General features: G+C 63.0%; 154 protein-coding genes, 1 tRNA gene, 2 other RNA genes and 2 pseudogenes (1 of these 159 running past the window's edge). 63 read left to right on the forward strand and 96 right to left on the reverse strand.

The features are described from left to right. Positions 1-616: the 5' end (the start) of a mechanosensitive ion channel domain-containing protein gene (locus N1058_RS13270; RefSeq protein WP_265518045.1), read on the reverse strand. The gene continues 1,745 nt to the left of window position 1, outside the view; the window shows 616 of its 2,361 coding nt (coding positions 1-616); it begins with the start codon at positions 614-616; its stop codon lies beyond the left edge, outside the window. A gap of 252 nt (positions 617-868) precedes the next feature. On the opposite strand from N1058_RS13270, the gene N1058_RS13275 reads away from it, so the two are divergent. From N1058_RS13275 to N1058_RS13290, 4 genes are read left to right on the forward strand one after another with little or no spacing between them, the layout of a single operon-like run. Further along, positions 869-2,128 (forward strand): sarcosine oxidase subunit beta family protein, encoded by a 1,260-nt coding sequence (locus tag N1058_RS13275; RefSeq protein WP_265518046.1) that lies wholly within the window; start codon positions 869-871, stop codon positions 2,126-2,128. Positions 2,129-2,138: 10 nt separating this feature from the next. Continuing rightward, positions 2,139-2,411: a sarcosine oxidase subunit delta gene (locus N1058_RS13280; RefSeq protein WP_265518047.1), complete on the forward strand. Its 273-nt coding sequence runs from the start codon at positions 2,139-2,141 to the stop codon at positions 2,409-2,411. Beyond that, positions 2,408-5,398 carry a sarcosine oxidase subunit alpha family protein gene (locus N1058_RS13285; RefSeq protein WP_265518048.1) on the forward strand — a complete coding sequence of 997 codons (2,991 nt, stop codon included), beginning with the start codon at positions 2,408-2,410 and terminating at the stop codon, positions 5,396-5,398. The genes N1058_RS13280 and N1058_RS13285 overlap by 4 nt, the downstream gene beginning before the upstream one ends. Then, positions 5,391-5,978, forward strand: coding sequence for a sarcosine oxidase subunit gamma (locus N1058_RS13290; protein ID WP_265518049.1), 588 nt, complete (start codon positions 5,391-5,393; stop codon positions 5,976-5,978). The genes N1058_RS13285 and N1058_RS13290 overlap by 8 nt, the downstream gene beginning before the upstream one ends. Positions 5,979-6,011: 33 nt before the next feature. On the opposite strand, the gene N1058_RS13295 is transcribed toward N1058_RS13290, so the two are convergent. Further along, a complete protein-coding gene (locus tag N1058_RS13295) occupies positions 6,012-6,620 on the reverse strand; it encodes an EF-hand domain-containing protein (protein ID WP_265518050.1) in 609 nt (202 codons plus the stop codon). Between the two features lie 113 nt (positions 6,621-6,733). Continuing rightward, positions 6,734-7,450: a nitroreductase gene (locus N1058_RS13300; protein ID WP_265518051.1), complete on the reverse strand. Its 717-nt coding sequence runs from the start codon at positions 7,448-7,450 to the stop codon at positions 6,734-6,736. Positions 7,451-7,538: 88 nt separating this feature from the next. Between N1058_RS13300 and N1058_RS13305 the strand changes: the two genes are divergently transcribed. Then, positions 7,539-8,735, forward strand: coding sequence for a pyridoxal phosphate-dependent aminotransferase (locus N1058_RS13305; protein ID WP_265518052.1), 1,197 nt, complete (start codon positions 7,539-7,541; stop codon positions 8,733-8,735). Here N1058_RS13305 and N1058_RS13310 read toward each other — a convergent pair. After that, the gene (locus tag N1058_RS13310; RefSeq protein WP_265518053.1) at positions 8,719-9,054 is read right to left on the reverse strand and encodes a hypothetical protein; all 336 of its coding nucleotides are present in this window, start codon (positions 9,052-9,054) and stop codon (positions 8,719-8,721) included. The genes N1058_RS13305 and N1058_RS13310 overlap by 17 nt on opposite strands. Positions 9,055-9,188: 134 nt before the next feature. Here N1058_RS13310 and otsB point away from each other — a divergent pair, with 134 nt between their 5' ends. The 3 genes from otsB to otsA are packed head-to-tail and all read left to right on the forward strand — an operon-like array spanning position 9,189 to position 13,131. Further along, a complete protein-coding gene (gene otsB / locus N1058_RS13315) occupies positions 9,189-9,971 on the forward strand; it encodes a trehalose-phosphatase (protein WP_265518054.1) in 783 nt (260 codons plus the stop codon). An 11-nt stretch (positions 9,972-9,982) separates the two neighbouring features. Continuing rightward, entirely contained in the window at positions 9,983-11,764 is a 1,782-nt protein-coding gene (locus N1058_RS13320) for a glycoside hydrolase family 15 protein (RefSeq protein WP_265518055.1), read from the forward strand. Further along, positions 11,761-13,131, forward strand: coding sequence for an alpha,alpha-trehalose-phosphate synthase (UDP-forming) (gene otsA, locus N1058_RS13325; RefSeq protein WP_265518056.1), 1,371 nt, complete (start codon positions 11,761-11,763; stop codon positions 13,129-13,131). The genes N1058_RS13320 and otsA overlap by 4 nt, the downstream gene beginning before the upstream one ends. A 31-nt stretch (positions 13,132-13,162) precedes the next feature. Here otsA and N1058_RS13330 read toward each other — a convergent pair whose 3' ends face one another. From N1058_RS13330 to N1058_RS13340, 3 genes are all read right to left on the reverse strand, one after another. Continuing rightward, the gene (locus tag N1058_RS13330; RefSeq protein WP_265518057.1) at positions 13,163-13,348 is read right to left on the reverse strand and encodes a DUF3008 family protein; all 186 of its coding nucleotides are present in this window, start codon (positions 13,346-13,348) and stop codon (positions 13,163-13,165) included. A 129-nt stretch (positions 13,349-13,477) separates the two neighbouring features. Then, positions 13,478-15,589 (reverse strand): 3-hydroxyacyl-CoA dehydrogenase NAD-binding domain-containing protein, encoded by a 2,112-nt coding sequence (locus N1058_RS13335; RefSeq protein WP_265518058.1) that lies wholly within the window; start codon positions 15,587-15,589, stop codon positions 13,478-13,480. Then, the gene (locus tag N1058_RS13340) at positions 15,589-16,983 is read right to left on the reverse strand and encodes an acetyl-CoA C-acetyltransferase (protein ID WP_265518059.1); all 1,395 of its coding nucleotides are present in this window, start codon (positions 16,981-16,983) and stop codon (positions 15,589-15,591) included. The genes N1058_RS13335 and N1058_RS13340 overlap by 1 nt, the downstream gene beginning before the upstream one ends. A 431-nt stretch (positions 16,984-17,414) precedes the next feature. On the opposite strand from N1058_RS13340, the gene N1058_RS13345 reads away from it, so the two are divergent. The 4 genes from N1058_RS13345 to N1058_RS13360 all read left to right on the forward strand — a co-directional run bounded on the left by N1058_RS13345 (position 17,415) and on the right by N1058_RS13360 (position 25,309). Further along, positions 17,415-19,271, forward strand: coding sequence for an autotransporter assembly complex protein TamA (locus N1058_RS13345; RefSeq protein ID WP_265518204.1), 1,857 nt, complete (start codon positions 17,415-17,417; stop codon positions 19,269-19,271). Then, the gene (locus tag N1058_RS13350; protein WP_265518060.1) at positions 19,268-23,869 is read left to right on the forward strand and encodes a translocation/assembly module TamB domain-containing protein; all 4,602 of its coding nucleotides are present in this window, start codon (positions 19,268-19,270) and stop codon (positions 23,867-23,869) included. The genes N1058_RS13345 and N1058_RS13350 overlap by 4 nt, the downstream gene beginning before the upstream one ends. Positions 23,870-24,111: 242 nt before the next feature. Then, entirely contained in the window at positions 24,112-24,426 is a 315-nt protein-coding gene (locus N1058_RS13355) for a hypothetical protein (RefSeq protein WP_265518061.1), read from the forward strand. A gap of 211 nt (positions 24,427-24,637) precedes the next feature. After that, positions 24,638-25,309, forward strand: coding sequence for a DUF2726 domain-containing protein (locus N1058_RS13360; protein ID WP_265518062.1), 672 nt, complete (start codon positions 24,638-24,640; stop codon positions 25,307-25,309). A gap of 182 nt (positions 25,310-25,491) precedes the next feature. Here N1058_RS13360 and N1058_RS13365 read toward each other — a convergent pair. From N1058_RS13365 to N1058_RS13375, 3 genes are all read right to left on the reverse strand, one after another. Then, positions 25,492-25,567 (reverse strand) — tRNA-Lys (locus N1058_RS13365). Positions 25,568-25,749: 182 nt separating this feature from the next. Beyond that, positions 25,750-26,670, reverse strand: a complete 921-nt coding sequence (locus N1058_RS13370; RefSeq protein ID WP_265518063.1) for a PhzF family phenazine biosynthesis protein — start codon at positions 26,668-26,670, stop codon at positions 25,750-25,752. Between the two features lie 248 nt (positions 26,671-26,918). Next, entirely contained in the window at positions 26,919-28,031 is a 1,113-nt protein-coding gene (locus N1058_RS13375) for an endonuclease/exonuclease/phosphatase family protein (protein WP_265518064.1), read from the reverse strand. Between the two features lie 219 nt (positions 28,032-28,250). On the opposite strand from N1058_RS13375, the gene N1058_RS13380 reads away from it, so the two are divergent. After that, positions 28,251-28,718, forward strand: coding sequence for a BA14K family protein (locus N1058_RS13380; RefSeq protein ID WP_265518065.1), 468 nt, complete (start codon positions 28,251-28,253; stop codon positions 28,716-28,718). 609 nt (positions 28,719-29,327) lie between these two features. Beyond that, a pseudogene (locus N1058_RS13385) lies at positions 29,328-29,435 on the forward strand (BA14K family protein); the annotation flags it as partial. A 73-nt stretch (positions 29,436-29,508) separates the two neighbouring features. Here the strand turns inward: N1058_RS13385 and ilvC are convergent. The 3 genes from ilvC to N1058_RS13400 all read right to left on the reverse strand — a co-directional run bounded on the left by ilvC (position 29,509) and on the right by N1058_RS13400 (position 31,771). Continuing rightward, positions 29,509-30,528, reverse strand: coding sequence for a ketol-acid reductoisomerase (gene ilvC, locus N1058_RS13390; protein ID WP_265518066.1), 1,020 nt, complete (start codon positions 30,526-30,528; stop codon positions 29,509-29,511). 46 nt (positions 30,529-30,574) lie between these two features. Continuing rightward, complete coding sequence (locus N1058_RS13395) at positions 30,575-31,225, reverse strand: TetR/AcrR family transcriptional regulator C-terminal domain-containing protein (RefSeq protein WP_265518067.1); 651 nt, start codon at positions 31,223-31,225, stop codon at positions 30,575-30,577. Positions 31,226-31,363: 138 nt separating this feature from the next. Beyond that, on the reverse strand, positions 31,364-31,771 hold the full coding sequence (locus N1058_RS13400) for a winged helix-turn-helix transcriptional regulator (RefSeq protein ID WP_265518068.1): 408 nt from the start codon (positions 31,769-31,771) through the stop codon (positions 31,364-31,366). Positions 31,772-31,914: 143 nt separating this feature from the next. Between N1058_RS13400 and N1058_RS13405 the strand changes: the two genes are divergently transcribed. Beyond that, the gene (locus N1058_RS13405) at positions 31,915-32,811 is read left to right on the forward strand and encodes an SDR family oxidoreductase (protein ID WP_265518069.1); all 897 of its coding nucleotides are present in this window, start codon (positions 31,915-31,917) and stop codon (positions 32,809-32,811) included. On the opposite strand, the gene N1058_RS13410 is transcribed toward N1058_RS13405, so the two are convergent. After that, the gene (locus tag N1058_RS13410) at positions 32,812-33,606 is read right to left on the reverse strand and encodes a pyridoxine 5'-phosphate synthase (RefSeq protein WP_265518070.1); all 795 of its coding nucleotides are present in this window, start codon (positions 33,604-33,606) and stop codon (positions 32,812-32,814) included. A 205-nt stretch (positions 33,607-33,811) separates the two neighbouring features. Here N1058_RS13410 and N1058_RS13415 point away from each other — a divergent pair, with 205 nt between their 5' ends. After that, positions 33,812-34,219: a SpoIIAA family protein gene (locus N1058_RS13415; protein ID WP_265518071.1), complete on the forward strand. Its 408-nt coding sequence runs from the start codon at positions 33,812-33,814 to the stop codon at positions 34,217-34,219. Here N1058_RS13415 and N1058_RS13420 read toward each other — a convergent pair whose 3' ends face one another. Then, positions 34,220-35,347 carry an ATP-dependent DNA helicase gene (locus N1058_RS13420; RefSeq protein ID WP_265518072.1) on the reverse strand — a complete coding sequence of 376 codons (1,128 nt, stop codon included), beginning with the start codon at positions 35,345-35,347 and terminating at the stop codon, positions 34,220-34,222. Positions 35,348-35,490: 143 nt separating this feature from the next. Here N1058_RS13420 and N1058_RS13425 point away from each other — a divergent pair, with 143 nt between their 5' ends. After that, the gene (locus N1058_RS13425; RefSeq protein WP_265518073.1) at positions 35,491-37,341 is read left to right on the forward strand and encodes a glycoside hydrolase family 9 protein; all 1,851 of its coding nucleotides are present in this window, start codon (positions 35,491-35,493) and stop codon (positions 37,339-37,341) included. A gap of 17 nt (positions 37,342-37,358) precedes the next feature. Here the strand turns inward: N1058_RS13425 and N1058_RS13430 are convergent, their stop codons facing one another. The 3 genes from N1058_RS13430 to N1058_RS13440 all read right to left on the reverse strand — a co-directional run bounded on the left by N1058_RS13430 (position 37,359) and on the right by N1058_RS13440 (position 40,492). Beyond that, positions 37,359-37,955, reverse strand: a complete 597-nt coding sequence (locus N1058_RS13430) for a LysE family translocator (protein ID WP_265518075.1) — start codon at positions 37,953-37,955, stop codon at positions 37,359-37,361. Between the two features lie 104 nt (positions 37,956-38,059). Beyond that, positions 38,060-38,632: an acetolactate synthase small subunit gene (ilvN, locus tag N1058_RS13435; protein WP_265518076.1), complete on the reverse strand. Its 573-nt coding sequence runs from the start codon at positions 38,630-38,632 to the stop codon at positions 38,060-38,062. Positions 38,633-38,689: 57 nt separating this feature from the next. Beyond that, positions 38,690-40,492 carry an acetolactate synthase 3 large subunit gene (locus N1058_RS13440; RefSeq protein ID WP_265518077.1) on the reverse strand — a complete coding sequence of 601 codons (1,803 nt, stop codon included), beginning with the start codon at positions 40,490-40,492 and terminating at the stop codon, positions 38,690-38,692. A gap of 318 nt (positions 40,493-40,810) precedes the next feature. On the opposite strand from N1058_RS13440, the gene N1058_RS13445 reads away from it, so the two are divergent. Then, the gene (locus N1058_RS13445) at positions 40,811-42,637 is read left to right on the forward strand and encodes an ATP-binding protein (RefSeq protein WP_265518078.1); all 1,827 of its coding nucleotides are present in this window, start codon (positions 40,811-40,813) and stop codon (positions 42,635-42,637) included. 87 nt (positions 42,638-42,724) lie between these two features. Here the strand turns inward: N1058_RS13445 and N1058_RS13450 are convergent, their stop codons facing one another. Together N1058_RS13450 and miaA are read right to left on the reverse strand one after the other, a co-directional pair. Next, complete coding sequence (locus N1058_RS13450; RefSeq protein WP_265518080.1) at positions 42,725-43,516, reverse strand: GGDEF domain-containing protein; 792 nt, start codon at positions 43,514-43,516, stop codon at positions 42,725-42,727. A 153-nt stretch (positions 43,517-43,669) separates the two neighbouring features. After that, positions 43,670-44,581, reverse strand: a complete 912-nt coding sequence (gene miaA, locus N1058_RS13455; protein WP_420847988.1) for a tRNA (adenosine(37)-N6)-dimethylallyltransferase MiaA — start codon at positions 44,579-44,581, stop codon at positions 43,670-43,672. Here miaA and serB point away from each other — a divergent pair. Beyond that, on the forward strand, positions 44,580-45,467 hold the full coding sequence (gene serB / locus N1058_RS13460; RefSeq protein WP_265518082.1) for a phosphoserine phosphatase SerB: 888 nt from the start codon (positions 44,580-44,582) through the stop codon (positions 45,465-45,467). The genes miaA and serB overlap by 2 nt on opposite strands. After that, a complete protein-coding gene (locus N1058_RS13465; protein WP_265518083.1) occupies positions 45,464-46,048 on the forward strand; it encodes a GNAT family N-acetyltransferase in 585 nt (194 codons plus the stop codon). The genes serB and N1058_RS13465 overlap by 4 nt, the downstream gene beginning before the upstream one ends. On the opposite strand, the gene N1058_RS13470 is transcribed toward N1058_RS13465, so the two are convergent. From N1058_RS13470 to N1058_RS13500, 7 genes are all read right to left on the reverse strand, one after another. Beyond that, positions 46,035-47,513 (reverse strand): Do family serine endopeptidase, encoded by a 1,479-nt coding sequence (locus tag N1058_RS13470; RefSeq protein WP_265518084.1) that lies wholly within the window; start codon positions 47,511-47,513, stop codon positions 46,035-46,037. The genes N1058_RS13465 and N1058_RS13470 overlap by 14 nt on opposite strands. 104 nt (positions 47,514-47,617) lie before the next feature. Then, positions 47,618-47,803 carry a DUF2065 domain-containing protein gene (locus N1058_RS13475; protein WP_265518085.1) on the reverse strand — a complete coding sequence of 62 codons (186 nt, stop codon included), beginning with the start codon at positions 47,801-47,803 and terminating at the stop codon, positions 47,618-47,620. A gap of 60 nt (positions 47,804-47,863) precedes the next feature. Further along, positions 47,864-48,823 (reverse strand): protease modulator HflC, encoded by a 960-nt coding sequence (gene hflC, locus N1058_RS13480; protein ID WP_265518086.1) that lies wholly within the window; start codon positions 48,821-48,823, stop codon positions 47,864-47,866. Then, positions 48,823-49,929 (reverse strand): FtsH protease activity modulator HflK, encoded by a 1,107-nt coding sequence (gene hflK / locus N1058_RS13485; RefSeq protein ID WP_265518087.1) that lies wholly within the window; start codon positions 49,927-49,929, stop codon positions 48,823-48,825. The genes hflC and hflK overlap by 1 nt, the downstream gene beginning before the upstream one ends. A 157-nt stretch (positions 49,930-50,086) precedes the next feature. Continuing rightward, complete coding sequence (locus N1058_RS13490; protein WP_265518088.1) at positions 50,087-50,587, reverse strand: dihydrofolate reductase; 501 nt, start codon at positions 50,585-50,587, stop codon at positions 50,087-50,089. Between the two features lie 43 nt (positions 50,588-50,630). After that, positions 50,631-51,425 (reverse strand): thymidylate synthase, encoded by a 795-nt coding sequence (locus tag N1058_RS13495; protein ID WP_265518090.1) that lies wholly within the window; start codon positions 51,423-51,425, stop codon positions 50,631-50,633. A gap of 131 nt (positions 51,426-51,556) precedes the next feature. Next, complete coding sequence (locus tag N1058_RS13500; RefSeq protein WP_265518091.1) at positions 51,557-51,871, reverse strand: DUF2853 family protein; 315 nt, start codon at positions 51,869-51,871, stop codon at positions 51,557-51,559. Between the two features lie 177 nt (positions 51,872-52,048). Between N1058_RS13500 and ssrA the strand changes: the two genes are divergently transcribed. Continuing rightward, positions 52,049-52,414: a transfer-messenger RNA gene (gene ssrA, locus N1058_RS13505) on the forward strand. 118 nt (positions 52,415-52,532) lie between these two features. Here the strand turns inward: ssrA and N1058_RS13510 are convergent. Beyond that, positions 52,533-53,738, reverse strand: coding sequence for a multidrug effflux MFS transporter (locus N1058_RS13510; RefSeq protein WP_265518092.1), 1,206 nt, complete (start codon positions 53,736-53,738; stop codon positions 52,533-52,535). 204 nt (positions 53,739-53,942) lie between these two features. Between N1058_RS13510 and N1058_RS13515 the strand changes: the two genes are divergently transcribed. From N1058_RS13515 to N1058_RS13530, 4 genes are all read left to right on the forward strand, one after another. Then, positions 53,943-54,605 carry a TetR/AcrR family transcriptional regulator gene (locus tag N1058_RS13515; protein ID WP_265518093.1) on the forward strand — a complete coding sequence of 221 codons (663 nt, stop codon included), beginning with the start codon at positions 53,943-53,945 and terminating at the stop codon, positions 54,603-54,605. Positions 54,606-54,715: 110 nt separating this feature from the next. After that, a complete protein-coding gene (locus N1058_RS13520; RefSeq protein ID WP_265518094.1) occupies positions 54,716-55,249 on the forward strand; it encodes an SspB family protein in 534 nt (177 codons plus the stop codon). Positions 55,250-55,369: 120 nt separating this feature from the next. Next, the gene (locus tag N1058_RS13525; RefSeq protein WP_265518095.1) at positions 55,370-55,552 is read left to right on the forward strand and encodes a DUF4169 family protein; all 183 of its coding nucleotides are present in this window, start codon (positions 55,370-55,372) and stop codon (positions 55,550-55,552) included. Then, positions 55,549-55,788 (forward strand): ribbon-helix-helix domain-containing protein, encoded by a 240-nt coding sequence (locus N1058_RS13530; RefSeq protein ID WP_265518096.1) that lies wholly within the window; start codon positions 55,549-55,551, stop codon positions 55,786-55,788. Before N1058_RS13525 ends, N1058_RS13530 begins: the two co-directional genes overlap by 4 nt. 48 nt (positions 55,789-55,836) lie before the next feature. Here N1058_RS13530 and N1058_RS13535 read toward each other — a convergent pair whose 3' ends face one another. Continuing rightward, positions 55,837-59,625: an AsmA family protein gene (locus N1058_RS13535; RefSeq protein ID WP_265518206.1), complete on the reverse strand. Its 3,789-nt coding sequence runs from the start codon at positions 59,623-59,625 to the stop codon at positions 55,837-55,839. A gap of 69 nt (positions 59,626-59,694) precedes the next feature. Beyond that, positions 59,695-61,116 carry an FAD-binding oxidoreductase gene (locus N1058_RS13540; protein ID WP_265518097.1) on the reverse strand — a complete coding sequence of 474 codons (1,422 nt, stop codon included), beginning with the start codon at positions 61,114-61,116 and terminating at the stop codon, positions 59,695-59,697. Between the two features lie 125 nt (positions 61,117-61,241). Here N1058_RS13540 and N1058_RS13545 point away from each other — a divergent pair, with 125 nt between their 5' ends. The 3 genes from N1058_RS13545 to N1058_RS13555 all read left to right on the forward strand — a co-directional run bounded on the left by N1058_RS13545 (position 61,242) and on the right by N1058_RS13555 (position 63,704). Beyond that, on the forward strand, positions 61,242-61,715 hold the full coding sequence (locus N1058_RS13545) for a thioesterase family protein (protein WP_265518098.1): 474 nt from the start codon (positions 61,242-61,244) through the stop codon (positions 61,713-61,715). Next, a complete protein-coding gene (locus tag N1058_RS13550; RefSeq protein WP_265518099.1) occupies positions 61,712-63,346 on the forward strand; it encodes a chloride channel protein in 1,635 nt (544 codons plus the stop codon). The genes N1058_RS13545 and N1058_RS13550 overlap by 4 nt, the downstream gene beginning before the upstream one ends. A 160-nt stretch (positions 63,347-63,506) precedes the next feature. Next, positions 63,507-63,704 carry a hypothetical protein gene (locus tag N1058_RS13555; RefSeq protein ID WP_265518101.1) on the forward strand — a complete coding sequence of 66 codons (198 nt, stop codon included), beginning with the start codon at positions 63,507-63,509 and terminating at the stop codon, positions 63,702-63,704. A 30-nt stretch (positions 63,705-63,734) separates the two neighbouring features. On the opposite strand, the gene N1058_RS13560 is transcribed toward N1058_RS13555, so the two are convergent. Next, entirely contained in the window at positions 63,735-64,283 is a 549-nt protein-coding gene (locus N1058_RS13560; RefSeq protein ID WP_265518102.1) for a glyoxalase superfamily protein, read from the reverse strand. 299 nt (positions 64,284-64,582) lie between these two features. Here N1058_RS13560 and N1058_RS13565 point away from each other — a divergent pair, with 299 nt between their 5' ends. Then, positions 64,583-67,066 carry an ATP-dependent helicase gene (locus tag N1058_RS13565; protein ID WP_265518103.1) on the forward strand — a complete coding sequence of 828 codons (2,484 nt, stop codon included), beginning with the start codon at positions 64,583-64,585 and terminating at the stop codon, positions 67,064-67,066. Positions 67,067-67,203: 137 nt separating this feature from the next. On the opposite strand, the gene N1058_RS13570 is transcribed toward N1058_RS13565, so the two are convergent. The 3 genes from N1058_RS13570 to N1058_RS13580 all read right to left on the reverse strand — a co-directional run bounded on the left by N1058_RS13570 (position 67,204) and on the right by N1058_RS13580 (position 69,508). After that, positions 67,204-67,665 carry a hypothetical protein gene (locus N1058_RS13570; protein WP_265518104.1) on the reverse strand — a complete coding sequence of 154 codons (462 nt, stop codon included), beginning with the start codon at positions 67,663-67,665 and terminating at the stop codon, positions 67,204-67,206. A gap of 402 nt (positions 67,666-68,067) precedes the next feature. Continuing rightward, complete coding sequence (locus N1058_RS13575) at positions 68,068-68,574, reverse strand: hypothetical protein (protein WP_265518105.1); 507 nt, start codon at positions 68,572-68,574, stop codon at positions 68,068-68,070. A gap of 304 nt (positions 68,575-68,878) precedes the next feature. Next, positions 68,879-69,508, reverse strand: a complete 630-nt coding sequence (locus tag N1058_RS13580; RefSeq protein WP_265518106.1) for a DapH/DapD/GlmU-related protein — start codon at positions 69,506-69,508, stop codon at positions 68,879-68,881. 97 nt (positions 69,509-69,605) lie between these two features. Between N1058_RS13580 and N1058_RS13585 the strand changes: the two genes are divergently transcribed. Genes N1058_RS13585 through N1058_RS13595 form a run of 3 tightly spaced genes read left to right on the forward strand, consistent with a single transcriptional unit; the run spans position 69,606 to position 71,242 of the window. After that, on the forward strand, positions 69,606-69,767 hold the full coding sequence (locus N1058_RS13585) for a hypothetical protein (RefSeq protein WP_265518107.1): 162 nt from the start codon (positions 69,606-69,608) through the stop codon (positions 69,765-69,767). A 24-nt stretch (positions 69,768-69,791) separates the two neighbouring features. Then, complete coding sequence (locus N1058_RS13590; protein ID WP_274709261.1) at positions 69,792-70,370, forward strand: SCO family protein; 579 nt, start codon at positions 69,792-69,794, stop codon at positions 70,368-70,370. Next, entirely contained in the window at positions 70,370-71,242 is an 873-nt protein-coding gene (locus tag N1058_RS13595) for a 50S ribosomal protein L11 methyltransferase (protein WP_265518108.1), read from the forward strand. Before N1058_RS13590 ends, N1058_RS13595 begins: the two co-directional genes overlap by 1 nt. 71 nt (positions 71,243-71,313) lie before the next feature. On the opposite strand, the gene N1058_RS13600 is transcribed toward N1058_RS13595, so the two are convergent. Further along, positions 71,314-71,487, reverse strand: a complete 174-nt coding sequence (locus N1058_RS13600; protein WP_265518109.1) for a hypothetical protein — start codon at positions 71,485-71,487, stop codon at positions 71,314-71,316. Between the two features lie 274 nt (positions 71,488-71,761). On the opposite strand from N1058_RS13600, the gene N1058_RS13605 reads away from it, so the two are divergent. Then, positions 71,762-73,588: an aminopeptidase P family protein gene (locus tag N1058_RS13605; RefSeq protein WP_265518110.1), complete on the forward strand. Its 1,827-nt coding sequence runs from the start codon at positions 71,762-71,764 to the stop codon at positions 73,586-73,588. 15 nt (positions 73,589-73,603) lie between these two features. Here the strand turns inward: N1058_RS13605 and N1058_RS13610 are convergent, their stop codons facing one another. The 31 genes from N1058_RS13610 to N1058_RS13760 form a co-directional block, all read right to left on the reverse strand. Further along, on the reverse strand, positions 73,604-73,903 hold the full coding sequence (locus N1058_RS13610) for an AzlD family protein (protein WP_265518111.1): 300 nt from the start codon (positions 73,901-73,903) through the stop codon (positions 73,604-73,606). Next, on the reverse strand, positions 73,900-74,622 hold the full coding sequence (locus tag N1058_RS13615; protein ID WP_265518112.1) for an AzlC family ABC transporter permease: 723 nt from the start codon (positions 74,620-74,622) through the stop codon (positions 73,900-73,902). Before N1058_RS13615 ends, N1058_RS13610 begins: the two co-directional genes overlap by 4 nt. Positions 74,623-74,715: 93 nt before the next feature. Then, positions 74,716-76,830, reverse strand: a complete 2,115-nt coding sequence (ligA, locus tag N1058_RS13620) for an NAD-dependent DNA ligase LigA (protein WP_265518113.1) — start codon at positions 76,828-76,830, stop codon at positions 74,716-74,718. 66 nt (positions 76,831-76,896) lie between these two features. Further along, positions 76,897-78,573 carry a DNA repair protein RecN gene (gene recN, locus N1058_RS13625; RefSeq protein WP_265518114.1) on the reverse strand — a complete coding sequence of 559 codons (1,677 nt, stop codon included), beginning with the start codon at positions 78,571-78,573 and terminating at the stop codon, positions 76,897-76,899. A 7-nt stretch (positions 78,574-78,580) separates the two neighbouring features. Then, positions 78,581-79,426: an outer membrane protein assembly factor BamD gene (locus tag N1058_RS13630; protein ID WP_265518208.1), complete on the reverse strand. Its 846-nt coding sequence runs from the start codon at positions 79,424-79,426 to the stop codon at positions 78,581-78,583. Between the two features lie 179 nt (positions 79,427-79,605). Next, positions 79,606-80,556, reverse strand: coding sequence for a UDP-3-O-acyl-N-acetylglucosamine deacetylase (gene lpxC / locus N1058_RS13635; RefSeq protein ID WP_265518209.1), 951 nt, complete (start codon positions 80,554-80,556; stop codon positions 79,606-79,608). Between the two features lie 276 nt (positions 80,557-80,832). Next, entirely contained in the window at positions 80,833-82,509 is a 1,677-nt protein-coding gene (ftsZ, locus tag N1058_RS13640) for a cell division protein FtsZ (RefSeq protein WP_265518115.1), read from the reverse strand. Between the two features lie 63 nt (positions 82,510-82,572). Next, positions 82,573-83,883 carry a cell division protein FtsA gene (ftsA, locus tag N1058_RS13645; RefSeq protein ID WP_265518116.1) on the reverse strand — a complete coding sequence of 437 codons (1,311 nt, stop codon included), beginning with the start codon at positions 83,881-83,883 and terminating at the stop codon, positions 82,573-82,575. Then, positions 83,880-84,779: a cell division protein FtsQ/DivIB gene (locus tag N1058_RS13650; RefSeq protein ID WP_265518117.1), complete on the reverse strand. Its 900-nt coding sequence runs from the start codon at positions 84,777-84,779 to the stop codon at positions 83,880-83,882. Before N1058_RS13650 ends, ftsA begins: the two co-directional genes overlap by 4 nt. Further along, positions 84,767-85,690, reverse strand: a complete 924-nt coding sequence (locus N1058_RS13655) for a D-alanine--D-alanine ligase (RefSeq protein WP_265518118.1) — start codon at positions 85,688-85,690, stop codon at positions 84,767-84,769. Before N1058_RS13655 ends, N1058_RS13650 begins: the two co-directional genes overlap by 13 nt. A 238-nt stretch (positions 85,691-85,928) precedes the next feature. Further along, entirely contained in the window at positions 85,929-86,891 is a 963-nt protein-coding gene (murB, locus tag N1058_RS13660; protein ID WP_265518119.1) for a UDP-N-acetylmuramate dehydrogenase, read from the reverse strand. Continuing rightward, a complete protein-coding gene (gene murC / locus N1058_RS13665; RefSeq protein ID WP_265518120.1) occupies positions 86,888-88,285 on the reverse strand; it encodes a UDP-N-acetylmuramate--L-alanine ligase in 1,398 nt (465 codons plus the stop codon). Before murC ends, murB begins: the two co-directional genes overlap by 4 nt. Further along, on the reverse strand, positions 88,282-89,406 hold the full coding sequence (murG, locus tag N1058_RS13670; RefSeq protein ID WP_265518121.1) for an undecaprenyldiphospho-muramoylpentapeptide beta-N-acetylglucosaminyltransferase: 1,125 nt from the start codon (positions 89,404-89,406) through the stop codon (positions 88,282-88,284). The genes murC and murG overlap by 4 nt, the downstream gene beginning before the upstream one ends. Before the next feature lies 1 nt (position 89,407). Beyond that, positions 89,408-90,562, reverse strand: coding sequence for a putative lipid II flippase FtsW (ftsW, locus tag N1058_RS13675; RefSeq protein ID WP_265518122.1), 1,155 nt, complete (start codon positions 90,560-90,562; stop codon positions 89,408-89,410). Continuing rightward, positions 90,559-91,962, reverse strand: coding sequence for a UDP-N-acetylmuramoyl-L-alanine--D-glutamate ligase (murD, locus tag N1058_RS13680; RefSeq protein WP_265518123.1), 1,404 nt, complete (start codon positions 91,960-91,962; stop codon positions 90,559-90,561). The genes ftsW and murD overlap by 4 nt, the downstream gene beginning before the upstream one ends. 6 nt (positions 91,963-91,968) lie before the next feature. Next, the gene (mraY, locus tag N1058_RS13685; RefSeq protein WP_265518124.1) at positions 91,969-93,051 is read right to left on the reverse strand and encodes a phospho-N-acetylmuramoyl-pentapeptide-transferase; all 1,083 of its coding nucleotides are present in this window, start codon (positions 93,049-93,051) and stop codon (positions 91,969-91,971) included. A 21-nt stretch (positions 93,052-93,072) separates the two neighbouring features. Continuing rightward, on the reverse strand, positions 93,073-94,506 hold the full coding sequence (locus N1058_RS13690; RefSeq protein WP_265518125.1) for a UDP-N-acetylmuramoyl-tripeptide--D-alanyl-D-alanine ligase: 1,434 nt from the start codon (positions 94,504-94,506) through the stop codon (positions 93,073-93,075). Beyond that, a complete protein-coding gene (locus N1058_RS13695) occupies positions 94,503-95,957 on the reverse strand; it encodes a UDP-N-acetylmuramoyl-L-alanyl-D-glutamate--2,6-diaminopimelate ligase (RefSeq protein WP_265518126.1) in 1,455 nt (484 codons plus the stop codon). The genes N1058_RS13690 and N1058_RS13695 overlap by 4 nt, the downstream gene beginning before the upstream one ends. A gap of 53 nt (positions 95,958-96,010) precedes the next feature. After that, positions 96,011-97,732 (reverse strand): peptidoglycan D,D-transpeptidase FtsI family protein, encoded by a 1,722-nt coding sequence (locus N1058_RS13700; protein ID WP_265518127.1) that lies wholly within the window; start codon positions 97,730-97,732, stop codon positions 96,011-96,013. After that, positions 97,729-98,097, reverse strand: coding sequence for a cell division protein FtsL (gene ftsL / locus N1058_RS13705; protein ID WP_265518128.1), 369 nt, complete (start codon positions 98,095-98,097; stop codon positions 97,729-97,731). The genes N1058_RS13700 and ftsL overlap by 4 nt, the downstream gene beginning before the upstream one ends. A gap of 15 nt (positions 98,098-98,112) precedes the next feature. Next, complete coding sequence (gene rsmH / locus N1058_RS13710; RefSeq protein ID WP_265518129.1) at positions 98,113-99,156, reverse strand: 16S rRNA (cytosine(1402)-N(4))-methyltransferase RsmH; 1,044 nt, start codon at positions 99,154-99,156, stop codon at positions 98,113-98,115. Continuing rightward, complete coding sequence (gene mraZ, locus N1058_RS13715) at positions 99,153-99,617, reverse strand: division/cell wall cluster transcriptional repressor MraZ (RefSeq protein WP_265518130.1); 465 nt, start codon at positions 99,615-99,617, stop codon at positions 99,153-99,155. Before mraZ ends, rsmH begins: the two co-directional genes overlap by 4 nt. 386 nt (positions 99,618-100,003) lie before the next feature. After that, positions 100,004-100,466: RNase P RNA component class A (rnpB, locus tag N1058_RS13720), an RNA gene on the reverse strand. Positions 100,467-100,514: 48 nt separating this feature from the next. Next, the gene (locus N1058_RS13725) at positions 100,515-101,216 is read right to left on the reverse strand and encodes a lytic transglycosylase domain-containing protein (protein WP_265518131.1); all 702 of its coding nucleotides are present in this window, start codon (positions 101,214-101,216) and stop codon (positions 100,515-100,517) included. A 170-nt stretch (positions 101,217-101,386) separates the two neighbouring features. Next, a complete protein-coding gene (locus N1058_RS13730; protein WP_265518132.1) occupies positions 101,387-102,157 on the reverse strand; it encodes an N-acetylmuramoyl-L-alanine amidase in 771 nt (256 codons plus the stop codon). Beyond that, positions 102,154-102,864: a J domain-containing protein gene (locus N1058_RS13735; protein WP_265518133.1), complete on the reverse strand. Its 711-nt coding sequence runs from the start codon at positions 102,862-102,864 to the stop codon at positions 102,154-102,156. Before N1058_RS13735 ends, N1058_RS13730 begins: the two co-directional genes overlap by 4 nt. A gap of 161 nt (positions 102,865-103,025) precedes the next feature. Beyond that, positions 103,026-103,223, reverse strand: a complete 198-nt coding sequence (locus tag N1058_RS13740; RefSeq protein ID WP_265518134.1) for a hypothetical protein — start codon at positions 103,221-103,223, stop codon at positions 103,026-103,028. A 118-nt stretch (positions 103,224-103,341) separates the two neighbouring features. After that, positions 103,342-103,875 (reverse strand): winged helix DNA-binding protein, encoded by a 534-nt coding sequence (locus N1058_RS13745; protein ID WP_265518135.1) that lies wholly within the window; start codon positions 103,873-103,875, stop codon positions 103,342-103,344. Positions 103,876-103,877: 2 nt separating this feature from the next. After that, positions 103,878-105,182 (reverse strand): TRAP transporter large permease, encoded by a 1,305-nt coding sequence (locus N1058_RS13750; protein WP_265518136.1) that lies wholly within the window; start codon positions 105,180-105,182, stop codon positions 103,878-103,880. Continuing rightward, positions 105,182-105,736: a TRAP transporter small permease gene (locus N1058_RS13755; protein WP_265518137.1), complete on the reverse strand. Its 555-nt coding sequence runs from the start codon at positions 105,734-105,736 to the stop codon at positions 105,182-105,184. Before N1058_RS13755 ends, N1058_RS13750 begins: the two co-directional genes overlap by 1 nt. A gap of 103 nt (positions 105,737-105,839) precedes the next feature. Next, positions 105,840-106,811 carry a TRAP transporter substrate-binding protein gene (locus N1058_RS13760; protein ID WP_265518138.1) on the reverse strand — a complete coding sequence of 324 codons (972 nt, stop codon included), beginning with the start codon at positions 106,809-106,811 and terminating at the stop codon, positions 105,840-105,842. A gap of 154 nt (positions 106,812-106,965) precedes the next feature. On the opposite strand from N1058_RS13760, the gene N1058_RS13765 reads away from it, so the two are divergent. The 4 genes from N1058_RS13765 (at position 106,966) to N1058_RS13780 (ending at position 113,648) form a co-directional block, all read left to right on the forward strand. Then, positions 106,966-110,613 (forward strand): hydantoinase B/oxoprolinase family protein, encoded by a 3,648-nt coding sequence (locus N1058_RS13765; RefSeq protein ID WP_265518139.1) that lies wholly within the window; start codon positions 106,966-106,968, stop codon positions 110,611-110,613. A gap of 169 nt (positions 110,614-110,782) precedes the next feature. Beyond that, positions 110,783-112,030 (forward strand): BtaA family protein, encoded by a 1,248-nt coding sequence (locus N1058_RS13770; protein ID WP_265518140.1) that lies wholly within the window; start codon positions 110,783-110,785, stop codon positions 112,028-112,030. Continuing rightward, entirely contained in the window at positions 112,027-112,689 is a 663-nt protein-coding gene (locus N1058_RS13775; protein WP_265518141.1) for a class I SAM-dependent methyltransferase, read from the forward strand. Before N1058_RS13770 ends, N1058_RS13775 begins: the two co-directional genes overlap by 4 nt. 83 nt (positions 112,690-112,772) lie before the next feature. After that, positions 112,773-113,648 (forward strand): bile acid:sodium symporter family protein, encoded by an 876-nt coding sequence (locus N1058_RS13780; RefSeq protein WP_265518142.1) that lies wholly within the window; start codon positions 112,773-112,775, stop codon positions 113,646-113,648. Positions 113,649-113,692: 44 nt separating this feature from the next. On the opposite strand, the gene N1058_RS13785 is transcribed toward N1058_RS13780, so the two are convergent. After that, complete coding sequence (locus N1058_RS13785; protein WP_265518210.1) at positions 113,693-115,090, reverse strand: serine hydrolase domain-containing protein; 1,398 nt, start codon at positions 115,088-115,090, stop codon at positions 113,693-113,695. A 120-nt stretch (positions 115,091-115,210) separates the two neighbouring features. On the opposite strand from N1058_RS13785, the gene N1058_RS13790 reads away from it, so the two are divergent. Together N1058_RS13790 and N1058_RS13795 are read left to right on the forward strand one after the other, a co-directional pair. Continuing rightward, complete coding sequence (locus tag N1058_RS13790; RefSeq protein WP_265518143.1) at positions 115,211-116,002, forward strand: glycoside hydrolase family 25 protein; 792 nt, start codon at positions 115,211-115,213, stop codon at positions 116,000-116,002. A 20-nt stretch (positions 116,003-116,022) separates the two neighbouring features. Next, positions 116,023-117,201: a lytic murein transglycosylase gene (locus N1058_RS13795; protein ID WP_265518144.1), complete on the forward strand. Its 1,179-nt coding sequence runs from the start codon at positions 116,023-116,025 to the stop codon at positions 117,199-117,201. Positions 117,202-117,228: 27 nt separating this feature from the next. On the opposite strand, the gene N1058_RS13800 is transcribed toward N1058_RS13795, so the two are convergent. Both N1058_RS13800 and N1058_RS13805 read right to left on the reverse strand, forming a co-directional pair. Beyond that, positions 117,229-118,584 carry a cation:proton antiporter gene (locus N1058_RS13800; RefSeq protein WP_265518145.1) on the reverse strand — a complete coding sequence of 452 codons (1,356 nt, stop codon included), beginning with the start codon at positions 118,582-118,584 and terminating at the stop codon, positions 117,229-117,231. 22 nt (positions 118,585-118,606) lie between these two features. Continuing rightward, entirely contained in the window at positions 118,607-119,827 is a 1,221-nt protein-coding gene (locus N1058_RS13805) for an alanine racemase (protein WP_265518146.1), read from the reverse strand. A gap of 166 nt (positions 119,828-119,993) precedes the next feature. Between N1058_RS13805 and N1058_RS13810 the strand changes: the two genes are divergently transcribed. Continuing rightward, a complete protein-coding gene (locus N1058_RS13810) occupies positions 119,994-120,944 on the forward strand; it encodes a DMT family transporter (protein WP_265518147.1) in 951 nt (316 codons plus the stop codon). A 313-nt stretch (positions 120,945-121,257) separates the two neighbouring features. Here N1058_RS13810 and metF read toward each other — a convergent pair whose 3' ends face one another. Continuing rightward, a complete protein-coding gene (gene metF / locus N1058_RS13815; RefSeq protein ID WP_265518148.1) occupies positions 121,258-122,178 on the reverse strand; it encodes a methylenetetrahydrofolate reductase [NAD(P)H] in 921 nt (306 codons plus the stop codon). Then, positions 122,178-123,212: an ArsR/SmtB family transcription factor gene (locus N1058_RS13820; protein WP_265518149.1), complete on the reverse strand. Its 1,035-nt coding sequence runs from the start codon at positions 123,210-123,212 to the stop codon at positions 122,178-122,180. Before N1058_RS13820 ends, metF begins: the two co-directional genes overlap by 1 nt. A 205-nt stretch (positions 123,213-123,417) precedes the next feature. Between N1058_RS13820 and N1058_RS13825 the strand changes: the two genes are divergently transcribed. After that, positions 123,418-123,735: a DUF2293 domain-containing protein gene (locus tag N1058_RS13825; RefSeq protein ID WP_265518150.1), complete on the forward strand. Its 318-nt coding sequence runs from the start codon at positions 123,418-123,420 to the stop codon at positions 123,733-123,735. Between the two features lie 49 nt (positions 123,736-123,784). On the opposite strand, the gene N1058_RS13830 is transcribed toward N1058_RS13825, so the two are convergent. After that, the gene (locus N1058_RS13830) at positions 123,785-124,972 is read right to left on the reverse strand and encodes a beta-ketoacyl-ACP synthase III (RefSeq protein WP_265518151.1); all 1,188 of its coding nucleotides are present in this window, start codon (positions 124,970-124,972) and stop codon (positions 123,785-123,787) included. Between the two features lie 236 nt (positions 124,973-125,208). Then, positions 125,209-126,858 carry an energy-dependent translational throttle protein EttA gene (gene ettA / locus N1058_RS13835; RefSeq protein ID WP_265518152.1) on the reverse strand — a complete coding sequence of 550 codons (1,650 nt, stop codon included), beginning with the start codon at positions 126,856-126,858 and terminating at the stop codon, positions 125,209-125,211. A gap of 223 nt (positions 126,859-127,081) precedes the next feature. Between ettA and N1058_RS13840 the strand changes: the two genes are divergently transcribed. From N1058_RS13840 to N1058_RS13850, 3 genes are all read left to right on the forward strand, one after another. After that, complete coding sequence (locus N1058_RS13840; protein ID WP_265518153.1) at positions 127,082-128,011, forward strand: alpha/beta hydrolase; 930 nt, start codon at positions 127,082-127,084, stop codon at positions 128,009-128,011. 88 nt (positions 128,012-128,099) lie between these two features. Then, entirely contained in the window at positions 128,100-129,275 is a 1,176-nt protein-coding gene (locus N1058_RS13845) for a CaiB/BaiF CoA transferase family protein (protein ID WP_265518154.1), read from the forward strand. Then, positions 129,272-130,921, forward strand: a complete 1,650-nt coding sequence (locus N1058_RS13850; RefSeq protein WP_265518155.1) for a thiamine pyrophosphate-binding protein — start codon at positions 129,272-129,274, stop codon at positions 130,919-130,921. Before N1058_RS13845 ends, N1058_RS13850 begins: the two co-directional genes overlap by 4 nt. 32 nt (positions 130,922-130,953) lie before the next feature. Here the strand turns inward: N1058_RS13850 and N1058_RS13855 are convergent, their stop codons facing one another. Next, on the reverse strand, positions 130,954-131,115 hold the full coding sequence (locus N1058_RS13855; RefSeq protein ID WP_265518213.1) for a glycine zipper domain-containing protein: 162 nt from the start codon (positions 131,113-131,115) through the stop codon (positions 130,954-130,956). Between the two features lie 143 nt (positions 131,116-131,258). On the opposite strand from N1058_RS13855, the pseudogene N1058_RS13860 reads away from it, so the two are divergent. Continuing rightward, positions 131,259-132,612, forward strand: a pseudogene (locus N1058_RS13860) (Nramp family divalent metal transporter). Here the strand turns inward: N1058_RS13860 and paaE are convergent. The 5 genes from paaE to paaA form a co-directional block, all read right to left on the reverse strand. After that, on the reverse strand, positions 132,613-133,692 hold the full coding sequence (paaE, locus tag N1058_RS13865) for a 1,2-phenylacetyl-CoA epoxidase subunit PaaE (protein ID WP_265518156.1): 1,080 nt from the start codon (positions 133,690-133,692) through the stop codon (positions 132,613-132,615). Between the two features lie 7 nt (positions 133,693-133,699). After that, on the reverse strand, positions 133,700-134,179 hold the full coding sequence (gene paaD, locus N1058_RS13870; protein ID WP_265518157.1) for a 1,2-phenylacetyl-CoA epoxidase subunit PaaD: 480 nt from the start codon (positions 134,177-134,179) through the stop codon (positions 133,700-133,702). Positions 134,180-134,274: 95 nt separating this feature from the next. Further along, complete coding sequence (paaC, locus tag N1058_RS13875; RefSeq protein WP_265518158.1) at positions 134,275-135,048, reverse strand: 1,2-phenylacetyl-CoA epoxidase subunit PaaC; 774 nt, start codon at positions 135,046-135,048, stop codon at positions 134,275-134,277. Continuing rightward, positions 135,048-135,335 carry a 1,2-phenylacetyl-CoA epoxidase subunit PaaB gene (gene paaB, locus N1058_RS13880; protein ID WP_265518159.1) on the reverse strand — a complete coding sequence of 96 codons (288 nt, stop codon included), beginning with the start codon at positions 135,333-135,335 and terminating at the stop codon, positions 135,048-135,050. The genes paaC and paaB overlap by 1 nt, the downstream gene beginning before the upstream one ends. A gap of 5 nt (positions 135,336-135,340) precedes the next feature. Then, positions 135,341-136,336: a 1,2-phenylacetyl-CoA epoxidase subunit PaaA gene (gene paaA, locus N1058_RS13885; protein ID WP_265518160.1), complete on the reverse strand. Its 996-nt coding sequence runs from the start codon at positions 136,334-136,336 to the stop codon at positions 135,341-135,343. A 108-nt stretch (positions 136,337-136,444) separates the two neighbouring features. Between paaA and N1058_RS13890 the strand changes: the two genes are divergently transcribed. Then, positions 136,445-136,933, forward strand: coding sequence for a PaaI family thioesterase (locus tag N1058_RS13890; protein WP_265518161.1), 489 nt, complete (start codon positions 136,445-136,447; stop codon positions 136,931-136,933). On the opposite strand, the gene N1058_RS13895 is transcribed toward N1058_RS13890, so the two are convergent. The 8 genes from N1058_RS13895 to N1058_RS13930 form a co-directional block, all read right to left on the reverse strand. Further along, positions 136,833-137,558, reverse strand: coding sequence for a hypothetical protein (locus tag N1058_RS13895; protein ID WP_265518162.1), 726 nt, complete (start codon positions 137,556-137,558; stop codon positions 136,833-136,835). The genes N1058_RS13890 and N1058_RS13895 overlap by 101 nt on opposite strands. 371 nt (positions 137,559-137,929) lie before the next feature. Next, the gene (locus N1058_RS13900; RefSeq protein ID WP_265518163.1) at positions 137,930-138,304 is read right to left on the reverse strand and encodes a DUF2019 domain-containing protein; all 375 of its coding nucleotides are present in this window, start codon (positions 138,302-138,304) and stop codon (positions 137,930-137,932) included. A gap of 11 nt (positions 138,305-138,315) precedes the next feature. Continuing rightward, the gene (locus N1058_RS13905) at positions 138,316-138,678 is read right to left on the reverse strand and encodes a DUF2019 domain-containing protein (RefSeq protein WP_265518164.1); all 363 of its coding nucleotides are present in this window, start codon (positions 138,676-138,678) and stop codon (positions 138,316-138,318) included. A 37-nt stretch (positions 138,679-138,715) separates the two neighbouring features. Next, positions 138,716-139,018: a DUF2019 domain-containing protein gene (locus N1058_RS24230; protein ID WP_420847984.1), complete on the reverse strand. Its 303-nt coding sequence runs from the start codon at positions 139,016-139,018 to the stop codon at positions 138,716-138,718. A gap of 185 nt (positions 139,019-139,203) precedes the next feature. Continuing rightward, positions 139,204-139,605, reverse strand: a complete 402-nt coding sequence (locus N1058_RS13915) for a DUF2019 domain-containing protein (RefSeq protein ID WP_265518166.1) — start codon at positions 139,603-139,605, stop codon at positions 139,204-139,206. Between the two features lie 127 nt (positions 139,606-139,732). Then, on the reverse strand, positions 139,733-140,104 hold the full coding sequence (locus N1058_RS13920; RefSeq protein ID WP_265518167.1) for a DUF2019 domain-containing protein: 372 nt from the start codon (positions 140,102-140,104) through the stop codon (positions 139,733-139,735). Positions 140,105-140,288: 184 nt separating this feature from the next. After that, a complete protein-coding gene (locus N1058_RS13925) occupies positions 140,289-140,831 on the reverse strand; it encodes a hypothetical protein (protein ID WP_265518168.1) in 543 nt (180 codons plus the stop codon). Positions 140,832-141,022: 191 nt separating this feature from the next. Continuing rightward, positions 141,023-141,655, reverse strand: a complete 633-nt coding sequence (locus N1058_RS13930; RefSeq protein ID WP_265518169.1) for a TetR family transcriptional regulator C-terminal domain-containing protein — start codon at positions 141,653-141,655, stop codon at positions 141,023-141,025. A gap of 231 nt (positions 141,656-141,886) precedes the next feature. Between N1058_RS13930 and aptA the strand changes: the two genes are divergently transcribed. From aptA to N1058_RS13970, 8 genes are read left to right on the forward strand one after another with little or no spacing between them, the layout of a single operon-like run. After that, positions 141,887-143,215: an omega-aminotransferase AptA gene (aptA, locus tag N1058_RS13935; protein WP_265518170.1), complete on the forward strand. Its 1,329-nt coding sequence runs from the start codon at positions 141,887-141,889 to the stop codon at positions 143,213-143,215. After that, positions 143,215-143,502 (forward strand): cupin domain-containing protein, encoded by a 288-nt coding sequence (locus N1058_RS13940; RefSeq protein ID WP_265518171.1) that lies wholly within the window; start codon positions 143,215-143,217, stop codon positions 143,500-143,502. The genes aptA and N1058_RS13940 overlap by 1 nt, the downstream gene beginning before the upstream one ends. Before the next feature lie 14 nt (positions 143,503-143,516). Continuing rightward, positions 143,517-144,767, forward strand: a complete 1,251-nt coding sequence (locus N1058_RS13945; protein ID WP_265518172.1) for a Zn-dependent hydrolase — start codon at positions 143,517-143,519, stop codon at positions 144,765-144,767. Positions 144,768-144,818: 51 nt separating this feature from the next. Further along, positions 144,819-146,270, forward strand: a complete 1,452-nt coding sequence (hydA, locus tag N1058_RS13950; RefSeq protein ID WP_265518173.1) for a dihydropyrimidinase — start codon at positions 144,819-144,821, stop codon at positions 146,268-146,270. A gap of 49 nt (positions 146,271-146,319) precedes the next feature. Next, positions 146,320-147,111 carry an ABC transporter ATP-binding protein gene (locus tag N1058_RS13955; protein WP_265518211.1) on the forward strand — a complete coding sequence of 264 codons (792 nt, stop codon included), beginning with the start codon at positions 146,320-146,322 and terminating at the stop codon, positions 147,109-147,111. Between the two features lie 54 nt (positions 147,112-147,165). Beyond that, positions 147,166-148,092 carry an ABC transporter permease gene (locus N1058_RS13960; protein ID WP_265518174.1) on the forward strand — a complete coding sequence of 309 codons (927 nt, stop codon included), beginning with the start codon at positions 147,166-147,168 and terminating at the stop codon, positions 148,090-148,092. Further along, positions 148,089-148,949 carry an ABC transporter permease gene (locus tag N1058_RS13965; protein WP_265518175.1) on the forward strand — a complete coding sequence of 287 codons (861 nt, stop codon included), beginning with the start codon at positions 148,089-148,091 and terminating at the stop codon, positions 148,947-148,949. The genes N1058_RS13960 and N1058_RS13965 overlap by 4 nt, the downstream gene beginning before the upstream one ends. Before the next feature lie 42 nt (positions 148,950-148,991). After that, complete coding sequence (locus N1058_RS13970) at positions 148,992-149,975, forward strand: ABC transporter substrate-binding protein (protein WP_420847985.1); 984 nt, start codon at positions 148,992-148,994, stop codon at positions 149,973-149,975. A gap of 63 nt (positions 149,976-150,038) precedes the next feature. Here N1058_RS13970 and N1058_RS24235 read toward each other — a convergent pair whose 3' ends face one another. Further along, a complete protein-coding gene (locus tag N1058_RS24235; RefSeq protein ID WP_420847989.1) occupies positions 150,039-150,311 on the reverse strand; it encodes a helix-turn-helix domain-containing protein in 273 nt (90 codons plus the stop codon). Positions 150,312-151,051: 740 nt separating this feature from the next. Between N1058_RS24235 and pobA the strand changes: the two genes are divergently transcribed. Genes pobA through N1058_RS14000 form a run of 5 tightly spaced genes read left to right on the forward strand, consistent with a single transcriptional unit; the run spans position 151,052 to position 155,112 of the window. Beyond that, entirely contained in the window at positions 151,052-152,224 is a 1,173-nt protein-coding gene (gene pobA / locus N1058_RS13980) for a 4-hydroxybenzoate 3-monooxygenase (protein WP_265518177.1), read from the forward strand. 19 nt (positions 152,225-152,243) lie between these two features. After that, positions 152,244-152,654 carry a 4-carboxymuconolactone decarboxylase gene (gene pcaC, locus N1058_RS13985; RefSeq protein WP_265518179.1) on the forward strand — a complete coding sequence of 137 codons (411 nt, stop codon included), beginning with the start codon at positions 152,244-152,246 and terminating at the stop codon, positions 152,652-152,654. Beyond that, on the forward strand, positions 152,651-153,406 hold the full coding sequence (gene pcaH / locus N1058_RS13990; protein WP_265518180.1) for a protocatechuate 3,4-dioxygenase subunit beta: 756 nt from the start codon (positions 152,651-152,653) through the stop codon (positions 153,404-153,406). Before pcaC ends, pcaH begins: the two co-directional genes overlap by 4 nt. Next, positions 153,406-154,002 (forward strand): protocatechuate 3,4-dioxygenase subunit alpha, encoded by a 597-nt coding sequence (gene pcaG / locus N1058_RS13995; protein WP_265518181.1) that lies wholly within the window; start codon positions 153,406-153,408, stop codon positions 154,000-154,002. Before pcaH ends, pcaG begins: the two co-directional genes overlap by 1 nt. Before the next feature lie 45 nt (positions 154,003-154,047). Further along, positions 154,048-155,112 carry a 3-carboxy-cis,cis-muconate cycloisomerase gene (locus N1058_RS14000; RefSeq protein ID WP_265518182.1) on the forward strand — a complete coding sequence of 355 codons (1,065 nt, stop codon included), beginning with the start codon at positions 154,048-154,050 and terminating at the stop codon, positions 155,110-155,112. A gap of 3 nt (positions 155,113-155,115) precedes the next feature. On the opposite strand, the gene paaZ is transcribed toward N1058_RS14000, so the two are convergent. Next, positions 155,116-157,143: a phenylacetic acid degradation bifunctional protein PaaZ gene (gene paaZ, locus N1058_RS14005; RefSeq protein ID WP_265518183.1), complete on the reverse strand. Its 2,028-nt coding sequence runs from the start codon at positions 157,141-157,143 to the stop codon at positions 155,116-155,118. A gap of 31 nt (positions 157,144-157,174) precedes the next feature. Then, the gene (locus N1058_RS14010) at positions 157,175-158,413 is read right to left on the reverse strand and encodes a cytochrome P450 (RefSeq protein ID WP_265518184.1); all 1,239 of its coding nucleotides are present in this window, start codon (positions 158,411-158,413) and stop codon (positions 157,175-157,177) included. Positions 158,414-158,581: 168 nt separating this feature from the next. Between N1058_RS14010 and paaI the strand changes: the two genes are divergently transcribed. From paaI to N1058_RS14030, 4 genes are all read left to right on the forward strand, one after another. Next, the gene (gene paaI, locus N1058_RS14015) at positions 158,582-159,025 is read left to right on the forward strand and encodes a hydroxyphenylacetyl-CoA thioesterase PaaI (protein WP_265518185.1); all 444 of its coding nucleotides are present in this window, start codon (positions 158,582-158,584) and stop codon (positions 159,023-159,025) included. Positions 159,026-159,049: 24 nt separating this feature from the next. After that, positions 159,050-160,360 carry a phenylacetate--CoA ligase PaaK gene (paaK, locus tag N1058_RS14020; RefSeq protein ID WP_265518186.1) on the forward strand — a complete coding sequence of 437 codons (1,311 nt, stop codon included), beginning with the start codon at positions 159,050-159,052 and terminating at the stop codon, positions 160,358-160,360. Between the two features lie 49 nt (positions 160,361-160,409). Then, positions 160,410-161,030: a TetR/AcrR family transcriptional regulator gene (locus N1058_RS14025; protein WP_265518187.1), complete on the forward strand. Its 621-nt coding sequence runs from the start codon at positions 160,410-160,412 to the stop codon at positions 161,028-161,030. 62 nt (positions 161,031-161,092) lie between these two features. Then, positions 161,093-161,983 carry a PaaX family transcriptional regulator gene (locus N1058_RS14030; RefSeq protein ID WP_265518188.1) on the forward strand — a complete coding sequence of 297 codons (891 nt, stop codon included), beginning with the start codon at positions 161,093-161,095 and terminating at the stop codon, positions 161,981-161,983. Here the strand turns inward: N1058_RS14030 and N1058_RS14035 are convergent. The 6 genes from N1058_RS14035 to N1058_RS14060 form a co-directional block, all read right to left on the reverse strand. Further along, positions 161,973-162,347, reverse strand: a complete 375-nt coding sequence (locus tag N1058_RS14035; protein ID WP_265518189.1) for a DoxX family membrane protein — start codon at positions 162,345-162,347, stop codon at positions 161,973-161,975. The two genes, N1058_RS14030 and N1058_RS14035, sit on opposite strands and share 11 nt — an antisense overlap. An 87-nt stretch (positions 162,348-162,434) precedes the next feature. Next, positions 162,435-162,890 carry a carboxymuconolactone decarboxylase family protein gene (locus N1058_RS14040; RefSeq protein ID WP_265518190.1) on the reverse strand — a complete coding sequence of 152 codons (456 nt, stop codon included), beginning with the start codon at positions 162,888-162,890 and terminating at the stop codon, positions 162,435-162,437. 30 nt (positions 162,891-162,920) lie between these two features. Next, entirely contained in the window at positions 162,921-163,412 is a 492-nt protein-coding gene (locus N1058_RS14045; RefSeq protein ID WP_265518191.1) for an RrF2 family transcriptional regulator, read from the reverse strand. A 427-nt stretch (positions 163,413-163,839) separates the two neighbouring features. Next, positions 163,840-165,150, reverse strand: coding sequence for an NAD-dependent dihydropyrimidine dehydrogenase subunit PreA (preA, locus tag N1058_RS14050; RefSeq protein WP_265518192.1), 1,311 nt, complete (start codon positions 165,148-165,150; stop codon positions 163,840-163,842). An 11-nt stretch (positions 165,151-165,161) separates the two neighbouring features. Continuing rightward, positions 165,162-166,514: an NAD(P)-dependent oxidoreductase gene (locus N1058_RS14055; RefSeq protein ID WP_265518193.1), complete on the reverse strand. Its 1,353-nt coding sequence runs from the start codon at positions 166,512-166,514 to the stop codon at positions 165,162-165,164. Positions 166,515-166,646: 132 nt separating this feature from the next. Next, positions 166,647-167,396, reverse strand: coding sequence for a peptidase inhibitor family I36 protein (locus N1058_RS14060; protein ID WP_265518194.1), 750 nt, complete (start codon positions 167,394-167,396; stop codon positions 166,647-166,649). Positions 167,397-167,802 lie beyond the last annotated feature (406 nt).

The following is a 167,802-nucleotide window of genomic DNA, read 5'->3' on the forward strand; positions in this document are numbered from 1 at the left end:
AGAGCCTGCGTCCCGCCAGATGCAGCACCAGTGCAGCCGCCAAGGAGAAAAATACCGTCAGCAGGAGGGCCCGCAGCTTGAAACTGGCTGTGAAACGAAGCCACGAAGCGACTGTATCATAGGCCTTTCCCAGATCCGTATGTAACTCGTTCAAGACCTGAGGGCTCAAGGCGGCCGTGATATCGTAGCGCCTGGAAAGCGCGCTGGTGAACAGATCGCGCCGCATTTGCGCGATCTGCTCGATCATTCGGTTGATCCGCAGTGAAAGGGCCTCGGCCTCCCCGATCAGCGCATTGATCTCAGCCTTCTCGTCAAGCAGTCTCTGGCGTTCCTGCTGAACGAGTTCCGGCTCGGCAGGCTCGCCCTCAGCGCGCTCGGGTCCGAGCTGTTCGAGCCTGTCGTTGATTTCGGAAATGCGCGGACGAAACGCGACGCCGCTGGCCAGAAGGTCACGCGCCAGCTTTTCCAGTTCCACCCTTATCTGGACCAGGCCGGTATCGTCGCCCGCCTTCTCCTCAAGTTGGCTGGCGAGCTGCTGGGTCTGCCGGGCGATATCGTCGATCTTCTCTTTCTGGCTGGCAATGAAACCGTTGCCGGTGGTTTGAGGCTGTGCCATGGCCGGCGCGCAGAAAATGACAGCCAGCACGAGGAGAAAGCCAGGAAGTGCTTTGATTAGATCGGACAGGCTGGCCACGAGGATATGATTCCCTTCAACTCGGGCACCATTGATAGTCGCCGCGCGAAAGCCGGGCAACAACGCCTTTCCAGCCGAAAGGTCGGTCCACTGAAAAGGCAGGGCGTATTATTTGCGTCCGTCCATGCTCGTGCCCTATAGCTTCGGGTCGAATGGGGACGACCGATCAAGACAATGGCTGAATATTCGGCACTTTCTCTCCTGAAAAACGCCTTCTCCGGCAATCGCGGCTGGAAACCGGCCTGGCGCAAGGCCAGTCCCAAACCGGCTTATGACGTGATCGTCGTGGGCGGCGGCGGCCATGGCCTTGCCACCGCCTACTATCTTGCCGCCGAGCACGGCATCCGCAAGGTCGCCGTGCTGGAAAAGGGCTGGCTCGGCTCCGGCAATATCGGCCGCAACACCACCATTGTGCGATCCAACTATCTCCTGCCCGAATCCATCCGCTTCTACGATCATTCGGTGAAGCTGTGGGAGAACCTTTCCCATCAGCTGAACTACAACGTCATGTTCTCCCAGCGCGGCGTGCTCAACCTTGCCCATTCGCCCGCCCAGGTCGACGACTATATCCGCCGTGGCAATGCGATGCGCCACGAGGGTGGCGACGGCATATGGTTATCGCCGGCACAGATCGCGCGATATGCGCCCGGTGTCGATGTATCGTCATCCGCCCGCTTTCCCGTCGTCGGCGGCCTGCTTCAGCCGCGCGCCGGTACGGCCCGGCATGACGCCGTGGCGTGGGGTTATGCGCGCGCCGCCGACCGGCTGGGCGTCGACATCATCGAGAACTGCGAGGTGACAGGGTTTCTGCGCGATGGCGACGAGATCACCGGCGTCGCCACCTCGCGCGGCGACATCCGGGGAAAGAAGGTGGCGGTGGCGGTCGCCGGCAGCACCGGCCGCGTGATGAAGCTCGCCGGCATCGAGAACCTGCCCATTGAAAGCCACGTGCTGCAGGCCTTCGTCTCCGAATCCATCAAGCCTTTCGTCGATTGCGTCGTCACCTTCGGCGCCGGCCACCTTTATATGTCCCAGTCGGACAAGGGCGGCCTCGTCTTCGGCGGCAGCCTCGACCTTTACAACTCCTATGCCCAGCGCGGGAACCTGCCTCTGGTCGAAGAAGTCATGAGCGAGATAACGGCCATGTTCCCCGCTGTCGCAAAACTGCGCCTGCTGCGCTCGTGGGGCGGCGTCATGGACATGTCGATGGACGGCTCGCCGATCATCACCAAGGGACCGCTGCCCGGCATGTATCTCAATTGCGGCTGGTGCTATGGCGGCTTCAAGGCCACACCCGCCTCCGGCTATTCCTTCGCCTGGACCATTGCCAAGGACGAGCCGCACCCGATCAACGCCCCCTTCACCCTGAGCCGGTTCGAGCGCGGTGTCATCATCGACGAAAAGGGCCAGGGGCCCACGCCGAAGCTGCATTGAGGATCGAAAGATGCTGATTTCCTGCCCCCATTGCGGCCCGCGCGACCTTGCCGAGTTCACCTATCAGGGTGATGCCACCCGAACCCGGCCGGACCTCGCCTCCACCGACACCGCCGCCTGGCACGCATATGTCTACGAACGGCCCAACCCGGCGGGACTGCATCGTGAGTACTGGCAGCATTCGGGCGGCTGCCGCTCCCATCTCCTGGTCGTCCGCGATACGGTCAGCCACGAGATCGCCTCGGCCAAATTCGCCCGAAAAGCGCGGGAGATGATCGGATGAGCCCGCGCCGCGCCGCCGCCGGCGGCACTATCGACCGTTCCCGGCCCGTCGGGTTCACCTTCGACGGGGTGAAGATGAGCGGCCATGAGGGCGACATGCTCGCCTCGGCGCTGCTCGCCAATGGTGTCCTTCTCGTCGGCCGCTCCTTCAAATACCACCGCCCGCGCGGCATTTTCGCGGCGGGAGCGGACGAGCCAAACGCCCTGGTGACCGTGCTGCGCGACGGCATTCGCGAGCCCAACATTCCGGCCACGCAGATCGAACTCCATGAAGGGCTGCGCGTGGAAAGCCAGAACCGCTTTCCCTCGCTCGACTATGATTTCGGCGCACTCGCCCAGCTTGCCGGGCCGCTGCTATCGGCCGGCTTCTACTACAAAACCTTCATGGGCCCTGTCGCGGGACCGTTGAAGGGCACCCGGCTATGGATGTTCTGCGAGCGCTTCATCCGCAGAGCGGCCGGTCTCGGCAGAGCCGATCACAAGCCCGACCCCGCCCGCTACGAGCGCATGAATGCCTTCTGCGAGGTGCTGGTGGTGGGCGGCGGCGTGGCCGGTCTGATGGCGGCGGAGGCTGCCGCCAAATCCGGCAAGCGCGTCATCCTGGCCGAACAGGAACCCCGCCTCGGCGGCATGGCCCGCTGGTCCGGCGAAGAGATCGGCAGCAAGCCCGCGCGCGAATGGGCGGAGGGGCTCGCCGCCCGCCTCGCCCGCATGGACAACGTGCAGGTGCTGAGCCGCACGACCGTGTGGGGCTATTATGACGGCAACACCCTTGCCGCCCTCGAACGCGTCGGCGACCATCTTCCCCGGCGCCCGGGCGACATGCCCCGCCACCGCCACTGGACCATACGTGCGGCAAAGGTGATCCTGGCCACCGGCAGCATCGAGCGCCCCATCGTGTTCCCCGGCAACGACCGGCCCGGCATCATGCTGGCGGGCGCGGCGATGCGTTATGCCGCCGAATACGGCGTGCTGCCGGGCGAGAAGATCGCGATCTTCACCAACAACGACAGCGCCTACCGCGCCGCAACCGTGCTCAAGGCCGCCGGCGCGTCGATCGCCGCGATTATCGACGTCCGCAAGGAGATTTCCACCGCCGCGCAGGCGCTGGCCGGCGAGGCTGGAGTGGTGCCGCTGCTCGGCCATGCGGTCGTTGGAACCAGCGGAAAGCGCCTGCAACGGGTGATTCTCCGCCGGTTTGACCCCCAAACTGGGCTGGTTTCGGGCGATTCTCGGCCCATTTCAGCCGATTTTCTGGCCGTTTCGGGCGGTTGGTCGCCCGCGATCCATCTTGCCAGCCAGGCCGGCGGCAAGCCCCGATGGGACGATTTCCTGCAAGCCTTCCTGCCCCCGGTACCCCAACAGGACTGGTCGGGCGCGGGCGCACTGACCGGCGGGATGACGACGGCGGCAGCGCTGAAGACCGGCCGCAGCGCCGGGCGCGCCGCCGCGGGGCAAAAGCCTTCACGCGCCAGGCTTCCGCAGACCGAAGAGCCGGGCCTCGACCCCTCGCCCGCTCCGGTGCTGGAGATCAGGGCTGGTGGCAAGGCCTTTGTCGACTTCCAGCATGACGTGACAGCCGACGACGTGCGCCTTGCCCACCGCGAGGGCTTCGTCTCGGTCGAGCATCTCAAGCGCTATACGACGCTGGGCATGGCGACCGACCAGGGCAGGACGTCGAACGTGCCGGGCCTGGCCATCCTGGCCGAGGCGCGCGGCATTTCCATTCCCGAGGCCGGGACCACGCGGTTCCGCCCGCCCTACAGCCCCGTCCCCATCGGCGCGCTGGCCGCCGAGCGCCACCGCCACTTCAAGCCCGACCGCCTGACGCCGATGCATGACTGGCATCTTGAGCATGGCGCCCGGATGATGGAGGCGGGCCTGTGGCACCGCCCGCAGATCTACGGCCAGGCCGGCGAGACGGTGGAACAGGCCTATGTGCGCGAAGCCAAAGCCGTGCGCGAGGCTGTCGGCATCGTCGATGTGTCGACGCTCGGCAAGATCGCGGTCAAGGGGCCGGACGCCGCCGAGTTCCTCGACCGCGTCTACACCAATATATTCTCGACCCTGAAGGTCGGAAGGGCGCGCTACGGCCTCATGCTGCGCGAGGACGGTATTGCGCTGGACGACGGCACCACATGGAGGCTCGGCGAGCACGATTTCCTGATGACGACGACCACCGCCAATGCCGGCAAGGTCATGCAGCATCTGGAATATTATCTCGATTTGGTCTGGCCGGAGCTCAGGGTGCATCTCACGTCGGTGACCGACCAGTGGGCGGGTGCGGCGGTCGCCGGTCCCCGATCACGCGACGTGCTGGAAGCATGCATTTCCGGCACGGGGATAGATGACGAGACGCTGCCATTCATGGGGATCGTCCATGGTGAAATCGACGGCGCTCCCGTCATGGTCTGCCGCCTCTCCTTCTCCGGCGAGCTTGCCTACGAGGTCTATTGCGGGGCCGGCCACGGCATCCATGTGTGGGAAGCACTGATGGAAGCCGGCGGGCCGTTCGGTATCGCGCCTTACGGCATGGAGGCACTCGGCGCGCTACGTATCGAAAAAGGGCATGTGACCGGTGCAGAAATCGACGGCCGCACCACTGCCCGTGACCTCTATCTCGACTGGATGCTGTCGAAGAAGAAGCCGTTCATCGGCTCGGCCCTGATGGACCGCGAAGGACTGATCGACAAAGGCCGCATCCGCCTCGTCGGTATCGTCTCGCTCGACGACCGGCCGCTTGGCGGCGGGGCTCATATCGTCGAAGATTCAACTTCTGAAGGTCTTGGCACAAGCATCGGCCACATAACGGCTTTCTGCTATTCGCCACAACTCGAACGCTACATCGGCCTGGCCCTGGTCAAGGGCGGCAAGGCACGCCACGGCACGCGCGCTCGCGTCTCCGATCCGCTGCGCGACCGTTTCGGCCCGGTTGAGATCGTCAGCCATCACTTCTTCGACCCGGAAGGGAAGCGCATGCATGGTTGAACGCGAATCCCCCCTTGGGCCGGCCTTCGAGCCGGGCGCTTTTCCCAATCATGCCGGCGATACCGGCATCCGCCTGAGCGAAGCGACGCCCGCCGGCATCGTGGAAGCCTGCGCATGGCCCGGCATGGAGCAGGCGCTCCGGAATGCCATCGGCAAGGCGACCGGGCTCCGCGTTGGAGCCGCCGCCAACGCAGCCGCATCCAACAAGGATGCGGCGGCTTTGTGCATCGGGCCCAGCCGCTATCTCGTCCGCTCGGCGCGGCGCGACCTGTTCGAACGGATGCAGGCGGAGGTCGCGCCTGAAACAGGCACGGTCACCGACCTTTCCCACGGGCGGACCTGCATAAGGGTGGAAGGCAACGCGTGCGAATGGATGCTGTCGAAGCTCTTTGCCGTGGATTTCCACCTGACCACCTTCCCGGCCGACACAGGCCTGGCGACGGCTCACCACGACATATTCGCCCAGATTCATCGATCCGGCGAAGACCGCTTCGAGATATTCGTCTTTCGCTCCCTCGCGCGCGCCTTCTGGCGCGAGTTGAGGGAGGCAGCAGCCGAGACGGGCTATGAAGTCGAATGAAAGGCCCGGCACGAAGCCGAGCCTTTCATGACCCTATTCGGCGGGCTTGACGGGCGTCGCCTCGAGCATGGTGCGCTCGAGCTTGGCACCGCGGGGACCATCCCCGTGCTCGTCATGATGACGGCCTTCGCGCCAGTTTCGGTGCTTGCCTTCATAGCCGCCGCGACCCTTGAAGCGCGGACCCGCCATACCGTGCATTTCAGCACGCGCCTGGCGCAGTTCATTCTGGTCGAGCGCGCCGTCATCGTTGCGGTCCAGCAGGGCGAAACGCTTGGCTTGCCGGCCTTCGATCTCGGCAATCGTCACTTCGCCGTCGCCGTCGACGTCCAGCATCTGCACCGCGCGGCGCGCCTTACGCTCATACTCGCGCTGCATCAGGAGATCGACGATCTCGGCTTCGCTGAGCTTGCCGTCCGTGTCGGCATCCGCTTCCTGCAACTTGCCAAGGCGCATCGCGCCGAACTCTTCCGAAGACAGGGTGCCGTCGCCATCGGCGTCCAGATGTTGGAACATGCGTTCCATGCCCCCGTCCCGCTTCACCGACATTTCCGTTTTGCCGTTATCGCTCCGGCTTTGTGCCACTGCTGCAGTGCCGGCGGCAAAGGACAGGGCGACGGCTGCGAGGATCGCTTTGCGGATCATGCGTAATCTCCATGGTTGTCGCCGCGACAGGCGGCGTCGGGTCACGCATCGTTTGTGGCACGCCCAACATTACGGCGCGCTTGCCGTCCGATTACAAATTGGTAAGTCGCCGCCTATTCGACGAAGGTCACGAACTCGTCGAGCGGCGCTCGCTCACTGCGCAAATCGTTCTCCGGCTTGGTCTTGTCCTCGTACCCGAGCGCCATGCCGCAGACCACGATCTCTTGGTCCGGGATATTCAGGAGTGGGCGGATAATGCGGTGATAGGGAGCGAAGGCTGCCTGCGGGCAGGTGTGCAGCCCTCTGGATCGGGCGGAAATCATGATCGACTGCAGGAACATGCCGTGGTCGACCCACGAACCCTTGTTGAGCCGGCGGTCGATGGTGAAGATCATGCCGACGGGCGCATCGAAGAAGGTGAAGTTCCTGTCGTGCTGCGCCCGCATCCGCTCCACCTCGCGCCGCCCGATGCCGAGCAAATTATAGAGCGCGAAGCCGACGGCACGCCGCCGTGAGAGATAAGGTTCGAAAAACTTGTCGGGATAATATTTATATTCGTCCCACTCGATCTTTTCGGGCCGGATACCGGACGAAAGAATCGCGTCGGAGAGCTTCTGCTTGGCCTCCCCGCTCGTCACGTAGACCTTCCAGGGCTGCATGTTGGTGCCCGAGGGCGCGCGCGCGGCCAGCGCGAGGATGTCCCGCACGGTCCTCTCCGGCACCGCATCCGGCAGGAAAGCGCGAACGGAGCGGCGTGTCAGGAGAGCCTCGTCGACAGTGCGCGCAACGTCTTCCGTGGCCAAGTTCTGTCTGCTATTCGAAACAAGCATATCCGCCGCATCTGTTTCTGCTTCCTGAATGCTGGCGTATAGCTGGACCTACAGGGTCGCCGCAACCCGTCAACAGGAAACTGTCATAATGCCTACCCATTCCAAGCGCATCACCGGCATCACCCCTTCTGGCAAGGACGGGTGGGAAGTGCACTTCGCCGCCATGCGCAAGAAGCTGGCGGGCGAGCCCATATTGATGCTGTCGGTGGGCGACCACGACTTCGATACCCCCGAAGGAACCGTCGAAGCCTGCGTGGGAGCGGTGCGCGGCGGCTACCACCACTATATCCAGTTGCCGGGCCTCCCCCGCCTGCGCGAGGGGTTGGCGCGACTTTCCACGGAATGCACGGGCGTGGACACGACGCCGGACGAGATAATCGTCACCCAGGGTGGCCAGGGCGCGCTGTTCGCCGTCTGCCAGGGCGTGCTCGATCCCGGCGACCACGCCATCATGATCTCGCCCTATTATGCCACCTATCCCGGCACGGTGCGCGCGGCGGGCGCCAGCTTCACAGAGGTCGACGCGCAAGCGGAAAACGGTTTCGAGCCGGATATTGCGGCTATCGAAGCAGCCGTTCGCCCGAACAGCCGCCTCCTCATGATAAACTCGCCCAACAATCCGACCGGCGCCGTCTATAGCCGCCGGACGCTGGAGGGCATCGCAGACATCTGCCGCAGGCACGATCTCTGGCTGCTTTCGGACGAGGTCTACTGGACCATCCGCGCCGATGCGGAACACGTCTCGCCGCGGGCGCTCGCGGGTATGAAGGAACGAACCCTGGTCGTCAATTCGCTCTCCAAGAGCCACGGCATGACGGGCTGGCGCGTCGGCTGGCTCACGGGACCGGCAGAGACGGTGCGGTATCTGACAAGTCTCAACCTCGTTTCCAGCTACGGCCTTGCCGATTTCGTGTCCCGCGCGGCAATAGAAGCGGTCGAGCACGGGCATGGCGTGAGGGAGATCGCGGAGCGCTACGGCCGCCGGCGCACGGCATTCCTGGAATCCATCACCGATCTGCATGGCGTAAAGATACGCGGTTCGGAAGGCGGCATGTATGTCATGCTCGACATTTCGGCGATCGATCCAGATTGCGAGGCGTTTGCCTGGCGGTTGCTGGAAGACGAGCAGGTCGCCGTCATGCCCGGCACGAGCTTCGGGCCGTCGGCGGCCGGTCACATTCGCGTTTCGATGTGCCAGACGGAAGAGACCCTGCGCGAGGCCGCGCAGCGCCTTCGCCGCTTCGTCGCCCGCGCAACCGGCGCGCGCTCTACCGCCGTGGCCTGAGCCACCGCCAATTGTCGTCGTCGTTGCGGTCGATAATGCAGCGGTAACCGACAAGGCATTGCGCGGCGTCCTGCGTCGGCACATAGGCCCTTTCGGCGATTTCGAACATCGGACAATAGCGCTCGTCGACCACGAAACGGTTATAGGTGAAGCGGCCCGTGGTCAGCACGATCGCTCCGCTCTGACGCACGAGAGAGTTGGCCTGGTCGCACGTCATCGTCCGCGTGTCGGGCCGGGCTTTGGCCGTCTGCGCGCCGAACACAACCGGCAATAGTGCCAATCCCACGACGAGCACGGCCGATCGGAGCTTTCCTGTCATGGAGTCCCACTCCCTTTGTTCACGCATTTCTCGTGCAATTTGACGCCAATTCCTTCACTTTTGCCAGCCCATGACCTAGCCTTGCGTCGGCCAACTCCCAAGGCTTAATGATCCATGTTCTTTTTCGCGACAATATGGCTGGAAAACCAGAACCTTTGACCTCACTCGACCGCTCGGGCCTCCAACCGGGCAGGATCGCGATCTTTCTGGATTTCGACGGGACTCTGGCGGAAATCGCCGAGCATCCCGATGCCGTGTCCGTACCGACCGCCACCCGCGATGTACTGGCGCGTCTGGCGGATTGCATGAGTGGCGCCATTGCCATCGTAACCGGTAGGCCCATCTGCGAAATCGATCGCTTCCTTCAACCTCTTTGTCTGCCGGTCGCGGGCATCCATGGCCTGGAAAGACGCGACGCCGACGGCGCACACCGTGCCGCTGCAGTCGACGCCAGCCTGATCGACATGCTTGCGGAAAAGTTGAAACGGTTCCAGGAAAGCCATAAAGGCATCGTTGTCGAGCGCAAATCCGCCTCGGTCGCCCTTCACTACCGCCAGAGGCCGGAGCTGGCCGAAGCCGGCATGGCCTGGGCGCACGAAGCGGTTGACGGTCATGAAGGCCTGCAAATCCTGCAGGGCAAAATGGTCATCGAAATCAAGGCGGGCAAGGAGACCAAGGCGGACGCCGTCGCAGCGTTCATGGCCGAAGAGCCCTTTGCCGGGCGCATGGCCGTATTCGCGGGCGACGACGTGACCGACGAAGACGCATTCAACGAGATCGCCCGAAGGGGTGGTATTTCCATAAAGATCGGAGGAGGAGAAACAGTCGCCGCTTTTCGCATCGAGGGCGTCGGCGCGTTTCGTCAATGGCTCAGCCGGTTGGCAGACGATTTTGAAAACAGACAATTGACAGAATAAGGTAGATTCCCGTGACCACACTTAACCTTGGCGTAGTAGGCAATTGCAGCTTCTCCGCATTGATCGATCCCAAAGGCCGCTATCTCTGGTCCTGCCTGCCGCGTTTTGACGGCGACCCCGTCTTCAACGGCCTTCTGACCGGCGAGGACGAACCGGCCGAGGGCGTGTTCTCCATCAACCTGGAAGGCCTTGCAGAGACCGAACAGTTCTACGAACCTAACACGGCAGTTCTCGTCACCCGGCTGCATGGTCAATCCGGCTCCCTGGAAATCCGCGATTTCGCGCCGCGCTTCTTCTGGCGCGACCGCATTTTCCGCCAGCAGACCCTCGTGCGGCGGGTGAGGCCAATTGCCGGCACGCCGCGCATCTCCGTCCGCTGCCGTCCCACGTTCTCCTATGGAAAATCCAACCCGCAGATAACGCACGGCTCCAACCATGTCCGCTATGTGGGGCCTGAAATGACCCTCCGGCTGACCACGGACGCGCCGATCGACTATGTGCTCGATGAAACGCGTTTCAACCTATCCGCCCCGATCGATTTTATCCTGGGCCCGGATGAGACGCTGACGGGCAGCGTGGCCGATACAGCGCGGGATTTCGAGGAGCGCACCTGCGCCTACTGGCGTAACTGGGTAAGCGGCCTGGCCCTGCCCTTCGAATGGCAGGAAGCCGTCATCCGCGCGGCGATCACGCTCAAACTGTGCACCTACGAGCCGACCGGCGCGATCATCGCGGCCATGACGACCAGCATACCCGAAGCGCCCAACAGCGGGCGCAACTGGGACTACCGCTTCTGCTGGCTGCGCGACGCCTTCTTCGTCGTACGAGCGCTCAACAGCCTCGGCACCGTGCAGACAATGGAGAACTATTTCCGCTATCTCATGGACCTCGTGGCGGATGCCGATGGCGGTCACCTGCAGCCGGTTTTCGGCATCGGCCGCGAACGCGATCTCGTCGAGGAGGTTCTGGAGAATTTCGGGGGCTACCGCGGCATGGGCCCCGTCCGCTGCGGCAATCAGGCCCATGAGCACTATCAGCACGATGTTTACGGCAACGTGATCCTGGGCGCGGCTCAGATATTCTTCGACCGCCGCATCCAGATGAAGCCGACCATCACGGACTTCCACCTGCTCGAACAAGCGGGTGAACAGGCATACAAGGTCTATAGCCTGCCGGATGCCGGAATGTGGGAACTGCGCTCGCGCTCGCGCGTTCACACTTCATCGAGCCTGATGTGCTGGGCCGCCTGCGATCGCCTGGCCAACATAGCGGACCGGATCGGCGAAATGGCACGGGTCCGCTACTGGAGAGAGCGCGCGGAGGAAATCAAGGAAAAGATCTTGGCCGAGTCCTGGTCGGAAAAACGGAAGGCTTTCGTAGAAAGCTTCGGAGGTGAGACACTCGATGCGAGCGTCTTGCTGATGGCCGAGGTAGGTTTCCTCGATCCGCGCGATCCACGTTTCGTCAGCACCGTGGACCAGCTCGAAAAGACGCTCGCCAACGGCCCCTACATGCTGCGCTACGAGGCGGCGGATGATTTCGGAAAGCCCGAGGTCTCGTTCAACATCTGCGCGTTCTGGCGGCTCGATGCGTTGACCCGCATCGGCCGGCGTGAGGAAGCGCGGGAGATTTTCGAAGCGCTTTTGAAAACGCGTAATCCGCTCGGCATGCTTTCGGAGGACACCCATCCCGTCACCGGCGAGATGTGGGGCAACTATCCGCAGACCTATTCGATGGTCGGCATCATCAACGGCGCAAGGCGCCTGTCGAAACCATGGGAGTCCGTTGTGTGAAAAGGCTGGTTGTCGTCTCCAACCGTGTCGCGGACCTGAAAAGGTCGGCCCAGTCCGGCGGCCTCGCCGTCGGACTGGCCGACTCACTGAAGCGCCGCGGGGGCGTATGGATGGGCTGGGACGGCCAGACCATGCGCGCCGACGAGCAGCCCGAGCCGCGCATCCGCAAGATCGGCGACGTCACGCAGGTGACGATACCGCTGACCGAGGAGGACTATGCCCAGTACTACCTGGGTTTTTCCAACAGCGTCCTGTGGCCGCTCTTCCATTACCGGCTCGATCTGGTCGACTACAAGACGGTCTATCTGGAGGGTTACCGGCGCGTCACCTCGAAATTCGCGGACGCGCTGTTGCCCGTGCTCGAACCGGACGATTTGATCTGGATCCACGACTATCACCTGATACCGCTGGCGGCCGAGCTGCGGCAGCGAGGCTGCAAGCAGCGCATCGGCTACTTCCTGCACATTCCGTTTCCGCCGCCCGAAGTACTGGCCGCCGTTCCGCGCCACCGCTGGCTGGTCGAGAGCCTGCTGGAATACGACGTGCTGGGCTTTCAGACCAATACCGACCTTGGCAATCTCCAGCACTATGTGGAGGAAAATCTCGGTTGCAAGATGGAGGCCAACGGGCGCATCGCCGTCGGCGACCGCAGCGTCCATGCCGGCTGCTTCCCCATCGGCATCGACGTCGACGCCTTCGTCGCAATGGCGGAGCAGCCGAACGAAGAAGTGCAGATCGAAACGCAGCGCCGCGAGATCCTCGGCCGCAAGCAGATCATCGGCGTCGACCGTCTCGATTACACCAAGGGCCTGCCCGACCGCCTGCGCGCTTTTGCCCGGCTTTTGGAGCTCTATCCCGAGATGCGCAAATCGGTGGCGCTGATGCAGATCGCCACGCCGACGCGCGAGGAGGTCGAGGCCTATGTCGAGATACGTACGGAACTGGAAGCGCTTTCCGGCTCCATCAACGGCCGCTTCGCCGACTTCAACTGGACGCCCGTCCGATATATCCACGGCATCGTGCCGCGCGATGCGCTTGCCGCTCTGTTTCGCGCAAGCCAAGTGGGCTTGGTCACACCGCTCAGAGACGGCATGAACCTTGTCGCCAAGGAATATATCGCCGCGCAATCCATGGAAAATCCCGGAGTCCTGGTCTTGTCGAAATTCGCCGGCGCGGCCGAGGACCTGCGCGAGGCGCTGATCGTCAATCCTTTCGATGTGGACGACATGGCGCGCAATCTGTGCAGGGCGCTCACCATGCCTCTTGAAGAACGACAGCAACGCCAGCGGGCACTGATGAAGCGCATTCGCGAGCACGACAACGCCCACTGGCTGAAGTCGTTTCTATCCGTTCTGGAAAACGGCTGATACCAAGGTAGCTGGGCTTGACCGTCGACGGTCAGTTATCCTTCTTGCGCGGCAGGTCCTTGCGCTTGGTTTCCGCCAGATCCTCGAGTTCCTTCTCGGTCATCGATTCGACCATGTCCTTCGAAGCGCCCTTCAATTCGGACTTCTTCATGTCGCCGCGTTTGGCCGCAAGTGCGGCGCCAGCGGCTTTTTGCTGTGCTTTCGAGCGTGCCGGCATTTTTGCCTCCTTCGTTTCACTGCCCGAATAAGCGCCTGCGTGCCCAATGGTTCCAAGAAGGCGGGCGGCAAGCTGTTGCTGCCATGATTGGTCGCCCGGAGCGAGGCACGGGTGGAGCGAAGCCGAGCCCTACTTCAAACTGTTCCAGCCCGCATCGGGCTCGAAGCGCTCGCCGTGCTTCTCCTTGAGGCGTTCCAGCGCCGCCCTCACATCGTCGACGCCGCGCTGGCGGGCATAGTGGAGCGGGCCGCCCCGGAAGGGAGCGAAGCCGGTCCCGAAGATCATCGCCGCATCGGCCGTTTCCTCGTCCTGGACGACGCCTTCCCGCAAGCAGCGCACCAGCGTATTCAGAATCGGCAGCACCAGCCGGTCCGCCATCTGGTCCAACCGCGCCTCATCGTCCTCGCCTTTAGAGGATTGCTTTCTGGGCTTGCCCTTGTCGTCATAGGCGTAAAGCCCCTTGCCGGCCTTGCGGCCTGTCTCGCCGGCTTCCACGTGACGCGCGAGCCAGGCGGGTACGGGCGGCATTTGGTCCTCCAGCCGCTCGCCCAGCATTCGCGCCACCTCGAGGCAGATGTCGAGCCCGACCGTATCGGCCAGTTCCACCGGCCCCATCGGCATCCCGAACCGCTCTGCCGCGCGGTCTATATCCTCCTTGGCCGTTCCCTCCTCGATCATCAGGAATGCTTCGACGAGATACGGCATCAGGGCACGGTTGACGAGAAAGCCCGGTGCGCTTTTGACGGGTGCCGGCAGGCGCGAAATCTTCCCGCAGAACGCATTGGCCCGCTTGATCGTTTTCGGCGCCGCCTTGTCGTGCGAGACGATCTCGACCAGTTCCATGCGCGTTACCGGATTGAAGAAATGCAGTCCGACAAGGCGATCTGCCGCCGAAAGACCCTCACGCAAGGTCTCCAGCGGTATGCTCGATGTGTTGGTCGCCAGAATGGCGTCCTTCTTCATCCGCGGCAGAATCGACTGATAGACCTTCTTCTTCACATCGGCGCGCTCCGCCACGGCCTCGATCACCAGATCGGCGCGCGCCACGCCGGCACCGTCGAAGTCCGGCATCAGGCGGTCGAGCGCGTCGCGACGTTCAATCGAAGAGTGCAGCTTCTTGTCGAAGAAGGCCGAAGCGCGGCCGATGGCCTTGGCCAGCGTCTTGGGGTCGAGATCGGCAAGGCTGACCTTGAGGCCGCGCGCCGCGCACCACGCGGCAATGTCGCCGCCCATGGTGCCTGCTCCGATGACATGCACACGCTCGATGCCACTGTCACCCTTTGCGTGGGCGCGCAGTCCTTCCCGCAGGAAGAAGACACGGATGAGATTCTGCGCCGTCTCTCCCGCCAGAAGCTTCGAGAAGGATCTGATTTCTCCCTTCTGCATCTGGTCCCGGTCGCCGCCATGCTCCTCCCACAGGTCGATGAGTTGATAGGGGGCGGGATAATGGCGTTTCGGCGCACGCTTTTCGGCCTCCGACCGCATGCGGCTTGCGGCCATCCGGCGCGCGGGGGCAAGGCCGAACGCTCTCGCCTTCCAGCCCGGCGTGCTCTGATCCAGGCTTCCGGAAACAGCGGCACGGACCGCATTTGCCACATGCCTTTCCTCGATCACCGCATCCACCAGACCCAGCGCCTTCGCTTTTCTGGCATGGACGTTCTTGCCGGTGAGCATCATCGTCATGGCCTCGACCGGGTCGATCAGCTCGGTCAGCCGGTACGTGCCGCCGAGGCCGGGATGAAGCCCGAGGAGGATTTCAGGAAAGCCGAAGCTGGCGCCGCTTATCGCGAGTCGATAGCGGCAGGCCAGCGCGAGCTCCAGCCCGCCGCCGAGACAATGGCCGTGAATGACGGCAACAGTCGGTATCTTCAGGCGCGCCAGCCGGTCGATCACCGCATGGGCCTGGCGCATGCGCGGCTCGATCTGCCCGGCATCGTCGGCGCCCCGGAAATCGCGGATATCTGCGCCGGCCGCAAAGCCGCCGGGCTTGGCCGAGCGGATTACCAATCCACTGGCTCCCGATCCCTCGATCTCGCCCAGCACCGTGTCCAACTCGCCGATCACGGCCTCGGACAATGTATTCGCGCTTTCCCCGGCACGGTCGAGAACAAGCCAAACGACCTCGTCCCCGTCCCTGGCATAGCGCCAGTGCTGCAGATTTCCGGCTCGCTGGCCGTCGGGCCCGAGTTCGCGGTTCCGCGGCTCGAGGACCTGCCAGACGGGAGCTTTTGCCACCGGCATCAGACCACCTCCAGAAGCATTGCGCCGCCCTGCCCTCCACCGATGCATTCGGTGGCGAGACCGCGGTTGAGACTCAATCTGCGCATCGCATTCACCAGATGCAGAACGATGCGATTTCCACTTGTGCCGACGGGATGGCCGAGGCTTATCGCCCCGCCGTCGACGTTGAGCCGATCGCGCGGGACCCGGCCGAAGGGCTCGTCCAATCCGAGCACCCTCCTGCAATATTCTTCATCCTCCCACGCGGCCCGACAGGCCAGAACCTGGGCGGCGAAGGCTTCGTTGAGTTCCCACAGATCGACATCTTCGCGCGCAAGCCCCTGCCGCTCGAGAAGCGCAACGGAGCAGATCGTCGGTCCCAGTCCCATGATCGACGGGTCGAGGGCGGACCACTCGCTGTCGACGATGCGCGCCAGCGGCTTCAGTCCGTGCTTTTTAACCGCCTCCTCCGACGCCAGTACCATCCAGCTTGCGCCGTCGGTGATCTGTGAAGAGTTGCCGGGGGTGACCTCCCCGTAGGGCTTTTCGAAAACCGGCTTGAGCTTGGCAAGCTTCTCCATGGTCGTGTCCGGGCGCACGCCGTCGTCATGGTCGTAGAGCGCGCCGTCGCGTGCAACCACTGGAATAAGTTCGCCCTTGAGATGGCCTTCCGCATGTGCCCGCGCCAGCCTTTGATGGCTCTCCAGCGCATAGGCATCTGCCGCCTCACGCGAGACGCCGAAGAGATGCCCGATGATTTCCGCTGTCTGCCCCATATTGAGCTCGGTGATCGGATCGGTCAGCCCGCGCTCCAATCCGATAACCGGCTTGACCATATCGGGTCTGAAGGCTGCCAGCGCCGAAGCGCGCTCCATGGCGCTCTTCGCAGAGGCAAAACGGCCGAACCAGCCAGTAGCGGCCTGCGAAAGCACCAGCGGCGAATGCGACAGCGCCTCCGCGCCGCCGGCCAGGATGAGTTCAGCTTTGCCCGCCTCGATAGTGCGGAAGGCGGTATCGATGGACTGCATGCCAGAGCCGCAATTGATCTGCACCGTGAACGCCGGCATCGCGGCGCCCATGCCCAGGCGCAGTGCGGCGACACGGGCTGGGTTCATCTCGTCGGCAATGACGTTCACGCACCCCAGAATGACGCTGTCGAAGCTTTCCGGTGCGAAAGGCTGCCGCGCCAGCAGCGGCCTGCCGCACTGCACGGCCAGATCCACCGGGGTAAAGGGGCCGGGCTTGCCGCGCGCCCGCAGGAAAGGTGTTCTTGCGCCGTCGATCACATATACGGCCTTCGTTCCTCCGTCCTGCCTGCGCACCTGCGCCTGCCGCGCAGCCACGCCGCGCGCTTGCGTCCGCCTGACGCCCGACCGTCTTACGGCGGGCTTTTCCGCGCTTGGTGTTTTCGCCATTCGCATACCACCCCATGGATGCAATTTCGAACTGTTGGACACGTCAGGGAAGATAGAAGTTTTCGCTCACCTTGCCCACCGCCTCCTTGGTTCCTATACCGACTGCCTTTCGGGTCCGGGGGCTTTCGCCAGACGGCTGCTGGCCCCTTTTCCAATGAATTTCATGACGTTCTCCGGCAACAGGTCTCCAAAATGCCTCAATGGGCCGGTTGTGCTGGCCTTGCATATTGAGCTACCTCTTGCTGGACAGGTCGCGTGAAGCCAATGCTTTCAACACATTTTGGTTGCGCATTGGCGACGAGGGCCCGCTCGGCTATAGGTCCACCCCAGTTGTGCGCGTGTTCCGGGAGGCAAGTTCGTTGAGTAGTGGAAGAGCAGAGCGCGCAATCTCCAACGGCCTGCGTCTGCTGCTCGCAACGACCGCGCTTGCCATGGCCGCGCCTGCACCGGCATCGGCCCTGGAAATCTTCGGCCTCAAGCTTTTCGAGGGAAAGCGGGAAGCCGAAGCCGACGTGATCGGCACCCCGCATTTCTACTCGATGGATTTCATCGTCGAGAATGGGGACAGCGAAATCGAGCGCGCACTGAAAGCCGCTTCCAGCCTGTGGAACGATCGCGACAAACCCGCCTCCGGCAGTGGCGGGCTTATCGCCAAGGCCCGTGGCGACTACGGGCGCATCCTCGATGCGCTCTACGCGGAAGCCCGCTATGGCGGCACCATCAGCATCACGATCGGTGGACGGGAAGTCGCTAACCTGCCGCTTATCGACGACCTGCCCAGCCCATCGCAGATCACCGTCAGGGTCCAGCCGGGGCCGCTGTTCCGCTTCTCCGAAGCACGCATCGTGAACGCCGCGCCGCCGGCGGCTGACCCTGACGACTTCGTAGCGGCCCCGGCGGATGAAGGTTTTCGCGAGGGCGAGATCGCCGGCTCGCAGACCATCATCAAGGCCGGGCGGCTCTCGGTGGAGGCATGGCGGCAGCAAGGCTACGCCAAGGCCGAGATTGCAGAAAGCCGTGTCACCGCCGCCCATGCAAGCGACACGATCGCCGCCACGATAGAGCTCGCGCCAAGCCGCAGGGCCGTCTACGGACCGGTGGGCGTGCAGGGCACCGAACGCATGAACAATGCGTTCGTGGCGTGGATGACAGGGCTTGAGCCAGGCGAGGAGTATGACCCCGACGACCTTCGAAAGGCGCGCGAACGGCTCATCGAGCTGGGCGTTTTCCGCGCCGCCCGCATCGTTGAGGCGGACGAGATCGAAGCCGACGGCAGCCTGCCGCTGAACATCGTCGTGCAGGAACGCCTTGCCCGCCGCTTCGGCGTGGGCGGCTCGTTCTCGACGGTGGACGGGTTAGGCCTCGAGGCCTACTGGCTGCACCGCAACCTGTTCGGCCGCGCCGAAAGCCTGCGCGTCGAAGGCAAGGTGGCGGGCATCGGCAAGAGCATAGATCCGCAGGACTTCACCTATCGCCTGGGCGCCACCTTCACCCGGCCCGGCGTCTACACGCCGCAAACCAACTTTGTCGCCTCGCTCTATGGCGACCGTGAAGTGCTCGAAACCTATACCCGCACGGGTGTGACCGCGGAGACGGGCTTCACCCACCGGTTCACCGACGAATTGTCCGGCCGCATCTTCGTCAATGGCGGCTTTGCCAAGTTCGAGGACGATTTCGGCACCCGCGAATTCGTCACGGCGGGTTTCCTGGGCGGTATCACCTATGACAGCCGCGACAACGCCGCCGACGCGACCGAGGGCATTTACGCCGAACTGAGAGTCGAGCCCTACTACGAATTCAACTACAGCAACGCCGCAACCCGGATCGTCGCGGAGGCTCGCACCTATCAATCGCTCGACGCCGACAACCGGCTGATCCTGGCCGGCCGCGCCAAGATCGGCACGCTGCTCCAGCCGCCGATCGCCGAGAGCCCGCCCGACAAACTCTTCTTCGCGGGCGGCGGCGGTTCGGTACGCGGCTTTGCCTACCGCAATATCGGTGTCGAAGCGCCCGGCGGCGTTTCCGGCGGACGCTCCCTCATTGAGCTTTCAGGTGAAATCCGCGCGCGCGTTACCCAGTCCATCGGTGTCGTCGGCTTCATCGATGCCGGTTATGTCGGCGCGGAAGCCTTCCCCGATTTCTCGGAGGATCTGAAGATCGGCGTCGGGGCGGGACTTCGCTACCAGACCGGCCTCGGCCCCATCAGGCTCGATGCCGCCGTCCCGCTCGATCGGGGTCCGGACGACCCGAGCGTCGCCTTCTATGTTGGAATAGGACAAGCGTTTTGAGACGGTTTCTGCTCGCTCTCTTGCTGATCCTGGCGGCTGCGCCCTCCCTGGCGCAGGACGCGGCCGAGGAGGCGTCGTTCTTCACTCAGCTCCTGGAGAACAGACTTTCCACGCCCAACCGACAGATCCGCATACGCGGCATCCAGGGGGCGTTGTCCTCGCAAGCGACGATAGACGAGATCACCATTGCCGACCGGGAGGGCGTATGGCTGCGGATCAGCAATGCCCGCATCGACTGGAGCCGCTCGACCCTCCTCCTGCGCCAGCGGCTGGAAGTGCAAAGGCTTGCCGCAGAGGAAATCCAAGTGCTGCGCCGGCCGCTGCCCGACGAGAACCTTCCAGCCCCCGAAGCTGCGCCCCTGCAGGTGCCCGAGCTTCCTATCGCGGTCAATCTGGAGAACCTGGAGATCGAGCGGCTTGCTTTCGACCAAGATGTCTTCGGTCTCGAATCCGTACTCACCCTCCAGGGCAGCCTGGCAATCGCAAGCGGTTCGCTCGATACGTCACTGCGCGTCGTCCGGCTGGACGGGCCCGGCGGCCGCCTCGCCCTCGATGCGCAATATGCCAATGAAACGAAGCAACTTGATCTCGACGTCGCGCTGCGCGAGCCGGAAAACGGTGTTCTTGCGAACCTTCTCGACATTGAAGGCCGCCCCCCGCTTGCCCTGACCCTGGCTGGGTCCGGCCCCATCGACCAGCTTGACCTCAACATGACGCTCGCCGCCGATGGTGCGCCGGTGCTGGAGGGTACGGGCCGGTTCCGCCAGCGCGCCGGAGGGCTTGGTTTCGACGTCGATGTCGGCGGCCCGATCGCGCGCATCGTGCCCGAGCGCTTTCGCGCCTTCTTCGGCGAGGACACCCGCCTCCAGGCCTCGGGCATGGCCAAGGAGGCCGGAGGCGTCCTGCTCGAAAACCTGACGCTTTCCAGCGCCGCCCTTACCCTGGAAGCGGCGGCGGAAACGGCCAGCGACGGCTTCCTGACCTCGCTTTCGATCGATGCCGAAATCGGCGATGACGACGCTGAGGCCGTGCTGCTGCCGGTGGCCGGCGGCGAGACGTCGGTGCGTCGCGCCACGCTCTCCGCCACCTATGGCGAAGCCGGAAACCAGCGCTGGCAAGCCGTGCTGAACCTCGACGATCTCCAAACGGCGACATTTTCGGCGGAAACCGCGACGCTCGACATGAGCGGCATCGCCGAGAACCTCCAAACCCCGGCCGAGCGCCACGTCACCTATGAGATCGACGGTACGGTGGCCGGCATCACCGCCGAGCGCGCCGACATCGCCGAGGCCCTGGGCGATACGGTCCGCCTGGAAGCCAGCGGTGGCTGGACGGCGGGACGGCCATTCACGATCGCAGATGCCCGGCTTTCGGGAAACGACCTCGGAATATCGCTTGCCGGCGACGTGGCGGACTTCGCCTTTCACGGCGACATAGGCGTGGAAGTCGCCAGCATCGCCCCCTTCTCAGGCTTCGCCGGCCGCGCGCTTGCCGGCAGTCTCGACCTGCAGGCGACGGGCGAGCTCAGGCCGATCAGCGGCGCCTTCAACCTGGTGCTCGACGGCGTCGGCGAGGATCTTCGTCTCGGCATCGAGCAGATCGCGCCCTTGCTTGAAGGCGAAACGCGCATCTCGGGACGTATCGCCCGCGGTCCCGAAGGTATCCTGGCTGACGGCTTCACCATCGCCAACGACCAGTTGACGCTGCGCGCCGACGGGACCTATGCCAGCGATGCGGCCGATTTCAGGCTCAACGGCGGCCTTGCCGATCTCTCGCTGATCGACGAGCGGATCTCGGGGCGGCTCCTGGTCGAGGGCAGCGCCGTGGGCGGAGCCGAGGGCCTGAGCCTCAATCTGGTTTCCCGCATCGAGGAAGGCAGCCTGCTCGGCAAGCCCCTTACCGACGCAAGCCTGGTATTCGACGGGATGCGCCGGGACAGCTCGCTTGCCGGGCGGCTGACAGGCGATGCCTTCCTCGATGGCGCACGCGTCGATCTGCAGACCGACATCGTGCTCGCCTCCGGCGAAAAACGTCTGAACGACATCGATTTTCAGGCCGGAGGCACCCGGCTGCGCGGCGACATCGCGCAGGATCGGGAAGGCATGCTGACGGGCGAACTCAACCTCGACGCCCCCGATATATCGACCGCCGCAGCCCTCGCTCTCGTGGAGGCGACCGGCTCGGCAAATGCGCGCATCACCTTGCAGCCGCGCGGCGAGAGCCAGCATGCGACGATAAACGGGACGATCCGCGATCTCGAAAGCGACCGGCTGTCCGTGGGGATGGCCGACATAGAGGCCGAAATCGGCAACCTTTTCGGCGTGCCGCGGGTGGAAGGCACCCTCCACGCCGAAGACCTTACGGCAGCAGGCGTGGATGTGGCCGTGCTGGATGCCACCGCTGATACCCAGGCCAGCCAGACCGAGTTCGACCTTAACGCCCGCCTCGCCCATGGCACACAGATCGACATCGCCGGACTTCTGGCGCCGCAGGATGGCGGCTACAGACTCCGGCTGGACCAGGCGCAGGTGCAGGAAGGGGGCGTTGCCGCGCGGCTTCTGGAACCGGCGACGCTGCTCGTCCAGGGCACCGATATCACCTTCGACGAAATCCGGCTCGATATTGCGGGCGGAACCGTGACCGCGCGCGGAGAAGCTGCCGACACGCTCGACATCGCGGTCTCCCTGGACAGCGTGCCGCTTTCCATCGCAAACGCCATACGTCCCGACCTGGCCCTCGGCGGCACCGTCAGCGGGACCGCCGAGATCGGCGGCAGCCGGGATGCGCCGCAGATATCTTTCGACGTGACAGGCACCGGCATCGTGGCCGAGGCTCTGCGGGAGGCGGGCGTGGCTTCCCTAAACGTGGATGCGCAGGGCCGAACGGCCGACAAAACGCTCTCGCTTCGTGCGGATGTGAACAGCCCCGGCGGCCTTTCTGCCAGCATGGAAGGCAGCGTGCCGCTGGATCAAGACCGTCAGCTCGCGCTCGACGTTACACTGCAAGCTTTTCCCCTGTCCCTGCTGAACCGGCGGATGCCGGACCTGGATCTGTCGGGAACGCTGACCGGCAATGCCGCCATCACAGGGACGCTGGCCGATCCGCGTGCCCGGTTCAGCCTCAATGCCTCGGGCCTCAGCGCCCAGCCCCTGCGTGAGTACGGCGCGGGGCCGATCGAGCTCAGCGCGAATGGGAGCTTTGCCGAGCGGACCGTGACGCTGAGCGCTCTCGAGGCGTCCGGACCCTCCGGGCTTTCCGTGTCAGCCAGCGGCCGCGTACCGCTTGGCGGCGGCGGCCTTGCCGTCGACCTGCGCGGCAGCGTGCCGCTCGCGCTGGGTAACCGTCTCCTGGCCGACCGCGGCACCCAGCTTGCCGGGACGCTGCTTGCCGACATCAGGATTGGGGGCAGCCTTGAAAATCCATCGCTAAGCGGCTCGATCTCGACCCGGGATGGCGCCGCCGTCGACCCCATGACCAATCTGCGTCTCAACGACATCACGCTGGATGCTGCGTTGCAGGGCGACACCGTCACCATCCGCTCCGCCACGGCTGCTCTCGCCGCCGGCGGCACCGTCGCCCTTTCCGGCACGATCTCGACCAGCGCGGCTGCAGGGTTTCCCGCAGACCTTACCATAAGGCTCGATGAAGCCCGATATGCCGATGGCGACATGGTCACCGCGACAATGAGTGGCGCGCTGGCGCTCAGGGGCCCGCTTACGCGTGATCCCCTGCTTTCGGGTGATCTGGCCGTCGACCGTGCTGAAATCCTGGTGCCCGACCGACTGGGAGGTGGCGCAGAGCACATCGATGTCCGCCACATCTCGCCGCCGCCGGACGTGGCCGCAACGCTGCGGCGCGCCCGTGCCGATGACGGAACACCGGTGCCCGGCGGACGGCCAAGCGTCCTGCGCCTGGATGTCCGGGTCGACGCGCCGGCGCGAATCTTCGTTCGCGGGCGCGGTCTCGACGCCGAACTCGGCGGCTCTGTCCGGCTGACCGGTCCCGTCACTTCCATCCAGCCCATCGGCGGCTTCCGGCTGATACGCGGACGCCTTTCCATTCTCGGCCAGCGCATCGTTTTCGACGAGGGAACGGTGACGCTGGTGGGCGATCTCGACCCCTATCTCAACTTTGTCGCACGTTCGACCAGCGGCGACATCACGGTCTTCATCACCGTGGCGGGACGCGTGTCGGATCTCGACATCAGCTTCTCCTCGCAGCCCGAACTTCCCGAGGACGAGGTGCTGGCGCAGTTGATCTTCAAGCGCGGCATCGGCGAACTGTCGCCTCTGCAACTGGCCCAGCTGGCCGCAGCGGCAGCCGAACTGGCGGGCGGCGCAAACACCTCGCTCATCGGCTCGCTACGCGACGCCACAGGTCTTGACGACCTTGACGTGGTCACCGACAGCGAGGGCAACGCGGCCGTACGCGCCGGCCGCTATATCCAGGAAAACATCTATCTTGGCGTGGAGGCCGGGGCGAAGGGAACCACCCGCGGCACCATCAATCTCGACATCACCGAGAACCTGAAAGCCCGCGGTTCCGTCGGCTCCGATGGCGATTCAAGCCTCGGCCTCTTTTACGAGAAAGACTACTGACGCGCCAAGAGAAGTCGGCGCCCAAAAAGAAGCCGGCTCAAAAAGCCGGCAAACGGCACGCAGTGTGGGGCTTGGGGCGGGGGGGCGCGTGCCGTTGAAACATCAATCGCCAACCCGGCTGGAAGTTCCGCCCACTCCTGAGAAAATTATAAGAAAAGTGGATGAATGGCTCCGGCGTGGAACGGCCCGCGGCCTTTTGCCGTTGATACAGGGATATCCGACACAAACCGGGAGGAGTGGGTATGAATACCGGTCCCGACGATGCCGAGCGGCTAAGGCTGTTCCGACTTATACCTGACGCGCCGGCTTCCGACCCGAACTGGGATTTGGCCGCGCCGAAAGGCGAACTCGTCGTCCGCGCCCGGTCCATCGCCGATGCGCGCATCGTCGCGGCGGAGGCAGAGACGGATTTCCTCGACCTTCCCGCCAAGCCGGGCGACGGCGTATCCACCGAATTCGCCAGCGCCTTCCGGGATGAGAAACTTTATCGGGTCGAGGAGATCGAACCGGGCGAGCACGACGAGCGCGGGCCGCGCGGCGTCGTTAGTCGAAATTGATCCGAGACATCGGCCCCGCCTACCAATACTCTTTTCTCATTGCCGTACCGCTCATCTATCCTGACCAGACCAAGGTATGGCGCAGGCAAGGCTTTGTCGCAGGGACCAAGTCGCGCCTCCTAATGCTCATCATCACTAACATCAGTAACCAGATCTCGGCGTAATGCCGTCGTCTAATGACTTTTTTGCATGACAAAGCTAGAATGCCGGTATGCCTCCAGAGATTGTCGCGCTAACTGAAAAGCCTCATCTCCTGATCGCCATACTTCTCGTCGGCGCTTTTGCTGGCATGACCATCGAGCGCTTTTTGTCCGAGATGCGACAACAGACATGGCGGGAAAGAAACCGCTGGCGCTGGCAGAAAAAGCGCGGTTGGGGCAACACCGTTAGCAGACAGTGGAATATCAGGCCTGATCTGCAGGCACCAAGGAAAGTCGATGCCGCTGACCAGTTGCGGATTGTCATGGGTGCAAATTTCACTATCCAACCACTCCTCAACAAGAGTGAAGCACGCGTATTCAAGGAACTCGACGGCATGGTGATCAGCTGCAACCCGAGTTGGCAGGTGATGGCGCAAGTGTCTTTGGGAGAGATTCTCCGCAGCAGGAATGCGGACGCGTACAGCTGCATAAACTCCAAACGGGTTGACCTACTTCTGATGGACGAGAACTGCCAGGCTCGGCATGTGATTGAATATCAAGGTGGTGGGCATCATCAGGGCACTGCAGCAGCGCGCGATGCGGTCAAGAAGGAGGCGCTGCGGCGTGCAGGCATCGGCTATCACGAGGTCGTCTCCGGTCACACCACTCCGTCCGAGCTAAGGCAGTTGGTTGAGAAACTGGTGGATAAGCCCGTTGCCCCCCAACAACGGCCTGCCCCATGACAAGCAATCGAGAATGCGATATTCGGCAGGCCTGATCTCGGCAACGGCACAGGAAAAGAAAACTGCCGGACTACATCTGCGGATCATTCGCGAGTGATCGGCAACTCCCGCTGGCATGCTTGCCTTAGGGCTGCACCATAGTTCGGCGCAAACACCCATACATGCTATCTCATTGAAAAGATTGGTGGGTGATGTAGGGATCGAACCTACGACCCGCTGATTAAGAGTCAGCTGCTCTACCAACTGAGCTAATCACCCGACCGTTGCGCCGCAATCAGTGGCGCCTCTTGTCCGCCGGTTGGTCCGGCGAACGTCGCGCTCATTAACGTGTCTCCGGCGCACATGCAAGCCCCGCGGGGGCACTTTTGCGCCGCGCGCGGCTTTTGTCGTAGAACGCTGCGCAGCGACTTATTTCCGGGAACGGGAAACGGCTTATGCTGTCACAAATACAGCGCTCCCTCGGCGACCTTCACCGCTCCGCCACCGATCCGGGCCCCTTCCAGCTTCCGGCTGGCGACATCCATTTCCAGCCTGATTCGTGACGGTCTGCCCATTTCGATCCCCTGCTCGATCCAGAAGCCGTACGCCCCATCCACCGGCTCGTCGTGCATCAGAATCGCGCCTGCAAAGGCGGCCGCGGCCGAGCCGGTGGCGGGATCTTCGGCGATACCCGCATCGGGCGCGAACATGCGCGCATGGAAGGAGCAGTCATGGTTCACCGTCTCCCTGCAATAGACATAGGGATCGGCCATGATGTCGCTGTCCGACTGCACCAAATCCCGCCACAGCGCGCCATCCAAGCGAACCTGTGCCGCCGCGCGAAGATCGGTCACGGGAACGCAGATATAGGGAACGCCGGCAGACCAGCCGGTGATGACATGGTTCTCGAAGCCGATCTGATTGTAGGCAAGCCCCAGCGCTGCGGCCACCGATTCGGCAGGCACGTCGAAGGCCAGACGTTCCGGCAGCAGGGGGAGATCGAACTCGGCGAAAGCCGTTCCCCGGCCCGTCGTCACCGCGCAGCGCACCGGCCCCACTTTTTCCTCCAGGACGATGATCGAGGTATTCCGGTCGCTCCCTTCCTCACCGCCATTGCACTGTGCCAGGGCGACTGCGGTTCCCACGGTGGGATGGCCGGCGAAGGGAAGCTCCGTTCGAGGCGTGAATATGCGGATGTTGGCAGTGTGAACCGGATTTTCCGGCGGGCGGACGAAAACAGTCTCGGACAGGTTGAACTCGCCGGCGATCTTCTGCATTTGTGCGTCGTCCAGCCCCTCGGCATCGAGCACGATCGCCAACGGGTTGCCCGAAAGAACGGACTGGGTGAAGACATCATAGACAGTATACTTGCGTGGACGCATGTTCCCTCCCTGCCGGCATCTAGGTCATTTCACCATTTCATGGAAACGGTGAAATGATCCAACCATTTGATTTTACGCAAATCCCGAACGGAAAAAACCGGTTTCCACTTTTCCTGAAATTGCTCTACAGCGCCATGCGTCCATTTGGACATACAAGGGACGCTCCATCTTCTTGTTTGCCGCATTCATGCGGACGCCAGATGATCCCACCTGAATGCATAACGCTATAATCGATCCCAACGGCCCGTTCACACGATGTCCAGCGTGATCGCCACCGGGCAATGGTCCGAGGCCTTTGGCCGGTCCCATCCCGTGCGGGGAAAACGTTCGACCTCCTGCCCCGGCGGAAACACGGTGCGGTAGGGCTGTCCCGCCCGCACGATGTCGGGCATCGCGCGCGCGTTGCGGCCAGCGAGCGACGGCGAGAGCAGCAGATAGTCGAGTTGACAAAGGTGTCGCTCCTCCGGTCCCCGGCTATGATAGAGCGTCCAGCGGTCCATCTCCGGGCGACGCTCGACGACATTCTCGCAGAACCCGCCTTCCGTCAGGATGTTGAGGCTGGACTGCGCCTCGTGCGCGACCTCGAACGTAAAGCCGGAATGGGCGTCCCCGCCAATCACCACACGCTCGCGATAGTCGTTCAGGTCACCGCAGACTGCCCAGCGCTTCTCGCCGGCCTTGTCCGCCCCGAAGCGCTCCTCGATGATGCGACGCACGGCAACAGCTTCCGCGATGCGGACCGGCATCGAGGCCTGGCGGCCGTCGAGATCGCCGCGCGGAGGGCTCATTGCCTTGAAGTGCACGCCGTAAAGCGTGAACGGACGGCCGCCGATGCGCAGATCGATCTCGAGGCAGTCGCGCCGGAAAATGCGCTCGTTTGCCTCGATCCCCATAGCGGCCAGCCGCTCGTTGTACAGATCCAGCGCCTCGAATGTCAGATGCGCATGGCTGGTCATGCGCTCGAATTCGATCGGTTGCCCATCGGCGGTTTCCAGGCGCATCATCACGGCCACGTCGATGCCGCGCCCATCATTTCCGGCGGTGGAGTATTTCTCGCGGTATCCGCTGCCTATCATCTTGAACAGGTAGCCGTACTCGAAAGCCTTCAACGCGGCCAGATTGTCGACTTCCTGCAAGCACAGGATATCGGCGCGGGTGGAGGCGGTGGCCAGCGCCGTCAGTTGCCTCGCATCGTCGGTGTGGGCGATGGTCCGCGCCCGCTCCAGTTCGCGGTACTCGTCTTCGTCGGCAATATCGAACAACGCCAGTGCCCGGTCCTGTCGCAACTCGTTGCGATATCCGGAAAAATCGAACCGGTTCATCAGGTTTTCGACGTTGAAGGTGGCGATCCGGACCGACATGTTTCCAGTTTCTGCCCTCGGAACGGTCAAAAGGCAAGCATCCTTCGCCCGCCATACGGCGCAATCGGGTAAACCCGATTGTTCTTCCTCTTTTGGTGGGCGGACTGGCGGCTGCAACCTTTGCATTCATGCCGCATTCATAAGGCATCTGGGATAATGACCCTTGTGTAAATCGGCGATGGGTCGGCTTGGACATCGCTGGAAAGAAGGAGTGTTCTCATGAGACATCGCCTCTCGACCCTCACATTTTCCGGTCTGGTCGCGCTCGGTATCATGGCCGGTTCCGGCGCCGCCAATGCGTCGGCGCTGTCGGTGGCCGGTACAAGCGTCGATCCCGTGCGGACCACGGCCGACACCGCGAACCCGTCAGCCTCGGTTCAAAAGGTTCATGACCGGCGCTATCGCCACGGACGCAAGCGGCACTTCAAACGCCGCCATGACAAGCCGCGCATGGGCATCTATTTCGAGTTTGGAACCGGTGGCTACCGCTACCGTCCGCCCTACTATGCACGACCGCATTATGCGCGGCCCTATTATGTGCGCCCACGTCCAGAGCGTTCCTATCGCCTGAGCAGGCAGCATGTGAGCTGGTGCTACGACCGCTACCGCTCCTATAGGGCTTACGACAACACGTTCCAGCCCTATAACGGACCGCGCAGGGCGTGCCGTTCGCCTTACATGTACTGATACCTGGCATCGTTGGCGGCGCAATGCCGCCAGCGGCTTCTTAAGAATGTAGCGCCGGCACATCGTGACGGAGCAGGTTCCGACCGTGTTCCATGGCCGATAGAGGAGCAAATCGGCTCAAGCTTTAATTGTTACAGTTCGACTTTTCAAGGCCGTGTTTAGCTATACAGTACACCTATACTGCAAGCTATTTCAGGAAATTTTATTGTGTCCGTATTTCCGAAAGTCATCATTTCCCTTCTGCTGGCCTGCATGACGGGAACCGGCGTCCGTGCGGAGGTTTTCTCCATACGGGCGCCGGTGACCGTTCCGCACAAGGCGGCGGTTGCCCGGATTTCCGACCATGGGCCACGAATACGCCATAGCGGCGGCGGCTTCAGCATCGAGCTCAGAAGCGGCACGCACCCGCATCTGCAACGTCGAGGCTGGGAACGCTATCGGCCCTACTGGGATACTCCGTACTATCGAAACTACAGAACGCACAGGTTCGACTTGCCAGAATACCGCCGATATCGAGACATCAGCCCCTTCTACCGCGGCGATCGCCTCCTATTCGAAACGGTGCCCACCCGTCCCGCGATCAGGCCGGGCCACGGGCAACGAGCCGCGCATATGGCCTGGTGCCGCGACCGCTACCGCTCCTACCGCGCATCGGACAACACCTTCCAACCTTACAAGGGGCCACGCAGAATATGCCGGTCGCCTTACGGGCGATAGCGGCCATTGCTTCGCAAGAAAACACCGGCCGCGGATCGCTCCGCGGCCGGTAAATATGTCTTGCGGATGCGCCTTAGTTCTTCTCTTTGTCCACCAGCTTGTTCTTGGCGATCCAGGGCATCATGCCGCGCAGCTTCTCGCCCACTTCCTCAATCTGGTGGGTGTCGTTGAGACGGCGCGTTGCCTTGAAGCGGGCTGCGCCCGAATGCCATTCCTGCATCCATTCCGACGTGAAACGGCCCGACTGGATGTCTTTCAGGACACGCTTCATCTCCGCCTTGGTTTCATCGGTGATGATGCGCGGGCCGGTGACATATTCGCCCCACTCGGCGGTGTTGGAGATCGAGTAGTTCATGTTGGCGATGCCGCCCTCATAGATGAGGTCGACGATCAGCTTCACCTCGTGAAGGCACTCGAAATAGGCCATTTCCGGGGCATAGCCGCCCTCGACGAGGGTTTCGAAGCCGGCACGGATAAGTTCCACCAGGCCGCCGCATAGCACCACCTGCTCGCCGAAAAGATCTGTTTCGCATTCCTCCCGGAATGTCGTCTCGATGATGCCCGAGCGACCGCCTCCAACGCCGCAGGCATAAGAAAGGCCGAGGTCGAGCGCGTTGCCCGATGCGTCCTGGTGAACCGCCACCAGGCACGGCACGCCGCCGCCCTTCTGATATTCGCTGCGCACCGTATGGCCCGGGCCCTTGGGCGCGACCATCAGCACGTCGACGGTCTTCTTCGGCTCGATCAGGCCGAAATGAACGTTGAGGCCGTGGGCAAACGCGATTGCGGCGCCGTCACGGATGTTCGGGGCGATCTCCGAAGCATAGATGCCGGCCTGCAACTCGTCCGGGGTGGCCATCATCATCAGGTCGGCCCAGCCGGCCGCTTCCGCCACCGTCATCACCTTGAAGCCGTCGGCCTCGGCCTTTTTGGCGGTCGAGGAGCCGGCGCGTAGCGCCACGGCCACATCCTTGGCGCCCGAATCCTTCAGGTTCAGCGCATGCGCCCTGCCCTGGCTGCCATAGCCAATAATAGCCACCTTCTTCGACTTGATCAGGTTGAGATCGGCATCGCGATCATAATAGACACGCATTATTCGTTTCCTTCCATCAGGTTCTCGATATTCGGCATGACGCACTTCAGATGCCGCCAGCCCGCTCCTCTTCCCGCGCCGCAAACAGCGCCAGAAACCTTTCCACGGCGCGCTCCGCCTGATCGGCAAAGTGTATAGGCCGGCGCGCGCCCTCCTCGCCCAGCAGCATTCGCACATGCAGATCGCGCACGATCAGCCCGTAAAGCGTGTGGTAGACGTCGTCGCGATCCTCGTAGCGGATGAGGCCGCGCCGCATGCCCGCTTCCAAAAGCGCGCACGCCCGGCTGTCGATCCGCCGCCGGCCGCGCTCGATCAGGAGCCGCGCCAGCCGGTTGCCCTCCCGGCTCGCCTGGCCGATAGCAAGCCGGTTGAGCGCCAGCGAGACATCTCCCGCCAGAACCTGCAGGAGATCGTGGGCGAAATCGACCAGATGGGCGCGAAAACGCGCCGCATCCATCATGCCGCCGTCATCGGAAAAGGCGCGCACCTTGCTCGCTTGATAGGCGATCATCGCCGCCAGCAAACCGTCGCGGTCGCCGAACCACTTGTAGAGGCTTTCCTTCGAGCAACTTGCCGCGCGCGCCACGCCGGCCGTCGTCAACGCCTTCTCGCCGCCTGCCACCAGCAGTTCGAGCGCGCATTCGAGCACCGCGCTCTGGCGCGGTGTGAATTCGTCGTCGCTGATCCTGGCGGTCATACCCACCGGCGCCTCGCAATAAATCGTACCGTACGGTACGGTTCTGTCACAAGCCGGCAAGGTTTTCAAGCCAGGATTACAAGCCGGATGGCAAAACTGGACATGGTGCCCCGCATACACAAGGCACAAGGCTGCCCATTATTGATTGGCGTCGAACAGCGCCCGCGCTTTCCTCACCTTCCCGTGATTGCATTCGGCCCAGTGCACGAGCGCGTGTAGCGGTTCGAACATCGAACGGCCAAGGTCGGTAAGACTGTATTCCACGCTTGGCGGAGTGGTGGGGAAGACTTCGCGATGCACATAGCCATCGCGCTGCAGGTCACGAAGCGTCTGCGTGAGCATGCGCTGGGAAATGTCCGGCACGAGCCGCCGCAGCGCCCCGAAGCGATAGGGCTGCTCGGCCAGCGCGAGCATGATCAGCGAGTTCCATTTGCCGCCTATATTGTTGATGACGTCACGCACGGGACAATCGCCCAGGTTTTGTCCATCGCCGGCCGCCCTGTAGGCTTCCAGCTTAGCCCCAAGATTAATGGGCTTGGCATCCATATGTCGCCTCCAGTCGAATTAGAAGAGGTGGTTCCCAATCGATAACCACCGGCTCGAAAACTGCCTTCTTTACGAAGGCTCAGTGATACCTATTTTAGCCCTGCTCTCAAAAAGAGACAACAACCTCACCAACGGGATTGAACATGAACAAGATACTTATCACCGGCGCTTCGGGGCAGTTGGGCGGTCTCGTGGTGAAACATCTGCTCGAAACGGAAAAACTAGCCCCGGCCCGACTCATCGCCGGCTCCCGCGATCCGTCGAAACTGGACGCGCTGGCCGCCAGGGGCGTCGAGACCGCAAAGGTCGATTTTGACGATGCGCACAGCCTTTCGGACGCTTCTGGCCGGGCTGAGACCGTCCTGATTATCTCGACCGACGCACTTGACGAACCCGGCAAGCGATTGCGCCAGCACAAGGCGGCGGTTGAAGCGGCCGCAAATGCCGGCGTCAAGCATCTGGCCTATACGTCCATGCCCAAGACCGAGCCGGGCAACCCAGTTTTGTTCGCACCGGATCACTATGGGACCGAACAGACGCTGAAAGCTTCCGGCATTACCTATACGATCTTCCGCAACAGTTGGTATCAGGAAAATCTGCTGATGAGCCTGCCCCAGACGGTTCGGTCGGGCACCTGGTATACATCGGCCGGGGATGGAAAGACCGCCCATATTGCCCGGGACGACGTGGCACGCGCGATCGCCGCCTCCCTGGCCAAGGGCCCGGCTGCCAATGCCACCTACACGCTGACCGGCGCGAAAGCATACACGAACGCCGAAATCGCGGCATTAGCCGCCGAGGCGACGGGCAAGCCCGTCAAGGTGGTGGATTTGAACGACGAGGCTCTTGCCGAGGGCATGAAGGCCGCCGGTGTATCGGAGGCTTTCATCCCGCTGCTCGTCTCCTTCGAGGCCAATGCCCGCGCTGGGGGATTGGCCGAGGTCACCGGAGACTTCGAAAAACTAACGGGCAGCACGCAGAAGCCGCTCACGGCTTTCCTGGAAGAGAGCAAGGCGCTTCTTTCCGGCGCCACCGAGTAATCAGCCCCCGCCGCGGGCGTATCCTGCGCTCGCGGCCGCCAAGGGCTCTACCCCCTTGCAGGCTTTAAGGAAGCGCCTCACTGTCTCGGCCATGCCATGCTCCAGTGCGTCGGCAGTCAGCCCGTGGCCGATGGAGACTTCCGCCAGCGCGGGTATCCGCGTTGCAACCGCCGGCAGATTGGCCACGGTGAGGTCATGGCCGGCATTGACGCCAAGGCCGAAACCGGCCGCAAGCGCGGCTGTTTTGCCAAGCTTTTCCAACTCGATAGCGGCTTTTGCGGAATCATCGAAGCAAGCGCCATAAGGGCCCGTGTAAAGCTCGATACGGTCCGCTCCCGTCTCCCGCGCGATTGCAAGCTCGGCTTCCGGCACATCGGGGTCGCTGAACAGCGACACACGAATGCCCTGCCGCTTCAAGCGTTGAACCACAGGTTTCAGGAAATCGAGGCTCTGTCGAAAAGGCCAGCCATGATCGGAGGTCGCCTGCGACGGATCGTCGGGCACCAGCGTCACCTGGTTGGGCTGATGCTCTTCCACCAGTACCAGGAATGCCTCGCTCGGGTAGCCCTCGATATTGAATTCGGTCTCGGGGAAGGAATCGTCGATCAATGCCCGGATTTTCGGCAGGTCCGAGAAGCGGATATGACGCTCGTCCGGCCGTGGATGCACGGTCAGGCCGTGCGCGCCGGCCTCAAGCGCGATGCGTCCGATCCCGGTCACGCTGGGCCAGGGTAGGTCGCGGCGATTGCGCAACATGGCGATGGCATTGAGATTGACGGAAAGCTTGGCCGGCATGACGATCCCTGACTTGACTAGATCAGGGTGACGTTTCGTTGAATCGCCACTTTGATCTATCTCCTTGTTGGCGCATGATCTTTCCTGGGCCGGTGCCCATTTTTCGGAATCATGCTCTTATGCCGCATCCTATACAGGGTTTGAAGGGAACTGACAGGTCCACTTAGCGTTGAACCAGATGACAGAAAAAGCGTCCAGACGAGCCATGCTGATCAATGAGAACCCACCCAACATCCGCCGTATCGACACAAGCCGCGACGATGCCTATGCCTTCGAGATAACGGGCCATATCACCGCGTCCGATATGGAAAACCTGTATGGGCTCCTGGAAGGGGCCTATACGCTGCACGAGAAGATCGATCTCATCGTCATCATACACGACTATGAGGGCTTCGACTGGAGCGCGGCTTTCAAGGAAAAGTCGATGCTGGGCAAAACGAATGCGCTCAAGCACATTCGCAAATACGCCGTCGTCGGCGGACCATCCTGGATGGGCCCCACCATGGCGTTCTTCAAGCCGTTTTTTTCCATGGACATGAAGCATTTCGAGTTGGAGCAGCAAAACGATGCGTGGGACTGGCTGGGAGCCGAACCCGCGCCGCCCGAAGTCTGATCAACGCACGATGGTCAGCCGCTCCGCCGCCCGAGTGATCGCCGTGTAGAGCCAGCGTTGGCGCGTGTCGCGAAAGGCGTAGCTTTCATCGAACAGAACCACATCGTTCCACTGGGAACCCTGCGCCTTGTGCACGGTCAGTGCATAGCCGAAGTCGAAATCGTCATAGCGCTTCTTGGTCTGCCACGGAATGTCGCCCTCCGGATTCTCGAACACGGCCTTCAGGAGCTTGATCTTGGCCACGCCCCGGTCGGGATCGTCTTCCTCCGGTGCGACCAGAAGGTTGATGCCGGGCTTCACGGTCTCCTTCGACGAGGTCATCACCTTCCACAGCGAACCGTTGAGAAGCCCCTTTGCGGGATCGTTGCGCAGGCACACGAGCTTGTCGCCCGCCTGGGGATACATGGCATCGAAGCCCTTCAATTCGCGCAGGCGCTGATTATAGCGCCGCCGTGTTCTGTTCGTGCCGACCAGCACCTGATCGGCCGCAAGAACCATCTCGCGGTCCACATCGGCCTTGCCGACGACCTGCGCCGTCCCGTAGTCGCCATACATGATTTCCCGCCCCTCACGCACATCGAGCGCAAGCTGGATGATGGGATTGTCACGCGCCTGGCGGTGGATTTCCGTCAACAGGTGATCCGGCTCATGCTCGGTGAAGAAGCCGCCACCGGATATGGGCGGAAGCTGTCCCGGATCGCCCAGGACGAGGATCGGCGTGCTAAAGGACAGGAGATCCCGCCCCAGCGCTTCGTCAACCATCGAGCACTCGTCGATGATCACCAGCTTGGCCTTCGATATGGGGCTCTGCCGGTTGAGCGAGAAAGTGGGCGACATCGAGGTCTTGCCGGTGATCTCGTCCTCGACCTGTTCCTCGCCGCGCGGCCGGTAGATCAGCGAATGAATGGTGCGGGCATTGCTCGCCCCCTTCGAGCGCAGCACTTGTGCGGCCTTGCCCGTGAAGGCGGCGAACTGCACGTCGCCGTCCACATGTTCGGCAAAGTAGCGCGCCAGCGTGGTCTTGCCGGTCCCTGCATAGCCGAACAGGCGGAAGACCTGGGTGCTCCCGTCCCTCAGCCAGCGCGACACGGCCTTCAGGGCCTCATCCTGTTGCGGCGAAAAATCCATGAATGGTGAAGAACAGGATTCGACAGCTGTATGCAAGGCGTGTTCGGGGCGGCGGGCGCCGGCTTCGCATGAACGGGCATCTTTACGGGATGTAAGGCCGCGACGGTGTATCAGAGTCCGGCTATACCATCGGGAGCACGGGTATGAGGCGACTGACCTTTATCGTGGGGCTGGTGACGATCGCCGCGGCAGGTCCTCTGCTGCTGATCGCAGCCGACTGCCCGAATGAAGCAGCCGCCTCGCCGCGGCCCCATCTGGTCGTCAATCAGCTTGGCTACCTGCCCGACGCCCCGAAACGCGCCACCCTGATGACGCTGGAGCAAACGCCGGTGGATTGGCAGTTGATCGCTGCCGATGGAAGCATCGTCGCCCGCGGTCGAACCCGGGCGGTGGGAATCGATCCCACCTCCCGGCGCAATGTCCACATCATCGACTTTTCCGCGGTGAACGCCCAAGGTGACCGTTTCCATCTGCGCAGCAGCGGCGAAAAGAGCCGGCCATTCGCCATTGCGACCGGCATCTACAGGCCGCTCGCCCGCGATGCGGTCGACTATTTCTATCCCGTGCGTTCCGGCATCGCGGTTGATGGCGCCATTGCCGGCGAAGCCTATGCGCGCCCCGCCGGCCACACCGCCACGTCCGCCGAAGGCCAAATCAACAAGGGCGACCGCGATGTCTCCTGCCTGCCGGCGAAATTGGCCGCCGAGGCCTATGGAGAACCCTGGACTTGCAGCTACCGGCTCGACGTCACCGGCGGCTGGTACGATGCCGGCGACCACGGCAAATATGTCGTCAATGGCGGCATCTCGGCGGCCCAGCTCATGCAGGCCTACGAGCGCAGCCTGCACGTCGAAGGCGCGGCCAAGGATCTCTACGCCGACGGCTCGCTGGCGCTGCCGGAAACCGGGAACGGCGTTCCGGACATTCTCGACGAAGTGCGATGGGAACTGGAGTTCCTGCTGAGGATGCAGGTTCCGGAAGGAAATCCGCTTGCCGGCATGGCGCATCACAAGGTGCATGACGATGCATGGACGGGTCTTCCCCTTCTGCCGCACGAGGACCCGCGCCCGCGTTACCTCCACCACCCGTCCACCGCGGCAACGCTGAACCTCGCCGCAGCAGCAGCACAAGGCGAGCGTCTGTTCGAGCCGTATGATCCGACATTTTCCAGATCACTGCTGCATTCGGCCGAGCGTGCCTGGCGGGCGGCGGTCGAAAACCCTGCGCTGCTGGCCCCGGCATCGGACAATCAGGGGGGCGGCGCCTATGACGATGCCGATGTCGAAGACGAATTCTTCTGGGCGGCGGCCGAACTCTTCATCACCACCGGCAAGCAGGAATACCGCGATGCCGTGGCGGCCTCGCGATTCTTCGAGAGCGCTGCGTTCGGGGACGCCGGCTTCGACTGGGCAAACGTTGCCGCGCTCGGCACGCTGTCGGTGGGCCTCGTGCCCAACGGGCTGACCACCGACGAGATCGCCCGGCAGCGCGGTGCCGTGGTCGAGGCGGCAGAGGCCTATCTGGCACGCTGGAAAGATCGGGCCTTCGGACAGCTTTATGCGCCGGAAGACGGCAAATATGGCTGGGGCTCCAATCACCTCATGGCGCAGATCGGGACCATTCTGGCCCGCGCCTATGATTATACCGGCGATACACGATTCAAAAATGCAGCGATCGAAGGCGCAGATTATCTTCTGGGCCGCAACGCACTTGGCCAGTCCTATATCACCGGCTACGGCACGGATTATTCCACAAACCAGCATTCACGATGGTTCGCCCGCCAGCTCGACCCAGCCCTGCCCGCGCCACCCGACGGCGCGCTGGCCGGCGGACCGAACGCCTATCTGCAGGACGAGGCGGCGAAGGAAGCGCGCTCAGGCTGCGCGCCACAGGAATGCTACCTCGACGACATACAGAGCTGGTCCACCAACGAGATCACCATCAACTGGAATGCCGCCCTCGCCCAATATGCCGCTTTCCTCGCCGAGCAATAGGCCGGCGTGCCGCAGCATCAGCGAAGCATAGGCCAGAGCGTTGCCGCCAGGGTAAGGCCCATGGCGATGTTGAACCATTTGAGCCGGACCGGGTCGGACAGAAAGCCGCGCAGCGCCATGCCAAAACCTGCCCATACCGAGACGCTGGGAAAATTGACGATAACGAAGGCGGCCGCCACCAGCATGACCGAGAGGAAGGGAGCTTCCGGGCTGGTGTAGAGCGTCATCGCCGTCACCGCCAGCACCCACGCCTTGGGATTGACCCACTGGAATGCAGCCGCCTCGACAAACCGCATCGGTCGTGCGTGCGCGTTGGTAGACTGGCCGAGCTTCCGTGATGTCGCGATGCGCCAAGCAAGGTAGAGCAAATACGCGCCGCCTGCGATCTTCAACGCCAGATGAAGCTCGGGATAGGCATTCAGCACCGCGCCAAGGCCGAAGCCGACGGCAAGCAGGAGCGAGCAGAAGCCGGCAGCGATGCCGAACATGTGCGGAACCGTGCGGCGGAAACCGAAATTGACGCCGGAGGCCAGCAGCATGAAGTTGTTCGGCCCCGGCGTCACCGACGAGACAAAGGCGAATATTACCACCGCAATGAAAATGTCGAACGACATGGGAAAATCTCCCGTTGGAGCGTCATGCACGTAGTCAGGTTGGCAACTGACGCCTTACCATGTCCGCCAATGCCCGGTGGATGGCCGGTAGCCCAACAGAGGGACTACATTCCCTCCGGCCCCCGGTTCATTGCCGCCACACCGGTGCGGCAAACCTCGACCAGGCCGAGCGGCTTCATGATCGCGATGAACTGCTCGATCTTCGAGACCCGCCCGGTGATCTCGAAGGTGAAATGCTCCGTATTGGCATCGATGACCTGGGCGCGGAAGGCATCGGCGAGACGCAACGCTTCCACCCGGGCGTCGCCCTTGCCGCTTACCTTCACAAGCGCCAGCTCGCGCTCCAGCGGCCTGTCATGTCCGCGCTCCTTCGCGACCACCGACAGGTCCACGACACGATGCACCGGCACGATCCGCTCGAGCTGATGCTTGATCTGCATGAGAATGTGCGGCGTGCCACGGGTCACGATAGTGATGCGCGACAGATGGCGCTCATGCTCGGTTTCCGAGACCGTGAGGCTGTCGATATTGTAGCCCCGCCCGGAAAACAACCCGATGACCCGCGCGAGCACCCCCGGCTCGTTGTCGACAAGCACCGACAGGGTCCGTGCCTCGCTGTGCTCGGTTTCCTGGGTGATGAAATAGGCGGAGCCTGTGGGCTGGTGCTGGGCGTTCATTCTTGATTCTCTTTATCGGCTTCAGCTTGTAATTGTTTAAAGGAGAAGGAAGATCGCTCAAACGAGCGACCTTCCCTTCGCGTCGATGGCGTTGGCGACAGCTTCGTCCGTCGCCTCGTCGGGCAGCAGCATCTCGTTATGCGCCTTGCCGGACGGGATCATCGGAAAGCAATTGGCAAGGTTGGCCACACGGCAATCGAAGATGACCGGCAGATCAACCTCGATCATCTCGCGGATCGCGTCGTCCAGGTCCGCCGGCTTTTCGCATCGGATGCCGTGGCCCCCATAGGCTTCTGCCAGCTTCACGAAGTCCGGCAGCGCCTCCGTGTAGGAATGGGAAAGCCGGTTGCCGTGAAGGAGCTGCTGCCACTGCCGCACCATGCCCATATACTGGTTGTTGAGGATGAATATCTTGATCGGCGCCCGGTGCTGCACCGCCGCGCTCATCTCCTGCATCGTCATCAGCACTGAGGCGTCGCCGGCAATGTCAATGACGAGCGCGTCGGGATGGGCGATCTGCACGCCGAGAGCGGCCGGCAGTCCATAGCCCATCGTGCCCAGCCCGCCCGAGGTCATCCAGCGGTTGGGCGCTTCGAAACCGAAATGCTGCGCCGCCCACATCTGATGCTGGCCGACCTCGGTGGTGATGTAGACGTCATGCTCCTTCGTCAGCTCGTAGAGCCGCTGCACCGCGTATTGGGGCATGATGACATCGTCGCTTGGCTTGTAGGCCAGCGAGTCGCGCGCGCGCCATTTCTCGATCTGCGCCCACCAGGGCTGCAACCCGGCCTTGTCCGCATTGGCACTGGCGCGCCACAGCCGCACCAGATCTTCCAGAACACGCCCGCAATCGCCGAGGATCGGCACTTCGACAGGCACGTTCTTGTTGATCGAGGAGGGATCGATATCGATGTGGATCTTGCGGGAATTGGGCGAAAACGCATCGAGCCGGCCCGTAATACGGTCGTCAAAACGCGCGCCGATGCAGAGCATGACGTCGCAGTCGTGCATCGCCATATTGGCTTCGAACGTGCCGTGCATGCCGAGCATGCCCAACCAGTTCTTGCCGGACGCGGGGTACGCGCCGAGTCCCATCAGCGTCGAGGTGATGGGGAATCCTGTCAGTTCCACGAGTTCCCGCAACAGATGGCTTGCCTCGGGCCCGGCGTTGATCACGCCGCCGCCCGAATAGATGATCGGCTTCTTGGCGCCGGCCATCAGCTGGATCGCCCGCTTGATCTGCTCCTGGTCGCCCTGGACGCGCGGGTGATAGCTGGTACGCGGCACCATCTGCGGTGAGGTATAGGCGCCCTTGGCGAACTGGACGTCCTTGGGAATATCGACGACGACCGGCCCCGGTCGCCCCGTCTGCGCCACATGAAACGCTTCATGCAGCACCCTGGCGAGTTCGTTGACGTCCCGCACCAGCCAATTGTGTTTGGTGCAGGGTCGCGTGATGCCGACCGTATCGCACTCCTGGAACGCATCGGAACCGATGAGCGAGGTCGGCACCTGGCCGGTGATACACACCAGGGGGACGGAGTCCATCAAAGCATCCTGAAGCGGGGTCACGGCATTGGTGGCGCCGGGCCCCGACGTCACCAGCATAACGCCTGCCTTGCCTGTCGAGCGGGCATAGCCCTCGGCCGCATGGCCGGCGCCCTGCTCGTGGCGCACCAAAATATGCTGGACGTCCTCCTGCTGGAAAAGCTCGTCATAGATTGGAAGCACTGCACCGCCGGGATAACCGAAGACGTGCTCGACGCCGTTATCCTTCAAGGCCTGCACCACCATCTCGGCGCCCGTCATCTGATTGATTGCGGCTTCATGGCTTTGTCGCTCAAGCGCTTGCCCGGTCATTTGTCTTGGTCCCGTCTCTTTCGGTGCTCAGTCGGTTTTGGGTCAATAAAAAAGGCCCCCGGAGGAGCCTGTCTTTCGCACATGGTTGGCTATCGCCTGGCAGCTACGCCGCCTTGCCCATGTGCGATCCTACTACGATAAGAACATTCTTGATCATGGCGCGGACTTTAAGACCGAAAATTACGCGGTGTCAACCGATAAGGGCGGGAGATCAGGCGCCTCACCGGCCGTTCGGTCCAGCCCTTTTTAACCATGCCGGCTTATCCCGCCTTAACCCCGATCGAGTAGCTTGGCCGATCAAGGGTGAGAGGGGACATCATGTTTGTCGATGGCAAAGTCGAAGGAGAGACCACGGCGCAGGAACGCCGAGGCCTGAATCAGCCGGCATCACGCCTCCTGGGTCATGTCGTGCAGTGCGACGGCGCACGCGCGATCATCGCTGCCGACATCGAGGCCGGCGGCGAAGACATGGCCAATGTCTGGACCGTCGGCAAGATGATCTCGATCAATCTGGGCACCACGCGCACAGTTGGCCTTGTCTACGCCATCGAGCGGCCGCAGCGCCGTTGGGACGACACCTGCAACAACCCGATCATGATCTGCGTCGAGCTCATCGGCGAGGTGCGGGACAGCGATGGCACTCCGAGCTTCGATCGCGGCATCACCGAGTACCCCTACATCGGGGCGCTCGCCCATCGCATCCGCTCGCGTGACCTGAAGGCGATCTATGATCTGGGTGGCCGGCGCTCCATTGCCATCGGCCAGCTCTCGCAGGATCACGAGATCGACGCATGCCTTGCGGTCGACGAAACGCTCAGCCGCCATTTCGCCGTTGTCGGCACGACCGGCGTCGGCAAATCAACAGCCGTTTCGCTGCTCCTGCGCAAGATGATCGAGTCGCGTCCCGATCTGCGGATCCTGCTTCTCGATCCGCACAATGAATTTGCCGCCGCCCTTCCCGACTATTGCGTGCGGCTCGACACCAACTCCCTCGAATTGCCGTTCTGGCTCTTTCGGCTGGAAGAGTTCGTCGAAGTCCTGTTTCGCGGGCGCGAGGCGGTGGATGAGGAAGTGGAGCTTCTGCGTGACCTGATCGTCGAGGCCAAGAACAGCTATTACGGCGCCGACGCCGGATCAGCCCTCCGCCGGCCTTCCCTCAAGAGCGACGTCACGGCGGACACGCCCGTACCCTACCGCATGGCCGATCTGCTGCGCCTGATCGACGAGCGCATGGGCCAGTTGGACACCAAGGTGGAGCGGCCTTTCTACCGGCAGATCAAAACCCGTCTCCAATCGGCACTGAACGACCCACGCTATCGCTTCATGTTCGCCTCGCATGTCATCGAGGATTCCATCCATACGGTCATCGGTCGCATCTTCCGGGTTCCGGCCCAGGGCCGTCCGGTCACGTGTTTCGAGATGGCCGGCCTGCCCTCGGAGATCGTCAACTCCGTCTGCTCCGTGCTTGCACGCCTCGCCTTCGATCTGGCGCTGTGGAGCGAGGGCAAACTGAAGCTTCTCGTCATGTGCGAGGAGGCCCACCGCTATATGCCGGCCGACCCGCGCCTGGGTTTTGCACCGACCCGCCACGCTTTGTCGCGCATCGCCAAGGAAGGCCGCAAATACGGCTGCTATCTCGGCGTCGTCACCCAGCGACCCGGCGATCTGGACCCCACCGTGCTCTCGCAATGTTCGACGGTTTTCGCGATGCGATTGGCCAACGAGCAGGATCAGTCGATCATCCGTTCGGCGATTGCCGATTCTTCCGCCTCCACCCTCGCCTTCCTTTCGGCCATGGGTCAGCGCGAGGCGATTGCCTTCGGCGACGGCGTGGCGACGACCATGCGCATGAAATTCCAGCAATTGCCGCAGCACCTTTTGCCCGGCGCCAAGGATGATACCGAAGCGCGATCCGCCCTCATCGAGGACGACATCAGTGAAGCGGGGCTGGCTCTCATTGTCGACCGCCTGCGCAATTCCGGCAAGGTTCCACAGCAAAAGGCCAGTGCCTTTTCCAACAGTCTGGGCGTGGATAAAAAAGCCGCGTCCGAGCGCTGGCACCACTCCGGCGCGCTCGGCTCCGTCTATGATCTGAGCGAGGCCGAAAAAGCCGGCCTTGCGACACGAAGCCGCTTTTCCCGCTGAAAACGGGAAAGCCTCCATCCGGGAGCGGAACCAAACCCGACTATTCTTGAACGGATTGTGCAGAGTGGCCGGTGCCGATCGCCGCGATCAGGCGCAGACCCTGTTACGGCCGAGCCGCTTCGCCTGATACAGCATCTTGTCCGCGCGCCGGTAGAACTCGTCGGCGGTTTCCCGCCCGTCCCAGACGGCAAGCCCCACGCTGGCCGTGACTTTGAGCCGGACGTTGCCGGCCTCGACCCCCAGCATCGAGATGGCGCCACGGATCCGCTCGGCAAGCTTCACAAGCGCGTCCTGGTTCATGTTAGGCGCAACGATGGCGAACTCCTCGCCCCCCAGGCGCGCAACGACATCGTGATAGCGGGTCATGTCCTTCAGGCATCGCGCAACATGGCGCAGCACCTCGTCACCCATCCCGTGGCCATGGGTGTCGTTGACCAGCTTGAAATGGTCGAGGTCGAGGACCATCAGGCCAACGGGCTTCTCGATCCTGCGGAATTCCAGCAGATATTCACGCAACGCATCGTCGAAAAAGCGGCGGTTCTGGGTGCCGGTCAGCCCGTCGGTCAGCGCCGCGTGCTCAAGCGATTCCGACCGTGCGCTAAGCGTTTCGGTCATCGCCCGAAGCTTGCCCTCCTCGCGCACCTGAGTGCGGATCAGGGGATAGATGAAGAAGATGCCGAACACGATAGCAGTGGCCAGAAGCACGCCCGTCGTAAACAGCAGTCGGGCGAATTCACTGGTCGCCTCGAGTTCGTAGAGCGGCAGAATGGAATGGGCGTTTGTGCGCAGGATCCCATAGGCGAAAAACAGCAGGACGCTCGCACCGAGCACAAGCGCGATGAAGACAAAAAAAGCCGATTCCGCTTTGTGGAAACGCATGCCCGCCCCGAATAAAAGACCACCTACGCTTTTCACATACGTGACCTTACACGAGGTTAACCGGAACGGACGGAATCGGAGGATTCTACGATTTTCAGGTGAGCTACATCCCGCCAGTCGACAGTGTTCTGCAAGGATCGATACAGACTGCAACTAAACTTTCACCCGCTCCCAGCGTTCACCGAGCTGGTGGCGGAACCAGGTCGATTGCCGCTTGGCATATTGCCGTGTCGCCGCGACGGCTTGCTCCACCGCGAGGGAAAGTTCCAGTTCTCCGGCCAAGTACGATCCAAGCTCGCGCACGCCGATGGCCTTCATCGCCGGCATCGAAGGAGGCAGGCCCAGCGACAATAGCGCCCGCACTTCCTGAAGTGCGCCTGCGCCGATCATTTTCTCGAACCGCAAAGCAATGCGGTTGTGGAGCACCGACCGGTTCGGCTCCAGCACCGTCTGCCGCGCCGATGCAACATCCACCAGAGGTTGCCCTTTCCGAGCCTGCCAGGCGCCGATCGTTTCGCCCGATGTTTCCGACACTTCAAGGGCCCGGACAATGCGCTGACCATCGGCCGGCTCGATCCGGGACGCCGATTGCGGATCGCGTTCGGTAAGCAGACGGTGCAGGGTTTCGGCTCCTTCCATCTCCAGGCGCTTGCGCCACGCCTTGCGGACGGGATCGGGGATCTCGGGCATCGGCGCCAGCCCTTCCGTCAGCGCCCTGAAATAGAGTCCGGTGCCGCCCACGAATATCGCGGGCTTTCCCGCCAGCACTCCGGAACGCTCGAGGCTTGCCACATCGCGGAGCCACGCCCCGGTCGAATAGGGAGCGGAAGGATGCACATGGCCGTAGAGATGGTGAGGCGCGGCAGCCATATCCTCGGCCTGGGGCCGCGCCGTGACCACCGAGAGCACCGAATAGACCTGCATGGAATCGGCATTGACGACAACGCCGCCCGTCTGTTGCGCCAGATCGAGCGCATAGGCCGACTTGCCGCTCGCGGTCGGCCCGGCTATCAGGGTCGCATTCTTCAGCATTGCCGCCTGCCCCGCCCGATCGGACCCGCCCATGACTCTTGTCGCAACGCTCATCTCCCATCCGCGCCAGCGCGCGTTGAAACCTCAGTTGGCGAATATGGCCAGCGAGGCGCTTGGCGCAAGCCGCATCGACTGGCTGGCGGCCGATATTGCCTGCGACATCGAAATGCCCGAAGATCGCTCGCCGAGCGAAGCTGATGCCTTGCTGCGCTCAGCGCTCGCCGGCGAACCGATCGACATTGCCGTGCAGCCAGCAGCCGGGCGTCGCAAGAAGATGCTGATCGCCGACATGGATTCCACCATGATCGACCAGGAATGCATAGACGAGTTGGCTGATGAAATCGGCATCAAGGACAAGGTGGCCACGATAACGGCGCGCGCCATGAACGGCGAAATTGAGTTCGAGCCGGCCCTGCGCGAGCGTGTGGCGCTTCTGAAGGGACTGGAACTGGCTGTCGTCGACAAGGTGATAGAAGGCCGTATCAGCCTGGCCTCCGGCGGCCGCGAACTGGTCGCCACCATGAATGCGACCGGCGCCTACACGGCGCTCGTCTCCGGCGGCTTCGACGTTTTCACGGCCCGCATCGCCGATATGCTGGGCTTCGGCGAACAGCGCGCCAACAGGCTGATCGAAGAGCACGGCATTCTTACCGGAGTGGTGGCCGAGCCCATTCTGGGAAGGCAAGCCAAAATCGATGCTCTGACAGAGATCGCGGCCAGATTAGGCATTGGCCATAACGAGGTGATTGCCGTAGGAGACGGCGCAAATGACCTGGGCATGCTGCAATTGGCCGGTGCAGGCGTGGCGCTCCACGCCAAGCCTTCGGTTGCCGCGGCAGCCGGCATCCGCATTGACCACGGCGACCTGACCGCCCTCCTCTATCTCCAGGGCTATCAACAATCGCAGTTTATCCGATGATCCCGATACGCACCGAACGGCTCCTGATCCGCAACTGGCAAGACCGCGACCGGCCGCTCTTCCACCGCATCAATTGCGATCCCCAAGTGATGGAGTTCTTTCCGTTCCGGCGTGATCGCGAGGCCTCCGATGCGCTGCTCGACATCCTACGCCAGAACATCGCCGACCGGGGCTTCGGATTTTGTGCGCTCGAACGGCTGGAAGGTGGCGATTGCATAGGCTTCGCGGGGCTCAGTCTCGTTTCCGGCATTCCCGGGCTGCCTGCCGACAGCGTGGAAATCGGCTGGCGCCTGGCGCCCGAATTCTGGGGCAAAGGCTATGTGACGGAGGCCGCTTATGCCTGGCTCTACTATGGTTTCTCCGAGCTCGGACTGAAGGAGATCGTCTCCTTCGCCGTGCGCACCAACAAGCGCTCGATCGCGGTGATGCAACGCATCGGCATGACCCACTACCCGGAAGAAGATTTCGACCATCCGGCCGTGCCCGATACCCATCCCGCCCTCAAGCCCCACGTGCTCTATCGCATTTCGTACGAAACGTGGCGCCGCCAACGCAGCAACCGCGGCGTCAATCCATCCTGAGCGTAACGAAGCGCAGCTCGCCGGTCTTGGAAGCGAGCATCAGCAGTGCATTCTTGCGGCCTTGCGCCTTCAGATCCTCGATCTGGTCGAGCACTTCCTTGGGCGTGGAAACCGAGGTCAGCGCAATCTCGACAATAACGTCACCCGGCTGCACCCCCTGTTGGGCTGCCACATTGCCTTCCTCAACCTCGGATACCAGCACGCCATTGACGTCCTCGGATATGTCGAACTTCGCGCGGCCCTCGTCATTGAGTTCGATAACGGTCATGCCAAGCACCTTGGCCTCGGCAACGGGCTGCTCATCTCCGCTCTCCTCGTCCTCGGCGGAAGCGACCTGCTCGTCTTCCGCCAGACGGCCGAGCTTGACGGTCACCGTCTTCCGCTCGCCCTTGCGAAGAATCTCGACCTCGACATCGCGCCCGACCGGGGCTTCGGCCACAAGTCGGCGCAGTTCGCGCTGATCCTCGACCACGGCGCCGTCGAAACCGATGATGATGTCGCCGGCCTCCAGGAGGCCCTCGGCGGGCCCATCCTTCTCGACGCCGCTTAGGAGAACGCCTTGGGCTTCGCCCAGGCCAAGGCTCTCGGCGATTTCATCGGTGACCGGCTGGATGCGCACCCCGAGCCAGCCGCGCCGGGTCTCGCCGAATTCGCGAAGCTGATCGACCACGTTGCGCGCCAGGTTGGACGGAATGGCGAAGCCGATGCCGATCGACCCGCCGGAAGGCGAGATGATGGCCGTGTTGATGCCAATGACTTCGCCATCCATGTTGAACAGCGGGCCGCCTGAATTGCCGCGATTGATGGCCGCGTCGGTCTGAATGTAATCGTCATACGGGCCCGAGCCGATCTGACGGTTGCGCGCCGACACAATGCCCACCGTGACCGATCCGCCAAAGCCGAACGGGTTGCCGATGGCCATGACCCAATCGCCGATGCGCAGCTTCTCCGAATCGCCGAACGGCACCTCGTGCAGAGTGCGGCCCGTCGTATCGATCTTGAGGACCGCGATGTCGGTCTTGGTGTCGATGCCCACAAGTTCGGCGTCCACCTTGGAGCCGTCGGAGAAATTCACGATGATCTCGGCCGCGCCCGTGATCACGTGATTGTTGGTGACGACGATGCCCTCGTCGGCATCCACTACGAAGCCCGATCCCAGCGACGAGCCCGGTCCGGGCGGGAGGGGCCGGTTCTCCTGATCACGGAAGAATTCGCCGAAGAACTCCTCGAAAGGAGAGCCTTCCGGCAGTTGCGGCATCGGCACACGGCCGGGGCCTCGCGGCGTGACGTTCTGCGTGGTCGAAATATTGACGACGGCGGAAAGCAGGCCATCCGCCAGATCTGCCACCGACGCGGGACCGCGAGACTGCGTCCGGCCATCGACCGGCGCAGCGACAAGGCCCCCGGCGACGATTGCGGCCAGCAAGAAGCCGCCGGTGACACGTAGCGGGTTGGCAAAGCGCATATTGAGAACCTTTCGCCGGTTGTTTCTTGCCTCGAAACCATGCTCGCGGGTGAATGCGGCGCGTTTTGGGCTTCGTCAGCAGCCCTGATTACCAGTATGGCTCGTCAGCCGCGAACAAGCCAGACGATGACCACACCGACTACCATCACCGCCAGCCCGACGCCACGCATCAGGCTTTCAGGCATGTTGATGACGTCGGCCGCCATCCGCTTGGCCAAGCCGGGCATCCCGCCATAGAGTAGTCCTTCGAAGACAAGCACCAAGCCCAGCGCGGCAAGAAAATCGGTCACGTCAAGGCTCCAATGAAAAGCCCCGCGCGGCTATCACACCGCGCGGGGCTCACCCAAAGTTCACTGGGCTGCATCGTTCTGCAATTGCGGAACGGGTCGTGCAGCCACCGGACCGTCGCCACCCGTGTCCGGGCGCGGGGGCCGCCCGCCGGCACTGCCAAAGAAACGGAAGAAATCCGAATCCGGCGTGAGGAGCATGGTCGTCCCGGAAGGATCGAGCGCCTGCCTGTAGGCCGCCATCGAGCGATAGAACTCGAAGAATTCCTCGTCGCGCTGGAAGGCGTCGGCGAAGATGGCGTTGCGCTCGCCTTCGCCCTCACCACGGAGGATTTCAGCCTCGCGTTGCGCAGCAGCGAGTATTTCCACCACCTCGCGATCGGCGCGGGCGCGGATCCGGGCGGCCGCCTCGCGGCCACGAGCACGCAGCCTTTCGGCCTCGGCCAGACGCTCCGCCTTCATGCGGTCGTAGGTCTGCTGCGAGACTTCGGCAGTGAGATCGGTCCGGCGTATACGCACATCCTCGATCTTTAGGCCGAGGGTGGTGGCTGCCGTTGCCAGTTGGCCGGCAACTTCGCGCATCATTGAGCTTCGCTCTTCCGACAGGGCGGCTTCGAAGCCACGCAAACCGTAAACGCGGCGCAAGGCGGCATCGAGACGGGTCCGCAGCCTCTGCTCGGCCAGCGCGATGCTGCCCGAAACCTCGCGGCGGAATACACGCGGGTCTTCGATCGAATAGGCAACGAAAGCATCCACCTCGTAGAACTTGCCGCCAGATACCTGCACGCGGATATCGTCAAGGTCGAACCGCAATATGCGATCCTCGAGGAGTTGCACGTTATCCGCCTCGACGAATCCGAAGGGCAGCTTGAAATAGAGCCCAGGCTCCCGTTTCACATCGACGATCTCGCCGAAGCGCAGAACGATGGCCTGCTGGCGTTCATTGACCACGAAGATCGACGAATAGACGAGGAACAGCGCGATTGCCGCAATGACGGCAATGATAGGAAGACGATTGTTCATCAGTTGCTGCCCCCTTGGCTTTCAGTGGATGCCGGCTGCCTTTGCCTGAGCTCGGGCAAGGGCAGATAGGGGATCACACCCTGCCCCGTCCCGCCTTCGACGATCACCTTGTTGGAGCCGCGCAGAACGTTCTCCATCGTCTCCAGGAACAGGCGCTTGCGGGTGACTTCCGGAGCCTTCGCATATTCTTCATAGACGGAGATGAAGCGCTGCGCCTCACCTTCGGCTTCCTGCACGACACGGTTCTTGTAGGCTGCGGCCTCTTCACGGATTTCCGCCGCTTCGCCGCGCGCCTGACCGAGTTGCTGGTTGGAATACTGGTTCGACTCTTCCACGAACCGGTCTTCGTCCTGCTCGGCGCGCTGCACTTCATCGAAGGCGTCGGCCACCTCACGCGGAGGTGCCGCATCCTCGATCGACAATGCGTTCACGGTCAGGCCCGTACCGTACTCCTCCAGGGTCGACTGGATAATACCGCGCACGTCTTCGGCGATCCCCTGACGGTCGTCGCGGAAAATGTCCTGGGCGGGACGCCGCCCGACAATCTCACGCATGGCGCTCTCGGCGACCTGGCGGACCATCTCATCGGGGGTCTGGACGTTGAAGAGATAGGCGGCGGGGTCGGAGACCTGGTAGGCGACCGAGAACTTCACATCCACGATGTTCTGATCGCCAGATAGCATGAGCCCCGAGGAACCGCCGGCACGGATTTCGCCGATATCGACGAGGCGCTCGGCGACGGAAGCTTTCTCGACCGTTTCGACCGGCCACCAATGGAAATGCAGCCCCGGCTCCGAAAGCTCTGCCTTGGGCTTTCCGAAACGCAGTTCGACAGCCAGTTCGTCCGGCTGCACCGTATAGACCGCCTTGAACAGCCACAGGCCGGCAAGCGCCACCGCGATCAGGATGAACATACCCGGCCCGGCGCCTCCGCCGCCCGGTAGCGCACGCTTCAGCCTATCTTGGCCGCGCCGAATGATCTCTTCAAGGTCGGGCGGCGAGCCTTGCGGCCCGCTCGGGCCTCGCGGCCCCTGTCCCCAGGGCCCTCCGCCATTGCCGCCGCTGCCCCACGGGCCGCCGCTGCCACTTTGATTGTTCCAGGGCATTATTGTTCCTTTTCCTTCAGCCGGCCGTCGGCCGGCACTCCCTTGCGCTTGTTATAGGTTGGCACGGCCTCCCTTTCAACGAGAAGGCCTCGCCAACCGGCGCGGCCACACGCCGCTGCGCCAGTCTCAATGCCGGATTTCAACTCCAAGCGTTCCGTCAACTGCGCCGTTGGTAGACGACATAACGGGTCGGGTAAACGTCCTTCTCGCCAGCCGGCACATCTTCGCTCGAAACGACCTCCCAAACCGTGGCGTCCATCGAGGGGAAATAAGCATCTCCGGCCACTTCCGCCAGCACATGCGTCACGTAAAGCCTGTCGCTGCGGTCGAGCGCCAGGCGGAAGATCTCGCCGCCGCCGATCACGCAGATCTCTTCCGCCTCGCCGGCCTCTTCCTCGGCCAGCGCCAGAGCGGCATCGAGCGAGGGCACGACCTCTCCGCCCTCAACGCGGTAGGCCGGATCACGGGAAATCACGATATTGAGACGGCCGGGCAACGGTTTGCCGATACTCTCCCACGTCTTGCGTCCCATGACGACAGGCTTGCCCATGGTGACGGCCTTGAAGCGCTTGAGATCGGTTGACAACCGCCAGGGCAGCCCCCCTTCCCGGCCGATCACCCCGTTTTCTGCCATGGCCACGACAAGCGCTATGTCCATATGTCCCTCCGTTGATGCCCGGTCTGGTGAAGATCGGAGAAGCTCAAACCGCGATCGGGGCGCGGATGGACGGGGCGGCATGGTAGTCGTCGAGCCGAAAATCCTCGAACCGGAAGGCGAAGAGGTCGTCGACGTCCGGATTGATCCACATCGTCGGCAGTGCCCCGGGTTTCCGCGCTAATTGTTCGCGTGCCTGGTCGAAATGGTTCGAATAAAGATGCGCGTCGCCCAGCGTGTGGACGAAGTCCCCCGGCTTCAGCCCCGTGACCTGGGCAACCATCATGGTCAGCAACGCATAGGAAGCGATGTTGAAAGGCACGCCCAGGAAGATATCGGCCGAGCGCTGATAGAGCTGACAGGAAAGCCGGCCTTCGGCGACGTGGAACTGGAAAAGGCAATGGCAGGGCGGCAGCGCCATCTCGTCCACCTCAGCCGGGTTCCAGGCACTCACCACATGCCGTCGTGAATGAGGATTTTCTCGCAACCCCCTCAGAAGATTCGCGATCTGATCGATATGGCCGCCACCCGGAGCCGACCAGGAGCGCCATTGCGCGCCGTAGACGGGGCCGAGATCGCCGTTCTCGTCCGCCCATTCGTCCCATATCCTCACTCCATGTTCCCTGAGGTAGCCGATATTGGTATCGCCGCTCAGGAACCAGAGGAGCTCGTGGATGATGGACTTGAGATGCAGCTTCTTGGTGGTCAGCGCCGGAAAGCCAGCCGCCAGATCGAACCGCATCTGATAGCCGAATATACCGCGCGTTCCCGTTCCGGTACGGTCGTCCCGGTCGACGCCGTGTTCGAGAACGTGGGCGAGAAGGTCGAGATATTGGCGCATCGCGTGGCAGAACCGATTCGTGATTTCTTCGCCACAATGTAGTGCATCGGACCGGAAAGTGGGTACCCCGCTTTCCGGTCAGCGATCATTTTGCCTGTGCAGAAATCTGTGTCTGGGCGGAAACTCGGCTGTCACGCCAATGCCGACAGCTTCCCCAGATGCTTGGCGACCAGGTAGTAGAAGGTCACCCGGCTCTTCGAATTGTCGCCGGACATGGTCTCGCAGACCTTTTCGATCACTGAATCGCACCTGGCGTCGTCGGTCTCGCCGAACTTCTTCTTGCACCACTTCTCCCGCACACGCTCAAGTTCGCTCGGATCGCTGCACGAAACCAGCGATGAGTCGCGGTTACGGAGCGCAATGCCCAGATGCTTCACGATCTTGTCGACCACGGCGGTGTCCGCGGTTGCGTCATATTTCTTCACGTCTGCAAGATAGTCGGCCATGGATGTTCCCTCGTGTCCTCTCCTACGGTGCTTTCCGTTCGGCGTCTGGGAAAATGCAACCTGGACGTTTCGCCGTTTGAAAAACACAACGATTAGGACATTCCGCAAAGCGGGCAGCCAAGTCAATCCCGGAATTGACACCGAAATCGCCAAGCTATGCGCGCACTTGCACGCTTTCCCCTTTTCTTGCCACGATAGGCTGCCTATATTGGTCGCGTCGGCTTTGAGCCGACTATGGCGATAAACTGCCGATGCAATAAGCCATTCGGACCCGGGGGCGGTACCCGGCGCCTCCACCAGAAACCGCCTGCCCTTCCAGGAAGGGCGGCTTCTGATGGGGGCGAAATAGGATCGACGAGGGTGTAAAGATCGGACTTTCGCTCGGCATGGTACCACCGTTATCGGGCTAACCTAGTAGTTGCAAACGACAACTATGCGGAAGCACGTCTCGCCGCGTAAGCGGTGCGATAGCTTCAAATTGAGCCTCATTCCTTCGCAGGTTTGAGCGGGGTTCGGAGGTACCTGGCAACAGAAACCTCCACTTCTCTCCGTTTTCATCATCGCTTCTTGCAGTGCCTGTGCCGGTCATGACGGTGCGGGCAAGGAAAAGGGCGCGGACAATTATGGCCTGCGCCCCTGAAGATCAGACTTGAAGCTGGCTCTATTCGGCAGCGGCCTGCGCTGCCTCCCGGCCGCGGCCCAGCGTCAGGTAGGTGAGCCCCAGCGCGATCACGGCGCACGCGGCGATCGCCGTCACCATGGGATAGGGCGTGCCGTCGAAAAACAGGCTGGCGATCGCCATTGCCACCGCGCCGGTCGCGAAGTGCAGCGTTCCCATCAGCGCCGAGGCCGTGCCGGCGATCTCGCCGTGATCGTCCATCGCCAGCACCGAGGTGCTGGGGATCACGAGCCCGAGGAAGCCGTAGCCGACGAAGAGGAAGCTCGCCAGAACCCATAGCGACTGTTCGCCCGTCGTCATCACCGCCAGAAGCAGCACCATGACGGTGGCATAGCCAGTCACCGCCATGCGCACGACGCGGCGCAGGCCGTAGCGTTCGGTCAACACGCCCGTGAGCTGCGACATTGTAAAGAAGGCAACGGCGTTGATGGAGAAGAACACGCTGTACAGCATCGGCGACAGGCCAAAATGGTCGATCAGCACGAAGGACGAACTTGCCAGATAGACGAAAAAGCTCGAAATGCCCGCGCCGCCGATCAGCGCCAGCCCCATGAACTGGCCGTTGCCCAGAAGAAAACGATAGCCCACGAGCGCGCTTACCAGGGAACTGCCGATCCGCAACTCGGGCGGACGCGTCTCCTTTAGCGAGGTTGCCAGCATGACCACGCCGAGAACTCCGATGGCACCGACCGTCCAGAACACGGCGCGCCAGCCGAACGTCTCTATGATCACGCTGCCGGACAGCGGCGCCAGGATCGGCGAGATCGAGAAAACGAGCATCAGCATGGACATGAGCTTGGCCGCCTCGACACCGGTATGCAGGTCGCGCACCACGGCGCGCGGCACCACCATGCCGGGCGACGCGCCGAAGCCCTGCAGAATACGGAAGGCGATCAACCATTCAACGGTCGGTGCCAACGCCGAGCCGATACTGCCGACGATGAACAGCGCAAGGCCGCCATAAAGCGGCAGCTTCCGCCCCGTCATGTCCGAGATCGGCCCGATGACGATCTGGCCGAAACCCATCGAAAGAAAAAAGACGAGGAGGCTGAGTTGGACGGACGCCGTTCCGGCATTCAGGTCACTGCCGATGGACGGAAGTGCGGGAAGATACATGTCGATGGCGAAGGGTCCGATGGCAGTCAAAAGGCCAAGGATGACCGCAAGGCGGAAATACGAAACCGTCATGATAATGCTCCTGAAAACACCGGCCACGGCATCTGAACGAAACCGCAGCCCGCAAAGGACGTCCGCCGCGGCAAGAACCCGACATTTGCCGTTCGCCCGACATACGCCGCTTGGGAGAGGTTCGCGCGAGGGTGTCCTTGCAATTTGAATACAGATTTTTAGATTGAGTTGTCCAAAAGGTCAATCGCCGCTATACATAATTGCATGGAACCACGGAACGATCCTGACATCATCCCGACACGCGGCCACGCCGCCAAGCGGGACTCCATCATCGAGGCCGCAGCAAACGTGTTCTGCCGAGAGGGCTTTGCCGGCGCCAATATCGATCTCATCGCCGCCGAGGCCTGCGTTTCGCGCCAGACGGTCTATAATCACCATGGCTGCAAGGAAAAGCTCTTCTCCGTGGTTCTGAGCGAACTGACGGCCCGTTGCAACGCGCGTTCCTTCTCCGTGCTTGGCACATTCCCCGACCGCCCTGACGATATCGAAGCCGATCTGGTGGAGTTCGCCGTCCGCCTCAACAAGAATTTCCTCTACGATCGCGATGCAAAGTTTCTGCGCAAGCTGATCCAGTCGGAAGGCGAGCGCTATCCGGAGATTTTCGACCAGTGGTACGAGGAGGGTCCCGGCAAGGTGGCCTCCGCGCTGGCCGCGCATTTTGCGCGTATGGCCTTTGCCGGCCATCTCGACATTGACGACCCCGACGTGGCGGCGCAGCAATTCCTGGCGCTCATCGGCGCGGACATAAAGCTGTGTTCCCTTTTCGGCCGGCCCGTTCCGGACGACAAGCTGCGCGCAAGCGCCAGGACGGCCGTTCACACCTTTTTGCGCGCGTATGGAAGGCAGGTCGCCTCGCGCAAAGGTTGAACGCACGTCCGCAGCAAGGAAAACTCCCGAATCCGGGGCTGTAATAGCCATTTACCTCGGCCACGACCTTCATTAGAGGTAAGGTTTCGATTCAATTGCTGAACGGGCCCATGGCTGAAGACCGCATCCGCTACGATATTCTCGCTCAGGAAGCCTTGCGCGGCGTCATGCGCAAGGTGCTGCAGGAGGTTGCCCAGACCGGTCTTCCGGGCAACCATCACTTCTTCATCACCTTTTTGACCGGTGCACCGGGCGTGCGCATTTCAAGCCGCCTCAAGGAACGTTATCCCGACCAGATGACAATTGTCATCCAGTATCAGTATTGGGATCTGAAGGTGACGGAGAAGGGTTTCGAGATCGTCCTTTCCTTCGCCGACACGCCTGAGAAGCTGGAAATCCCGTTCGCCGCCGTGCGCGGCTTCTACGATCCCTCGGTCAATTTCGAGCTGGAGTTCGACGTCAAGGCCGAGCCAGGCGAGGAACCGGCTCACGAGACCATTGAAAAACCCGGCGCCGCGCCCGCAAAATCCAGGCCCGCATCCAGGAAGGCGGACGAAAAGCCCAGCGACGAAACAGCAAAGTCGGATGACGGCGATGGCAAGAGCGCCGAGGTGGTCTCGCTCGACGCCTTTCGCAAGAAGTAGCGGCCAGAGCGCCGTGCGTTTGGACGCACAAGGGGACGCTCTATCACTTTGTCTTTCCGCATCTATGCGGACGTCAGGTCATTCCACCTGACTGCAAAATGCTATGGGGCGGGTCCGGCCATGGGCGACATCGTCAATCTCCGTCGGAAGCGTAAGGAAAAGGCTCGGGCCGACAAGCGTGCGATAGCGGAAGAAAACCGTGTCAGGTTCGGCCGGACGCGTGCCGCGCGCGACAAGGAGCGCATGGAAAGTCTCCTCGAGGCCGCCAAGCTCGACGCCCATCGCCGCGACCCGAAGGAATGAAGCCCCCGCGCAAACGCTCGGTCACAATCCGCGGCCACCGCACGAGCTTCTCGGTGGAAGACGCATTCTACGAAAAACTGGAGGCGGCCGCCGAGGCCAGGGCGATTCCCCTTGCCCGATTGATAGCCCAGATCGATTCCGACCGCCCGCGCGAGGTCAATCTGTCGTCGGCCATCCGGCTTTTCGTGCTCGACTGGGTCCAGTCGAGCAAATCCGACGTAGGTGTCTTGAAGTAGAGCACCTGGATGGATCCCTTTCCTTGTCGCTCAACTCCGGAAATTTCTCTACGGCCGCTGATCGAGAAGGTCGAGAAGGCCCCTCACCGTCAACCCTTCGGTGCGCAGCACCGGTTCTGTGTCCTGTTGGCGGCGCGACTGCGGCTCGTCCGATTGCTGCCGGAGCGGCGGCGGCAGCGGCCTGCGTATGATGCCCGGGCTCCTCGTGTTGCCGGCATCCTGCCGCTCTTCCGCGGCCTCCTCAGCCTGCTGTCGGCGCGCTTCCGCCTCCTGGCGCTCGCGCTCGGCCCTTTCCTCTGCTTCCGCTTCCTGCTGCCTACGCTCTGCTTCCGCACGGCGGAACTGCTCCGCCTCGCGCTCAAGACGCACCCGCTCGGCTTCGGCTGCTTGGCGCGCCGCCTCGCGCTCTTCGTAAAGCCGCGCCTCCCGACGCAAGCGCTGCTTTTCCAGGAGGACCGCCTGCATGTGCTCGACCCGCGCCTGCTCGCGCTCCAGCGCCCGTTGGGTCAGGTATTGCGCCAGAGGCTCCAGGTCGAGCCATAGGTCGGCTTCTCCGACAGGTCCCTGCGCAGCGAAGCGCACCATAGGCTCGGAGCCCGCCGTCGCCTCTTTCCCTGCATCGTAGACCACCGCGCCGGATGCGCTGACACTTCGGTCGCGAAAATCGGCTGAGGCCTCCGCACTCATCTGTGCCGGCCCTACGTCAAGTTGCACCGGCGGCGTGCGCGCTACGCCGTTGGCGAGCGAAAAAGCAAGCTCCGTCTGCCCGGCTTCGAATACGCCGCCCCGCACGATCTCGGGCGCGAAGGCCTCGACCGCCGCCATATCGATTTCCGGGCCCACCCGATCGGCCTCGCGCAGCAGGCCGGGCAGCGCATTCGGGTTGAATCCCGCGATGCGAAGCCCTTCCACGGTGGCAGAGCCCGACCCGGCGAGCGCTGAGACGAGCCCATCCATCGACTTGCCGTTCGCAGTCAGGCTGACGCTGAGATCGGCGTTGCCGGAAAGACCGGAGCCCGGCACCAATTGCGGTATTTCGGTCTCGCTGAGCTGGAGTTGAGCACTCAGGAGTGCGGTGCCCTGGTTGTTCTTGAGCTCGGCAAGGCCCGAAATTTTTCCGCCCAGGAAGACGGCCGAAAGCTCCGAAACGGCAACACCCTCCTCATTCAGCCGCAAACGCATCGAGGCTTCACTGCCGCTTGCGCCCACCACCGACAATGCATCCGCGCGCAGTTCCACATCGGCGGTAAACGGCGGATTGGCCGACTGGCGGAAGGGAGTCCGGGGCCACACGCCATCCCCGGCTTCCATGGCCTCGGTGCCGACAACCATCTCACCCAAAAGCTGCAGATCGAGCGCGCCAAGGCGCAGTGCGCCGGTGAGGTGCGGCAGTCCGTTCTTTATTTCAGCGTTGAGGTCGCCCGCCACGGCATTGTCCGCGATCGTTCCGGCCAGGCCGGAAACGACCGCTACGCCGCTGCCGTAATCGACCTCTCCGGTCAGCGACCCCGGCAGCCCCAGCCCGAAACCCGGCAGCGAAATACCGGCCGTCGCCAGCCATGGTTCAAGATCGTCGCTGCGAATCTGCGCAGCCCCGCTGGCGCTGTAGCGCCCGCCCGCCCGCCTTACCGATCCATCGAAAGTGGCCAGCAGACCGTCGCCTGCAAAGCGGAAAGAAGTCTGCATCATGTCGGAAAGTTGGCCCTCGGCGCTCAGCTCGGCTTGCCCGGCACCAACCAACCCCCATGGCAGCGCCGGCAGGCCGAACAGAGCGTAGAGCGGCGTGGCATCGTCGTTCCGCGCGGTGAACCCGGCCGTGAATTGTGCATCCGCCAGCGCCGTCAGCCGGCCATTGCCCGATAGCGTGAAACTGAAGTCCGTGCCTCCAGCCACCCCGCTGGCGCTGACGGCAAGGCCGGACGTGCCGTTGCCATTGTCGGCGGCGCTTGCGAACAGATCCACCTCACCGTCTTCGAACAAGCCAGGAAATGCGGCTGCCCTTGCGGCAAGCGCCGCAGCAAGATCGTTTTCGGGAAACCGGTCGGCCAGCATGGATACGAGCGGGGCAAGATCGACCGCAACGATGGACGCATCGATATTGCCGGTGGGATCGTCCGCGAAGCCGCTGATCTGCCCCGTTGCACTGATCCGCGCATCGGCAAACCCCACTAGGGCCAGCCGGTCGATCTCCAGAACGCCCTCGCGCAGGCGCAGCGCAGTGTCCAGCCCCTCGGCAGTCAGACCTTCGGCGCTCACCGGGCCGGCGGCGATTTCCAGATCGACATTATGGCTGGCAAGGCGATTGTGTCCGTGATCGTCGACGAACAGCGACGCAAAGGCCTGCATGTCCGCGAGATCGAGCCGGCCGCCATCCAGCGCCAGGTTCAGCGATTGCCTGGCATCGCCGTCATTGCGCCGCTCGACGCTTCCGCGAAAGCGCGCATCGCCAAGGATGAGCTCGAGATTTTCAAAGCTCTGCCTTCTGTCGGAGAGCGCAACCTCGGCGCTGAAGCCGGCGGACGGCAGCCGGCGGATCGCCTCGTCCACGTCCCGCGCAAGCCAGGCCGCAAACCCCGACGGCTGACCGATCGCAAGCAGAATATCGCCGTGGAAAGAAACGTTCTCGCCAGTGCCGAGCAGGCCGTTGCCCTCGAAGCGCGTACGGCCCGGCAGGGTGGCCGCCAGCGAGTTCATCTGCCATCCAGCTTCAACCGGCTCGGCCTCCACCCGAATGTCCCGGATGGTCGTGTCGCCCGCCACGATGGCGGGCAGATTGACCGCAACGCGACCCGGCATCGCGGGTTTCGGCAATTGCGCCAGGAAAGCCAGCAGCGCGGAAAACCGCTCTTCCGCCGATTGGCCGGCGATACCGTTCTCGGCATCGCCGCCGATGCGGATCTGCGCTCCATCGGCGGTAATTGAGAATGACGGCTGGGCACCCAGATCGACGGTTGCCTGGCCCTCGGCGGTATAGGGGTCGGCCAGAGGTCCGGTCTCGAAACGGAACTGCTCGACATCGAGCCTGCGATGGCCGAGCATGAAACTGCCCGACAGGCGATTGTCCGCTTCCGCCTCGGCCGCGTCTTCCGCCCCCGCCCGCCGCGAAACCGTCCGCGCCCGGAAAGTGCCGGCATAGCGTGCGGCACCCTCTTCCATCCGCGCCTGACCATCCGTCTCCAACTCGATCGGATAGCCTTCCGGCTCGGCGACGATCCGCACCCGCATCGACTGGTCGGGGCCCACTGTGCCGGTGGCCGCGTAGATTTTCAGCGGCAGTCCGTCAGCCTGCAGCGACCCCTCGACACGCCATGGCCCGGTCAGTGTACGGGCGCTCAACATCACATCGATGTCGTCCAACATGACCGTGCGGTCGGCCGCTTCCTGCCGTACGACGACGCTGCCATCGGTGATCGTGACCTTTTCCAGTGTCACTTGTCGTGGATCGAAAGGCGACGACGGCCTGACAGCCCAGTCGATACGGCCGTTCTCGTCCATGTTGAGTTTGGCGCTCGGCCGCACGAGCCTCATGTCGAATATGAGGAGTTCGCCGCTGAGGAAGGGCGCCAGTTCGGCGTCCATGGAGAATTCCTCCACGGTCATCGCCGGCTCCCCGTCCTGCCCGCCTGCCACCGTCACATCGGTGAACGTGACAGACGGGAACGGCAAGAGCCGCGCCCGGGCTTCGCCTTCCACGGTGACTTCCCGCCCCAGCACCCGGCCGGCTTCACGCTCGAAGGCCGCCCGGTACGACGTCCAGTCGATGAAATAGGGCGCCACCAGCGCCACGGTCAGCGCCAGCACCACAAGTCCACCAACGATGACGAATAAACGCGCCAGTTCTTCAGCTCCGGTCTGTCAGTCGAAACCTAATCATCGACGACTCGAATGTTCATTTGTTGGCCGCGTTCAAGATTTGCACCGCATCGCGAAGATTTTGCCGGGGTTCATGATGTTTAGCGGGTCGATCGCCTGCTTGATCGCCCGCATATAGTCGACGCCCGCCCCATGCTCCAGTTCCATGTACTTCATCTTGCCCTGGCCGATGCCGTGTTCACCGGTGCAGGTTCCCTCCATGGCCAGCGCCCGCATGTTGAGCCTGGACACGAATCCCTCGCTGCGCTCGATCTCGCTCTCGTCGTCCACGTCCATCAGCACCGTGACATGAAAATTGCCGTCGCCGACATGCCCTACGATGGGCGCGACCAGGCCCGTTTCGGCGATGTCGCGTTCCGTCTCGACAATGCACTCGGCCAGCCGCGATATGGGCACGCAAACATCCGTCGCGAGAGCCTTTGTGCCTGGCCTTAGCGCGATCATCGCCCAATAGGCGTCGTGCCGCGCCTTCCACAGCTTCTGGCGCTTCTCGGCTTCGCGTGCCCAGTCGAACGGACCGCCGTCAAACTCGCCAGCGATTTCGCCGAACATCTCCGCCTGTTCCACCACGCCCGCCTCCGTTCCGTGGAACTCCAGGAAAAGGCAAGGGCTTTCGGAATAGTCCAGTTGCGAGTAGGCGTTGAGGGCGCGCATGCCGAGCGTGTTGACCAGTTCCATACGGGCAATAGGAATACCCATCTGGATGGTCATGATGACGGCCTGGCAAGCCGCCTCGACCGTCGGAAATGGGCACACGCCGCCCGATATGGCCTGCGGAATGCCGTAAAGGCGCAAGGTAAGCCCGGTGATGACGCCGAGTGTGCCTTCCGAACCCACCATCAGCCGCGTGAGGTCGTAGCCGGCCGAGGACTTGCGTGCCCGCCGCGCGGTTGTGACGGCGCGCCCGTCCGGCATGACCGCCGTGACCGACAGCACATTCTCCCGCATCGTACCGTAGCGTACGGCGTTTGTGCCCGAAGCCCGTGTCGCAGCCATGCCGCCAAGGCTCGCATTCGCGCCGGGATCGATCGGGAAGAACAGCCCCGTGTCGCGCAGGTAATGGTTCAGGTCCTCGCGCGTCACGCCCGGTTCGACCGTGCAGTCGAGATCATCCTGATTGACCTGCAGCACACGGTTCATCCGGGATGTGTCGATGGAGATGCCGCCGGATGGCGCGTTCACATGCCCTTCCAGGGAAGACCCGACGCCGAAGGGGATGATCGGCACGCGGTGCTCGGCGCAAAGCCGCACCACCTCCTGCACCTCCTCGGTCGTCTCCGCGAAGAAAACGCCGTCGGGCGCCTGATTGGGAAGATAGGTAGTGGTGTGCCCGTGCTGCTCGCGGATAGCCTGGCCAGTTTGAAAGCGGTCGCCGAAGAGCGCGCCAAGGCGGACGGTCACCGCCTCCACACCGTTTTCATTGCGCTGTATCTCAGCCGACGCCGCGACACCCATGTTTTTCCTCCAAAATTCATTGCCCCGCCCTTGTCGAACGGGCTGCTTTCCTTTTCTATCCGAGTCTCCAGCAATTGCACCAATTGTCCAGTGGTCATTGCCCGCAAGAAGTGAAGGGGCGCGTATTGGAGGTTCCGCATATTTCTCGACCGTTCCAGATCGAGAAGGACTGGATCGACTATAATGGTCATATGAATATGGCCTACTACAATGTGCTGTTCGACCGGGCATCCGACGAGATATTCGAAAAGCTGGGTTTGGCCCCCGCCTATGCGCGTGACCGCAGGCTGACCACCTACACCGCCGAGATCCATGTCTGCTACGTGCGAGAACTCCATCTTGGCGATAGCGTCAACGTCTCCTACCAGCTCGTCGACCATGATGAAAAGCGGCTGCACTCCTATCAGGAAATCATCCATGCGGATGGCTGGCTGGCGGCGACCTGCGAGTGCCTCACCCTGCACATCGATATGACAGGCCCGAAAGTCGCCCCCTTTCCACCCGATATCCGTGCCGGTGTCGAAGCGCTCTCCACCTCCCATGCTTGCCTGCCCCGACCCGAACGGGCCGGTCGCTCCATCGGCATCCGGCGGAAATGATACCGAAGTTCATCACAAATCTGCCCCGCATCCTCGTTTCCTGGGTGCAGCCAAATCTCGAGACCTTCTGGAAGACCCGCCAGCCCATGGTCTGGCTGCTTGCACTCCTTGTGGGCGCGGCCATCGCCATCGCCGCCATCATCTTTCGTGAACTGATCGGCCTCTTCCAGATTCCCTGGCTGGGAACCCGTTCCGAACGCGTCTACTCGGCGGCGCTCCAGATACAATGGTACTGGATCATGGCAGGCCCGGTCGCCGGCGGGTTGCTGGTCGGCCTGCTGCTGACCTTCCTGTCGAACAGGCGCACCGGCGCGGTCGCCGACGTCATCGAGGCGCGTGCGCTGACCGGCCGCAAGCTTGGCCTGCGCGACGGCCTCCTTTCCGCCCTCGTCACCGCGCTCTCGCTCGGCTCCGGCGCCAGCGCCGGCCGCGAAGGACCGGTGGTCCATTTGGGCGCGGTCCTGTCTACGGCGGTGGCATGGCGCGCTGACCTTCCCGAATGGTGCCGCCGCACGCTTCTGGGCGCGGGCGTCGCCAGCGCCATCTCCGCCTCGTTCAACGCGCCCATCGCCGGCGTTCTCTTCGCTCATGAAGTCATTCTCGGCCATTATGCGATGCGCTCCTTCGTGCCCATCGTCATCGCCTCGACGGCAGGCGCGGTGGCCTCGCGCTTATGGTTCGGCAATGCGGCCGCCTTCCTCATCCCCAACCATCAGATCACATCCTTCTGGGAGTTCCCGGCCTTCGCGCTGCTGGGCGTGACGGCGGCGTTGGTCGCGATCCTGTTCCAGTTCGCTCTCTACATGGCCGACTTCATGGCGCGCGGTTCGCGCATCCCCTATTATCTCCTGCCGGCCGTCGGCGGCGTGCTGGTCGGGGCCATCGCGCTCGTCTTCCCGCAGGTCCTCGGCGTCGGCTACGAAGTGACCGACATGGCGCTGTGGCGCAAGCTGCCGCTGATGACCATGCTCGCCCTCATCGTCGTCAAGACCGTCGCCACCGCTATAACGCTGGGCGCGCGCTTCGGCGGCGGCATTTTCTCGCCGGCACTCTATCTGGGCGCCATGACCGGCGGCTCCTTCGGCCTCATCGCTGCGACCGTCTTTCCCGACATGGCGTCGAGCGAAGGGCTGTATGCGATTCTGGGCATGGGTGCGGTCGCCGGTGCCGTGCTGGGCGCGCCCATTTCCACAACCGTCATCGTTTTCGAACTGACCGGCGGCTACGCGCTTTCCATCGCCCTTCTGCTAACCGTGGCAGTGGCGCACGGCATCACCCAGGCGATCCATGGACACTCGTGGTTCCACTGGCAGTTGGAGATGCGTGGACTCTTCATCCAAGAAGGGCCCCACCGGGCGCTGGGACAGATCACTCGCGTCATGGACTTCATGGAACCACTCGCCGACGACGCCGAGCCCGAGCAATACGATCCCGAGTCGGGGGCAGCGGCGCTACGGCCGACGGACACGCTGGAATCGGCGCTGCGCGCTTTTGACAAGGGCGGCCATACGCGCCTGCCGGTCGTCGACCCGAAGGACGAGACACGGATCATCGCCTGGGCCAGCCATATTCGCGCCCTGCGCTCCTTCAACCGGGCGCTGGTCCAGCTCAGCGAGGAAGAGCATCGCTGAGCCGTTCTCTAACGCTTCGCTAACCATAATTGCCAACCATTGCCGCCTTTGCACAACTTAAGCACCGTCGCTTCCTTGCGGCGCACGCCTATGCGGCCAAAATTTCTCGTGGGTCAGTTAAAGATTCGTATGTGACGATGCGCGGTTCGGGAGGCGGAGAGTGAAGGTCGACGTGAAGGAAATGTCAGAGCGGTTAGCCTATGACCCGACCTTCAGCGACTACGACTTCTGGCGCGCGTTGAAATCGCTCGACGACGAGCTCTTTCACATCCAGAACCAGCATCACCCCATTCCGATGGAGCTCGTTTTCGCCCGCGCCATCCTGCGCCGCGCCCGCAACGCGCGCGGCGAAGAATGAGAGTCCCGATTACCGACGCTTCAGCGTGCGTTATCGTTTCACCTCCCGTTCGACGAAACGGATGCGGTTGTTGAAGGGATCGGTCACGACCATTTCGAGGCCCCATTCCTCCTGCGAGATGCCGGGCTTCAAATAGCGATAATCCCTATCGGAAAGCTCCTTATGGAGCGTCCGCAGGCCGGTGGTATGAACGATCATGTTGCAGCCCGGCGAGGCATCGCCCGCATGCTCGCTCAGATGCAGCTTCAGACCGCTGCGCGACACCTGCTGATAGAGGGGGAAGTTTTCGCCGAAACGGTGCTCCCAGTCGAGCGAGAAGCCAAGGAAGCCTTGGTAGAATTCCCGCGCCTTGTCCACGTCGAAGATGCGGATGATGGGAATGGCCTGCTGAAACTGGTCCGCCTTGCCGGCAGGCGGTGCCGCTTCGTCGATCTTTGCCGCGAGTATGTTCCAGCTCGCAAAACCGAATTGACGAGCGACGACCTCAAGCGCCGCGCTGTGCGGCAGGTCGATGGAACGTTCGGAAAGGGCCTCGCGCATGGCTTTCGCCATCGCCTTGGCGTCGAGATGTGTCCGCATGATACGGTCCTTGCAACGGCGAATGTCCCATCAGCGCCCGCATTGCCGACGTCTTCGCCGCCCTTCACCGGGACCGTGGAAAACGCGGTGAATGCATTCGCCATACCCCTTTTGGGGGCGCGGGCTGCCGGCTGCATCCTGCCTCGATGAAATCTATGCGCGAAGCTCCCCCTCCGTCAACATTCGCCTGCGTTGCATTCCCCGTTCCTTTGGCTTCCCGGCCTTGGCCCGCCGACGCCAAACCGGTACAAAAGGAAAACGCTTGGCCTTTACGGGTCGAATCACCATATGCAGGCGCAATGTCAGGAAATCCCGACGATCTGCCGTTTTTCGGCGACGACGATATTCCGCCCACGGCACAGTCCGGTGGCGGCATCGCCGCGCGCGCCATGGCCGCGCGGCGGGCCCCGTCCACCCCTTATCTGGAAGGGCTGAACCCCGAACAGCGGCTTGCTGTGGAGACGACCGAAGGCCCCGTGCTTGTGCTTGCCGGCGCAGGCACCGGCAAGACCCGCGTGCTGACGACCCGAATCGCGCATATTCTGGCCACCGGTCGCGCCTACCCCTCCCAGATCCTCGCCGTCACTTTCACCAACAAGGCTGCGCGGGAAATGAAGACGCGCATCGGCATTCTGGTCGGAGAGGCCGTGGAGGGCATGCCCTGGCTCGGCACGTTCCACTCGATCGGCGTCAAGCTGCTGCGCCGCCATTCCGAGCTCGCCGGCCTGAAATCCTCCTTCACCATCCTCGATACCGATGACCAGATCCGGCTTCTCAAGCAGCTTATCCAGGCCGAAGGGCTCGACGACAAGCGCTGGCCGGCTCGCCAGTTTGCCCAGATGATCGACGGCTGGAAGAACAAGGGCCTGGCGCCCGCCGACATCCCCGAGGGCGACGCGCGCGCCTTCGCCAACGGCAAGGGCCGGCAGCTCTATGCGGCCTATCAGGCGCGGTTGAAGACGCTGAACGCCGTGGATTTCGGCGACCTCCTGCTACACCCCATCCGCATCTTCCGCGAATATCCGGACGTGCTGCGCGAATACCACGCCAAGTTCAAATACATATTGGTGGACGAGTACCAGGACACCAACACGGCGCAGTATATGTGGCTGCGGCTTTTGGCCCAACGCCAGGCAGGCAGCGTCAATGTGTGCTGCGTCGGTGACGACGACCAATCGATCTATGGCTGGCGCGGCGCCGAGGTGGACAACATCCTGCGCTTCGAAAAGGACTTTCCAGGCGCCACGGTCATTCGGCTCGAACGCAACTATCGCTCGACGGCCCATATCCTGGGCGCAGCCTCGCACCTGATCGCCCATAATGAAGGCCGTCTCGGCAAGACGTTATTCACCGAAAAGTCCGACCCCGACGATCCCAAGGTCAAGGTTCACGCCGCTTGGGATTCGGAAGAGGAGGCCCGCGGCGTTGGCGAAGAGATCGAGGCGCTGCAGACAAAGGGTCACGCGCTCAACGACATGGCCATTCTTGTCCGCGCCTCCTTCCAGATGCGCGAGTTTGAGGACCGTTTCGTCACGCTGGGTCTGAACTACCGGGTTATTGGCGGTCCCCGCTTTTACGAACGGCAGGAAATCCGCGATGCCATGGCCTATTTCCGGGTCGTGGCGCAGCCGGCCGACGATCTGGCGTTCGAGCGTATCGTCAATGTGCCCAAGCGCGGCCTCGGCGAAGCCGCGGTACGGCAGATCCACGACGTGGCGCGCATGCGCGGGGTTCCCCTCCTGCAGGCCGCCCGCGATCTCGTCGGCACGGAGGAAATGAAGCCCAAGCCGCGCGCGGCCCTGCGCACGCTGGCCGAGAGCTTCGAGCGCTGGCAGAGCCAGATCGACCGGGTCTCGCATACCGAGCTGGCCGAGCAGATCCTGGAAGAATCCGGCTACACGGACATGTGGAAGAACGACCGGTCCGCCGAGGCTCCCGGCCGGCTGGAGAACCTCAAGGAACTGATCCGCTCGATGGAGGAATATGAAAGCCTGCGCGGCTTTCTGGAGCATGTCGCCCTGGTGATGGACGCCGAGCGCGATGAGGGCCTCGACGCCGTCAGCCTGATGACGCTCCACTCCGCCAAGGGGCTGGAGTTCGACACGATCTTCCTACCCGGATGGGAAGAAGGGTTGTTCCCCCACCAGCGTGCGCTGGACGAAGGCGGGCGGACGGGCTTGGAGGAGGAGCGCCGTCTAGCCTATGTCGGCCTGACGCGGGCCAAGCGGAACCTGCATCTGTGGTTTACCTCCAACCGGCGTATCCACGGCTTGTGGCAGTCGACCCTGCCCTCGCGCTTTCTGGATGAACTGCCGGAGGCCCATGTGGATGTGGCCGATGAGGGTAGCGGCTATGGCGGCTACGGTCGGTCGGCGGGCCAGCCGGGCCGGCCCAACCCCTACGGCCGCTCGCGCTTCGACGATACGTCGTTTTCGAATAGCTACGCCACACCCGGTTGGCAGCGCGCCCAACGGAACCGGACCGAAGCGACAGACCGCAACTGGGGCACACGGTCGGGCCATCAGACGGAACGGATAGGCTATGGAGAAACCGATTCCGGCTATGGCGCGGGTCGAGGGTCCGTAAAGGGTCGGACCATCGAGGGCGAGCTTGTCGCCAGATCGGTGTCCGACAACCCATCGTCCTTCAAGGTCGGCGACCGCGTCTTTCACATGAAGTTCGGGAATGGAAATGTTGTCGCCATCGAGGGCAACAAACTCACGATCAATTTCGACAAGGCGGGCCAGAAGCGCGTTCTGGACGGATTCGTGAAAGCCGTATGAACGGGCGCTCTATCTTCTTATCTTGCGCATTTATGCGGACGTGATCAATGCGCAAGCCGTCGACAACGCCCTTCCGCACCAGCCGCAGTGATTCCACCTGACGGCAAAGTGCTCCGGGAGATCGACGATATAGTCGCCTACTTATAGTATTCGAACTTGCCGTCGGCGTTCTTGTCACGCTTGAGAACGCCGCTGGCGGCATAGCGCGATAACGGCCCGGAAAAGGCGTTGGACTTGTACCTCACGCCGACTTCCTGCTCGCATTTCTTGACGATGTCGCCGATTGTCCTGCGCTCATCGAAGAAGTCGCTGTCGATCAGCTTGCCGAGCGCCGCTACCGCACCGCTGGCACTCGGCACCGTCTTGCGCGGCCGTCCGGGCCTTCCGCGGGAGGATGCGCCGGACTGCCAATCGGCAAGCCCGCTCCCCGGCCCTGGCTGATAGTCCGGCGATGGAGGTTCGGAGAAACGCGGTTCATCGCGGGTTTGATTGAACAGGAGTTCGACAAGGCGCAGTTGAACCGCCTCGGACTCGAACTTGTTGACCGTTTCGGCAAGCTCCTCAAGCTGGCACTTTAGCTCATGAAATTTCTCGCGCATCGAATTCGCCCCTATTGACCGTCGGTCATCACTATAGCGCCTAAGCTAAATGCATATGGAGATATAAGCAGATAAAAAGTCAATACACGCAGCGCGCGAGTATACTTAGTCAATAGGTTGCGCTCGGGAGGCGGACAGAAACAGTCAGCGAGCGCTCCTGAAAAACGCAAGCTTTCCGGCAATGGCTGAGGAACCGATCTTCCGCCGATGCAAAAATTCTCGCCGGTTCCGCCCGCGCTTTGTTCGGAATATGGTTAAACCAAAGCGAAGAAGAGCATACTCAGTCGGTGGGCACGACGTTTAGGGGTTATACGCAATCCATTCTATCGCAGGATATCCGCCGCACCGGAAGATGCAGCGGATATCCCATAGCGGTGCCGGAAAACCGGCGAACAGGCAGCACTAGCGAACGTAGACTACCAGATTGCCATCGGCGCTGGTTTCGGCCGCCACGACGTTCTCGACTTGAACCTGTTCCTCCTCGAGCTTGGCGGCAACGGTGCTGTTGGCCTCGACTGCGTCGCGCAGCGCCTCGACATCCTCCTGGTTCTGGGACAGCGCATTGTCGAGCGCGTTCATGCTCTCGCCCTGCGCCAGATCACCAACGCGGATGATCTCGATATTCGACGCGTCCGTGACGGCCTGGACATCCGCCGCCGCCGTGCCGCTGGCCTGGATGGCGGAGATCACCGAACCGAAATTGGCTTCAGTTCCGGTGCTGGCCGTGACACCCGTGTCGACGCCGACATCGGCTCCCGTATCGGTGCCTGCGCCCGCATCCATCTCGGTATCGATCTGCGCGCTCGTACCCGAGTTCGTTTTGATTTTGCTGCCGCCGGCCGCGGCCGTGCCGGCAAATGCGACGGAAACGAGCAATGGTGCGATGGTCAGTGCAAGAATGCGTTTCATAATTTCCTACTCCTGTGGTGGGTCATCCCTCCAGGCAGCCAAACGTCGATGCGTCGCCAGTGTTCCTCTCGGAAATTGGGAGTTTTCGTGACGGCTTGCCCGTTTTTGGCCGTCTTCGCCCCCCGACGGGTGGCCCGAGGATGGCGGCATGCAAGAGCTGTCAGTGCTTTGTTAACGGCCGGGCCGTTAAGTGGCGGAGCAGGCACCGACTCTGCCGGCCGCCTTGCTCTCGCCTCCAGGCGCTGACCTCCAGCCCTTCCGCCACCTTTCCGGTGACGGAAGGGCGCAGCAGCCCGAAGTGCCTTCAGCGCCGCTCCCACTTTTCAAGAAATGCTGCGATGTCCAGCACCTGCATATCGGGAACCGCCTCGAACAGGCGCTCCTGCGGCCAGTCCCACCATGCCAGCGCCTGCAGCCGGACCGCGATGTCGAGTGCGAACCGGGGCCGCAGAACGATCGCCGGCACACCTGCCACGATGGCATAGGGCGCAACATCCTGCGTGACCACGGCATTGGCCCCGACCACCGCCCCGTCGCCGACGGTAATGCCCGGCATGATGACGGCACCATGGCCGATCCAGACGTCGTTTCCAATCGTCACGATTCTGGCCCGCCGGCGCGCGCGAAAATCCTGATCCACGCCCAGATACCTGAAATACTCGTTGGGCCGGTAGCTGAGCTTATGCGTCGTCGGCCTCTCGACCGGATGCTCCAGGGCATTCACACGCGTATTGGCCGCCACCGAACAGAACTTGCCGAATTTCGCATAGATGGCTTCGGCGTTGCGCTCGAAATAGGTGAAGTTTCCCACCTCGACCTCGCGCAGCACTACCCGCGCGCCAATGGACACGTACGGGCCGAGCCGGCAGCCCTTGAGTTCGGCTGTCGGATGAACGCGCGGTTCCGGTTCGGTAAAGCGTAGATCTTTCTCCATGCCGTTGCTCTACAGCATTTTGCGGTAAGTGGAATACCGCCGCGCTTGCGACAGTTTGCGTCTTTGCTTCACACCGATGAGGCACTATCCTCATTTCATGAAGCTGGTTGCCGACAACCGTCTCGGGGAATATGCGAAAATTGCCGCCGCTGTCATATTCCTGGCGGCGGTGGGCGGGCTTGGATTTGCCATGTGGCTGAACAACGGACCAGCTCTGTTTCTTTCCCTGGCGGAAGCCGGCCTTGCCTGGTGTTTTTAGATCGATCCATACGGTGACTTTTCAATGATGCGTGCAATACTTATCGGCATATTCGTTCTGCTTGCCTTTGCGGCAGGTCTGTTGGTCTTCCAATGGTATCGTGACCAGAACGCCGTTGTCGCCTTTGGCGAGCCGTTCAAACTGGTTACACATAGTGGTGAACCCATTACCGAGGCCGCGTTCAAGGGAGCCCCCACTGCGGTCTTCTTCGGCTTCACCCACTGCCCCGACGTCTGTCCCACCACGCTTTTCGAAATGCAGGCCTGGCTCGATGAATTGGGCGAGGACGGCGCCGAACTCGAACCCTATTTCGTCACCGTCGACCCAGAGCGCGACACGCCAGAGGTGATGAAGACCTATCTGGAAAATTTCTCCGAACGCATCACCGGAATCACCGGCGAGCCGGACAAGGTGGCTCAAATGGTCAAATCCTTCCGCATTTATTCGCGAAAGGTCGAGCTCGAGAACGGCGACTACACGATGGATCACACCGCCTCGGTCATGCTCCTGAACCGCGACGGCGATTTCTTCGGAACCATCTCCTACGAGGAAAACCCCGAGACCGCGATCGCCAAGCTGCGCCGGCTCATCGAGGAAGGTTGATGGGCGAGGCCCGCATTCATTTTCAGGCGCGGCAACCCGACGCCGACAAGGCCTTTGGCCTGCTCGAAACGGCCCTGGAAGACGAGGGCCTGCCGGTCGCGATCAGCGAGATCGACGAGGAAAAGCAGATATTCGAGATATCCGTCTACACGATGGACGATCTCGATGGGGTGCGGAAACGGGTGGCCGAACTGCTGGTCCCGCTGGCCCCCGACCTCGATCTTCAGATCGAGGAACTGCCCGACATCGACTGGGTTTCCCATTCGCTTGAAGGGTTGCGCGCCGTGCGGGTCGGCCGATTCTTCGTCCACGGCGCCCATGAGCGCGGCCAGGAAAGGCCCGGCGAGATCGGCATCCAGATCGATGCCGGCCTGGCCTTCGGCACCGGCCATCACGGCACCACCTCGGGCTGCCTCGAAATGATCGAACGGGTGGTGACGGCCGAGCGGCCGCGCAATGCGCTGGATCTCGGCACCGGCAGCGCGGTGCTGGCCATAGCCGTCGCGCGCCTGGCCCGTATTCCGGTCCTGGCAACCGACATCGATGCCATCGCCACACGCGTTGCCCGAGACAATGTGCGACTGAACAAGGTCGGCACATGGGTCAAAGCCGAGACCGCGCCGGGCTTTCATCACCCCGCATTCGCACGCGCCAAACGTTTCGACCTGATCGTGGCAAATATCCTGGCAAGGCCTCTGATGGCGCTGGCGCCACAGATGGCGCAGCACGTGGCTTCCGGCGGCTCGATCATCCTTTCAGGGATTCTGGAACGCCAGAGGCAGGCTGTCATCGCGGCCTATGTCGGCCAGGGTTTTCGGCATCTGAAAACCCTCCATCGCGAAGGCTGGGTCGCTATCCATATGAAGCGGTAATTTCATACCGGCCCAAAAGAAAGGCGGCCATTGCAGGCCGCCGTAATCTTCGATGCTGCGGACGGGCAGTGTCAGTACATATAGGTGCTGCCGTTGCGGCGCAGTTCCTCACGTGTATAGCCGTGGGACTTCAGCGTCTCGTCGTCGAGCATGAGAAGCGCACCATTGACGTAGCGGCTGACCTGCTTCTGGCGGGCTGCCACGAGTGCGTCCATTGCACCACGGAAAAAATTGCGCTTGGCCATTTGCAGTCTCCTGTCTGGTAAGGATTTCTATCCTCCACGCCCAAAAGGTAAGCAATCCTGACCTGATAACCAGCGCCGATTGCGCATGTGAGCCATTCGTTTTTGCATATGCGAAGAAGAATGCTGCATCGCAACATTCCTGACCTTCGGTCGGAAGCTGAAGAGAATGCTCTATCACCCTGTTCTTCCACATGCCTGCCTGCTGCATGTGATTCCCCCGGCCGTCCTAATACGATAGGCTCCACCCAGTTTCCTCCCCTGCATGGTGCTCCCAATGTTCCAGACATTCGATGCTTCGTCCGACCCGAGCCAGGCCGCGCCCCGCGTGGCCCGGCTGCGCGAGGAAATGGCCGCCCGCGCGCTGGACGGCTTCCTGGTGCCCCGCAGCGACGAGCATCAGGGCGAATATGTGCCAGCCGGCGCGGAGCGCCTGCGCTGGCTGACCGGCTTCACAGGCTCCGCCGGCGCAGCACTGATCCTGGCATCCCGCGCCGTCCTCTTCGTCGACAGCCGCTATACGCTGCAGGCCCGCGAGCAAACGGACCCCGAAATCTTCGAGATCGCTCATATTCCCGAAACGTCGCCACGCGAATGGATCGGGGAAAACCTCGCCAAGGGCGCGCGCATCGGCTTCGACCCCTGGCTTCACACGATCGGCGAGGTGCGATCCCTGCGCGAGGCCCTCGAAAAGGCAGGCATGGAAGTCATCGCCCTGGAGGAGAACCTGGTCGATAGGGTGTGGGAAGACCGCCCGGCCCCACCGCTGGCCCCGGTGCGCATTCACCCGCTGGCACTTGCCGGAGAGAAGGCCGCCGACAAGATCGAGCGGCTTGCCGGGAAGCTGCGTGAGGAAGGCATCGGCAGAACCGTTCTTACCGACCCATCCTCCCTCGCATGGTTGTTCAATATTCGCGGCAGCGACGTACCCCATACGCCCCTGCCGCTCGGTTTCGCCATCCTGTCGGCCGACGACCGGCCCGATCTCTTCCTCGCCCGCGAGAAGCTGCCGCGCGAAGTGGAAGCCTACCTGACCCAGCTTGCCGAACTCCGTGCACCGGACGAACTGGAGGCACGGCTTGCGCAGTATGCCTCGCAGGACGGCATTATCGGGCTGGACGAGGGACTGGCAGCGGAAAAGCTCCGGCTGCTGGCGGAGGAGGCCGGCGGTCAGACAGTTGCCTTCACCGATCCGGCTTCCCTGCCCCGGGCCACCAAGAACGCAGCGGAATTGCGCGGCGCCCGCGCGGCCCATCTGCGCGATGGCGCCGCGCTCGCCGATTTTCTGGCCTGGCTCGACGGGCAGGAGCCAGAGACCCTTGACGAAATCCGCGTGGTCGAGCGCCTTGAAGCCGCGCGCATACGCGCGGGCGAAGAGGCACAGATGCCGCTGCGCGACATTTCCTTCGACACGATCAGCGGATCCGGTCCAAACGGCGCAATCGTCCACTACCGGGTGACGGAGAAGACGACGCGTAAACTCGCGCGCGACGAGCTCCTATTGCTCGATTCCGGCGGCCAGTATGAGGACGGAACGACGGACGTCACCCGGACCGTTGTCCTTGGAACGCCCCCCGAAGCCATGCGCAAGCATTTCACGCTGGTGCTCAAGGGCATGATCGCCATAAGCTGCCTGCGCTTTCCGACCGGCACACGCGGCATGGACATCGATGCCATGGCCCGTACCGCGCTCTGGAAGTTCGGCTACGACTATGGACATGGCACCGGCCATGGCGTCGGCTCTTTTCTCTCCGTCCATGAGGGACCGCAGCGCATCGCGAAGACCGGCAAGCAGAAACTGCTGACGGGCATGATCCTGTCCAACGAGCCCGGCTACTACAAGCCCGGCAGCTACGGCATCCGCATCGAAAATCTGATCGCGGTTACCGAGCCTGAACCGGTTCCCGGTGGCGACATCGCCATGCACGGTTTCGAAACGCTGACGCTCGCCCCCATCGACAAGCGGCTTGTCGAGCCAGAGCTCCTGACCGAAGAAGAACGTGTCTGGTTCGACGCATATCATCGTCATGTCTTCGAGCAAATCTCGCCGCTCGTCGACGACCGGACACGGACCTGGCTCCGCGCCGCGACCGCACCCTTGTAGTATGACGAGCTCGGTTCAGCCGAGCAGATGCCTGAGCAGGATCAGCACTGCGGCCGATGTCAGGAACATGGGCATCATTCCGCCCACCGCATATGAAACCACGACGCCCGTGGCCAACGCGGCGATCTCGGGGATGCCGCCCTCCATGGCCGCGGGCGCTACCAGCGTGGTGAGGACGGCGGCAGGCACGGCATTCAGTCCCGCCTCGACGCGCGGATGGATACGCTCGAAGCGCGACAGCACCAGATGGCCGCCCACACGGGTCAGATAGGTCATCACGGCGCCGGCGACGATGATCCAGAAGGTGGTGCTCATCGCGGAGTGTCCTTCTTCACGGTCGGCACCATGAGCGCGCCCAGCAAGATGCCGGCGAGCGCCCCCAGGGAGACATGCCAGGGCGAGCCGACAAAGCGATAGGCGACAATGGAGGCAATGGCGCTGACGACGACAACCGGCAGCCAGAGAGGCCGCTTCCGGAAGCCCATGACGAGACCTGTGAAATATATCGGCAGGAGAAAGTCCAGTCCGATAGCGTGGGGATCGGGTATCAGCCGGCCGAACAGCGCACCGAGCCACGCCTCGACGACCCAGAAGAGATAGATGGGCAGGCCCATCCCCATATACCAGGCGAAGGAAAGAGTTCCGTATTCCCGGCGCCGCTCGGCCTCGGCGAACTGCGGATCGACGAGAAAGAAGAAACCGATCGCCTGCTGCATCGGTCCCCAATGGGAGAGGTGTCGGCCGATCGTGGCCGAATAGAGCACGTGCCGGAAATTGACGGCAAAGATCGACAGCACGATAAGCCACGGCGCGACCCTGGTGCCGAAGAGGTCGATCCCCACCATCTGGCTGGCGCCGGCATAGATCGTGGCACTCATGAAGATCGCCTCGAACACGGTGAAGCCGTTGTCGATGGCCAGCGCGCCGAAAAGAAGACCGAAAGGCATTGCCGCGACCACGACCGGCAGGCTGGCCCTGGCGCCGGACCAGAACTCGCTCGCCGGGCTTTCCTCGGCATAACTGTCCGCGCTCATGATTCCTCCAAAGCATGGAAAATAGGTAAGAATAGCTGACCAGTCATATCAATTCCGTTGAGCCAGTCTTCAAGGTGGTTGATGTGACAGGCGCTATTCCTTGCCTATGCGCTCGAACCAGGCGTCCTCGTCTATCACTTCGATGTCGAATTCCGCCGCCTTCTTGAGCTTCGAGCCGGCACCCGGCCCCGCTACCACGAGATCGGTCTTGCGCGAAACCGACCCCGCCACCTTCGCGCCGAGGCGCTCGGCCATGGCCTTGGCCTCGTCGCGGGACATGCGCTCCAGCGCCCCGGTGAAAACGATTGTCTGGCCGGCCACCGGCGAATCCGTGATGGGCCGCTCGGCGTCTTCCACATTCACTTCCTCGGCCAGCCGCTCGACGAGGGCGCGGTTATGCTCCTCGGCAAAGTAGGCCGCCACCGCGTCGATCACGGCATCGCCGATGTCATCCAGTGCGTCCATCTCCTCGCGTGCATGGACGTCGCCCTCCGCCACCGCCAGGGCCGCGTCGTGGAAATCGGCCCATGAGCCATAGGCGCGCGCCAGCGTGGTCGCCGTGCGTTCGCCCACATGGCGAATGCCAAGCCCGTATACCATGCGGTCGAGCGGGATCGTACGCCGCGCTTCGATGGCGTCGAACAGGTTTTGCGCGGAGGTCGCGCCCCAGCCATCCTTGTCCTTGAGCTTCTTCATGTTCTGCCGGTCGCGGGCCGCCAGCGTGAAGATGTCGGCCGGGCTCCTGACCGGCAGGTCCGGGTCATGGAAGAAGAACTCGATCTGCTTTTCCCCGAGGCCCTCAATATCGAAAGCCCGACGCGAAACGAAAAGGCGCAGATGCTCGATCCGCTGGAACGGGCAGGCGAACTCGCCGGAGCAGCGCCGCACGACCCCTTCGCCGCCTGCCGCCGTGCCTTCGCGGATCACGGGTGTTTCCAGATGACAGGGACAGGTCTCCGGAAATACGAAGTCCGTCGCATCCGCCGGGCGGCGCTCGGGCACGTAGTTGAGAATTTGCGGGATCACATCGCCGGCGCGCTGCACGGTTACCGTGTCGCCGATCTTCACGCCGAGACGTTCGATCTCCTCGGCATTGTGCAGCGTGGCGTTGGTGACGACGACACCGCCCACAGTGACCGGCTCAAGCCGCGCGACCGGCGTCAGCGCGCCGGTACGGCCCACCTGAATGTCGATGCCCTTGAGGATCGTCGTTGCCTGTTCGGCCGGGAATTTGTGCGCTATCGCCCAGCGCGGACTACGCGAGATGAAGCCAAGCCGCTGCTGCAGAGCCAGATCGTCAACCTTGTAAACGACGCCGTCTATGTCGTAGCTCAGGCTGCCACGTTCGGCTTCGATACTGTGATATTGCTCTAGCAATTCGTCGGCGGTCCGACAAAGCCGCATCAACGGGTTGGTGGCGAACCCGAAAACCTTCAGTGCCTCCACCATGCCCATTTGCGTATCGGCCGGCATCCGGCTCACCTCGCCCCAGGCATAGGCGAAGAACTTCAATGGCCGCGCCGCCGTGATCGATGAATCGAGTTGGCGCAACGACCCAGCGGCCGTGTTGCGCGGATTGACATAGGTCTGCTTGCCCTCCGCCTCCTGGCGCTCGTTGAGCGCCAGGAAATCGCGATGGGTCATATAGACCTCGCCACGCACTTCCAGAATGTCAGGAGGATCGCCCGCGAGCACGTTGGGAATGTCGGAAACCACGCGCGCATTGGCGGTTACATTCTCGCCAACCTGCCCGTCCCCCCGCGTGGCGGCGGAAACGAGCCGCCTGCCCTCATAGCGCAGAGACAGGGACAGCCCGTCGATCTTGGGCTCCGCGGTCATGGCAATGGGCGCGTCTGCATCGAGCTTGAGGTAGCGCCGGATGCGGGCGACGAAATCGATGACGTCCTCGTCCGAAAAGGCGTTGTCGAGGGAAAGCATCGGCACCTTGTGCCGCACCTTCTCGAACTTCTCCGAAATTGGCGCACCGACCCTGCGTGACGACGAATCTTCGCGGACAAGCGCTGGAAACCGCTGTTCGACCGCCAGGTTGCGCCGCCGCAGCGCGTCATATTCCGCGTCGGTAATCGTGGGCGCGTCCTCTCCGTGGTAGCGCCGGTCGTGCTCGGCGATCTCGGCGGCGAGCCGGGCGAGTTCGTCGATGGCTTGGGATTCCGTCATTTCGTCGACGGGGATCTTGGCTGTGCTCATGGCTGACGAATCCAGAATGGAACGGGCGGCCAACATATGGCGGATTCGGCACCCGCCTCAACACATTCAGCTTGCCGCCAGTGCATTCTCCTGCAAAAGCCGCTCGGCCGCCGCGCGCGCTTCCTCCGTCACCGTGGCGCCAGCCAGCATGCGCGCGATCTCTTCCTGGCGCGCATCCCGGTCCATCACGGCGATCCCTGTCGCCACGCGGTCATGCCCGCCTGTCTTGGCGATCAGGTAATGCGTGCCGGCCCGGGCGGCCACCTGCGGCGCATGGGTGACCGAAAGGACCTGGATGCGGCTTGCCAGCCGCGCCAGCCGCTGGCCGATGGCATCGGCCACCGCCCCGCCCACGCCGGTGTCTATTTCGTCGAAGACCAGCGTCGGCGCCGAACCCCTGTCGGCAAGCGCTACCTTCAGCGCCAGCAGAAAGCGCGAAAGCTCACCGCCCGACGCCACTTTCATGATCGGCCCCGGACGTGTGCCCGGATTCGTCTGCACCCAGAACTCGACCCGATCGATGCCCTCTTCCATGCGGTCTTCGGGCGCACTGTCGATCTGCACCAAAAAGCGGGCGCGCTCCAGTTTCAGCGCCGGCAGTTCCGCCATCACCGCAGCGGCGAGCGTCTCCGCAGTGGCCTGGCGCGCCTCGGAAAGCCGGGCGGCGGCGGCATCGAAAGCATCGCGCCGCTCCACCGTGCCCTTCTCCAGCATGCCCAGCCGCTCTTCGCCCGCATCGAGATCGGCCAGATCGTTGTCCATCCGGTCGCGCAGTACCGCCAGTTCATCGACCGTCACATTGTGCTTGCGCGCCACCGCACGCAGCGCGAAGAGGCGTTCTTCGGCCTGGTCCAGCCGCTGGGGATCGAACTCGCTCGCCCGCATGGCCTCGTCCACTGCGCTTTGCGCCGCGTCGAGCGAGATCAGCGCCTCGTCGAGCGAGGTGATGATATCTTCCAGAAGCCCCGGCGCTTCCTGCGCCTTGCGCTGCAGCCGGCGCAGCAGGCTCGCCAGCGCCGGCAGCGGCGATGTCTGACCCGACAGCACCTCCTGCGCATCGGCGATATCGGCAGCGGTCTTCTCCGCCCGCATCATCCGGGCGCGTTCGTCGGCAAGTTCCGTTTCTTCGCCTGGCCGCGGGTCGAGCTTCGACAATTCCTCCACGGAGGCGCGCAGAAAATCGGCCTCACGTGCGGCCGCTTCGACCCTGGCCTTGTGACGGGCAAGCTCCTGCTCGGCCTGACGCCATGCGCGCCAGGCGGCGCGAACCTCGCCGGCCAGCGACCCCAGGCCGCCAAAGGCGTCGATCAGATCGCGGTGCGCCGAGGCATCCACCAGCGCACGCTCATCATGCTGGCCGTGTATCTCCACAAGAGCACGCCCGACCTGCCGCATGAGCGCGACGCTGGAAGGCTGGTCGTTGATGAAAACGCGGGTGCGCCCGTCCGCCGTCTGCACGCGCCGCAATATGATGTCGCCATCATCGTCAACGGCGTTTTCGCGCAACAGATCGCGGGCCGGATGCACCGTCGGCACATCGAAAACCGCGATCACCTGCCCCTGATCCGCGCCGTGGCGCACCAGCGATGCGTCGCCGCGCGCGCCCAGCGCCAGGGAAAGCGAATCGAGCAGGATGGATTTGCCCGCACCGGTCTCTCCCGTCAGCACCGAAAGCCCGGCTGAGAAATCGATATCGAGCCGTTCGATCAGGACAATATCGCGGATCGAAAGGTGCGCGAGCATGAAGCGTCTAGGAGCCAGCCCCCACAATCAGGCCTGCGGCTTTCGAAATCCAGGAGCCGGTATTCTCTCTCGGCTCCAGCCCGCCCGATTGCAGAAGTGCGTAGGAATCCTTGTACCAATCGCTTTCGGGGAAATTATGCCCCAGAACGGCGGCGGCCGTCTGCGCTTCAGACGCGATGCCCATGGCGAAATAGGCTTCCGTCAGACGCGCCAAGGCCTCCTCGACATGGCGCGTATTGGCATAGTTCTCGACCACGCCGCGAAACCGGCGGATCGCCGCGATATATTCTCGGCGCTCCAGATAATAGCGGCCGATCTGCATTTCCTTACCGGCGAGCTGGTCGCGCGCGAAGCGTATTTTCGCCTGCGCGTCGGGCACATATTCCGAATCGGGCCAGCGCTGCTCGACCTGCTCCATCGCCTCGATGGTCTGGCGCGCTTCCTTCTGGTCCTGAGTTACTTCCTTGATCTGGCGGAAATAACTCAGACCGATCAGATACTGCGCATAGGCCGCGTCGTCGCTGGTCGGATAAAGTGCGACATAGCGCTTGCCGCCATTGATCGCTTCGGCATACTTGCCCTGGCGGTAATTGGCGAAGGTGCCCATCAGAAGCGATTTGCGCGCGAACTCGGAATAGGGATGCTGACGGTCGACGGCCTCGAACTTGGAAACCGCTTCCTTGAGTCTCCCCGATTCGAGATTGGCCAAGCCCTGATTATAGAGCGTATCGGCAGGTTCCGTCTGCTCCACATACGTGGACAGGTCAAGGTCCTTCTCCGCATTGCAGCCAGCCACCAGAAGCGGCAAGGCCACTGCCGCAAAGGTTACACGGACGGGAGCCTGGAAGCTCATCCGATCGGCGAGGCGTCTAAAATTCATGCGGGCTCGGCCCCTCTGGCGCATTCAGACAAAAGATGTGCACGCAGTCATAGTGCAAAACCCCGGCGCGCGGCAACGCTATCGACGGTCAATGGCGCATTTTTGTGGCAGCATACATGTGCGAGTCGATACCGACCTGCAAAATCAGGATTTCATAGAACCCAAGGCGCGTAAACGGGCGCGTTGACGGCAATCATCTCCGCTCCCCTGCCCCGCTCGCGGCGCGTGGTCTCCACAATCTCGAATGCGGAAGGATCGGTGAGCAGATGCCGCAGGGCGGCAGCATTCAGACGATGCCCGCCACGGTAGGAACGGAAACAGCCGATGAACCTTGCGCCAGCCAGCGCCAGATCACCCACCGCGTCCAGCATCTTGTGGCGGACGAACTCGTCCTCGTAGCGCAGGCCTTCCATGTTGATGACACGGTGGTCCTCGCCGATAACGACAGAGTTTTCGAGTGACGAGCCAAGCGCGAAGCCGGCTGCCCACAGACGCTCGACATCCTTGATGAAGCCGAATGTGCGCGCCCGCGCAATCTCCCGCGCAAAAACGTCGGCGTTCAAGTCGATGGCATATGCCTGCCGACCGATAGCCGGGCTATCGAAGTCGATCTCGACTTCGAATCGCGTGCCGTCATGGGGCAGGAATTCAGCCCAGGAGCTGCCCATGCCGATACGAACGGGCTTCTTGATCCGGATATAGCGGCGCTTCACGCCAAGTTGCTTGATGCCAGCCTGTCGAAAGGCCTCGACGAAGCCCGCGGCACTGCCGTCCATGATCGGCACTTCGCAGCCGTCGATCTCGATCGCGACATTGTCTATGCCCATCGCCGACAGCGCGGCCATGAGATGTTCGACGGTTGCAACGTGATCGCCGGAAGGATCGCCCAGACCGGTGCAAAAGTCCGTCTCGCCGACTTCCGCGGCGAGCGCCCGTATCGCCGTGCCCCCGGCATCTTTATCTATGCGCTGAAAGACAATGCCCGTATCGGCATCCGCTGGACTGAAGTGGATGGAAACAGCTTTGCCGGAATGAACGCCGATGCCCGAAAGGGAAAAGCGCGCGTCTAGTGTCGTCTGATATTCGAGCAAATCGATCCCCATCAGCTCGCCCATACCGCTCCGCTTCACTCGGAGGTGCGGACGGCTCCTAACGGAAGCACGCGACTAGCCCCAAAAACGCCGCGTACCCCGATCTCAATCGGACCGGAAGATAGTGTTCCCGCCTCACGACTCCAAATCACGGTTTCTTACCCTGTGTTACCGTGATATGGAAATTGCTAAACAGATATAAAACATTGTTTTAGTTTAACAATTCACTAACAAAAACGGGCGCCGCAGCGCCCGTTTTGTTACCGCCTGTTACAACCCCGTTACCGCCTAGTTTGCCTGCCTGCGCAGGAAGGCGGGAATCTCGAGCTGATCGTCATCCTGCACGGCCCGCGGCTGCTGATTGATTCTGCCATGCTCGTCGAGCTGACCCCGGCGCGGCGCATAAAGCTGGCTTTCGCTTGAGGGCTGGCGACGCGCCTCGGGAGCCGGCTGACGCAGGCGCGGCTCGGGCGGCGGTGCCGCATGGCTCTCGTCCTCACGACGCGAAAGGCCGTTGGTCAGGCGCTTCAGCAGCCCCATCGGGCCACGCTCCTCATGGTCCGGAGCGTGCTCGGCACGCGTGTTCGACTGCATCTCGGCCTGCACCACCGGCGGGAAGTCCTCCACGCGGGGCATGCGCACCGGCTGAGGCGCAGGCTGCTGCGACTGGGTTACCTGCTGAGGAGCCGGCTGCGGTGCCGCAGGACGCGGCGTATAGCCTGCTGCCGGAGCAGCGGCCTGAGGCGCGGCGGCTGGCTTGAAGAGCTTGCTCTGCGGCTGAAACGCGCTCGTCATCTGTTGCGCGTCCTGTTCAGCGCTGCGGATGGCCTCAGCCACAGGATCGTTTCCCACCGCAATGCCTCCTTCCGGAGCTGCTTCACGGGCGACAGGCTGGGGCCTGGCTTCCGCTGCCACCGCCCTCGGCGCCTGCTGGGTCGACTGTGCGGCCGGCCGCATCGGCTGGCGGATGGCCGACGGGGGAGAGGAAATCTCTGCCGCCGTCTTGTCGATGCCGGTCGCCACCACTGAGACGCGGATAACGCCTTCGAGTTCCTCGTCAAAGGTGGCGCCGAGGATGATGTTGGCCTCCGGATCCACTTCCTCGCGAATGCGGGTCGCAGCTTCGTCCACCTCGAACAGGGTCATGTCGCGACCGCCGGTGATCGAGATCAGGAGGCCACGCGCGCCCTTCATGGAGGTCTCGTCGAGCAGCGGATTGGCGATCGCGGCCTCGGCCGCCGCCATGGCCCGTCCCTCGCCGGAAGCCTCGCCCGTACCCATCATCGCCTTGCCCATCTCGCGCATGACGGAGCGGACGTCAGCGAAGTCCAGGTTGATGAGGCCTTCCTTGACCATCAGATCGGTGATGCATGCCACGCCGGAATAAAGGACTTGGTCCGCCATGGCGAAAGCATCGGCAAACGTCGTCTTGTCGTTAGCGATGCGGAAAAGGTTCTGGTTCGGAATAACGATTAGCGTGTCGACGCATTTCTGCAGTTCCTCGATGCCTGCCTCGGCCGTCTTCATGCGCCGCTGGCCTTCGAAATGGAACGGCTTCGTCACCACGCCGACGGTGAGAATGCCCTTCTCCCGGGCTGCCCGCGCCACGACAGGGGCCGCCCCCGTGCCCGTGCCACCGCCCATGCCGGCGGTAACGAAGCACATATGCGTGTTCGACAAATGATCCAGGATCTCGTCTATGCATTCCTCGGCGGCCGCCTGCCCCACTTCGGGCTGCGAGCCTGCACCCAGGCCCTCGGTCACCGAAGCGCCGAGTTGGATCAGACGATCCGACTTCGACTGGGTGAGAGCCTGAGCATCAGTGTTGGCCACCACGAACTCGACGCCGCGCAGCCCCGCATTGATCATGTTGTTGACGGCATTGCCGCCGCCCCCGCCAACGCCGAACACCGTTATCTTCGGCTTGAGCTCGGTGATGTCCGGTTTTTGTAAGTTGATTGTCATTGTCCTCGTCCTTTCCGCCTTCATGCCGCCTCGCCGCTGCGGCCGCCACCGGGAATTGTTGTTCTAAAAACTGTCCCGCAACCATTGACCAACGCGCTGGAACCGCCCCCCGGTGCCCGTAGCGCGCGTGAATATGCCGCCTTTTGTTCCACGGCTTTCGTAATCCGCTACCTGCGGATAAATCAGCAGCCCGATCGGAGCTGAAAACGCTGCACCCTTTGCAGCTTCAGGCAACCCGGCCACACCAAGCGGCCGTCCAAGACGCACATTGCGCCCGAGAAGCCGCCGCGCGGCCTCCGGCAGTCCCGCAAGCTGACTCGCGCCGCCTGTCAAGACAACCCTGCGCCCCACCAGATTACCGTAACCTGACCGGTTCAGCCGATCGCGCACCAGTTCCAGCGTCTCTTCGACCCTTGCCCGCACGATGCGCGTCATGACCGCTCGCGGCACCTGCAGGGGCTGTTCCGTCTCGTCGCTGCCGATAGGCTGGATCGCAACGATATCGCGATCGTCGGCGCTGGCCGGCAGTGCCGAGCCGTGCATGACCTTCAGCCGCTCTGCATCCTCCAGCCGCGTCGAAAGCCCGCGCGCCAGATCCATCGTCACATGGTTGCCGCCGACCGGCAGCGCATCCGCGTGAACGAACTTTCCATCGACGAAAACCGAGATAGTCGTGGTGCCCCCACCCATGTCGATGCAGGCCGCGCCCATCTCCGTCTCGTCGTCGACCAGCGCCGCAAGCCCGCTGGCATAGGGGGTCGCCACCAGCCGCTCAACGGAGAGATGCGAACGGTTTACGCAAAGCTCGAGATTGCGCAGCGGCACGGTGTCAGCCGTCACCACATGCATATCCACGCCCAGCGTGTCGCCAACCATCCCGCGGGGATCGCGGATGCCACGCTCCGAATCGAGCGAAAAGCCGACCGCCAGCGAGTGCACGACTTCGCGCTCGGCCCGCATCGCCTGGCGTGCGCCCGCCGTAAGCACCCGGTTTACATCGGCTCTGGCCGCCTCATGCCGGCCCAGATTGATAGTGGCGCTGGCGGTCTCGCTCTTTAACCTGCCCGCCGATACATTGACGATCAGGGAATCCACGGTCAGCCCTGCCATACGCTCGGCCGCGTCCACCGCAAGGCGGATGGCCTGCTCGGCGCGATCGAGATCCACGATGACGCCTGACTTCACCCCTTCGGATTTCTGGTGGCCGATGCCGATAACCTTGATGCGGTGCGTGCGGTGACGCAGCGTCCGGCTGCTCTCTGCCGGCAAAAGACGGGCGATGATGCAGCACACCTTGCTCGACCCGACATCCAGAACGGTAATGACGCCGGAGCGCCGCTCCGCATTCCCGCCCGATCCAGGAAGCCAGCTCATATCCGGGCTCCCTTCTTTCGCGCGGCAATATGCTGTTCGATCACCGCATTACGCTTTTCGGCGGCATCCTCGGTAAGCGCCACGGTGACCCGGTCGGCCAGCCGCAGATCGACCGCTTTGATATCCCGCTCGAAAAGCTGATATTGCGCATTCAGCCGAGCCGCCGCGGCAAGCGCCGCATCGGGATCGCGCTCGGGCAGCTTGATGGCAATGCCATTGTCGAGCCTGATGTCCCAGCGACGGTCGGCGACGCGTATATAGGCGCGCACGCGGTCACCCAGCCCACCGACGCCGGCAACCTTGCGAATGAAGTCCGGAGCCGTCTCGCTGGCGCCGACACCCAGGACGAGCGGCAAGGCGGCATGGCGCGGATTGGTGAAGGGCGCGATGATCGACCCGTCGCGCTCGATAACCGACAATCGGCTCCCCTGCTGCCAGATCGCAAAAGGCTTGCGCTCCCGAAGAACGACTTCGAGCGTATCGGGATAGACCTTGCGGACGGTAGCGCTCTCCACCCAGGGCAATTCGGCGATGCGCTCACGCGCCTCGCCCACATCGAAGCCCACCATCGAGGTCCAGCCATCGAGGCCGATCTGCTGCAATACGTCGATTTCGGAGGTTTCCACATTGCCCGCGATCCTCACATCGCCGATGGCAAAGCCAACGCGAGCCGTCGTTGCCTGCACGACCTCGTCCATATGGCCGCCCTGCAGCCCGCCATACAATCCGGTTGCGGCGAACAGGAACGCGGTCGCCATGGTTGCGGCAAAGGGCGGCGCATCGAAATCGCCGATGCGGAGGCGCTGAACAAGGCGCACCGGACGGCGAAGCCAACGCGGCAGCACGAAGCCGGACTCGCCTGCGCGTGAACCTCTACCTGACGTCAGCGCGAACAAGACGCATCCTCCACCATCCAACTCAACAATTCACCAAATCCTAGCCCGGCATGGGCAGCAATATCCGGCACAAGAGAGGTGGGCGTCATGCCTGGCTGAGTATTGATCTCCAGCCAGACCAGATCGCCGTCACCACTACGATCATCGAAACGAAAGTCCGATCGACTCACGCCCCGGCAGCCGATGGCCTTGTGCGCCTTAAGGGACAGTGTCTCTATTTTTTGGTAAATATTCGGTGAAATTTTTGCCGGGCATTCGTGTTTTGAGCCACCCGGAACATATTTTGAATCATAATCGTAGAAGGCATGGCCGACCGGCACGATTTCGCAGACGCCAAGCACTTCCTCGCCCATCACGGCACAGGTCAGCTCCCGTCCATGGACATAGCGCTCGACCATCACACGATCGCCGTAGCGCCATTCCGAAGACCCCAGAACCTGCGGCGGATGCGACTGCCCCTCGCGCACGATTACCACGCCGAAACTGGAACCCTCGGCAACCGGCTTGACCACATAGGGCGGATCCATCGGATGCTCGCCCAGAATATCGAAACGGCTCGCCACCAACGACTTGGCGACCGGAATTCCGGCGGCCGAGGCCACGACTTTGGCAAGCTCCTTGTCCATGGCGAGAGCTGAGGCGAGCACCCCCGAATGCGTGTAGGGAATGGCCAGATATTCGAGGATACCTTGGATAGTACCATCTTCTCCGAACGGACCGTGCAACGCATTGAAGGCCACGTCCGGCCTCAACGCGGCCAGCACGTCGGACACTTCGCGCGTAACGTCGATACGGGTCACGCGGTATCCCTCCGCCTCCAGGGCGTCGGCGCAGGGTGCACCAGATGCAAGACTCACCGGCCGCTCGGACGAGAATCCGCCCATCAAAACGGCCACGTGCTTCTTCGCCATCTGGCGCTCCCTTTCTGGCATTCCCCGTCTCGACACGTTCACAGCTTGAGTCTCTCCGTTCCAAGGGAAACCCCCGGCTGAAAACGCGCCGACTCAAATCAGGAAACGCTTGTACCTACAGAATCAGAGAGTTGATTCCGTGACAAGGCCTTGAGATTCCGATGGATTCAAATTTTGCGAAAATCGGTGTTTTTTGGCCGTCCGGCTGGCGATAAGCGATCGCGGATACATTTATCGCCTAGAGCAATTGCCCCAGAAACGGCTCGACCTCCTGCCCGGGCTTGAAAGCGCCGATACGCCTGATCTCCCACTGGAGGCGCAGGCCGGTTCGCTCCAGAACGCGTGCGCGCACGGTTTCGCCCAGCAATTCCAGGTCATGGCCGCTGGCCGTGCCCGTATTGATCATGAAGTTGCAATGCATCGGCGACATCTGCGCGCCGCCGATCATCATGCCGCGGCAACCGGCCCGGTCGATTTCCTTCCAGGCCGAAGTACCCTCCGGGTTCTTGAAGGTTGAGCCCCCGGTTTTCTCCCGGATGGGCTGCACCGTCTCGCGGTGGCGCTGCACCTCGTCCATCGCCGCGCGGATTTCAGCCGCATCGGCGGGGTATCCTTCCATAATCGCCGAGATGAAGATGAGATCGGCAGAGGCCGTCGACTTACGGTAGGAATAACCCATATCCGCGCGGCTCAGTACGTGGCGGTTACCCTGCCGATCGAGCGCATGAACCTCGACCACGCGCTCCGCGGTTTCGACGCCATTGGCGCCGGCGTTCATCCGCAGTGCCCCGCCCAGCCCGCCAGGAATGCCGTGGTAAAAGTGGAAGCCGCCGATCCTCGCTTCGAGCGCCGCCGCCGCCAGCCGCTTGTCGGGCAGCGCCGCGCCGGCACGCAGCCGGTTCCCCGAAAGCACCTCCGCCTGCCCGAAACCCTTGGCTGAAAGCCTGATGACGAACCCCTTCAGCCCGCCGTCTCGCACCAGGAGGTTTGAGCCGATACCGACCACCGTCAGCGGCACCTCCTCGGGGACGGCGCGCAGGAAGGCGGCGAGGTCCTCGGCGTCCGCCGGCTGAAACATGGCTTCCGCCTCGCCGCCGGCCCGAAACCAGGTGATCTTGTCCATGCCGGTGCGCGGCGCCAGCTTGCCCCGCAGTCCCGACAACCGGTCGCCCAGCCGCTCGATGAGCCCCTCATCGCTCATGCGCCAAGCTCTCTGGGCAGCGCGTAGGCCCATTGGGTGATGTTGCCGGCGCCCAGGAAGACGACGAAATCCCCCGGCTTCGCCACTTCGCGAATGAGAGGCGCGACGGCTTCCGGCCCCGCGATATGACGGGCGTCGCGATGCCCGCCGGCGCGCATGCTGGCAACGAGGGCCTCCGATGTCGCACCGTCTATCGGGTCCTCGCCCGCAGTATAGACCGGCGCCACCAGCACCGTGTCGGCTTCGTTGAAGCAGGACGCGAAATCGTCAAAAAGATCGTGGAGGCGGGTGTAGCGGTGCGGCTGCGCCACCGCGATGACACGTCCCTGCGTAGCTTCCCGCGCCGCTTTCAGCACGGCGCGGATTTCTACCGGATGATGCCCGTAATCATCGAAGATATGGACGTCGTTCCAGACGCCGGTCAGCGTGAAGCGCCGCTTGACGCCGCCGAAGGAGGCAAGCCCCTTGCGGATATCCTCCGCGCCGATGCCAAGTTCGTGCGCAACCGCAATCGCCGCTACCGCGTTCGAAACATTGTGATGTCCAGGCATGGGCAGACGCAGCCCCTCGATGACTTCGGACTTGTCCGATTTGCGCGCCCGCAAGGTCACGTCGAATACTGACGTCGCCCTATCCATCCTGTGATTGGAAAAGCGCACATCCGCCTGCAGGTTCTCGCCATAGGTGACGAGACGGCGGTCCTCGATGCGGCTGACCAGCGCCTGCACCTCCGGATGGTCTATGCACATCACGCCGAACCCGTAGAACGGGACGTTTTCGACGAACTGCCGAAAAGCCTCCCGCACCTTGTCGAACGATCCGTAATGATCGAGGTGCTCGGGGTCGATATTCGTCACCACCGCTATTTCGGCGGGCAGTTTCAGGAAGGTGCCGTCGCTTTCGTCGGCCTCCACCACCATCCAGTCTCCTTCGCCCATGCGCGCATTGGTTCCGTACGCGTTGATGATGCCGCCATTGATGACGGTCGGGTCCAGCCCGCCGGCATCGAGAAGTGCGGCAACCATCGATGTCGTCGTCGTTTTGCCATGGGTTCCGCCAATGGCGACGGCCTGGCGGAAACGCATCAACTCAGCCAGCATTTCGGCGCGCCTGACGATCGGCAGCAGCCGCTCGCGCGCCGCCTGATATTCCGGGTTGGCCGGCTTGATCGCCGTCGACACGACGACCACCTCGGCCTCGCCCAGATTGCCCGCATCATGGCCGACGAAGACCTCGATGCCCTTATCCCGCAGCCGTGCCACATTGGCGTTTTCGGCCTGGTCGGAGCCCTGCACCTGATAACCCAGCGTGTGCAGCGCCTCGGCGATGCCGCTCATGCCGATGCCGCCAATGCCGATGAAATGTATGACCCCGATGGTCTGCGGCATCTTCATGCGCCCGCTCCCCGTTTGAATTCGTCGATCGATCGGCCCGACGCAATAGCCTCTGTCAGATCGGCGAGCAACTTCGTCGCGCCCGGTCGGCCAACGGTCTTTGCCGCCAGCGCCATCTCCTTCAGCCGCGTGCCATCCTCCAGGAATTCGCCGAGATCGCCGGCAAGATCTTCCGCCGTGATCTCCGCCTGTCGCCTGATAAGCGCCGCGCCCGCATCCACCAGAAGCTGGGCATTGCGGCCTTGGTCGTCGTCAAGCGCATGCGGCAGCGGCACGAGGATCGACGGCCGCCCGATGATGGAGAGCTCCAGCACGGTCGACGCGCCCGAGCGCGAGACCACGAGATGGGCCGCGGCCATCCGCGCAGGCAGGTCGGAGAAGAAGGGCGAAACCTCCGCCTCTACGCCAAGGTCCCGATAACGCTCCCTTGCGCGCGCCTCGTCTTCAGGCCGTGCCTGCTGAACGATATCCAGTCGGGAGCGCAACGGCGCAGGCAGCAGGGCCACGGCTTCGGGAAACACGTCGGAAAAGAACCGCGCGCCCTGGCTTCCACCAAAGACGAGCAGGCGCAGTCTTCCACCCGCCGCGGGCGCTTCATAGGCCGTGTCGGCAACATCGAGCACGGCCCGGCGAACAGGATTGCCAGTCTCCGCAATCTTCGCCGCGTGTGGCCCCTGCGCCTTCAGGAAGCCGCCGGCGATTGCCTTGACACGCGGCGCCAGCGCCCGGTTGGCGCGTCCCATCACCGCGTTCTGCTCATGGATGATGGAGGGCACGCCGCGCCGGGTGGCCGCATAGAGCGGCGGCAGCGTCGGATAGCCGCCGAAACCCACGACCACCGACGGCTTCAACCGTCCCATGAGCGCAGACGCCTGGCGGAAACCGCGCCAGATAGTGACGAGGCTGCGCAGCATCGCAACCGGATTGCGTGACCCGAACGTCGCCGCGTCGATGGCATGCACGCCCGCTGCCGGAAAATAGCCGGCGAACCGCGCCGCCCGCCTGTCCGTCGCCAAGTGAACGGTCCAGCCGCGAGCGTTCAGTTCATGGGCCAGTGCCTCGGCCGGGAACAGATGCCCGCCGGTACCGCCAGCGCACAGGATTGCGATCTTCTTGGTCATGTCAGCCGGCCGTCGCCGCCCGCCCGGAACCCCGCGATACGCCTATCGGCCGCCGTTTCTCCGGTCTGCGCCGCGAAAGCGCCAGCACGAACCCCATCGAGATCGCCATGGCGATCAGCGAGGACCCACCGTAGGAGATGAAGGGAAGCGTCATGCCCTTGGCCGGCATCATGCGCACATTCACGGCCATGTTTATGATCGACTGGAAGCCGAAGAGGATGACCAGCCCGCTCAGCGCATAGCGCGTGAAATCGTCCTCCTCGCGCCGCGCCAACGCCAGCCCCCTGAGCACCACGAAGGCGAAAAGCATGAGGATAATCAGGCACATGATGAGGCCGAATTCTTCGCCCGCCACCGCAAATACGAAGTCGGTATGGCTGTCCGGCAGGATGCGCTTCACCGATCCTTCGCCCGGCCCCTGCCCGAGCCAGCCGCCGCGCGTCATGGCCTCAAGGCTCATGTCCACTTGATAGGTGTCGCCCTCGCCGGTCAGGAAGCGGTCTATACGGTCGGCCACGTGGGGAAAGGCGGAATAGGCGGCAACCGCGCCACCCGCGCCCAGCGCTCCGAGCACTGCGATCCACAGCCAGGGCATGCCGGCAATGAAGAACATCGCGCCCCAGGTGCCCAGAACCAGCATCGTCTGGCCCAGGTCCGGCTGTGCCACGAGCAGTGTCACGACCAGCCCGAGCAGGATCATGGCGAACAGATTGCCGGGAATCTCGGGCTGCCGGGCATGCTCGGCAAACAGCCAGGCGCAGATCACCACGAAGGCGGGCTTGAGGTATTCGGACGGCTGGATGGAAACGCCGAAGAGATAGATCCAGCGCCGCGACCCCTTCACCTCCATCCCGATGAACAAGGTTGCGACCATGAAGACGAGCGATACGGCCAGCATGACCACGGCCAGCCGGCGTACATGGCGCGGGTCGAGAAACGACACGCCGATGAGGCAGGCCACCGCCGGGATCATGTACATGATCTGCCGGGTGACGAAATGGAAGCTGTCGAGCCCGATGCGCTCGGCCACAGCGGGGCTCGCCGCGAAAGACAGCACCACGCCGAGGCCCATCAGCAAAAGAAACGCCGCCAGGAACCAGCGGTCCACGGTCCACCACCAATTCGCGACATGGCTTCGGTCCGTACGGCTGATCATGTTTCTTTCCCTCTGATCGCTTCTACGCCGGGCAGCGCAAGCACAGCGTTTCGGAAGGCCTCGCCCCGGACCTCGAAATTCCTGAACTGGTCGAAACTCGCACAAGCCGGCGACAACAGAACCACCGCCTCGCTCCCGGCATCTTGCGCCGCGTCCCGCGAAGCATGCTCGACGGCAGCTTCGATGGTACCCGAAATTTCGTACGCCGTCGCCTCTCCAAGCGTAGCGGAAAAGGAAGGAGCGGCTTCGCCCACAAGATAAGCCTTGGCAATGCGCGGGAAGAAGGGCCTCAGGCTTTCGATGCCACCCTGCTTTGGCAAGCCGCCGGCAATCCAGTAGATGCGCTCGAAGCTCGAAAGGGCCGGCGCGGCGGCCTCCGCATTTGTTGCCTTGGAATCGTTGATGAAGAGCACGTGGGCTTTCCGCCCGACCTGCTCCATGCGATGTTCGAGCCCCGGGAACCCGGCAAATCCCGCCTGGATTTCAGCCGCTGTAAGCCCGCAATCAAGCGCGGCGGCCAGCGCCGCAAGCGCGTTCTGTGCATTGTGCCGGCCGCGCAACGAGCCGATGCCCTCGATCGAGGCGATCGGTTCGGCCCGCCCGTCAACCGTCCGCATCAGTGTCGCGCCCTCGGCAAAGAAACCGTTTTCCAGCGAGCGGGCCGCCGAAATGCGCAGCACCTTCACCCTGTCCCGTTCCAGCCGGTCGGCAATGGCCGTGCAATAATCGTCGTCGACCCCAATGATCGCCGTCCGGCTGCCAGCGACAAGTCGGGCCTTGATCGCTGCATAACGGTCGATGTCGCCATGGCGGTCGAGATGGTCGGGCGACAGGTTCAGCAGTATCCCCACTGAAGGATCGAGCGTCGGTGCAAGGTCGATCTGGTAGGACGAGCACTCGACCACATAATGACGCTCGGGCAGCGGCGGATCGAGGGTCATCACGGCCCGCCCGATATTGCCGCCCATCTGCGTGTCGCGCCCGGCCGAGGCCAGCACATGCGCGATCAGCGCTGTCGTCGTCGACTTGCCATTGGTCCCGGTGACGGCGATGAAGGGAGCAGCCGGCGCATGCGCGCGCCTTTCGCGCACGAACAGTTCGATATCGCCGATGATCTCCGCGCCCGCCGCCTGCGCCAGTTCCACGCTCCAGTGCGGCCGGGGATGGGTGAGCGGCACGCCCGGCGCCAGTACAAGCGTGCCGACCCCGTTCCAGTCCGCCTCGCGCAAGTCACCCGTCGCGATGCCCTCGGCCTTTGCGCGCGCCACGCTTTCCGGGTTGTCATCCCAGGCAAGCACCGCCGCGCAGCCCTCGACCAACGCCTTCGCAGTGGCGATGCCCGAACCGCCAAGGCCGAAGACGTGGACTTTCTTTCCCGAAAATGCGGAGGCAGGGATCATGCGCCCTTACCTCAGCTTCAGCGTCGAAAGCCCAATCAGCGCCAGCACGACGGCTATGATCCAGAAGCGGATCACCACCTGGCTTTCCGTCCAGCCGAGCTTTTCGAAATGATGATGGATGGGTGCCATCAGGAACACCCGCTTGCCGGTCATCTTGAAGACGGCCACCTGTATGATGACGGAGAATATCTCGATGACGAAAAGCCCGCCGACGATCGCCAGCACGATCTCATGCTTTGTCGCCACCGCCACCGTGCCGATGAGGCCGCCCAGCGCCAGAGAGCCCGTGTCGCCCATGAAGATGGCGGCCGGCGGCGCGTTGAACCAAAGGAAGCCGAGCCCGGCGCCAATCACCGCGCCCAGGATGACGGACAATTCGCCCGTTCCCGGCACGAAGTGGATTTGCAGGTAATCGGCGAAGATGGCGTTCCCCGAAAGATAGGCGATGACGCCGAAGGAGGCGGCCGCCACCATCACCGGCACGGTTGCCAGTCCGTCCAGCCCGTCGGTGAGGTTCACCGCGTTGCCCGCGCCGACGATCACGAAGGCGGCGAAGGGTATGAAGAACACGCCCAGATTAAGCAGGAGTTCCTTGAAGAACGGGAAGGTGAGCGATGAGGAAAACGGCGCCTGCCCCGCCCGCATGATCAGCCATGCCGCAAAGCCGGCGATCAGGAATTCAAGGAGCAGCCTCACCTTGCCCGAGAATCCCAGATGGGACTGCTTGGTCACCTTCAGATAGTCGTCGTAGAAGCCGATGGCGCCGAAGCCCACCGTGACCATGAGCACCACCCACACATAGACGCTGGAAAGGTTCGCCCACAATACCGAGGCACCCAATATGCCGCACAGCATCATGAGCCCGCCCATGGTCGGCGTTCCGGCCTTCTTGAAGTGCGTCTGGGGGCCATCGGCCCGGATCGGCTGGCCGCGGCCCTGCCGCACGCGCAGCGAATTGATGATGGCCGGCCCGAACAGGAAAACGATAAATGCCGAAGTCATCAGCGCTCCGCCGGTGCGAAACGTGATGTAGCGGAAAACATTGAAAGCCGAGAACTCGTCGGCAAACTGGACAAGCAGCATGAGCATGGTGAAAACCCCCGCGTGGCGTCAGCCCCGCGCCGGTTTGTCAACCGCCGCCGGAAAATGCTTGGTTAGAGCGTCAACCAGCTTGGAAAAGCCGATGCTCTTGGATGATTTGATCATGACAGTATCCCCCGCCTTCACCGCGTTCAGGAGCAGCGGCTGAAGCTCGTCCGCATTGGCGCGGTATTCCAAGTGGATGTCCTTCGGCGGATTGTCCGCCAGCGCCTTCATTTCCGCTCCCGCCAGAAGCAGCATGTCGGCGCGCGCGTCGGAAACGACTTGCGCCAGGCCCGCGTGCAGCTTTTGCGAATGGCTGCCCAGTTCCAGCATGTCGCCCAAAACGGCGATGCGCCGTCCGCCATCACCCACCGGGGCCGTCGCCAATACCCGCAAGGCCGCCTGCATCGACGCCGGATTGGCGTTGTAGCTTTCGTCGATCAGCGTGAAAGTGCCCTGCCCCCGGCGCAGGACGTGACGGCGACCGCGTCCCTCTTCGGCAAAAAAATCGCCGAAGGCCGGCACGATGCGCGCCAGGTCCACTCCCGCCAGGTGCGCAGCGCCGAGTGCGGCCAGCGCATTCTGCGCCATATGACGCCCTGTCGCGCCCAGCCGGAAAGAGAATTCCTGGCCGGCAACCTTGACCTCCATCTGCGCACCCTGCGCATCGGGCTCGTATTTCATCAGTTTGAACTGGGCGCGGGCGTTTTCGCCAAAACCCCAGATATGTTCAATGCCGGCATCGGCCGCCATCTTGGACAACAGTTTCCAACGGGCATCGTCGCGATTGACCAGCGCGTGGCCGCCCTTGAGGACGCCGACGAAGATTTCGCCCTTGGCGCGCGCAATCTCGTCGAGGCTCTTGAAGAATCCCAGATGCGCCGCCGCTACGACGGTGACGACCGCGATATGGGGAAGCACCATGCCCACCAGAGACGTGATCTCTCCCGGATGGTTCATGCCGATCTCGAAGACCGCGTAATCGCAATCCTCCGGCATGCGCGCCAGCGACAGCGGCACGCCCCAATGGTTGTTGAACGACTTGTCGGCGGCGTGAACCGTGCCCGCGCGCGACAGAATATGGCTCAGCATCGCCTTGGTCGTCGTCTTGCCGACCGAGCCGGTTACTGCGATGATCTTCGCCCTGGAGCGTGAGCGCGCCGCCTGGCCCACCTTCTCCAATGCCTGGAGAACATCGGGAACGACGATCTTCGGCACGGCTAGCCGGCCGAGCGCGGGCAGCTTCTCTTCCGCAACGACCAGCAGGCCGGCGCCGGCCGCCATCGCCGCCGTGCCGAAATCGTGCCCGTCGAAATTCTCGCCCTTGATCGCGAAAAATGCCTCGCCGCGCTTCAGGGTTCGCGTGTCGATGGAGATGCCGGTCACGCCTTCGGGCAGGTTTCCCTGCGGGCGCCCGCCCGTCGCGGCCACCAGCGCCTGACTGTCCCACAGGATATTCAAGCGCCCCGCTCCCCGAGCGCCTTCAGCACTTCTTCATGGTCGGAGAAATGATGCTTCCGTCCGGCGATTTCCTGCCCATGCTCATGCCCCTTGCCGGCTACGACGAGCGTGTCGCCGGCCTCCAGCATAGATATGGCGGAACGGATGGCCTCGCGGCGGTCGCCGATCTCCAGCGCGCCCGGCGCCGCTTCGAGAATGGCTTTGCGGATCGTCGCCGGCTCTTCCGAGCGCGGATTGTCGTCAGTCACGATGGCGATGTCGGCAAGTTCCGCCGCTATGCTGCCCATGATCGCCCGCTTACCCCGGTCGCGATCCCCCCCGCAGCCGAAAAGGACGACGACGCGGCCGGTGGTGAATGGGCGCACCGCCAGGAGCACATTCTTCAAGGCGTCGGGCTTGTGGGCGTAATCGACATAGATCTGTGCGCCCTCGGCCGTGGCGCCCACCAGTTCGAGCCGGCCCGAAGCGCCCTTCAGATGCTCCAGCGCAGCCAGGGCCTGGTCGGCGGCAAGTCCGGTCGTTATGGCAAGCCCCGCCGCCACCAGCGCATTGGCGATCTGGAAGTCGCCCGCCAGCGGAAGGTCGATCTCGTATATCCGGCCATGATGCTCCACCTCGGCCCGCTGTCGATGGCGCTCGTGCTCGACCCGTTTCAGTGTAAGGAACGCGCCCTTGCGGCCAACCGTGCGAAGCTCGCGCCCCGCCGTCTTCACCGCGTCCATGGTAACTTCCGACCATTCGTCATCGGCGAAGACCACCGCCGGTGCCCCCACGGGCAGCAGCGTGTCGAAGAGGCGCATCTTCGATTGATGGTAGTGCTCCATCGTCGGGTGATAGTCCATATGGTCGCGTCCGAGATTGGTGAAACCTCCGGCCGCAAGCCTTACCCCGTCGAGCCGCCGCTGCGACAGCCCGTGACTGGATGCTTCCATGGCGCCGTGGGTCACGCCCTCCTCCGCAAGTTCCTTCAGAAGCTTGTGGAGCGCTATCGGATCGGGGGTAGTCAGTTCGCCATATTCATCGCGGTTCGGCGCCACCACGCCCGTCGTACCGATGCTTGCCGCCGGAAATCCCGCCTGTTCCCATACCTGGCGCGTGAACGAGGCGACTGACGTCTTGCCGCTCGTTCCCGTCACCGCCACCATCGTTTTGGGCTGTCCTGGATGGAAACGGGCGGCGCAAAGCGCCAGGGCCCTGCGCGGATCTGCGCTCTCGATGACCGGGATGCCAAGCGCTCTGCTTATCGAACCGGGCGCCGCCACGACCGCCGCCGCGCCGCGCCCTGCCGCGTCCTCGGCAAAACGTGCGCCATCGGCCTTCACGCCAGGAAGCGCGAAGAAGATGTCGCCCTTTTTCACATGCCGGGAATCGGACTGCACTCCGGAGAACGTCGTATCGTCGGATAGTGCGCCGTCATGTGGCAGAATATCGGCAAATTCGCCCAGCTTCATTTCGTTCCAGTATTCATTTTGCGGCCATCCCGCACAGCCGGAGGTGGCGGGAATCACTGATAGGAGACCAGTAAAGCCTCACTTTCATGGCCGAAATCCGGCTTTACGCCAAGTAGCGGCGCCGCGCGGCGAATGATATTGCCGGCGAGCGGCGCGTTGGTCACGCCGGAGGTGGCCGACATACCAGGTTTTTCCGGCTTCGGCTCATCCAGAACCACGAACACGATATACTCGGGATCGTTTGCGGGGAAGCTGGCAATGAACGTGTTGAAGCGGGTACTGTTCGAGTAGCGACCGTTGACCACTTTCTCGGCAGTGCCGGTCTTGGTGCCGACATAATAGCCCGGCACTTCCGCGCGGCGCCCCGAGCCCTTCTCGGTGTTGAGACGCAACAGGTAACGGACTTGCGCGCTCGTCTTCTGGGAGATCACCCGCTCTCCAATAGCATTCGCCTCTTCCTCGGTGCGCGGAAGGAAGGTGGGTGGAATGAGTTTTCCGCCGTTCAGCATCGCCGCCACTGCCGCGGCGGTCTGCAAGGGCGTCGTGGCGACCCCGTGGCCGAAGGAAATGGTGACGGAATTGATCTTCTTCCACGTGGAAGGTTCAGTCGGGTGGGCCACCTCGGGCAACTCGGTGGACATGCGATCGAGAAGGCCGATCCGCTTCAGGAACTCCCTGTGCCCCTCAATCCCCACCACGTCGGCCATCTTGGCCGTTCCAATATTGGAGGAGTAGATGAGGATTTCCGGCACGCTCAGAACACGCTTCTTGCCGTAGAAATCCCTGATCGTGAACCCGCCCAATTGCAGCGGGCGCGTTGCATCGAACTTGTCGTTGATATCCACAAGGCCGGAATCGAGCGCCATCGACGTCGTGAAGAGCTTGAAGGTCGACCCCATCTCAAAGACGCCGGCCGACATGCGGTTGAGCCGGTCTTTCTCCAACGCGTTATAGGGATTGTTCGGATCATAGTCCGGCAGTGACGCCATGGCCACGACCTCGCCAGTGCGTGCGTTGAGGACCACGCCGCCTGCGGCGATCGCGTCGAAGCGCTCCATCGCCTGGGTGAGTTCGTCGTGCAGAATATATTGCACCCTGAGATCCAGCGACAGCCGAACGGGCTCAAGCGTTCCAGGTGCCGCGAGCCCCAACGCCTGGAGATCGGCAAGCCCTTGATTATCGATGTATTTCTCGATGCCGGCGATGCCCTTGTTGTCGACGTCAACCAAACCGAGCACGTGGGAAACCGTCGACCCGCCGGGATAAAAGCGGCGCTTTTCCGTGCGGAAGCCGAGGCCAGGCACGCCGAGCGCCAGTATTTCGCTCTGTTGGCGCGGCGACAGCTGACGCCGCAGCCACACGAAACCGGCCTCGCTGCTCAGCCGGCGATAGGTCTGCTCGTAGTCGAGGTCAGGCAATACGGTGAGCAGTTTTTCGATCGCCTCGTCAACATCGACAATGCGGCGCGGCTCGGCAAAGAGCGAGGCCGTCTTGATGTCCGTCGCCAGCACCTCTCCGTTGCGATCGACAAGGTCGGGGCGTGAGGCGGTCGGCCGGCTTTCCGGCAGGTTGACGACTTCGTCCTCGGCAAGTCCCAACTGCACGAGACGCCCGCCGATTGCCGCGTAGATGCCGAACAGCACGGCCATGGCCATGAACACCCGGCTCTGCCCCCGACCGCCGACGGCCTTTCGCGAGCCTTCCACCACGATCCCGCTGTTTCCAGCCCCGACGGCGGCTGCTCGCCGCGTCTTCCATAGGCCCGGCAATCTCATTGCGCCACTCCCCCAGTGATCGTTTCGTCCCGGAGCAGTTCCCCGATCTCGTCTCCCACCGGCGCATCGACCGGCCTGAACGGGATTTCGCGCAGCGCATCGAATTCCGCGACCTGCTTGGGTTCAAGCGGCTTCAGCGCCAATTCCGACTCATAGATGTCGGCCAGCTTCTGCAAGCGGCGCGGCTGCGTCAGTAGGCTCCAGTCAGCCTTCAGCAGATCGATAGCGTCTTTTTCGAGCTGAATGCGGGTCTCCAGCGCACCGACCTGATCTCGCAGGGCTTCAGATTCGTGCTTCGTCATGTACGTAAAGCCGGCCGCCGATATCATCGCCGCGATCAGGATAATGTCTGTGGTGCGAAACACGTCTTCCTACCTCTCCTACCTCGCCTTGCCGCCGGGTTGTCCGGCCACGCCGTCAGCCCCGGTCAAATTAAGTGCGGGAACCCCGAATATTCCGAAATCCGCTTCCCCCGCCGGCGCATCCAGCCGCACCGCGGAGCGCAGCGCCGCCGACCGTGCTCTCGGGTTGCCTGCGATCTCCGCCTCGCTCGGCGAAACGGGCTTGGCCGGCTTGCCGAAACGAGCTGCAGGGCCCGTCACTTCCGGCAGGTGGCGCGATCCGGCGGCACTGCCCGAGCGGGCCGCGAAAAAGCGTTTCACGATCCGGTCCTCCAGCGAATGGAAGGTGACCACCGCCAGAACACCGCCCGGACGCAGGATACGCTCGGCCGCGAAAAGGCCGCCGGCAAGTTCTCCAAGCTCGTCGTTCACGAAGATCCGCAACGCTTGGAACACACGGGTCGCCGGATGAATCTTGTCGGTCGGCTTGCGGCCGATCGTCCGCTCGACCAGCCGGGCCAGATCACCCGTGGTCTCGAAAGGCCGCTCAGCACGTCTTTTCTCGATGGCGCGGGCGATGCGGCCGGCATGCCGCTCTTCACCCAGCAGCCCGAAAATACGCGTGAGATCGCCCACCTTCAGGCGGTTGACCACATCGGCAGCGCTCGGCCCATCCTGTCCCATGCGCATGTCGAGCGGGCCATCCTGCCGGAAGGAGAAGCCACGCTCGGCCTGATCGAGCTGCATCGACGAAACGCCGATGTCCAGCACCACGCCATCGACGGTCTCGCCGGCAATGGCGTCCAGTTCCGAAAAACGCCCCCGCTCCAGCACCAGCCGCCCGGCGGATTCGCGGACCAGGTCCTGCCCGCCGGCGATCGCATCCGGGTCGCGGTCGATGGCCAGCACATCGGCGCCAGCCGCTAGCAAGGCCCGCGTATAGCCGCCCGCGCCGAAGGTGCCATCGACGATGCGCTTGCCGGGCGCCGGGTCGAGCACCGCCAGCACCACATCGAGAAGGACGGGAATGTGGCGGGCCGGTCCGCCACCGGACGTGCTTTCGCCGCCGGGGCCCGCCATCATTCCGCGCTTCCGGCAGCAGCCCCGGAGGCCCGTTGCCGCAATTTCAGAAGCCGTTCGCGCACCTGCGCGCCATGCGCCTTGAGACGCTCCGGCTCCCACATCTGAAAGAAAAGTCCGCGGCCGACAAAGGCCACTTCCGCCGTAATGCCCGTATGCTCGCGGATGAAGTCGCTTACCGTAATGCGACCGTCCTGGTCGAGCTTCATGAACGCTCCATCGCCATGCACGAAGAAGGACATGTCGTCCGCCGTCTGCAGGAACGGATCCTCGTTCGCCATGCGGCTTTCGTAGCGCTCCAGCAGATCGGTGCCGCCTACATCCATCGCAGGTACATCCAGCGCGCGCAGCCCGTAGAGATCGCCGAACCCGCGCTTCTGCACGACCGACCGGAAGTGCCCGGGCACCGAGACCCGCCCCTTCGCATCGATCCTGTTGATCGCACTGGATAAGAACCGATCCATCGCTCGATGTGGCCACGATTGGCGCCCGCCTCTTCCTGGTTGGCTCTACCGGCATGCGGCTCAGCTCCATGTCGGCTTCCCGACCCCTCGAAAATAGACGCAATACGCCCTGGCACCCCGCCCGGAGGGACCGGCTGCGCGACCCGCAAACTCCCTGCTGAAACTATAACCTGATTGATTTGATGGGATAACATGGGGCACCATGGGCGTCAACGGGAATGATGGACACAACCGTGTGCGAAACCCGCGTTCCGAGTGCCGCTACACCAGGTTTATCGGTCATTAAGGCTAATGAAGCGTTGACGCACCCGATGGATTCCGGGCGCGCGGGTAGCGCCGGCGTCGGATATCCCGACGCCGGCCTGAATGCTGCTCATACCTGGAAAATTGCCAGCCGATCTGTAAGCCGGGTTCTGTATGGCTGCAGCGGCAAGCGCTGCAACGTGGCGACCATTCCTCTGGGACCGGTGTCGCCACCGGCCTCGAGCGACCTACCCGAACGGCCGGGCCGAAAACCGCCCTCGAAGGTTGCCCTTCGCACCGTTCCTATTCGGTCTTGCTCCCGGTGGGGTTTACCGTGCCGCCCCTGTTACCAGGCGCGCGGTGGGCTCTTACCCCACCCTTTCACCCTTACCCCGCCGGTATTTCGGTCCGCCCCATCACATCAGGGATTGTGGTTTTCCTCGACGTCGGTTCGACCGAAATACAGGCGGGGCGGTTTGCTTTCTGTGGCACTTTCCCTGGGGTTGCCCCCGCCGGGTGTTACCCGGCACCGTGTTTTCGTGGAGCCCGGACTTTCCTCAAGCGCCGCCTTTCGGCATTGGCGCCTGCGGCCGCCCGACCGGCTGGCGTTCCGTATAAAGGGATTTTGCGCGCAAAACGCAAACCCTTTCGCGCTTATCCTCGTGTAAGAATGCGCTTGACCTTGGCGCAGTAGGCCGAGGAGATGCGGTTCATGCGCTTGGCGCCATGGCCGGCATTGTACCGCAGGATGGCCCCGCAGGTGCTGCCGCCGCCGAGCTGATAGGCCTTCGCCAGGTATTTCATGCCGTACCGGATATTGGTCTCCGGATCGTAGAGACCCTTGGCGGATCCGCTATACCCCATACCGCGAGCAGTGGAAGGCTTGATCTGCATCAGGCCGATTTCGCCGGCCCGGCCGCGCGCCGATGCCCGGTAATTGCTTTCAACACTGATGACGGCGTGAGCGAGTGACACCGGCACACCATATTGCGATGCATAACGGGAAACAATCGAGTGATATGGACGTGAGCCGGACTTGGCAGACGACTTCTCCTTGGAAGACGATTTCGCCTTGGAGGGCGCACGCACGGAAGAAGTGGTCATACGATCGACATTGACGGCTTTGGCTTTCGTTTCAGCCGAAGCCTTGGCAGTCTGAACCCCCTGTCGGTCCGACCCGGCGCGCAACACCTTTTTCAGAAGATCGCCGAATGTTTTCTCGGAACCATCGGTCTCCGTCTTCGTTTCGGCTGCTGTATCAACGCCGACCGGCTCGGCGTCCTTTGCATATGCATGAGATGCAATGGTCAACGTTCCGGCGGCCAGCGTCGCCGCCAATAGTATCTTGATGTTCATTTTTACCTGTCTTCGTTTCGCCGGCGCGAGAGCGCGGCGTGATTGCTGTGTGCGATGCGGAATAAGGGCTCCCGCCTTCGGCCCGGGCCGCGTCTCACAGGACAAAGCGTGGAAAGAACGGCCACAGCATTCAAAAATCGTAACCCAATGAAATACTTGGCCGGGAAAGCTCAGGAAATCGTGTTGTCATTCGGCAGCAGGGCCAAGAGCCGCAACAGGGTATCGCGGGTCGACCAGTCGGCGATTCCATCGACTCGATCCGGCCGGAAATGACGCTGGAATGCAGCCACGACGGCTTCTGTCTGGGCATCGTAAAAGCCGGTTATTTCAATGCCGTAGCCGTAATAGGTCAGCATGGATTGAAGCTTTTCGACGCTCTCGCCCTTCACGCCGACATCAAGCACGACCCCGTCGGCCAGCGACGCGGGACGCACATAGAGTCCCACGCCGTTGTCGGCCAGTTCACGCCACGGGAATTTCTCGCCCGGATCGATCTTGCGACCAGGTGCCACATCGGAATGACCAAGCACTCGTTGAGGCCGGATGCCCCGGCGGCGGCCAATATCCCGACATAATTCGATCACCGCCTCGATCTGCCGCACGGGAAAATCCGGATAGCCGAAAGCATGGCCGGGATTGGCGATCTCAATGCCTATGGAGCACGAATTCACGTCGCTGGCCCCGTTCCAGGAGCCCTTGCCTGCATGCCAGGCACGAGCCTCCTCGCGCACCATCTGCACCACACGCCCATCCTCATGGACGAGATAGTGGGAGGAGACTTCGCTGGCCGGATCGCACAACCAGCGCTCGGCCGCCTCGCCGCTTTCCATGCCGGTATAATGGAGAACGATGGTATCGGGGATCATGCCGGCGCGCCGTTCCCCGAAATTCGGCGAGACGCGCACATCTGCCGCCGGGTAGTCGGCCATGAAGCCGCTCATAACGCCCGCCGGCTCATCTCGATCTGCTCATAGGCCGCATTGAGGGCAGCCATGCGGCTGTTGGCAATGGTGATGAACTCTTCGGGAACACCTCTTGCGATCAGCCGATCCGGGTGACTATCCGCCACCAGCCTGCGGTACTGACGCTTGATATCGCTGAAAGGCGTGTCGGGAGCGACCCCAAGAAGAATATAAGGATCGGCCTCGCCGCCGACGACGTGCCGCGCCTTGATGCGGGCGAAGTGCGCCTCGCTGATGGCGAATATCCCGGCTACACGCTGAAGGAAGGTCAGTTCGCGCTCATGGACGACGCCGTCGGCCTTGGCGATGTGGAACAGCCCATCGATAATATCCTCCAGCATGGCGCAATTGGGTTTGCCGGACCCGCAAAGGCCAGCCATCTGACGCGCATAGGCTTCGAAGCCGGCGACATCCCGCTGCGCCAGGTCATAGAGGCGGGCGACGTTGCGCATCTCTTCGCTGGGCACCGCGAATATCTCATGAAAGGCATGCACTTCGTCGGCCGTCACAACGCCGTCGGCCTTGGCCATTTTCGCCGAAAGCGCAATCAGCGCAATCGAGAACGCAACCTTGCGCCGCAGCACCGGATCGCCTTCGAAGGCCGAACGAACGGCCTCGACAATCGCACTGAGCACGCTGCCGGAAGCGCGGGCGACGAAGTCGGAGATTCGCACAAATATTGTCATCGTGCGGATTTCTTAAAGCGATTTGGTCGAGATTTCGAGGCCGCTTTTTCACTTCACCCGCGGCGCCGGGAAATTTACTTCTCCACGGCGATTAGAAGGGCGTCGGGAGAGGCGGCTTGGCGCGGCCTCTCCCGGTATCAAAAAAACAGTGCTTCCGGCGCCTACTGGGCGGGTTGCGTGCTGCCTTCCTCGTCAGGCGTGACACCTTGTGTCGTGGTGTCGTCCGTCGGCTCTTCCAGGGGGGCCTGTTCTTGTACATCCGGATCGACACCCTGAGTGGTCGTATCGTCGGTATCGCTGCAGGCCGCCAAGCCGGCGAACGCTACAGCGGATACAAGACCGGTCAAAATCCTTTTCATTTCTGCCTCCGTTGAATACACCGCCCCACTGGGCAGCCGAGGCGGAAATGCGCTCCTCCTTGCTTGGGTTTCCTCACATTGAATGAAGAGTGGTTACATCTGTTGGCCGGCAAGAGGGCTATAGCGACGTCGCGCTGCGGGCGGCCTGGTCATATTGGCCGGAGATCGTCCGCATCATCGCGGCGATACCGGACAGCGCCTCCTCGTCGAGGTTGAGCCGCTTCATGGAGGCAACCAGCAAGCTCTCACGCACCTGATGATAGCGGTGGCAGGCCTCAAGCCCCTTCTGCGTGGCTTTCACGGTCTTTTCCTTGCCGCGCTTGGACGAAGCGACCAGTCCCAGCGCATCGAGTTTCTTGATAGCGTAGGTGACCACATGCGTGTCCTCGATATTGAAGAGCATGCACAGTTCCGAAAGCGTCTTTTCACGGTTGCGGTGGGCGACGGCATGAAGCAGATGGACGGCGATCGGCTGCAGCCCCGGCACACCGGCCGCCGCCATGCAGCGCACCATCCAGCGCTCGAAGGAGTGGTGCATCAGTGTCATCGCGAACTCGATCTCCGAAAGCGCCGGCATCGCGCCGGCCGCCAGATGCGATGCGGTGACCACCGGGCCGATGCCATGATTTGTCTTTTGCGCCCTGTCGCTCATCTTCACCTCGCCAGCATCGTTTGCGGCAGCCACAGTGCCAGTTGCGGAAATGCCACGATCAGCCCCACCGCCACGATCATCAGACAGAAGAACGGCAGCGTCATCTGCGCGACCCTGAGGATGTTGTGGCCGGTCAGTCCCTGCAGAACAAAGAGGTTGAATCCCACGGGAGGCGTAATCTGGCTCATCTCCACCACGAGCACGAGGTAGATGCCGAACCATATGATGTCGAGCCCCGCCGCCTCGATCATCGGCAGGATCACGGAGGTGGTCAAAACGACGATTGAAATACCGTCGAGAAAACAGCCGAGAACGGCGAAAAACAACGTCAGCGCCGCCAGCAGCGCAAAGGGCGAAAGCCCAAGGCTGCCGATATAGGCCGCCAGTTCGCGCGGAATGCCCGTATAGCCCATGGCCACCGTCAGCACCGCCGCCCCTGCGAGTATCAGCACGATCATGCAGGACGTGCGGGTCGCCTGTCTCAGAGCGTCGACGAAGCTTGCCCGGTTGAGCGTGCCGGTAAAGCCCGACAGCGTGAGAGAGAGCATCACGCCCACCACCGCCGCCTCGGTCGGCGAAGCGAACCCGCCATAGATGGATCCGATGACACCGGCGATCAGGGCGATGATCGGAAAAAGCCGCCGTGTCTGCCACAGACGCTGAAGGTAGGGCACCCGCGCGTCCGGCTCCGGCATGCGATGGCGGTTGATCAGCGACCAGATCACCGTATAGCCCATGAAGAGCGTCGCCAGCATCGCTCCCGGCACCACGCCAGCGATGAACAGCCGGGCGATCGACTGCTCGGTGGCCGCGCCATACACGATGAGGATGATGGACGGAGGGATCAGCAGCCCCAGCGTACCGGAGCCAGCCAGCGTGCCGATCGCCATCTTCTCGTCATAGCCGCGTCGCCTCAGTTCCGGCAGTGACATGCGCCCGATGGTGGCCGTCGTGGCCGCCGAGGAGCCGGAAACGGCGGCGAATATGGCACAGCCGAGGATATTCACATGCAGAAGCCTGCCGGGCATCCGCCGCATCCAAGGCGCAAGGCCGGCGAACATGTCCTCGGCCAACCGCGTGCGGAACAGGATTTCGCCCATCCAGATGAACATCGGCAGTGCCGCCAGATCCCAGGAATTGACCGCACCCCATACCGTTGTCGCCATGACCGCGCCGGGCGGCGCGGAGACCATGAGGAAGATCGTCGCCAATCCCACCGCGGTAAGGGCCAGCGCCACCCACAGCCCCGCCGCCAGCAACAGGAGAACGAAAACGCTGAGCAGAAGGGAAGTTGTCGCCAGATCCATCAGACCACCTCCGTCTCGTCGCCACGATCGGAAGCCAGATAGGACGGCGTTCCGCCGGTGACCGCCGCGGCGAAGTCGTCGACCAGTGAAAGCGTGAAAATAGCCGCGCCCACCGCCATCGCGCCCTGCGGTATCCATAGCGGAATGGCAATGATGCCGTAGGAGAGTTCATTGTAGCGAACGCTGTCGAGCGCCAGAAGCGCAACATACCAGGCGAACAGGCCGGCAATCGCTGTCGCCACCGCCAGCACCGCCACTTCCACAACGTGGCGCAAGCCCGTAGGCAGCGGAGCGATCGCCAGCGTCACCCTGATATGGGTGCCCGCCCGAAACGAGCCAGCGAGCGCCAGGAACGAAGCGGCCACCAGCAGGAAACCCGCGATTTCCGCCAGCGAGGGAACCAGGAATCCGTACGGCCTGTTGCCTGCCATTACCAGCAGCGTATCGAACACACGGCCCGCCACCTGGGCGAATACGAGGATAGCGGTGGCCGCAAGCGCCGTCATGGCAAGCCATTCGGACGCGGCATAAAGGCCGTTCAGGAAAGATCGCATGTCGAACCACCTTGTTGAAGCCGGCAAAGCCGCGATGAGGCGGCGCCGACGCCGCCCGATTGAACCCGGCCGATTGCCGGCCGGGTCCCGAACAAGGGTGGGGCTAGTTCCTGTAGGCCTCAAGAATGGCCTGACCTTCCGCGCCGGCCTTTTCCGCCCACTCCTCGGACATGGTCTCGCCGATCTCGGCAAGCCCTGCCTTGAGCTCGTCGCTGGGGCGCGCAACGATGATGCCGTTCTCCTTCAGGATCTGCGTCTTTTCCTCGGTTTCCTGCTTGGAGGCGTCCCAGCCGCGCGTTTCCGCCTCTGCCGCGGCCTTCATCACTGCATCCTGCTGCTCGGGCGCCAAGGCATCGAAGGCCTGCTGATTGACGAAAACCATGTTGCGCGGCAGCCATGCCTGTGTGTCGTAATAATGGGTCAGGAAGTCCCAAACCTGGGTATTGGCGCCGGTCGAAGGCGAGGTGATCATCGCCTCGACCCGGCCGGTGGCGAAAGCCGTCGGCAGATCCGGCACCTCAACCTGTGTCGGCAGCGCGCCGGCAAGCTGCGCCAGCCTTTCGGTCGAAGCGTTATAGGCGCGCATCTTCAGGCCCTTGAGGTCGTCGATAGAATCGACCTCCTTGTGCGTATAGAGCCCCTGCGGCGGCCACGGCACCGAAAACAGCAGCTTCAGCCCCTGCTCTTCCAGCTTCGTCGACAACGCGTCCTTTGAGGCATCATAGAGCTTCTTCGCGTCCTCATAGCTGGTCGCGAGGAACGGCACGGAATCGATCTCGTAGATGGGATCCTCGTTGGAAAGGCGCGAAACGAGCACCTCGCCTATCGGCGCCAGGCCCTGGCGCACTGCGTTCTTGATGTCGGGATGCTTGAAAAGCGAGCCGTTGGCGTGGACCGTGATCGCCAGCGCGCCTCCCGTCGCTTCCTTCACGTCCTCGGCGAATTCGGTGATGTTCACCGTGTGGAAGTTCGTGTCGCCATAAGGAACCGGCATGTCCCATTTCGTCTGGGAATGCGCGGATGTCGCAAAGCCGATGGCGGTGGCGAGCAGCGCGGTCTTCGCTAGATATTTCATATTAGTCTCCCATCTTTCGTTCGGCGACGGTCGTTCCCTGTTCTCGTCGCGATGGCCAAGAGTTGCACACACGGACAAAATGTCAACAAATTATTGACGTTTTATCCAAGACATGATTTTCCTTTGATCACGATAATTCATCGGGAGCAGGTTCATGAGTACGGGCAGATGGGATTTCTGGATTGATCGCGGCGGCACGTTCACGGACGTGATCGGGCGCGATCCGCAGAATGTCCTGCATGCCCGAAAGCTCCTCTCCGACAATCCCGAAGCCTATCGCGATGCCGGCATTCAGGGAATACGCGATCTGCTCGGCCTGAACGCTGGCGATCCCGTGCCTTCCGAGCGCATCGGCGAGGTAAAAATGGGCACGACGGTGGCCACCAACGCTCTTCTGGAACGCAAGGGCGACCGCGTCCTGCTGCTCATCACCAAGGGTTTTCGCGATGCGCTGAAGATTGCCTATCAGGCCCGGCCCGACATCTTCGCCAAGGAGATCATCCTCCCCGAACAGCTCTATGAGCGCGTCATCGAGGTGCCGGAGCGCGTACGCGTCGACGGGACGGTGGACGCCGAACTCGATCTCGACGCCGTCCGGGATGACGTCGAGGCGGCGAAGGAGGAGGGCGTCGACGCCGTTGCGATCGTCTTCATGCACTCCTGGAAACATCCCGGACACGAGGTAGAAGCTGCCGAGCTTTGCCGGAAGATCGGCTTCACCCAAGTGTCGGCCAGCCACGCGACTTCGCCCCTGATCAAGCTCGTCGGCCGCGGCGACACGGCGGTGGTGGATGCCTATCTATCGCCCATCCTCGCCCGTTATGTGCAGCGGGTGTCGGACGAACTGGGCATGAAGAAGACGGATCAAGACACCGACCACGCCGTTCAGCCCCGCCTCAAATTCATGATGTCGTCCGGCGGCCTGACCGCCGCCGACATGTTCCAGGGCAAGGACGCCATTCTTTCCGGCCCCGCCGGCGGCGTCGTCGGCATGGTCGAGACGGCGCGGCTTGCCGGTTTTGAGAAGGTGATCGGCTTCGACATGGGCGGCACGTCCACCGACGTCGCCCATTATGAAAGCGAATATGAGCGCGCGTTCGATACGGAGGTGGCCGGCGTGCGCATCCGCGCGCCCATGATGCGTATCCACACCGTGGCCGCCGGCGGCGGCTCCATCCTGCACTACGAGGACGGCCGGCTGAAGGTGGGTCCGGATTCGGCGGGCGCCAACCCCGGCCCCGCCTGCTACCGCCGCGGCGGGCCGTTGGCCGTGACCGACGCCAATGTCATGCTCGGCAAGCTCCAGCCCGACTTCTTCCCGGCCATCTTCGGCCCGGATCAGAACCAGTCGCTGGATGTCGAGGTCGTTCGCGCCCGCTTTGCCAAACTTGCCGCAAAGGTCGGCGACGGCCGCAGCGCGGAAGACGTGGCGGAGGGCTTCGTCACCATCGCCGTGGAGAACATGGCCAACGCCATCAAGAAGATCTCCGTGCAGCGCGGCTATGACGTCACCCGCTACCTGCTCAATTGCTTCGGCGGCGCCGGCGGCCAGCATGCTTGTCTGGTAGCCGATGCGCTCGGTATGGAATCCGTCCTCATACACCCGCTTTCCGGCCTCCTGTCGGCCTATGGCATCGGCCTTGCCACCGTGTCCGCCTCGCGTCAGAAAGCGCTGATCAAGCCGCTGGCCGAGGAAGCTGTCACGGCCATCGAAGCCCAGATTGCCGAACTCCGCGCAGAAGTCATGAAGGAGCTCTCCGAGCAGGGCATCGAGGAAAAGGCGACCGAATGGCGCGTGCGTCTCGAAGTGCGTTATGACGGCACCGACACCACGCTCTCCGTGCCTTTCGACGACAAATCCGTGGCCGCCACGAAGAAGGCTTTCGAGGCCGCGCACAAGGCGCAGTTCGGCTTCGTCTACGATGACAAGCCCATGGTGGTGGAGGCCGTCGGCGTCGAGGGCGTGGACGCCCGCGACGCCGGGCCGGAAGAGCCCGAGCTTGCGGTCAACGACAACGAGCCCGAACCGCGCGAGACCCGCCGGATGTTCTGCGATGGCAAATGGCGCGAGGCCGGCAGCTTCCGCCGCGAGGATCTGGCGCCCGGTGACCGCGTGCGCGGTCCGGCCCTGGTTATCGAGGACAATCAGACGATCGTGGTCGAGCCCGGCTGGCAGGCCGAGATCACCGCCCGCGACCACATTCTTCTGCGGCGCATCGAGAAGAAGCCGCGCCAGGCCGCACTCGGCACGGAGGCCGATCCGGTCATGCTGGAGGTATTCAACAACCTCTTCATGTCGATCGCCGAGCAGATGGGCGTGACGCTCCAGAACACCGCCTATTCGGTCAACATCAAGGAGCGGCTCGACTTCTCCTGCGCCGTCTTCGACCGCAACGGCGCACTTGTCGCCAACGCCCCGCACATGCCGGTGCATCTGGGCTCCATGGATCGCTCGGTGGAGACGATCATCCGCCTCAACGAGGGCGACATCCACCCCGGCGACGTCTTCGCGCTGAACGCGCCCTATAATGGCGGCACGCACCTGCCGGACATAACGGTCGTGACCCCCGTATTCGACGCGGAAGGCAAGCATATCCTGTTCTACACCGCCTCGCGCGGCCACCACGCCGATGTCGGCGGCACCGCCCCCGGCTCCATGACGCCGCTCGCCACCAATGTGGATGAGGAAGGTGTGCTGTTCGACAATTTCCGCCTCGTCGAGCGCGGCCGCTTCCGCGAGAAGGAACTGCACGAACTCCTGACCGATCACCCCTACCCGGCCCGCAACCCTCACCAGAACATCGCAGACCTCAAGGCTCAGATCGCGGCCAACGAGAAAGGCGTGGCCGAACTCAGGAAGATGGTCGAGAATTTCGGTCTCGACGTGGTCGAGGCCTATATGGGCCACGTGCAGGACAATGCCGCCGAGAGCGTGCGCCGCGTGCTCCAGCGCCTGCCCGATCATTCCGAATACGAGTATCCGACCGACACGGGCCAAATCATCAAGGTCAAGATCACGGTCGACCGGAAAAAGGGAGAGGCCACGGTCGATTTCACCGGCACCTCTCCCGTCATGAAGAACAATTTCAATGCGCCCGAACCGGTCGCCCGCGCCGCCGTGCTTTACGCCTTCCGCGTCATGGTCGAGGGCTCGATTCCCATGAACGCGGGCTGCCTGCGGCCCATCAACATCATCATCCCGGAAGACTGCATGCTGCGCCCCTCCTACCCGGCTGCGGTCGTCGCCGGCAATGTGGAGACCTCCCAGCACGTGACCAACGCGCTGTTCGGCGCCATGAAGGCGCTCGCCAACAGCCAGGGCACGATGAACAACCTCACCTTCGGCAACGCAACCTATCAGTATTACGAAACGCTGTGCTCCGGCTCGCCTGCCGGCCGCATGAACGATGGCCGCGGTTTCCACGGTACCTCCGGCGTGCATGTCCACATGACCAACTCGCGCCTCACCGACCCGGAAATCCTGGAACTGCGTTTCCCGGTGCTGCTGGAGGACTTCCATATCAGGCAAGGCTCCGGCGGCAAGGGCAAGTGGAACGCCGGCGACGGCACCAGGCGCACCCTGCGCTTCCTGGAGACCATGGAGTGCGCGATCCTGTCTTCCCACCGCACGGTGCCGCCGCGCGGCGTGGAAGGCGGCGGCGACGGGCAGCTCGGTAAGACGCAGGTGCGCCGCAAGGACGGCACGGTCGAAACGCTGAAAGGTTGCGACCAGACCGTCGTCGAAGCGGGCGAAGCCGTCATCGTCACGACGCCGACGGCGGGAGGATTTGAGCGGCTGTGATCGGACGCGAGAAGTCCGTCATCAGCTCTGAAATGCAGAGCTGATGACAGGCGGGGCGTTCGGTCCCGTCACCTTCTCCACATCGCCGTCACAGACCGTCACATCGCCTTCAACCGCCTGTCATGGATTTCCGCTAGCCTCTTGGAAAGCGTCCACGGGGAAATCTCCCATGACTGACCTTTCCGCCGATATCGGCCTTTCCTCCCGCCGCCGCATCGGCAGCGCCGTATATCAGAACGGCGTCCTCACGAAAGCCGGCCTGTCTGAACGGTTGTTCGCGCTGCTCTTTTCCGGCCTGGTCTATCCTCAGATATGGGAAGACCCGGATGTCGACATGGAGGCTATGGCGCTTGGCGAAGGCCACCGCGTCGTCACCATCGCCTCGGGCGGTTGCAACATGCTGGCCTATCTCACGCGAACGCCGGCAAGGATCGACGTGGTCGACCTCAACGCCGCCCATGTCGCGCTCAGCAGGCTCAAGCTCGCGGCCTTCCGCACGCTCCCCTCGCCCGCCGATCTGCTGCGCTTCTTCGGCGAGCCCGGCAACCGCTCCAATACGGAAGCCTACGACCGCTTCATCGCGCCGGCGCTCGACGCCCGGTCCCGCCGCTACTGGGAAAGGCGCGATCTTCTCGGCCGCCGGCGGATCGAGGCCTTCGGCCGCAATTTCTATCATTCCGGCCTGCTTGGCTTCTTCATCGCGGCGGGCCACCGCGTCGCCAGGCTGCACGGCGTCGATCCCGCCGGCATCATGGAGGCCGGCAGCCTGCGCGAGCAGCGCCGCTTCTTCGAGGACCGGCTGAAACCGCTTTTCGACAAGCCCTTCGTTCGCTGGGCGACATCCCGCAAGGCCTCGCTCTTCGGGCTCGGCATACCGCCCGCGCAATATGACGCACTCATCACCTCGGGCAACGGCACCATGGCCGAAGTCCTGTGCGCCCGGCTGGAAAAGCTCGCTTGCCACTTCCCCCTGAAGAACAATTACTTCGCCTGGCAGGCCTTCGCCCGGCGCTATCCCCACGAGGGAGAGGCGATTCTGCCCGCCTATCTGCGGCGCGAGAACTTCCCCACCATTCGCGCCAATGCCGGCCGTGCGGTCGTGCACCACGCAAATCTCATCGAACTCCTGGCCACCAAGCCAGCCGGCAGCGTCGACCGCTTCGTGCTGCTCGACGCGCAGGACTGGATGAGCGACGCTCAGCTCAACGCACTCTGGTCGGAAATCACCCGCGCCGCAGCAGCTGGTGCCCGCGTGATCTTCCGCACCGCCGCCCAGCCCACGCTCCTGCCCGGCCGCGTTTCCCAAGGGCTGCTCGACCAATGGGACTACGATTTCGTGCGCTCCCGGGAATTCTCGGCCCGCGACCGCTCCGCGATCTATGGCGGCTTCCATCTTTACGTGAAGAAGAGCGCATGAGCTTCACAGCCGAAACGGATTCCCATGCGCGCCTGATGGACGGCGTCTACCGCCATCAACGCCACATCTATGACATCACGCGGAAATTCTACCTCCTAGGCCGCGACCGCCTGATCGCCGACCTTGCCTTGCGGAGCGGGGACACGGTGCTGGAACTGGGCTGCGGCACCGGCCGCAATCTCTCGCTCGCCGCCGCACGTTACCCGGGAGCCCGCTTCTTCGGCATCGACATATCGGGCGAAATGCTCGCGACGGCGCGCAAGCGGATGCAGCGCGAACACATCGATGGCATCGTCACCCTGGCCGAGGGGGACGCGGCCGGTTTCGACACCCAAGCCCTGTTCGGCGGCCCCCGTTTCGACCGCGTGTTCCTGTCCTACGCCGTCTCGATGATCCCGCCATGGCGCGAGGCAATTTGTGCAGGGCTCGACGCCGTCGCACCGGGCGGTATGCTCCACATCGTCGATTTCGGACGGCAGGAGCATCTTCCATCCGCGTTCCGCTGGCTCCTGCGGCGCTGGCTTGCCGCATTCCATGTCGAGCCGCGCGACACGCTGCGCGAATTTCTTGAATCGGAATGCGAGCGCCGCGGCGCAAGCCTCCGTTTCGAATCGCTTTTCGGCGGCTACGCCATCATGGCAAGAATCGCGGTTCCGTGACACTGGAAACGCCGCACCGCGTTTTCTAAATGTTCATCAACTATGCCTAGCCTCGTGCCGCCAACAAAGGCTAGGGGCAGCGCATGGTGGAAGCCGGTCTTGCAATCAATCTCGGCCTGCCGGCCGCGCTCTGCATCATCATGCTGGGCCTGGGCCTTTCGTTGCAGCTAGACGATTTCGTCCGCATCCTGGCCAAACCCCGGCCTGTGATCGTCGGACTTGCCTGCCAGGCCGTCATCCTCCCGCTGATCTGCCTTGCCATGGTCACGGTCTCCGACCTGCCGCCGGCGGTCGCGGTCGGCATGATGCTGCTGGCGGCAAGCCCGGGCGGCACGTCCAGTTCTCTGTTCACCCATCTTGCCGGCGGAGACGTCGCCCTCACCATCACTCTGGCGGCGATCAATTCGGTTCTTGCGATGGCGACCGTGCCGATCATCGCAAACGGATCGCTGCTCCTGTTCTACGGGCGCACTGAAGCGGTAACGCTGGACCTCTTCCAGGTCCTGCAGTTCTTTCTGATCGCCATCGTCCCGGCCATGATCGGCGTGTTCATCCGCAGCCGCCATCCCGGCCTCGCCCGGCGCCTCGAGCGGCCCGTCCGACTGCTGGCTACCTTGTTCCTGCTCGCGGTGGTGGCTTTCGCCCTTGTTAGCCACTGGGACGTCGTTCTGGAGTGGGGCCCCATCGTCGGCGGCACCGCGCTTGCCTTCAACCTCGTCAGCCTCGCAGTCGGCTATTACGTGCCGCTCCTATTCGGGATCGAACAGCGCCAGGCGATTGCGATCGCCATGGCGATCGCAATCCATAATGCCGCGTTGGTGATCACCCTGGCGATCAGCGAGACGATGCTGAACAATTCCGAAATGGCCATTCCGCCCGCCCTGTACGGGCTGGTCGCCTACGGGACAGGAGCGCTCGCCATCTGGCTTTACAATGCGCGGCTGCGCCCGGCGGAGTAACTGGCCCGCCATCCACCTGCAGCACCGTTGCAGAGCGCACCGCCCTATTCGCCATCGGGGCTGGCTTCATCGATCCATTTGACGACCGCTTCCACCAGTACCTGAGGCTTGTAGCCGAGTTTCGTCGGGGTCAGCCCCATGCGCAGGACCACGAGGCGGCGCGAGGGAATGATCGTCATCGTCTGCCCGTCATGGCCGAGCAGCCAATAGGCATCGTCCGGCAGCTCGTAGCCCGCGTCCGGCTCCTCGTCCTGCGGCCGGTCCACACGCGGGCCATGCAGCCAGAGGTGCCGGCCGTATTCGCCGCCAGAGGCCTTTGTTGGCGTGCGCATCCAGTCGACCCAGCCGGTCGGCAGGATGCGCCTTCCCTTCCACGTACCGTCGTCAAGCAGGAATTGCCCGAACCGCGCCCAATCCCGCGCCGAGGCATAAAGATAGGACGAGCCGACGAAGGTTCCCCTGGCATCCGCCTCCAACACGGCGCTCGTCATGCCAAGCGGGCCGAACAGCGCATTGGCCGGCCAGTCCAATGCCTCCTGGGGATCCTCAAAAGCGTTCTGCCATATTCGCGACAACAGAACGCTGGTGCCGCTCGAATAGCTGAAAGCCTCGCCCGGCGCCGCCACCAGGGGCTTGCCGGCCGGTACCTGGACCATGTCCGGCTCCAGGTAGAGCATTTGCGTGACATCGGTAACGCTGCCGTAGTTCTCGTTGAATTCCAGACCGCTTTCCATACCCAGGAGGTCGGCAATCGTGATCTTCGACCTTTCATTGCCTTCCCACTGTGGCAGCAGCCCGTCATCCTCCACCGAAAGCCGGCCCTCGCGCACCAGCGTGCCGACGACTGCCGCCGTAACCGTCTTGGTCATCGACCAGCCCAGCAGCGGCTGGTCGAAATGAGCCACATCGTCTCCGTAGCGCTCGCCGATGATGTGGCCGTCGCGGACGACCACGACCGCACGCATCCCCGGCCCGACGGTTTCGGGATCGTCCAGCGCCGCCGCCAGCGCCGGACTGTCCGAAGCGTTTATTGCCAGCCCCTCGGGCCACGGTTCCGTGCCGCTTGCCCGCTCGCCTGCACTTGCCGACGAATGCGCCGCGGCCGCCAGGTTCCCATCGGGCACCGCAGCGCATCCCGTTCCCCGGCGGAAAACGGCAAGCCCGTCGCCGAAGAGGCCGAATAGACCCGCCCGCACGGTGGCATCGGACGCATCGACGTCCACCCACATCAGCCGCAACAGGGGATGGCCCGGCGCCTGTACGTCCCTCGCCAGCACCGTTTCAGGTTCCCGTCCGGCGATGAAAACATTGGAGCAGACGATCTTGGCCGCATAACCGGAGCCGACGCGTATGAGATCGGGCGGCGCGACGTAAAGCAAGAGGAAGAGCCCGGCCAACAGTGCCGTGACAGCACCGCTCGCCCATTTCAAGCCGACCCGCATCTTGCGCAAACCAGAGTCTCCAAAGTTCGGGCGGGAGCGACGGTGGCGCATACCATGGCCTCGCCTGCCTCCCATGGTGTAGGAATATGCGTTGATTCGCACCGGGGAGCTTGGCGCATCATGCGGATTCTTGCAGTCATCCTTATGACATCGATGCTTGGCGCCTGCGCGAGCGGCAGCTACGATCTGGCGGACCTTGCGCCGGCGTCCGCCTTACCCTCCAAAGGCCCGCGCTTCGGCGACAACGATCCCCACGAATGGACCGTCCGCGCACCGTGGACCTACGGAGTCCACGGCACCGACGTTTCCAAGTATCAGCCCGATGTTGACTGGGCCGAGGCACGCCAGTCGGGCATCTCCTTCGTCTTCATCAAGGCCACCGAGGGCGGGGACCGGGTCGACGAGGCCTTCCGCCGCCACTGGAACGGGGCGAAGGCGGCCGGCATACCGCGCGCCGCCTATCATTTCTTCTATTTCTGCCGGCCGGCCATCGAGCAGGCCCGCTGGTTCATCGCCAATGTGCCGCGCGATCCCAGCGCGCTGCCGCCGGTGCTCGACATGGAATGGAATCCGTTTTCGCCCACCTGCACCATCCGCCCGCCGGCGGAAAAAGTGCGCGCGGAGATGCGCATTTTCCTCGACGCCATTGAGCGCCACTATGGCAAGCGCCCCATTATCTACACCTCGATCGACTTCTTCGAGGACAACGGCCTGTGGCGCTTCAAGGGGTACCCATTCTGGCTCCGATCGGTCGCCGGTCATCCTGATGACAAATATGGCGGGCATCCATGGGTCTTCTGGCAATACACCGGAACGGGTGTCGTTCCAGGTATCGAGGGGAATGCGGACATCAACGTTTTCAACGGTGACACGAGCGCCTGGCAAAAATGGCTCGAGGCCCAGGCCGGCTGATGGGCAAGAAGGAGTGAGAAATGGATTTGCGAACACCGCTTTTCGGTCTGGTCTTGGCTTTCGGAGTGCCTGCCGCGGCATTCGCCCAGCAGTGCGGAGGCGACTTCGACGCATGGCGGGCTGGCGTCGAGGCTGAAGCCGCCGGTCAAGGCGTCGGCCAGCGCGGCCTCTCCGCCCTCAACCAGGCCCGCCTCGATCAGAATGTGCTCAGCCGCGACCGCGCCCAAGGCGTCTTCACCCAGACCTTCCGCGAATTTGCAAGCCGCATGATCAACGACTACCGCCTGACGAACGGCCGGGCCAATCTTCAGAAATACGCCGACACCTTCGCCCGCGCTGAAAGCGAGTTCGGCGTGCCGGGGCCGGTCATCGCTTCATTCTGGGCGCTCGAAACCGATTTTGGCGCCGTTCAAGGCGATTTCAGCACGCTCAACGCACTGTCGACGCTCGCCCATGACTGCCGCCGCCCCGAGCTCTTCCGCCCGGAACTGATCGCGCTCCTGAAGCTGATCGACCAGGGCGTCGTGGACGCCGGCGTCACGGGCGCGTGGGCCGGCGAGATCGGTCAGCTACAGATGCTGCCGACGGACTATCTGGAAAAAGGAATGGACGGCGACGGCGACGGCCGCATCGACCTGAAGGGCAGCGCTCCCGACGCCATCCTGACCGCCGCCAAGGCCATCAGCACGCTTGGCTGGGAAGCCGGCCAGCCATGGCTCGACGAAGTGCGCGTTCCGGCAAGCCTGCCCTGGGCCGAAACCGGCCTGGTGTCCAGGCTCCCGCGCTCGGAATGGTCGCGCCTCGGCGTAACCGCACGCAGCGGCGCACCGCTTCCGGCCGATGGTCTCTCCGCCCGCCTCATCCTGCCCATGGGCCACAGGGGCCCGGCGTTCCTGGCTTATGACAATTTCGATATCTATCTGGAATGGAACCAGTCGCTGATCTACACGCTCACCGCCGCGCATCTGGCCGCACGGCTGGCAGGCGCTCCCGCCTTCGATCCGAACCAGCCCGAGCCCGGCCTGGAGCCGGAGGCCATCAAGCGTTTGCAGCAAAAGCTGGCCGACAGGGGATATGACGTCGGCGGTATCGACGGCATTCTGGGTCTCAACACCCGCCTTGCGGTACGGCAGGAGCAGCTTCGTCTCGGCCTGCCCGCCGACGGGTGGCCGACACCTGTGCTCTTGGCAAACCTGTAGGATTAGCGACAGCTCGGGCGCGGCTCGTTACTCCTCCGCCTCCGTATCGCTCTCAGGCTTCCTGGCCCTTTCCTCGGCCCGGCGCAGCCGCCATTTGCGCCATGCCTTGCGCCCGGCTCGATAGCGCGTGCGCACCCACCACAGGCCCTCTCCCACATTCTCGATCTCACTGGCATAGGCTTCCGACAGCGCCTCGCGGTAGGACGAGAAGCCGTGGGCGGCGGCGGCCTCGATCCGATGCATGACGGACATCCATGCCGGTGAGAACAGGAGCGATATAGCGGTCACCGCAATTGCCAGCCGATATGCGTCGGGGCTGAGGGCGCCGGCGGAAAAACCGGCTGCCGCCAGGACGAAGGAAAACTCGCCAATCTGCGCCATCGAAAGTCCGGCAACCAGCGCAGTATCGCGTTCGTGGCCGGTCAGGCGCAGCAGGAAGATGTTGAGCAGCGTCTTGGCGGCGATGACGATGACCGAGGCCAGCGCCACGGTCCAGATGTTTTGCCAGATGAAGGCCAGATCGAACAACAGGCCGATAGACAGGAAGAACACCACGACGAGCACGCTCTGTATGGGCTCGATGACCGGGATCACCCTGCTGCGCAGGGTCGAGCCGCCCACCAGCAGGCCGGCGACGAATGCCCCGTAGGCGGGCGACAGCCCTGCGAAACCTGAAATAGCGGCAGCGCCGAAGCAGGCCGCCATCGCCCCTAGCGCCAGCATTTCCACATTGTCGGCCAGGAATCCGGTGAACGGTATGCGTATCTTGCCTCGCCTCCCGAGCCACCAGAGCAGGCCGGCCAGAAGCGCCACGGCAAGCGCCACCTTGAGGATGACGGTGACGGGGCTTACCGCTTCCCCGCCGAGTGCTGCCACAATGATGAGCATCGGCACGACAGCGATGTCCTGCGCGATGAGCACGGCGACCGCGATCCGCCCCGCATCGCCCCGCAGTTCCCCCATGTCGTCGAGCATCTTCATGGCGACGACCGTGCTGGACAGGCCGATGATGAAACCCAGGATCAGGCCTTCGGCAAGGCCCGCGCCGCCGATCCAGGCAATCGAGAGACCTATGGCCAACGCCACGCCGAGCTGGCCCGCGGCAACGATGATCGCCGGTCTCAGACTCAGGATGAACGCCTTGAGCGACAGTTCCGTGCCGATGAAGAACAGGAGCATGAGCACGCCCATCTCAGCCAGCACCGAGACGTTCTCGCCGTCGCCGACGAGCCCGAGACCGGTCGGCCCCATGATCACGCCCGCCAGGATGAAGCCCACGAGCGGCGGCTGCTTCAGGCGCATGAGAAGAAGACCGAGCCCCGCCGCCACGAGAATGACGAATGCCGTCTCGGTCAGTGGAAATGCGTGATGTGCCTGCTCCAACCTCAGCTCCCCACAGGCCGGCTCAATCGGCCATCGTCTCAAGACTGGCGAAACTTTCGGGCGCCGTGCCTTCATCGAACGGTGTCGCCACCTCAACGAAGGTGTCGGGGTAAAAGCCGTTGAAATGGGTCCTTAACGAGAGCGAATAGGCCCCGATATGACCGATCTCGATCCAGTCGCCCGTCTCCACTGTTTCAGGAAGCCAAAAAGGGCGGGAAAGAATGTCGACCGAATCGCACGTCGCTCCGCACACGCGGAACGGCACCAGCTTGCCTGCGTCTCCGTTGCGGCTGCGGATCGCCGGATCAGGGATGAAGCGTGCCGGCAGCGTGATCTTGCCGGTCCAGGAGTCCGACAGCGATGCCCAGATGCCGTCATTGATGTAGAGCCGCTTGCCCTTACGCAGGAGCACGCGCACGATCAGAGAAAAAGCGCGCGCCACGATCACCCGGCCAGGCTCGGCGACCAAAGGCATTTCGTCAAAACCCCATTCGATGATGTCGCCGCGAAATCGTGCCATCAACGCTTCGAGCGAAGGCATTTCCGGCTTTTTGCGATTGGGGTCGTGACCGTATTCGGCTGGAAACCCGCCGCCCACGTCGAGTCCGGCCAGTTTCACGCCAGCCCTGCCCCGCACCCAGTCCGCCGAGGCCAGCGCCCGCTCATAGGTGTCGGGGTCCTCGATCTGGCTGCCCACATGAAAACAGATGCCTACCTTGAAGCCGTAGCGATCCAGCCGCGTGAGCAGTTCGACCGCGTGGGCCGGCCCCGCGCCGAATTTCTTGGAAAGCTCGTAGGCCGCATGCCCCTTGGTCTGGATGCGCACGAAGACGGTTATGGAGCCGGGATCGATATCGAGCGCGCGCACCACCCGGGTCAGCTTCGTCACCTCCGCCTCGTGGTCGACGGCGATGACGCGGATGCCGTATTCCTCCAATCCCAGCCTGATATCCGACTGCGCCTTGACCGGATGCATGTAGAGCATCTCGGCACCCGGCGCGACGGCGCGCACCGCCGCGAATTCCGCCGGCGAGGCCACATCGAAGGCATTGATCCCCGCCTCCGCAAGTGTCCTTAGCACCAGTTCCTCGCCATTGGTCTTCACCGCATAGGCGACCTTGCCGGGAAACATGTCCACGAACTGCCGTGCATCCGCCTTAAGCACGTCCGGGCGAAAGCAGTAAACCGGCGCATCGGGGCGCATATTGAGCGCTGCTTCCCTGGCCGTCTCGAATCGCTGCATGGGCTAACCTCCGCTACAAGGGCAGCCTAGGGCGGGAACAGCAGGAATGAAACGCCCGAACCGGCTTTGCGCACCAGAACCCGGCTGCTTTTTGGGCCAGAACAGGTTTCGGGTGGTGGTGGAGCGTCCAGAGGCGTAGTCAGGTTCGACGGAAACGGGATGCCGCATGAACAGGGAAACGCCAACATCTTCGGCAAGCCAGCTATCGCTCCAGGCCTGGTTCCTTCTCATTCTGCTGGGCGTCATCTGGGGCGGCTCGTTTTTCTTCGCTCGCATCGCCGTGAGCGAGATGCCTCCGCTTGTCCTCGTCATGTTCCGCGTCACCATCGCAGCGCTCGTCCTGCAGCTGTGGCTGCTGGCGAGAGGTCCCAGCTTCCGCCTCGCCCTGCCAATGGCGGCCCAGTTCTTCGTGCTGGCCGTTCTCAACAACGTTATCCCTTTCTCGCTGATCTTTCTCGGCCAAACGGAGCTCGGCGCGGGCATCGCCGCGGTGCTCAATGCGACCACGCCGTTCTGGACAGTGATCCTCGCCAACATGCTGACCAATGATGAAAAGTTTTCCTGGGCCAAGGTTCTGGGTATCGGTTTCGGCATAGCCGGTACCTGCGTCATGATCGGTCCGGGCCTCATCGCCGGCCTTGGCGGCCCGATCTGGGCCAAGCTGGCGCTGGTCGGCGCGGCCGTGTCCTACGCTTTCGCCTTCATATTCGCCCGCCGATTTCGCGGTGTGCCACCGCCGGTGATCGCCACCGGCCAGCTGACGGCGTCATCGATCATCATGGTCCCCCTCATCCTCGTGACCCACGGTCCGCATGGCCTCTTCGCAGCAAGCACCGGCGTCTGGGCGGCAGTGCTGGCGCTGGCGGTCCTTGCCACCTCCTTTGCCTACATCCTCTATTTCCGCATCATCGCCCTTGCAGGCGCTACCAACACATCCCTTGTCACCCTGATCGTGCCGGTGAGCGCCATCCTGCTCGGGGCGATCTTTCTGGGCGAGCGGCTGCATAGCTTCGAGGTGGCCGGGATGGGATTGATCGCACTCGGCCTCGTCACCATCGACGGGCGTTTGTTCCGCGTCGTGCGCGGACGTCCGCCGACAGTTGTTAACACAAAGTGAATCGTTGCAAATTGGCGAGCAAATTCAACCGCAAGGCGATCTAACCGGAAACACTTTTTCACAACCTCGCTGCGCCGCAGCATAGAAAGCACTTGGCAATTGCCCGCCAAGCCCTAGAATCCGGGCTCCAGTCTGCAGAGGAGGCTTAGCTCATGGGACTGACACGGCCACTGAACGCGCTCGTCATATGCGTCGCGTTCGCGTTTATCGGCGCCCTTATTATGGGCGTACTTCCCTAAACGGTGAAAATCCAAAAAAAGCAAAGCTGCTACAGACAATGGGAGGCCGGGGTAACCCGGCCTTTTCTGCGTCTTCAAGCAGCTGCCGAACTCAGATTGGCCGCGTCGGCCGACGGCCTGATTCCGATCACGTGGGAGACGGCGAAGGGAAGCTCGGAGCGGTTCATCGTGTAGAAGTGGAAATCCTCCACTCCCCGCTCCACCAGGTCCAGCACCTGTTCGGCCGCCACCGCCGCCGCAACGAGTTGGTGCGTGACCGGGTCCTTGTCGAGGCCCTTGAACCGCTCGGCCAGCCACGACGGCACATTCGCGCCGCACTGGCCGGCGAAACGCGTCATCTGCGCGAAATTGTTGATCGGCAGAATGCCCGGCACGATCGGAATATGAATGCCGGCCCGCCGGGCGCGTTCCACATAGCGCTCATAGACGTCATTGTCGAAAAAGAACTGGGTTATCGCCCGCTTTGCGCCGTTGTCCATCTTGCGCTTCAACATATCGATATCCGTCGCAAGGTCCGGACTCTCGGGGTGTTTCTCGGGATAGGCCGAAACAGAAATATCGAAATCGCCCTGCCGCGACAGCGCGCCAACCAGGTCCGCTCCATTAGCATAGCCGTTGGGATGCGGACGATACTTCGCGCCCACACCCTCGGCCGGATCGCCGCGCAGGGCGACGAATCGCGAAACACCCATCCGCGCGAACTCGCCGATGACCGCATCCACCGACTCCCGGTCCGCATCCACACAGGTCAAATGCGCCGCCGCCGTCAACGATGTCTCGTCGAGAATGCGCTTGATCGTGCGCGCCGTGCGCTCGCGCGTCGACCCCCCCGCCCCGTAAGTCACCGAAACGAAGGCCGGGGCCAGCGGCTCCAAGCGCTTGACCGTCTCCCACAGCTTGCGCTCCATCTCGTCCGTCTTCGGCGGAAAGAACTCGAAGGACGCACGGATGCGGCCTCCGGTATCGGGGCGTCGGGAGGAACGATATTGCGACATTAAGCCAACTCCTTGACCGTGCCGGCACGGGTTTGGCCAGCGCGGTGCTGATTATCCGCGATGAGCATGCGTCGATCCTGCGCAAGCCAGAGCTTGACCGTTAGACCGCCGGCGGCATCGCCTTCCGGCTCGAAATTGCGGGTTTCGACGAGTTCCAACTCCGCTTCGCGCAGCCATTCGCCAATCTGGCCGTCACCGAAGCCAAGCCGCACATGCGCATGTTCCTCGCGCAGGAACTCCAGCGCATGCGGAGCGAAATCCACAATGACAAGCTTGCCCGCCGGACGCAGCAGCTTCGCCGCCTCGCGAATAGCCAGCCCCGGCTCCTCCAGGTAGTGCAGCACCTGATGAAGCGTCACCAGATCGTGCGAGTCGCGATCCACCGGCGGCGCATAGACGTTGCCGAGGCGCACCTGGGCATGGGTAATGCCGGCGCGCTCCAGCTTGGCGCGGGCGACCGCCAGCATTTCCCGTGAAAGGTCGACGCCAATGCCGCGCCGGTAAAGCGGCGCGAACAGCTCCAGCAGGCGGCCGGTGCCGGTCCCCAGATCGGCCATCGACTGGAACGGTCTTTCGCCGACCAGCGCCTTGAGCTCGGCTTCCACCGCCGCATCGGGAACATGCAGGGAGCGGATTTGATCCCAGCTTGCCGCATTGGCCGCGAAATATTCCGCCGCTCTTTCCTCTCGGCGCTGTTTGATCGCCTCCAGCCGTTCGAGATCACGGTCCGTGACCGGGTCCGTACGGTCGATACGCGCCACGACGCCATCCACGAACTCGCGCGCGGCGTCGGACTCGGAAAGCCGGAAATAGGCCCAGGTCCCCTCCTGATACCGCACGATCAAGTCCGCCTCCAAGAGCAGCTTGAGATGCCGCGAGACCCGCGGCTGCGACTGGTCGAGAATCTCCGTCAGATCGGAAACCGTCAGATCGCCATGCGAAAGCAGGACGAGAATGCGCAGCCGGCTGGGCTCGGCCGCCGCCTTGAGGATATCGACCATAAGGTCGAGCTGAACTGTCGGGCGTGTAAGCATGCGCCTCTCCGAAAAGATATAAAGATATGTTTATATGGATACTGAACTCTTGGCAAGAGCCACCCCGAAAACCCATCTTGCCTGGAGGTGTTCCCAAAAATCGGGGACCGGTTTTCAGGATTCGGAATAAAAAGCTGGATCGGGGCAGCGACTCAACGAAATGTCACCCCTGATCCAGTCGTCGGCAACGGAGGATGGATTCGGAATGCCTGTTTCGACAAATCGCCAGCGCGCTGTAGGCAAGGCCCTGACCATGCTGCTTCCGCGAGCGCCCTATGCCGATACCGAGAAGATCCGCGCCGCCGCCAACGACCGCAAGCTGCGCGGCCTCCCGGCATCCATAGCGGTATGGATCGCCACGATCGCCCATGTGCGCCATGAACACACCGATTACGATACGCTTCTGAAGGAAGGCTATGACCGCGACGCGGCACGCTTCTTCGTGCTCGGCGACATCAACGAAACCCTGACCCACTGGCGTGCCACACGGCTCCTGGAGCCTGACGACGAGGAAGTTGAATAGTGTCGCAGCCGGCCATTCGGGGCCGCCACGGCCCGAATATCAGCAGGTCCTACATCATGCGCAACAGCGCGCCGCCGATGGAATAGCCCGCGCCGAAGGCGCACAGCAGGCCGAAATCGCCCTCATGCATGTCTTCATGATTCTCGTGAAGAGCTATGATGGCGCCGGCCGCAGCCGTGTTGCCTAGCCGCTCCAGCACCGTAGGTGCACGATCCTGTCCCACATCCTTGCCGAAGGCCAGCTTGAGGATCATCGCGTTCATGCGCGCGTTGGCCTGGTGCAGCCAGAAGCGGCGCATCGTATTGGGCGTATGCCCGTGTTCGGCCAGAAAATCGACGATGAACTGATGGCCGGCGACGGTCACTTCCTTGAAGACCTTGTTGCCGACCTGCTTGATCATGTTGCCTTCCATTTCGAGAATGGAGACGTCATCCTGCGACAACCGGCTCAGAAAGCCGAAATTGGTGCGGATACTGTTGGAGAACTGGGTCCAGCCCCGCGTGTCGACGATTTCGAAGCGGCCGGGCCGGCTTTCGCCCTCACCCAGCGCCTCGACCAGCATCGCCACCGATGCGTCGCCGAAGATGAAATGCGTCTGCCGGTCCCGGAAATTGAGATGGCCGGTGATGAGTTCCGGCGTCACCACCAGCACCTTCCGGTGCGCGCCCGAGCGCACGAGATTTGCCGCCACATGCAAGGCGGCCACCGCCGACGAGCAGCCAAGCCCCATATCGAACGCCGCCCCGCCGGTGCCCAGCGCCTGCTGGATCTCGATGGCCAGCGCCGGATAGGGTCGCTGATGATGTGAGGCTGCGCAGATTACCAAGTCGACGTCGCCTGCCGCCGCCCCCGCGTGGACCAGCGCCTTTTGCGCCGCCTTCACCCCGAACTCTGCCATGACCGACAATTCGTCGTCGGCGCGCGCCGGGATGTTGGGCGCCATGCGCTCGGCATCGAGGATACCCTCGCGCTCGTAGACATGCCGGGTCCTAATACCCGAAGCGTTCACGATGAAATCGGCGTCCGAGCGGGGCAGCGGCGGCTCGCCGCGCGCCGCACGCGCCGTATTCTCCCGGTCGACCCAGATATTGAACGTCTCGACCAGCTCCTCGTTGGAGATCGAAGACTGGGGAATCTCGACGCCGATACCGCCCACGCACACCTTCTGGGGAAGTTGCCTGGGTGGGGCCGCCAGGGCGAAATCATGCCCATCGCGCTCGCTCGTACGCCGTAACATATTGAATAGCCCGTTCTACACTCGTCCGGAATCATGCGTGATGGCATAAATACCAAGCTGCCGGCCACCATCCCCCCACCACATTCGATACTATGTCGCAACCCCTAATGGAATGCGAACAAGGCGGTTTCCGGTCAACTTTTGTCTGGAGGGAACACGATGGCGTGTAGCTGGCGAGGCCGAAACGGCCTCATCTTTCGCACGCCATGGCGCCAACTGGATGCGCCGCCTCCAATTTACCGCGTCAAAGGCTTGTACGTCACCCGCTTCGGGTTGACGCTTTCCGGTCCCAGCCGGCGTACCTTGTCTGCTTCGTAGTCTTCGAAGTTGCCCTCGAACCATTCCACATGGCTGTCGCCTTCGAAAGCCAGGATGTGGGTGGCCAGGCGGTCGAGGAACATGCGGTCATGCGAGATGATGACGGCGCAGCCGGCGAAGTTTTCCAGCGCGTCTTCCAGCGCGGCCAGCGTCTCCGTGTCGAGGTCGTTGGTCGGCTCGTCGAGCAGCAGCACGTTGCCGCCCTCCTTCAGGAGCTTGGCCATGTGGACGCGGTTGCGCTGTCCGCCCGACAGCGTTCCCACCTTTTGCTGCTGGTCGCCGCCCTTGAAATTGAAGGACGAGCAATAGGCCCGGCTGTTGATCTCGTATTTGCCCAGCTTGAGGATGTCATTACCGCCCGAAATCTCTTCCCACACGGTCTTGTCCGGATTGAGGGAGTCGCGGCTCTGGTCGACATAGCCGAGCTTCACCGTCTCGCCGATGCGGATTTCACCGCTGTCGGGTTTGTCCTGCCCGGTGATCATTCGGAACAGCGTCGTCTTGCCCGCGCCGTTGGGACCGATCACGCCGACGATACCGCCGGGCGGCAGCTTGAACTCCAACCCGTCGATCAGCAGGTGATCGCCATAGCCTTTGGTCAGACCTTCGGCCTCGATCACCACATTGCCTAGCCGCTCGCCCGACGGAATGACGATCTGCGCGTCGCCCGGCCGGCGGTCGGCGGCCGACCGGACCAACTCGTCATAAGCCCGGATGCGCGCCTTCGATTTGGCCTGGCGCGCCTTGGGGCTGGCGGCCATCCACTCGCGCTCGCGCTCCAGCGCCTTCTGCCGTGAAGCTTCCTCACGGCCTTCCTGCTTCATGCGTTTGGCCTTGGCTTCCAGATAGGCCGTGTAATTACCCTCGTAAGGGATGCCCCGTCCGCGGTCGAGCTCCAGGATCCACCCCGTCACATTGTCGAGGAAGTAGCGGTCGTGGGTGATGATCATCACGGCGCCGGGATATTCGCGCAGGTGCTTTTCGAGCCAGGCTGTGGTCTCGGCGTCCAGGTGGTTGGTGGGCTCGTCCAGAAGCAGGAGATCGGGTTGGCGCAGCAGAAGCTGGCACAACGCCACGCGGCGCTTTTCGCCGCCCGACAGATTGACGACATTGGCATCGGCCGGCGGGCAGCGCAGGGCTTCCATCGCCATCTCCACCTGCGAATCCAGATCCCACAGGTTCTGGCTATCGATCTTGTCCTGGAGCGCGGAGGCTTCCTCGGCCGTTTCGTCCGAGTAGTTCATCATCAGTTCGTTGTAGCGGTCGAGGATCGCCTTCTTGTGGGCGACGCCTTCCATCACATTGCCCATCACGTCGAGCGCCGGGTCGAGTTGCGGTTCCTGGGGCAGGTAGCCACAGGTCGCCCCCTCGGCGAGCCATGCTTCGCCGGTGAACTCCTTGTCGAGCCCGGCCATGACCCGCAGAACGGTCGACTTGCCCGCGCCATTGGGGCCCAGGATACCGATCTTGGCATCGGGGTAGAAGGAAAGATGAACGTTCTCCAGCACCTTCTTGGCGCCGTAGGCTTTGTTCAGCCCGGACATGTGGTAGATGAATTGGCGTGCCATGAGGCTCGTCGCGCTCCGTCTATGAGGGGTGAATGGTAGATGGCGAATAGTGAACGGTCAGAAAGTTGGCGTGCACCAACAGGCCGGGACGCAAGTCCGCCGGCCGCTGCGCATCATCAACTAGTCACCATTCACTGTTCACCATACGGATTTCGCCCGCGTATGTAGGCGAAACGCGCGCTGGGAGCAATGCGCGTCGGCACCTTCAACAGGAGACGTCCCCTTGCCCTTCGCCTCCCCCAAAACCCTGCCAACGCCGAGCGGTACGCAACTCACGCTTTATATGCAGCACGCCAAGCGCAGGCCCCGCGCGGTCGTGCAGGTCAATCACGGCCTCGCCGAGCACGCCGGCCGCTATGCGCGCTTTGCCGATTTTCTCGCAGGGCAAGGTTTCCACGTCTACGCGCACGATCACCGGGGGCACGGGGCGACCCGTGCGCCTGGTGCGCCCAAAGGCTCCTTCGGCCCCGGCCCGTCCGCCAGCATCGTCGTCGCCGACGTCCTCGCCGTCCATGAGGCTATCGCGGCCGACCACCCCGGCCTTCCGGTCATCCTCTTCGGCCATTCCATGGGCGCGCAGATCGCTCTAAACTTCCTTTCCGCCCATCCCAAGCGCTGCGCCGGGGCGGCCATCTGGAACGCTCCGCTCGCCACCGCGCTGGAAGCCAGGGCCGGAAAGCTGGTACTCGCCTGGGAGCGTTTCAGGCTGGGGTCCGACGTCCCTTCGCGCATCATGCCCCGCCTCACCTTCTCCGCCTGGACCAAGGCCGTACCGGACGCCGTCACCCCCTTCGACTGGCTATCGCGCGATCCGAAGGAGGTGCGGAAGTATATCGAGGACCCCGATTGCGGATGGCTGCCGACGGTCGACATGTGGCGCGATATCTTCGACTTCAATCTCAAGATCGCGGCCGCCGACGCCTTCGCACAGGTGCGGCGGACCATGCCGGTCCAACTTGTGGGCGGCGGCGCGGACCCTTCCACCAAAGGCGGCACCGTCATGCGCCGCCTCGAAAGACGCCTGCATCGGGAAGGCTTTTCGAATCTGGAAACAAGGATTTACGAGCAGGCCCGCCACGAAACTCTCAACGAGGTCAACCGCGAGAAGGCGATGGCAGATTTCGCCGGTTGGGCCAAGAAAATCGCAGGCTGAGGCTTAATTGGGGCTTTCGCCTGCCGCTGGCCGGCGGCCCCGGCATTTGATACGCACTCCTGACCGTTCATCAAAGGGCACATCCGCAATGTCGCATCCACCGCTAAAAGGCATCCGCGTCATCGAGCTGGCGCGCATTCTTGCCGGCCCCTGGGCCGGACAGGTGCTGGCCGATCTCGGCGCGGATGTCATCAAGGTAGAGAATCCGGATGGCGGCGATGACACCCGCAGATGGGGTCCGCCCTTTGTCGAGGGGGCTGAAGGCGAAAATCTTTCCGCCGCCTACTACCATTCCACCAATCGCGGCAAACGCTCCGTCGCATTGGATTTCAGCCAGGAGGAAGGGCGGCAATCCCTGCTCAAGCTGGTCGCCACGGCCGACGTGCTGATCGAGAATTTCAAGGTCGGCGGGCTCAAGAAATACGGCCTCGACTACGAGACACTGAGGAAAACCAACCCGCGCCTCGTCTATTGCTCCATCACCGGCTTCGGGCAAACAGGCCCCTACGCCTCGCGCGCGGGCTACGATTTCATCATTCAGGGTATGTCCGGCCTCATGTCGATCACGGGTGCGCCGGGCGGCGAACCGCAGAAGGTCGGCGTCGCCGTCAGCGATCTCTTCACCGGCCTCTACTCGGTCATCGCTATCCAGGCGGCGCTGCGTCATGCCGAAGCCACCGGCGAAGGCCAGTATATCGACATGGCCCTGTTCGACAGTCAGGTATCGGTTCTTGCCAACCAGGCCCTGAATTACCTCATCTCAGGCCAGCCCCCGGTGCAGATGGGCAACGCCCATATGAACATCGCCCCCTACGAGGTGCTGCCGGTCAGGAACGGCCACATCATCCTCGCGGTCGGCAATGACGGACAGTTCCGACGCTTTTGCCACATCGTCGGGCTAGACGACCTGCCGGGCGACGAACGCTTCGTCACCAACCCGGCCCGCGTGGCGAACCGTGAGGCGCTGCGGAAAAGGCTCGTCGCCTGCCTGGCCGATTGGGAAAAAGCCGAGCTCCTCGGCCTGCTCGACGCCAATGCGGTGCCGGCCAGCCCCATCAACAATATCGAGGAAACCTTCAACGACCCCCAGACGCTGGCGCGCGGCATGAAGCTGGAGCTTGATGACGGCCACGGCACCGTGCTTCCCTCGGTGCGCGCACCCATGGCCTTTTCGGGCACGCCGCTCGCCTACGAACGGCCGAGCCCGCGCCTGGGCGAACACACGAACGAAATCCTGGCGGAACTGGAAGAGGACAAGTCATGAAAACGGGCGGGCAACTGATCGTCGAAGCGCTGGAAGTCAACGGCGTCGACCGCATCTACAGCGTACCGGGCGAAAGCTATCTGGCCGTGCTCGACGCCCTGCACGATTCGAACATCCGCAACATCGTCTGCCGCCAGGAAGGCGGCGCTGCCATGATGGCCGATTGCCACGGAAGGCTGACCGGCAGGCCCGGCATCTGCTTCGTCACACGTGGTCCCGGCGCCACCAACGCCTCGCCCGGCATCCACATAGCCGCGCAGGACTCCAACCCGATGATCCTGTTCATCGGGCAGGTAGCGCGCGGCATAAAGGAACGCGAGGCATTCCAGGAAGTCGACTACAAGGCGTTCTACGGTTCAATCGCCAAATGGGTGGTTGAGATCGACGATGCAAGCCGAATCCCCGAACTGGTCACCCGGGCCTTTGCCGTCGCCACTTCCGGCCGGCCCGGCCCCGTCGTCGTCTCGCTGCCGGAAGACATGCTTACCGACATCGTGGAAGCCCCGGCTCCCCTGCCCGCCACCCCGGTCGAGACCGCGCCCGGTGACGCGGAGATTGCCGCCCTGCGCGGTCTTCTGGAAAACGCCCGGCGGCCCTTCGTCATCCTCGGTGGCACGCGCTGGACCGAGGATGCGGTAAAGCAGACATGCGCAGCACTAGAACGCTGGGCGCTACCTGCCGGCTGCTCCTTCCGCCGCCAATCGCTCTGCGACCAGATGCACCCTTCCTATACCGGCGACATCGGCATCGGCATCAATCCCAAGATTGGCCAATATATCAAGGACGCCGACGTCGTACTCCTGATCGGTTGCCGCTTCGGCGAGATGCCTTCATCCGACTACACGCTGCTCAAGAGCCCCTACCCGGACCAGAAGCTGGTTCACGTCTACCCCGATCCGCACGAACTTGGTCGCGTCTACCGCCCGACACTCGCCATCAACGCGACGCCGGCCGCCTTTGCCGAAGCCTTTTCTCGCCTTGTGCCGTCCTCCGCTCCTGCCTGGGCCGACCAGACCGCCGAACTGCATCAGGCCTATCTCGATTGGTCCACGCCGCCTGAAAAAGGCGTCGGCAACGTGCATATGGGCCGCATCATGGCATGGCTCGAGGAACAGCTGCCGGAAGATGCCGTCATCTGCAACGGCGCGGGCAATTACGCGACCTGGGTCCATCGCTATCACCGCTTCCGCCGCTACAACACGCAGGCCGCCCCCACCTCCGGTTCTATGGGCTACGGAACGCCGGCAGCCGTTGCCGCCAAAGACCTTTTTCCCGGGCGCCAAGTCATCGCGTTCGCCGGCGACGGATGCTTCATGATGAACGGCCAGGAATTCGCCACCGCCATGCAGTACGGCCTGCCGATCATCGTCATCGTCGTTAACAACGGTACCTTCGGCACCATCCGCATGCACCAGGAGCGCGAATATCCCGGTCGCGTCTCTGGCACGGACCTGAAGAACCCGGATTTCGCGGCGCTCGCCCGCGCCTATGGCGGCCATGGCGAAACAGTCGAGGAAACCGCCGATTTCGCCCCCGCCTTCGAGCGCGCTCGCGCCAGCGGCAAGCCGGCCCTTATCGAGATCAAGCTCGACGCGGAAGCGATCACGCCGACCAAGACGCTGACGGAGATCAGGGAGAAGCGGTAGAAGGGTCGGCTGCCGATTACCGGCAACGCAGGCTAGGTGCGGGAACGCGCGTCAAGCGCGGCACCGATCCCCGCGTCGATGGCAATGCCGACACCAACGCCCACCGCAAGGTCGTCGGATGCCGCTCCCAGAGCAGCCCCGACGCCTGTGCCTATGGCGATCCACAGGCCCATGGGAGAGAACGGCTTGTCCATGATTTGAAAGCATGGCAACCGGCCACCGGGTTGCAAGGCGGTTCCCCGCTGCGGCGCAACCGCTGCGTCGATGCGCACACTTGCGCATCGTCTTCCCAAGCGATAACGCACTTGAAAATCATTTGCAAAAAGCATTTTTCATCGTGCTCGAACGCGTTCTCTCGAAACCACCTTTAAACGAACAACAAGACACCGGCTGGCGGAACGCCCGTGGCGAAGCCTCGCTCGCCGACGTCCATCGCAGCATCGCAGTGCGGCCAACGGCGGGCCGCCTGCGCCGGTTCGCAGCTTTCATCGGGCCGGGCTACCTGGTCGCCGTCGGCTATATGGACCCTGGCAACTGGGCGACCTCAATCGCCGGCGGATCAAGGTTCGGGTATACACTTCTGGCCGTCGCCCTTGTCTCCAACATCATGGCGATCGTCCTGCAGAGCCTGTGCGCACGGCTAGCCATCGCCAGCGGGCGCGACCTTGCCCAGGCTTGCCGCGACGCGTATCCGCGCTGGACCTCCTATCCGTTGTGGCTGCTCGCCGAGATCGCCATCATCGCCACCGATATCGCCGAGGTGGTGGGCACGGCCATCGGCTTCAATCTCATCTTCGGCCTGCCGCTTGAGATAGGCGTTGCGGTCACCGCGCTTGACGTATTCCTGATCCTCTACCTGCAGCGCATCGGCTTCCGCTATCTGGAAGCACTGGTGATGACGTTGCTGGCGGTCATCACACTCTGCTTTGCCGTCCAGATCGGCCTCGCCGACCCCGAATGGGGTGCGGTCATCCGAGGTTTCGCGCCGACCACCGAGATCGTTACCAACCCGGAAATGCTCTACCTGGCGCTTGGCATTCTCGGCGCCACGGTCATGCCGCACAATCTCTATCTGCACTCGGCCATCGTGCAGACTCGCGCCTGGGGCTCGAGCGAAGCGGAAAAGCGCGAGGCGCTGCGTTTCGCCACCATCGACTCCACCGCCGCGCTCATGTTCGCGCTTTTCATCAACGCGGCGATCCTGATTCTCGCCGCGGCGGTTTTCCATAGCTCCGGACGCACGGAAATCGCCGAAATCGGCGAGGCGCACACGCTGCTTGCTCCGCTCCTCGGCTCCACGCTCGCCCCCGTGCTGTTCGGCATAGCGCTGCTATGCAGCGGCCGGCCAGGCGGTCATGGAAGGCTTCATAAACATGCGGGTGCGCCCGTGGCTCAGGCGGCTGGTCACGCGCGGCATCGCCATCGTGCCTGCGGCGATCGCTACCGTCTATTACGGTGAAGGCGGAACGGGAAAGCTGCTGATCCTGACGCAGGTAGCCTTGAGCCTTCAGCTTTCCTTCGCCGTGGTCCCGCTGGTGCAATTCACCGCCGACCGGCGCAAGATGGGCGCACTGACGGCGCCCGTCTGGCTGGTCACCACGGCAAGCCTCATCGCCCTCATCATCATTGTCCTGAATGCCAAGCTGGTGATGGACTTCGCAGCGTCCGGTTTCGACACAAGCGTGCTTTGATCACGCCGCATCGAAGTCGAGAACCAGCTTCTTTGCCGTCGGGCGGGTCTGGCAGGCGAGCGTGAAACCCGCCTCGACCTCCCACGGTTCGAGGGAGAAGTTAACGGCCATCTCCGACGCCCCTTCCACCACGCGGCAGCGGCAGGTGCAGCACATGCCCCCCGCGCAGGAATAGGGCAGTTCGATGCCCGCCTTGTGCGCCGCGTCCAGCACCGTGCCATCGGCATCCCGCATGGCGAAGCTGCGCCTGACGCCGTCGAGCACCACTTCGATGGCCACGCCTTCCTCGACAGCCGCCCGCGCGGCCTTCGATGCCTTGCGCGGCATCGGCGCGTCGCCCGAAGGCGTGAAGCGCTCGAAGCGGATGTGGTCGCGTTCGACGCCCATCTCCCCGAGCACGCCCGACACCGCGTCGATCATCTCGCCCGGCCCGCACAGGAATACGCCGTCAGCCTGAAGCGGCTCTATCAGCCCGCCCGCGGCCAGCGCCCGCACCTTGGCGGCATCGATGCGTCCGTTGAGAAGCTCCACGTCCTGCGCCTCCCGCGACAGGAGATGGACAAGCGTGAAACGCTCCAGATAGCGGTCCTTCAGGTCGTTCAGCTCTTCCAGAAACATGATGGTCTCGGTCGAGCGGTTGCCATAGACCAGCGTGATCGTGCTGTCCTTCTCATGCGAAAGCACGGTGCGGGCGATGGAAAGCATCGGCGTGATGCCGGAACCGGCCGCGAACAGCAGGTAATCGTGCCGCTCCCCCTTCAGCGCCGTGAACCGCCCCTGCGGCGGCATCACCCGGATCGTGTCGCCTACCGAAAGCTCTTCATTGACGAAGGTGGAAAAGCGTCCGTCCGCGACCTTTTTCACGCCGACGCGCAAATGCGGATCGCCCGGCGCCGAGCAGATCGAATAGGAGCGCCGCGCCTCCTGGCCATCTATGTCGGTGGAAAGCGTCAGATATTGCCCCGGCGTGAAAGCAAACTCCTTGGCGCAGTCTTCCGGCACTTCGAACGCGATCGCCACCGCATCGGGCGTCTGGCGCTCGATCTCGGCCACCTTCAGCTCATGAAAACGCGGGACCATCACCACCTCAGATGCATTTGAAATAGTCGAACGGCTCATGGCAGGCCTCGCAGCGGTAAAGCGCCTTGCAGGCCGTCGAGCCGAACTCGGAGATACGCGCGGTCTCGCCGGAGCCGCAGCGCGGGCATGCGACCTCGGTTTCTCCGAACAGCGCACGGATCGAGTTCGACGCCTTGGCGGGCGGCGCGATGCCATAGTCCCGCAGCTTCTGACGCCCCTCCGGAGTGATCCAGTCCGTCGTCCAGGCGGGCGAGACGACGCGCTCCACGCGCGGCTCGAAACCCGCGTCGCGCAGCGCCGCCTCCACCGCCAGTTCGATGGCCAGCACCGCCGGGCAGCCGGTATAGGTGGGCGTGAGCCTGGCAATCGCCGTGTCGCCGTCGACCTCCACCGAGCGCAATATGCCGAGGTCCTCGATGGTAACGACCGGGATTTCCGGATCGACGACGGACGCTGCGGCACGATAGGCACGCTGCCCCTCATCCACCGGGCGGCACCAACCAGGGTCGGGCCACGGGTCTCGACCCGTCCTGCGGACCCCCGTGGACGGGGAGAAGGAGGTTATTGTCCCTGTCCCGCCCATCACCAAGCCGCTCCCGGATAGCTGCGCTGCATGAACTGCAACTCCGCCAGCAAAAATCCCATCGCCTCGCCATGCAGACCGCGCCGGCCGCCGGTCTGCGTGAAGGGCGCTTCCACCCATTCAAGCCCGGCTTCCGCAAAGATCGGCCCCACGATAGCGTCGAAGCGGGAACGCAGGCTTGCAGGCTTCGGCGCAATGCCTGCCTCGGCCACCGCCTTCGTCACATCGTCGCTCTCGAAAAGCTCGCCCACGTAAGGCGCCAGCGCCTCCACCGCCGCCTTCATGCGCCGCGTGCTTTCTTCCGTGCCGTCGCCCAGCCGCACAACCCATTCGCCCGCATGACGGATATGGTAGGCCACCTCCTTCACCGCCTTGCCGGCGATGCCGCGCAGCGTCTCATCGGTCGAGCTCAGCATGGTTTCCCACATGGGTTCCATGAACGCTGCGAAATAGAGCTGGCGCAACATGGTGTGGGCGAAGTCGCCATTCTCGCGCTCCGCCATCAGGCAATTCGTGTATTCCCGCTCACGGCGCAGATAGGCCAGAGCGTCCTCGTCGCGTCCCCTGCCTTCCACCGCGCCCGCATACTGATACAGCACCCGCGCCTGCCCGATCAGGTCGAGCGCCATGTTCGGCATCGCGAGGTCTTCCTCCAGCATCGGCGCATGGCCGCACCATTCCGAAAGCCGGTGGCCGAGAATCAGATGATCGTCGGCAAGCCGCAGAAGGAATGCGGCAAGCTCTTCCCGCGAGATCGTGTCGGCGCCCGCCATCACATGTGCCCCACATCGTCGGGAATGTCGTAGAAGGTCGGGTGGCGGTAGACCTTGGAAAGCGCCGGCTCGAAATTCTCGTCCTTGTTTTCCGGGTCCGACGCCGTGATGGCCGAAGACGGCACGACCCATATGGAGGTGCCCTCGCCGCGCCGCGTATAGACGTCGCGGGCCGCCTGCAGCGCCATCACCTCGTCGGCCGCGTGCACCGAGCCGCAATGCTTGTGCGCCAGCCCGTTACGCGGGCGGATAAATACTTCCCAAAGGGGGATCTGGTTCTTAGGCATGTCGTTCACTCCGCCGCCATTTTCGCGGCCGCGCGCCGCGCCTTGCGTTTTTCGGCATGGGCCAGGGCCGCCTCTCGCACCCATGCGCCCTCTTCCCAGGCCTTCCTGCGCGCCTCGATACGCTGCCGGTTCATCGGTCCGCCGCCCTTGACCACGCGCCAGAACTCGTCCCAGTCGATGGCGCCGAAATCGTAGCCGCCCTTCTCTTCGTTCCATTTCAGTTCGGGATCGGGAATCTTGAGCCCGATGAACTCTGCCTGCGGCACCGTCGCATCGACGAATTTCTGGCGCAGTTCGTCGTTGGTGAAGCGCTTGATCTTCCACTTCATCGACTGGTCGCCGTGCTGGCTTTCCGAATCGTGCGGCCCGAACATCATCAAGGAAGGCCACCACCAGCGATCCAGCGCGTCCTGCGCCATTTCCTTCTGGTCGTCGCTGCCCCGCGCGAGCGTCATCATGATCTCGTAGCCCTGACGCTGGTGAAAGCTTTCCTCCTTGCACACGCGGATCATCGCCCGCGCATAGGGTCCGTAAGAGCAGCGGCAGAGCGGGATCTGGTTCATGATCGCCGCCCCGTCCACCAGCCAGCCGATGGCCCCGATATCGGCCCAGGTGGGCGTGGGATAGTTGAAGATGGAGGAATATTTGGCCTTACCGGACAGGAGTTCCTCGGTCATCTGCTCGCGCGAAACACCCAGCGTCTCGGCGGCTGAATAAAGATAGAGCCCGTGCCCACCCTCATCCTGCACCTTGGCGAGCAGCGCGGCCTTGCGGCGCAGCGACGGCGCGCGCGTGATCCAGTTGCCCTCCGGCAGCATGCCGACGATTTCCGAATGCGCATGTTGCCCGATCTGGCGCACAAGCGTCTTGCGATAGCCGTCCGGCATCGGGTCGTTGGGCTCGATCTTCTCCTCGGCGTCGATGCGCGCCTGGAAGGCGGCGAGAAAGGCCTCGTCCTCGCCCGTATCGGTCTTCGCCCCGATAAGCCCTTGGCTATACATGGCTTCTCCTCCATCCTCGTGCCACGCTGCTGGCGGCACACCAAATATGTAACAAAAAAACAGAAAACACGCAATGTTTCGTAACGCATTTTAGGGCGGAGAACCAATATGAGCAACACGACGACACTGCTGGAAACCGCGAATGAGACGCTCGCCGCCGTCTTTGCCCCGTGGATCAAGGCAATGCGGCTGGAGGCGGTGGCGATGGACGCCGCGGGCGGCGATTTCCGCCTGCCGGAAAACGGCGATCTCGTCCACGCCGGCGGCATCATCTGCGGCCAGGCAACCGCGTCCGCCGCCGATACCTGCGCCGTTGCGGCCCTTTCAGCCGCCAACGGCCGCTTCCGCCCCGTCACCACCGTCGACCTGACCACCCACTTCATCCGCCCGCTGAAACCCGGCGCGGTGGACATCCGCGTGGAAGTGCTGTCGAACGGCAGGCGCATGGCCTATGTGCGGGTGGAGATCCGCGCGGAAGGGGATGAGCGCGTCGCCTTTACGGCGACGGGGGCTTACGCGTATCTGGGGGAGCAAGCGCCTGCCGCCGGAGGCGCGCAAGAAGGTCTAGCGGCGATCGCCGCAGCCGGACGCGACTAGCAAGCTCGATCTGCTCGCGGACACTCTTGCAACCGTGTTCTTCGAAGAAGCCCACAATGCGAGGCCCGGCGAAGCTCTTCTTGCCGCTCGTACTATAGTGTCTCAGAGGAAGACGATGGGGGCTGATCGCGCGGCCACCTCGCGAGAGCGCCACGCCAACGCAAAACTGTTCCGGTGTGTGTGCGTCGACGACGGCAATAACTTTACGGAGCGCGAAGTATGCGTCTTCCAGCAGCGTCAAATTTGAACGGTGAACGCCTATGATCCCGCTGTTCCACATCGGTTCCGTGCCGGCCAAACGTTCACCGCCGATCGAAACATCGGCAGTTCCAAGCTTGGCATAGTTGTAATGTGGCCTGCCCTCGCAGAAGCGCATCACTGAATGCGTCGGCGACACCATATCGAACGCATGCGCAATGCTTCCGATCGGGTAGATATCGGTATCCATGAAGAACAGGCGATCGCACCGCTTCAGCAGTTGAATGACACCGGCTGCCTTGATGCCGAAGTGATAACGGTCGCCGAATGAGAATTCCGACTTATCCTTTGCGGAGAGCTCGATCACCTCAACCGGATAGGGGTCAAAATGGTCCGGTTCGTCTGATAGGATCGATAATCCTGGCATCTGGTGTCCGGTGGAGGATTCTAAGAGCACTGAACAATGCTCCGTTGTGGTAGAGCTTGTCGGCGCCGTACGCGACAAAACCGTAACGATCTTCCATTGATATCCTCGGCAAGCAGTCCGCATCTATAGCGGCGCGGATTCCCCAAACGCAAGGGCGACCGATACGTCAAGACTGCGAAATCCTCCCCGCCGGCGACCGCCCGGTTTGCGGCTAGACTTCCTGAACTCCGACTGCACCACATCTGCGCCGCCCCTGAATGGGCAGTTGAGAGCGATCTATGGCCATGCCACCTTTCAATCACTGTATCGCATCATCCAGGCCGGCAGCGATGCTCGGCCGATTGCCGTCATAGATATCTCGACGATCGGCTTCATTCGGGCACAAATATCCCCTGATCCAGTGCTCCAACGGTCATGCCGGCATCGCCGGCCTGCTGATAACGCTTGGAAGTGGCCATTGCTTCGATAACTGACCGCGCCCGGTCATAATCGACAGCAAGGGTGGCCTTGGCTGCATTGAGCCTGACTTGCATATTCGGATGTTCAAGCAAAGCTATCAGCAACTGCCTTTGATCATCATCTCTCGACCTCAGCTCGATCTCAATTTGCAATAGCTCATCGAACAGCCTGTTAAGCCGCTTCGTATCCAGGTCGAGCAGGGCCTCATCCTGCAGGATACCGATTTCAGTGTAACGCGAAACCAAAGAGGTATCCGAAAGGCCGGCAATTTTCTCGCGCTCGTCCAACGCTATCACTCTCATTCGGGCACATAGCTCCCCTTGTCCAGGGCGCGGAGCATTCCACGCGCATCAACGGATTGGGGATATCCCGCCCGGCCCGCAACCTCCTCCCGCGCCTCTTCCGGATGGACGGCAAGCGAATAAGTCGCTGCTGTTACGCGCACCTGCATGTTTGGGTGCTCATAGAGCTTCGAAACATGACTGCGCTGGTCTCCCGGACGCCGTTTCAATTCCTGCCAGACCAGCGTCATCTGATCATAGAGCCGGTTGCAACGACGCGTGTCGAGATTGAGTTCGGCCTCATATTGGGCAACGCCGATCTTTGCAAACCGGGCGATGAGTTCGTGGCTCGACAACTGTTCGAGATCGTTCCGCGTCATGGTTGCAGCACTCCACCTGCGGCACAACGGTAGGGCGTCACCTTGAAGCGTCCGAGCGTTCCTTCCACGGGCCGAACTTCAAGAAATCCAACGTGTCTTTGGCAAATGGCAGCTGTGGCTCTATGCGCTGATCGATGATTGTCTGAACGACCTCAATAGCCCGCTCCGGAAACAAGGGATGCGCGTAGGTCGCTGCCACAAGCCGCACCTGTGCGTTCGGATGGTCGAGCAGGCTTGCAAGCGCGCCCCGCTGGTCGTCAGCGCGCGACTTCAGCTCTTCGACAATATGTCTGATCTTATCGAAGGCACGGTTGTAGCGCCGCGTATTAAGGTCAAGCAACGCTTCGTGCTGGACAAGGCCTTGTTCGACGAACTGCTGAACGAGCGTATCCAGTCGAAATCTCGCGCTTCTTTTTCGCTATCATGTCGCGGTTCCCCCGGCGATCATCATTCTCATTCATTCTGCCTTCGCGACAGGGCCAAGTCACTTTCGCCTTAACCTTAGGCAGCAAGGCTTCTTCACTCTCATGCCTCACCGTTCGGCGGTAGATGCGCGTCTATGACGGTAATGCCCTCATCCATCGCCCACAGCGACATGCCGGCGTCTCCGGCTTGCGGACCCCACTTCGACGCGGCAATCTCCTCCAGCAAAGCACGTGCCTGCCGCATATCGATGGCCCGCGTCGACTTCGCCGCATTGAGCCGAACCTGCATGTTCGGGTGACCATAAAGCATCATCAACAACCGCCTTTGATCACCCAGGCGAGATCGGAGTTCGACTTCAACCGCCACTTTGTCCTTGTAAAGCGCATTATATCTGCTGATCTCGTTCCCAAGCAGCGCATCGTCCTGTGCAACGCCAATATCAGCGAAGCGCTCGACCAGTTGCTCGCTTGTCAATGTCGCTAAGTTCACGTGCCTGTTCATGGGTTCCGCACTCCGTGTCCAACAGCATCTCGATGCCGTGCCGCGCGACGAACAACATGAGAACCGTGTCGACCAGGATGAGAATGCACGCCCAGGGCGGCAATGCGCTCGTCCAACGCCGTTGCTCTCATTCGGGCACATAACTTCTATCATGCAGGGCGCGGAGTATTCCACGCGCATCGCCGGATTGGGGATAGCCCGACCGGGCGGCAACCTCCTCGAGCACCTCCCGCGCCTCTTCAGGATGGACGGCAAGCGTGTGGACCGCCGCTTTCAGGCGCACCTGAATGTTTGGATGCCCATAGAGTTCCGAAAGGTGGCTGCGCTCGTCTCCGGGACGCCGTTTCAATTCCTGCGAGACCAGCGTCATCTGGTCATAAAGCCGATTGTAGCGACGCGTATCGAGGTCCAACTCCGCCTCGTACTGAGCGGCACCGATTTCCGCAAACCTCGAAATCAGTTGCGCCGTAGACAGCAGTTCAAGGCTCGTCTTTGTCATTGCTTCAACACCCCTTTTTCAACCAGCATCTCGATGCCGATACGGTACCTTTCCTCCCAACTCCGTCCGCGAAGGTACTCGCGCGGAGTGAGTCCGCCAAATTTGTCACTACGCGTCCCATACCACGCCGTAATTTCCCAATGTTTGTAGCGCGGGATCAAAATCTTATTGTCCGAGCTTTCGATCATCCCCCGCGTATACCCGCCTGATAGGCTGGCGTCTTCTCCACGATATGATGGACATCGTAACCCCATCTCGGCTCTTTCGCCCGCTCCTTCAGTTCCTCCAGCGAGCGCGGCTCATCGAAGTAAGATTGGATGGTGTGTCCTGCTTCATTCGCCAGCCAGCCAACACGCGCCAGAAAGACGGCCTGTCTGAATGAAGGGAGTTGTTTCAGATATCTGGCGACTGAACGCCCGATCCGGTTGCGCTCGCGCGCCGTTTCCGGCCGCCTCTCGGGCACCTCCGGTTCTTCTGGCTCGTGGCTCGCCAGAATGATTCTCGGGCGCCCGAAATCGGTGCGTTGGGCCGGCTCGCGCCAGCCGCCTGTTCGGGTCCAGCGTCCGCCATGGCGATGGCCGCGCGGCACGCGTGGCTGGTTGGGATCGAAGTTCGCGCGGCGTTCCAGAAGCAGTTCCAAATGCGCCGCGCGAATGCGGAACGTCGTTTCCCTGATCTGCGCAATAAGCGCCAGCCGCTTCTGTCTGTCGGATTGGATTCCATACACGCCCTTCCCCTTTCCGCTTCATTGCCACGCGACAATGATGAGGCCGTCATGGCCAACGGGGATAAACAGGCAGAGGAAACTGCTGACGGAAGCGATGCGAACTTGTCTCAGGGCATGAGAATCAACGAGTTGGTGACCTTAAAGATCTTGTTTCGACCATTTGCGCGAGCATCTCGGTCCACGGCTCCCGCTCAAACGCCGGGCAACCGCTCACCTAGAAACAGCCCCTCCAGAAACCGGGCCGCATCCTCAAAGCGCCCTTCACCGCCCTTGTCCGGTCCTAGCACCGCGCGAACCTGCACGTCGAAATCGGCGTAGTGCTGGGTGGTCGCCCAGATGGCGAAGATGAAGTGATGGGGGTCGGACTTTTTCAGCTTGCCGGCGCGCATCCAGCCGCGGATGACCGCGGCCTTTTCGTCGACAAGTTCCTTCAACTCGCCTTTGAGAAGGTGATGGATGCGCGGCGCGCCCTGCAGGATCTCGTTGGCGAAAAGCCGGCTCTCACGCGGGAAGTCGCGCGCCATCTCGATCTTGCGGCGGATATAGGAGCGGATTTCGGTGGCCGGATCGCCCGCCTCGTCCATCTCGCGCAGCGGCGCCAGCCAGGCCTCCATCAGTCGCTGAATCAATGTGGTGAAGATCTCTTCCTTCGTATTGAAATAATACAGAAGATTGGGCTTAGACATCCCCGCCGCCTCGGCGATCTGGTCGACCGTCGAGCCGCGAAATCCATGGCTTGCGAAAACCTCCAGTCCCGCTTCCAGAATCAGCTCGCGCTTTTCCTTCTGGATGCGCGTACGCGGTTTCTTCACCGGCTTGTCCATCCGCTCTTCCTTATTCCCTCGCCACGTCGGTTGGCCTAAACCACAGGTCCAGCGTGGTGCGCGAATGCGCCGTGGGCTTTGCCTACAATCTCCTTGACCGCCTGTCTGGCGGTGTTAACGTTTGTCCAAACGGTCAAAAAATTGCGTAGCACAATCGCCTGACGAAATCCAAGGCGGCGCTCAGCAAGGCCCGGACAAGACGGCCATGGGGAACATTTTGGAGGTTTTGTCATGTCAAACCGGCTCAATCTGAAGCCGAACGATCTGAGCGCGTTCTGGATGCCGTTCACGGCAAACAGGCAGTTCAAGCAGACGCCGCGGATGCTCGTATCCGCACGGGACATGCACTACACGACCGACGACGGCCGCAAGGTACTGGACGGCACGGCAGGGCTCTGGTGCGTCAATGCGGGTCATTGCAGGCCGAAGATCACCGAAGCGATCCAGACGCAGGCGGCCGAGCTCGACTATGCCCCCGCCTTCCAGATGGGGCATCCGATCGTCTTCGATTTCGCCAACCGGCTGGTCTCCATGGCCCCGCAGGGCATGGACCACGTTTTCTTCACCAATTCCGGTTCGGAATCGGTGGAGACGGCGCTGAAGATCGCACTCGCCTATCACCGGGCCAAGGGCAACGGCTCCCGTTTCCGCCTCATCGGCCGCGAGCGCGGCTATCACGGCGTCAATTTCGGCGGCATTTCGGTGGGCGGCATCGTCGCCAACCGGAAGATGTTCGGCACGCTTCTGACCGGCGTCGACCATATGCCCCACACGCATATTCCAGGCAAAAACGCCTTCACGCGCGGCGAGCCGGAGCATGGCGGTGACCTTGCCGACGAGCTGGAGCGCATCGTCACCCTGCACGACGCCTCGACCGTCGCCGCGGTCATCGTCGAGCCCGTCGCCGGCTCCACGGGCGTGCTCATTCCGCCCAAGGGCTATTTGAAGCGCTTGCGCGAGATCTGCGACAAACATGGCATCCTCCTGATCTTCGACGAGGTCATCACCGGTTTCGGCCGCCTCGGCACGCCGTTCGGCGCCGATTATTTCGACGTCGTTCCGGACATCATGACCACGGCCAAGGGCGTCACCAACGGCGTCATCCCCATGGGCGCGGTGTTTGTGAAGAAGGAAATCCACGACGCCTTCATGAGCGGGCCGGAGCACCTGATAGAATTCTTCCACGGCTACACCTATTCGGGAAATCCGATCGCGTGCGCCGCCGGCATAGCGACGCTGGAGACCTATCAGGAGGAAGGGCTTCTGACCCGTGGTGCCGAACTCGGCAAATATTGGGAAGACGCGCTCCATTCGCTCAAGGATGCGCCTCATGTGATCGATATACGCAATATCGGCCTTGTCGGCGCGGTCGAGCTGGAGCCGATGGCGGGCCAACCGACGAAGCGTGCATTCTCAGCTTTTCTCAAGGCGTTCGAGAAAGGCGTGCTCATCCGCACCACCGGCGACATCATCGCTCTTTCGCCGCCTCTCATCATCGAAAAGGGCCAGATCGACGAAATCGTCGATTGTCTGAGGACCGTGCTGACGGAGGTCGAGTGATGGCACGCGCCCAGGCCGCCCACGAAGTCCAGGTCGACGACACGCGGGTACGCGTCACCCGCTGGGATTTCCCGCCAGGCGCTGAAACCGGCTGGCACCGGCACGGCATGGATTACGTCATCACCACGGTAACGCCCTGCTCCTTCCTGCTGGAGGAACCGGGCGGCGAAAGCCGCCGCGTCGACATGCCGGCCGGCATCAGCTATCGCCGCTCGGAGGGCGTGGAGCACAACGTCGTCAATGCCGGCGATCGGCCCATGAGTTTTGTGGAAGTCGAATTGAAATAGGGGGAGTTTCCAACATGGCCGCACCGGGCGAAAATTTGAGGATCAACGCCGACCGTCTCTGGGATACGATCATGGAGATGGCGAAGATCGGCCCCGGTGTGGCCGGCGGCAACAACCGCCAGACGCTGACCGACGAAGATGGCGAAGGCCGCCATCTCTTCAAGAAGTGGTGCGAGGAAGCGGGCCTTGAAATGGGGCTCGACGAGATGGGCACCATGTTCGCCTATCGTGAGGGCGCCGATCCGGACGCCCTTCCAGTTTATGTCGGGTCGCATCTCGATACCCAGCCCACCGGCGGCAAATATGACGGCGTGCTGGGCGTGCTTGGCGGGCTCGAGATCGTCCGCACGCTGAACGACCTCGGCATCAGGACGAAGCACCCCATCGTCGTCACCAACTGGACCAATGAGGAAGGCACGCGCTTCGCCCCCGCCATGCTGGCCTCCGGCGTGTTCGCGGGCATGCACGACCTGGAATGGGCCTACGACCGCACCGACGCCCACGGCAAGCGCTTCGGCGACGAGTTGGAGCGCATTGGCTGGAAGGGCGACGAAAAGGTCGGCCAGCGCAAGATGAAGGCCTTTTTCGAGCTGCATATCGAGCAGGGACCGATCCTCGAGGATGAGGATATCGACATCGGCGTCGTCACCCACGGCCAGGGACTGTGGTGGCTGCAGGTCACGCTCACCGGCAAGGAAAGCCACACCGGTTCCACGCCGATGCCCAAGCGCCGCAATGCCGGGCTCGGCATGGCGCGCGTCACCGAACTGGTGCACGAGGTGGCGATGGACTATCAGCCCGAGGCGGTCGGCGCCATCGGCCATGTCGAAATCCATCCCAATTCGCGCAACGTCATCCCCGGCAAGGCAGTCTTCACCATCGACATCCGCTCGCCCCATGAAAAGGTGCTCGACGAAATGCGCGCCCGCATCGAGGCCGGCATCGCCACCATCTGCGAGGCGCTGGACATATCCTTCGAAGTCGAGCCGGTGGGCCATTTCGCTCCCGTGACCTTCGACAAGGACTGCGTGAAGGCCGTCCGCGACGCGGCCGAGCGTCTCGGTTACAGCCACCGCGACCTCGTCTCGGGCGCCGGCCACGACGCCTGCTGGATCAACCGCGTCGCCCCCACCGCAATGGTCATGTGCCCCTGCGTCGACGGGCTAAGCCACAACGAGGCGGAGGAAATCTCCAAGGAATGGGCACAGGCCGGCGCCGACGTGCTGTTTCATGCGGTGGTCGAGACGGCGGAGATTGTGGAGTGATCTGATCTCAGGCAAGACACGAACGGCGGACAAATCAATAAAGGGGAACCCATGTCCAAGGTCATCAAGAACGGAACCATCGTGACCGCCGACCGCACCTGGAAGGCGGACGTCCTGATCAAGGACGAGAAGATATTCGCCATCGGGCCGGACCTCCACGCCGATCATCAGATCGATGCGACCGGCTGCTATGTCATGCCGGGCGGCATCGACCCGCACACGCATCTGGAGATGCCCTTCATGGGCACCTATTCCACCGACGATTTCGAAAGCGGCACGCGCGCGGCCGTCTCCGGCGGAACCACCATGGTCGTGGATTTCTGTCTGCCCTCGCCCGGCCAGTCTCTGCTGGAAGCCATCCAGATGTGGGACAACAAGTCCACCCGTGCCACCTGCGACTATTCCTTCCATATGGCGATCACCTGGTGGAGCGAGCAGGTCTTCAACGAGATGCCGCAGGTGGTGGAGAAGGGCATCACCTCGTTCAAGCATTTCATGGCCTACAAGGGCGCGCTGATGGTGGATGACGACGAGATGTACGCGTCCTTCCAGCGCTGCGCCGAGCTCGGCGCGCTGCCCCTCGTCCATGCTGAAAACGGAGACGTGGTGGCAGGGCTCCAGGCCAGGCTTCTGGAAGAAGGCAATAACGGGCCGGAGGCGCACGCCTATTCCCGCCCGCCCGAGGTGGAGGGCGAGGCCACCAACCGCGCCATCATGATCGCCGACATGGCCGGCACGCCGCTCTATGTCGTTCACACCTCCTGCGAGCAGGCACACGAAGCCATTCGCCGCGCCCGACAGAAGGGAATGCGCGTCTTCGGCGAGCCGCTGATACAGCATCTGGTGCTCGACGAGAGCGAATACGCGCATCCCGAGTGGGACCATGCCGCCCGCCGCGTCATGAGCCCGCCCTTCCGCAACAAGCAGCACCAGGATTCGCTGTGGGCTGGCCTGCAGGCGGGCTCGCTCCAGGTGGTGGCCACCGACCACTGCGCCTTCACCACCGAGCAGAAGCGCTTCGGCGTCGGCGATTTCACCAAGATCCCCAACGGCACCGGCGGGCTCGAAGACCGCATGCCCTTGCTGTGGACCTATGGCGTCAACACCGGCCGGCTGACGATGAACGAGTTCGTCGCCGTCACCTCCACCAACATCGCCAAGATCCTCAATATGTATCCGCAAAAAGGCGCCATCGTCGAAGGCGCGGATGCCGACATCGTCGTCTGGGACCCAGAAGCGGAAAAGACCATTTCCGCCAAAGACCAGCAATCGGCCATCGACTACAATGTGTTCGAGGGCATCAAGGTGAAGGGCCTGCCGAAGACGGTCCTGTCGCGCGGCGAGATCGTGGTCGATAACGGGAAGGTCCAGCCGAAGCCCGGCCACGGCCAATTCGTCGCCCGCGAACCGCACATGGCGGTCAACAAGGCATTGTCGCAATGGAAACAGGTGACCGCCCCACGCAAAGTGGAGCGCACGGGCATTCCGGCAAGCGGCGTATGATCGGAGAAACGATACAGTGAACGCCGAGCCCGCCATCCGCCAGCACGCAATTTCTCCACAGCCTGGCCAGAAAGTCGTCGAGGCGCGCGGCCTCGGCCTCACCTTCCATACCAATGACGGCCCGGTTCAGGCCCTTTCCAATGTCGACCTTTCCGTCGCCAGGGGCGAGTTCGTCTCCTTCATCGGCCCCTCGGGCTGCGGCAAGACCACGTTCCTGCGCGTCATCGCAGATCTGGAGCAACCGACCGAAGGCGCGATCAGCGTCAACGGCATGAGCCCCGAGGAAGCTCGCCGCGCCCGCGCCTATGGTTATGTCTTCCAGGCCGCCGGCCTCTTTCCCTGGCGGACGATCGAAAAGAACGTCGCGCTGCCGCTGGAGATCATGGGCTATTCGCGGGCCGAGCGGAGGGAACGTGTCGCCCGCACGCTCGACCTCGTCAACCTGACCGGCTTCGAGCGCAAGTTCCCCTGGCAGCTTTCCGGCGGCATGCAGCAGCGCGCATCGATCGCCCGCGCGCTTGCCTTCGACGCCGATCTCCTCCTGATGGACGAGCCCTTCGGCGCACTGGACGAGATCGTACGCGACCACCTCAACGAACAGCTCCTGCAGCTTTGGGCGCGCACGACCAAGACCATCTGCTTCGTCACCCACTCCATTCCCGAAGCCGTCTATCTGTCGACCCGCATCGTCGTCATGTCGCCGAGGCCCGGTCGCGTTACCGATGTCATCGAGTCGCCTCTGCCGAAGGAACGCCCGCTCGACATACGCGAGACGCCGGAGTTCCTGGAGGTGGCGCACCGGGTGCGCGAGGGACTGCGGGCGGGGCATGCCGATGATTGAGATGGGAAAAGCACGGCTGGCTGTCGAAGGTCATCAGCGCCGGAGGTCCGCGCCATGACCGCGATTGCCGGCACGGTCCCCTCAACGAGCGCCTCTCCTCTCCACCGCCGCCTCGCCCAAGGCAAGACGCTGCCCATCCTTATCGTTCTCGCGGCCCTTCTGGCCATCTGGTACGCCTTCACCGTCTATCTGAACGCGCCATGGCAGATCGACGCCTATGAACGCGCCGGCACCGAGTGGACCGCGACCGACCTTGTCCGCGATACGATGGCGCAGGAGCGCCCCGTCCTGCCCTCGCCGCATCAGGTCGTCGCGGAAATCTGGCAGACCACCGTGGGCACGCGCCTCACCTCGAAGCGCAATCTCTTCTATCATGCATGGATCACGCTCTCTTCGACGCTTCTGGGTTTTGGGCTGGGCACGGCCCTCGGCATTCTCCTTGCGGTCGGCATCGTCCATAACCGGGCGATGGACAAGTCGGTGATGCCCTGGGTCATCGCCAGCCAGACGATCCCCATCCTGGCCATCGCCCCCATGATCATCGTGGTGCTGAATGCCATCGGCCTTTCCGGCCTGCTGCCCAAGGCGCTGATCTCGACCTATCTGTCCTTCTTTCCCATAGTCGTGGGCATGGTGAAGGGCTTCCGCAGTCCCGAAGCGATCCAGCTCGATCTCATGCGCACCTATAATGCCAGCGGAAGGCAGACCTTTTTCAAGCTGCGCTGGCCGGCCGCCCTGCCCTATCTCTTCACCTCGATGAAGGTCGCTGTCGCCATCAGCCTCGTCGGCGCCATCGTCGGCGAATTGCCGACCGGGGCGGTATCCGGCCTCGGCGCACGGTTGCTGGCGGGATCCTATTATGGGCAGACGGTCCAGATATGGTCCGCCCTGTTCATGGCCGCAGCACTCGCAGCCGTGCTCGTCGGCATCGTCGGCGTTGCGCAGCGCCTGGCGCTGGCAAGGATGGGAGGACGCTCGTGAACTGGACGATTGCAGGCGCACTCGCCTTCTGGGCCGGCGCCTGGGCGCTCAACGAGAGGCTTTCCCGGCTGGAGCCGCGCTCGCCCGCGGCAAAACGAGCGCTGGGCCTGCTGGTTCCGGCCATCTTCGGCATCACATTGCTGGTCGTATGGGAAGGCGCGGTTCGGGGCTTCGACATTTCGCCGGTGCTCCTGCCGCCGCCCTCGGCAATCTGGGCGCGGCTTGTCAGCGCCGTTCCCATCCTGTGGGCCGACTTCCAGCAGACATTCCTGAAGGCTGTGCTCATAGGCTACGTGATCGGCTGCGGGTCCGGTTTCCTGGTGGCTATCGCTATTGACCGCTCTCCGTTCCTGCAGCGCGGCCTGCTGCCGCTCGGCAATTTCGTCTCTGCCCTGCCCATCATCGGCGTCGCCCCCATCATGGTCATGTGGTTCGGTTTCGATTGGCCATCCAAGGCGGCGGTCGTCATCATCATGACCTTCTTTCCCATGCTGGTGAACACGGTGCAGGGCCTGGCCTCGTCCAGCGCCATCGACAGGGATTTGATGCGGACCTATGCCGCCAGCTACGGCCAAACGCTGTTCAAGCTGCGCCTGCCGGCCGCCGCGCCCTTCATATTCAACGCGCTGAAAATCAACTCCACTCTGGCGCTGATCGGAGCTATCGTGGCGGAGTTTTTCGGCACGCCCATCACCGGCATGGGTTTCCGGATTTCCACCGAGGTCGGACGGATGAACCTCGACATGGTTTGGGCGGAGATCGCTGTCGCCGCCCTGGCCGGCTCGCTGTTCTACGGGCTGGTCGCGCTGACCGAGCGCGCCGTGACATTCTGGCATCCGTCCATCCGCGGGGGATAACAAGGCCGCGCAAAGCGGCCCAACTTCAGAGGGAAGCAGAAAATGAAACGACTGATGATGAGTTTGACGGCCGGTGCGACGGCGCTCGGCCTGTCGCAGGCAATGGCCGCCGACGACGTGACCCTGCAGCTTAAATGGGTCACCCAGGCACAGTTCGCCGGTTACTACGTTGCAGCAGACAAGGGTTTCTATGAAGAAGAAGACCTGAATGTCGAGATCAAGCCGGGCGGCCCCGATATCGCGCCCGTTCAGGTTCTGGCCGGCGGCGGCGCGGATGTGATGGTCGACTGGATGCCTTCCGCGCTGGCAGCCCGTGAAAAGGGCGTGCCGGTGGTCAACATCGCCCAGCCCTTCGCCCGCTCGGGCCTGACCATGGTGTGCCGCAAGGAGACCGGCATAGAAAAGCCGGAGGACTTCAAGGGCAAGACCCTCGGCACCTGGTTCTTCGGCAACGAATACCCGCTCTATAGCTGGCTGTCCAAGCTCGGGCTTCCGCGCGACGGCTCAGAAAACGGCGTGACGGTGCAGAAGATCGGCTTCAACGTCGACCCGCTGCTGCAGAAGCAAGCCGACTGCATCACCGCCATGACCTACAACGAATACTGGCAGATCATCGATGCCGGTCTGACCACCGACGATCTGGTCGTCTTCAGCTATACCGAACAGGGCGTCGACACGTTGGAAGACGGCCTCTACGTTCTGGAGGACAAGCTCGACGATCCCGAGTTCGTCGACAAGATGACCCGTTTCGTCAAAGCCTCCATGAAGGGCTGGGAGTGGGCCAGGGACAATCCCGACGAAGCCGCCATGATCGTGCTCGACAACGACGCCACCGGCGCCCAGACCGAAAAGCACCAGAAGCGCATGATGGGCGAGATCGCAAAGCTTCTGGGCGACGACGCCACGCTCGACGAAGCTGCGTACAAGCGCACGGTCGAAACCCTGCTCCAGGGCGGCTCCGATCCGGTCATCACCAAGGAGCCCGAGGGCGCCTTCACCCACGTGATAACCGAAAAGGCGATGTGACCGAATGCCATCAGGGGGCGGGCCACCGCCCCCTGCAAACCAGCCACGCCGCACCTTCGCACCTTACCCCGCCAGCCGTTCGCGCTCGGCGGCGCGAAACATGCCCGGCGTCTGCCCCATATGCCGCTTGAAGAAGCGGTTGAAATAGGCCGGATCCTGGAACCCAAGCGAATAGGCTATCGTCTGCACCGGCGTGGGCGTGAAAACGAGGTCGCGGCAGGCTGCCCGCAGCAGATGGCGCGCGGCCAGTTCCTGGACGCTGGACCCAGCCGCCTTGCGGCATAGGCGGTTGAGATGGGCCGGTGAAACGCCCAGCTTCTGCGCGTAGAAGGACACGGGAAGGTGCTGGCGGCAGTGGGCAGCGATCAAATCCTGCAATGTCGCAATGCGCCCCCGCACACCGACCGCGCCCGCCGGTTCGCCGCGCAAGGCGCTCTGCGCGCCGGCTCTCGCCACCCGCAACAGCACTTCCGTCACCAGCACATCGAGCAGAAGCTGCCCCCCAGCCACGGCGCGGCTTTGGAGTTCCCCATGGATCGCCTCCACCAGCGACGCCGCTCTTCGCCCCTCATCGGTTTCGATCGTAAGGACTCGGCTGGCAGACAGGTAATCGGCCATGGCGGCATCGGCGGCCATCACCGGCTTGAGCCGGTCGGCCACCCCTGTGACGACAAAGCCGTCGGCGTTTTGCGAGAAGCGGAAACCATGCGCCCGGCCCGGTGCAATGTACAGGATCGACGGTGCCTGGAAGGCCTCCGCTTCGCCGCCCCTCCCCAGGAGCTCGCCCTCGCCCGCCTGCACCAGGAAGAGCTGGAAAAGCCCCTCGTGCCGATGCAGCGCGATCTCCCAATTGTGCAGGCGGCTGCGAGCAGGCAGTGTTTCACTATGCAGCCAGAAATCCTGCCCTTCCCCTGTCCTCGGCTCATAAAGCCGGAAATTCGGCACTTCTTTCATATGCTTTCCGCCGTCCATAATGATCGGATAGTGCAATCCGACGCCCTTTTTGTCCATTGTGCCGTCGTGCCATGAGGGACACTCTCGGAAGGCAGCAGCACATCTGGGAGGAAACAGGCCGCGTGCGCACCAAAATTGCCATCATCGGCTCGGGTCCGGCCGGCCTACTGCTGGGCCAGCTGCTGACCAATGCAGGCATAGACAACGTCATTGTGGAGCGCGCCAGCAAAGAGCATGTGCTGGGCCGCATCCGGGCCGGCGTGCTGGAGGAAGGCATGGCCGGCCTCCTGGACGAGGCGGGCGCGGGAGAGCGTATGCGCGCCGAAGGCCTGCCTCACGAAGGTATTGATCTTGCCTTCGACAACCGCCGCCACCGCGTGGATCTTTTCGGTCTGACCGGCGGGAAAAGGGTTATCGTCTACGGCCAGACCGAAGTCACCCGCGACCTGATGGACAAGCGTGCGGCTACCGGCGGTGTCTCGATCTATCAGGCAGCCAATGTGCTGCCGCATGATTTCGACCGCGACCGCCCCTACCTCACCTTCGAAAAGGGCGGCCAGGAAAAGCGCATCGATTGCGATTTCATCGCGGGCTGCGACGGCTATCACGGCATTGCCCGCAAATCCATTCCCGAAGGCGCTATCGAGACCTTCGAGCGGATCTATCCTTTCGGCTGGCTGGGCATCATCGCCGACGTGCCGCCGGTCAACCGAGAGCTGATCTACGCCAATCACGAGCGCGGCTTCGCGCTCTGTTCCATGCGTTCTACCACCCGCAGCCGCTACTACGTGCAGGTGGAGGCGGACGAGCGTGTGGAGGAGTGGCCCGACCAGCGCTTCTGGGACGAGTTGCGCCGCCGCCTGCCGGAAGGCACGGCGGAGGCCGTCACGGCAGGCCCGTCGCTTGAAAAATCCATCGCTCCATTACGCTCTTTCGTCGCCGAGCCCATGCGTTTCGGCCGTCTGTTCCTCGCCGGCGACGCCGCCCATATCGTGCCGCCCACCGGCGCCAAGGGCTTGAACCTTGCTGCCAGCGACGTGCGCTATCTGTTTGACGGGATTCGCGAATATTATCTGCAGAAATCGACTGCCGGCATCGATGCCTATTCGCAAAAGGCGCTGTCCCGCGTGTGGAAGGCGGAGCGCTTTTCCTGGTGGATGACCAACACCATGCACCGCTTCCCCGAACAAGGTCCCTTCGGCCAGAAGATCCAGCATGCCGAACTCGACTATCTGTTCCACTCGCAAGCCGCCCTTACCGTGCTTGCTGAAAACTATGTCGGCCTGCCCTATTGATAAGAACGCCGGAGGAGAAATGACGAACGACAAGCCATCACGGCACAGCCCCTCACGACACAGCGAAGGCATGGCCACACGCCGCGCCGTCCTGGGCGACGAATGGGTAGATCGCGCCGAAGCCAACAAGACCGCTTTCGATGAACCCTTTCAGAATCTTATCACCGAGGCCGCCTGGGGGCATCTGTGGTCGCGGCCGCATTGGACGAAGCGCGAGCGCTCGATGGTCACCATCGCGCTCCTGGCCGCGCTTGGCCATCATGAGGAACTGGAGATGCATCTGCGCGCCACGGCCAACACGGGCGCGAGCGAGGACGACATATGTGAGGCACTGATGCATGTGGCGATCTACGCCGGCGTGCCGGCGGCCAACCATGCCATCAAGATCGCCAAGCGCGTGCTCAAGGAAATGCGGGAGGAACAAAGTTGAAGACCATACCCCAAAGCAATCAGGCTCCCGAAACGGGCACCTTTTTCACGCGCGACCGCAACTGGCATCCCCCGGCCTTTGCGCCGGGCTACAAATCCACCGTCTTCCGCGCGCCGCAAAAACCGCTGATCGCCTTTCCCAACACGCTGTCGGAAACGACAGGCCCCGCCTTCGGCCATGACATGCTGGGCCTCCTCGACCACGATCTGATCCACAATTTCGCGCGCGCCGGCGAAAGCGCCATCGGCGAGCGCATCATCGTGCACGGCAAGGTGCTGGACGAGCGCGGCAAGCCTGTGCCGAACGCGCTGGTCGAGATATGGCAGGCCAATGCCGGCGGGCGATACCGCCACAAGAAGGAAGGCTATATCGCGCCCCTCGATCCAAATTTCGGCGGCTGCGGTCGTGTCATCACCGATGCCGACGGCCACTATGCATTCCGCACCATAAGGCCCGGCCCCTATCCCTGGCCGAACGGTCCCAACGACTGGCGGCCCGCCCACATCCACCTTTCCATATTCGGCACCGGCTTCGTCCAGCGCCTGATAACCCAGCTCTATTTCGAGGGCGATCCTTTGATCCCGCGCTGCCCGATCCTCAACACGATCGCCGACGAAAAGGCCGTCGCGCAGCTCGTGGCCCATCTCGACATGGACAATTCCGAGCCGATGGATTCGCTGGCCTACCGCTTCGATATCGTGCTGCGCGGCCGCCGCTCCACCCCCTTTGAAAACCGCATGGAGGGCAACTGATGCTGAAGGAAACACCGTCCCAGACCGCCGGTCCCTATGTGCATATCGGCCTGACGCCCAATTTCGCCGAGATCACGGGCATCTTCCCCGAAGACGCGGGCAAGACCCTCGTGAACGACAAGACGCCGGGCGAGCGCATCGTCATCGAGGGTCGCATCATCGACGGCCAGGGCGGCGTAATCAAGGATGCCGTTGTGGAGATTTGGCAGGCCGACCATTTGGGGCTCTACAATTCACCTTACGAGCCGCGCGGCCATGCCGATTCGAATTTCACGGGCTGGGGTCGCTGCGCGACCGATATGCAAACCGGTGAATACCGGTTCGAAACGATCAAGCCCGGCCGCGTGCCTTTCGCCGATGGCCGCATTCAGGCGCCACATGCAAACCTCTGGATCGTCGCACGCGGCATCAATATAGGCCTGCAGACGCGGCTTTACTTCTCCGACGAGGCCGAAGCCAACGCGGAAGACCCGGTCCTGTCCCGCATCGAGCACAGGGCCCGCGCCGACACGCTGATCGCCCGGAGAGCCGGCGATGCCTACACTTTCGACATCTACCTGCAAGGTGAGAACGAAACGGTGTTTTTCGACATCTGATCGTGCGAACATGCCGATGAATGCTTTGCAGGAATCCCGGTATCCATGAGCGCCTCGCCCTTCGACCATCCTTTTCTCGGCGGCCTCCTGGGCGGCTCGTCCACCGGGCCGCTCTTCACTGCCGAGGAAGACATCGCCGCGATGTTGCGCTTCGAGGCTGCCCTGGCGAAAGCTGAAGCGGCCGAGGGGCTGATCCCTCTGAAGGCAGCCGACGCCATCAAGCGGGCGACGGTGGAGTATGTTCCCGACCTGGAAAAGCTGCGCACCGGTACCGGACGGGACGGGGTGGTCGTCCCGGCCCTCCTCGAGGGCCTGCGTAACCTGCTGCCGGCCGACCAGCGTCCGCACCTTCACTACGGCGCGACGAGCCAGGACGCCATCGACACCAGCCTGGCCTTGAGGCTCAAGAAAGCCTGTGACCATCTCGTCTACGGTATCAACGAACTCGTTGGTCGGCTCGCCGCTCTGGAGACGCGCGACGGCGCGGTAGAGGTGATGGCGCATACGAGGATGCAGGCTGCCATCCCCGTTCCCGCCGCGCGCAAGATTCACTCCTGGCGCGACCCGCTCGAGCGCCACCGTGCCCGCCTCGAAAGGCTGCGACCGGAGATCGAAATCCTGCATCTGGGCGGCGCCGCCGGCACGCGCGACAAACTCGGGGGCAAGGGGCCGGCGGTCGCCGCCCGGATGGCCAAGGCCCTCGACCTCAATCTCGTTCCCCATGCGCGGCATTCCGAGCGCGACGGCATCGCCGAATTCGCCGCCCTTTTGTCACTTGTAACCGGAAGCCTCGGAAAGTTCGGGCAGGACGTTGCGCTCATGGCGCAAACCGAGATGGCGGAAATCAGCCTCACCACCGGCGGCGGCTCGTCCGCCATGCCGCACAAGAAAAACCCGGTCCAGGCCGAGATACTCGTCTCGCTCGCTCGCTTCAACGCGACGCTCCTGCCCGGGATGCACCATGGGCTCGTTCACGAGAACGAACGCTCCGGCGCCGCCTGGACGCTGGAATGGATGCTGCTGCCGCAAATGGTGATGGCCACGGACGCCGCTTTGCGAGCAGGTACCGAGCTTGCCTCCAGCATCACCTTTGCAGCACGGAAGCAGTGATGATCACATCGCATTCATCGTCAGCAGTTCGTAGGCCGCCACCTGATCGCCCTCCTGGTCGTAGACGCCCACGTCCCAGCGCACTTCGCCATATTCCTCGTTGCGGCGCGTCTTCTGCTTGACCGTCAGGCGGACCTTCAGGCTCGCGCCCGGCTCCACAGGCTTCAGGAAGCGCAGATTGTCCAGCCCGTAATTGGCCAGCACCGGCCCCGGCGCAGGATCGACGAACATGCCGGCGGCAAAGGACAGGATCAGATAGCCGTGCGCCACGCGCCCAGGGAAAAACGGGTTGGCGGCAGCGGCTTCCTCGTCCATATGGGCGTAGAAATTGTCGCCGGTGAAAGCGGCAAAGTGCTCGATGTCCTCGAGCGTGACCGGGCGCGGGCCGGCCCACAGGGTGCGGCCGGGCTCCAGTTCCCCGAAGCGGAGGCGGAAGGGATGCGGTTCTTCCTCTGCCGTTGAAGCGCCCGCGACATAGCGCCCCGTCACACCCGCGATGATATCCGGGCTGCCCTGGATCGCCGTGCGCTGCATATAGTGCATCACGCCGCGAATGCCGCCCATTTCCTCGCCGCCGCCGGCCCGTCCCGGCCCGCCATGCACGAGATGGGGAAGCGGAGAGCCGTGGCCCGTCGCTTCCTTGCCCGTGTCGCGATTGGCGAAATAGAGCCTGCCATGGAACGCGCCCGAGCCGAGCACGACCTGCCGCGCCACCTGCGGGTCATGGGTAAAGACCGAGGCCACCAGCGAGCCCTCCCCGCGATTGGCCAGCGCCAATGCATGGTCGAGGTCGCGATAAGGCATGATCGTCGATACCGGACCGAAGGCTTCGACCGAATGCAGCCGGCTTGCGCCGTCCGGATCGTCGCAAGCAAAGAGCATGGGAGGCACGAAGGCGCCGGCCTGCGCATCCGCTCCATGCGCCTTAAAGCTGCGGACATCGCCGAAGACGCGCCGGGCCTCGGACGACAAGAGCTCGACCTTCTCCAGCACATCCGTTCTTTGCGCCAGGCTCGCCAGCGCTCCCATCCGCGTCTCGGCCAGCCGCGGATCGCCGACGACGGTCTTTTCCAGCTTCGCGAACAAGGCGTCGACCGTCGCCTCATGCCAGTCCGCAGGCACCAGGATACGGCGGATGGCGGTGCATTTCTGCCCCGCCTTGGCGGTGATTTCGCGGTGAACCTCGCGAATGAACGCATCGAATTCCGGCGAGCCCGGCTCCGCGTCCGGTCCCAGGATCGAAGCATTGAGCGAATCCTGCTCGGCAATGAAGCGCACGGAATGGGCAAGGATGTTGGTGTTCGACCGCAGCATGGACGCCGTCGATGCCGAGCCGGTGAACGACACCACGTCCTGCCCGCCGAGCCTGTCGAGCAGATCGCCGGTCGAGCCGGCAATGAACTGCACCGAGCCTTCCGGCAGCAATCCGGATTCCACGATCATCCGGAAACAGGCTTCTGCCAGGAAGGCGGTCGCCGAGGCCGGTTTTATGATGCTGGGCACGCCGGCGAGGAATGTCGGCGCAAGCTTTTCGAGCATGCCCCATACCGGGAAGTTGAACGCATTGATGTGCACGGCCACGCCCCGCAGCGGCGTCGCCACATGCTGGCCGATAAAACCGCCGGAGCGCGAAAGCGGCTCGACCGCCCCATCCACGAATATCCGGTCGTCCGGCAGTTCACGCCGGCCCTTGGAGGAGAAGACGAACAGCGTGCCGATGCCGCCATCGATGTCGATCAGCGAATCGGCCTTGGTCGCGCCAGTGTCGTAAGACAGCTCGTACAGCGCCTCGCGCCGCTCGTTGAGATACTGGGCCAGCGCCTTGAGAATATGCGCGCGGTCGTGGAAGGTCATCGCCCTCAGCGCCGGCCCGCCCACATTGCGGGCGTGATCGCCCATGGCCGCATAGTCGAGCCGCCCGCCGATCCTGGCGACCACACGGCCATCGACTGCGCTTTTCAGATCGCTCGTATCGCCGGAAGGCGCAATCCATTCGTCGCGCGCGAAGCTGTTCAAAGGGATAATGGACACGTCGAATTCCTTTCAAGAAATCTGAACGGCGCTACGCCACCCGCGCCGGAAGATGAGCGAAGCCCCGGAAGCGCACCCGCCCCGTGCGTTTCGGCGCGCCTGTCAGCCGATAGTTCGGGAACCGTTCCAGAAAGCGCGAGATGCCGATGCGCCCCTCCATCCGCGCCAGTGAAAAGCCGGCGCACAGATGAGGACCACCGGCGAATGCCAGGTGCTTGTTCGGTTTGCGCCCGATATCCAGGCGGTCGGGGTCTTCGAACTGCCGGGGGTCGCGGTTCGCCGCGCCGATGCACAAATGGATCGGCGTGCCGGGCTCGATCATCTGCCCATGGAACTCGACCGGTTCCACCGCCATCCGGTTGCCGAGCTGGTTGGGGCTCTGGAAGCGCAGGAACTCATCGACCGCGCTGTTGATAAGCTCCGGCTCTGCCTCCAGCCGCCGCTTTTCCTCCGGCCAGTCCAGAAGGGCATTGAGGCCATTACCTATAAGGTTGGTGGTGGTCTCGTGTCCGGCGTTGAGGATGAAGATGCAGTTTTGCAGCAGTTCCACCTCGCTCAACCCCTCCCCCTCATTGCCGCTGATGAGCCGCGTCAGAACATCGGTCGCCGGATCGCCTGGATTGCGACGCCGGTCGTCGGCGATGCCCTTCAGGAATGCCTTGAACTCCGTCACGGAGATGTTGCCGCGCTGGTGCTGCTCCTCGGTCAACACAGGTTCCAGCGCTCCCAGAATGGCCAGCGACCAATCGCGCAGCGGCCCGCGTTCCTCATGCGGTATGGCGAACATGTTGCCGATTACCTCGACCGGTATGGCCGCGGCGAAATCCTCGATCAGATCGACCTCGCCCTTGTCTTCCATCCGGTCTAGAAGATCGTCGACAAGCGCTACCAGACCCGGCTCCAGCGCGGCAAGCGCGCGCGGCGTCAGCGCCCCCATCATGATCTTGCGCACGCGGGTATGCAGCGGCGGATCGTTGAAGACGAGGCTCGTCGTGTGATGTTCGTAAAGCGGCGTATCGCCGAACTTCGGCAGGAACTCCTTCTTCTTGTCGGACGAGAAGGTCTTGGTGTCGCGGTAGATGCGGTCCAGGTCCTCGTGGCGCGAAAGCATTACCGAGCCATCGCCGAAGCGCTTCACCGGGGCGTGTTCCAGCAAGGCGTGATACCAGGGAAACGGGTCGTCCACGAAACCGGCCGGCAGCCGCGTCAGTTCGAAGCCTTCTGCCATCGCCGCGCTGTACCGCGCGGCGTTTTCAGCCATCTGAGCCATTCTTTTCCTCCCGGGCAGCTATTTCCTTTGGAAATGGCTGCCCCATCCAAGCAAGAGTTCGAACAAAGTTCGAGCGGGTGTGCCCGCGCCCAACATTCAAAGCATTATTGACCGACCGGCCGGTTTATGCAACTCTTTCCACACACCAGTCGCTTGGGAGAAGCGTAGATGGAGGGTTTGCAACTGTCCCCACAGGAGATCGCCGAAAAGAGCGCCGCCGCCATGTGGGCGCGCGATGACGCTTCGAAATGGCTCGGCGCCACGCTCGATGCGGTCGGACCGGGCACCGCCACCCTGTCGATGACGGTGCAAGAACATCACACCAATGGCCACGACATCTGCCACGGCGGCTTCATCTTCACCCTTGCCGACTCGGCCTTCGCCTTTGCCTGCAACTCCTACAACCAGATTGTGGTCGCCCAGCAGAACTCCGTCACCTATGTCGCTCCCGGACGTCTCGGCGACCGGTTGACGGCTGAAGCCCGCGAAGTCGCCCGCTTCGGGCGCTCCGGTATCTATGATGTGAGCGTGACCGATCAGGACGGAAGACTGATCGCCGAATTCCGCGGCAATTCACGGCAGATCGCCGGGCAGCATTTTCAGGACAGTTAGGGTCTGCGCCTGTTGGGAGGAACCATGAAAGATCTGACACCCAGGAAGGAAGAACTCGACCCGATCGAGACCGCCTCGCGCGACGAGATCGCCGCGCTGCAGCTCGTGCGGCTTAAATGGTCGGTCAAGCACGCCTATGAGAATGTCCCGCATTATCGAAAGAGCTTCGATGACGCCGGCGTCCATCCCGACGATCTGAAGCAGCTATCCGATCTTTCCAAATTCCCTTTCACGGTCAAGACGGACCTGCGCGATAATTATCCTTTCGGCATGTTCGCCGTGCCGCGCGAAAAGGTGGTGCGCGTCCACGCCTCCTCCGGCACCACCGGAAAGCCCACGGTCGTCGGTTACACGGCCAACGACATCAACGTGTGGGCGGACTGCGTGGCGCGCTCTATGCGCGCTTCGGGCACCCGGCCCGGCGACATCGTTCATATCGCCTATGGTTACGGGCTTTTCACCGGCGGCCTTGGGGCGCATTACGGCGCCGAGCGCCTCGGCTGCACGGTGGTGCCCGTCTCCGGCGGCATGACGGCGCGTCAGGTGACACTGATCGAGGATTTCGGCGCCAGCACGATCATGGTCACGCCCTCCTACATGCTCTCGATCCTGGACGAATACCACGCGCAGGGACGCGATCCCCGCCAGAGCCCGCTCCAGATCGGCATCTTCGGAGCCGAACCATGGACCAACGCCATGCGCCAGGAGATCGAGCAAGCCTTCGACATGCATGCCGTGGACATTTACGGCCTTTCGGAAGTGATGGGGCCGGGCGTGGCCAATGAGTGCGTGGAAACAAAGGACGGCCTGCACATCTGGGAGGATCATTTCTATCCCGAGATCATCGACCCGGAGACCGGAGAGCCCCTGCCCGATGGCGAAAAGGGCGAACTCGTCTTCACCTCGCTCACCAAGGAAGCCTTCCCCATCATCCGCTATCGCACGCGCGACCTGACGCGCCTTCTTCCAGGCACCGCGCGCTCCATGCGCCGCATGGAAAAGATCACCGGCCGCTCCGACGACATGATGATCCTGCGCGGCGTCAATGTGTTCCCCACGCAGATCGAAGAACAGATCCTGACCGTCGACGGCCTGGCGCCCCATTTCCAGATCGAGCTGACCCAGGAAGGCCGCATGGATGCCATGACCGTTCATGTGGAGACACTTTCGGCCGAGATCGCGGAAGAGCTCCGCGCCGCCGCCTGCCGCCAGCTCTGCGACCGCATCAAAGACGTCATCGGTGTCACCGTGCGCGTCAACGCAACGCCGCCCGGCGGCGTCGCCCGCAGCCAAGGCAAGGCCGTGCGCATCGTCGACAACCGGCGGAAAGGGTGAAGAGGATGTTTTCAAAGTCGGCGCTGCCCCTCGAATGCGGTGCATTCTGATGGCCCGCACGCGCGCCAAGGACTACGACGACAAGCGCGACGCCATCCTGCATGGCGCGGCCAGCGTCTTCGCGCGTGATGGCTACGACCGCGCCTCGATGGCCCAGCTCGCCGGCGAACTCGGCGTCTCCAAGGCCCTTCTGTACCACTACTACAATTCCAAGGAAGCGCTGCTCTACGACATCATCGCCAATCATCTGGAAGCCCTGGTGGAGGCGGTGGAGGCAGCCGACGATGAGGACCTCGCGCCCGACGAGCGGCTGGAAGCGCTGGTCACGGCCCTTCTGGAAGCCTATCGCGACGCAGACGACGAACATCGCGTGCAGCTTTCGGGCCTGCGCCTCCTGCCGGAGGCCGAGCAGGATGAGCTCAAGGCGATGGAACGCCGGCTGGTGGGGATGTTCGCCCACGCCGTGCACAAGCTGAATCCGGCCGCGTTCGACAGGTCCGCACTTCTCAAACCCGTTACCATGAGCCTGTTCGGCATGCTGAACTGGTTCTACATGTGGTTCCGCGACGGGCGCGGCATATCGCGGCGGGACTATGCCCGCCTGGCCACCCACATGCTGGTCAGCGGCGTCACCACGCTTGATCGGGCGCGGCTCGTCAAGCACGATTGACAAAGGCGGCGGCACCCGACGAACACCTTGCCCACCCCTCTCCGCCGTGGCATGAGCATGGCATGGACGTATCCAGCGATCGCGCAGCCGCAGCTCTCGAAGCACTCATCGCACGTCTGCATGGCCGTGGCCGCCTGCGGGTCTGGTCGCTGGTCATCACGCTGTTCGGCGACGCCATCCTGCCGCGCGGCGGCGAAGCGCCGCTGGCGCTGATCCAGGATGTCATGACCCGGCTCGGCATCGAAGCCGGCGCCGTGCGCACCGCCATGTCGCGCCTCGCCGCCGACCACTGGGTCGAGCGGGAGCGGCGGGGCCGCAATTCCTATTTCCGGCTCGATGCGCGCGGCCGCCACGCCTTCGACCTCGCCACCCGGCGCATCTACGCCGCCGGCCCGCCAGCCTGGGACGGCTCCTGGACCGTCGCCATCGCCACCGCCAGCCCAGCCGCGAACGCCGCCGCGGAACTCACAGAGAACGGCTTTCTGAAACTGGCCGACAACATCTTTCTCTGCCCTCGCGCACTGCCCGAACAGAACGGCCTGCGGGAAGTCCTTTCGGACATGCTCGTCATCCGCGGTTCGAGCGCCGAGCATCCCGAGCAGTTGCGCAACCTGTGGCCGTCACAGGACATCGCCAATGCCTATCGCGATCTTCTGAAATCGTGGATGCCTTACGCCTTCGAGCTGGAACAATCCTCCCCGCCGCCTGCGTTGGACGCAATGGCTGCCCGCACCTTGCTCATTCACGACTGGCGCCGCATCGTGCTGCGCGATCCCGGCCTGCCTGCCGCGCTCCTGCCCCGCAACTGGCCCGGCGAGGAAGCCCGTGCAATGGTCGCCGGCATCTATGGTAAGCTGGTCGCAAACAGCGAGCGCTGGCTGGACGAGGCGGGCCTGCCCGCCCAAACGAAGCGGGCAGCCTTCGCCGCCCGCTTCTGCGACATCAAACCGTAGCCGCAAAACCCAACAGCAGACCGCCCGTTATCATGCTGTTTCCGATGAAGGCGTTAACGTGCTCCACGCGCTCCGGCCCCTGGAACGACCAGAAATTATGGAACAGCACCGTAGCCAATACCATGAAGACGCAGAGCGCAGCGACGGCGGGGCCGAGCCCAATGCCCGCCGCAAAGGCCGCCCCGCCCGCAATTTGCGTGGCAATGGCGACTGCGAGACACAAGGTAGGCACGGGCAATCCCGTCTTTCGAACGATCTCCGTCAGAAACGCGAACGCCCTGATATTGCGCACGCCCGCAACCACGAAGGCGCCGCCTATCAGCAACCGCCCCAGCGCTGCGATCGTTTCAGTGTTTTCCAGCACGTCGTATCTCCTGTCGCGAATGCCCCGTATTCGGCTCGTCGGGCCCGGTTGCTTTACGATGACTGCTTGTCAGATGCCGGCATGAGGTCATGCCGCGATTGCTTCCACGGGATGGATCGTGCGGAAGGAGACGCAGAGCCTGTTCCAGATGTTGATCATCGACACGGCGACCGTCAGCTTGACCAGTTCCTCCTCCGAGAAATGCTCGCGCGCATGCGCGAATAGCGCATCCTCCACCGGTCCGTTCGAAAGCTTCGTCACCGCCTCCGTCCATTCGAACGCGGCGCGCTCCCGGTCGGTGAAAAGCGGCGATTCGCGCCAGGCGGCGACCAAATAGAGGCGCTGCTCGCTCTCCCCGTCGCGCCGGGCCTCCCGGCTGTGCATGTCCACGCAGAATGAGCAGCCATTGATCTGCGATGCCCGCAGCTTGATGAGATGCAGGAGGTTCTTCTCCAACCCCGATTGCTCCACGGCTTCGTTCAGCGCGACGACGGGCTTGAGGATCTCGGGCGCAGCTTTCCAGTAGTTGAGACGCGGTTGCATCGTCATTCCTTTCCGTTGGTTTGTGAAAATTCAGGGTCTTTGATGGCGCGCGACAAAGGCGCAGCCGAACTCGATGGCGCGCGGATCGGCATCCGCCTGATAGCCGGCGATCACGTCTGAAAGGCGTGTTTTGGCGAGTTCGTCGCGCCACGCCTTCTCGGCCCGCAGCATAGCGGCATTGATGCCGCAGGGCTTTCGATAAGCCGAAGGCTCCAGCGCACCAGGCCCGCGCTGCCTGATTTCGGCGCAACGAAATGCCGGCCGCGGACCCTCGATGGCGATCACTATGTCCAGCAGGCTGATACGCCCCGGCGATTTCGCCAGCCGGTAGCCGCCATGCGGGCCGGAAACCGACTCGAACACCCCCGCCGCCGCCAGCACCTTCAGGTGCTTGAGCAGATAGCTCGGCGAAAGCCCATGATATTCGGCCAGCGCCGAAGCCGGCAGCGTGCGGCCCTCCTCGAGGCCCGCAAGCAATGTGGCGCAATGGATTGCGGCTTCGACGCCCTCGCCGAGTTTCATGGCTTCACCTCATTCGCGGATAAAATATATCCTGGATATTCTGTATCTTCAATGAGGATGGCCATTCCTGCTGACAAGCTGCGCCACGCTCTCCAGAAACGGAAGACAGATCAGATGCTTGTCCGTAAATTGTCCTGACAGAAGCAAGGGACGCCCCGGGAGCGTGTCTTTACCGTTCAGGCATGGATCCTCGGGTCGGGCCCGAGGATGACGGACCTTTGAGGGATTTGGCCAATCGCCGGCGTTGATGACTGGAACCAACCTCCCCGCCTTCGTCATCCTCGGCCTTGAGCCGAGGATCCATGCCTGAACGGCCAATCATTCGCACCGTCCATCTGCCACCGCTCGCATCACCCATACGAAAAAGGCGCCCGCGCAAACGCAGACGCCTTGGCGAAGTAGCAAGCGGTCACCCTTACTCCAGCCCCTACTCCGCAGCAGCCTTCATGGGGTTGTTGGGATGCATCGTCCAGTTCGCATAATCGGCCGATACCGGCTGACCCGTGCGCTTGTCCAGTGCACCGGCGGCCAGCGAAACCATGTCGATGCAGTCCTCAACGGGACATACATTGACGCAGAGATTGCAGCCTACACACTCCTCCTCGATCACCTCAAATCGGCGAACGCCGTTCACCGTCGCCGTGATCGCCTGGTGCGAAGTGTCCTCGCAGGCGATATGGCAGCGCCCGCATTTGATGCACAGATCCTGGTCGATTCGCGCCTTGGTGACGTAGTTGAGGTTGAGATACTGCCAGTCCGTCACATTGGGTGTGGCCCGGCCGATGATGTCGTCCAGCGTGGCATGGCCCTTCGCGTCCATCCAGTTGGACAGCCCGGCAGCCATCTCCTCGACGATCTTGAACCCATAGGTCATCGCCGCAGTGCACACCTGCACCGTTCCGGCTCCCAGCGCCAGGAACTCCGCCGCATCCCGCCAGGTGGTGATGCCGCCGATCGCCGAGATCGGCAGCCCCGCCGTCTCCGAATCGCGAGCGATATCGGCCACCATGTGCATGGCGATCGGCTTGACCGCCGGCCCGCAATAGCCGCCATGAGAGCCCTTGCCGTCGATGGTGGGTTCAGGCGCGAAAGTATCGAGATTGACGGCGGTGATGGAGTTGATCGTGTTGATCAGCGACACCGCGTCCGTGCCGCCCGCATACGCCGCCCGGGCTGGTTTGCGCACATCGGTGATATTCGGGGTCAGCTTGGTGATGACGGGCATGCGCGTATTTTGTTTGCACCAGCGCACCACCATCTCGACATATTCAGGCACCTGGCCCACGGCCGAGCCCATGCCGCGCTCGCTCATGCCGTGCGGACAGCCGAAATTAAGTTCTATGCCGTCGGCCTCCGTCTCCTCGACCAGCGGCAGGATAGCCTTCCAGGCCTCCTCCTCGCACGGCACCATCAATGAGACGACAAGCGCCCGGTCGGGCCAGTTTTTCTTGACCTGCTTGATCTCGCGCAGGTTCACGTAAAGGTCCCGGTCGGTGATGAGCTCGATATTGTTGAGCCCCAGAAGCCGCCTGTCTGCGCCCCAGATCGCGCCGTAACGCGGACCGTTGACATTGACGACGGGAGGCCCCTCCTCACCCAGCGTCTTCCAAACCACGCCGCCCCAGCCCGCCTTGAAGGCACGCTCGACATTGTAGGCCTTGTCCGTGGGCGGCGCGGACGCCAGCCAGAAGGGATTGGGCGATTTGATTCCGAGAAAATTGCTGCGAATGTCGGCCATGGGTTTGCTCCTCAGCCCATCAATGCTTGATGGATGCTCTCCGCCGCGTCGCGCCCCTGCGCGACCGCGGATACGGTCAGATCGTCGCCGCCGGCGATGCAGTCGCCCCCAGCCCAGACTTTCGGCAGCGATGTGCGACCTTCGCCATCGATCCTTATGCGGCCACCCTCGAGCGCGATTGCGGCGCCGCTTCCATTGAGCGCCCCGGCCTCGAAGGATTGACCGATCGCCTTGAACACCTGGTCAGCTTTGAGCGTCAGCGTCTCGCCGGTCCCCTCGAGCCGGCCATCGGCAAGCCGCGTATATTCGAGCTCAATGCCTGTCACCTTGCCGTCCTCCGCATTCACCCGCTTCGGCAGCAGCCAATGCCTGATGATGACGCCCTTGGACGCCGCCAGGTCCTGTTCGTACACCGATGCGTTCATGTGCTCGCGCCCGCGGCGGTAGCAGATGGTCACTTCCTCGGCCCCCAAGAGTCGCGACTGTATGGCGGCGTCGATCGCGGTCATGCCGCCGCCGACGACGACGACGCGGCGGCCTATCGGCAGTTCCGAAAGGTCCTTCGCCTGCCGCAGCGTGGCGATATAATCGACGGCGTTGCCGACGCCATCAGCCTCCTCGCCTTCCGCCCGCAAGGCGTTGACGCCCGCCAGCCCCATGCCGAGGAAGACGGCGTCGTGTTCGGCCGCGAGCTGGCTCAGCGAAAAATCCCGCCCCAGCGCCTTGCCGTTGACGATCTCCACTCCGCCGATGGCCGTTACATAATCCACCTCGTGCTGGGCAAAATCCTGCGGCGTCTTATAGGCGGCGATACCGTACTCGTTCAGCCCGCCCGCCTTGGGCCGCGCCTCATAGATCGTGACGTCGTGGCCGTACATGGCCAGGCGATGTGCGCATGCAAGGCCCGCCGGCCCCGCACCCACCACAGCCACGCGCTTGCCTGTTGGCGCTCCTCTTTCGTAGAACTGCTTGCCCGCCATCATCGCCGCGTCGGTGGCGAAGCGCTGCAACTGCCCGATCTTGACGGGCTTGCCCTCCGCCTCCTCGCGCACGCAGACTTCCTCGCAAAGCGTCTCCGTCGGGCACACGCGGGCGCACATGCCGCCGAGAATGTTCTGGTCGAAGATGGTCTTCGCCGCGCCCAGCGCATTGCCGGTAGCAATTTCTCGGATGAACAGCGGTATGTCGATGGAGGTCGGGCATGCGTGCATGCAGGGCGCGTCGTAGCAGAAGTAGCACCGGTCGGCCTCGACCAGCGCTTCATGCCGGTCCAGCGGCGGATGCAGATCCGCGAAATTGTGCGAATAGTGCTCAGGCGAAAGGCGCCCCGGCACGATACCGTCAGCATATTGACGATCAGTCATTCCGTTCCCCTTGCTCTTCTTGTTGGGGAAAGGCTAGCGCAACTTTAATTTTTTATCAATCGGTCAAAATTTTTGCGAAGCCGGGAAAAACCGCCACCAGGGGCGGCCGTGGGCAAACAAGACGCCTGGGCGTCAGCGGAAGACCTGGAACGAGGAAATCTGGTCGTTGCGCTGATCGCCGACATAGGGCACGTCACGATTGTATTCGGTGCACCAACCGCCGAAGTTTTTGTGTTCGCAAACGGCGACGCCCGTCCAGCCAGTGATCCGGATCGAAGAAATGCGATCATTCCAGGCAGGCGGCACGAGCCAGCTTGCTTCACCGGGCCTGGCACAGAAGCTCGCCCCACGGAAATCCCTGTGCTCATAGAAACAGACCTGGCTGCGCGGGGGCCGCGGACGGTATCCGTCCCACCCGTCGTTCCAACCTGGGCCACCGCCCCAGCCGGGACCTTCCCAATCCGGCCTGCCACCACCAGGCCGCCTGCCGTCGATGCGGAAGGAAGAGATGGCGTCGTTCCGGTTCCCGAACAGTTCCACGACATCGTCGCGATACTCGTCGCACCAGCCGCCGAAATCGCGGTGCTCGCAGACGACAACTCGGGCTCCCCGCCCCACGCTGATGGAGGAGACGCGGTCGTTCCAGTCCCGGCTTACCAGCCGCGATGCCTGCCCCGTCCGTGCGCAGAAGTAGCGCCCCTGGAAGCCGCGATGCTCGAAGAAGCAGACGTCACCGGGCGCGGCAAAGGTGACATTCAGCGCCTGCGGTCGATCGCCTTGCCAGACGGCGGGCGCCGCCTCGGCGGCATTGAGGCAGCCAATGGTGGCAGCCAGGACTGCCGCAAGGACCGCAAGTCGGCGCAGCGGAATCAAATAGCTCATGAAATAGCTCCACACGATATATGCCCGCCGAACCAATGAGGCATCGACGCGCACACCGCCAGACAAATTCGATGTCAGCGTTATCGCCGACAATTCTATTCAAGCCCTGGCCGCTCACATACGCGGGGCACGTAGCGCCTGGTAGAATTGATAGGACGCTATCGCATCTTTGCGGCCCGGGCCGAGCTCCACCGCGTCCCTGTCGAGAGGCTAGCGCAACTTCGATTTTATCAATCGGTCAAATGTTGGAGTACCGTCGAACGAAAACGACCGCCCCGTTAGTCTTACTGTGTCATAAAACTGTTTTGGCAGCATGGACATCGTGGCAGCCGCCGCGCCAAGGCGTGGGCGAGCCTAATCCTGATGGTGGCGATGGAGTTGGTGACGTGGCGTTCGGGACGCAGCG

Origin of the sequence: Nitratireductor luteus, from assembly GCF_026162365.1 — a bacterium.
In the GTDB taxonomy this organism is placed as follows: Bacteria; Pseudomonadota; Alphaproteobacteria; order Rhizobiales; family Rhizobiaceae; genus Chelativorans; species Chelativorans luteus.

Coding starts and splice junctions, on each gene's coding strand:
- N1058_RS14055 (WP_265518193.1), bottom strand. CDS start 166,514: ATGACTGATCGTCAATATGCTGACGGTATCGTGCCGGGGCGCCTTTCG.
- N1058_RS13610 (WP_265518111.1), bottom strand. CDS start 73,903: ATGAGCACCACCTTCTGGATCATCGTCGCCGGCGCCGTGATGACCTAT.
- N1058_RS13945 (WP_265518172.1), top strand. CDS start 143,517: ATGGCCGCACCGGGCGAAAATTTGAGGATCAACGCCGACCGTCTCTGG.
- N1058_RS13410 (WP_265518070.1), bottom strand. CDS start 33,606: ATGCCGGCCAAGCTTTCCGTCAATCTCAATGCCATCGCCATGTTGCGC.
- N1058_RS13775 (WP_265518141.1), top strand. CDS start 112,027: ATGAGCTTCACAGCCGAAACGGATTCCCATGCGCGCCTGATGGACGGC.
- N1058_RS13810 (WP_265518147.1), top strand. CDS start 119,994: ATGAACAGGGAAACGCCAACATCTTCGGCAAGCCAGCTATCGCTCCAG.
- N1058_RS13490 (WP_265518088.1), bottom strand. CDS start 50,587: ATGGACATAGCGCTTGTCGTGGCCATGGCAGAAAACGGGGTGATCGGC.
- N1058_RS13450 (WP_265518080.1), bottom strand. CDS start 43,516: ATGCGTTTCCACAAAGCGGAATCGGCTTTTTTTGTCTTCATCGCGCTT.
- ilvC (WP_265518066.1), bottom strand. CDS start 30,528: ATGCGTGTCTATTATGATCGCGATGCCGATCTCAACCTGATCAAGTCG.
- N1058_RS13745 (WP_265518135.1), bottom strand. CDS start 103,875: ATGAGCGACAGGGCGCAAAAGACAAATCATGGCATCGGCCCGGTGGTC.
- N1058_RS13845 (WP_265518154.1), top strand. CDS start 128,100: ATGTCGCATCCACCGCTAAAAGGCATCCGCGTCATCGAGCTGGCGCGC.
- N1058_RS13540 (WP_265518097.1), bottom strand. CDS start 61,116: ATGGGTGTCGCGGCGTCGGCTGAGATACAGCGCAATGAAAACGGTGTG.
- N1058_RS13970 (WP_420847985.1), top strand. CDS start 148,992: ATGAAACGACTGATGATGAGTTTGACGGCCGGTGCGACGGCGCTCGGC.
- N1058_RS13400 (WP_265518068.1), bottom strand. CDS start 31,771: ATGGATGCCAAGCCCATTAATCTTGGGGCTAAGCTGGAAGCCTACAGG.
- N1058_RS13695 (WP_265518126.1), bottom strand. CDS start 95,957: ATGAAGCTGGGCGAATTTGCCGATATTCTGCCACATGACGGCGCACTA.
- hydA (WP_265518173.1), top strand. CDS start 144,819: ATGTCCAAGGTCATCAAGAACGGAACCATCGTGACCGCCGACCGCACC.
- N1058_RS13915 (WP_265518166.1), bottom strand. CDS start 139,605: ATGAACAGGCACGTGAACTTAGCGACATTGACAAGCGAGCAACTGGTC.
- N1058_RS13750 (WP_265518136.1), bottom strand. CDS start 105,182: ATGGATCTGGCGACAACTTCCCTTCTGCTCAGCGTTTTCGTTCTCCTG.
- N1058_RS14000 (WP_265518182.1), top strand. CDS start 154,048: ATGAGCGCCTCGCCCTTCGACCATCCTTTTCTCGGCGGCCTCCTGGGC.
- N1058_RS13305 (WP_265518052.1), top strand. CDS start 7,539: ATGCCTACCCATTCCAAGCGCATCACCGGCATCACCCCTTCTGGCAAG.
- N1058_RS14045 (WP_265518191.1), bottom strand. CDS start 163,412: ATGAAACTCGGCGAGGGCGTCGAAGCCGCAATCCATTGCGCCACATTG.
- N1058_RS13920 (WP_265518167.1), bottom strand. CDS start 140,104: ATGACAAAGACGAGCCTTGAACTGCTGTCTACGGCGCAACTGATTTCG.
- N1058_RS13595 (WP_265518108.1), top strand. CDS start 70,370: ATGGGCGAGGCCCGCATTCATTTTCAGGCGCGGCAACCCGACGCCGAC.
- N1058_RS13565 (WP_265518103.1), top strand. CDS start 64,583: ATGTCAGGAAATCCCGACGATCTGCCGTTTTTCGGCGACGACGATATT.
- N1058_RS13420 (WP_265518072.1), bottom strand. CDS start 35,347: ATGGATTTTTCGCCGCAACAGGATGAGGCCCTGAAGGCCGTGTCGCGC.
- aptA (WP_265518170.1), top strand. CDS start 141,887: ATGTCAAACCGGCTCAATCTGAAGCCGAACGATCTGAGCGCGTTCTGG.
- N1058_RS13830 (WP_265518151.1), bottom strand. CDS start 124,972: ATGTTACGGCGTACGAGCGAGCGCGATGGGCATGATTTCGCCCTGGCG.
- pcaG (WP_265518181.1), top strand. CDS start 153,406: ATGCTGAAGGAAACACCGTCCCAGACCGCCGGTCCCTATGTGCATATC.
- N1058_RS13790 (WP_265518143.1), top strand. CDS start 115,211: ATGCGGATTCTTGCAGTCATCCTTATGACATCGATGCTTGGCGCCTGC.
- N1058_RS13300 (WP_265518051.1), bottom strand. CDS start 7,450: ATGCTTGTTTCGAATAGCAGACAGAACTTGGCCACGGAAGACGTTGCG.
- paaC (WP_265518158.1), bottom strand. CDS start 135,048: ATGGCGGGCGCCGACACGATCTCGCGGGAAGAGCTTGCCGCATTCCTT.
- N1058_RS13605 (WP_265518110.1), top strand. CDS start 71,762: ATGTTCCAGACATTCGATGCTTCGTCCGACCCGAGCCAGGCCGCGCCC.
- recN (WP_265518114.1), bottom strand. CDS start 78,573: ATGCTCGCGCACCTTTCGATCCGCGATATTGTCCTGATCGAACGGCTC.
- N1058_RS13550 (WP_265518099.1), top strand. CDS start 61,712: ATGATACCGAAGTTCATCACAAATCTGCCCCGCATCCTCGTTTCCTGG.
- N1058_RS13765 (WP_265518139.1), top strand. CDS start 106,966: ATGAGTACGGGCAGATGGGATTTCTGGATTGATCGCGGCGGCACGTTC.
- murB (WP_265518119.1), bottom strand. CDS start 86,891: ATGAGCGATGAGGGGCTCATCGAGCGGCTGGGCGACCGGTTGTCGGGA.
- paaB (WP_265518159.1), bottom strand. CDS start 135,335: ATGCCTAAGAACCAGATCCCCCTTTGGGAAGTATTTATCCGCCCGCGT.
- murG (WP_265518121.1), bottom strand. CDS start 89,406: ATGACCAAGAAGATCGCAATCCTGTGCGCTGGCGGTACCGGCGGGCAT.
- N1058_RS13780 (WP_265518142.1), top strand. CDS start 112,773: ATGGTGGAAGCCGGTCTTGCAATCAATCTCGGCCTGCCGGCCGCGCTC.
- N1058_RS13375 (WP_265518064.1), bottom strand. CDS start 28,031: ATGTCGGTCCGGATCGCCACCTTCAACGTCGAAAACCTGATGAACCGG.
- N1058_RS13570 (WP_265518104.1), bottom strand. CDS start 67,665: ATGCGCGAGAAATTTCATGAGCTAAAGTGCCAGCTTGAGGAGCTTGCC.
- N1058_RS13770 (WP_265518140.1), top strand. CDS start 110,783: ATGACTGACCTTTCCGCCGATATCGGCCTTTCCTCCCGCCGCCGCATC.
- N1058_RS13960 (WP_265518174.1), top strand. CDS start 147,166: ATGACCGCGATTGCCGGCACGGTCCCCTCAACGAGCGCCTCTCCTCTC.
- N1058_RS13805 (WP_265518146.1), bottom strand. CDS start 119,827: ATGCAGCGATTCGAGACGGCCAGGGAAGCAGCGCTCAATATGCGCCCC.
- N1058_RS13510 (WP_265518092.1), bottom strand. CDS start 53,738: ATGACGGTTTCGTATTTCCGCCTTGCGGTCATCCTTGGCCTTTTGACT.
- N1058_RS13275 (WP_265518046.1), top strand. CDS start 869: ATGGCTGAATATTCGGCACTTTCTCTCCTGAAAAACGCCTTCTCCGGC.
- N1058_RS13785 (WP_265518210.1), bottom strand. CDS start 115,090: ATGCGGGTCGGCTTGAAATGGGCGAGCGGTGCTGTCACGGCACTGTTG.
- N1058_RS13330 (WP_265518057.1), bottom strand. CDS start 13,348: ATGCCGGCACGCTCGAAAGCACAGCAAAAAGCCGCTGGCGCCGCACTT.
- N1058_RS13415 (WP_265518071.1), top strand. CDS start 33,812: ATGCTGATCAATGAGAACCCACCCAACATCCGCCGTATCGACACAAGC.
- N1058_RS13285 (WP_265518048.1), top strand. CDS start 2,408: ATGAGCCCGCGCCGCGCCGCCGCCGGCGGCACTATCGACCGTTCCCGG.
- N1058_RS13575 (WP_265518105.1), bottom strand. CDS start 68,574: ATGAAACGCATTCTTGCACTGACCATCGCACCATTGCTCGTTTCCGTC.
- N1058_RS13290 (WP_265518049.1), top strand. CDS start 5,391: ATGGTTGAACGCGAATCCCCCCTTGGGCCGGCCTTCGAGCCGGGCGCT.
- N1058_RS13515 (WP_265518093.1), top strand. CDS start 53,943: ATGGAACCACGGAACGATCCTGACATCATCCCGACACGCGGCCACGCC.
- N1058_RS13655 (WP_265518118.1), bottom strand. CDS start 85,690: ATGGCGAAGAAGCACGTGGCCGTTTTGATGGGCGGATTCTCGTCCGAG.
- ftsA (WP_265518116.1), bottom strand. CDS start 83,883: ATGAGCTGGCTTCCTGGATCGGGCGGGAATGCGGAGCGGCGCTCCGGC.
- N1058_RS13560 (WP_265518102.1), bottom strand. CDS start 64,283: ATGCGGACACATCTCGACGCCAAGGCGATGGCGAAAGCCATGCGCGAG.
- N1058_RS14025 (WP_265518187.1), top strand. CDS start 160,410: ATGGCCCGCACGCGCGCCAAGGACTACGACGACAAGCGCGACGCCATC.
- N1058_RS13855 (WP_265518213.1), bottom strand. CDS start 131,115: ATGGACAAGCCGTTCTCTCCCATGGGCCTGTGGATCGCCATAGGCACA.
- N1058_RS13530 (WP_265518096.1), top strand. CDS start 55,549: ATGAAGCCCCCGCGCAAACGCTCGGTCACAATCCGCGGCCACCGCACG.
- N1058_RS13525 (WP_265518095.1), top strand. CDS start 55,370: ATGGGCGACATCGTCAATCTCCGTCGGAAGCGTAAGGAAAAGGCTCGG.
- pcaC (WP_265518179.1), top strand. CDS start 152,244: ATGACGAACGACAAGCCATCACGGCACAGCCCCTCACGACACAGCGAA.
- N1058_RS13440 (WP_265518077.1), bottom strand. CDS start 40,492: ATGACCGGGCAAGCGCTTGAGCGACAAAGCCATGAAGCCGCAATCAAT.
- mraY (WP_265518124.1), bottom strand. CDS start 93,051: ATGCTCATGCTGCTTGTCCAGTTTGCCGACGAGTTCTCGGCTTTCAAT.
- N1058_RS13735 (WP_265518133.1), bottom strand. CDS start 102,864: ATGACAATATTTGTGCGAATCTCCGACTTCGTCGCCCGCGCTTCCGGC.
- N1058_RS13825 (WP_265518150.1), top strand. CDS start 123,418: ATGCCTGTTTCGACAAATCGCCAGCGCGCTGTAGGCAAGGCCCTGACC.
- N1058_RS13850 (WP_265518155.1), top strand. CDS start 129,272: ATGAAAACGGGCGGGCAACTGATCGTCGAAGCGCTGGAAGTCAACGGC.
- rsmH (WP_265518129.1), bottom strand. CDS start 99,156: ATGATGGCGGGCCCCGGCGGCGAAAGCACGTCCGGTGGCGGACCGGCC.
- N1058_RS13585 (WP_265518107.1), top strand. CDS start 69,606: ATGAAGCTGGTTGCCGACAACCGTCTCGGGGAATATGCGAAAATTGCC.
- ettA (WP_265518152.1), bottom strand. CDS start 126,858: ATGGCACGCCAATTCATCTACCACATGTCCGGGCTGAACAAAGCCTAC.
- N1058_RS13820 (WP_265518149.1), bottom strand. CDS start 123,212: ATGCTTACACGCCCGACAGTTCAGCTCGACCTTATGGTCGATATCCTC.
- N1058_RS13580 (WP_265518106.1), bottom strand. CDS start 69,508: ATGGAGAAAGATCTACGCTTTACCGAACCGGAACCGCGCGTTCATCCG.
- N1058_RS13405 (WP_265518069.1), top strand. CDS start 31,915: ATGAACAAGATACTTATCACCGGCGCTTCGGGGCAGTTGGGCGGTCTC.
- paaE (WP_265518156.1), bottom strand. CDS start 133,692: ATGGTCCCGCGTTTTCATGAGCTGAAGGTGGCCGAGATCGAGCGCCAG.
- N1058_RS13445 (WP_265518078.1), top strand. CDS start 40,811: ATGTTTGTCGATGGCAAAGTCGAAGGAGAGACCACGGCGCAGGAACGC.
- N1058_RS13380 (WP_265518065.1), top strand. CDS start 28,251: ATGAGACATCGCCTCTCGACCCTCACATTTTCCGGTCTGGTCGCGCTC.
- N1058_RS13730 (WP_265518132.1), bottom strand. CDS start 102,157: ATGAGCGGCTTCATGGCCGACTACCCGGCGGCAGATGTGCGCGTCTCG.
- N1058_RS13345 (WP_265518204.1), top strand. CDS start 17,415: ATGGCCGCGCCTGCACCGGCATCGGCCCTGGAAATCTTCGGCCTCAAG.
- murC (WP_265518120.1), bottom strand. CDS start 88,285: ATGAAGATGCCGCAGACCATCGGGGTCATACATTTCATCGGCATTGGC.
- preA (WP_265518192.1), bottom strand. CDS start 165,150: ATGGCCGACATTCGCAGCAATTTTCTCGGAATCAAATCGCCCAATCCC.
- ilvN (WP_265518076.1), bottom strand. CDS start 38,632: ATGAACGCCCAGCACCAGCCCACAGGCTCCGCCTATTTCATCACCCAG.
- N1058_RS13520 (WP_265518094.1), top strand. CDS start 54,716: ATGGCTGAAGACCGCATCCGCTACGATATTCTCGCTCAGGAAGCCTTG.
- N1058_RS13615 (WP_265518112.1), bottom strand. CDS start 74,622: ATGAGCGCGGACAGTTATGCCGAGGAAAGCCCGGCGAGCGAGTTCTGG.
- paaK (WP_265518186.1), top strand. CDS start 159,050: ATGAAAGATCTGACACCCAGGAAGGAAGAACTCGACCCGATCGAGACC.
- N1058_RS13310 (WP_265518053.1), bottom strand. CDS start 9,054: ATGACAGGAAAGCTCCGATCGGCCGTGCTCGTCGTGGGATTGGCACTA.
- N1058_RS13465 (WP_265518083.1), top strand. CDS start 45,464: ATGATCCCGATACGCACCGAACGGCTCCTGATCCGCAACTGGCAAGAC.
- N1058_RS13760 (WP_265518138.1), bottom strand. CDS start 106,811: ATGAAATATCTAGCGAAGACCGCGCTGCTCGCCACCGCCATCGGCTTT.
- hflK (WP_265518087.1), bottom strand. CDS start 49,929: ATGCCCTGGAACAATCAAAGTGGCAGCGGCGGCCCGTGGGGCAGCGGC.
- N1058_RS13340 (WP_265518059.1), bottom strand. CDS start 16,983: ATGGCGAAAACACCAAGCGCGGAAAAGCCCGCCGTAAGACGGTCGGGC.
- N1058_RS13395 (WP_265518067.1), bottom strand. CDS start 31,225: ATGACCGCCAGGATCAGCGACGACGAATTCACACCGCGCCAGAGCGCG.
- N1058_RS13495 (WP_265518090.1), bottom strand. CDS start 51,425: ATGCGCCAATATCTCGACCTTCTCGCCCACGTTCTCGAACACGGCGTC.
- N1058_RS13425 (WP_265518073.1), top strand. CDS start 35,491: ATGAGGCGACTGACCTTTATCGTGGGGCTGGTGACGATCGCCGCGGCA.
- N1058_RS13905 (WP_265518164.1), bottom strand. CDS start 138,678: ATGACGCGGAACGATCTCGAACAGTTGTCGAGCCACGAACTCATCGCC.
- serB (WP_265518082.1), top strand. CDS start 44,580: ATGACTCTTGTCGCAACGCTCATCTCCCATCCGCGCCAGCGCGCGTTG.
- hflC (WP_265518086.1), bottom strand. CDS start 48,823: ATGAACAATCGTCTTCCTATCATTGCCGTCATTGCGGCAATCGCGCTG.
- N1058_RS14030 (WP_265518188.1), top strand. CDS start 161,093: ATGGACGTATCCAGCGATCGCGCAGCCGCAGCTCTCGAAGCACTCATC.
- N1058_RS13470 (WP_265518084.1), bottom strand. CDS start 47,513: ATGCGCTTTGCCAACCCGCTACGTGTCACCGGCGGCTTCTTGCTGGCC.
- miaA (WP_420847988.1), bottom strand. CDS start 44,581: ATGGGCGGGTCCGATCGGGCGGGGCAGGCGGCAATGCTGAAGAATGCG.
- N1058_RS13600 (WP_265518109.1), bottom strand. CDS start 71,487: ATGGCCAAGCGCAATTTTTTCCGTGGTGCAATGGACGCACTCGTGGCA.
- N1058_RS13280 (WP_265518047.1), top strand. CDS start 2,139: ATGCTGATTTCCTGCCCCCATTGCGGCCCGCGCGACCTTGCCGAGTTC.
- N1058_RS13940 (WP_265518171.1), top strand. CDS start 143,215: ATGGCACGCGCCCAGGCCGCCCACGAAGTCCAGGTCGACGACACGCGG.
- N1058_RS13890 (WP_265518161.1), top strand. CDS start 136,445: ATGAGCAACACGACGACACTGCTGGAAACCGCGAATGAGACGCTCGCC.
- N1058_RS13360 (WP_265518062.1), top strand. CDS start 24,638: ATGCCTCCAGAGATTGTCGCGCTAACTGAAAAGCCTCATCTCCTGATC.
- N1058_RS13430 (WP_265518075.1), bottom strand. CDS start 37,955: ATGTCGTTCGACATTTTCATTGCGGTGGTAATATTCGCCTTTGTCTCG.
- N1058_RS14040 (WP_265518190.1), bottom strand. CDS start 162,890: ATGCAACCGCGTCTCAACTACTGGAAAGCTGCGCCCGAGATCCTCAAG.
- N1058_RS13755 (WP_265518137.1), bottom strand. CDS start 105,736: ATGCGATCTTTCCTGAACGGCCTTTATGCCGCGTCCGAATGGCTTGCC.
- N1058_RS13895 (WP_265518162.1), bottom strand. CDS start 137,558: ATGCCAGGATTATCGATCCTATCAGACGAACCGGACCATTTTGACCCC.
- ftsW (WP_265518122.1), bottom strand. CDS start 90,562: ATGATCAGCCGTACGGACCGAAGCCATGTCGCGAATTGGTGGTGGACC.
- murD (WP_265518123.1), bottom strand. CDS start 91,962: ATGATCCCTGCCTCCGCATTTTCGGGAAAGAAAGTCCACGTCTTCGGC.
- N1058_RS14060 (WP_265518194.1), bottom strand. CDS start 167,396: ATGAGCTATTTGATTCCGCTGCGCCGACTTGCGGTCCTTGCGGCAGTC.
- N1058_RS13725 (WP_265518131.1), bottom strand. CDS start 101,216: ATGAACATCAAGATACTATTGGCGGCGACGCTGGCCGCCGGAACGTTG.
- paaA (WP_265518160.1), bottom strand. CDS start 136,336: ATGTATAGCCAAGGGCTTATCGGGGCGAAGACCGATACGGGCGAGGAC.
- ftsZ (WP_265518115.1), bottom strand. CDS start 82,509: ATGACAATCAACTTACAAAAACCGGACATCACCGAGCTCAAGCCGAAG.
- otsB (WP_265518054.1), top strand. CDS start 9,189: ATGGCTGGAAAACCAGAACCTTTGACCTCACTCGACCGCTCGGGCCTC.
- N1058_RS13700 (WP_265518127.1), bottom strand. CDS start 97,732: ATGAGATTGCCGGGCCTATGGAAGACGCGGCGAGCAGCCGCCGTCGGG.
- N1058_RS13335 (WP_265518058.1), bottom strand. CDS start 15,589: ATGCCGGTGGCAAAAGCTCCCGTCTGGCAGGTCCTCGAGCCGCGGAAC.
- lpxC (WP_265518209.1), bottom strand. CDS start 80,556: ATGGGGATCGATTTGCTCGAATATCAGACGACACTAGACGCGCGCTTT.
- N1058_RS13295 (WP_265518050.1), bottom strand. CDS start 6,620: ATGATCCGCAAAGCGATCCTCGCAGCCGTCGCCCTGTCCTTTGCCGCC.
- N1058_RS14010 (WP_265518184.1), bottom strand. CDS start 158,413: ATGGCTCAGATGGCTGAAAACGCCGCGCGGTACAGCGCGGCGATGGCA.
- N1058_RS13630 (WP_265518208.1), bottom strand. CDS start 79,426: ATGAGCTTCCAGGCTCCCGTCCGTGTAACCTTTGCGGCAGTGGCCTTG.
- mraZ (WP_265518130.1), bottom strand. CDS start 99,617: ATGGATCGGTTCTTATCCAGTGCGATCAACAGGATCGATGCGAAGGGG.
- N1058_RS13740 (WP_265518134.1), bottom strand. CDS start 103,223: ATGAAAAGGATTTTGACCGGTCTTGTATCCGCTGTAGCGTTCGCCGGC.
- N1058_RS13930 (WP_265518169.1), bottom strand. CDS start 141,655: ATGGACAAGCCGGTGAAGAAACCGCGTACGCGCATCCAGAAGGAAAAG.
- N1058_RS13370 (WP_265518063.1), bottom strand. CDS start 26,670: ATGCGTCCACGCAAGTATACTGTCTATGATGTCTTCACCCAGTCCGTT.
- N1058_RS13590 (WP_274709261.1), top strand. CDS start 69,792: ATGATGCGTGCAATACTTATCGGCATATTCGTTCTGCTTGCCTTTGCG.
- paaI (WP_265518185.1), top strand. CDS start 158,582: ATGGAGGGTTTGCAACTGTCCCCACAGGAGATCGCCGAAAAGAGCGCC.
- N1058_RS13500 (WP_265518091.1), bottom strand. CDS start 51,871: ATGGCCGACTATCTTGCAGACGTGAAGAAATATGACGCAACCGCGGAC.
- N1058_RS13355 (WP_265518061.1), top strand. CDS start 24,112: ATGAATACCGGTCCCGACGATGCCGAGCGGCTAAGGCTGTTCCGACTT.
- ligA (WP_265518113.1), bottom strand. CDS start 76,830: ATGAGCACAGCCAAGATCCCCGTCGACGAAATGACGGAATCCCAAGCC.
- N1058_RS13795 (WP_265518144.1), top strand. CDS start 116,023: ATGGATTTGCGAACACCGCTTTTCGGTCTGGTCTTGGCTTTCGGAGTG.
- metF (WP_265518148.1), bottom strand. CDS start 122,178: ATGTCGCAATATCGTTCCTCCCGACGCCCCGATACCGGAGGCCGCATC.